Raw genomic sequence first — 225,740 nt, 5'->3', positions numbered from 1 at the left:
TCTCGATCCGGCGGTCGGCCAGCAGCACGTAGACGAGCACGCCGTTGTTGCGCGCCGTGTCCCACACCCGCCACTGCGAGAAGACCTCGATCGCCCGTTCACGCGCCGACTGGCCGCGCAGCAACGGCAGCCCGTCGAGCGCGCCTTCGACCACGAAACGGATCTCGCCGTCATGGGTCGCCTCGCCCGCCTTGACCGCCTGCTCGATCGCCGCCAGCGTCTGGGGCGGGAACGCGCGGCGAACCCGCCCGCGCAGTGTGGTCAGGTGGCGCGCGATGCGTGGCAGGTCGAACGCCATCACCACCGCCCCGAGGCGCCACCGCCACCGAAACCACCGCCGCCACCGCGAAGGCCGCCGGCACCCGAGCGGCCTCCCGAGCGGCCGCCCATCCCGCGCCCCATGCCGAGCAGGCCCCAGCCGCCGAACAGGCTGACCAGCAAGGCGATCACGCCGGCGGCGAGCGCAAGCGACCACGCGCCGGCCAGAAGAAACATGCCGAGGCCCACCACGCCGCCGGTGGCCAGCGCGCCGGGCAATCGGCCCAGCATGGCGCGCAGCACGCCGCCGAGCACGATCGCCGCGGCGAAGACCATCGGAAAGTACGACCCGATGTCGCCGGATTCGCCCGCGGCCCGCTGGGGTGGCGCCGGCAAGGGCTCGCCATCGACGACGCGGATCATCCGGTCGACACCGGCCTCGATGCCGCCGGCAAAGTCCTGCTGCTGAAAGCGCGGCACGATGACCTCGCTGATGATGCGATGGGCGGTCGCGTCGTTGAGCGCGCCTTCGAGGCCGTAGCCCACCTCGATGCGCAGCGCACGATCGTCTTTCGCCACCACGAGGATCGCGCCGTCGTCGACTTGGCGCCGGCCGAGCTTCCACTGCTCGGCCACGCGCAACGCAAACTGCTCGATCGGCTCGGGCGCGGTGCTGCGCACGATCAGCACCGCCAACTGGCTGCCCTTGCGCGCCTCGAAGGCCGCCAGCGTCTGCTCGAGCTGCGCCTTCTGCCCATCGTCGAGCACGCCCGCCTGGTCGGTCACATGGCCGGCCAGCGGCGGCACCGGCAGCTCCGGCGCGGCCTGGAGGGCAGCCGCCTGGGCGCGCGCCTGGACCACCCCGGTCAGCGTCGCCTGCTCGACGGCCCCGTGGGCCCGGGTCTGCTCGTCGGCGGCCTGCAGGGTGTTGTAGCCAGCCCCCATCAGGGCCAGCGCCAGGGTCAGGGCCGGCGCCGAACGGCGGGCGACGAGCAGGCGGCGCACGGCACGCTCAAAGCATTCCCGGCGTGCCGTGCGGCAGGAACACCGGCCGCGGATGCGGCACCGGCACGGCCGGCCGCTCGACGCCTTCGCGCGCCATGCCCACGCGCAACGCAACGGCCAGGCCGTGCAGGTCGTTGGCCAGCGCTTCGAGAATGTCGTCGGCCGAGACGAAGCCCGTCAGTTGGCCCTCGTCGTCGGTCACCAGCAGGCGCCGCACGCCGTGGTCGGCCATCACGGCGATCGCCTCGGTCACGCCGGCGCTGCCGCGCACGGCCAGCAGCTTGCGGCTGGCGATCGACGCGACGCTGACGTCGGCCGGCGCCAGGTCGCGCGCCAGCACCTCGATCGCCAGGTCGCGGTCGGTCACGATGCCCACCGCCACCGGCCGCTCGCCGCCGGTGGCCCGCACCACCAGCGCCCCCACGTGCTGCTCACGCATCAGCGTGGCGGCCTGGCGCAGGGTGGCGGTCGCGTCGATCGAGACGATGGGGCGCTTGCAAATCTGGTCGATGTTCATGGCGGTCTCCTGTGTGGGCGACCCGCGGGCCGCCGATGCCTCGCCACTCTAGTGAGCACCCCACCGCCAGCCTTGACAAAGATCAGCCCGGGCCCATCGCTTGACGAAACGCAATGTGCGGCTCGCGCGGCTTCCTAGACTTTGCTGGTGGACTTGCAGAACGCTTCGGTCCACACGGCACAACCGGCGCGAACGGCGCCAGTGGCGCAACGCGCGCCCACCGACCCCACAGGAGCAAGACCATGAGTGCACTGACCCGACTGGAACGTCTGGACGACATGTTTCCCGAGCTCTTCCGCCGCTTCGGGCGGCCCCTGCAATGGAGCGAAGAGACCCCCGGCGAGATCAAGATCGACGTGACCGAGAACGACAAGGACTACCTGGTCCGCGCCGAGATCCCGGGCGCGAAGAAAGACGACATCCGCGTCACCGTCGACCGCAACTTCGTCTCGATCAGCGCAGAGGTGCGCAAGGAGAAGGAAGACAAGTCCGACGGCGGTCGCGTGCTGCTGCGCGAAACCTACTACGGCAGCGCGTCGCGCGGCTTTTCGCTGGCCAGCGAGATCGACGAGAAGGCGGTGGTCGCCAAGCTCGAAGACGGCGTGCTGAAGCTGACGCTGCCCAAGCGCGCCAGCGCCGCCGCGCGGTCGATCGCGATCGAGTGACACCCAAGCGCCGGCCTTTCGTCGACACCCCCATGGCAACCGCAGGGTTCATCCGATGAGCACCACCCACCCGATGAGCCCGGTGGACACCGCCTGGTACCACATGGACGGGCCGGCCAACCCGGCGATCGTGACCGGCGTGGCGATCACCGCGCAGCCGCTGGACTTCGGCCGCGTGCGGCGCGAATTTCAGCGCCGGCTGCTGCGCTTCGACCGCTTCCGCCAGCGCGTGGTCGTGCAGGGCACGGCGCTGGCAACGCCGGTGTGGCAAGACGTGCCCGACCTCGACCTCGATGCCCACCTGCGCCACATCGCCTTGCCGGCGCCGGGCGACGAGGCGACGCTGCGCACCGTCGTCGAGGGCCTGGCCAGCCTGCCGCTCGACCACCGCCTGCCGCTGTGGCAGGCCTACGTGGTCGACAACGTGGGCAGCGGCAGCGCGCTGGTGCTGCGCTACCACCACTGCATCGGCGACGGCACCGCGATGATGGCCGTCGCCGCGCGGCTGTTCGACATGCCGCACCGCGCATTGCGGCCGCCCGCCAGGGCGAGCGTCCCCTCGGCGCCGACGGTGGTCGACGCGGCGCTGCGGCTGGCCGGCGAGGCCGGCGCTGTGCTGTCGGACCTCGTCAAGTGGCCCGACCCCGCCTCGCCGATCAAGGGCGAGTTCGGCATCCGCAAGAGCGTCGCGTGGTCGGCGCCTGTGCCGATCGACACCGTCAAGGCGATCGGCGCACCGACCGGCGCCAAGGTCAACGACGTGCTGGTGGCCGCCGTCAGCGGTGCGTTGCGCAGCTACCTGCGCCACCGCGGGGTGGACCCCACGGACACCACGCTGCGCGCGATGGTGCCGATGGACCTTCGCCCGCTCGACCGCCTGGGCGAGCTCGGCAACGAGTTCGGCCTGGTCATCCTCGACCTGCCGGTGTCAGCGGCCACGCCCGGCGAGCGCCTGGCGCGAACGAAGGCCGGCATGGACGCGCTGAAGGTGTCGGCCGAGGCGCCGGCAATGCAGTTGCTGCTCGACCTGTTCGGCCGCGGGCCGAAGGCGCTGGAGGACATCGCCTGCAGCATCTTCGGCAGCAAGGCCAGCCTCGTGCTGACCAACGTGATCGGCCCGCGCGAGGGCATCCGGCTTGCCGGCGTGCCGGTCGAGCGGCTGATGTTCTGCGTCCCGCACCCGGGCCAGCAGATCGGCATGGGCGCCAGCATCATGAGCTACCAAGGCATGGCCACGCTGACCGTGATCGCCGATGCCCGGCTGGTGCCCGACCCGCAGGCCATCACCCAGGCGTTCAACCGCGAGGTCGCGGCCATGGCCCACCCCGCGCAGCCGCGCGGCGACGCCGCACGCTGACGCGCGCGCCGCCGGGGCCCGCCCGGTGCTCAGGGCACCAGCAGCACCGGCAGATGGCAGCGTGCCAGCACGCCGCTGGCGACCGAACCCAGCAGCACGTTGCCGAAGGCGGTGTGGCCGTGCGTGCCCATCACGATCAGGTCGGGCTTTTCTTCGGCCGCAACGGCAGCGATGGCCTGCACCGCATGGCCGGTGGTGTGCGACACGCGCACGTTCCAGCCGTTTTGCTCGCAGAACTTCTGCACCGGCCCGAGCACGCTGTGCGCCTGCTCGCGGTAGTAGGCGTCCAGCACCCCGTGGTCGAGAAAACGCGCCGCGTAGGTCGGCACCGGCGTCACGGCGGTGAAGACGATGAACTCGTGACCGCCGCCGACCAGTTCGTCGTGCGCGGCGATGTAGCTCAGCATGCGCTTGGTGTAGTCGCTGCCATCGACGGGCAAGAGAATCTTCATGGGGCCTCCGCAGGTACGTGGAGCCTCGATCGTGCGGCGGGCGGCCCCCAGGCTGGTTGACGGATGTCAACCGGCCGGCGCACCACCTGCCTACGATGGGCCGGCGCCGGTGAGCGCATTGGCCTTTCCATGGCCCGAAGGGATCGACATGCGGGATGCGGCGACGGCGACGAAGAACGCGCCAGCCTGGTGGCGCCAAAGCCAGGCGACAGCGCTGCACGCGCTGCGCTCGGGCCTGCAGGGCCTGACCCAGCGCCAAGCCGCCGCACGCCTGCGGCGCCAGGGCCCGAACACCTTGCAGGCCGCCACCGGCCCTGGCACGCTCAAGGCCTTTCTGTCGCGCCTGGCCAACCCGCTGGTGCTGGTGCTGCTGGCCGCCTCGCTGATCTCGGCGTTCACCGGCGATGCGATCAGCTTCGTGGTCATCGCGGCGATGGTGGTCATGAGCATCGTGCTCGACATGGTGCAAGAGCACCGCGCCGGCCGCGCGGTCGAGGCGCTGCGGCATTCGGTGGCGCTGCGTGCGCGGGCCTGGCGCGACGGCCAGGTGGTGGAGCTGCCGGCGCAGGGCCTGGTGGCGGGCGACGTGGTCGAGCTGTCTGCCGGCGACCTGATCGCCGCCGACGGTCGGGTGCTGGCCGCCAACGACTTCTTCGTCAACCAGGCGGCGCTGACCGGCGAGGCCTATCCGGTCGAGAAGCGGCCGCTCGAGCCGGGCAGCGACGAGCGCGACGCCCTGTCATGCGCCCACGCGGTCTTCTCGGGCAGCAGCGTGATCAGCGGCTCGGCGCGCCTGCTGGTGTGCGCCACCGGCCGCCAGACCGAGATCGGCCGCATCGCCCGCACGCTGGCCTCCGAGCCGCCGCCGACGGCGTTCGAGCGCGGCACGCGCCGTTTCGGCCTGATGCTGACCCGCGCCACGCTGGCGCTGGTGCTGTTCGTGCTGCTGATCAACACGCTGTACCAGCGGCCGCTGCTCGAGTCGTTTCTGTTCGCGGTGGCGCTGGCGGTGGGGCTGACGCCCGAGCTGCTGCCGATGATCGTGTCGGTCACGCTGGCCCGCGGCGCGGTGCGCATGGCGCGTGGCCATGTGATCGTCAAGCGGCTCGCCGCCGTGCAAGACCTGGGTGCGATGGATGTGCTGTGCACCGACAAGACCGGCACCCTGACCGAGGCGCAGCTGCGGGTCGAGCGGGTCTTCGACGCCGAGGGCCAGGACGCGCCGCAGGTGGTCGAGCTGGCGTGGCTGAACAGCCATTTCGAGACCGGCCTGAAGTCGCCGCTGGACGACGCGATCCTGGCCCAGCCGGGCCTCGAGGCATCGACCTGGCGCAAGCTCGACGAGGTGCCGTTCGATTTCGAGCGCCGCCGCGTGTCGGTGCTGCTCGAGCGCGACGACCAGCGGCTGCTGATCGCCAAGGGCGCACCCGAGGACATTCTTCGCCTGAGCACCTGGGTCGACACACCGGGTGGCCCGCAGCCGCTGGACGGCGCCACGCGCGAGCGCATCGCCCGCAGCCTGGTCGAGCATGGCGAGCAGGGGCTGCGGCTGCTGGCCGTGGCCACCCGCCGCATCGACAGCAGCTGCGGCGATGTGTCGGCCGCCGACGAGCATGATTTCGCCTTCGCCGGGCTGGTGGCCTTTGCCGACCCGCCCAAGCTGTCGACATCGGCCGCGCTGCGCTCGCTGGCCGAGCACGGCATTGCGGTGAAGATCGTCACCGGCGACAACGAATCGGTCACCCGGCACCTGTGCGCGGTGCTGCAGATCCCGATCGTCGGCGTGCTCACCGGCACCCAGATCGCCGCGATGGACGACGCCAGCCTGCGCGCCGCCGCCGAGCGGGCCAACCTGTTCTGCCGCGTGACGCCCGAGCAGAAGAACCGCATCGTGCTGGCGCTGCAGGCGCGTGGCCACGTGGTGGGTTACCTGGGCGACGGCATCAACGACGCGCCACCGCTGCATTCGGCCGATGTCGGCATCTCGGTCGACGCCGCCGTCGACGTGGCCAAGCAGGCGGCCGACCTGGTGCTGCTGCAGCACGACCTCGGTGTGCTGCGCGACGGCGTGCGCGAGGGCCGACGCACGCTGATCAACGTCAACAAGTACGTGCTGATGGCCACCAGCTCGAACTTCGGCAACATGGTCAGCATGGCCGCGGCGGCGCTGTTCCTGCCCTTCCTGCCGATGCGGCCGGTGCAGATCCTGCTCAACAACTTTCTCTACGACGTGTCGGAGCTGGCGATCCCGACCGACCGCGTCGACGACGCCGACCTGCTGGCGCCGCGCCGCTGGGACACGCCGTTCGTGCACAACTTCATGCTGTGCTTCGGCCCGCTGAGCTCGGCCTTCGACCTGGCCGCGTTCGCGCTGTTGTACTGGGTGCTGCAGACGCCGGCCGAGGTGTTCCAGACCGCGTGGTTCGTCGAATCGATGGCCACGCAGGTGTTCGTCATCTTCGTGATCCGCACCACCCGCGCCTGCTGGCGCGACCGCCCCTCGCCGTGGCTGGCGGCGGCCAGTGTGGCCGCCGTCGGCGTGGCGCTGGCACTGCCTTTTCTGCCGTGGGGCCGCGTGTTCGGCCTGGTGCCGCTGCCGGCCGAGGTGCTTGGGCTGCTGATGGCGCTGACGCTGGGCTACCTGGCGGTGGCCGAGCTGGCCAAGCACGCCTTCTACCGCTGGATCGCCCAGCCGACCGGCAGCCCCGTGACGAGCTAACGCATCAGCACATAGCGCCCCGGCGCATCGTCCAGCGGCACGATGCCCTGCTCCACCGCGCCCATCGCCGGCGGCGTGCGCGGCCGGCCGGAGTGGCGGGCCAGCCAGCCCTGCCATTCGGGCCACCACGAGCCGGCCTTGCGGTCGGCCTGGACCAGGTAGACGTTCGGATCGACGTACTTGCCGTCGGTCTCGCGCACCCGCACGCGGTAGCTGCGGTTCGGGTGGCCGGGCGGGCCGACGACACCGGCGTTGTGGCCACCGGTGGTCAGCGCGAAGGTGATCTCGGCGTCGGTCAGCAGGTGCAGCTTGTAGACCGAGCGCCACGGCGCCACGTGGTCGGTCTCGGTGCCGAGGCAGAACAGCGGCACGTGGATGTCGCCCAGCGCCACCGGCTTGCCGGCCACGCGAAAACGCGCCGCCGCCAGGTCGTTGCGCAGGAACAGCCCGTGCAGGTACTGCGAATGCATGCGGTAGGGCATGCGCGTCGCGTCGGTGTTCCAGGCCATCAGGTCGGTCATCGGCGCGCGCTCGCCCATCAGGTACTCGTGCACCGCGCGCGACCAGATCAGGTCGTTCGAGCGCAAAAGCTGGAAGGCACCGGCCATCTGGCCTTGCGACAGGTAGCCGCGGTCGAACATGATGTCTTCGAGGAAGGTGACCTCGCTGTCGTCGATGAACAGCGCGATCTCGCCCGGCTCGCTGAAATCGGTCTGCGCGGCCAGCAGCGTCATCGTGGCCAGCCGGTCGTCGTTGTCGCGCGCCATCGCGGCGGCGCCGATCGACAGCAGCGTGCCGCCCAGGCAGTAGCCCACCGCGTGCACCTTGCGGTTCGGCACGACTGCGCCGATGGTGTCGAGCGCTTCGAACAGCCCCATGCGCAGGTAGTCGTCCATGCCGTAGTCGCGCTCGGCCTGGCCCGGGTTCTTCCACGACACGCAGAAGACCGTGTGGCCCTGGTCGACCAGGTACTTGATCAACGAGTTCTGCGGCCGCAGGTCGAGCACGTAGTACTTCATGATCCACGCCGGCAGGATGAAGACCGGCTCGGGGTGGACCTTGGGCGTCGTCGGCGTGTACTGGATCAGCTCGACCAGCGCGTTGCGCATCACCACCTTGCCGGGCGTGATCGCCACCTCCTGGCCGACGCGGAAGGCCTCGACGCCGGCCGGCGGGCGGCCCGCGTGCAGGCGGTCCCAGTCGTCGCGCCAGTTCAGGCTGCCCTTGACCAGGTTCTGGCCCAGCGACTCGGCGGTGCGGCGCAGCAGCTCGGGGTTGGTCGGCACGAAGTTGCTCGGCGAGACGATGTCCAGCAGCTGGCGGGTGATGAAGGTCACCACGTCTTCATGGTGGGCCGACACGCCGCGCACCTCGGTGGTCGCGTTGTGCCACCACTGCTGCGTCAGCAGGAACGACTGCGACATCACGTTGAACGGCCAGGTGCGCCAGGCCGGGTGCGAGAAGCGGCGGTCCTGCGGCAGCGGCTCGATGCAAGGCGGTGCGTCGCCCTGCATCGCGTGCGGCAGGTAGGTCGCCATGCGATAGGCCTTGCGCCAGACCTTGTGCACCAGCTCGGCCTGCTTGGCCGGCGACAGCGCCAGGTGCGCGAGCCAGTCGGTGTAGGCCAGCACCAGCGCGGCCGGCGACACGCCCGCGGTGCTGCGCCCGAGCTGCGCATGCAGCCAGCGGTCGAAGCCCTCGGTCGGCTCGCCGGGCGGGATGTCCGGCACGGCAACGTCGTCGGCCAGGGTGGCCGGCTCGGCGCCGCGGTGCGGCACGCCGGGCGCGGCCTCGGGCAGGCTGGCGGGCGGGCGGGCCGGCGCCGCGGGGGCGGCGAGCTCGACCGCGTCGACCCGGTGCTTGCTCATGCGGCCTCCTTGGTCTGGGCGGCGCGCAGCGCTTCGTCCCGCAGCTGGCGCCGCAGCACCTTGCCGATCGCCGTGCGCGGCAGCTCGTTGCGGAACTCGATGCGGCGCGGTCGCTTGTACGGCGTCAGGTTCTGCTCGCAGTGCTGGCGCACCGCCTGCTCGGTCAGCGCCGGGTCGCGCCGCACGACGAACAGCATCACCGCCTCGCCGCTGCGCTCGTCGGGCACGCCGACGGCCGCCGCGTCCTCGATGCCCGGCAGCTGCCGCACCGCGTCGTCGATCTCCTGCGGAAAGGCCTTCATGCCGGAGACGACGATGATGTCCTTCTTGCGGTCGACGAACAGCACGTAGCCGTCCGGCCCCATGCGGCCGATGTCGCCGGTGCGCAGCCAGCCGTCGGGCGTGATCACCTGGGCGGTTTCTTCGGGCCGGTTCCAGTAGCCGCGCATCACCTGCGGGCCACGCACGCCGATCTCGCCGGTTTCGCCGATCGGCATCGGCTTGCCGCTGTCGTCCAGGATCGCGACCTCGGTCGACGAAACCGGCAGGCCCAGCTTGCCGCTGCAACCGTCGGCGTCGACGCGGTTGGCGCAGACGATGGGCGAGGTCTCGGACAGCCCGTAGCCCTCGATCAGCGGCCGGCCCAGGGCCTGCTGCCAGCGCTGCGACACCGCGGGCTGCAGCGCCATGCCACCGGCCACCGCCAGCTTCACCCGGCCGCGGCTGTGCTCGGCCACGGTGTCGAAGCCGGGGGCGTTCATCAGCGCGTTGAACAAGGTGTTGACGCCGGTGATCACGGTGAACGGCGTGCGCTTGAGCACCGCGATGAAGCGCTTCATGTCGCGCGGGTCGGGGATCAACACGTTGTGCCCACCCAGCCGCAGGAACACCAACAGGTTGGCCGTCAACGCGAACACGTGGTACAGCGGCAGCGCGGTGATCACCACCTCTTCGCCGTCCTTGAGCACGCTGCCGGCCCAGGCGATCACCTGCTCGACGTTGGCCACCAGGTTGCCGTGCGTCAGCGTCGCGCCCTTGGGCCGCCCGGTGGTACCGCCGGTGTACTGGATGAAGGCGACATCGTCGGGCCCGACGTCGACATCGGTCAGCGGGTGCTCTTCGCCCAGCCGCAGCGCGGCATCGAACTCCAGCACGCCATCGATGTGGAACGGCGGCACCGCATGCTTGCCACGCCGCACGACGAAGTTCACCAGCCAGCGCTTGGGCGCCGGGAACAGGTCGCCGATCTGCGTGACGACGACATGCCGCAGCGGCGTGCCCTGCATCGCCTGCTCGACGGTGTGGGCGAAGTTCTCGAGCACGACGATGACCACAATGCCGGCGTCCAGCAGCTGGTGGTGCAACTCTGCCGCGGTGTACAGCGGGTTCACGTTGACGACCGTCATGCCCGCGCGCAGAGCCCCGGTCACGGCGATCGGGTGCTGCAGCGTGTTGGGCAGCATCACCGCGACGCGCTCGCCCTTGGCGAGCCCCAGCTGCTGCAGCCAGGCGCCGAAGTGGCGGCTGTGCTGGTCGAACTCGTCGTAGGTCAGCGACACGCCCAGGCTGGTGAACGCCGTCCGGTCGGCAAACCGGGCGCAGCTTCGCTCGACCAGGTGTTTGAGCGACGGCGTCGCGCGCCAGTCCACATCCGCCGGCACGCCGGGCGGGTAGGAGGCGAGCCAGACTCTTTCCGGTGTCGCCGCATCAACAGGCATGTTCATGATGGTGTGCCTCCTGGTTGTCTCATCGGGTCACTCTAGGCCGCCCGGCCGGCAGCGCGTTGCGCCAGCGCAAGCAGCGAGCCTGGTCTGGCCGCCGTGCTATTCGCCCAGGCCTGCCGGCGGCAGGCCGCTCACCTGGTGGCCGACGCGGATGTAGATCACGTAGTAGACGAGCGCCACCAGCACGCTGCCGCCGGCCAGGTTGCCGGCGATGACCGGCACCAGGTTGCGCGCCATGTCGGCAGCGCCGATCGGCGCACCCAGCAGCATCGCGAGCGGGAAGAAATACATGTTGGCGATCGAGTGTTCGAAGCCGGCCGCAACGAACGCGGTGATCGGGAACACGATCGTCAGCACCTTGTCGGTGACGCTGCGTCCGCTGAGCGCCATCCACACCGCCATGCAGACCAGCACGTTGCACAGCACGCCGCGAAAGAACGCTTCGGCCATCGGCAACTGGGCCTTGGCCATCGCGATGCGCACCGCCGCGCGGCCCACCGCACCCTCGTTGAGGCCGGCGTGCCCCGACAGCCAGACCAGCACGGCCAAGCCGGCGGCACCGATGAAGTTGGCGCTGCAGACGACGACCCAGTTGCGCAGCACCTGCCGCGTGCTGACGCAGCCGTCGGCCCAGCCCATCGCGAGCAGGTTGTTGCCGGTGAACAGCTCGGCGCCGGCCACCGTCACCAGCACCAGCCCAAGCGAGAAGCCCAAGCCGCCAAGCAGCCGCGACGCTGCGAAGCCCAGGCCCGCGTCGCTGGCGACCAGCGTGAACATCAGCGCACCGAGCCCGATGAACGCGCCGGCCAGCATGCCCAGCATCGACAGCGACAGCAATGGGATCTGCGCCTTGACGACGCAGAACTCCTTCACCCGCCCGGCGATCTCGCGCGGCGAGTAAGCGTCGAACGCGTTGTCGCGCGGCAAGGGCGCCCCGCGTTCAGCGCGGGCGAGACCCGGCCCGCTCGAATGCCGACTGGCAGGCCGCGCAACGCAGCGCCGCCGGCTCGACCAGCAGGCGCTGCAAGGCGATCGGCTCGCCGCAGTCCGCACAGTCGCCGTAGGTGCCGGCGTCCAGGCGCTCCATCGCGCTGCGCACCTGCTGCAACTCTTCGAAATCGCGGCGCTCTTCAGCGTCGAGCACCTCGTCTTGCGTGCGGCGGTCGGCCTCGTCCTTCTTGTCGAGCACCTCGTGCTCGGTGCCTGGCCGGCGCGCCAGTTCGTCGGCGTGGACTTCGCTTTCCAGATCGTGCAGCCGGTAGGTCAGCAGGTCGCGCAGCTTGGTCAGGTGGGTCTGGGTGTCGACGTTCATGGTGGGCTGCCCCTGTTGGCCGTGTTGATCGGCCCATTCTTCTGCCGGCAGGCCCGGGGTGGATTGATCCTCGTCAACCGGGGCGGCGCGGCCCCACGCCGCCCAGGCCCAGCCGGCGCAGCAGGCGGTGGAAGTTGCTGCGGTCCATGCCGGCTTCGTGCGCCGCACGGCTGAGGTGCCCGGCGTGGCGCGCCAGCGCGTCGGTGACCCAGCGCCGCTGGAAGTCGTCGGTTGCCTCGCGCAGCGTCTGGCCGTCGCGGCTGGTCGCCGCCGCTGGGGCGGTGGGGATGAACGGCTCGGGCGCGCCATGGGCCGACGCTGGCAACTCGAGCGCCGGCAAGGCGGCTGCCAGACCGAGATGGCGCGGCTCGATCGCCACCCAGCGCACGCTGCGGCCTTGCTCGTTGAAGGCCCGCAGGGCGGCGCGGCTGAGCACATGCTCGAGCTCACGCACATTGCCCGGCCAGCCGTGGGCGACCAGCGCGGCCTTGGCCGCCGGCGTCAGCCGCAGGTTGCGCGCGCCGAGCCGGTGCTGGTTCTCTTCGAGAAAGCCGCCGGCCAGCGTCAACACGTCGCGGCCACGCTCGCGCAACGGCGGCACGACCAGCGGGTACACCGCGAGGCGGTGGTAGAGGTCGGCACGAAAACGCCCTTGTGCAATCGCCGAACGCAGATCGCGGTTGGTGGCCGCGACGATGCGCACGTCGACCCGCCGCACCCGGTCGCTGCCCGGGCGCTGGATCTCGCCGCTTTGCAGCACACGCAGCAACTTGGCCTGGATCGCCAGCGGCAACTCGCCAACCTCGTCGAGGAACAGCGTGCCGCCGTCGGCCAGCTCGAACTTGCCGGCCCGGTCTTGCACCGCGCCGGTGAAGGCGCCCTTCTTGTGGCCGAACAGTTCGCTGTCGGCCAGCGTTTCGGGCAAGGCCGCGCAGTTGACCTGGACCAGCGGCTGCTCGCGGCGCAGCGAGCGCGCATGCAGGCGCTGCGCGACCAGGTCCTTGCCGACGCCGGTCTCGCCCAGCACCAGCACCGTCAGGTCGGACGGGGCCACGGTATCGATCTCGCGCTTCAGCGCCTGCATCGCAGCGCTGGTGCCCAGCAGCTCGCGCGCCGTGGCCTGCGCCGACTGTTGCCACGCCTGGGCCACCGCGTGCTCACGCACCGCGCGCGCTTCCATCGCGCGAATGGTCTCGATCGCCTCGATACCGGACTCGACCAGCCGCACCAGCGCCTCGGTCTGCGCCGGGCGAATGCCGTCGAACGCATGGGGTTGCAGCGCGTCGAGCGTCAGCAAACCCCACAGGCGACCGCCGACCCGCAGCGGCGCGCCCATGCAGTCATGCACCGCGAAGATCGCGGGCTGGCCGGCGATGAGGCCGTCATAGGGGTCGGGCAGGCCGCAATCGGGCGCGAAACGCAGGCCGGCCGGGCTGTCGAGCAGGCGGGCCAGCCGCGGGTGCGCCGACACCGGAAAGCGCCGCCCCAGGGCCTCGTCGCTGAGGCCGTCGACGGCCACCGGCGTCAGCACGCCCGCATCGAGCCGCAACAGCGCGACCGCGTCGCAACGGGTGAGGTCTTTCGCGGCGGCCAACAGCCGCTGGTAGTGCCCGGCCTCGGTCAACGGCGGGAGCGACCGGGACGTGGTGTTGTCGACAACAGGTGTGGTCTCGATGACATCGAACATGGCTGGTCAATTGGACAACAGCGAGGCTTTTCCTCGCAGCGACAAGGACTTGGCGCCTGGCATGGTTCGTGAGTGGTTGCAGGCATTCGCAACCACCCCACCCACCCCATGTTTTCGACCCAGACGATCTCGCTCATCCAAGCCACGGTGCCCGTGCTGCAACTGCAAGGCGAGGCCATCACGCAGCACTTCTACCGCCTGATGTTCGAGCACCACCCCGAGGTCAAGGGCTTCTTCAACGAGGCCCACCAGGCCAGCGGCACGCAGGCCCGCGCGTTGGCCGGTGCGGTGCTGGCCTATGCCGCCCACATCGACCGGCTCGACGAGATCGCCGGCGCGCTGCCGCGCATCATCCAGAAGCACGCGGCCCTGGGCGTGCTGCCCGAGCACTACCCGATCGTCGGCCGCTGCCTGCTGCAGGCGATCAAAGAGGTGCTCGGCGACGCCGCCACCGACGAGATCATCGCGGCCTGGGGCGAGGCCTACCAGGCACTGGCCGACCTGTTGATCGCGGCCGAAGAGCAGGTCTACGCCGACAACGCCGCGCGCGACGGCGGCTGGCGTGGTGAACGCGTGTTCCGCATTGCCCGCCGCGTGGCCGAAAGCGAGCTGATCACGTCGTTCTACCTCGAGCCCGTCGACCAGGGGCCGCTGCTGGCCTTTGCGCCTGGCCAGTACCTGACGCTGCTGCTGAGCATCGACGGCCAGCCGCTGCGCCGCAACTATTCGTTGTCCGACGCACCGGGCAAGCCCTGGTACCGGATCAGCGTCAAGCGCGAGGCCAACGGCCGCGTGTCCAACTGGCTGCACGACCATGCCACGGTTGGCACCGAGCTGCGCGTGCTGCCGCCCTGCGGCGACTTCGTGCTGGCACCGACCGCCGACACGCAGCGCCCGCTGCTGCTGGTGACCGGCGGCGTCGGCATCACGCCGGCGATCAGCATGCTCGAAGCCGCGGCGCCCACCGGCCGGCCGATCCGCTTCATCCATGCGGCGCGCCACGGTGGCCTGCACGCCTTCCGCCACCGCGTCGACGAGCTGGCCGCGGCGCACGCCAACGTCGAGGTGCTCTACATCTACGACCAGCCGCGGCCCGGCGACACGCCGCACGCGACCGGCGTGGTCACCACCGACCTGCTGGCCGACCACCTGCCGGCCGACCGCGACGTCGACCTGTACTTCCTCGGCCCCAAGCCGTTCATGCAGTCGGTCTACGGCAGCGGCCTGGCGCTGGGCGTGGCGCCGGACCGCCTGCGCTACGAGTTCTTCGGGCCGTTGGAGGATCTGAAGGCCGCGGCCTGATCGGCCCCTTCACACCTCGGCCGGGTCACAGGCGCCCCCAGGCCGCGGCACCACTGCCGCGGCCGCGGCGCGTTCATCGCGCGTTCACCGAACTGCTCGTTTGCCGCTGGAAAGCGCTGTCACCGACATGCGAGAAACGTCCGCTTTCAAATACCAGAGACGAACCAATAGAAGACCTCTTGCACACCAATAAAACGGTTTCCACAATCGCGGCGCCAATCAACAGGAAGGAGCTTTCCCATGAACCTGTCCCGCATCGCCTTGCTGGGCCTGGCCGCCGCGCTGCCGTTGTCGGCCGCTGCCCACGGCTACATCAGCGCCCCCGAATCCCGCGGCTACCAGTGCAAGCTGGGCGTCAACACCAACTGCGGCGCCATCCAATGGGAGCCGCAAAGCCTGGAAGCCCCGTCGGGCTGGCCGGCCAGCGGCCCGGCCGACCAGCACATCGCCAGCGCCGGCCACGACTCGTTCGCCGAACTGGACGTGCAGACCAAGGCCCGCTGGGCCAAGCGCAAGATCAAAGCCGGCACCAACACCTTCACCTGGAACTTCACCGCCAACCACGTGACGCGCAACTGGCGCTACTACATCACCAAGGCGGGCTGGAACCCGGCCCAGAAGCTGACCCGCGCGTCGTTCGAGAGCACGCCCTTCTGCACCGTTGACGGTGGCATGAAGCAGCCGCCGATGACGGTGACCCACACCTGTACCGTGCCGGCGCGCAAGGGCTACCAGATCATCCTGGGCGTCTGGGAGATCGGTGACACGGCGAACAGCTTCTACAACGTCGTCGACGTGAAGTTCCCGACGACCACCGAAGCGGCCACCGAGTAACGGCCCAGTGGGTGTGAGCCCGGGGCCGGCACGATGGGCCGGCCCCGGGCCCCAAGCTCAAAAGAGCAGCCGCACCAGCCCCAGGCACAGGCCGGGGAAGAACAGCATCGCCAGCGTGCGGATCACGTCGGTCGCAAGGAACGGGAACACGCCCTTGTAGGTCTCGCTCATCGGCACGTCTTTCGCGACGCTGTTGACGACGTAGACGTTCAGCCCGACCGGCGGCGCCGTCATGCCGATGCCCACCGTCATCAGCACCAGGATGCCGAACCAGATCGCCTTCATCTCCGGGTTCAGGCCCCACAGCTCCAGCCCCATGATGGCCGGGAAGAGCACGGGGATCGTCAGCAGCATCATCGACAGCTCGTCCATCACGCAGCCGAGCAGCACGTAGAACACCATCACCACGCCGACGATGGCCAGCGGCGCGACCTGCAGGTGGGCCACCCAATCGGCCAGCAGGCGCGGCATCGCGGTCAGCGCCAGCGACGCGTTCATCATGTCGGCGCCGAGAAAGATCATGAACACCATCGCCGAGGTTTCGGCGGTGCCCAGGAAGCTGCGCACGATGCCGGCCCGGTCCAGCTCGCGCCGCGCGACGGCGGCGACGAAGGTGCCCAGCGCACCGACCGCCGCCCCTTCGGTGGGCGAGAACAAGCCGCCATAGATGCCGCCGAACACGAGCAGGAAGATCGCGACGATCGGCCACACGCCCGCCAACGCGCGCCAGCGCTGCGGCCAGGGCACCGGCTCGCTCGGGGTGGCCAGCGCAGGCCGCCAACGGCAGACCAGCGCGATCACGACCAGGTAGCCCAGCATCGCAAGGATGCCCGGCACCATCGCCGCGGCGAACAGCTTGGCGATGTTCTGCTCGGTCAGGATCGCGTAGACGACCAGCGGCACCGACGGCGGGATCAGGATGCCCAGCGTGCCGCCCGAAGCCAGCGTGGCCGTGGCCAGCCGGCCGCTGTAGCCGTGGGCTTTCATCTCGGGGTAGGCCACCTGCGTGATCGTGGCCGACGTGGCGACCGACGAGCCGCAGACCGCGCCGAAGGCCGCCGCGCTCAACACCGCGGCCATCGCCAGCCCACCGCGGATGTGGCCGACGAACGCCGCAGCGGCCTGGAACAGCGAGCGCGACAAGCCGCCCTGCGTCGCGAACTGGCCCATCAACAGGAACAACGGGATCACCGACAGGTCGTACACCGTCAGCCGCGCAACCGCCGTGCCCTTGAGCTGGTTCAGCAGCGCCTGGTCATTGGTCATCGCCCAGTAGCCCAAAGCGCCCGGGATGAACATCGCCGCGGCGATGGGCACCCGCAGCGCCATCAGCGCCAACATGCCCGCGAACATCAGCAGGCCAATCCACAGCGGGTCCATTGTCCCTCGTCGGTTGTCTCTAACTCTCGATGAGTGCACCACCGCGCCAGCAGCGCCAGGCCTGCACCAGCGCGATCAGCGCACTCAAGGCCAGACCCGGCGCGAGCGAGGCGTAGACCCACCACATCGGCAGGTCCAGGATCATCGAGGTCTCGCCCGCCTCGCGCACCGCGATCGCACCGACGCTGGTGCGCCACGACAGAAGCGCACACATCGCGGCCAGCAACAGCGCGCCCAGCGCATCGAGCCGGCGGTTGGTGCGCTCGGCCAAGGTCTGGGTGAAGAAGTCGACGATGATGTTCGCGCCGTGCAGCTGCGCCCACGGCAGGCACAGCGAGATCGACAACGCGATGCCCAGCTGCGTCAGCTCGACATCGCCAGCGATCGGGCGTGACAGCAGCGCACGCATCACGATCGAGGTGACCGTCATCGCCGCCACGACGCAGGCCACGCCGCCGCCCGCCACCGCGAAGCCCAGCGACAGCTGACGCAGCGCGCGCACGGTCAACGCAGGCCCGCGCCCGCAGGGCTGCTAGGCACCATCATGGTCACCGCAGGGCCGCTCCCAAGGTGACTGCTCCCCCTTGGGGGGGCCAGGCCGCAGGCCTGTTGGGGGCCGTCACTTCGCCACCTTGTACTTGGCCAGCAGGTCTTTCGCGTCCTGCAGCATTTCCTTGGCCGGCATGCCCTTGCCCTGCACCTCGGCGACCCAGCCGATGTACAGCGGCGCGGCGGCCCGGACCCAGTTGTCCAGCTCGGCGGCGGGGATGGTGTACAGCGTGTTGCCGTGGTCGATCGCCGCCTTGCGGCCGGCGGCCTGGCTGTTGTCCCAGATCTTGCCGATCGACTGCGAGAAGTCGCCGCCCGAGTTGTCGTCGATGACCTTCTTCAGCTCGGGCGACAGGCTGTCGTACTTGGCCTGGTTCATCGCGAAGATGAAGACCGCGCTGTACAGCGCCGGGCGCGCCGGGTCGGTCTCGCTGTCGTACTTGACCAGCTCCTGCAGCTTCAGCGACGGCATCACCTCCCACGGCAGCAGAAAGCCGTCGATCGTGCCCTTGCTCACCGCGTCGGGGATGGCCGGCAGCGGCATGCCGACCGGCGAGGCGCCGAGCGCGGCGAGCAGCTTGTTGGTCTGCCGCGTCGGTGCGCGCATCTTCAGGCCCTTGAAGTCGGCCATCGTCTTGACCTGCTTGTCGCGGGTGTGGATGTAGCCTTCGTCGTGGACCCAGGTCGCGAGGATCTTGGTGCCGGGGAATTCCTTCAGCGCGTATTTCTGCAGGTAGTCCCAGGCCGCGTGCGCGCCGGCCTCGGCCGAGTTGCACATGAACGGCAGCTCGAACACCTCCATCGCCGGAAAGCGGCCGGCGGTGTAGCCGGGCAGCGTGATGATCAGGTCGTCGACACCGTCCTTGACGCGGTCGACCAGCTGCGGCGGGGTGCCGCCGCCGGACATCGCCGGCAGGATCTGGCACTTCATCTTGCCGCCCGATTCCTTGGCGATCTTGTCGCACCAGGGCTGGATCAGGTTCACCGAGGCCATCGCCTGCGGGTTCCAGATGTGGTGGAACTTCAGCGTCACCTCTTGCGCGGCGGCGGGGGCCGCCAGCAACGCGCTGCCAGCCAGGGCGGCCAGCCAGGCCAAGGGGTGTTTCGTCGTCTTCATCGGGGCGCCTCCAGGGGGTCACTGCCGCGGCAGCTTACGTCGCGCTGCGGCGGCACCCTAGCGGGGAACACCCCATTCCATGGGGCAGCAGACGATAGCTGCTATGCCGGGCGGGCATGTGCCGCCCGGCGCCGCGAAAGCGCGGCTTGGCGGGTTACTGCTTTTCGCCCGCGCGCTTCTCGACGTGGATCTCGAGCAGGCGGCTGATGTTGCTCATCGAGGCCATGTGGAAGTGCAGCAGCGCCAGCAGGCCGGTGCGTTGCAGCTCCAGCACTTCGGCGTCGCTGAGGTTCTTCAGGCGGTCTTCGTCGACCGCCATGAAGCCGTCGATCGACAGCGGCGTGCCGTCCGGCAGGGTGGCGTCGAAACGCTTGTCCTGCAGCAGGTTCATCTCCATCATCTTGCGGCCGGCCAGGCGCGTGCGGTCGACCTCGATCTCGATCTTCTCGACGAACTGGCGCACTTCTTCCAGGTAAGGCGTGGGCTCGCCCTTCTCGTCGAACAGGGCCTGGCCTTCGGTCTGCGAGAAGACTGGGCTGGTCTCGTCGAAGCAGACGACGAACTGCTTGTCGGGCGTGGGCGCCATCGCGAACGGGTACGAGCGCAGCAGAGCCGGCACGTAGCGCGCGTTCCAGCGGCCGTGGCGGTAGACCAGGTTCTCGCCCTTGAGCAGGCCGAACACGGTCACCGGGGCGCACAGGTCCTTGCCTTGCTCGTCCTTGCCGGCGCGCAGGAACAGGATCGGGTATTCCTTGCACGCGTCGGCGAATTCGGCCGCGGTGATGAAGAAGGCATTCAAGCCCGCGGTCGCGTCCAGCGCGCTCATCTCGCGGCGGATCTTCAGGTTCCGATGCGCGACGCGGTCCAGCGCGACCGGCTTCTTGTGCAGCTCGGGGTTGATCACTTCAATTCTCCAGATTCGTGTACAGGCCCCGGCTGACGACTTGCCAGCACCTTGTCGACCCGTTTGCCATCGAGGTCCACCACCTCAAACCGCCAGCCCCCCCACTCCACCTGGTCGGTGGTGTGGGGCAGCCGGCCCAGCAACAGCATGATCATGCCTGCCAGGGTGTTGTAGCGCCCGCGGTCTTCCTCGGGCAATTCCTTCAATTCGAGCCGGTCCTTCAACTCGGGCACCGGGATCAGGCCGTCGATCAGCCAGCTGCCGTCGGGCCGCTGCACGGCCCACGAGCCCTCTTCGGCCTGGCTGCCGAACTCGCCGGTGATCGCCTCCAGCACGTCGCGCACGGTGATCACACCCTGCACCGCACCGTACTCGTCGACCACGAAGACAAGTTGCGCGCCCGAGTTGCGGAAATGCTCGAGCAGCTCCATGCCCGACAGCGTCTCCGGCACGAATACCGGCGCCTCCAGGTGGTCACCCAGCAAGGCCACGCGGCCCGCGGCCAGCGGCTTGAGCAGGCGGTGGGCGCTGACCACACCGATGACATCGTCCAGCCCGCCGCGGCAGACCGGGTAGCGCGAATGCTCTTCGTCGGCGATGACGCTCAGCACGTCGTCGATCGACGCGTTGGCATCGAGCCAGCGGATCTCGGCGCGCGGGATCATCATCGAGCCGATCTGCCGGTCGTCGAGCCGAAACACGTTGCGCACCATCTGGTGCTCCTGCGCCTCGATCACGCCGGCGTCCAGGCCCTCTTCGAGGCTGGCGGCGATTTCCTCTTCGGTCACGCTGCGGGCCGGGCCGCCGCGCACCCCCATCAGGCGCAGGATGCCTTCGGTGCAGGCGGCCAGCACGGCCACCAGCGGGCGCGTGGCGAGCGACAGCCACTCCATCGGCGGCGCCACCAGGCGCGCCACCGTCTCGGGGTACATCTGGCCCAGGCGCTTGGGCACCAGCTCGCCGAAGATGATCGACAGCACCGTGATGATCAGCACCACCAGCGCGGTGGCGGTGACGTCGGCCGCGCGCTGCGACAACGGCAGGTACGACAGCAGCCAGGCCGACAACGGGCCCGAGAACGCCGCATCACCGACGATGCCGTTCAGTACGCTGATCGACGTGATGCCGATCTGCACCGTCGACAGGAACTTGGTCGGGTTGTCGTGCAGATCGATCGCCGCCTGCGCGCCGGATTCCCCCGCTTCCACCATGACTTGCAGCCGCGCTTTCCGGCTGGCCGACAAGGCCATCTCGGACATGGCGAACAGGCCGTTGAGGAGGATCAGGAAAACGAGTAGAGCAAGGTCCATGAGGGGCGGGCGAAGCAGGAATCGCGCCGCGGGGAGGGGAAGAAATGGGGCGAGAGCGTAGCAGAATCGGGTGATCATCCCCACCGCGGCGCGTCGCGACGGCGGCCATTTCCGGGACAAGACACCAGATGCACTACCTGATCGGCGACCTGCAAGGCTGCTGCGACGCCTTCGAACGCCTGCTCGCCGAGATCGATTTCTCGCCTTCGCGCGACGGCCTGCACGTGCTGGGCGACCTGGTCAACCGCGGCCCCGGCTCGCTCGCGGTGCTGCAGCGCCTGCAAGGGTTCGGCGCCAGCGCCGGCTACCTGCTGGGCAACCACGACCTGCATCTGCTGGCGGTGGCCGCTGGCGTACGCCCGCCGCACAAGCGCGACACGCTGATCCAGATTCTCGACCACCCGCACCGCGAAGCGCTGCTCGATTGGCTGTGCCAAGGCCGGCTGGCCGACCACGCCGAAGGCTGGCTGCTGGTGCATGCCGGCGTGGTGCCGCAGTGGAACACCGCGCGCACGCTGGCCTTGGCCGGCGAAGTGGAGACGATGCTGCGCGGCCCGGCGCTGCGCGAGTTTCTGCCGCAGATGTATGGCAACCAGCCGGCACGCTGGGACGAGGCGCTGGCCGGCGTCGACCGCCTGCGCTTCATCGTCAATGCGCTGACCCGCATCCGCTTTTGCAGCGCCGACGGCACGCTAGAGTTCGACAGCAAGGAAGGCGCCGACACCGCCCCGCCCGGCTTCAAACCCTGGTTCGAGCACCCCGGGCGCGCCAGCGCCGGCGAGCCGATCGCGTTCGGCCATTGGTCGACGCTGGGGCTGATCAACCGGCCCGACCTGCTGGCGCTGGACACCGGCTGCGTCTGGGGTGGCCAGCTCACCGCCGCGCGGATCGATGGTGGCCGGCGCGAGGTGATCCAGGTGGCCTGTTCGCAGGCGCAGGCACCGTTTTAGCCAGCAAAGGCGCAGGGGGCGCCGGCGGCCGGGGCGGCTGGTGCCGTCAGGGTGAGGGATCGCTGGCGCCCTCCATCCTCCAGCCTGCGGATGCGGACGGATCAGTCCTTTGGGAAAGTTGGGCTCCGACCCGGCCAAGGAGCCCCCATGCATCTGCGGCATTCGCTCGCGTTCCCACTCGCCGCTTTCACCCTCGTGCTGGCCAGCTGCGCCACCACGCGGGTCGAACTCGACAAGATGAAGGGCACCCAGTTTCCGCCTGCCAGCATCGACGTCGACGGCAAGTCGGTCACGATTGCGTCGATCTACGCCGAGGTGGGCATCAACCTGCTCATCGACCCCGACGAGACGGCCATCCCGCCGTTCCAGGTCGAGCGGCTGGACAAGTGCCCACCCATTTGCGACGGCGGCGGGGGCGATCCGGTCCCGACGATCACGGTCGCCGAGCTGGATGCCCTGGAACGGGGCCATCGCCACCTGCCCGTGGATGAAACCTATGTGCCATGCTGGGTGTTGGGCGACAGATCGACCTGCCCTGAATACCACCTCTACGGCGTCGTTTCCGCCTACTACCTCGCCGACCCAAGGGACCCGAAATTCCCCCAGAAGGGCGTCGCCGGGTTGATGTGGACCCAGAACCGCCGCGCGTTTGCGCTGTTCTATCCGGCCATCGAGCGCGTGAACGACCCGGGCACCTACCTCGTGGTGGCAGCCCACGAAATCGGCCATGCGTTCAACTTGCACCACCAGGATTCGCTCAAGGTGGGCCATCGCGCAGACATCATGTACCCGGTGATTGACCAGTATGAGCCGCGCTTTGCTGCGCTTTCTGCAAGAGAGCACCTGCAAAACCACGACACCGCCTGCATCTGGCCCGGCAAGAGCATCTTCGGTGCGATCCATGCCAACCACGACCCCTCGCACATCCCTGGGGCTTCGCAGACTTGCCCGTGAGCCACCCATGAACCTCCGTTACCTCGCCCCGCCGTGGTCCACGCTGGTGGTGGCGCTCGGCACCGCCCACTCGGCCGAGCCCCCCCATTCGCTGCAGTTGACAGCGCAGACCGAACAGGCCGACGCCGAGCTCGGCGAGCCCATCTACCTGACCGTTCGGCTGCACAACCTCGGTGCCGACGCGGCAGAGGTGACTCCACTGCTGGACCCGGAAGACGGCCATGTGTCCGTGCTGGTCGACGGTCCCTCGGGCCGTCGGCTGGGCTACCTGCCGCTTTCGCTGCGAGACACCCTCGGCAGCTCGGCCCCAACCCGGCTCGCGCCGGGACAGAGCGTGTCGGCAACCTTGCCGATCTTCTTCGGCGCCTCGGGCTGGACCTTCACGCAGCCCGGGGCCTACCGGGTGCGCGCGTCTTACCGCACGTCGCCAGACGCCATCGCTGTCGAAAGCGCCACGCTGACGATCGAAGTAAGGCCCGGCGAGGCAGACCTTCGTTCCTTGCTTTCCAATGACGAAGCGAGCAACGAGGCCGGCAAGTTCCTGGTCTGGCGCTCCGGTGACCACCTGACGAAAGGCCGGGCCTTGCTGAAGGCACTCACCGAGCAAGGCCCTGACTCCCGCCTTCGCGACCACTACCGTGTCGCCGAAGCACGCAGCTGGAGCCATGGGTTTCGCAACTACGTGACCGGCCAAGCCCGCGAGGCGGACTTCACCCAGACCTTGCAAGCGCTCGAGGGTGTGCGGGAAGACCGACTGCCGGGAACAGTCCGGGTCGAGAAGCTGTTGGCCGAGGCGGCCGGCCTGTACGCGACCGGGCAGCCCCAGGCGGCAAGCGCCACGCTGGCGCGCGCCAACGCTTTGGTGGACGCGCGCGAAGAACTGGGGGGCTATCTGCCGCCCGTTCGCCGCTTGCGCGAAGAGATGGCGGAACCACCGGCTCGTTGAACGCGGACGAACGGCCGGGGCGGGATCACCCGCACTGACGCGCACTTGATCTGCGTCACCGGGGAAACTCCGTAACCCGGCAAACGATAGTCCTTGCTACATTCTTTCGCAGAGCAGGCGCCACGCCGCCGCAGGCCATGCTCGGCCACCGCGGGCGCTTGCCATCGTGCGAGGACTCACCCATGCGCAACTCCCGTTGGGGCCGCGGTGCCGCTGCCCTGGCCGTGCTGGCCGCGGTCGGCTTCGTCGGCTGCGGCAAGACCCCACCCGATGGTGGGCAGCGCGCGGGTGACCTGGCCGTCGACACCGCGTTCCAGAAGAAGCTGCAAGAGCAGTTGCTGGACGCGAAGCCCGGCTCGGTGGTCGAGGTGCCCGCCGGCAGCTACCACCTGGACCGCGGGCTGTCGCTGCGCGCCAATGGCGTCACCATCCGTGGCGCCGGCATGGACAAGACCATCCTGTCGTTCCGCGGCCAGGTCGCCGGGCCCGAAGGGCTGCTGGTGCAGGCCAGCGATTTCACGATCGAAGGCCTGACGCTCGAAGACAGCCAGGGCGACGCGCTGAAGATCAACGACGGCGAGAACATCACGATCCGCTCGGTGCGCGTGCGCTGGACCGATGGCCCCAAGACCAGCAACGGCGCCTACGGCATCTACCCGGTCAAGACGAAGAACGTGCTGATCGAAGACTCGCAGTCGTTCGGCGCGTCGGACGCCGGCATCTACGTCGGCCAGTCGAAGAACGTGATCGTGCGCCGCTGCCGCGCCGAGCAGAACGTGGCGGGCATCGAGATCGAGAACACGATCGACGCCGACGTCTACGAGAACCTGGCCACCGGCAACACCGGCGGCATCCTCGTGTTCAACATGCCCAACCTGTCGCAGCCGGGGCATTCGACGCGGGTCTACAAGAACCGGGTCGAGCTGAACAACCTGGCCAACTTCGGTGCCAAGGGCACGGCGGTGGCCAGCGTGCCGGCCGGCTCGGGCGTGGTCATCAACTCGAACACCAAGGTCGAGATCTTCGACAACGACGTGGTCGACAACCGCACCGCCAACGTCATCATCTCGAGCTACTTCTCGACCGGCTACTACAGCGACAAAGGCGTCGAAGCGGGCTACGACCCCTACCCGAAATCGATCTACGTGCACGACAACCGCTTTTCCGGCGGCGGCGACTCGCCCGACGGCGTCGACCTGAAGGTGCTGAAGACGGCGATGTTCGGCTTGAACGGACGCTTCCCCGATGTGCTGTGGGACGGCTACGCCGACCCCAAGGCCAGTGGCGTGGCCGAAGCGCGGCTGTGCGTGAACAACGGCAAGGTCGAGGTGCTGAACGCCGACGGCCCGGGCAAGTACAAGAACCCGCGGGTGGTGACCGACGAGATGCGCTGCGAGCTGCCGCCCTTGTCCCCGGTGACCCTGACGCCGAAGACCTGAGCGCGTGTCGAAGTTGCTGTACCCCCTGCCGGTCATCCTCGGCCTGCTGAGCCTGCTCGCCGGTTGCCAGCGAGCGCCGGCGCCGGTGAACTTTGTGGCCGATGGCAAGCCGGCGACGCTGGCCGAATGGCACGTGGTCGAGTCCGACGGCAAGCGCCTGACGCTGAACACCGGCGTGCTGCCCTACGACCTCAACACCCCGCTGTTCAGCGACCACGCGCACAAGCTGCGCACGGTCTGGATGCCCGCCGACCAGGCCGCCCGCTACCACGAGCAGCAGGCGTTCGACTTCCCGGTCGGCACCATCCTCAGCAAGACCTTCTACTACCCCAAGGTCGACGGCGCCGCGGCAGAGTCGGGCCTGGTGCGCCAGACGACCGCGGCGACCACCGCCTCGCCGTCGCTGGGGCTCGACCTGTCGCAGGTGCGGCTGATCGAGACGCGGCTGCTGGTGCGGCGCGCCGAGGGCTGGGTCGCGCTGCCCTATGTCTGGAACGACGCGCAGACCGACGCGGTGCTCGAACGCACCGGCGACCAGAAGGCGCTCGAACTGGTCGACGACGCCGGCCGCCACCAGCGCTTCACCTACGTGGTGCCGAACGAGAACCAGTGCGCCTCGTGCCACGTGGTGAACCTGAAGAACAAGGTCTTCACGCCGATCGGCCCGAAGGCCCGCCACCTGAACCGCACGCTGCCCTACGCCGAGGGCGAAGAGAACCAGCTCGTGCGCTGGCAACGCGCCGGCTTCCTGAGCGGCGTGCCGAACCCGAACGACCCCGGCGCCCTGCCCCGTGCGGCCAACTGGGCCGACACCCGGCTGCCGCTGGACGAGCGGGCCCGCGCCTACCTCGACATCAACTGCGCGCACTGCCACCAGGCCAACGCGACGGCCAGCAACACCGCGCTGCGGCTGGACGCGTTCGCGCCGGTCGATTGGCAGATGGGGTTGTGCAAGCCGCCGGTGGCGGCGGGCAAGGGGACCGGCGATCGCCTCTTCGGCATCGTGCCGGGCCAACCCGACGCGTCGATCATGGCCTGGCGCCTGGCCAGCACCGAAGGCGGCGTGATGATGCCCGAGCTGGGCCGCAACACCGTGCACGAAGAAGGGCTGCGCCTGGTGCGGCAGTGGATCGCCTCGCTGCCCGGCCGCTGCAGCCCGCCCGACCCGAACAAGCTTTGAACCCTGGAGGAGACACCATGGCCCGACGCCCCGCCCCCCACCCCCTGCACCGCACCGCCCTGGCCGCCGCCGCGCTGGGCGCCATCGCCAGCCTGCCCCACCTCGCGTGGGCCCAGGCCGAGCCGGCGAAGAAAGACGCGGCCGACAACCAGGTGACGGTGGTCGAGGTGACCGCGCAGGGCCGCAAGCAAGAGGTGCTGCAGGTGCCGATCTCGATCCAGCTGGTTGGTGCCGAGCAGATCGCCAAGCTCGGCTCGGTCAACATCGCCGAGGTCTCGGCCTTCGTGCCCGGCCTGCAGATCGACGCCACCGAGCCGACCCAGCCCAACTTCACATTGCGCGGGCTGGGCACCGCCGACTTCGGCATCGGCACCGATTCGCCGGTGGGCGTTTACGTGAACGGCGTCTACACCGGCAAGACCGGCGGCGCGATGCTGAACTTCAACGACATCAAGCGCGTCGAGGTGTTGAAGGGCCCGCAGGGCACGCTGTTCGGCCGCAACAGCGCGGGCGGCGCGATCTCGGTCGTCACCAACGACCCGACCGGCACGTTCGCCGCCAGCGGCCTGCTGCGCATGGGCAACCAGGCCACGCTGCACACCGAGGCGATGGTCAACCAGCCGCTGGGCGACGATTGGGCCGTGCGCTTCTCGTCGGTGACGCAGCGCCGCGAAGGCTGGACGACCAACGAAACCACCGGCCTGCGCGCCGGGCAGGACAACGCCTGGGGCGCCCGGCTCGCGCTCGGCTGGCACCCGGCCGGCGCCACCAGCGCGGTGCTGAGCTGGGAGCACGAAGACCTCGACCAGCGGCCGCGGCCGGTCTGGTCGCTGTCGCCGGTGACGCCGGTGTTCCCCTCGGCAGACGCCGACGGCCACATCGACACCTCGGGCTTCGTCGACCCGCGCAAGCAGCCGCTGCGCAACGACGTGGAGAACGGCCGCGAGAACCGCCTGTTCGACGGGCTCACGCTGCGCATCGAACACGACCTCGGCTTCGGCACCTTCAGCAGCCTGACGGCGTGGCGCCATTTCACGACCGAGAACCTGCAAGACAACGACGGCACCGCCAACATCGCGTCGCGCCTGTCGACCGGCAACTTCGAAAAGAACACCAGTTGGCAGCAGGAGTTTCGCCTGGCCGGTAACAACGCAACGGTGGACTGGCTGGTGGGCCTGGGCCTGTCGGGCGAAGACGCCAAGCAGACCAGCCAGATCAACACCACCACCGACTCGCTGGACACCTTGTTCGGCCATGCCCCGATCCTGTCCGACCCGCCGTTCCCGCCCTTCCACACGCTGTCGCAGGTCGCGCTGCTCGGTGGCCAGCCCGGCATCAACCTGCTCGGCCAGCGCTGGCAAGAGGGCATGAACAACACCGGCGACTACAAGGCCTACGCGCTCTTCGGCGACGCGATCTGGCACCTGGGCGCGCAGACCAACCTGACCACCGGCATCCGCTTCACCCGCGACGAGAAGAAGTTCAGCTGGTACAACCCGCTGCGCTCGGCGCCGGGGCTGGATGCGCAGCTGGCCGTGCTGCCCGATCTGTTCGCACAGATGGCCGCCGCCGGCGCGCTGGACCCCGACACCGCGGCCCAGCTGACCGGCCTGGCGCAAGGCCTGCAATTCAGCAACCTCGAGTTCACCAACGCCGAATGGGCGACGGCGCCGGTCTACAAGAAGACGAGCTGGACCAACGTCAGCCCGCGCCTGGTGATCGACCACCACTTCGACAAGGACACGATGGTCTTCGGCTCGGTCACACGGGGCTACCAGGCCGGCGGCTTCAACTCAGTCAGCACCGACGTCAACGGCGGCAACTTCGACCCCGAGACCGTCACCAACTACGAGATCGGCATGAAGGGCCGGTTGGCCGGCACCGGCCTGAGCTACGGCGCCTCGCTGTTCCATTACCTGTTCAAGAACCTGCAGACGATCACGCTGTTCCACCCTGTGGACGGCAGCATCCCCTATTACGGCGTCACGGTCAGCGACGTGCAGGCCACCGGCGCCGACCTCGAAGCACAGTGGCAGCTGTCGAAGGACTTCCGCCTCTTCGGCTCGGCCGAGCTGATCGACCAGACCTACAAGGCCCAGCGTAACCCGCCGCCTGGCGCCAACGACCTGACCGGGCAGCCGTACGGCACGCCGAGCACCTCGCTGACGGCCGGCTTCGACGTGCAATGGGGCCTGGGCGACGGCAACCTGAGCTGGTCGATGCAGGGCTCGTACCTCAGCGCCACCCGCTGCAACGACGATTCCGAGTCGCAGGGCAGCTGCCTGAAGGCGCCGGGCTTTCGCGTCGGCGAGGCACGCCAGCGCGTCGACACCCGCCTGGGCTGGGAGGCCGGCTCCAAGCAATGGGGTGTCGCGCTGGTGGTCAACAACCTGTTCGACAAGCAGTACGTGCAGTTCCTGAGCAACCTGTCGTCACCGGTCGGCTCGCCCTACTACGCCGGGCTGACCGAGCCGCGCCACATCCAGCTCGAGGTCAAGATCAAACTCTAGGCCCCCACGCCCCTTCCAGGGGCTGCCCCCCGAGGGGGCTCGCGCAGCGGACTGGCAGAGCCAGATCCGCGCACGCCACTTGATGGGCGGCGCCGCTGCGCGCGCCTGAATTGGGCGGCGCCGGCTTGACCGCGCTGCCCGCGGCGCCGAGCATTGCGCCATGTCGCTCTGGCGCTCGCGCACGATCCAGGCCCGCATCCAGCAACTGGTCCTGGTCTGCGTGGTGCCGGGTTGGCTGTTGCTGCTGGCGCAGAGCCTGCTCACCTACCAGCGCGAGCGCGACACCGAGCAGGCGCGCGCCTGCAGCACCGCCCGCACGCTGGCCAACGCGCTCGAGGCCGAGCTCGACGGCCATGTCGTCGCGCTGCAGGCACTGGCCACCTCGCCGCTGCTGACCTCGCCCACGTCGCCGGCCGACCTGCTGGCGTTTCGCGAGCAGGCCGAGCGGGCCCTGCCCCACCTGGGCGGCGAGACGCTGGTGCTCACCGACCCCAGCGGCCGGCAGATACTGAACCTGTTGCGCCCCGCCGGCGTGGCGCTACCGCCGCTGCGCGCCGGCGTGTTCCCCGCCGGCGACGACCCGATGAAGCCGATGGTGTCGGACCTGTTCACCGGCACGCTAACCCAGCACCAGCAAGTGGCGGTCAACGTGCCGGTGATGCGCGAGGGCCGCCTGAGCTACCGCCTCACCTTGATCCTCGGCCTGCAGCGCCTGACCGAGTTCCTGCACCGCCAGAACCTGCCCGAGGGCTGGATTTCGAGCGTGCTCGACCGCAAAGGCCTGACGATGGCGCGCACGCTGTCGCCCGAGCGCTTCGTCGGCCTGCCGGTGGTGCCATCGCTGCTCGAACGGGTGCTGAACCAGGAGTCCAGCTGTTTCCTGACCGTCTCGCGCGAGGGCGTGCAGGTCTTCGCCGGCCACGCGCGAGCGAACCGCTACGGCTGGTCGACGACGATCGGCGCCCCCGAGGCCGCACTGACCGCCGACCTGCGCAAGCGCCTGGCCGTGTCCAGCGGGGTGGCGATGCTGATGCTGGCCGGCGGGCTGGTGCTGGCCCGGCTGCTGGGCCGGCACGTGGCCGCGCCCATTCGCGCGCTGGTGGGGCCGGCGCTGGCCATCGGCAGCGGGCAGCAGGTGGAGATCCCCGAGCCGCCGATGGACGAGGCGCGCCATCTCGCCGACGCGCTGCGCCAGGCGCAGATACTGCTGCAACAGCGCCAACGCGCGCGCTCGCAAGCCGAAGCCGCGCTGCAGCAAAGCGAATCGATGCTGCGCCACGCGCTGGAGGCCGGCCGCATGGGCGTGTGGAAGCTGGACCTGCGCACCGACGAGCTGGTCCACTCGCGCGAGCACGACCGCTGCTACGGCCATCCGCAGGGCCTGGCTCACTTCACGCTCGAAGACTTTCGCCAGGCGGTGCACCCCGAGGACGTCGACTGGGTGGTGGCATCGCACCAGCAGGCGCGCCAGGAGGGCCGGCCGCTGCACATCGAATTCCGCGTCATCTGGCCCGACGGCAGCGTGCACTGGCTGTCCAGCCACAGCCAGCCGATGCACGACGACGCTGGCCAGCCCACGCGGGTCGTCGGCCTGGTGGTCGACATCACCGAGCGCAAGCGCGCCGAAGAGCTGCGCCTGCACAGCGTTGCGCTGGAGGCCGAGAACCGGCAGGTGCAAGAGGCGAACCGGCAAAAGCGCGAGTTTCTCGCCAACATGTCGCACGAGCTGCGCACGCCGCTGAACGCGATCATCGGGTTCGCCGACCTGCTGCGCCTGTCGCCACCGCCGCCCGGCAGCCCCAAGCAGGGCGAGTACCTCGCGCACATCGCCGGCGGGGCGCAGCACCTGCTGCAACTGGTCAACGACGTGCTGGACCTGTCCAAGGTCGAGGCTGGCCGCTTCGAGTTCTTCCCCGCCGCGATCGACCTGCCGCTGCTGGTCGACGAAGCGCTGGCGATGGTGCGCGCCGAAGCCGATCGCAAGCACATCACGCTGCACACCGAGCTGCAGAGCCTGCCCGACCTGTGGCTGGACCCGGCGCGGCTGAAGCAGGTGCTGCTGAACTTCCTGTCCAACGCGGTGAAGTTCACGCCCGAAGGCGGCCGCATCGCGGTGCGCGCCCACGGCCGCGGGCCCGGTCGCTGGCGACTCGAAGTTGAAGACAACGGCGTCGGCATCTCGGCCGAAGACCAGCCCAAGCTGTTCTCGCAGTTCGCCCAGCTGCGCCAACGCATCCGGCCCACCTACGGCGGCACCGGCCTGGGCCTGGCGCTGACCCGACAGCTGGTCGAGCTGCAAGGCGGCCAGGTCGGCGTGCAAAGCCAGCCCGGCGTGGGCAGCACCTTCTTTGCCGAATTGCCCAGGGTGGCGGGCACTGCTGCGCTACAGTAGCGGCCTTCGCCGGGCGGGTTCGATAGTCCGCCCCAAGGCAAGGAAGCGTGGCCGAGCGGTTTAAGGCACCGGTCTTGAAAACCGGCGAGGGTTTATCCCCTCCGTGAGTTCGAATCTCACCGCTTCCGCCACGGACCCAGCTTTCATGCGAGTTCTGGCGGGTCGCCCGACCTCTTCCCACCATCCAACCCATTAATGGCGCTGTCGACGATGAGACTCGTCGGATCACCTGCGACTGGGGCGCAACAAGTGCGCAAAGTGACTCGGGCGAGGCGCATGGTCGGGATTACCATCTAAGATGTAAAGAGTCAGGCGCGAGCCCAGAGATGACCGTTCATTTCGAGAATGCACCGCTTGTTGAGCTGATCGCAGAACTGCGATGGCAGCCAACGGGCGGACGTAGCTTTGTCGCGGCGGGTATGGACGCGCCGCTTGGGTTCTCGATGGTCGACGGGCTACGGCTCGAAGACTTCTATCTGCGCTTCGCCGCAGAGATGTTCGGAATGGGCTACCAGCAGTCTGAGCGACTGGCCCCGGCGGGCTTTGCCCTTGATCCATCCAGAGCGGCCATTCGTTTTCGGAAGCAAGACGGGTCAGACCTATTCCAGATCGGCCCCGGCGTCTTCACGGCCAACGCTGTTCCACCGTACACGTCCTGGAATGAGTTCTCTCCGACAGTGAAACGCGGAGTGGAGGCCTTGCTCAAAGCCCGCTCCGATGAAGACAAGGCGTCGCCGTTCACGTTGTCACTGATTCGCTACATCGACGCTTTTGGTGGCGCACTCCTTGCCGGGCGCAGCCATCATGACTTCATGCGTGAGGTCTTGGGATTTGACGTGTCCTTGCCGCCGGCTGTTGCGGGCTGGCTCGACTCCGAGCCGAAGCTCGTGGCCAACGCCGCCTACACCGGTGTACTTCGAGACAACAGGCAGTTCTCCCTGACCGTTGGGGACGGCTCGAATCGGGATCAGGAGTGCGTCGTCTTGGACCTGACGCTGACAAGCCACGGGCCGATCGACCCTAGCGTCGACGGCATCATGGATGCGTTCGCCAAGAGTCGAGATGTTGCCCATGACATTTTTGTGAAGCTCACGACAAAAATAAGCAGCGTCATGAAGCCAGTCGAGAGGAGTTCCAAGTGAGCCAGACCATCGCTTCGCTTTCGCTTCGTCCTCTTGGGGAACGTCCACTTTCTCTGCGGGAACAGCCTTCAAGCGCTTTGCAATTCCAAGCCCCCACGCGCAGGCTTGGTACTCTGAGCACAGGCGCCATCGAGGAATTGACTCGGCTGGAGAAGCTTGAAACGGACTGGGACGGTTGCGGTGCCCGGAAGATTCAGCGCCGAGTGATCGAAAACAGCACGATGCTTCTCCGTGTATTGGAGGCCGTTCCGTCGCTCCCTGTAGCCGACGTGACACCCAACCCTGCCGGAACGATTACGCTCGAGTGGGAATCGGAGCAAGGCTATGCAGCGCTCGAAGTGGGACTTACGCGCATTGGCTTCTATGCCAAGCCGAACGGCGGGTTGGCTACGAGATTTGATGGCGAAGTGGGCTGCCTGGTTGCAGCGACTGTTGAGGAACTCGGATACGCCGTCGCGAGCGCCATCGGCCTCAGAGCAACCGCTCAACAGTTTTCTTCCGTCAAGTTCGCAGTCACTGGAATCCAGTCCACCTTGCCGGCCTAACGACGATCTTCCTGTCATCGTTGACGACGACGAACACATTGTCCGAGTGATTCGGACGCCGTCGCACGTCAAAGCCGTCAAGGGTGGCGGACACCAGCTCAAGACCGCAGCGCTCAAGTCAAAACCAGGAACAGACGATGTGTCGGTGATGCGTCATCGACACCTTGGATTCGATGGCTGCCGCGACAAGGCTCGACCTATGAGCGGGTATTTTGGTTTGGCGGTTCTCACGCCCGCAGCCGTTAGGGGCCAGAAATCAAACGTCATCGACACCAGGGAAGAGTACCTGGGCCACGCCAGCATCGTCCACGGGGTGGTACTTCCTATCGATGAACCTCCGGACTCCAAGAACCTTGAAGAACTGAACGAGCGCATCCGGCAGATTCTGAAATCGGTTCGCTTCGAGCCAGATCCGGACATCAACAGTGCCCATTGGACTGGCCCAACGCTGATTGATTGAACAGCGGCATGCACCACCTGTCAGCCTGATCCACGTCGAATGGGCAGCACGCGATTTGCCAAGATTCCAAGCTCGGAGTGGATCCTGGCCGACTCAATGCCAATCGTCCGTCGGCAGGCGCTTCTCGATCCCCCATCGTTCGAGACGATCCTTGAGGGCCTCTGCGCCCGTGCGCAAGTTCACTCATGTAGACACAAGCCGTCGAATCGATCAGGGGCCACTTGGCCAAAGCGAGGTTGTTGTTCTGCATTTCCCGGACGGCGAGCAATGGGTAGACATGTTTCACAACTCGGCTGCAGGCGTTCGCGCACAGTGCTTGTCCGACCCCATGCTAGGCGCGGAGGCATTTGACTATGCTCGAGACCGGCTACGAGAGCGCTCGCTTGAGCTGCTCGCGGACCGGCGCATGACATCCACGCTTCGTTCATTCACGGAAATGTCGCTTCGTCATGATTCCCCCAAGGTGTGGATACACCAGGGTCTGTGGGTGCGTCGCGCCCGGCCTGAGGTTCAGGAAGTGCTGGTAGCCAAGTGGCAACGCGCCGCTCCGAGTTGTGCTGACGAAGCCAACCTCCTGAGGTATGGCAGCAAAGCGCCAACGTTTCCGCCTTGGATTGACATTCTGGGCGGGCTATTCGATGAACAATCGCGAGTGCAGGAGGGCAAGCCACGAGAAGCTCGCCCTCGGCAGGTGAACCGTTTCGGGTGCACCTAGCCGCATGTCCACGCGCGGACAAGGCGAAAGAACGAAGAATGCTTGCAAGCGTCAGTGTCGGCCGCGAGAGGTTGCAGTTTGTTGACCGCGCGCATGGCAGATTCCCAGGGGCGAACAACTTCACGATCATCGTGGGGAAGAACGGCACCGGCAAGAGCCGCCTGCTTCGAGCCATCGCTATGGCGTTCCTGGCTGAACAGTCCTCAATCCCAACCATAGTTGACAAGGAACTGCGGAGCAATTTCGAGGCGACCTCTTCTGCGCAATGGACAGAGCCTCCTTCGCGACTGATCGGGCTATCAACCAGCCCGTTCGACAAGTTTCCACTACTGCGTTCTGCACCACCCGGCTACCCATATAGCTACCTGGGCCTGCGGGGACTGCCCAGCGTCAACTTGGGATTGGCCTATCTCGGTCGTATCCTTGGCAAGCTCCTTGAGTCGGTGACCCTTCGACCAGAGACCGCGTCGTCGATCGCCAACGTTCTTCGCTATCTTCGATACGAGCCATCGATCGAGGTCTCCTTCCAAATTCCGCCGCCAGGCGCTATCGATCGCCTGTTCTCGAGTGAACGAACGGCCCTCACTTTGGAATGGGGACAAGCGGCCCGCTTTATTGCTACTCTGAACGAAAAGGAGCGTGAAGCGCTGATTCGAGCTCTCTCGGAGACGCACCCGAAGACACGCGGTCGACGCATGTTGAGCATGGCGATAACACCTGTCGGCGTCGCGGGGACCACGTTTAGATGGCCAGACGATGACGTGCTCCTCCTCCTACGTGCGGGACTATTGAAGTTGGCGAGCGTTTCCCTCCGAAAGTCGGACCAAGATGAACCGTTCAATGTCAGCAGTGCAAGTTCCGGCGAGCAAGCCGTTGTGATGAGCCTCCTTGGGATTGGTAGCCAGATTCAGGACGGGACCGTCGTTCTGATCGACGAGCCTGAGGTCTGCCTGCATCCGGAATGGCAGGAGCGCTACATTCACCTGCTCTTTGAAGCTTTTTCCCAGTACCGGGGCTGCCACTTCATCATCGCGACTCACTCGCCTCAGGTCGTCGCTCAACTCCCTGAAGGCAACTGCTTCGTGCTCTCGATGGAAGATGCACGTCTGAGATCGGCGCGATCCTTCTCAAAGCGCTCCGTCGACTTCCAGCTTGCATCACTGTTTAATGCGCCTGGCTTCAAGAATGAATATCTCCTGCGCTCCGCACTTGGAGCGTTCGCAGATCTAAGCAAAGGTCGCGAGCTGGATGCCGAAGCGAAGAAGGCCGTCCAAGTCTTCAGAAACGTCGTAGGACACTTGCAGGACGACGATCCTGTAAAGGAACTAATCTCCGCCGTTCTCGAATTGGGCGCGCGCAATGCCTGACATTGCCAATCCCGTAGAACTGCCACCACACCTTCACCAACTCGTCGAAGCGAAGCTGGCGGACCCTGCGTTCACACATCGAAATTGGGCTGACGAGGATCTCGTCGAGATCCGATCCTTCATACGCAAGCACTACCGCCTGGAACAGCGCGGCAAGTGTGCATACTGCAAGAGAGTACTGGGAAAGGCCGCGTCGAGTAACTGCCACGTCGAACACCTGTTGCCGAAATCGCTCTACCTGACCTTCCTGTTTGAGCCCAAGAACCTGTGTGCCGTCTGCGCAGAATGCAACACGGTTAAGCGTGCGCAGGAAGCCGCGCACGAGGACGTGGACACGCTCAAGAATGGCGCGGCGAAACGCTATCCGCGCAGCTCCGGTGCGTTCAAGATCGTTCATCCTCACTTCGATGTCTACAAGGAGCACATCGACGTCCTGAGGAACAAGTTCTACGTGCCGAAGACACCCAAGGGCTACTTCACAGTCGCAGCCTGCGACCTGAATGCGCATCTTCGAGAGTTCGGCTGGCAACGGGAGTTCGTCGATGAGGACGCCGCTCGCAAGGCAGCGCAACGATTGATTCAGTCAAAATCAGCAAGCGAGACGGCAGAGGCTATTCGTGATCTCCAGGAATCATTGCTCGAGTTCTGAGCCTGGCCCGAACTTGAGCTGAGTCCGAATCCCAGAGCCATCTTCTTCGCTACTATCTAGACGCGGAGTTGCCCCAGATTGCCGCTCCGCGATCAGCTTGACTACGCATTGCAGTTCATCATGTACGCCTTGCCAATAGAGGGGGACTCGATCCTGCGTCCATTCCTCCAACACCTGTTGGAATGCTGCGACGGCCTCTTCGAGCTGGGCAGTGCCGCCCTCACGCTCACCAAGACTCTTCAACGAACATCCCAGGTTGTTCTGCGTCTCCGCCCAATGGAAGGGCGTACGCACCCGTGTTCTCTCCTCCAACGCCTTTCGATGCGAAGCTACTGCCTCGCGAAGCAGAGATGTTCCAGATTCACGTTCTCCGAGGCTAAGAAGCGCATTTCCAAGGTTGCTCTGCGCCATTGCCCACCTCAATGGCACACGATCTCGCCGCCATCCTTGCAACGCTTCGCGAAACGCGATCACCGACTCCTGAATATCAGCAGTGCCCTGCCCGTTCTCGCCCAGCCTCAGCAACGCAATTCCCAGATTGTTCTGCGTTGCCGCCCAATCGATTGCCGCGCGTTCACGTGTCTGTGACAGCAATGCGCTTCGGAAGGCTGCAATAGCCTCTTCCAGCTTGTCAATCGACGACTCGCGCTCCCCAATTCTTAGCAGGGAAATGCCGAGGTTCTGCTGCGTTATTGACCGTTCCTCCGGAATTCGTTCAGCCTCCCACATCAGGAGTGCCTCACGCAATATCACCGCCGACTCTTCGAGCTTGTCAGTGGTCGATTCACGCTCACCCAGCGTCCTGAGCGCAAGTCCGAGGCTATTTTTGATGGCTGCCCGCTTAGTCTGATTCAAGTGGCCCGCACCGATGCGTAGCGAACTTCGAAGCGTCTGGACGGCCTCCTCTAGGCGAGCGATATCGGATTCGCGCGAGCCGAGCTTCATTAACGCATTGCCCAGGTCAAACAGAGCTCCGGCCCTTGCTCTCGGATGCTGACTTCGGCCGAGTCGATATCGAGCCAAGACAATTGCAATCTGAAGCGCAATGTCTGAGCCTTGGAGATCACCATCCTCCTCAAAGTCCCAAGTCCGTTTCTCGAGAATTTCGTCAACGGCTTCGCTACTGCCGCCATCTAGCAGAGCGAGTTTCAAGATCGCGTCAACGGCACCGTCGGCTCGACGTCTCAGAATCTCGATGGTGACGCGTGCCTCAAGAATTCGACGCCTCCCTGCACGCTGCGCCTCCTCCCTACGCTGTAGTTCTTCGACGTACCGGTTTGCCAGATCGGCTGCCGCGTCGAGATCGCCCTCGCCCGCAAGGTTGGCGAGGCGCTTCAAGGCCTCGTCTGCAGCCCGGTCGCTGCCGCCACTCCTATCCCTTCCCTTGTCGACGAGCCCTGCAGCTCGATCGACGGTGTACGTCATCTCCTGCGTTGCAAGATCGAAGTCGTCAGGCAGGTCTTCGTTTATGAGCCTAGCCAACTGAATCGCCAGTCTGGGTCCCACCTGGCCGACTCCTGCCCCTATCCGGCCGTGCCGTCTCGCGACGGCAAGCAATTCCTGCAACATCTCTTCGTTGCGCGCCGACTGCGCCAGTTGCTTGGCGCTAGCAGCCTCAAGCTGCGTCCCAAGATGCTTGATGCTGTCGTGTGCAGCTTTAACCTCGACTTCGATTCGGTCTAACGATCGAGCGATCGCTGCCACCTTCTCATCGAGCCATTGCTCGATGCTGCCAACATCTTCCAGTCTTGCTTTCAAAGGCTCCGGAACGAGCTCAGCCAGGTGAGTGACAACGTAGTCCGAGAGAGCGTGTGGATTCTGGCTTAGCTGATAGCGAAAGTGACGACGCCAAGCGTCGTACAACGTCACTCGGATTGGGTCGCCTTGCTCCAGACACCACCCCTCGCTCAAGAGTGTGTCAAGAACAGGCGGTTGACCGGCCTTGCCAGACATGTGACAAGCAATCCATTCCCGCACCCTCTCTGCCAGGGCGTCCTGCGCCGCAGATCCCTCTGTTTGTCGCAAGAGCTTTGCCGCCTCGACCGATCCAAGTTCCTGACCTTCCAACTCTTCCAGCGCTTCGTCGCTCAGCACCACGCGGTGCAACTCTCGGATCCATTCAGAGCGAAGGTTGCGCTCCCAAGAAGTACCAGGATCCTCGAACCGAGTTCCTGATCGCAGAAACCTGCGCATCGAGCGAAAAAGGCCTTCGGAAGGTTCGACGCTTGCCGCGAGCCCTTGGGTGAAGCTCACCAGCGCGTTGCGCATGGCCAGCTTCGAGGTCTGGGCCAGCGGATGGTCTTGCGGCAGCTGAACTCGAGTGAACCGCGCATGAAGCCCGGGCCAGACATGGCTCGTTAGCAGGCGGTGAATCTCGTTGCCAAGAACGCCGGCCGGCAGCGACTTCGACTGCTCGACAATGAAGTCCCATGTGGTGCCTGCCAGTGCTGGCGCCACGCACTGAGCAACCCCGGCCACGGCACTTGCAGATAGCGGATCCATCAGCCTCTCCTGGGGCGCCTCGCTGGCGGCGCGCTACCCCACTTCGCATGTTAGTAGCTTGGTCGTCGCCGGCAAACGGTCGCGGCAGCTCTTCGTTGGACGTTTCGACTGCGAGGCCGCTCCTTCGCGCACCACGCCGTCCGTCCAACTTGAATCCATGTCCGGATCACCGATCCCCGGACTTCAGCGGATGCCGCGCTCGCTCAGCACGACCGACACGCTCGCTGCGACAACCGCTTGACCATCCCGAGTCCTGAGGTGTTCAGCTCGGCCAACCGACGCCACGCTACCCGAACCGTTGACGGAACGCTCCAAGCAAGCCCCGTCGTCCTTCGAACTGCATCGGAAGGCCATGCGCCCGCTTCAGGACGTCTTCACGCGGATTCAAGAGCGAAGAAACAGTCAATCGGTCACCAAGACCATTCAAGCCCTGGAGGGCATCATCGGATAGGCCATCGGCATCGTCACGGCGGACGGATCCGCGCCACCTCGCGCGCGTCTTCCGGCGCACCAGGAACCGTCTGGGCAGGCGCCGCGTGCGGACTTTTGCGCTACGGGCTGCCCCCGCCGCGCGCCGTGCCGAACACATAACCCAATATCGACGTCAGCACCGGCAGCAGCAGGTTCATCAGCAGGAACTGGCTGTAGCCGGTCCAGAACTCACGCATCGCGCGGTGGGCCTCGGCCAGGCGCAGCATCAGATCGTTCACCTGCTTCAGCGTTTCGGGCTCGCCGGTGTCAGCGTAGTGCTGCGCGGCGCTGTCGATCAGCGCCAGCGTCGCCGCCACCTCGGGCGGGTGGACGACGTATTCACTGATCGCGATCAGCACCAGCAGCGCCGCGGCCAGCAGGCCGATCATGCCCAGCACCCACGAGGCGAGCTTCAGGCCGCTGCGCTGCAGCCCGGTCATGTCGGCATAGGTGGCGCCCGGGATGGCCGCCGGCGTGGCCACGCGGCCTTCAACGTCCAGTCTCGACGGAACGGCTTCCGGAGTCGTGTCCATGGGGCGCCTCCTTGACGGGAACTCGCGGCGGGACTGCATCCCGGCAGTCGCGGGTGTCCAGAGACGACGGCGTGTCATCGTCCCTGCGGCCGTGAACGGGCCGCGGAATGATCACCCTGGGTTCATTGGAGTCGTCCATCCGGACCTCCCAGCTTCTTGAGCGCTGGAAGCAATTTCAGGGCCGCACACGCGCCAAGGCCGCGGCCGCGCGCACGGCCCTATCTGAAGACGGTTGAGGGCATCAAACGGTTGACCTAACTCCGTTCATCAACGAACGCATGGCCAGACGCGTCACGTCTTTGCCGTCCGGCCTTGCAGAAAAGATCTGCCTGCCATTCTTCTTTTCTTCTGCGGCCCAATTGAGCATCGTCAGAGCCTCCTCGACGATGTCTGTGTTGGTACGGAGCCCGAGCGTGGACTTCAACTCCGCCATGATTTCGTCTGGGACCTGCACGCGAACTTCGGCCATTAGGAACTCCTTCTGGTGGGCGGTTACTTCCCTGTTTTACGGAGAATATGGCCTAAATTTAAGCAGAATTCCGCCGACAGTTGTGGCAATTTTATCCACATTCGGCCATTTCCCCCTAGGAAGTCGGGCCTTCGTCCTAAGCCGTGCGCCTGAATCCAGCCGCGGCCGGGCACGAGGTTTGCCAAAGTGGCAGATCCGGGCACACGAGGGGCGGGCAGCGGTGCCGAATACCAGGGTTCTGACCTTCCGGGGTCCGCAAGCGGCCAGCCGTGCGGCGGGCGCCATCGGCGCGTCCGTCGTCGTCGCGATGCTGGCGCTGGCGATGTACCTGAGCTGGCAGTTGCGCGTGCAGGCCATCGCTGCCGCCACGCGCGTGGCCGAAGACCATACGTTCTCGCTCGCCGCCCATGCGGCGCAGGTGCTGTCGGCGGCCGACTTCCTGGCCGACGGCGTGGCCCGGCGGATCGACGAGAAGCGGCTGGCCACCCCGGCTGCGCTGGCCGGCGAATTCGGCTCGCTGGCCGACCAGCAGATGCTGGCGACGCGGCAGATGAGCTTCGAGGCGATCGATGCGGTCTCGGTGTTCGACGCCGACGGTCGCCTCGTGAGCACCTCACGCGGCTACCCGGCGCCTGCCGTGACGGTGAGTGACCGCGAGGGCTTCATCGCCGCGCGAGACGACCTGAGCGCCGTCACGCATGTCAGCGCGCCGGTTCCGAACCGGGTCAACGGCGAGTGGACGTTCTACGTCTCCCGGCGCCTGAACACGCGCGACGGCCAGTTCATGGGCGTCGTGATGGTCGGCCTGTCGTCGCGCTACTTCTCGGGTTTCTACGCGGCGCTGCGGCTGGACCGCACCGCGCCGAAATCCAACGTGACCTCGATGTCGCTGCTGCGGCGCGACCTCACCGTGCTGGCGCGGGCACCGTACGACGAACGCGGCCTCGGCCACCGCATCGCCCGGCAAGGCGCCTATGGCCCGCTCGCGCCGCCTGGCGTCGGCAACGACCAGCAGGCCGACTTCGAGCCATGGGACGCCACCGCCGCCAACGCCGATCACGTGATGCTGGTCACCCGGGCGATCGAGGGCTTTCCGCTGATCGTCGCGGTGGCGATGCGCGACGACCTCTACCTGGCCAACTGGCGGCGGCAGGCGCAGGGTGTGGGCTGGTTTGCCGGTGCCGCGGCGCTGTTCCTGCTGGCCGCCTTCACGACGCTGGTGCGTGTGCTGCGCCGGCGCGAGCGCTACCTGGAGGAGGTCGAGCGCCTGCGCGCCGCCGCCGAGCAGGCCAGCCGCGCGAAGACCGATTTCCTGGCCACCGTCAGCCACGAGGTGCGCACGCCGCTGAACGGCATCCTCGGCACCGCCGACCTGCTGGTGCGCGCGCCGTTGGCGCCGCGCGAGCACGAGCTGGCGAGCACGCTGCTGACCTCGGGCCGCAACCTGCTGTCGATCATCAACGACATCCTCGACCTGTCGAAGATCGAGGCGGGCGAGCTGGAGATCCATGTCGGGCCGTTCGAGCCGCGCAAGCTGGTGCACGAGCTGCTGGCGCTGTTCGTGCACTATGCCGACAGCAAGGGCCTGGTGCTGTCGGGCCACACCGAGGCCGACGTGCCGCAGGCGGTGATCGGCGACGCGGGCCGGGTGCGCCAGGTGCTGGGCAACCTGGTCAGCAACGCGATCAAGTTTTCGGACCGCGGCACGGTGCAGGTGCGGCTGTCGTACGAGGCTGCAGCGGCCGGGCCGCCGCTGCTGCGCTTCGAGGTGGTGGACACCGGCGTGGGCATCCCGGCCGAGGCGCACGAGCGCATCTTTCTGCCCTTTGCCCAGGCCGACGGCTCGATCTCGCGCCGCTTCGGCGGCACCGGCCTGGGGCTGACGATCTCCAAGCGCCTGGTCACGCTGATGCAGGGCACGATCGCCTTCACCAGCGCCGAAGGCCGGGGCACCTGCTTCTGGTTCGAGCTGCCGCTGCCGGCGACCGACATCACCGTGATGGACCCGCCGCCGGCGCACGCCCATTCCGACTGGACCTTCGCCCACAGCGGCGCGATGCCGTTGATGCCGGTGCACGACGCGCCGGGCACCGGGCACCCGCGCACGCGCCACGTGCTGGTGGTGGAAGACAACGCGGTCAACGCGATGGTGGTCGAGGCCCAGCTCGAGCGGCTGGACTGCCACTGCGACATCGCCTGCGACGGCGAAGAGGCGCTGCACCGCCTCGCCGCCGGGCCCTACGACCTGGTGTTGATGGACTGCATGCTGCCCGGCATCTCGGGCTACGAGGTGGTGCGCCGCTGGCGCCAGATCGAGCAAGAGCGCGGCCTGCGCCGGCTGCCGATCGTGGCGCTGACGGCCAGCGCACTGGCCAGCAACGCCGAAGAAGCGCGGCTGGCCGGCATGGACGACTTCCTGACCAAGCCCTGCACGCTCGACAAGCTCAGCGCGGTCACCCGCCAGTGGTTCGACCAGCAGATGCCCGCCACGCCCCGCTTTGGCGAGCGCTGAAGCCGGGCCGCGAACTGCGGTGAACAGAATGCAGAAACGGGCGCCTCACCTGCAAGGCTCGCGTGGGTTCGGGGTCAGAGTCCGACCAGCACGTATTCGTGCTGCGCGTCGCGCACGGTCAGCGTGCGCTGGTCGCCTTGCCGGCCCAACACGAACTCCACGCCATCGCCGCCTGGCACCACGGTCAGCAGCGAATCGGTGCCATCCAGGTTGTGCCGCGAGCCCATGTCGCTGGCGTACTCGCCGAACACGAAGCGCAGCCTACCGTCCTTGCGCTCGACCAGGATCTCACCGAGCGCCGGATGGTGGTAACGCCCGGCCAGACCTGCCGCCAACCCGGCGTCGGCCGGGAGCGTGAGCTGCTTGCGATCCGCCGCCAGTTCTTCGTAGTAGGCCTTGGCCTGTGCCGTGATCTGCGCCTCGGCTTCGCTGTTCCCATCGAACAGCACTTCGAGCAGCTTGCGGCGGAACGCCGCGGTGAGCAGCCAACCGGGATCGCCATTGACCAGGATGACAGCGCCGACCTGGTGCCCGGGCAACCACATCATGTCGCTGTGAAAGGTCAGATCGCCGCCGTGGTGCACGAGCGGTGTGCCGGTGGACGTGTCCACCAGCAGGCCCATGCCGTAGGTGATGCCGGTGCTGACGTTCGCCTGCGGCACGCGACGGGCCAGCAACGCCTCGCGGGACAGCAGGCGCTTGCCGTCCGGCAGTTGGCCTTCGCCGAGTTCCATTTGCACGTAGTGCAGCAGGTCGTTGACCGTGCTCCACAACCCGCCAGCGGGCCGGATCGGAATGACCGCGAGCGCAGCGCGCTCTTCGGCCAGGGTCATGCGGCCATTGGCGTCGGGCGAGTGCGCTGCGGCAAAGTTGCCCTGCCTGGCATGGGCGAAGTCGTGCGTCGTGCTGGTCATCTTCAGCGGGTCGAAGACGCGGTCCTGCATGGCCTGGTCGTACGCCGCCCCGAGCTCCATCTCCGGGTACGCCACATGGCCACCGATGTAGCCCGCGGCCGCGGCCATCGGGTTGGAGTACTGGAACACCTCGCCGAAGCCCGTCGTCGGCTGCATCGTGCCGAGCATCTTCACGACGCCAGCCGCCGTCAGGTGCTTCGACCCCAGCACCCATTCCAGGTCCTGCCGAGGCATGCCGGTGCAGGCGCAAACCAGGTGCCTGACCTGCACTTGCCGGGTGGTCTCGGCGTTGCCGAGCTCGAAGCCAGGCAGGAGACTGGCCACCGGTGAATCCCAAGCGATCTTGTGCTGATCGACCAGCGTGGCGAGCATCAGTGTCGTCAGCGGCTTGGTGTCCGAGGCGATCATGAATCGCGTGTCGCCATCGGGGCGGCCAGGCTGCCCGAGTGCTTTCACGCCAAAGCCGCCCGAGTAGACGACACGGCCGTCCTGCACCAGGCCAAGAGCCACGCCCGGCACGCCGGTGGCGGCCATCGCCCGCTCGACGAAACCGCCGAGCTCGGCGATCCGCGCCGCGTCGAGCTTGTTCGCGGACTTGCCGGCGAATGATTCGCGCCGGTGGCCCTTGGGCAACAAGCTGCCGAAGATCTGGTTGATTTGCGACGTGTGCCGTTCGGTCACATCATCGGCCATGTCGCGGATGACCACCGTCCATATCGTGCCGGCACGTCGCACCTGCGCCGAGACCTCGCGCTTCTCGCTGGGCGAGGTCTGGTACGAGAAGGCCTGGCGATCGGTCCAGCCATTCTTGGGCGCCAACGGGGTGACCATCTTCTGCGGCCAGTTCGCGCCAGGCTGGAAGACCGCCCAGCCGGCGGCGAGCGCGGCCGCAGCGTCAGGCGCCTCGATGTCGATCAACGCCAGCCAGGACCCGCCCTCGGGCGCTTCGAGGATCGTGGTGGGGCCCCGCACGGCGAGGCGCCAGCCGGCCGGCGCCATGAAAGTGTGGCCGGCCACCGTGGTACTTGGCGTGTCCTTCGCCAGTGCGGGCACCGCCGCTTCCGCGGCCGCCAGCGGCGCAGGGGCCGCCGAGCCAGCTGCGTTGGCCGCGTCGGCCGCAACGGCCCACGGCAGGGTCAAGGACAGGATCACGCACGCCAGGACTCGCATCTAACCCGCGCCCCATTTTTGATGTGGGGCCGGATGATGGGGCCAGGCGGTGGTAGGTGGACGGGTGCGCCGCCGGACGGCAGTTGCCGGCTGACAGAAGGCAGAAAGGGGCGCCCACTTGCGCGGGGCGCCCCTTCGATCAGACAGCCGCCGTCGTCAGCGCTTGATCTGCGAATTCGTGATCACCGGCTGGCCCGCCTTGGCCAGGATGAAGATGCCCGGCAGGCCGTTGGTCTCGAACTTGTCGTTCGGGTTGTCGATCAGCGTCGAGTTGGTGATCGACATCGTGCCGGTGCGGTTGTTGCTGACGAAGAACGAGGCGCCACCGCCTTCGTTGGCGTGGTTGTGCTGGATCTTGTTGCCGCACATCGTCAGGTTGATCGTGTTGCCGTCCTGGTAGATGCCGCCGCCGCTGCCGCCGCCGGGGGTGCCCGGGGCCGGCGGGTTGGCGCCGTTGCCGATCGCGGTGTTGTAGCTGATCAGGCTGTTGTAGATGCTGAAGTTGGTGCCCAGGCCGCTGATCGCGCCGCCGTTGGAGCAGCTGTTGCCGTAGTACGAGCCACCGCCGAAGGTGCTGTGGGTGATGTAGACCGGCGTGGTCGGCGAGGCGCCGAACGCGCGGATCGCCGCCCCACCCAGGTCAGGCCCGGTGGCTTCGCAGCTGTTCTTGAAGAAGCGCGTGTTGACGACCTTCAGCCGGCCGCCGCGGGCGTAGATCGCGCCGCCGCCGTAGACCTCGGACAGGCCATAGGTTTGGCCCTTGGAGTTGCCCTTGGTCAGCGTGATGTTCTGCACCGTCAGGTGCGGCGTGTCCTGGGTGTCGCAGTGGTCGGTCGTCCAGACCTGCTTCGGGTCGCAGGTGTTCATGTAGAGGATGCGGCGCACGTTTGCACCGCTGAGCGTGACCTTGCCACCGCCGTCGATCACGACGTTGGGCTTGTCGTTGAAGACCTTGGCGGTCGCCTTCAGCCCGATCGTGACCGGGTCGGGGCCGCAGTTGAAGGTGATGACGCCGCCCTTGGCAACGGCCGCAACGAACGCTTCAGAGGTGCAGCTGGACGGCGTACCGGTGCCGACCACGCGCGCATTGGCGATGCTGTCGGCTTGCGCGGCGCTGGGCACGGCGCAGTTGCCATCGGGGTTGCCGGTGCCCGGCGTTGCGGCATAGGCGGATCCAGCAGCAGCCAGGGCCAACAGCGCGAGGCGCGACGCGCCAGTGCGTCGGGCTTGAAAGATCGAGGTCAATTTCATGGCTGCCACAGTTCCCGTAGTCTTCACACCCTTCAAGATAGGGGATGTGGCGCCGAAGACTGTGAGCGCATGTGACGAGGTGTGGCCGCCGCCCCGGGGTGGCGGTCTACATCCAGACGCACCTCAGGCGCTTTGCCCCGCAGTTCGGGCGATTCGTTCACGCAGTGCCATGGCCGCGTGAGGGGCCTTTTCTTTCGCGCCGCTGATGAAGAACATGAACACGTCGCGCGGCGCGGCCGACGCCGGCGCAGGCTCCACACGCGGCACGCCGGCGGGTTCGGCCCCGTCGCGCCAGGCCTGGCCGCAAGCGGCCAACTGGTCCAGCGCCTCGGGCGTCACGCCCAGCGGCAGGCTCGAATCGGTGCGCATCATGCGGGTGTAGACGAAGTCGCTGGTGACGTCGGCGAACGAGGGGTATTCGTCTGAATCGGTGAACACCGTCGCGCAGCCGTGGCGGCGGGCCAGCGCGAGGTAGTCGGGGCTCTTGAAGGTCTCGTTCCGCACGTCCAGCACGTGGCGCAGCGGCCGCTCGCCGAGCTTCGAAGGCAGCAGCTTCAAGAAGGCCTCGAAATCGACCGGGTCGAAGCGCTTGGTCGGCGCGAACTGCCAGACGATCGGGCCGAGCTTGTGGGCCAGCTCGGCGATGCCGCTGTTCACGAAGCGCTCGACCGACTCGCCCGCTTCCGCCAGCACGCGCCGGTTGGTGGCGAAGCGCGAGGCCTTGAGCGAGAAGACGAAATCATCGGGCGTCTCGTCGCGCCACTTGGCAAAGGTCTCGGGCTTCTGCGAGCTGTAGTAGGTGCCGTTGACCTCGATCGCGGTGAGCTTGCGGCTGGCGAATTCGAGCTCGCGGCTGTGCGGCAGGTCGGCCGGGTAGAAGTTGTTGCGCCAGGGCTCGAAAGTCCAGCCGCCGATGCCGACACGGATGGCGGGAGATTGCGGTTGCGCAGCGTCGCTCATGCCTGGTTCCCTGGGGCGTTCGAGATGGCTGGCGAGCATACCCGCCGGCAAGGGCACCCTGCCCGGCTGGGGTCAACGCAGGGCGAGCAGGTCGCCGCCCGGCGGCATGGGGGTCAGCACCCGGTGGCGCTCCAGCTCCTGCCGCGGCGGGAACCACATCGTGCGGCTGGGGGTGGCGCGCACCTTCTCGACGAACGCGCGGGCGATGCCGGCGTTGCGGTAGTAGCGCATCAAGACATCGGCATCGACCGTGCGGTCGTCGTCGACACCGGCAAAGCTGGGGCGGTGAAAACCGATGCGGGCGCCAGGCGCGGCGCCGCGCTGGCGGCCGGCCAGCAGCACCATCGTGCAGGCGCTGGCGCACAGGCCGTCGACATAGGTGTCCAGCCCACGCTGGCGGATCTCGGCAGCCACGCCCTCGGCCTCGAACAAGCGGCCCCCGGGCGATTGCAGCCGCACCAGGCGCACGCCCGGCGCGCGCGCCAGCAGCTCGTGCACACGGTCTGCCGAGCCCGCGCCCAGCGTGCCGTGCAGCAGCAGGCTGCGGCCATCGGCGCTGAGCCGGGCATCGATCGGCGCCACCGGGTCCTGCCCGAGCGCGATCTGGCCCATCTCGAAGGTCTGCGCGCCACCATGGCGCGCCGCAAAGGCCAGGCCAAACGCCAGGCCGCCGGCGAGCACCAGCGCGCGCAAGGCCCAGGTGGTCAGCGAGGCACCGGAGCGCTGCGCGCGCCGCCCGGCGGCACGCCACACGCCGATCTTGCAGCAGGCCACCGACAGCAGCATCAGCACCGAGCCGGCGAGTTGCAGCAAGGCCGACAGTTGCAGGCTTTGCGCATCGTCGGCCGCGCGGCCGGCGAGCAGCGCCAGCAGCAGCAAGGGCAGCGCCTGGGCCAGCCAGCCGCCTTCGGTCAACACGCGGCCAGCCCGGCGGACCATCGGCATGGCGTTCGGCGGCTTGGCGTGATTCGGCTGCATCGGGCGGGCTGTTTGAACCACGATGCTAGGAAGACGGTGCCCAGGTGAGCGCCGAAGAAACGGCCAGTGCACAGCCCTTTTCCAAGCCTCGGTGTTTTCCCGCGAAGCGCCCGGAATCGGTAAGCAAGTGTTGACCGGAGCGGCCGGCTGACTAAGACTCGGGTTCGAATCCTTGAACCCAGTTCAGCCCATCGAACTCATGGTCGCGGTTTCCAGCCCTGCACGTGCGCCCCATGCCGCCCTCGGCCTGGTGCCGGCGGTGGCCCGTGCGGTGGCGGTGATGGACTTGCTGGCCCGCCAGCGCGAGCCGCTGAGCATGGCCCAGGTGGGCGCTGCGCTGGCCCTGCCCAAGAGCAGCGTGCACGGGCTGTGCAACACCTTGCTGAACTTCGGCTACCTGCGCCGGGCCGACAACGGCGCGCTGCAGATCGGCCCCGGCGTGATGAGCCTGGCCGAGGCCTTTGTCGCCAGCACCAGCGTGGCCGGCGAGTTCGAGGCACTGTGGCGCGGCGTGCCGGCCCCCGATGAGACGCTGATCCTGTCGGTGCTCAACGGCACCGAGGTGGTCTACGTGGCGGTGCGCAACGGCTCGCGGCCCTTGGGCCTGGGCTTCACGATCGGCATGCGGCTGCCGGCGCACCTGGCCGCCACCGGCAAGGCGATGCTGGCCCACCTGCCGGCGCTGCGGCTGAACGCGCTGTTCCCGCCCGGCCCGCTCGAGCGCCTGACCGGCCGCGGCCCGGCCAACCAGGCCGAGCTGCTGGATGAGCTGGCCACCTGCCGCGAGCAGGGCTACAGCGTCGACGACGAAGGCATCCGTGAAGGCGTCGTCGCGCTGGCGGCGCCGATCTTCGACGCCTCGGGCCAGCCGGTGGCCGGCCTGGGCGTGTGCCTGAACAAGGCGGTGCTGAATGCCGAGCAGTTGAAGCGCCAGCGCGAGGTGGTGGTGCAGGCGGCGCGCACACTGTCGCAGCGGCTGGGCGCCCGGCCCGGGGAGCGCGGATGAGCAGCGGCGACTACATCCTCGAAACCCACGACCTGACGAAGGAGTTCAAGGGCTTTGTCGCGGTCAGCAAGGTCAACCTGCGCGTCAGGCGCGGCCACATCCATGCGCTGATCGGCCCCAACGGCGCCGGCAAGACGACCTGCTTCAACCTGCTGACCAAGTTCTTGACGCCGAGCGCTGGGCGCATCGTCTATGACGGCCACGACATCACCGGCGAGACACCGGCCCACATCGCCCGCCGCGGCGTGATCCGCTCGTTCCAGATTTCGGCGGTGTTCCCGCACCTGACGGTGCTGGAGAACGTGCGCGTCGCGCTGCAACGCAGGCTCGGTGGCTCGTTCCATTTCTGGCGCAGCGAGCGGTGCCTCGACTCACTGAACGATCGCGCGTTGGAATTGCTGGGCGCCGTCGACCTGGCCGGCTATGCCGACGCGAAAGCGGTGGAGCTCGCCTACGGCCGCAAGCGGGCGCTGGAGATCGCCACCACGCTGGCGATGGACCCGCAGCTGATGTTGCTGGACGAGCCGACGCAAGGCATGGGCCTCGAAGACGTGGACCGCATCCGCCAGCTGATCAAGAAGGTCTCGGCCGACCGCACCATCTTGATGGTCGAGCACAACATGAGTGTGGTGGCCAGCATCGCCGACACGATCACCGTGCTGCAGCGTGGGGCGACGCTGGCTGAAGGGCCCTACGAACAGGTGTCGAAGAACCCGGCGGTGATCGAGGCCTACATGGGCAGCGCCAACGTCGAGTTGAAAGGGGCGCATTAGATGAAGGGGGCGCTCGGACGGTTTGCTCTCGGCCCGTTGTTGTCGCGGAGCGTCGACCTGGCCTGCAATGCTCGTGGCGGCAGGGTGGGGGCGGTGCCCCCGGTCGCCGTCCGCTCGCGGGCCACTGTTGGCGAACGGCCTGCCGCATCTCCATCAACACGGTGGTGCCCTGCCGTCGTTGGGGCGACCGCGAATGAGGTCCGGCGCCCGGGAACACCACCCCCACCCTGCAGGCATCGTCGGTGGCGTGGCACGCCGTTGCCTGCCACCCGAGGTGTCCAGGCTGGTGGCTTGGGGTGCGTTCGCAGGCCTTCATTCGCGGTCGCCCCAACCGCCGCGCGAGAGCACGGTGTCGACCGAGAGACGTTGGCATGCGCACCCCGGATCCCCGCGAGCCAGGCCGGAGAACGTGCCCCAAGCCGCCGGCCTCGCGCGACCGCTGCAAGCGCGCCCAGCACACGCCAACCCGCCCGCGAAGCGCACCGGAGCAACTGATGGCCACCCAGCGCTTTCTCGAAGTCAAAGGCCTGCACGCCTGGTACGGCGAATCGCATGTGCTGCACGGCGTGGACTTTCACATCGACGAGGGCGAGGTCGTCACGCTGTTGGGCCGCAACGGCGCCGGCCGCACCAGCACGCTGCGCGCAATCATGGGCCTGACCGGCTCGCGCAAGGGCTCGGTCAAGGTGCATGGCACCGAAGCCATTGCGATGGCCACGCACCGCATCGCCCGGCTGGGCATCGGCTACTGCCCCGAAGAGCGCGGCATCTTCTCGAGCCTGTCGGCCGAAGAGAACCTGATGCTGCCGCCGGTGCTGGCGCCCGGTGGCATGCCGATCGAGCAGGTCTACGCGATGTTCCCGAACCTGAAGGAACGCGCGAACAGCCAGGGCACGCGCCTCTCGGGCGGCGAGCAGCAGATGCTGGCAGTCGCGCGCATCCTGCGCACCGGCGCGAAGCTACTGCTGCTCGACGAAATCTCCGAAGGCCTGGCACCGGTGATCGTGCAGAAGCTGGCCGAGATGGTGGTGGCGCTGCGCCGGCAGGGCTACACGATCGTCATGGTCGAGCAGAACTTTCGTTTCGCCGCGCCGCTGGCCGACCGCTTCCTGGTCATGGAGCATGGCCACGTCATCCAGCAATTCACCCAGGCCGAGCTGCCGTCGCGCATCGAACGCCTGCACGAGTACCTCGGCGTCTGAACGCCCTCATTCACCCCACGGAGACACCGCATGAAGCTCTCGAAAATCGCCGCCGCCTGCACCTTCACCGTGGCTGCAGCAACCGGCGCCCAAGCCCAGATCTCGGGCGACGTGGTGAAGATCGGCATCATCACCGACATGTCCAGCGTCTACGCCGACATCGACGGCGCCGGCGGCGTCGAGGCGATCAAGATGGCGATCGCCGATGCGGGCGGCTCGGTGGCCGGCAAGAAGATCGAAGTCGTGTTCGCCGACCACCAGAACAAGGCCGACGTGGCCGCAGCCAAGGCCCGCGAGTGGTTCGACACGCAGGGGCTGGACATGCTGATCGGCGGCACCAACTCGGGCACCAGCCTGGCGATGGCCAAGGTGGCGGCCGAGAAGAAGAAGCCCTTCATCGTCGTCGGTGCGGCCACCTCGGCGCTGACCAACGACCAGTGCACGCCCTACACCGTGCACTGGGCCTACGACACCGTGGCGCTGGCCAAGGGCACCGGTGGTGCGGTGGTGAAGGCCGGCGGCAAGACCTGGTACTTCCTGACCGCCGACTACGCCTTTGGCGCGGCACTGCAAAACGACACCAGCAACGTCGTCAAGGCGGCCGGCGGCACGATCGTCGGCTCGGTCAAGCACCCGCTGGCAGCGAGCGATTTCTCGTCGTTCCTGCTGCAGGCGCAGGCGAGCAAGGCGCAGATCCTGGGCATGGCCAACGCCGGTGGCGACACGATCAACACGATCAAGGCGGCCAACGAGTTCGGCATCACCAAGACGATGAAGCTGGCCGGCCTGCTGGTCTTCATCAACGACATCCACTCGCTGGGCCTGAAGACCACGCAGGGCATGTACCTGACCGACAGCTGGTACTGGAACAAGGACCCCGAAGCCCGCGCCTGGAGCCGCCGCTTCTTCGAGAAGATGAAGCGCATGCCGTCTTCGCTGCAGGCGGCCGACTACTCGGTGGTGACCAACTACCTGGCCGCCGTCAAGGCCACCGGCAGCGACGACGCCGACAAGGTGCTGGCGCAGCTGCGCAAGACCAAGGTCAACGACGTCTTCGCCAAGGGCGGCTGGATCCGCGCCGACGGCCGCATGGTGCACGACATGTACCTGATGCAGGTGAAGACGCCCGAGACCTCGACCGAGCCGTGGGACTACTACAACGTGGTCGAGACGATCAAGGGCGAGGCCGCTTGGACAACCAAGGCCGATTCCAAGTGCTCGCTGTGGAAGTGACCGCCGGGCTCGCGCCGCCACGGGCCGGGTGCTGACGCCAACATGGAGATCTTCGGCATTCCCCTGCAGGCCTTTCTCGGCCAGCTGATGCTGGGACTGGTGAACGGGTCGTTCTACGCCATGCTCAGCCTCGGGCTGGCGGTGATCTTCGGCCTGCTGGGGATCGTCAACTTCGCCCACGGCGCGCTCTACATGATCGGCGCCTACGTGGCCTGGTATGGCTTCGAGCACTTCGGCCTGAACTACTGGCTGGCGCTGATCGTCGCGCCGCTGGTGGTCGGCGCGCTGGGTGTGGTGATCGAGCGCACGCTGCTGCGGCGCCTGTACAAGATCGACCCGATCTACGGGCTGCTGCTGACCTTCGGCCTGGCGCTGATCGCCGAAGGCGTGTTCCGCGACCAGTTCGGCGTCTCGGGCCAGTCGTACTCGGTGCCCGAGGCGCTGCAAGGTGCCACCAACCTCGGCTTCATGATCCTGCCGAACTACCGCGCCTGGGTGGTCGTTGCGTCGTTGCTGGTGTGCTTCGGCACCTGGTTTGTCATCGAACGCACGCGGCTCGGCTCTTACCTGCGCGCCGGCACCGAGAACCCGGCCCTCGTGCAGGCCTTCGGCATCAACGTGCCGGTGATGGTGATGCTGACCTACGCTGCCGGCGCCGGCCTGGCGGCGATCGCCGGCGTGCTGGCGGCACCGGTGATCCAGATCACGCCGCTGATGGGCAGCAACCTGATCATCGTCGTCTTCGCCGTCGTCGTGATCGGCGGCATGGGATCGATCCTCGGCTCGATCCTGACCGGGCTGATGCTGGGCATCGTCGAGGGCCTCACCAAGGTCTTCTACCCCGAGGCCTCGAACATCGTCGTGTTCGTCATCATGGCCATCGTGCTGATGATCCGGCCGGCCGGCCTGTTCGGGAAGGAGAAGTGATGGACGCTGGCGCCGCCTCGCTCGCCCGCGCTTCGCGCATCGCCTGGGGCGTTGGCCTGCTGCTGTTGATCGTGGCGCCGTTCGCCGGCGTCTACCCGATCTTCATGATGAACGCGCTGTGCTTCGCGATCTTCGCCTGCGCGTTCAACCTGCTGCTGGGCTTCACCGGCCTGCTGTCGTTCGGCCATGCGGCCTACTTCGCCGCCTCCGCCTACGCGACCGGCTACCTGGTGCGCAGCGCGGGCTGGTCACCCGAGCTGGGCGTGTTGGCCGGCACAGCAGTTGCCGCCGCCACCGGGCTGGTGGTCGGGCTGATCGCGATCCGCCGCCAGGGCATCTACTTCGCGATGATCACGCTGGCGATGGCGCAGATGGTCTATTTCGTCTTCCTGCAGGCGCCGTTCACCGGCGGCGAAGACGGGCTGCAGGGCGTGCCACGCGGCATGCTGTTCGGCCTGCTGCCGCTGGCCAACGACCTGGTGATGTACTTCGTCGTGCTTGCGGTGTTCGTCGCAGTGTTCCTGTTCGTGATCCGCATCGTGCATTCGCCCTATGGGCAGGTGCTGAAGGCGATCCGCGAGAACGAGCCGCGCGCGGTTTCGCTGGGCTACAACGTCGACCGCTACAAGCTGCTGGCGTTCGTGCTGTCCACCGCGCTGGCCGGCTTGGCCGGCTCGCTGAAGACGCTGGTGCTGGGCTTCGCCACGCTGTCGGACGCGCACTGGTCGCTGTCGGGCGAGGTGGTCTTGATGACCTTGCTGGGCGGCATGGGCACCTTCGCCGGGCCGGTGCTCGGCGCCTTCACGATCATCGGGCTGCAGAACTTTCTCGCCGACCGCGTGGGCTCATGGGTCACGGTGATCATCGGCGCGATCTTCGTCGTCTGCGTGGTGGCGTTCCGCCGCGGCTTCGTCGGCGAGGTGCTGGCCTGGCGGCAGCGGCGCAAGGGCTCTGACGCTCCGCGCTGACGTTCGGCGCCGACCGTCAGCGCCGGCGAGTGCGGTGGGTCATGGCGCCCACCAGTTGCCCGACACGGTGAGCAACACATGCAGGCGGACTGCGTCGCCGTAGTACTCGACCGTGCTGCCGTAGTCGCCGCCGGTGATCGACGTCCACAGGCTGTTCATCCAGGCCTGGCCTTGCGTACCGCCGAACATCGCGTTGACGGCCATCGGCGCGGTGAAGACCAGGTCGCGGTGCTTGTCCATGGCCTCGCCGTTGGGCCCATTCTTCACGAAGTAGCCGTCGTGGATCTTGCGCGGCACGCCGCCGGTCTTGCCGCGGATCCACGACGCCATTTGCTGCTGGGCCGCCTTCATGTCGGTGCGGCCGTCGTTGAGCCATGACAGGGCCAGCCGCCACGGGGTGCGACACGCGTTCCAGAAGAAGTCGCCATCGTTGCGGGTCTCGAGCCACTTGCCAGTGACCGGCACCCACAGGCCACCTGAGCGCACCATGAAGTCGGGCATCAGGCCGGTCTTCTCGCTGCCGTGTGTGAACTGGTCGTTGACCGCGGCCGAGATCGCCCCGTAGACCTTGTTCCACTTGACGGCGTTGGCCGTGTCGTACCGGGCGAAGGCCAGGATGTGGCCGGTCATGAAGTCGGACGGCCGGGTGTAGTTGACGTCGTCGCCGCGGGTCCAGTCGCCCACCGTCAGGTTCCAGTAGGTCGGGTTGACGTCGTACTGCAGGATGTCGTGCATCACCTCGAGCGCGCGGGCCCGGTAGTCGATGGCGCCCGACGAGCCCCATTGCACATGGGCCAGCAGCAGCGCATAGGCCACGTCCAGGTCGCCATCGGTGGCCGACACCCGGCCCGCCACATCGGTCATCACGCCGTTCGTCAGCGTCTGCTTCCAGGCCATCAGGTGGGCGCCGTGCTTGCTGGGGTGGTGGGTGAAGTACTCGTACATCGAATCGACGGTCGGCTTGTCGGCCATGTAGGCGGCCAGCACCATGCCGTAGCCATGTGCCTCGGACACCGTGGAGTTGGTCTTGTCGTACTTGATCCACGCGCCCTGCCCGCCCTCGGTGCGCAGGTAGTTGGCCTTCCAGGCGTCGTACTGGCTGCTGACCTTGGCGTCCATCACCGCCTGGGAGACGTGGCTGGGTTTGATCGCGCCCGCGGTGTAGACCACGTGCTGCGGAAAGGGCCGTGCCGCAGCATGCACTTCGGTGACTGCCGCGCTGGCGCGCTCCGGTCGCTGCTCGGCCTGCTGCTCGAGGCCATCGTCGGCATTGCCGCCGCATGCGACGAGCATGGTGGTGACCAGCCCAGCCAGCGCGGCGCAAGCCAGGCTCAGTTGGCGTTGAAGCGTCGTCATCGTCAGTTCCTTTCGAGTTCAGCGAGCCATCAAGAAAAAAGGGCCCCACCTTGCGAGCGGAGCCCTCTGTCCCAACGAGAGGAAACTTACCAGCCGATGCTGACCGTGGCGGTCGTCGGCGCGGGCGTGTGCAGCGACGAGCTGTAGTTCCACACGTCGTCGTACGGGAAGCCGTACGACTGCTTGGCGACGTTGTGGTCGTGCCAGAACTTGGCGAACCAGTTCGCGGCCTGGCCACCCGGGTAGAAGTAGTTCGAGTTGCTCCAGTGGTCCGGGTCGTCGACAACGTGGCGGTTCAGCGCCGCGCACATCTGGGCCTGGATCTGCAGCTGCTTGTCGTAGGCCGGCGTGCCCGGCGTGGTGCCGGTGGCGTCGTTCAACACGCCGTTGCCGAGGAAGGCTTCCGCCGTCGTCGGGGCACGGTAGATGTTGTAGGTGCCCTGCCCGTCGGTGAACTCGAAGCGCCCCCCCACCACGTGGCCGGTGAAGGTGCCTTGGGCGTTGGTGAAGGTCAGCGTCTGCGTCGTGTACTTGTTCCACACACTCTGGATGTAAGAGTCCATGTAGTGCGCGTTCGGACCATCGGGCTTGAAGGTGCCATGGCCCGGGGCCACGATGCGCCACGGTGAATACGGCGCCTGCGACAGGCTCTTGAACTCGGTCGGCACGTTGGCCTGGAAGGCCGAGAACAACGCGTCGCGGGTCTCGGTTTCGCCCACCGTGCGGTCATAGCCGCCCAGGCCCTGCAGCCGCAGCTTGACCGGGAAGCCGAAGTGATCGACGCGGGTCGTGTTGCCGAAGAAGCCCGATTCCGGAACGATCGCCATCTCGATGAAATCGAAGTAGACGTCGATGTTCGGGTCGTTCGGGTTCTCGATGTTGGCGCCGGCGTAGCCGATGTTGCCGTTGCCGTCGACCAGCACCTTGATGTACATCGGGCTGCCGATGCTCAGCATCATGCGGGCCGAGTTGATCGGCGGAATGGTGACCGACTTCGACTGCGACAACGGGATGAAGTAGTTGGTGTAGGCCTCGCCGTTCTTCCACAGCGCGCCGTTGTCGGACACCTGCATCGGGATCAGGTTGCCGTTCACGTCGACATGCACGAACTGGCCGGTGGCCCAGTCCTTGCCGATGATCGACCAGTAGACCTGCGAGTCAGGGTAGACGCCGCGGGTGTTGTTGACCATGTTGAAAGTGGTGCGCTTGTTCCAGGTGCCCACGCCGATCCAGTAGTCGGCCGTCACGACACCCGACTCGCCCATGCCCGACTTGGTGGCGATCGCGCGCAGCGTCTGCGAGCTGGAGACAGTCACCGGGCCGCTGTAGGTGGGCGACGAGGCGGTGGGCGACGAGCCGTCGAGCGTGTACTTGATCGTCGCGCCCGCGGTGGCGCTGGTCATCGTCACCGAGGTGGGCGAGCTGAACGATCCACCCCACGGGCTGAGCACGGGCGCCGCGGCATTGCCGTCGCCACCGCCGCTGTCGAACTTGTAGACGGCCTTCGCGACGGCCGACTTGGTCAGGCCGCTCTTGAAGCCGACGGCCTTGATCGTCGTGGCCTTCTTGACGGTGATCGGTGCGGTGTAGGTCGGCGAGGTCTTGCTGGGGGTCGTGCCGTCCAGCGTGTAGTGGATGGTCGCACCCGCGGTGCTGGTGGCCAGCGTCACGTTGACCGCCGAGGCGTAGGTGCCCCCCGGCGGGTTGAAGGTCGGCGTGACCACCTTGTCGCCACCGCCGCCGGAGCCGATGGTGTAGGCGAACCACGGCGTGTCGTAGGCCGGTGTGCCCTTGTTGTAGGTGAAGCTGTAGTCGATGACGTTGCCGTTGGCGACCGGCTGCACGATCTGCTCGTAGCGCGCGTTGCCGGCCACCCAGCTCATGCGGATGTTCTGCTGCGGCCCGCTGTTGAGCTTGTAGTGCGCATCCACCCAGGTGGTCGTGCCCGAGGTCGGCTTGAACCAGATGGTGGCGACGCTGCCGCTGACAGCCACGCCCTGCGTGTAGTCGTCCGAGGTCTGGGCTTGCGCCGGCAAGGCCCACAAGAAGAGGCTGGCCCACGTCAGGGCGAGCCAGGCAGCAAGTCGTCGCATCGGGTGCTCCATTGATGACCGAGTGAATCAAGTGCCGCGACAGCAAGCCCGGCATTTCTCAGCGGGCCGATGGTAGGCCGGCGGGCGCACTGTTGAAAGCGCTTTCCCAACACTATCGGGAAAGCACCGAGCCGGCCGTTGCGGCCGGTTTCAAATCACGCACTCTGCAATGGATGCACTTCGGGGGCCGGTCGCTCGCTTCGCGACTGCCGGCCCTGCACGCCGCGGACTGTGGCAGGCAGCCCGCGGCGCGCGGCAGGCTTACCAGCCGACCGTCACGGTGACGGTGGTGGGCGCCGGCGTGTGCAGCGACGAGCTGTAGTTCCAGACGTCGTCATACGGGAAGCCATACGACTGGCCGGCAATGCTGTGGTCGTGCCAGAACTTGGCGAACCAGTTCGCCGGCTGGCCGCCGGTGTAGAAGTACCGGGCGTTGCTCCAGTGCTCGGGGTCTTCGGCGATGTGGCGGTTCAGCGCCGCGCACATCTGGGCCTGGATCTGCAGCTGCTTGTCGTACGCGGGGGTCCCCGGTGCGGTGCCGGTGGGGTCGTTGAGCACGCCATTGCCGAGGAAGGCCTCTTCGGTCGTCGGCGCACGAGCGATGCTGTAGGTGCCCAGCCCGTCGGTGAACTCGAAGCGCCCGCCATTGACCCGCCCGTTGAAGGTGCCCTGGGCGTTGGTGAAGGTCAGCGTCTGCGTCGTGTAGCGCGCCCACACATCGGCGATGTAGGTGTCCAGGTAATGGGCATGCGGGCCGTCGTGGCGGAAGGTGCCGTGGGCCGGCGCCATGATGCGGTACGGCGCGTAGGGCTGCTGCGCCAGGCTCTTGAACTCGGTCGGTGTCTCCGACTGGAAGGCGGCGAAGATCGCGTCGCGGCTTTCGGTTTCGCCGACCGTGCGGTCGTAGCCGCCCAGGCCCTGCACGCGCATCTTCACCGGGAAGCCGAACTGGTCGACCCGCGTGGTGTTGCCGAAGAAGCCCAGCGTCGGGACGATGGCCATCTCGACGAAGTCGAAGGTGACGTCGATGTTGGGATCGTCGGGGTTCTCGATGTTGGCGCCGGCATAGGCGATCTTGCCGTTCACGTCGACGTTGATCCAGATGTACATCGGGCCACCGACGCTGAGCATCAGGCGCGCCGAATTGATCGGCGGGATCGTCACCGACTTGGCCTGGGCCAGCGTGTAGAAGTAGTTGCTGTACGGCTTGCCGTTCTTCATCAACGCGCCGTTGTCGGACAGCTGCATCGGGATCAGGTTGCCGGACGCATCGACATGCACGAACTGGTCGGTGTTCCAGTCGCGCCCGATGATGGCCCAGTAGACCTGGTCGTCGCGCCAGGCGCCGTTGGTGCCATTGGCGATGTTGAAGGTGGTGAGCTTGTTCCAGCTGCCGACGCCGACGAAGTAGTCGGCCGTCTCGACACCCGAGTCGCCGAAGCCCGACTTCTGCGCCACGGCGCGCAAGGTCTTCGACGACGCCACGGTGATCGGGCCGGTGTAGGTGGGCGAGCCCGCGGTGGGCGCCGAGCCGTCGGTCGTGTACTTGATCACCGCGCCGGACGTGGGCGAGCTGATCGTGACGGTCTGGGCGGTGGCGTAGCTGCCGCCGGCGGGGCTGAAGGTGGGCGTGGCGACGTTGCCCTTGGTGATCGTGTAGGTGCCCTTGCCGACTGGCGACTTCTTCAACCCGTCCTTGAAGGCGCGGGCCTTGATGGTGGCGGACTTGCTCACCGGGATCGGGCCGGTGTAGACCGGCGACGACGGCGTCGGCTTGCTGCCGTCCAGCGTGTAGTGGATGGTGGCGCCGGGGGTTGCCGTTGCCAGCACCACGCTCTGGGCCGACGAGTAGCTGCCGGGCGACGGGCTGAAGGTGGGCTTGGCCACCGTGTCCGAGCCGCTGGTGCCGACCGTGAAGGTGAACACCGGCGTGTCATAGGCCGGCGTGCCCTTGTTGTAGGTGAAGCTGTAGGTGATCACGTCACCGCCGGTGACGAGCTCGCGCAGCAGTTTTTCGAAGCGCGAGCTGCCGGCCACCCACGGCATGCTCAGGTTCTGCTGCGGCCCTTCGTTGAGCCGGTAGTGAAGGTCCACCCAGGTGGTGGTGCCGGATGTCGGTGCGAACCAGATGGTCGCGGTGTTGCCGGCCACCACCACGGCCTGCGTGTAGTCGTCGGGGGTCTGCGCTCGGGCCGGCGAGAGCAAGACCATCAAGCCCGTCAGCATGACGACGAGCCACTCGGTCAGTCTTCTCATTTCTGTCTCCTCGAATGGTTGTGAGCTCCGTTCGCCCGATGGGCGACGGGCGAAGTCCACGCGAGGTGCCGGCGCACAAGGCGGCCGCCAACCCGCGCGGCGCGATCCTAGGACGATGACAGAATTTTTGAAAGCGCTTTCAGCAATGACAACGTGCGCGTCGGGAAAACACCGAGCGATGCGTCAAGCGGGGGTTGGCGGGGCGAGGTGGGCCCGGGCCGTCAGGCGATGCACGTGCGGTTCTTGCCGGTGCGCTTGGCCTCGTACAGGGCTTCGTCGGCGCGCTCCAGCGCCTCTTCCACCTTCTCGCCCAGGCGGTAGGTGGTGACACCGGCCGAGAAGGTGACGAAGACCTCCTTGCCATCGTGCATGAACAGGCTCGCGCTCAACAGGCGCTGCAGGCGCGTCAACACCTTCTGCGCTTCGTCGACCGGCGTGCCGGGCAGCAGCACGACGAACTCTTCGCCGCCGAAGCGGGCCACCACATCCACCGGCCGCAGCGACTGGCGCACATGCTGGGCCAGCGCCACCAGCGCCTGGTCGCCCACCGAGTGGCCCAGCGTGTCGTTCAGGCGCTTGAAGTTGTCGATGTCGAGCAGGCCCACCGCCAGCGGCCCGCCGTCGCGCTCGAGCCGGCCTTTCTCGGCTTCGAACGCCTGCATCAGCCCGCGCCGGTTGGCGACCTGGGTCAGCGCGTCGGTGCCCACCTCTTCGGACAGGCGACGCAGCTCGGTTTCGAGCGAGCGCACCTGCGCTTCGAGCTCGGTCGCGCGCTGGTGCTCGCCGGCCAGGCGCTCGCGCGTGCTGCTGACCAGGCCATGCACGCTGCGGCTTTCGTCGACCATCTCGCGCACCACGCCGGCCAGCGACTCCAGCGTGTCGGCACGCTCGATGGTCTCGGCGTAGCGCAGCATGCCGTCGCTGAAGCGGCCGGTGTGTTCACCCAGCTCGCCCAACTCGGACAACATGCGCTGGATCAGCTCTTTCAGCGCGTCGCGGGCCTTGTCGCGGTCACCGCGCAGTTCGCGCTGGCGGACGCGGGCCTGCGCCAGCAACTGGCTGGCCGATTGCACCGCCCGCGCGCTCGGCGGCCCCGACAGGCGCTCGCGCAGGCTGGCCACCTGGCCCTGGACCCAGCTGTCGTCCTCGGCCAGCTCGGTCAGGCCCTCGGTCAGCTCGCGGCTGAACTTGTGGACCTGGTCCAGCAGGTGGTGCCGATGGGCCAGCATGCGCCGGGCCCGTTGGCACAACGCATCGGTCTGGGCGACGAGCTCGGGCGTCGCGCCCTCGGCGGCCAGGCGGTCGCCCAGCTCTTTCAGCTCGTCGGCCAGCTCGGTGGCACTCGACGAATCAGTCGGCAACGCGGCCTGCACCGTGGCCTGCAGCGGGCCGACCACCTTGGGCCAGTCGCCGGAGCCCTGGCCGCCTTCGTCCAGCAGCGCCATCAGCCCGGTGTTGGATCCGGACGCGCTACCCGCGCCGGCCGATGCAACGGCGTCCGTGTCGGGCGTATCGACCCCGGCGGGCGCTTCGTCGCCATCCCACGAGGCCACCAGTTGCTTCAAGCGGTGCAGCATGCGCTGCATGTCGCCACGGCTGGAGTCGAGCACGCGGCGCAGGCTGTCTTTCTTGCGCGCCATCGTCCACTGCTTGCCGCCGCGCTCGAGCCCACGCGTCAGCCGCTCGATCAGCTGGGCCCAGGACTGCGATTGCGAGGCCGCCGACTCGCCGCTGCGCTCGAGCCAGCGCTGGGCCTCGTCCCACTGGCCTTGCAGCATCTGCTGCACGAACTCGACGCGCAGCGCGGCGTCGTCGGACAGGCGCTGCGCCAGCCGCTCGGCCAGCGGCTTGGCGCGCGGCGGCAGGCCACCGCTGCGCGGCTCGCCGATTTCTTCAGCCCAGGCCTGGGCGTAGTTTTCTGGTGTGGGCTCCAGCTTGGCCACCGCCAGGCGACGCAGAGCCGCTTTGGCGATCTGGGCCGGGGTCAGGCTGCTGGCAACGTCTTTCAAGGTTCACGCGCGCCGAGCGCACCACCTCATGTGCCGTGCTCGCGCCGCACCCGCACCGGCGTGGGGCCGCGCTGCCAGTCGCCCTGGCCGGCGACGATCTGCTGCTGGTTCCACGGGCCGATCTGCTCGCCCGGCACCGGCCGTGAATACAAAAAGCCCTGCATCAGGTCGCAGCCTTCGTTGACCAACGCCTGCTGCTGCGCCAGCGTCTCGACGCCTTCGGCGATCACGCGCAGCTCGAGCACCTGGGCCAGCGCGATGATGGTCCGCGCCACCGCGGTGCCCTTGTGCGTGACCGCCATGTTCTTGACGAACGAGCGGTCGATCTTCACCTCCGAGATCGGCAGGTCGGTCAGCCGCGACAGCGACGAATAGCCGGTGCCGAAATCGTCGACCGAGATCTGCACGCCCATCTCGTTCAGGCGCTGCAGCGTCGGCTGGATGCTTTGCAGATCCTTGACCAGGCTCTCTTCGGTGATCTCAAGCTGAATCATCCGGTGCGGCAGGCCATAGGGGCTGACCGCGCCGTGCACCAGCTCGACCATGTCCTTCTGCAGGAACATGCGGTAGGGCATGTTGACGGCCACGGTGCCGTCGAAGCCGAATTCCTTCTGCCAGGCGTGCGCCTGCTTGGCCGCCTCGCGCAGCACCCACTCGCTCATCGGCACGATCAGGCCGGTCACCTCGGCCAGCGGGATGAAATCGTTCGGTGCCACCAGTTGGTCGCCGCGGCGCCAGCGCATCAGCGCTTCGACGCCCACCATGCGGCCGGTCGAGATCTCGACCTGCGGCTGGTAGTGCAGCACCAGCTCGTCGCGCTCGATCGCCTTGTGCAGCGCGGTTTCGAGCTCGAGCTTTTCGCGCCCGCGGGTCGCGCCCTGGGGGCTGTAGACCGACAGGCGGTTGCGGCCATCGTCCTTCGCGCGGTACATCGCCACGTCGGCGTTGCGCATCAGGTCGTGCACATTGGTGCCGTCGCGCGGGTACAGCGCGATGCCGACGCTGGCGGTGGCGAAACACTCCTGGCCACCCGCATAGACCGGCTCGCGCAGCACGTCGAGGATGCGCTGCGCCACCCGCTCGGCGTCGTGCTCGTCGCCCACCTCGGGCAGCAGCGCGATGAACTCGTCGCCCCCCAGCCGGCCCACGGCTTCGAGCGAGCGGTGGGTGCGGGTGCCGGCCGATTCGACGACCCCTTCGACGATCTGGTCGGAGTGCCGCACACAGCTGCGCAGGCGCGCCGCCACCTCGATCAGCAGCTCGTCGCCGGCCGTGTGGCCGAGCGTGTCGTTGATGTTCTTGAACCGATCGAGGTCGATCATCAGCAGCGCGACCTGGTGGCCCAGGCGGCGTGCGTATTCGAGCGCCCGCTCGGTGCGCCACACGAGCTGGCGGCGGTTCGGCAGGCTGGTCAGCGCGTCGTTGTTGGCCAGCCGGCGCACGGTGTCTTCGGCCTGGCGGCGGTCGGTCACGTCTTGCACGATGCCGGTGTAGCCGACGCAGTGACCATGCTCGGCGAACTCGGGTTCGGCCTCGACGTGCAGGATGCGGAAGCGCCCGTCGGGCAGGTTCATCGGCACGTCGGTCGCGAACACCGACACCTGCTGCAGCACCTCGCGCGCCGAGCGCAGCAGCGCCCGCCGGTCCGACGGCGGGATCGAGCGCATCAGGTAGTTCAGGCCGGGTTGGTCGTCCGGCCCGAAGCCGAACACCCGCAAGGCTTCTTCCGACAGGTCGAGCCCGTGGCTCAGCGGCAGGCTCGGGTCGTACCACCAGTCGAAGCTGCCCATGCGCGCCAGGTCTTGCGCGCGGGCCAGCTTGGACTTGCTGCGCGCCAGCTCGAGGTTGGTGCGCGAGGCCCGCAGCATGTAGCGCAGGCGACCGGCCAGCAGGCTCCACTGGTTGGACTTGACGAAGAAGTCAGTGGCGCCGGCCTGGTAGGCCCTATTGATCGAGCCCTCGTCGTCCAGGCCGGTCAGCATCAGCACCGGGATGTTCTCGAAGCCGTACATGCGGCGCAACTCGCGGCAGGTCTCGAAGCCGTCGAGGCCGGGCATGCGGGCATCGAGCACCACCAAGTCGGGTGTCCAGTCGCGCAGCAGGCGCAACGCCGATTCGCCGTCGGTGGCCTCGGTGATGTCGAAGCCGTGCTGCGTCAGCGCGGCCGACACCAGCATCAGGTTCACCTCGTCGTCATCGACCAGCAGCACCCGCGGGCGCTCGGCGTGGCTGAAGCCGAGAGAAGATCCTGCCGCCGTCATGAAGCTGCCGGCCCGTCAACGGACGAAGGGCCACTCCCGCCTGCAGCCGCCGGGGCTCCGAGCTGCGCCTGCACGGCACCATGCACCAGGGCGGCCTCTTGGAAGAACCGGTCGAGCAGCGGCTCGAGCTGGTCGGTCTCTTGGCGGCGGATGCGCCCTTCGATGTCGGCGCAAATCTGCGAGAAGGTCAGGGCCCCCACGCTGGCCGAGGCCGATTTCAAGGTGTGAGCGGTGCGGGCGAAGGCGTCCCACTGGCCAGCCTGGCGCGCTTGCAGCGCCTCGGCCTGGTGGCGTTCGAGCGAGCGGACATAGGTGCCGAGCACACGGGCAAGAAAGCCGCTGCCGCCGGTCGGGTCCAGTTGGCGCAGCTGGTCAAGGCTGGCCATATCGAGCACCGAGCGGTGAGGGTCGTCGAGAGCGGGCGTGGGCCGGGCTTCTAGCATGGTTTTTGAGCAGTCTGCCTCCCATGGACCCTCGAGCGCCTGACGCTGGCGCGGGGCGCAACCCGCCTGCGGCATTGGAGCCAGGGAGCAGCGAGGCCAATATACATCCTGTAAGCATCGGTCGTGCCTCGATGTGGCGTCAAGCCCGAATTGCAGTTCGAAATCTGCCCCGAGCAGGCCTTTTGGCACAGCTTTCGGTACGGGTTTCGCACCACTGGCCGAAGCGGTTTGCCGAGCGATGCGCTCCGTACAATGCATCGCATGGCCCGCCCACAACGCCCGCCCCGCCACCCGGTCCGGGGTCGTGGTTTGGCGATGGCCCTGGTGGTGTCGGCGCTGATCTCGGGCGTCGTGGTGCTGATGTGGCAGGTGGCTGCGCCGTCGGCCACCGCCCCCGCCACCAGCCATGCCTGGCTCGCGATGCTGGCCTTCGGTGCCGCGTGTGCCGGCGCCGGCCTGGCCTGGGGCCACCAGCGCAGCGCCGCGCGCCTGCGCGAAGTGCGGTTGCGCCAGCAACTGGCCACCCAGCTCATCGACGCTTGGCTGTGGGAAACCGACACCCAGCACCGCCTGCGCCAATGGCGCCCGCCACCGCGCGCCACCAGCGCGGCCTGGGGCGATGCACGGCCGCTGAACACCATGCTGTGGGACCAGTTCAACCTGGGCGACCCCGGCGGCGCCGCGCTGAAGGCACGGCTCGATGCGCAAGCCCCGCTCGAGGCGGTGCGGGTGCAGCGCCTGGGCGAATCGCAGCCCTGGCTGCTGAGGGCGTATCCGCAGTTCGACGGCGAAGGTGGCTTCATCGGTTACCTCGGCAGTGCGCAGCCGTTGGGCGACGACGAGCAAGGCCGCTTCGCCCAGACCTTGCTCGCCAGGCTGTGGCCGGAGCTCGATGTGCCGGCGCTGGCGCTGCGCCCCACCAGCTCGGCCGGTCAGCCCGACAAGAGCGACGACGGCGCCTGCGGCGCCCGGGGTGAATGGGAAGTGGCCGCCCTGTCGCCCGACGCCGCCCGCCTGCTCAAGCTCGGCCCGCAAGACGGGCTGCCCAGCTGGGCCGACGCACGCAACCGCCTGCCGCCCGCGCTGGCCGAGGCCGCGGCCCGCCTGCAGCCCGGCCAGACGCTGGAAGAAGGCAGCTGGACGCTGAGCCTGCAACCGCTGGGCGACGACGGCGCACCGACCAGCGGCCGCCTGCTGCTGCTGCGGCCCAAGGTGGTCGACGAGCCGGTCGATGCCAATGCCGCCGAAGACCAGGCCTCGTTCGCCTATTCGGTGTCGCACGACCTGCGGGCGCCGATCCGTGTGGTCGAGGGTTTTGCCCGCATCCTCAAAGAAGACTACGGCCGCTTCCTCGACCGCATCGGCAACGACCACCTCGACCGCGTGCTGGCCGCGGCCGCGCGCATGAACAGCATGATCGACGCGCTGCTCGCGCTGTCACGCCTGCAGCAGCAGCCGCTGTCGCGCAAGCCGGTCGACCTGTCGCAGCTGGCCACCTACATCATCGAAGACCTGAAGCGCGAGCACCCCGAGCGCATGGCCGAGGTGCTGATCGAGCCCGGCATGCTGGTGCAGGGCGACCCGACGCTGCTGCGCATCGCACTCGAGAACCTGCTCGGCAACGCCTGGAAGTACAGCAGCCAGACGCCGCTGACGAAGATCGAGTTCCGCCACGACACCCACCAGGGCCAGCGTGTGATGGTGGTGGCCGACAACGGCGCCGGCTTCGACATGCGCTTCGCCGACCGCTTGTTCGGCGTCTTCCAGCGCCTGCACAGCGCCAACGATTTCCAAGGCACCGGCGTCGGCCTGGCCTCGGTGCGCCGCATCATCCGCCGCCACGGCGGCGACATCTGGGCCGAGGCCGAGGTCGGCAAGGGGGCGCGGTTCTACTTCACATTGGGTTAGCCCCCACGCCCCCTTCCGGGGGCTGCCCCCCGAGGGGGCTCGCGCAGCGGACCGGCCAAGCCGGATCCGCGCACGCCACTTGAGGAAGGCGGCTCCTTGTCGGAGCGCCTAACCTGCAGCCGGCCGAGACAAGAGTTCGACCGCGTCGAGCAAGGCCGTTGCCTGAGCGTGCAAGGAGCGGCCGTCGGTCTCGGCCAGGCGCTGCAGGCGGACCAGCGCTTCGGCGCGGGGCAGCGAGTAGCGGTGCATCAGCACGCCCACGGCCACCGGCACGGGGTCGGCGAGGGGGTCGTGGCCGGCCGCGGGGGCGGCTGGCGCCAGGCCCGGGCGGGGGCTGGCGGGCATCGGGGCGCGGCGGGCGCGCACGCTCGACAGCGCAGCTTCCACCGTCGGCACGATCTGGGCGATGTCCAGCGGCTTGACCAAGTAGGCCACCGCGCCGAGCGCCTTGACCTGAGCCACCGTGTCGTCGTCGGCAAAGGCCGACAGGAACATGAACGGGGTGCCGAGCGAGCTGCGCAGGTAGGCCGCCACGTCGAAGCCGGACTTGCCTTCCATCCGGATGTCCAGCAGCGCCAGGTCGGGCTTGTGCTCGCGGGCCAGCAGGATGGCGTCGTCGCCGTTGTCGGCGTCGATCACCTCGTAGCCGGCGCGCGCCAGGCCGTGGGTGACGGTCGCCAGCACCAGCCGGTCGTCGTCGACGACCAGGATTTTTCCTTTGGGGCTGGCGGCGGCGGTCACGGCGTTCATGGGGCGGCTTTCGGCACCGATTTTGGCTCAGGCCCGTCGGCTCGATCGTCAGAAATCACAACGGTTCCAGTACCGCCACTGCCGGCGGCTCCAGCCGCAGCGTCGCCACGACCTCGTCACCGCGCTGTTCCAGCGTCATCGCCGAGCCCTTTCGCGGCAGCAGCGCGCGCACCAGGCCCAGGCCCGAGATGCCCGGCGGCACCTGCGACAAGGTGAACCCCGGCGGCAGCCGGCTGGCGCTGGCCACCGAAATGCGCACCGCCGCGGCCTCGCAGTCGAGGCGGCAACGCACCTCGCCGTTCGGGCTGTGCTTGATCGCGTTGGTCAGCAGCTCGTTGACGGTCAGCGCGATCGGGATCGAATCGGCCTCGGTCAGCGCAAAGCGGTGCGGCGCCGGACCGTCGACGTCATAGCGGATCGCGCGGCCGAACATGCGCTGCACCGACAGCGTGATCGCCTCGATCACGCCGCGCACGCGCAAGGGGCCGGTCATGCCCACCTGCAGGCCGTGCACCTGGGCGATGGCATGCACCTGGCCCACCGCCTCGTTCAGCGCCGCGGCGGCCTCAGGGTGGCGCTGGGCGTTCTGCTGCAGCAGGCCGGCCACGCCCTGCAGGTTGTTCTTGATGCGGTGGTGCACTTCCTTGACCAGCATCTCGCGCTGCGCAATCGCCGCCTCGAAGCGCGCCTGCTCGGCCGCGCGCTGCTCGGTCACGTCGCTGGCCACGAGCAGCAGGTGCTCTTCTGCACCGCCGTCGCCGGTGTCGCGCAGCGCCACGATGCGCACATCCCACTCGCGCGCCGGCTCGCCCGTGACCGGGTCGGCGTCGCGGTGCAGTTCGCGCCGCACCATCTCGCGGCTGGCCACAGCCTGGTGCAGGTCGGCCGACAGGGCCGCGGCTTCGGGCCCGGGCAGCCACAACGACGGCGGCCGGCCGATGATCTGCACCGCCGGCCGACGCGCGAACGCCGACAGCATCTGGTTCAGCCGCAACACCTGCAGGCCGCGGCCATCGAACAAGGCGATCGCCAGCGGCGCGGTCTCGATGATGCGCTGCAGGCTGGCCTGGGCCTGCGCGATCTGGTTCTCGGCCTGGCGGCGGCGCTCGATGTCCAGCAGCGCGAAGGTCAGCTGCGCCGCGCCCGCCTCGCGCCCGGTGACGACGGCGTTGCCGACGACCCAGAACTCGCGGCCGTCACGCGCCACCAGGCGGCATTCGAAGGTTTCGGCCTGGCCTTCGTCGAGCACGTTGAGCCAGTCAGTGCGGCGCAGCGGGTGGTTGGGCTCGGCCGACGCGACCACCGCGATCGGCAGGCCCTGGAAGTCGGCCAGCTCGCCGCCGAACATGCGACGGGCCGAGCGGTTCATCCACTCGATGCCACGCGGCCCGACGGTGACGATGCCGACCAGCACCGAGTCGAGCACCGCACGGGTGCTGTCGGTCTGCTGCACCAGCGATTCGCGCGCCCTCGCCTGCTCTTGCAGCAGCTGCTCGTTGTGGCGGCGGGCGTTTTCTTCGTCGGTGATGTCGAGCGTGACCACACTCATCGCCGGCCGCCCGGTGCCCAGTTCGGCCGGCTCGACGCGGGTCAGCAGCCAGCGGCGGCCGGTGTCGGGGTGGCGCACCGCATAGCGCACCTCGGCCGGCTCGCGCTGGCGCAACGCCTGCTGCAGCCGCGCATAGTCGGCCAGCGATTCGGTCTCAACCACGTCGCGGCCGATCGACAGCTGCGAGTTGGCGCCGTTGGCGGCCGCCGAAGCCGTCAGCGCGCCGGGCGGTGTCAGCGAGGCGGCCGAGGTCCAGCCCTGCTCGGCATCCCAGGTCGCCACGCCCACGCCGGCCGTGCCCATCAGCGCGTTGATCTGCACGGCCGCGCGCGCGGCGTCGTCCTGCACGGCCATGTCTTCGACCTGCAGCAGCCAGCGCGCCGACGCCCCCAGCGTCGGTGCCGCCAGGCGCCGTACACGTGCCCGCACATGGATGCGGCGCCCGCCACGGCCATCGACCCAGGCATCGACCGCGTCGGCCTCGGCCGCCACCGGCATCGCCGACCACTGGCCCTGCCAGCCCAGCAGTTGCTGCCAGTTCTCGGGCAGCGCGGGCAGGCCGCGGGCATCGGCGCCCGCCGGGCTCAGCGCCTGCCACGCGGCATTGCTGCGCAGCAGGCGGCCACTCGCGTCGGCCAGCGCCAGCGCGGCCGGGCTCATCTCGAACAAGGCTTTCAGCTCGGCCGACACGTCGGCGCTGTCGTCCAGCGCAGGGCGGAGCGGCGATCGGCGGGAAGAGAAGATCGGCGGCATGTGGGCGGGCTGAGCTTCACCCGCGAGGGGTGCTGACGATGAAAGAGGCGCGGCCGAGTGTACGGCGCGCCCGGGTCGCCCCCGGCCACCCCGATGCGCACAAGTTGGCAGACGGTCGCCTGCGCGGCCTCGTCAGTCGCTGCGCAGCTGGCGCGCGGTGCCCATGGCCTTCAACGCCGCGCGGTTCACCTCGCCGGCGGCCAGCATCATCGCGTCGGTGGCTTCGCGGATGTCGATCGGTGATTCCATCTCGACCGCGATCGACAGGTCGAGGTAGGGCTGGTACGGCCCTTCGCCGTGCACCAGCGCCTGCGCAACACGCTCGGGCACCGGCAACGAGCCGAACAGCTGGCCGAAGGTCTGGCCCAGCATGCGGTCGAGCAGCGAGAACACGCCGCACAGGAAGATTTCGTTGCGCGTGGTCTCGTCGCCGTGGGCGCGGGCGAGTTCTTCCATGAACAGGCCGCGGCGCACCGCCAGGAACATCAGCGGCTTCAGGTCCGGATCGTCGATCGCGCTGGTCATCAGCAGCGCCAGCCAGCGCTTGAGCCGGCCGTAGCCCAGCATCATCAGCGCGTGCGAGAACGAATTGATCTCGACCGACAGGCCGAAGCCGGGCGAGTTGATGTAGCGCATCAGGCGAAAACCGAGCGACGGGTCGCCGCGCAGCACCGCTTCGAGCTTGGCGGCCGGCTCCTCGCGTTCGACGCGCTGGATCAGGTCCATCACCACCTGCACGCTGCCGGGTACGCCCTTCTTGGGCTTGCTGCCATCGGGCACATCGCCTAGCGGCCAGCCCAGCACGGCCTGGGCGCCACGCTTGAAGCTGTCGCCCGCCTCGGCCGGCGTGGCGTTGCCCGATTGCACGAAAGGCACCGTGCGCACCGCCCCACCGGGTGGTGGCGCATTGGCCAGGCGCCGGTCGTCGGCACGATCGACGATCGCGCACTTGAAGCAGGCCATCAGATCGGCGGGCAGCGGGCTCAGCGGCCGGCCCTTGAGCACCATCAGCAGGCCGTCGGCGGCCCGTTGGCGGATGCGCTGTTCCCACGCTGCATCGCCGGCCAGGAAGGCCGGCACCTCGACCATCAGGTGCGCCGGCATCTTGATATCCATCAACGCCGACAGCCAGGCCTCGCTGGTCAGGTTCAACGACATCGGGCCCGACTCGGCCGGCCAGGCATCGGCGAGCGCGGCCAGCAAGGCGTTGGGGTCGACCGGTGCCGATTCGCTGGCGGGGTGGACCGTCAGCCGGGTCGACATCGGGGTCCGGCGGGCGTCGAACAGCGCGCCACAACCGAGGATCACATGGTCAAGTATCGCGTGCGTCCCGGGGGTTGTGATCATGTGCGTGGCTAGGTCTTGATGTAGTCGAACAGAGACATGCGCTGCATGCTCGAATAGGTCTGCAGCGCGGCCTGGTAGCCGGTCTGCTGGTTCTGGAAGTCGGAAATCGCCTGGACCATGTCGAGGTCTTCCGCATCGGAGCGCGTGGTCTCACCGAACAGTTTCAGATCATCCAGCCGGCCCGACACGCCGTCAATGCGATTCAGCACTTCGCCGGTCATGCTACGGGTCGATTGCAGATGGTCGCTCAGGCTGTCGAGGTCGCGCAAGCCATTTTGCACAGTCTGGGTGATTTGGGCGGTCGTGCGCAGCGGGGTCTTCAACTCGTTCACCACACGGTCGATCGCATCGAACACGCTCAGCGTCGGCTCGGCCGGTGCCAGCTCGAAGCTGTCGCTGTCGGCCGGGTTGCCGCTGATCGTGACCGCCATGCCGTCGATCTCGATCGCCTGCCCCGACACGAACGGGGCGTTGACCACGCTGGTGGCCGCGCCGTCCTGCAGGATCGAGTAGGTCGTCGTGCCGCCGCTGACGGTGAAGTTGATCGAATAGGTCGAGCCGGTGATCTGGTCCGGCGCGGTCACGCGGCCCGCGTCGATCCAGGCACCGCTGCCGGCCACGGTGCGGGTTTCGAACACGCCGTTGCCGGTCGGTGCCGACAGCCACACCTGGCCGCCGTCCAGCGTCAGCGGCAGCGGCTCGTCGGACGCGACCCGCACGGCACCACCGGTGCCGACATAGTCCACGCCGCCCGGCCGGTCCAGGAAAGGCGGGCGGCCTGCGCCCTGGCCCGAAAAGACATAACCGCCCGAGCCGTCGCCGCGGTTGGCCACGCCCATCAATTGCTTGCGGATCTCGGCCAGCTGGTTGGCCACGTCGGCGCGCTCGGCGTCGCTGTAGCTGGCGTTGCCGGCGGCGGTGACCAGTTCGCGCGCCTGCTGCAGCAGCTCGCCCGCGTCGGACAGGGCCGATTCGGTCAGCGTCATCGAGTTACGGCTGGCGTCGACCGCGCGCTGCGTCGAGTCGGCGCGCTGCATCAGCGCGCGTGCGCGCTCGGCGCGGGCAGCGGCGGTCGGGTCGTCGCTCGCGTGCATCACGCGCAGGCCGCTGGTCAGGCGCGCTTGTGCGTCGCTCATCTCGCTCTGGCGGCGCTGAAGGTTGGCCAGCGAGGTGGCATAACTCGTCAAGGTAGAGGTGCGCAACATGATGGTTCAGTCCCTTCAGCTTCCGATCTGCAGCATGGTGTCGAACACCGACTGCGCGACCTGCAATACCTTGGCCGCCGCCTGGTAGCCCTGCTGGTACTGGATCAGGCGGGCCGCCTCTTCGTCGAGGTTGACGCCGGCCTTCGAGGCCAGCTGCTCGCTGGCCTGGGTCGACGAGGCGGTGGAGATTTCAGACGACACGCGCGCGCTCTGCACCCGCACGCCGACATCGGCCATCGTGTCGGCATAGGCGTCGGTCACGGTGGCGCCGTCGAGGTAGTTGCCGTTCGAATCGAGCGTGCGACCGACGAACTGCTCGTCGGCCAGGTGTGATTGCGCCAGCGCGTTGCCGTTGTTGGTGGCCGGGAACAGCGTCTTGTCCACCGTCACCGTGTCACCGGTCGTCGGCACGCCGTTCAGCTCCAGCGCAAAGCCGTTGAGCTCGATCGGCTCGCCCGCCGTCCAGGTGCCGGTGCCGCTGCTGGCCAGCGCGCCAGAGGTGCGGTCGCGCAGCTCCCAGGTGTAGGCACCGGTGTCGTCGCTGAAGGTGATGGTGGCGGTCAGGTTCGGGTCGACCGTGCCATCGGTCATGCGCAGCTGGTCGACGGTCGCGGTGCCGGCGTTGTCGACCCCCATCGTGGCCTGCACCGGCTGGGCCGCGGCAATGCCGCTCGGGTCGTCGAGCACACGGTGCATGCCGCTGGCGGCGCGCGCCACCGGCTGCAACAGGAAGCGGTCGGTCGACGCCGGCGCCGGGGTGCCGATGTTGATGCGAAAACCATCGACCTCGTCGCCGTCGGCCACGCTGCGAGCCAGGCCGTCGGACAGGCGCACCAGCTGATACTGGCCGGCGTTGCTGGGGTCGGCGCGCAACGAGTAGTCGCTGGCCTGCAGCAGGCTGGCGTCGGTGATGTCCATCGTCACGGTCGACAGCAGCTGGCCGTTGACGTCACGCGCATTGGTGGCTGCCGGCAGGGCCTGCGACGGGCCGACCTCGAAGATGTCGGAGCCCGGCTTGCCGTTCAGGTCGATGCCCAGCGACTGGGCATGGTTGACTTCGGAGGCGAAGGCCAGCGCCATCTGGCCCAACCGGTTGCGGGCGTCGACCAGGTCGTCGTTCTGAAAGCGCAGCAGGCCGGCCATCGAGCCCGAGGTCAGCAGGTCATCGCTGAGCGCGAGCGACTGGCCATTGGAGTTGATCGACAAGCCGACGCGCGAGGCGTCGAGGTCGTCCGAGCGCACCGTCAGCTCGGCCGACTCGCCGCCCAGCACCAGCCGGTGGCCGCCGGCAAGGAACACCCCCACCGTGCCGTCGGACGCCGGGATGGTCGTCACATTGACGTACTGGCTGATCTGCTCGATCAGGTGGTCACGCTGGTCGAGCAGGTCGTTGGGCTGCTGGGTCTGGCCGCGGTTGGCGGAGATCTGTTCGTTGATGTCGGCCACGCGGGCGGCCAGCGCCGTCACGGTCTGGGCCGAGTTCTTCATGTCGCTGCGCACGCCGGCCTGCAGGATGTCGAGCCGGTTCGAGGCGTTGGAGAAACGGTCGCTGACATCGGCGGCGCGGGCCAGCACGGCCTGGCGGGCCGAGTTGTCGCCCGGCGCATTGGCCAGGTCGACCATCGACGCGAAGAAGTCACCCATCGCGTAGCCCAGGCCCTGGTCACCCGGCGGGAAGACGTTTTCCATCTGCGTCAGCTGGCCGTAGCGGGTCTGGTCGGCTGCGGCCATCGACTTGGCGGCCGCGGCCTGCATCGTCAGGAACTGGTCGTGCGCACGCTTGACGTTGACGACGTTGACGCCCTTGCCGAAGAAGCCGGCACCGGTGAACTGGCCGTTGGCGGTGGCCAGCTCCACTTCCTGGCGCGAATAGCCTTCGGTGTTCGCGTTGGCGATGTTGTGGCCGGTGACGTTGAGCGACGCCGTGTTGGCAAACATCGCCCGCATGCCGATCGACATCAAGGTAGAGCTGGACATGCGTGGGTCTCCGGGCTGCGCGGCGCGCTGGGGCGCGGCTTAGGCCGTGGCGCTGCGTTGCAGGCGCAGCGTGGTGTTGATGACTTTCGACAGCTTTTCCGCGTAGGCGGGGTCGGTCGCGTAACCGGCGCGTTGCAGGCCTTGGGCAAAGCCGTGCGCGTTGCCGCGCGAGGCCAGCACCTGCTCGTAGCGCGGGTTGGTCTTCATCAGGTTGGCGTAGTCGGCAAAGCTCTCGGCGTAGCTCGAATACGCGCGGAACTTCTGCACCACCTTGCGGGCCACGCCGTTGGTGTATTCGGTGGTCATCACGTCGGCGGTCGGGCCGGTCCAGTTGGCACCGGCCTTGATGCCGAACAGGTTGTGCGCCGAGCTGCCGTCGGCATGGCGGATCTCTTTGCGGCCCCAGCCGGTCTCGTGCGCGGCCTGGGCGATCATGAACGACGCGGGGATGCCGCTGGCCGCCTCGGCGCTGGCCGCGGCGGTCTGGTGCTGTTGCACGAAGCCCAGCGCCGCCTGCTGCGGCACCTTGACCTCGGCATTGGGCTTGAGCGGGTTCACCGGCGTGCGGTTGGCGCTCTCGGCCTTCGGGATCGGGCCGGGGTTCATGCCCATCTGGCGTTCGAGCTGGCGCGCGATCACGTCCGACAAGCCACCCGGCAGACCCGACAACTTGCCGGCCCACTGCGTGTCGAGCATTTCCGAGCCCATCTTGGTGGCCTCGTTCTCGAGCATGCCGGTGGACTGCGCCGACTCGCGCATGTTTTTCAGCAACTGCTGCATGAACAGCGACTCGAACTGCTTGGCGGCCTCACGCACGGCGGCCTTCGGGTCCTTGCTGGCCGCGACCTTCAGCGATTCGATGCCGCGCGCGTCGCCGTAGCCGGTGCGGGCCAGGGCGGCAGGGTTGTTGATGCTCATGGCATGGTGCCCCGTCAGATCACTTCGAGCTCGGCCTGCAGCGCGCCGGCCGACTTCATCGCCTGCAGGATGGCCAGCAGGTCTTGCGGCGTCGCGCCGAGCGAGTTCAGGGCCTTCACCACGTCGGCCAGCTGGGCGCCGGCGGGCAGCGCGATGATCGAGCCGCCTTGCTGGGTGATCGAGATGTCGGACTTCTCCTTCACCACTGTCTCACCGGGCGACAAGGCGCCGGGCTGGCTGATGACGGGCGAGGAGCTGATGGTGACCGACAGGCTGCCGTGCGCCACCGCGCAAGGCGCCAGCGTGACCGACTGGTTCAGCACGATCGATCCGGTGCGCGGGTTCAGCACGATCTTGGCGGCCGGCTTGGCCAGCTCGAGCGGCAGATTCTCGATGTCGGCCAAGAAGCCGATGCGCGAGTCGCTGTCCATCGGCGCACGCACGCGCACCACGCGGCCGTCGACCGCCTGCGCGGTGCCGGCGCCCTTGGCGGCGTTGATGGCCTGGGCCACCGCGCGGGCGGTGGCGAAGTCGGCCGAGTCGAGGTCGAGCTGGATCGAGTCGCCCTGGTTCAGCGGCGTGGGCACCGAGCGTTCGACGGTGGCGCCCTGCGGCACGCGACCGCCGGACAGGTGGTTGATCTGCACCTTCGAGCCGTTGGCCGAGGCGCCGGCTCCGCCGACGATCAGGTTGCCTTGGGCGACAGCATAGACCTGGCCATCGGCGCCTTTCAGCGGCGTGGCCACCAGCGTGCCGCCGCGCAGGCTCTTGGCGTTGCCGATCGAGGCGACGCTGATGTCGATCTGTTGGCCGGGTTGGGCGAAAGCGGGCAGTTGCGCGGTGACCAGCACCGCGGCGATGTTCTTCAGCTGCATCGAGGTGCCGGGCGGCACGGTGATGCCCATCTGCTGCAGCATCGAGGTGATGCCTTGCTGCGTGAACGGGGTCTGCTGGGTCTGGTCGCCGGTGCCGTCCAGGCCCACGACCAGGCCGTAGCCGATCAGCTGGTTGGAGCGCACGCCCTGGACGGAGGCGACTTCCTTGATCCGCTGCGCGGCCTCGGCGGGCCAGGGCCACCACAGCGCCGCGCTCGCGACCAGGGCGGTCAGCGCCATCGCGGCGCGCATGAGTCGGTCAGAAGAGGTGGTCATGGTTGGCAAGACTGGGAGTGCTTGCCACCATTTTGAAAAACTTTAGACCGGCCAAAGGCTTAAAAAGAATCGTGCCAACCAGCCAGTTCCTTGGGCATCGGCCATTGCGCCACGGCCCCGGTGCTCGACGCGCACGTTGGCCACCTGGGCACTGGGGATCGTGTTGCCGGGCTGGATCGAACGCGGGTCGACCTGGCCGGTGAAGCGCAGCACGTCGACATGCTGGTTGACGCCGATCTGCTTCTCGCCGGCGACGATCAGGTGGCCGTTGGGCAGCACGCCCACCACGCTGGCGGTGATGGTGCCGGTGAAGTCGTTGTTGCTGGTCGTCGCGCCCTTGCCGGCAAAGGTGTTGGCGCTGGTGGCCGCGGCGTTGGCGCCGGCCAGGTGCAGGGCCTTCACGCCCGGCAGGGCCGAGATGCCGACGTTCAGGTCGCCGCTCTTGTCGACCGTCGAGTTGGCGCTCTGGCTGGCCGCGATCTTCTCGACGATCTGGATCGTCAAGGTGTCGCCGACCAGTCGCGCGCGGTGGTCTTCGAACATCGGCCGGTAGCTGGCCGACTGGTAGATCGAGCCGGTCACCGGCGCCTGCTGCGCGGCGGCGTAGCTGGTGACGGGCATCTGCATCGGGATCGGCGTGGGGCCGCCTTCGGGCAACGCCGGCGCAGTGGCGGTCGGGAAGTCGACCTTGGCCTCGGTGGGCAGCATCGACTGGCAGGCCGCCAGCGAGAACAGCGGCACAGCGGCCGCCAGCGTACGAAGCAGGGTCGACATGGTGGGTCTCACGGCAGTGTTCACAGTTGCGACAGGCGTTGCAGCATCTGGTCGGAAGTGGAGATGGCCTTCGAATTCAGCTCGTAGGCGCGCTGGGTCTGGATCATCGAGACCAGCTCTTCGACGACGTTGACGTTGCTGGTTTCGAGAAAGCCGTGCTGCAGGCTGCCCAGGCCCGAGCTGCCGGGCGCGCCGCTGTTGGGTGAGCCCGACGACGCGGTCTCGCCGAACAGGTTGCTGCCGCGCGGCTCGAGGCCGCCCGGGTTGATGAAGCTGGCAATCTGCAACTGGCCCACGGTCTGCAACTGGGCCTGGCCGGGCAACGCGACGCTGACGGTGCCGTCGGCGGCGATCGTCACGCTTTGCGCATTGGCCGGGATGGTGATGCCGGGCTGTACCAGGTAGCCGCTGTTGGTGACCATCTGGCCCTGCGCATCGAGCTGGAACGAGCCGTCGCGGGTGTAGGCGGTGCCACCGTCGGGCGTGGAGATCTGGAAGAAGCCGTTGCCCTTGATCGCCACATCCAGGTTGCCGCCGCTTTGCTGCAGGTTGCCCTGGCTAAAGTTGCGCGCGCTGGCCACGGCCCGGGTGCCCAGGCCGATCTGCAGGCCGGTCGGCAGCTGCGTCTGCTCGGAGCTGGCCGCGCCCGATTGGCGCAGGTTCTGGTAGATCAGGTCTTCGAACTGTGCGTGGGCTCTCTTGTAGCCGCTGGTGGCGACGTTGGCGAGGTTGTTCGAGATATGGTCCAGCTGGGTCTGCTGGGCTTCCATCCCGGTTTTCGAAATCCAGAGCGAACGAATCATGACGTGCTCCAAGCACTGAGGGGGTCTTGCCCAGATGATCCGCGGGACTTGAGGGGCGTGAGGCTCCGAAAAGCGGGGCTTTCGACGGGTTGATGGTGGCTGGGGGTGAGCGGATCAGGAAGGCGGGGCGCTGTGCTCCGTTCATGTCCCCCGCCGCCAGCCTGACGGCTGCCGGCTCCTCCTTTACTTCACTGCGCACAACACCCCGCCTCCCTGATCGGCACCGTCGTCGTTCGTATGAAACGAAGGTCAAACCACGGTGCCGGCCGAGGGGGTTGGGTGACCGGCGCAGTGAAGTATTAGGAGGAGGCAGCGGCCAAAGGCCGATGCCGGGGGACATGAACGTAGCCGGTCACCCAACCCCCTCGGCCCACGCCACCACGTGCCGCTCCAAAACAAGAACGGCCCGCCGAAGCGAGCCGCCTTTCATGCAATCGAGAAAGCGTCAGGCTTCAGCGACACCACTGGAAGCGGCACGCCACGGGTTGCCTTGGGCGCCGTAAACCGGTGCCTGCGCGGTGCCGGCTTCGGGCAGCAGGATCTCGATCGATTTGTCGAGCGAGACCGAGGCGCGGGCGATCGCCTCGCGCAGCGCGGCAACCTGGCCACCGGCCATCGCCAGGCGGCGGCGCAGCGCCGGGGGCATGCCGCCGTTGCGGGCGGCGCGGGTCGAATGGTCGACCGCCAGCGTCAACGCGCGGTGCAGCGCGGTCGAGGCCATCTCGGTGCTGTCGGCGTCGCGGTTCTTCAGCGCTTCGGCCAGCTCGGCCAGGCGCGCTTCCACGGCGGTCAAGGCCGACTCCAGGTCGGATGTCTGGCGCAGCGCGTGTTGTTCAGCGGGAGAGCTCAGCATGGTGCGGTGGGGTGCTGTGGCGCGCGGCCAGGGTGATATGAAGCGTGCCGCTCGCAGCAGCGGGCAGCAGGCGGTGAAGCAGTCGGCAGGCGGCGCGGGCGGCCCGCGCCGGTGTCAGGTCAGGACGACGAATACTTGCGCAGCAGCTCTTGCGTGTTGGCAATGAGCTTGTCGGCGATCGCGTCGGCGTTGACCTCGAACTTGCCGTCGCGAATGGCCTGGGCCATGCGGGCGACCTTGTCGGCGTCGAAGGTGCCGTCGGTGTCGGCGCTGCTGATCATGCTGGCGGTGGTCGAGATGCTGACCGTCGCGCTCGGCTGCGCAGAACCGGTGCTGCCACCAGTCTTGTCTGCACTGCCCGACTTGCGATCGTTCTGCATCGGCGCCACGGTGGCTTTGGTATCGAGTGAACCGATTTTCATGGAACTCTCCTGAAATCCGAAGCGGACCCGGCGGGAACTTTCGGCATTGATCGGGTTTCGACAGTGCCCGACAGAACTTTAGGACTATTTCGCACGGCCTTCAAAGTGACCGCCTTCAACGCGCCCCAAGGAACGAAGGGCAGCGCCCTTTGCGCTTTGGTCGTCACAGCGCCACCTCCACCTGCCGGTCGCCCACCGGGCGGCCCTGCAGCAGCCGGCCAGACTCGGTGCGGATGCGCACAGTCTGCCCTTCCAGCCCCGGGTTCATCGCTTCGCCTTCGGTCACGACCTGCCAGCCCGGGCCCACGGCCACGACCCGCACCGTCTCACCGGCCGCAAACCATTGCCGTGCCTTCAAGTCTGTCTGCCGCAGTGCGGTGCCCGCGGGCACCGGCCGGCTCAGGGTACGCCCAATCGCCAGCCCAGGCTGGCTGATCGGCAACCCGGGGGCCGCTGCCAGGTCGACCTCGGCTTCGGTGAAATGTTCCGCCGCGAGCTGGGTGCCACCGGCCAATGCCGTCTGCGTGACCAGCGAGCGAGACCAGACATGCACCGTGATCGGCAGCGTGACGTTCCAGAGCTTGCTGCCCTGGGTGCACTTCAGGCCGATGCGGGTGCGCCCCCAGACCGGCAGGCCGGGCGGCAGATAGGGTTCGATGCGCTGGCATGGCGCCAATTTGAGGCGCGGATCCAGGCTGCCCACCTCGACCTCGACGCGGGCCTGCCCCAGGCCGGCACGGCCAGCGCTGTCGCGGGCCATCTGCTGCACCTGGGCGCTGACGGCCGCCATCTCGGGGTTGTCCTGGGCCACCGGCGCAGCCGCCTGGCCCCAGGCCAGCCCGGCACTGCACAGCGCCGCGGCGCCGGCCAGGCGCACCAGATCACGCGAACGGGCGCGCAAGGCAGACGGAGAACGGGTGAGGCTCATGGCCAGTGACTGTAGGCATGCTGGCCCGCAGCCAAGGCGCGAAATGGCGGGGTCATGGGCCGCTATTCGGGCCTTTGCCCAAGGGGCCGACTTTCACAATCGGCGAACGCGGCGTTGTGTCTGTTATCGGCCCACCGCCCTTGAACCTGAAGGATTTCTGCACCATGAACGTCAACCGCCTGACCTCGCAGCTGGACTTCCAAGCCCAGGCCTTGACGCTTCGCGCCGAACGCCAGCGGGTGATCGCCAGCAACATCGCCAACGCCGACACGCCGGGCTACCAGGCCCGCGACCTGGATTTTTCGACTGCGCTGAAGGCGGCCACCGGCCAACTGCCCGCCGCCGGCCAGATGGCAACCACCCGGGCCGGCCACATGGCGCTGCCCGGCGGCGCCACCGCCGAGCAGGCGGCGCTGCGCTACGCCACGCCGAGCCAGACCAACCTCGACAGCAACAGCGTCGACATGGACCGCGAACGCGCGAGCTTCGCCGAGAACTCGGTGAAGTACGAGGCGACGCTGCGCTTCATCAACGGCCACGTCCGCGAGATGCTGGACGCGATGAAGAGCCCCAGCCAAGGCTGAGCGACGCTGACATGACACCGACCACGATCAACGCAAGCGGGCCGAGCGACGGGCCGCTCCCTAGCCGGCCCGCCATCCCCTCGGGGGATCGGCCGACGTACTCGACGGACGAGGGGCTGACATGAGCATGTTCAAGGTCTTTGATATCTCCGGCAGCGCGGTCAGCGCGCAAAGCCAGCGGCTGAACGTGGTGGCCTCGAACCTGGCCAACGCCGACAGCGTGGCCGGCCCCGATGGCCAGGCCTACAAGGCGCGCCAGGTCGTGTTCCAGACCGTGCTGATGGGGGCTTCGGGCAGCGCCGCCGGCGCCGACCCGGGCAACCCGGTCGACGGCAGCGCCGGTGTGCGCGTGTCGACGATCAGCGAAGACCAGACGCCTGGCCGCAAGGTGCACCAGCCCGGCCACCCCGCCGCCGATGCCGAGGGCTACGTGACCTTCAGCAACGTGAACCCGGTCGAGGAGATGGTCAACATGATCTCGGCCTCGCGGTCGTACCAGAACAACATCGAGGTGATGAACACCGCGAAGACCTTGCTGCAGAAGACCCTGCAGCTGGGCCAGGGCTGACGCGCCCTCACCCTAACCCGGACCGCCACGCGCCATGACCATCGCCGCCCTGAACAACAACGCCAAGACCGCTGCCAACAGCGTGAACGACAGCTCGACCAGCGCGGCCGAGCAGTCCGACCGCTTCATGAAGCTGCTGGTCGCGCAAATGCAGAACCAGGACCCGTTGAACCCGATGGACAACGCGCAGGTCACGACGCAGATGGCGCAGATCAGCACCGTCTCGGGCCTGGAGAAACTCAACGGCACCGTGTCGGGCCTGAACGGCCAGTTCGTGCAGCTGCAGGCGATGCAGAGCGCCGCGCTGATCGGCCACGATGTGGCGGTCGAAGGCAACACGCTGCGGGTGCAAGACGGCACCGGCGACGGCGGCTTCGAGCTGAGCAGCGCCGCCACCGATGCCAAGGTCGAGATCCAGAACAGCGCCGGCGCCACGATCGGCACCGTCGAGCTGAAAGACCTGGACGCCGGCCGCCACGATTTCAGCTACGCCGTGCCCGACGCCTACAAGAACAGCACGCTGAGCTTCAAGGTCACCGCCACCAGCGGCAAGACCCCGGTCGAGGCGATGACGCTGGCCCACCAGCGCATCAAGGCCGTCAGCACCTTCGGCGACACGCTCGCGCTCGAGCTGTCCAACGGCGACCGCGTGGCCTACGACGCGGTCTGGGCCTTCCTCTGACCCGCCACCCGCTCGCTTTCACCTCCTTCTCTTTTCCCGCCCCCAGGAGCAACCCATGAGCTTCCAGCAAGGTCTTTCCGGCTTGAACACCACGTCCAAGAGCCTGGAGGTGATCGGCAACAACATCGCCAACGCCAACACGTTCGGCGCCAAGGGCTCGCGTGCCGAGTTCTCGGACATGTACGCCGCCGCGCTGAACGGCGCCGGCACCAACAACATCGGCATCGGCGTCAGCCTGGCCGCGGTGTCACAGCAGTTCACCCAGGGCAGCATCACCGCGACCGAGAACCCGATGGACTTGGCGCTCAACGGCGGCGGCTTCTTCCAACTGTCCGACACCAGCGGCAGCACCGTCTACAGCCGCAACGGCCAGTTCAAGGTCGACCAGAACGGCTACATCGTCAACAACGGCAGCATGAAGCTGATGGGCTACATGGCCGACAACAACGGCGTGATCCAGCCCGGCGCCGCGGTGCCGCTGCAGCTGCCCACCGCCGGCATCAACCCGCAGGTGACGACCAAGATCTCGCTCGAGTTCAACCTCGACAAGAGCGAGGGCATCACCCCGGCCACCTCGCCGCTGATCGACTTCGACGACCCGACGACCTACGCCGAGGCGACCGAAGCCACGGTGTACGACGCAGCCGGCCAGCCGGTGACCGTGAGCTACTACTTCCAGAAGACCGCCGACGACACCTGGAACGTCTTCGCCCGCGCCAACGGCACCACCTGCGCCGGCACCGACGCCGACCCGCAGCCGGTGACCACGCTCACCTTCTCGGCCGACGGCTCGACCTTCAACTCCAGCAGCAACACGCTGGACGTGCCGACCACGGTCGACGCCAACGGTGTCTCCACGCTCGCCATCCCCGGCGTCGAAATGGACTTCAGCGGCTCGACCCAGTACGGCTCGGCCTTCGGCGTGACCAACCTCGACCAGGACGGCTACAGCGCCGGTTCGTTGAGCGGCATCACCTTCGACAACTCGGGCATCGTGATGGCCCGCTACACCAACGGCCAGACCAAGCCCGCCGGCCAGCTGCAGCTGGCGAACTTCCGCAACCCGCAGGGCCTGCAGCCGCTGGGTGGCAACGGCTGGCGCACCACCTACGCCTCGGGCGACCCGTTGGTCGGCACGCCCGGCAGCGGTGCCTTCGGTGTGCTGCAGGCCGGTGCGCTGGAAGAGTCCAACGTCGACCTGACCGGCGAGCTGGTCAACATGATCACCGCGCAGCGCAACTACCAGGCCAACGCGCAGACGATCAAGACGATGGACCAGGTGATGCAGACCTTGGTCAACCTGAGGTAATGGCCCCCAAGACGCCTGCGGCCCCCCGAGGGGGAGCGTTCGGCTAGGGGCGGCCCGTCGCCGAACATCCATTCACCAGCGAACCGTCCCAGGAGATTCCGATGGACCGCATGATCTACCTGTCGATGTCCGGCGCGAAAGCCGCGATGTCGCGCCAGGACGTGCTCGCGCACAACCTGGCCAACGCGTCGACCACCGGTTTTCGCGAAGAGCTGGCCGCGTTCCGCGCGGTGCCGGTGCGCGGCGACGGCGCCTCGACCCGCGTCTACTCGCTGGAGACCACCGTCGGCTACAAGTCGGAGTCGGGCGCGGTGCAACCCACCGGCCGCAACCTCGACGTGGCGATGAAGGGCAACTCGTGGCTGTCGGTCCAGGGGCTGGACGGCACCGAGGCCTACACCCGCGCCGGGTCGCTCGAGGTCAACGCCGAAGGCCTGCTGGTCACCCACAACGGCCTGCAGGTGCTGGGCGATGGCGGCCCGATCACCGCACCGGCCAACGCCGAGCTGCAGATCGCGCCGGACGGCACCGTCAGCGCCACCGTGCCCGGCGCCAAGCCGCAGTCGGTGGGCAAGCTCAAGCTCGTCACCCCCGAAGCCGACAACCAGCTCAGCCGCGGCGCCGATGGCCTGTTCCGCGCCGCCAACGGCGATCTGGCCGCCGACCCGAACGCCCGCCTGCAAGACGGCGCGCTCGAAGGCTCCAACGTCAGCCCGGTCGAGACCATGGTCGCGATGATCTCGGCCGCGCGCCAGTTCGAGCACCAGATGAAGCTGATCCAGACCTCCGAGCGGCAGGAGCAGACCGCCGCCAAGCTGCTGTCGGCCAACGGCTGATCGCCCGCGGGCCGATGGGCCGCACGCTGCACCCAGCCCGCTTCGGCGGGCTGTTTCGTTTGGCGGACCGGGGCGGCGCAGCGATCTGCCTTGCGGGCCGATCGCTGCGCCGCCCTGCCCGCAGCGCCTTGTCGACAGTCTCTTGCTGTCGGAGCCTTCAGTGCGCCACCACGGCCGGCACCGAGAACTCTCTTCCCACCACAGCCCGCGCGTAAAAATAGTTCGCCCTGGCCCGATCGCTCAGCTCGTCGAGGTGGACATCACCCGACGGATCGCAGGGAAAGCTCAAACCCCGGCCCTCGTTGAACAGCGACATGAAGCGCAGCTCGTAGCCGCACGCATCGTGGCCGTCTGCGGCCATGGGCCGAGCTTGGTTGGCATTCGGGATCGGGTTCATGGCGTGCTCCTCGTGTCCGCAGTCGTCTTGACGCCAGATACGCAGCGCGAGGCTGTTTGGAGGCAGTCCCTCGTTGCGTTCAACGCTCTCACCCACTAATACGTAAAGCGGGGGCGGTTTCGGACATCGGGAGGCGCCAATACTTCACAGCCGCGGCGCGAAAACTTCACTGGAAGTGGGCCAGCATGCGTTCGAGCGTCGCAACGAACGGGTTTTCCATCAGCGGCAGGATGAACAGCAGGCTGGCCAGCCCGATGCCCATCGTGATCGGGAAGCCGATCGAGAAGATGTGGGTCTGCGGCGCGACCCGCGAGATCACCCCCAGCACCACGTTGACGAACATCATGATCGCGATCAGCGGCAGCGCGATCCACAGGCCCATCTTGAACACCTCGGCCCCCCACTGGTGGGGCATCGTCGCCGTCAGGAAGGCAAAGGGCTCCGGGCCGACCGGAAAGGCCGTCAGGCTCTGCACCACCACGGCGATCACCGTCAGGTGGCCGTTGACGACGATGAACAGAAAGGCGACCAGCGTGCCGAAGAAGCGGCTGACGGCGGTGGTCTGCGTGGCGGTCATCGGATCGAAGAAGCCCGCGAAGTTCATGCCCATCTGCAGCCCGGCGATCTCGCCGGCGAATTCGACCGTGGCGAAGACGATGCGCACCGCGAAACCGAGCGACAGCCCGATCAGCAGCTGCTGAACCACCAGCAGCACGGCCTGGGCCGAATCCAGCGGCACCGGGGCGATCGGCGGCGCGACACCACCGGCACAGACGGCAACCAGAAACGCCAGCGCCACCCGCACGCGCATCGGCACCAGGCGCTGGCCCATGATGGGCATTGCCTGGAAAAGCGCCAGCACACGCAAGAAAGGCCACAGCACGGGCGTGATCCACGCCAGCAGCTGGGCCTCTGTGAGGGTGATCATCCTCGAGTCGTGGTCACGCAGGGGGTTGACGCCGAGACCCCGGCCGCCACATCAACCGGCTGCCGAAGGGATGGCCAACAGCATGTTGCGCAGGTAGTCGACCAACGTGGACATCATCCACGGGCCGGCGACCGCGATCACCGCGACGGCGGCGATCAGCTTGGGCACGAAGCTCAGCGTGGCCTCGTTGATCTGCGTGGCGGCCTGGAAGATGCTGACCAGCACGCCGACGACCAGGATCACCAGCAGCATCGGCGCCGACACGGTGAGCAGCATCATCAGGCCTTGCTGGCCGTAGGTGAAAACTTGGGCGGAATCCATGGATTTACGTGGCAAAGCTGGCCGCAAGAGAGCCGAGCAGCAGGTTCCAGCCATCGGCCAGCACGAACAGCATCAGCTTGAAGGGCAGTGCCACGAGCACCGGCGACAACATCATCATCCCCAGGCTCATCAGCACGCTGGCCACGATCATGTCGATGATCAGGAAAGGCACAAAGATCAAAAAGCCGATCTGGAAGGCGCTTTTCAACTCACTGGTCACGAAGGCCGGCACCAGCACCTTGAACGGCACGTCCTCGCCCTTGATCGCAGGGTCGAGCTTGGCCAGCTTGGCGAACAGCTGCACGTCGGACTGGCGGGTCTGCTTCAGCATGAACTCGCGCATCGGCACTTCGCCGCGCTTCAAGGCTTCGTCGAACGCGATCTGGTTGGCCGAATACGGCACCCAGGCGTTGGCGTAGACCTTGTCGATCGTCGGCGACATCACGAAGAAGGTCAGGAACAGGCTCAGGCCCACGATCACCTGGTTCGGCGGCGCGGCCTGGGTGCCCAGCGCCTGGCGCAGCAACCCGAGCACGATGACGATGCGGGTGAAGCCGGTCATCAGCAGCAGCACCGCCGGCAGGAACGACAGCGCGGTGAAGAACAGCAGTGTCTGGATCGGCACCGAGTAGCTGGTGCCGCCGGCCCCCTGGCCGATGACCAGCGGCAGCGACGGCGCCGCCGGCGCGGCCTGTGCTTGCGCCTCGGCCGGCAACAGCACGGCACCGAGCAGCATCAGGCCACCGATGTAGAGCACGCGCCGCAGCGTGGTGGGCTCAGTCATGCGACGGCCCCCCCGCCGGGCCCGGGCCCGAGCGCCACTTGGCAATCAGTTGGCTCACCGTCGCCGCCTGCGGCGTGCGCAGCGCCGGCGGCACTTCGGCCGGTGCGTCCAGCTGAGTCAGGTGGGTGATGTTGTCGGGCGTCACGCCCAGCACCAGCCAACGTGCCGTGGCGCCCTGCCCCAGCTCGACCACCACCACCCGTTGCGAGGGCGACAGCGACAGGCTCGACACGGTGCGCATCAACCCGTCCTGCCCAGCGCCGGCGTAGCCGGAGCGACGCAGCAGCCACAGCGCGACGGGGATCAGCGCCACCACGGCCATGAAGGCCAGCAAAGGCATCAACGATGAACTGGGCATTTGTTCCTACCAAGTCGCTTGCGCGGATCCGGCTCTGCCGGTCCGCTGCAAGAGCCCCCGCGGGGGGCAGCGACCGGAAGGGAGCGTGGGGGCTTCATGTTCTGCTGAGTCGACGCATCCGTTCGCTGGGGGTCACGATGTCTGTCAGGCGGATACCGAACTTGTCATTCACCACCACCACTTCGCCCTGGGCGATCAGGAAGCCGTTGACCAGCACGTCCATCGGTTCACCGGCCAAGGTCTCGAGTTCGACCACCGAGCCCTGGGCCAGCTGAAGGATATTCTTGATCGGAATCCGTGTGCGGCCCAGTTCCACGGTCAGCTGGACGGGAATGTCCAGGATCATGTTCAGGTCATTGCCCGCGCCGGCCACGCCGGTCGGCGAGAAATTGGCGAAAGACGCGGGCGAAACCTGCTCGGCCGGCGCCGCCAGCTCGCTGGCCACGTCGCCGCCGCCCTTGGACTCGGCAAGCGCCGCAGCCCAGGCATCAGCCATGTCGTCTTGGTCATTGGCCATTGCAGGCTCCTTCAGCTGGCGTTGTTCTCACCCAGCCAACCGAGGTTGCTGCTGGTGAGCAAGTGATCGATCTTGATCGCATAGTGGCCGTCCGACGTGCCGTAGTGGCAATCGAACACCGGCACCCCGTCGACCTTGGCCTGGATCATCGGCAACAGGTCGAGTTCGACGAAATCACCCGGCTTGAAGGCCAGCAGCTGCTCGACCGTGGCCTGGGCCGTGCCCAGCTCGGCCACCAGGTCGACCTCGGCCGACTTGATCTGCTCTTTCAGCAGGTTGACCCAGCGGCGGTCCGGCTCGGACGAGTCGCCCTGGATCGACGAGTACAGCACGTCGCGGATCGGCTCCAGCGTCGAATACGGGATGCAGAAGTGGATCGTGCCCGAGGTCTCGCCGATCTCCAGCGTGAACGACGACGAGACGACGATCTCGCTGGGCGTGGCGATGTTGGCGAACTGCGGCTGCATCTCCGAGCGCTGGTAGTCCAGCTCGAGCGGGTAGATGCCGTGCCAGGCGCGGCGGTACTCGGCCACGATGCAGTCGACCAGGCGCTCGATCACGCGCTGCTCGGTGGCCGAGAAGTCACGGCCCTCGATGCGGGTGTGGAACTTGCCCACACCGCCGAAGAGGGCATCGATCACCGAAAACACGATGCTCGGGTCGCACACGATCAGGCCCGAGCCGCGCAGCGGCCGCACCGAGACGATGTTGAAGTTGGTGGGCACGACGATCTCGCGCAGGAAGGCCGAGTACTTCTGGACCTTGATGCCGTTGATCGAGACCTCGGGGCTCTTGCGGATGAAATTGAACAGCCCGATGCGGATGTTGCGGGCAAAGCGCTCGCCGATGATTTCCATCGTCGGCATGCGGCCACGGACGATGCGCTCCTGGCTCGCGATGTCGTAGTTGCGAATGCCACTGGTGGGCATTTCCTCCTGCTCGAGCTTCTGGCTCTCGCCGGTGATGCCCTGCAGCAGCGCGTCGACTTCGTCTTGCGAGAGGATTTGCTGGTTCATGGTGACTCAATAACCGTAAGCGAAGGCACGGTCCGCGCGCAGCCGCCGGGCCGCCCCAAGGCGGAGCGCGGTTCCCCTCGGGGGAAAGCCGTCGAAGACGGAAGGGGTCGACATGTCACTGGATGATGAACGACGAGAACTGCACCGACTTGATCGGCAGGTCTTGGGCTTCTTCGTCCGCGGCTTTGGCCTTCTTCTTCTTTTTCTTCTTGTTGGCCGCCACCTCGTCTTCGTCGGGCAGGTCGATCCCCATCGGGCGCAGGGCTTCGCGGCGCACTTCCTTGGCCAGCGTTTCCTTGCCCTCGGGCTCCATCAGCTCTTCGGAGGTCTTGTGGGCCAGCAGCAGCAGCACGTTGTTGCGGATCGCCGGCATGTAGGCCTTGATCTCGTCGCCGGTGTGCGCATCGGCCACTTCGAGCGTGATGCCGACCTGGGCGAACCGGTCGGCCTCGCGGTCGGCGAGGTTGACGACGAAAGGCTCGAGCGGCACGAACACCGGCGGCACGTGCTTCTCGTCTTTCTTGCTTTCCTTGGCGGCGGCCTTGCGGCCGGTGTCGGCGCCTTCGCTGTCGTCCTCTTCTTCGGCGGCAGCGGCTTCGGCGGCAGCCTTCTTCTTGATGTAGACGACGGCCCCACCCCCGCCGATCCCCAGCAACGCCACCAGCGCGGCGATCAGGATGATCAGCTTCTTCTTGCCCTTCTTGGGCGCGACTTCAGCGGCATCGGCAGCAGCTGCGGCAGCGGACATGGTGGAGGCTCCTTGCTCGGTTCGGTTCGCTTGCCGTTCGGCCGCCCAAGGCAGCGCGCAAACGGGTTGCGTTCCCGACGATTATTGAGAGCAAGGGCCGCGCGAGAAGGCGCGAATAGCGGGTGATTTATGGCCATCCTGCAAACAATTGGCGCCCCTCGCCCGACGAGTACGTCGAACGATGCCCCAAGGGGCGAGTGCAGACGCGATTCGTCCAGTGGATGACAGCTCGCGGCCTGCCATGGCGCGGACATCACGCCCGCCGCAGGCTGCGGGCAGGCGACGGCCCTGGGCCTCTAGGCCACGAGGTCGATCAACCCGCGTTGGGCGGGGCGAGCCTTCGGGGCGGCTTCGGCCTCGCTGCCGGCGCGCGCGGGCGCCATCCAGCCGGGCAGCGCAAAGGCGCGCTGGCCTTGCTCGTCGCCCTGGCGAGCGTGCTGGCCGGTCTGGTCGGACACGCTGCCACCGGACAGCGACAGGCCGACGTCGCCCAGTGCGTCGGCCAGCTCGGGCAGCGCTTCGGTCAGCGCGGCGCGGGTGGCGGCCACGTCGGCGCCCAGCTGCACTTCGGCGCGGCCGTCACGCATGGCGATGCGCACGTCGATCGGGCCCATGTCCTGCGGGTTCAGCTCCAGCGTCGCGTACTGCACGCCGTCTTTCAGCCAGGTGTTCAGTTGTGCGCCCAAGGCCGCCGGGAAGGCGGCGCTGCCGGGCGGCGGGGCCAGCGTGGCTTGCGCCGGCGGGGCCTCGGGCGTGGCGGCCGGGGCGGCCGGCGCGTCGCCGGCGGCACCCAGGCTGGGCAGCGCGAAGTCGCCCGCCGCGTCGGCGGCGACCGCTTCGGTGCTGGCGGTGGCCAGGTTCACCGGGGTGTTGTCGAGCGTCGGCTTGAGGCCGCTGATGTCCAGACCCTGGCCGGCGTCCTTGGCCGCCTGGGCGCCGAACGCGGTGGTCTGGCGGGTGTCGACCAAAGCCTTGTCGTCCAGCCCGGGCAGGCCCTTGTCGGCCGCGGCCAGGGCGTGGCGGCCACGGCCACCGGCCTCGACCCCCAGCTTGGCGCGGGCGGCCGCCAACAGGCTGGCGCCGCGCAACGACGCGGCCAGCTCTGCCGGCGTGGTGGGGGTGTCGGCCGGTGCGGGGGCGGCGGGCGGCGTGGCGTCGTCGGCCGGGTCACGCGGCTTGTGGGCGTCGGCGCGCTGGTCGTGCTCGGCCGGGCGCTCGGCGCTCGCGTCGGTGCTGCCCTGGTCGTCGTCGGGCGCCGGCTTGGCGGTGGCGGCGTCGGTGGTCTCGGGCTCGTCGTTGACGGAGCCTTGCAGCAGCTGGGCGAACGATGCGCCGGTGTTGTGCGGGCTGCCGTGGCTGGCGGCCACGCTGTGCGGGGCGCGCACCCGGGCCACATGGTTGACGGGGGCGACCGGGGCGGGAGCGGCAGGGGCGTTGAGGCTCATGCGATGTGACCGTGGGTTCGGTGTGTCGTTCTGTTCGGCGGGTTCAGGCGGCGGCGACGGCAAAGACCGAGGTGCGCGACCAGGCCAGCCGCTGCGCCGCCTCGTCGACGGTCTTCTGCTCGCGCCGGTGTTCGCGCAGTGCGTTGGCCTGCAGGCGGCGCTCGATCAGGCGCTGCACGGTGGCGACCTTGGTCTCGCGGTGGCGCAGGCGCTGGCGGGCCGCCTGCACGCGGCTGGCGGCCTGCTCGGCCACGCCCTGCTGGGCACCGATGGCCTGTTCGAGCCGGTCGACGAAGCCCTGGTAGCAGTGCAGGATCTCGATCGGCGCACGCTGCGCGAACTGCGCCGCCCAGCGCTTGCGGTACTCGCTGCGGTAGGTGACCAGCGAATCGGCCTGTTCGCGCGCCGCGCGCTCTTGCGCCTCGGCGTTGCGCCAGTCGGCCAGCGCGGCGTCGCGCTTTTCCTTTTCGCGTTCGAGCAGGGTGTGCAGCAGGCTCAGGCGGTCCATGGGGGTGCTCGGTCAGAGGGGTCGGGTCAGGCGCCGGGGTTCAGCGCCAACAGTTGTTTGCGGCTGGCATCCAGCGACGCGCTTTCGTGCATGCCTTGTTGCAACAAGGCGGTCAATTTCGGGTTCACCTTCACGGCGGCGTCGAGCTCGGCATCAGCGCCCGGCGTGTAGGCGCCGAGCTGGATCAGGTCACGCGCCTTGTTGAAGCGGGCCAGCCACTGGCGGGCGCGGCGCGCGCCGTCCAGGTGCTCGCGCGGCGCCACCGCGGTCATCACGCGCGAAATCGACTTTTCGACGTCGATCGCCGGGAAATGGCCACTTTCGGCCAGCTCGCGCGACAGCACGATGTGGCCGTCCAGGATGCCGCGCGCCGCGTCGGCGATCGGGTCTTGCGGGTCGTCGCCCTCGGTCAGCACGGTGTAGAAAGCGGTGATCGAGCCGACGCCGTTCAGGCCGTTGCCCGAGCGCTCGACCAGCTGCGGCAGCTTGGCAAAGCAGCTCGGCGGGTAGCCCTTGGTGGCCGGCGGCTCGCCGATCGCCAGCGCGATCTCGCGCTGCGCCATCGCGTAGCGGGTGAGCGAATCCATCAGCAGCAGCACGTGCTGGCCGCGATCGCGAAAGTGCTCGGCGATCGCAGTGGCGTAGCTCGCGCCCTGCATGCGCACCAGCGGCGGCGCATCGGCCGGCGCGGCCACCACCACGGCGCGGGCCAGGCCCTCTTCGCCGAGGATGTCTTCGATGAATTCCTTGACTTCGCGGCCCCGCTCGCCGATCAGCCCGACCACGATCACGTCGGCCTTGGTGTAGCGGGCCATCATGCCCAGCAGCACCGATTTGCCGACGCCGGTGCCGGCGAACAGGCCGATGCGCTGGCCACGCCCGACCGTCAGCAGCGCGTTGATCGCCCGCACGCCGGTGTCCAGCGGCTGGCGCACCGGGTCGCGGTCCATCGCGTTGATCGGGCGGCGCACCATCGGCTCGTTGTGCACGCCGCCGACCGGGCCGGCGCGGTCCATCGGCTTGCCGTGCGCGTCGACCACGCGGCCGAGCAGGCCATCGCCCATCGGCAGGTGCAGGCCGCGGTCTTCGCTGCGGCGAAACGGGTGGTTCTCGATGCCGAAGCGCGGCGGGATCTGCGGCACCGGCAGCGGCACCACGCGCGCGCCGCTGGCCAGGCCATGCAGCTCGCCGGTGGGCATCAGGTAGGCGCGGTCGCCGTTGAAGCCGACCACCTCGGCCGTCACCGGCTGCTCACCGGGCGTGCCGACGGCGCACACCGCACCGACCGGCGCGCGCACGCCAGCGGCTTCGAGCACCAGGCCGGTCACGCGCACGAGTGAGCCCTGCATCTCCAGCGGCTGCGGCAGGCTGGCGTAGTTCTTCATGTCGCCGAGGAAGCGGCTCCATTTCTGGTCGCGGGCGGCGGCTGTCATAGAGCCCCCTTGGCCCTGCGGGCAGTGGCCTCGAGCGGGAACGAGCTCGGCCATGCGGCGCTCATAGAGCCCCCTCAGCCCTGCGGGCAGTCCCCCCGAGGGGGAGCGAGCGCCTTCGGAACGGCCGTGCGGCGCTCACAGGTCGACCTCCGCGTCGTCGATGGCGTCGTCCAGCGGCTGGCTGCTGCCGAACACCGCGGCGGCCTGGGCCCAGCGCACTTCGATGCGGGCATCGACCTGGCCCAGGTCCGATTCGACGATGCAGCTGCCCGGCTGCAAGGTGACATCGCCTTGCAGCAGCACGCCGCGGGCCTGCAACAGGTCGGCCGCGCCGGCTTCGACCAGCGGCACATCGGCCGGGTTGAGCCGCAGGCGCAGGTGGCGGGCCGAGAGGATGACGGCGCCGATCGCGTCCTGCGCGACCTGCACGATCACGTCGGGCCGCTGGGCGATCTCGCTGCGCACGACCTGGCGCGCCAGCATCACCGCCGTCTGCACCAGCGTGTCGGCCAGCTGCGCGTCGAGCGCTTCGGTCTGCGCGTCGAACGCCGCCAGCAGCTGGCCCATCTGGGCGCTGATCTGCTGCGCGAACTGGCGCTTGGCGGCTTCGAGGGCTTCGAGGCCGTCGCGGTAGCCTTGTTGGTAGCCTTGCGTGCGGGCCTCTTCGATGCGGGCCATCCACTCGGCAGCGGTCGGCTCGGGCGGCGCAGCGGGCGGCTGAGCCGGCTCGGGCCGGGCCGGCCTGGCCTGCGGCTTGGACGAGCCAGTCGCCGGGTTCATGCCCCCCAGGTCGCCGAAGGCACCGGGCGTCCAGGCGGCGTAGTCGTCCAGCTCCTCGCGCGGGATGAAGCGCGAGTAGGCGGTGGCCGGCTTGTCCTTGCCGCCGGTCGGCGGCGGCACCTGCCGGAACGGCTTAGAGGAAGTCATCCGCGCCTCCGGAGGCCAGCACGATCTGGCCCTCGTCCACCAGGCGGCGGACGATCTTCAGCAGTTCCTTCTGTTCGGCTTCGACTTCGGACACGCGCACCGGGCCGCGCGACTCGAGGTCTTCGCGCAGCGACTCGGCCGCGCGGGTCGACATGTTCTTGAACACCTTCTCGCGCAGCTCGGGCGTGGCGCCCTTGAGCGCGATGACCAGCGATTCGCTCTGCACTTCCTTCAGCACCGACTGGAAGCCCTTGTCGTCGAGCTTGTTCATGTCCTCGAAGGTGAACATGTTGTCCATGATGCGTTGGGCCAGGTCGCCGTCGGCTTCGCGGATGTAATCCAGCGCCGAGGTCTCGACCGAGCTGCCCATCATGTTGATGATCTCGGCCGCCGCCTTCACGCCGCCCAGCGACGCCTTCTTCAAGCGGTCGCCGCCGGCCAGCACCTTGCTCAGCACCTCGTTCAGGTCTTTCAGCGCGGCGGGCTGGATGCCGTCGAGCGTGGCGATGCGGATCAGCACCTCGTTGCGCTGGCGTTCGGTGAACGACTTCAGCACGTCCGAGCTCTGGTCATGGTCCAGGTGGACCAGGATCGCAGCCACGATCTGCGGGTGCTCGTTGCGCAGCAGTTCGGCCACCGAGCCCGGGTCCATCCACTTCAGGCTCTCGATGCCGGAGACGTCCGAGCCCTGCAGGATGCGGTCGATCAGCAGGTTGGCCTTGTCTTCGCCCAGCGCCTTCTTCAGCACCGCCTTGACGTATTCGTCGGTGTCGGGCACCAGGATGTGCTGTTCGGCGGCGGTGCTGGTGAAACGGTCGAGCACGGCCTCGACCCGCTCGCGCGGGATGACCTTCAGCTTGGCGATCGTCTCGCCGAGCTTTTGCACCTCTTTCGGCCCCAGATGCTTGAAGACCTGGGCGGCCTCTTCTTCACCGAGCGACATCAGCAGGATCGCTGCGTTCTCGATGCCTTGGTCGTCCATGTTGGAGGTCATCTCGGGTCCTCGTCAGGCGGCGGCTTCGCCGTTGACCCACTCGCGCATGATGTTGGCCACCGCCGCCGGGTTGTCCTTGGCGAGCTGGCGGGCGCTTTCGAGCTTGCGGTTCTCGCGCGGCGCCTCGAGTGCCGGCAGCATCGGCTCGCCCGGCATGCCGTTGTCGTCCACCACCGCGTCGAGCTGCAGGCCACGCTTGTCGTCGCCCTTGGCGTCGATGACCACCGGCGGCCGCAGCGCGGGCCGGATGACGCCGAAGATCAGGCCCAGGCCGACCAGGGCCAGCGCCCCCGGCACAGCGCCGGCACGCACCAGATCGAGCACCCAGGGTTGCTTCCAGAGCGGCAGCTCGTCCACCTTCTCGACCACCTCGGTCTGGAACGGGGCGTTGATGACACGCACCGAGTCGCCACGCTCCTTGTTGAAGCCCACGGCCTCTTGCACCAGCGCGGTCAGTTTGTCGAGTTCCTCGGCGCTCAGCGGGATGGTCGAGGTCTTGCCCTTGGCGTCGGTCTTGCTGCGGTGGTTGACGACGACCGCGGCGTTCAGGCGCTTGACGACGCCGACCGCGTTGCGCTTCATCTGCACCGTCTTGTCGACTTCGTAGTTGGTGGTCGCGTCGCGGCGGCCCGAGCCACCGGTCTGCGTGCTGCCGTTGGCGGCCTGCAGCGGGGCTGCGCTGCCGTTGATCGGCGCGGTGGCCGGCGTCGGCGGCTGGTTGCTGGTGGCCCCCGGCACACCCGACGGCGTGGCCGAGCCGGGCGTGCTGGCTTCGCTGGTCGACTGGCTGCGCACGGCGGCCGGCTCGGTGCCCTGGTTCGGGCGGAACTGCTCGCTGGTCGATTCGACCTGGGTGAAGTCGACGTCGGCGGTCACGGTGGCGCGCAGGTTGTCGCGGCCGACCACCGGCTCCAGCAGCTCGGTCACGCGGGCCAGGTAGCTCTTCTCGACCTGCGCCACATACTGCAGCTGCTGTTCGTTGAGCGACTTGCCGCTGTCTTCTTCAGCGCCCGACAGCAGCGCGCCGCGCTGGTCGAGCACGCTGACGGCCTTGGGCGACAGCTCGGGCACGCTGGACGACACCAGGTGCACGATGCCGGCGGCCTGGGCGCGGTCGAGCTTGAAGCCGGGGTGCAGCGTCAGCATCACGCTGGCGCTGGCTTTTTGCTGTTCGCGAAAGAAGCCGTTCTGGTTCGGCAGGGCCAAATGCACCCGGGCGTCTTCCACGCCTTCGAGCTTACTGATCGTGCGCACCAGTTCGCCTTCGAGCGCACGCTGCATGTTGGCGCGCTCCTGGCGGTCGGTCTGGCCGAAGCGGTTGACGTCGAGCAGTTCGTTGCCGACGACCGAGGCCTTGGGCATGCCCTTGGCGGCCAGCTTCATCTTGGCGTCGTACAGGCGATCGGCCGGCACCTTGATCGCGCCGCCGCCGTCCGTATATTTGTAAGGCACGTTCATCGCGCCGAGTTCGGCGACGATCGCGCCGGCTTCCTTGTCCGGCAGACCGGCGTACAGCACGCGCCAGTCGCCCTGGCTGGCCCACATGGCCATCGCCACCACGGTGGCGGCCAACGCGGCCAGCGCGATGCCCAGCTTCATCTTGGTGGCGGCCGGCATCGCCGTCAGGCGCCCGATCAGGCCATGGGGGGCCTCGGCGGGAACCAGGGGAACGGGCACTGCAGCGGTAGCGTCCATGGGGGCTTCTTTCGGGGAACGTGAGCGGGCCACGGGAGGCCCTGTTCAACTGTCGTACCCGGCCATTGTTTGGCAAGCCCCCCCGCCCGATAGCGGCGAGAAGCCCGAAATTCCCCCTTCAGTTCCGACCATCGCTGCCGAGGCGAGTCTCTACGATTCGGTCCCAGCAAGCTGAAGCTCATTGCGTCTGCTGAGCCATCGCCAAAGGGGCACCCGCCATGGACATGAAACTCAAGCCGTTCGACTTCTCACAAGCCGTTGCTCGCGCCGGCCTGTCGCGCGACGGCATGCCGCTGGCCAAGACCCGCGGCACCGAGGACGTGGACAAGGCCAGCTTCTCCAGCGCGATGACCGACGCCTTGAAGGCCGTCAGCGGCCAGCAATTGAAAGCCGAGCACCTGCAACAGGAATTCCAGCTCGGCAACCCGTCGGTCAGCCTCGAAGACACGATGATCGCGATGCAGAAGTCGCAGATCGGGTTTCAGGCGGCCTTGACGGTTCGCAACCGCTTCGTCCAGGCCTACACCGATGTCATGAACATGCAGGTATAGGGTTGACTTGGCTCGGCCTGAGCAAGATCAGGCCGGCGCGCGCCCTGCTCCGCTCATGTCCCCCACCGCCAGTCTTCGACTGCCGGCTCCTCCTCTACTTCGCTTCGCAGGACACCCACCGTCCTGATCGGGCACCGTCACGGCTGTTCGCGGCGCGCACGGCCTCCAGCAGTGGCGGCTGAGGGCGTCGGGTGACCGGCGCAGCGAAGTAAAGGAGGAGGCGCGGGCGCAGCCCGGGCCGGGGGACATGAGCGGAGCCGGTCACCCGACGCCCTCGGCTCACGCCGACCGAGAAATCAGTCCAGCGACAGCATCCGCCGGCGCTTTTGCGTCTGGTCGATGTAGCGCTGCAGCATGCGGGTGGCCTCGGGATCGAGGTGCAGCAGTTCGCAGCCCAGGCGCACGCCGCGGGCATGCGGTTGGATCGAGGTGACGTGGTGCACCACCAGGGTGCCGCGCAGCAGGGTGCCGGCGTCCAGCTCGATCGCGCAGTCGTTGATGTTCACGCCGGGCTCGAACATCGGCATGTCCGACGGCATCAGCAGCGCGCAGCCGCCGACGCTGACGTCCAGCACGCGCAGCTCGAGCACCATGTCGGGGATCGCCGGGTGGCGAAAGCGCGCGGTCGGCGCGCTGCGTTCCAGCGTGCGCACGCGGTAGGCGTTGCGGCGCTGGAAGCGAAACAATTCACGCGGCATCGCCGCTTGCAGCACGCAGTGCTGGCGGCCATGCACCAGCATGCGGTCGGCCACGTCGAACTGCAGCTTGATCTGGTCCAGGTACCCGACCGCCACCGCTTCTTCGGCCTCGACCAGGTGCTGCACCGCCGGCGCCATCAGGTCGGCCGTGAAAGCGATCTTGCCCTGGGCGGGGTCGATGGTCCACAGCGTGGTCGAGTAGACCGACCCGTCGGAGCCGTTCAGGTTGATCGTCACGTTGCGGTCCATCAGCGACTTCAGCAACGACTTCACCTCCACCGGATCGCCGACGCGAAACGAGTCGATCGTCCCGGGTTGCCCCAGGGCGTCGAGCGTGGCGGGTTGGGTGTCGATCGTCATGTCAATTACTCATCTCGCTGCGCAGCAAACCCAACCAAGGGGTTTGCGCGGATCCGGCTCTGCCGGTCCGCTGCAAAAGCCCCCATGGGGGGCAGCGACCGGAGGGAGCGTGGGGGCTCAATGAAGGGTTTTCGTCTTGCCGTGCATCAGCTTGTCCAGGTCCTCGAGCCAGGGCTCGGCCAGGTGGCGGATCTCGGCGTCGTTCAGCAGGATTTTCTGCATGATGCGCGACTTCAGCTTCGATTCTTCAGCCTGCAGGCTCTTTTCCTTCGCCGCGTGCTTCAGCTGTGAAATCAGCACGGCGCAGGCGCCTTCCAACTTGACGACCTCGTCCCAGTTGCCGGTGCGCGCGGCCTCCAGCATGTCGGCGCTGGCGCGTTCGATGGCTTCGTAGTAGTTCAGCAAAGTGTGGCTCATGGCGGCGACTCTCGGCGATGACAGCGTGGTTGGAATTCAGTTGGACGGGGAACTGACCTGGCCGCCGATCTCGCGCCAGGCTTGGCGCAACGGCTCCATCAGGCCGACACATTCGTCCAGCATCGCCTCGTCGTTGCGCAGGTTGGCCAGCGTCAGGCGTTGGGTCAGGTAGTCGTACAGCGCCTTCAGGTCGCGGGCGAGCGGGCCGCCGTCGTCCACGTTCAGGCTGGCCTTCAGGCCTTCTTCGACGATCCGGGCGGCACGGCCGATGGCCTTGCCCTTCTTTTCGATCTCGCCGTTGCGCATGGCGCCGCGGGCCTGGGCGATCGACTCCATGTAGCCGTCGAACAGCAGGCTGATCAGCTTGTGCGGCGAAGCATCTTCGACGCTGGTCTCGGCACCGACCTGGCGGTAGGCATTGCTCATGCCGCCGGAGCGGCCAAAGGGCGAGGCGAGTTGCGGGCTGTACATGGTGTGTGCGGTGGTGAATCTGTGTCCGTCCCTTTGCTTATCGGCCCCAATTTCACCCAGCTTGAGGCCGACCAAGCCATTGAACTGGGCGGGGTTTTCCGCCACTCATCGGCTCAAGAAATGCGGGCTTCCTTGCTTGACAAACACCATGAAAAAAGCGCCCCGCGGGGCGCTTGCTTCCGGCCTGGGCCCGGCGCGGGTCACCCCAGCGCGGCCAGTTGCTGCGTGACATAGGACGACAACGCGTTCAGCTTGGCCATCGAGGTGTCCAGCGCTTCGTACTGGGCGCGAAAGCGCGCCTCGGTGCGGGTCAGCCGGTCTTCCATCTGGTCCTGCCGGTCGTCGTTGCGCTTGATGTGCGCTTCGAGGCTGGTCTGCAGCGTCTCCAGGCTGCCGTCTTCGCCGAGCACCGCGTTGCCGAGGTCCTTGAACCGGTCCATGAAGCCCGAGTTGCCGGTGCCGGAGCCGTCGGTGGCCAGCAGCTTGCGCAGCTCCTCGGGGTTGGCCAGCGCGTCGTCCAGCTTCGAGGTGGTCGTGGTCAGCGACCCGTCCTGTTTCATCGTGATGCCGATCTCGGACAGGCGGCTCCAGGTGCTGGACGCCGTGCTGCCTTGGTTGATCACGCCGCGCAGCTGCGACTGCAGGCCGATGGTCGTGCGGTCGCCTTGCAGCGGGCCGCCAGTCTTGGTCGACGCGTTGTACTTCGTCTGGTCTTTGATGTAGGCGGCCAGCTCGTTGAAGGCCGAGACGAATTCGCCGATCGCCGTCTTCACCGCCTCGTTGTCGCTCGCCACCACCACCTCGACCGGGGTCGCGGTGACCTTGGTCAGCGTCAGCGTCAGGTTGTCGGACACGCCGCTGAGCGTGTTGGTCTTGGACTCGATGTCGACGCCGTTGACCTTGGCCTTGGCGTTGCCGGCCGACTGGTTGAGCGACATCGGGGTGCCCACCACCCCCGCGTCGTAACCCAGCACCGACAGGCCCGTCGTGTCATCGTTGTCGTCGACGTTTTCGGTGGCGGTGATCTTGAAGCCGTTTTCGGCGCCGGTGGCATCAGAGCGGATCGACAGGCGTGCGCCGTTCGCGTCGTTGATGATCGTCGCGGTCACGCCGGCGTCGGCGTTGTTGATCTTGTCGCGGATGGACGCCAGGCTGGTGTCGTCGGAGCCGATCGTGACCGTCACCGGCGAGCCGTTGCCGGCAAAGCTGCCGCCTGTCCAGGTGCCGAGTTCGATCTGCAGCGTGCCGTCGCCGAGCTGGCTGGACGAGCTGGGCAGCGCGGCGGCGGTCGTGATCGTCTGGCTCGACGCCAGTTGCGACACGGTGACCGAGTAGCGGCCGGGCGCGGCGCCGGTGGTCGTGCTGCCGCTGACGATCGTGCCGTCGCTCGAAGTGACCGCCGTCTGCCCCCACAGGCTGATCGAGCCGATCGCGCCGGCCTTGTCGCGCATCGCGGCGACCAGGCTCTGCATCTTGCCGACCGACGACAGCTGGGTCTTGATGCTGGTGGTCTCGGCCGTCAACAGCTCGACCGGCTTGCGCTCGACGCTCATCAGCGCCGAGATGATGCTTTCCGACTGCAGGCCGCTGCCGACCCCGAGAGAGCTGATGGTGGGCATGGTGGTTCCCTTGGATTCCTGTCGTGGTCATCGGCCGCTGGCGCGGGAACTTAAGACCTTGTTCGGGGCCCGGAAATGAAAACGCGCCGCCCAGGGGTCCCGGCGGCGCGCGTCAGAAGCCGAAGCCGGCCCGGTATCAGCCCTGCAGCAGGCGCATCACCTGTTGCGGCAGCTGGTTGGCCTGCGCCACCATCGCGGTGCCGGCCTGCTGCAATATCTGCGCTCGACTCATCGCCGCGGTTTCAGCCGCGAAGTCCGCGTCCATGATCCGGCTTCGGGCAGCGGCCTGGTTCTCGACCGACTGCTGCAGGTTCGAGATGATCGCGTCGAAGCGGCTCTGGGTCGCGCCGAAGGTGGCCCGGGTGTTGTTGACGTTGTCGATTGCCAGGTCGATGTTGTCGATCACCGTGGCGATCGCACCGATGGTGGCGGTGGCGTCGATCACCGTCGTCGTCGCGGTGATCGCGGCGATGTCGGTGGCGGTGGTCAGGTTCTCGGTCGTGATGTTGATCACGTCGTCGGTCGAGGTGTTGGCGCCGATCTGGAAGGTCAGCGTCGTCGCGTCCACACCGAGGATGTGCTGGCCGTTGAAGGTCGTGCCCCCGAGGACGCGGCCGATTTCCGACTGCAGCTCGCCGAACTCCTTGTTCAGCGAGTCCTTGTCCGAGCTCGAGTTGGTGGCGTTGCGGGCCTGGATCGCCAGTTCACGCATGCGTTGCAGCGCGTCGCCGACCTTGCTCAAGGCGCCTTCAGCGGTCTGCGCGAGCGAAATGCCGTCGTTGGCATTGCGGATCGCGACGTTCATGCCGCGCACTTGCGCGTTCATGCGTTCGGCGATCGCCAGGCCGGCGGCGTCGTCCTTGGCCGAGTTGACACGCATGCCCGAAGACAAGCGTTGCATCGCAGTCGACAGCGCGGTCTGCGAAGCATTCAGGTTGCGTTGCGCGTTGAGCGACGCAATGTTGGTGTTGATGGTCTGTGGCATGTGAGCACCTCGTTACGAATCGACCGCGCCCGGCGAAAAAGCCGGCTATCCAGAAGAAGCGGCGAACAACCGCCCCTTCCACAAAGCCCGGACCCTTCACCGTCGAACAAGAGCCGCTGGTTGGCGACTCCGGTCTCGGCAGTGCTTGTCGGACCACGCCCCGATTTGCATTGGGACGATGGAACGAATTCTGAAGAGGCTTGTGTGGCAGCAATGCCGGGAAATGAAGCCGGGAAAGCGGCCATTTCGAAGCCACCAAAAGGCGATGCCCCCGTCGGCGGGTGGCCGGCGGGGGCATCGGGTGGGGGACTGTCAGGCGGCGGCTGCCGCCACGACTTTTGCCGCGATCAGCGCAGCAGGCTCAGGACCTGCTGGGGCAGCTGGTTGGCCTGCGCGACCATCGCGCTGCCGGCCTGCTGCAAGATCTGCGCTCGGCTCATGTTCGCGGTTTCAGAGGCGAAGTCCGCGTCCATGATCCGGCTTCGGGCGGCGCTTTGCGCCTCCACCGCCTGCTGCAGGTTCGAGATGATCGCGTCGAAGCGGCCTTGCGTGGCACCGAAGGTGGCGCGCTGGTCGTTGATCGTGTCGATCGCGGTGTCGATGTTGTCGATCACCGTGGCGATGTCACCCGAGGTGGCGGTGGCGTCGATCACGGCGGCCGTGCCCGTCACCGCGGTGATGTCGGTGTTGGCCGTCATGTCCTCGGTCGTCAGCTGCACGGTGTCGTCGGCGGTCGTGTTGGCGCCGATCTGGAACGTCATCGTCGTGGCGTCCGAGCCCAGCACCTTCTTGCCGTTGAAGCTGGTGCCGCCCAGCACGCGGGTGATTTCCGACTGCAGCTCGTGGAATTCCTTGTTCAGCGAATCCTTGTCCGAGCTCGAGTTGGTGGCGTTGCGCGATTGCACCGCCAGTTCACGCATGCGCTGCAGCGCGTCGCCGACCTTGCTCAAGGCGCCTTCAGCGGTCTGCGCCAGCGAGATGCCGTCGTTGGCGTTGCGGATCGCCACGTTCATACCACGCACCTGGGCGTTCATGCGTTCGGCGATCGCCAGGCCGGCGGCGTCGTCCTTGGCCGAGTTGATGCGCAGGCCCGACGACAGACGCTGCATCGAGGTCGACAGCGAAGACTGCGACATCGACAGGTTGCGCTGGGCGTTGAGCGAAGCGACGTTGGTGTTGATGGTTTGAGCCATGTTGAAACTCCTACAAGGGTTGCCAAAAATTTCCGGTTAAGCACCGGCGTCTCTGCACGCAAATGCCGGGGCTCCTCCGGTCGGGCAACCCCACTTGCTGGGTGCTGCCTGGCCCTTGGTCATCTCACCGGACCCAGGGTCTGCTTGATTGCTCGCCCTGTGATTTGGGTATCGGAAACGTCTTGGGAAACCTTGAGAGTTTTTTGGGCCCTTGCGCCGAAGCCCCCCGTTTTCAGGAGGGCTTCGGTCGCGGCGCCGGGGTCTCCGGCGCGGCAGGCTCAGGGCCTGGGGCCTTAGCGCAGCAGGCTCAGGACCTGCTGGGGCTGCTGGTTGGCCTGGGCCACCATCGCGCTGCCCGCCTGCTGCAGGATCTGCGCTCGACTCATGTTCGCCGTTTCCTGCGCGAAGTCCGCGTCCATGATCCGGCTTCGAGCGGCGCTCTGCGATTCCACCGACTGCTGCAGGTTCGAGATGATCGCGTCGAAGCGGCCCTGGGCGGCACCGAAGGTGGCGCGCTGGTCGTTGATCGTGTCGATCGCGGTGTCGATGTTGTCGATCACGGTGGCGATGTCACCCGAGGTGGCAGACGAATCGATCACCGCCGTCGAGCCCGTCACCGCGGTGATGTCGCTGTTGGCGGTCATGTCCTCGGACGTGATGTCCACGATGTCGTCGGCGGTCGTGTTGGCGCCGATCTGGAACGTCATCGTCGTCGCGTCCGAGCCCAGCATCTTCTTGCCGTTGAAGCTGGTGCCACCCAGCACGCGGGTGATTTCCGACTGCAGCTGGCCGAATTCCTTGTTCAGCGAATCCTTGTCCGAGCTCGAGTTGGTGGCGTTGCGCGATTGCACCGCCAGTTCACGCATGCGCTGCAGCGCGTCGCCGACCTTGCTCAAGGCGCCTTCAGCGGTCTGCGCCAGCGAGATGCCGTCGTTGGCGTTGCGGATCGCCACGTTCATACCACGCACCTGGGCGTTCATGCGTTCGGCGATCGCCAGGCCGGCGGCGTCGTCCTTGGCCGAGTTGATGCGCAGGCCCGACGACAGACGTTGCATCGACTGGGACAGCGAAGCTTGCGAAGCCGACAGGTTGCGTTGAGCCGTCAACGAGCCGACGTTTGTGTTGATGACAGAAGACATGTGAGTTACTCCTTCACGGGGGTTCCGAAAACTGACCCTCTCGGGTCTCTGGTTGCGCCCCCGTTTGAAAGTGGTTGGGGCCGTGAATTGCTTTTCGGAGGGTTGATCGAAAGACTTGAGAGTTTTTTTGAGCGCTTTTCGATCGATCGACTGGGCCGGGGGGTGCGCAAGAACTGCGGGGCGCCGGCGGCAGCCCATGGCGGCTGCCCAGTCCTTTCTTATCGGCAGGTGCGCGGCGTGGCACAGGCTTAAAGTCGGCCCGATGAGCACTCCGTCGCCTTCACCCATGGCCACCGCGCCGCCACACGCCTGGCGCGTGGCGGTGGTGATGATCGTGCGCAACGAGGCGGCGCGCATCGCGCGTGCGCTGTCCAGCGTGCTGCCGCATGTCGACGAAGCGCTGGTGCTGGACACCGGCTCGACCGACGACACCGCGGCGCGCGCGCAGGCGGCCGGTGCACGGGTGGCGCACTTTCAATGGGTCGACGATTTCTCCGCGGCGCGCAACGCCGCGCTCGATGCCGCGGGCGCCGACTGGCACGTGGTGCTCGACGCGGACGAATGGCTGGCCGAGGGGGCCGCGGCGTTGGCGGCGCTGCGCCACACTGCGCCGGCCTTCGTCGGCGCGGTGCGCGTCGACAGCCTGGACGACAGCGGCGCCGCCTCGCAGCAGGCCAGCAGCTGGATCAGCCGCATTCTGCCCGGCCCGGTGCGCTACGCCGGCCGGGTGCACGAGCAGCCCCAGCACCAGTGGCCGGTGCGGCGGCTCGATATCGCGCTGGGCCACGACGGCTATCTGAAAGACGCGTTGGCGGCCAAGGCCGGCCGCAACCGCCAGCTGCTGGAGCGCGAGGTGGCCGAGCACCCGGCCGACCCGTATGCCTGGTACCAGCTCGGCAAGGACCACGACGTGTACGCGCGCTACCCCCAGGCGCTGGACTGCTTCGAGCGCGCCGAAGCCCTGCTGCCCAGCGGCGGCCCGGCGCCGGGCTGGCTGCACGACCTGACGGTGCGCCGCCTGCATGCCCTGAAATGCACCGGCCGGCATGCCGACGCGCTGGTGCGGGCCGAGGCCGGGCTGGCGCAGTGGAGCGAGTCGCCCGATTTCTTCTTCGCGCTGGGCGACGTGCTGCTGGACTGGGCGGCCGACGAGCCGGCCCGGGCCGAGGCGTTGCTGCCGATGATCGAAAGCGCCTGGCAGCGCTGCCTGGCGATCGGCGAGCGGCCCGACCTGGAGGGCGCGGTGGCCGGCCGCGGCAGCCACCTGGCGGCCCACAACCTGGCGCTGCTCTACGACAGCCTGGGCCGCGCGGAGGACGCCGCCGAATGCCGGCGCCTGGCCGGCAAGCCCGAATAAGGCCGCCGCACCCCGTCTTTTCGTTGCCTGCCGCCGCGCCCGCCTCTCTAAAGTGGGCAGGATGAAGAATTCACGCCAGCGCGCCGAAGCGCACCGCCAGGCCGGTCTGAAGGCCATGCAGGCCAAGCGCTGGCCGGCGGCGATCGCCGAGTTCGAGCGCGGCGCCGCGCTGTCGCCCCGCGACGCGTTGCTGCGCCTGAACCTGGCCCGCGCGCACATGCAATGCGGCGCGCTCGACAGCGCGATCGCCGAGGGCCGCGAAACGCTGCAGCTCGACCCGGCCAGCCCGGTAGCCTGCCGCCTGGTCGGTGAATGCCTGCTGCAGCAGAACCGCGCGCAGGAAGCTGCCGCGGTGTTCGACCAGTTCCCTGCCGACGCCCCGCGCGACCACGACTGGTTCAACGCCTACGGCAACGCGCTGTTCCAGGCCCAACGGCTGCAAGACGCGGTCGGCATCTTCTTCCAGGCGCTGGCCCTCAAGATCGACGCCCCGCTGGTGCACTACCGGCTGGGCCTGTGCTTCAAGGACCTGGGCATGACGCGCGAGTCGACCGAGTGCTTCCGCACCGCCGTGTCGCTCGATGCGGGCGCCGTGCGCGCGCTGGCGCTGTCGCTGCTGGTGCACGAAAGCCGGCAGACCTGCGACTGGAGCCAGGTCGAAGAAGACACCGCCCAACTGTTGAAGGCGCTCGACCAGGGCGACGACCAGACCGGCCAGAAACTCTCGCCCTTCGCCCTGCTGGCGGTGGACGCCACACCCGAGCAGCAGCGCCGCATCGGCGCGCTGCGCCTGCGTGGCCTGACCCCCGGCCTGAAGCCGATGCCACCGGCCGGCCCGCGCCGGCCCGGCCGCATCCGCGTGGGCTACCTGTCGTGCGACTTTCACCAGCACGCCACCTCGGTGCTGATGGCCGAGCTGCTGGAGCGGCGCAACACCGAGCGTTTCGAGGTCACGCTGTATTCGCACAGCCCCGACGATGGCAGCGAGATCGGCAAGCGCGTGCGCGCCGCCTGCGACCATTTCGTCGACGTCACCCACTGCTCGAATGCCGAGGTCGCACGCCGCATGCGCGCCGACGACATCGACATCGCGATCGACCTGAAGGGCCACACCCGCGGCAGCCGCTTCGAGCTGCTGGCCTACAAGCCGGCGCGCGTGCAGGCGGCCTTTCTCGGCTACCCGGCCACCACCGGCGCCGACTTCATCGACTACATGATCGGCGACCCGGTCGTGCTGCCGCTGGCCCAGGCCGGCCAGTACAGCGAGCGCCTGGCGCAGTTGCCGAACAGCTACCAGCCGAACGACCGCCACCGCGCGCTGCCGCCGGCGCCCACGCGCGCCCAGGCCGGCCTGCCCGACGACGCGGTGGTCTATTGCTGCTTCAACCAGACCTACAAGATCTCGCCCCACATGCTGGACCTGTGGGCCCGCATCCTGCACGGCGCGTCGAACGCGGTGCTGTGGATGCTGGCCTGGAACCCGCATGCCCAGGCCAACCTCGAGCGTGAGCTGGCGGCGCGCGGCATCGGCAAGGAGCGTGTGTTCTGGGCGCCCAAGCTCTCGTTGGCCAAGCACATCGCCCGCCTGCGCGTGGCCGACATGTTTCTCGACACCTGGCCCTGCAATGCCCACACCACCGCCAGCGAGGCCTTGTGGGCCGGCGTGCCGGTGCTGACGGTGCCGGGCGCGACATTCGCGTCTCGCGTTGCGGCCAGCCTGGTCACCGCCTGCGGCCTGCCCGACCTGGCGGCCGCCGACGAAGACAGCTACGTGCACCTGGCGGTCGCGCTGGCCCAGGAGCCGGCCACGCTGCAGGGCCTGAAGCAACACCTGGACAGCCAGCGCATGAGCCTGCCGCTGTTTGACAGCGACCAGTACGCGCGCGACTATGAAGCACTGCTGCAGCGCATGTTCGACCGTGAACAGGCCGGCCTGCCGCCGGACCACCTGCTGGCCGGAGGCGGCTGACACACCGAAGACGAACCACAGGAGGACGCCGTTTGAACGCACCGGCCCAGAACGAACAACAAGACGCCCCCCGCCCACTGCAGGGTAGGCTGGACGACCTGCAGATGGCGAACGAATTCGCCCAGCTTTCGCTGAAGCTGAAGAAGCGGCCGCTGGTGCTGTTCTTCGGCCGGACCAGCTTTGCCGACAACAGCAAGTACCTGTTCCTGCGGGCGATATCACAGGCCCGCGGCTATGACGTCGTCTGGTGCACCGTCAACGCGGATCTGGCGGCCTCGCTGCATGCGCAGAACCTGCCCTGCCTGCTGCTGGGCCAGGACATCGATCTGACGCTGGACATCCTGCTGCATGCCGCCGTGGCGGTGTTCACACTGAACCCCTGGGAAAGCCTGGGTATGTCGCAGCCGATGGTGAACTGCCTGGCCGGCGCCAAGCAGTTGCAGCTGTGGCACGGCATCTCGGTCAAGAAGCTGACACTGCAGTTGCTGGCCTACCTTGGCGCCAGGGCCGCCGATGTGCGGCCTTACTGGCTGTCGAGCATCCGGGCCGACTATGTGCTGTCCACCGCCTCCCATTTCGACGGCTATTGGCGCGAAGTGTTCGGCTGCCGCCAGCTGGTGCGTGCCGGCATGCCGCGCAACGAGGTGCTGCTGCGGCCAGCGACCGAGCTGGAAATGGTCGGTGCAGAGCTGTCGGAGCGTGGCCGCAAGGCGTTGGACTCCGGCCGCCCCGCGATCCTGGTGGTGCCGACCTGGCAGCGTGGCAAGTGGACCGAGCTGACCGGCTCCAACTTCCTGGCACATGCGGTCAAATTCGCCCGCGAACACAAGGCCAACGTCTTCTTCAAGGCCCACCCGACCTACTTCGGCCACTGGAACCAGAAGGACCAGGACGTCGAGGGCCTGCACCTTGTCGACCCGGGCACCGACATCTACCCCTGGATGAACCGCTTCTCGGCGCTGGTGACCGACTATTCGTCGATCATGTTCGACTTCCTGCTGACCGGCAAACCTGTGCTGACGCTGGACCTGGCCCCGGGCGACCACCAGAGCTACGAGCCCGACTACGGCCTGGTGCCCGAAGGCGATTTCCGCATCAACTACACGACGGAAACGCTGGGCGCCAAACTCAAGCGTGCGCTGTTCGACGACAAGAAGCGCGAGCTGCGTGAGGCCTACGCGAAACAACTCTTCGAATCGGACCCGCTGAGCGCATGCGACGACCTGCTGCAACTGATCGACGCGCTGGTAGAGCAATCCCAGCAGCCGGATTTCAAGGTCTGGGCGCCCGGCGCCGCGTTGTGATCCGCCCACCGAAGCCCGGCCCGACACCGCATACCATCGCTGGTTTCGCCAGAACGAGGGAAGGCTACACGTGAAGATTCTGCTGCTGGGCAAAGACGGCCAGGTCGGCTGGGAACTGCAACGCGCGCTGGCGCTGCTGGGCGAGGTGATCGCGCTCGACCATGACAGCCAAGAGCTGCATGGCGACTTCTCGCGCCCCGAGGCCCTGGCCGCCACCGTGCAGGCCGTGCGCCCCGCGATCATCGTCAATGCCGCCGCGCACACGGCGGTCGACAAGGCCGAAAGCGAACCCGACTTCGCCCGCGCGCTGAACGCCACCGCGCCCGGTGTGCTCGCGCGCGAGGCGGCGGCGCTGGGCGCCACGATGGTCCACTACAGCACCGACTACGTGTTCGACGGCTCGGGCCACGCGCCGCGGGCCGAAGACTCACCCACCGCCCCGCTGTCGGTCTACGGCCGCACCAAGCTCGAAGGCGAACAGCTCGTTCAGGCCAGCGGCTGCCGCCACCTGATCCTGCGTACCAGCTGGGTCTACGCGGCCCGCGGCGGCAACTTCGCCAAGACGATGCTGCGGCTGGCCGGCGAGCGCGAGCAGCTGAAGGTGATCGACGACCAGATCGGCGCGCCCACCGGTGCCGAGCTGCTGGCCGACGCCACCGCCCATGGCCTGCGCGCGATGGCCATCAACCCGGCGCTGGGGGGGCTCTATCACCTGGTTACCGGTGGCGAGACCAGTTGGCACGGCTACGCCCGTTACGTCATCGAGTGGGCCCGCGCCCGCGGCCACGCGATCAAGGTGCCGGCCGACCAGGTGCTGCCGATCCCGACCAGCGCCTACCCGACGCCGGCGGCGCGGCCGCTGAACTCGCGGCTGGACACGGCCAAGTTCCAGCGCGACTTCGGTTTGACGCTGCCCGACTGGCAAGCCGGCGTGCAGCGCATGCTGCGCGAGGTGCTGGAGCGCTGAGGGCCGCGCCGGCTAAGGCCTGATCGGCAGGCGCTGGTAGAAGCGCTTCTTCGCCTCGACGTTGGCCTTCACGCTGGCCGGTTGCGCATGCACCTTGGCCCGGTTGTCGGCTTCTTCGAACCGGGCCAGCGCGTCTTTGGCGAACCGGTCGAGTTCGGCTTGGTCGAACTCGCACTGATAGCCCAGGTGCTGCATCTCGTTCGCGCAGATGCATTCGATCGCGCGGATCTCGTCCGGGGTCAGCTCGCTGCGGTACTTCTGGCTGTTGTCGGTCATCACCGCCTTGTCCAGGTTGGACCAGGCGTGCTGCTGGCCGGCGTTGGCGCGCGTCAGGTCCGACTCGTGGTACGCCAGCATGGCCGGCTCGTAGGCCAGGCCCATCATGCCGAGCACCTCGGTCAGCACCTTCTCGGGCGCCGAGATCAGCTGCTCGTAGTAGACCAGCCGCGCCCGGCCCAGCCGGTGCAGATCGCTGTAGAGCTTGAGGCAGTTCTGCTGGTCGGCCTGCCATTGCCGCGCGGCGCGGCACACGCCACCCGGGTGGCCGGGATTGTTCTTCCATGACAAGGCCATGTCGCGCGGGTCGCGCACCTGGTAGACGTAGGTCGCCTGCGGAAAGTGCAGCAGCAAGAAGGCGATGAACTCGTAGACCTGGTTTTCCTTGACGAACACCACCGACTTGCCATGGGCCTCGGCCTCGGTGGCGAAGATGCGACGGATCAGCGTCGGCAGATCCCCCGGGGCGGCCAGGCCGGCCAGGTCGGCCAGCGAAAAGCTCGTGCGCCAGTGCGAAAACTCGGCGTTCAGCAGCGCGTGAATGTCTTCGAGCAAGGCCTGCCAGTGGGCGGGCCGCTCCAAAGGCTCGTAGCGAAAGGCGTTGCGCGCCACCGGGTTGATCAGGTGCTTGGTCGCCGGGCCGCAGATGGCCGAGTGGGCGTCCAGCATCCGGGTGATCAGGTTGCTGCCGCTGCGCTCCGAGCACATCAGGAAACTGAAGTTCACGTTCACCTCCCGGGCAGGTCCGCGCCCTGGCGCCTGTTCATCGTGGCCCAGCACTGGATGAATGTCCATGCCCCGGCCCGGCTTCCAAAGCCGCCCCCGGAAGATAAGCCAGGGCGGTGGCGAGCGGGGCCGAATCTGGCCCGAAACAGCCTGCCTTATCCGGCGAACGCAGATGGTGGGGGTGCCTAAAGTTCTTCCACATGCATGCCTGCGCCCTTCCCGCCATCGATGCCGACCTGCCGGGTCTGCTCAAGCACCTTCAACGGCACTTTGCCGCGGGTGACGATGCGGGCTTGGCGGCGACATTGGCAGACACCGACCCCGAGCGGATCACGCGGGCCACCACGCTGGTCGGCGCGCTTTGCATCGGCGGCGCCGCCTTCGCCTTGAAGCTTGTTTCCAGCCAATACCCCGCGTTGGGCGACGACGAATGCACCGGCGCCGTGCTGGAGGCCTTCAGCCAAGTGGTCGACCCACCGCAAGACGCCGCGCCAGACCACGAGCAGCAGATCGCCCAATGGCTGGTCGACAGCTTTGAACTTCAGGCGCCCGCCTCGTCGCTGCTGGACATCGTGCGCGCCGATTTCCTGATCGACCGTGCACCACTGCAAGAGCTGCCGCAGGCCGTCAATGTTGCGATGCAACATGAACAGTGGGAGCTGGCCCTGCGCGGGCTCACCCGTGTGAAGACGGGCCTGCAAGCCGGCACGCCGCGCCGGATCTACGGCCTGGCATCGTTGTGCCTGCATCGGCTGGGCCGATATGAACAAGCCAACCAGTGGGTTCGCGACGGGCTGAGCGACGAACAGAAGCAGTTGCTCCACATCCCCGCCGTGCAGACCGAAGACGCCCTGCTGCGCCGTTGGGGCGCTGACGCGAAACCCGTCGTCAGCATCGTCTGCACCACCTACAACCACGAGCGCTACATCGACAGCACGATCCGGGGCTTCCTGAGCCAGGACTGCCCGTTTCCGTTCGAGATCCTGATCCACGACGACGCGTCGACCGACCGGACCCAGGACGTCATCCGCCAGTGGCAGCAGCGCTACCCGAAGCTGATCAAGCCGGTGCTGCAGACCGTGAACCAGAAGTCACAAGGCGTTCGCCCCTTCGAGCTCCTGCTGGCCAAGGCCTGCGGCGACTTCGTGGCCACCTGCGAAGGCGACGATTTCTGGGTCGACCCGGCCAAGCTTCGGCGCCAGGTCGGCTACCTGATCGAGCACCCCGACGTCTCGTGCTCGGCCCACAACTACTACCACTTCGTCGAAAGCACGCTGGTGGTCAAACCGTGGCGCCGTGCCGGGCCCGACTTCTTCATCTCTCCACGCCAGTTGATGGGCCTGCAGTTCCTGCTGTGGTTGCCGACGCTGGTGTTCCGCAAGACCTTCTCGGCGTTGCCGCCCGAGCGGGCGCTGGCCGCGTTCGGCGACCAGTTCCTGACCTCGTACCTCGGCACGATGGGTCGCTGCATCTACTTCAACACGATGCTCGGCGCAGTGCGCCGCGAGAACGAATTCAGCACCTGGAGCCCGCTGCCCGAGCGCGAGAAAGAGCGGCGGCGAGTGAAGACCTGGGTCGCGATGCTGCGCATGCACGAGCGGCTGGGCCAGCAACAGGCGGTCGACGACCTGATGGCCAAGATCAAGGCCTCGTCGCTCGACGCCCGGCTCAAGACATCGCTTCTCGACGACTCGACTCCCTCTCAATCCTCAACCCTGGTGGCGGCCTGATATGAACCCGATTTTCGTTACCCAACCGTATCTGCCTCCGCTGGAGGAATTCATCCCCTACCTCGAGCAGATCTGGGAAAGCAAGACGCTGACCAACCGCGGGCCGATGCACCAGCGGCTGGAAAAAGAGCTGTGTGATCACCTCGGCGTCGAGCACATCTCGCTGTTTGCCAACGGCACGCTGGCGCTGGTGACCGCGCTGCAGGCCCTGCGCATCACCGGTGAGGTCATCACGACACCGTACTCGTTCGTCGCCACCGCGCACTCGCTGTTGTGGAACGGCCTGACGCCGGTCTTTGCCGACATCGACCCGGTGACGCTGAACCTCGATCCGAAGAAGATCGAGGCCGCGATCACGCCGAAGACGACCGCGATCGTGCCGGTGCACTGCTACGGCACGCCGTGCGACATCGACGCGATCCAGACGATCGCCGACAACTACAACCTGAAGGTGATCTACGACGCGGCCCACGCCTTTGGCGTGAAGCGCAACGGCCAGAGCATCCTGAAGGCGGGCGACCTGTCGATCCTGAGCTTCCACGCGACCAAGGTTTTCAACACCTTCGAAGGCGGCGCGATCATCTCGCCCGACGCGAAGACCAAGCAACGCATCGACCAGCTGAAGAACTTCGGCTTCGTTGACGAAGTGACCGTGGTCGCGCCCGGCATCAACGGCAAGATGAGCGAAGTCAACGCCGCGTTCGGCCTGCTGCAGCTGCAGCACATCGAGCGCGCGATGGCGCGCCGCGCCGAGATCGACGCGATGTACCGCACGCGCCTGGCCGGTGTGCCTGGCCTGCGCCTGCTCGAGCAGCCGATGCCCGGCAACACCAGCAACCACTCGTACTTCCCGGTGCTGGTGGGCCCAGACTTCTCGGTCACCCGCGACGAGCTTTACCACCTGATGAAAGAGCAAGGCATCCACGGCCGGCGCTACTTCTACCCGCTGATCAGCGAGTTCCCGATGTACCGCCACCTGCCGTCGGCGCAACCCGGCCTGATGCCGGTGGCCCAGGGCATCTCGCGCGAGGTGCTGTGCCTGCCGATCTACCCGGCGCTGACCGACGAAGAAGTCCACCGCATCGCCGACACGGTCTGCTTCGCGGCGACGGTGCAGCACAAGGCGGCTGCGTGATACTGGTTGGATGAGGCGCCCCGCCTGGCCGTTCTGTCAGGCCTCTTTCCTGCCCGGCGGGAGCGGGGCCGCAGGTGCTGCACTAGAGTGATCGAATGAACCAGGTCGCGATCTTTGGTTGCCCTCGCAGCGGCACCAGCTGGCTGGGCCAGCTGTTCAATGCCAGCGAGGCAGTGGCCTATCGCTACCAGCCGCTGTTCTCGTACGAATTCAAGAACTGGTTCGGCGTTCACGGCGTGAGCGCCGAATCCCTGGATGCCTTCGGCAATGCGTTGCTCGGCGCCACGTCCGACTTCGTGCTGCAACCGCTGCGTCCGCCCAAGGCGCAGCGGTTGACGCACCTGGTGTGGAAAGAGGTGCGCTACCACCACCTGATGCCGGCGCTCGCCGCCCTGCCCGGCCTGCACAAGCTGATCTACATCCACCGCCCGGCGCTGGACGTGATCAACAGCTGGTACCAGGCGCCAAAAGAGTTTCGCGCCGGCCAGGACATCCACGCCGAATACCTGCACGCGCCGTCGAAGAACACCGATCCCTGCGAGTACAACGGCTACGCGAAGTGGAAAGAATCGCTCGCGCTGGCGCTGGCGGTGAAGGCGGCCCACCCGGACAAGGTGCTCTTCGTCTCGTACGACAAGTTGCGCGCTGACCCTGCTGCTCAGCTGTCGTCACTGTTTGCTGCGGTGGGCTTGCCGATGTCGCAGCAGGTGCTCGACTTCATCGCCGCCAGCACCTCGCAGCACGACGATGACGCCTACAGCGTGTTCCGCACCCGGACCGCCGGACTGGCGCTGCCAGCGGACATCGTGCGCCACCTCAGCGAGGACGCCGAAGGGCGAGACCTGATCACCCGGATGGAGTTGCTTTCGATCTGACCGATCAGGTCAGGGTTCGAGATCGCAGGCGTCGAGCAACTCGACGACCTTCTCTGGCGTGCAGTGCATCAGCACATCCAGCATCGACAGGTACGGCACGAAGGCCGGCGACGGCTGCGGGTACTGCACCGGGCGCATCGCGCAAAAGCGCAGCGCCATGCCATCGCGCTCGAAGTCGGCCGCGTCGTAGAGCGCGCGGCCACCGGTCGGGTTGATGTAGGTCGATGCGCCTTCGGCGCGGCACACCGCGCGCACACGCGCCGACGCGCGCAGCTCGGGCAGCAGCGCATGCGCCGACGAGAAGCCGTGGTCGAACGGCAAGCCGAGGTAGTCGAACACCGCGGCCATGCTGCGGGCGTTCTTGCGCGCCACGTTTTCGTCCGGCTCGAGCAGCACGCGCTGCACGAACTCGAAGACAGGCTCGAAATGCGGCGCCTTCGCGTAGGCCCGCTGCAGCAGCGCGAGCAGCGGCTGCCATTCGCCGACATAGTCGTGCTCGGCGATCGTGCGGTTCTGGCTGGCGTTCTTGACCGGCGCGGTGAAGGCGTGTGATTCGCCGTTCAGCAGCACGGCATTGCGGTGGATGTAGCCCTTCTTGATGAAGGCCACATCGTCGAAGCAGATGAAACGGTCGACCTGGCGGGCCAGCTGAAACGTGCCCAGGTACGGAAACAGATAGGGCTGCAGCACCGCGACGCGGCGCTGCGGTGGCGTCGTCGATTCGGCAGCAGAGGCGCCAGCGGTCGACACAGTCGACTCGGCGGCGCGCTCGAACAAGCTCATGGCGTCACGCCCTTTCACGCACCGCAGCGACGACGTCGGCCTTCAGCTCGGTGCTCGAGACGCCCTCGGTGCGCGGCAGGTAGACCACGTCGCACAGCATCTTCAGCTCGTCGAAGCGGCCGGTCCAGTCGCTGCCCATGACGACCACGTCCACGCCGTGGACCATCACGTCGACTTCCTTCTGGGCCCAGTCGTTCTCGGGGATCACTTCGTCGACATAGCGGCAGGCGCGCACCATCGCGACGCGGTCGGCATACGGCACGACCGCCTTCTTGCCCTTGATCGCGTTGAACTCGTCGGTCGACACCGCAACGATCAGCCGGTCGTAGCGCTGCTTGATGCGCTCGAACAGCCGCACGTGGCCGATGTGGAACAGGTCGTAGGTGCCGTAGGTCAGCGCGATGGTCGTGCCACGGTCTGCCGGTGCGAGCTCGGGCAGGCCGGTGGCCGCCGCAGCGGCGCCGTGGGCGTAGGGATTGGCGATCAGGCTCATCGTGGCGCTCCCGTGTCAGGTCGGCGCCGACAGGGTGGGCGCCATGGTGTTCACTCTACGCAGCGCACGCCAGCGCGATGGCTGGAGAAACGGCCTCATCACCCCGCTCCACCGGCTCAAGTTCAGGCCGCCTGCGGCTCGCCGACCACGGCCCGCTCGGCCTCGCGCTTGTCGCGACGCAGGGCTTCGACCTGGCCGAACTTCCTGGCATAGGCGCGGCAGAAGGTGCCCAGCGCATCGGCCATCGGGTCGGTGGCCGAGGTGTCGGGCGCCGCCGGTGGGCGCACCGGGTGGGTGGCCCGCTCGGTCGGGATCGCCAGCAAGATCGCCTCCCAGCCGTCTTTCAGCTGCACCCACTTGAAGGTGAAGCTGTAGTCGACGCCGGTGGCGTGGATGGCCTGCGGGATCGTGAACGCGTCGTTCCACTTGTGGTACAGGCAGATCGCGAGCTTGGGCTTGAAATGCTGGATGGTCTGGCGCGCGCCGGCCAGGGCCTGCAGCTCGGCGCCTTCGATGTCCATCTTGATGAAGTCGACCTTCTCCAGGCCGAGCCCCATCACGTAGTCGTCGAGCGTGATCGTCTGCACCTTGGTGCCCTGGCCCGCCTTGCCGAAGATCGAGGTCGAGCCCTGGGTAGCACCGTCGGCGATCACGATCTCGTCGCCGGTGCGGTCGGCCAGCGCCAGCTTGTTGATGACGACCTGGCCGTCGCGCACGCCGTTGCGCTCGAAGTTATGCACCAGCAGCGCCAGGTTCTCGTCCAGCAGCTCGAAGCTGTGGACCTGGCAGCGGCCGCCGAGCTTGTGATGAAAGTACACGCCGGTGTCGCCGATGAAGGCGCCGGCATCGATGATCACGTCGCCAGGCGCGAGCTGGATATCGCCCTGCTCGTACTGGCCGTAGCGGATGTCGTGCGCGCCCAGCCACCAGTCGTAGCCCAGCATCTTGAAGTCGTAGCCCTGCGATGTCATGTCGCGCAGGCGGTAGGGCACGCCATTGAGCTCTTCCACCGGCCGCGGCTCGGTGCGCAGGCGCTCGATCGTCGTGTCGTACAGGTGGCGCTCGATCGGGTTGACCAGGTCGATCTTGGCCCAGCGCTTCAAGAACCACAGCACGAAGCGCGACTGGTCGGCCGCGCTCAGCCGGTCGTACACGCCGCTGGCGATGTCGGCCAGGTGCGGTGCGTACTTCTCGTAGAAGACGCAGAACTTGTAGAGGTCGTCGTCGCGCAGCCGGGGCAGCAGTGCGGCCAGGTCGTTGCGAAGCTTCATCGGTCGGTCTCCTGATGTCCGGCGGGGTGGCTCACTCGGCGTCGAGCGCCAGGCCCAGCTCTTCCAGCAGCAGCGCCGACAGGCGCTCGCCGGACTGGCCGTCGTGGTGGTCGTGCAGGCGGTCGCGCAGCGCCTGGCGGTGCCGGGCGTGGGCGCCCGACTCGGCGGCCCGGTTGCGCAGCGCCAGCAGCAGCTCGTTGACGCTGGCCACCAGCGGGCCGGGCTTGACGTCGAGCTTGTCGTCGTACAGCGTGCGCGAACGCGCGATGTACTCGGCGTGGTCGGGGCGGAACAGGATGATCGGCCGGTCCAGCAGCAGGTAGTCGAACATCACCGACGAATAGTCGGTGACCAGCTCGGTGGTGTGCGGCAGCAGCGGGTAGATGTCGGTGCGCGGGGCGACGAAGCGTGCCGTCGGCACCGCCTCTTTCAGCTGCGGGATCATCGGCTGCTCGACCGGGTGCAAGTTGACGATCAGCAGGTCGCCGCGCTCGTCGAGCTGCTTGGCCAGGCGCTCCAGCCCGGCGTCGACGACCCAGGTGCCGCGCTTCACGTCGCGAAAGGTCGGCGCATACAGCACCACCCGCTTGCCGGCGGCGCGCGCGGTGCGGGCCGCGTCCAGCATCTCGGTGTCCACGTTCAGCAGGTCGGCCTCGGTCGGCTCGCGCAGCAGCACGTCGTTGCGCGGGTAGCCGATCGGCGCATAACGCTCGAAGCTGAACCAGCGCCGCCATTCGTTCTCGGCCGACGCGGCGGTGCCGACCAGCCGGGTGTACGGGCCGGTGGTGGCCAGCACCTTGGCGAAGCGCGGTGTCATGTTGCGCATCGGCGTCAGGTTGCGCAGGCCGATCTCCTTGATCGAGATGCCGTGCCACAGCTGCACATGGCGCGCGCCGGCCAGCAGGGCCGGGGCGTAGGGGTTCGGGTTCAGGAAGTGATCACAGGTGACGACCACCGCGGCCGACAAGGCAGCGCGCAGGTGCTCGGCCGACCAGTCGGCATGGCGGGTCGGGAAACACGGCTCGCCCAGGCTCTTGGCCATGCGCTCCTGCTCGGCGTTTTGCGGCAGCAGCCAGGCGGTGATGCCCTCGGCCTTGGCCCGCTCGCGGAAAGCCAGCCAGGCGTACTTGACGTTGCAGCCCAGGTAGGTGGTGGCCACGAAGACGACCGAGCGCTCTTTCGGGTGCATGCGCGAGACGCGCTCGAGGTCGCGGCAGCTGCGCTCCAGCGCGAACTGCTGCTCCAGGTCGACCAGGCGGCTGTTCAGCGCGCCGATCGCGGCCAGCGCGGCTTCGGCACCACCGGCCAGCTGGGGCACCGGCGCGGCCTGTTGCTGGGCCTGCTCCTGCAGGCCGACGACAGCCTCGACCAGTTGCTCGAAAGCCTGGCTCAGCTGGCCGCCCAGGGCTTCGACCGCGCCAAGGCGCTCGTCCCAGTCAGGGCCCACGTCGGCGCCCAGGCCGGCGGGCGGCAGGCTGGCGGGGTCGTAGGTCGAGGTGTGCGGGGAGACGTCGATCATGGGTGGGCTTCTTGGGCCGATCCAGCGGCCATTGCGCCAACACTGTAGGCAGCGACACCCGGCGGTGAAGCCCGGATATGCGGCGCCAAGCCCGTTCTGTTCGGCCCGGCGGGCAGCGCAAACAGCCTGGGGCCGCAGCGCGGGCCTGCCCTAGGCGTTCACCCTGACCAGAGCGTGAATTTCGACCACACCCGAACCGAACGGGCGCACACTGTGTACGAAAGCGCCGTCGGGAAGACGGCAGCGGGCCCGGCGGCCGGCTGGTCGCGCGGGCTCCGCTGCCGACAGGACGGCGAATGGGCGGCGAAAAACGGGCGGCGAACGCGAGGGGCCAGCTTTGGGCGGGACAACAGCAGACGCAGTGTCGGCAGCTTCGTGCCACTGTAGGCAAGGCCCGGGCGTGGCCTTTGCCAGAAAAGCAGCCCGGCACCCCGCCAATCTCCTTTTGAACGACCTGACGCGGTCGGTTTGTAGGAATTTGCCTGACAGGGCTGACGGAAAAACGCGGACTTCAGCGGCGGAAGTGAGCTGATGTTTCCGTTCTGTTTCGGTCCTTACAGTTCATCCCAAGCCGAGACACAAAGTCTCTTCTTCAAAACGGTAGACGAGCAAAGGAACGAATGATGGACACCAACCAGATCCTCGCCGAGATCCGCGAAGCCAACCTGTCGTACCTGATGCTGGCCCAGAGCCTGATCCGCGCCGACCGCGAACAAGCGCTGTTCCGCCTGGGCGTCTCGGAAGAGACCGCCAACCTGATCGCCACGCTGACGCCGGCGCAGATGATGAAGATCGCCACCGGCAACACGCTGCTGTGCCGCTTCCGCATGGACGACGACCTGGTCTGGGGCCTGCTCACCAGCCACGGCAAGGCCGCCGCGAACGACAGCGTCAGCCGCCTGCACGCCTCGATCCTGATGGCCGGACGCCATCAAGAAGCAGCCTGAAGAAATGTCGGCCCCGGTCTGGCGAGTACGCCAGCCCACCCCCGAGGGGTTGCCGAGCCGCCTTGGGAGCGGCCCGGCGCCGGCTCGGCAAATCTGTCATAGATCACTCGTTGAGTCTTGGAGGACACCATGGCCCGCAACAAAAGCATCCTGACCGAAGCCCGCCAGATCGAGCGTGCCGTCACGCTGATCAACCTGGGCGCCCGCCTGCAGGTGCTGGAGTCGGAGACCGACCTGTCCTACGAGCGCCTGCTGCGCCTGTACAAGGAAGTCTCGGGCAAGTCGCCTTCGAAGGGCCAGCTGCCGTTCTCGACCGACTGGTTCATGACCTGGCAGCCGAACATCCACGCCAGCCTGTTCCTGAACATCCACGAGTACCTGAACAAGACGTCGGAGCTCGAGGAGATCGACACCGTCATCAAGGCCTACCAGCTCTACCTCGAGCAGACGGCCGCCCAGGGGCTGGAGCCGATGCTGTCGGTGACCCGCGCCTGGCGCCTGGTCAAGTTCGTCGACAACGGCATGCTGACGATGACCAAGTGCAACAAGTGCGGCGGCCACTATGTGAGCCACCCGCACGAGATCGCCAAGCACTTCGTCTGCGGCCTGTGCAACCCGCCCGCCCGTGCCGGCAAGGGCCGCCAGGCCGGCGCGCTGCAATTGCCCAGCGCCACCAGCAACCGCCAGCTGGCCACCACCGCGGACGACGACGCCTGACGCGGCGTGCAGTCCACCGGGATCTGCCAACTACTGCCGAACCCCATGTAACCAATTGCGTCACCCCTTGAATTCGGCGGTCGGCGGCCGATTTCACAAGGCGTCAGTTTTGTTTTTGTTCATGCTTGTCTCCTCCTAGCACAACCCCTGTGCTTTCAGGCGGGCTCTTCGTGAGTCCGCCTTTTTTCTTTCTGCATTGCAGCAAAGGCCGGGGCAATAAGCCGCCAATTCGAGGCTTTCGCCCGCTCAAGCTGCGCCGAGGGGTTACCGATATCACCGCCAAGGGCCGCGCTCGTTCGCTGCTCGAAGCGCACAAACGAGAACCCGGAACCCCCTCACCATGTTTGTCATCGTCGGCTGGCTGGTCGCCATCGGTTGCATCTTCGGCGTGTTCATTGCGCACGGGGGCAACATCGGCGTCGTGCTCCACGCCCTGCCGTTCGAGCTGATCACGATCTTCGGTGGCGCGTTCGGCGCGTTCGTCGCCAACAACCAGCCCAAGGTGCTCAAGGCCACGGCCCGGGGCCTGGCGTCCTGCTTCAAGGGCTCGAAGTACTCGAAGGCCCGCGCGATGGAGCTGCTGGCGCTGCTGTACGAGATCTTGCAGAAGGCGCGCAAGGAAGGCCTGATGTCCATCGAGAAGGACGTCGAGGACCCGCAGAACTCGCCGCTGTTCCAGAAATTCCCGACCGTCGGCCACGACCACCACGTGACCGAGTTCATCACCGACTACCTGCGCATGATGGTCTCGGGCAACCTGAACGCCCACGAGATCGAGTCGCTGATGGACAGCGAGGTCGAGACCCACCATGCCGAGGCGCACGCCGCCGCCGCCGCGCTGCAGCGGGTGGCCGGCGCCCTGCCCGCCTTCGGCATCGTTGCCGCGGTGCTGGGCGTGGTCAACACGATGGGCTCGGTCGGCCAACCCCCGGCGGTGCTGGGCGCGATGATCGGCTCGGCCCTGGTCGGCACCTTCCTCGGCATCTTGCTGGCCTACGCCTTCGCCGAGCCGCTGGCCGGCCTGCTGGAGCAGAAGATCGACGAGGACGGCAAGGAGTTGCAGTGCATCAAGACCACCTTGCTGGCGTCGATGCAGGGCTACGCACCGCAGGTCGCGATCGAGTTCGGCCGCAAGGTGCTCTATTCGACCGAGCGCCCGACCTTCCTCGAGCTCGAGAGCCACGTCAAGGGGAAGAAGTGAAAACCACTCCTAGCCCGACCCTGTTCGCCGCAGGGCCGCCCCAAGGCGAACGCGCCCCCTCGGGGGGCGACGCCGTACCAAGCGTCTTGGGGGGTCAGTGATGGCGGGTGACGCAAAGAAACTCCAACCGATCATCGTCAAGAAGGTCCGCAAGGGTGGCCATGCCACCCACGGCGGGGCCTGGAAGATCGCCTACGCCGACTTCGTGACGGCGATGATGGCGTTCTTCCTGCTGATGTGGCTGCTGGGCTCGACCACCGAGGGCGACAAGAAGGGCATTGCCGACTACTTCTCGTCGCCGATGAAGGTGGCGCTGTCGGGCGGCGCCGGCTCGGGCGACGCCTCGCACGTGATCAAGGGCGGCGGCGAAGACCTGACGCGATCCGGCGGCCAGATCAAGCGCGGCGACGTCGACGCACCGAAGAAGACGATCAACCTGGCCGCGCTGAAGGCCGAGCAGAAACGCGCCGAGCTCGCGAAGCTGCAGGAGGTCAAGCACACGATCGAGGAAAAGATCCAGGCCAGCGAGCGGCTCAAAGCCTTGTCGTCGCAGCTGCGGCTGGACATGACCCGCGACGGCCTGCGCATCCAGATCGTCGACGAGCAGAACCGGCCGATGTTCGCCTCGGGCAGCGCCGCCGTACAACCCTACATGCGAGAGCTGCTGCAGGCGATCGGCGCCATCCTCACCGAGGTGCCGAACCTGCTGACACTCGAGGGTCACACCGATGCGACACCGTTCTCGAGCGGCGAGCGCGGCTACAGCAACTGGGAGCTGTCGGCCGACCGAGCTAACGCCTCGCGGCGCGAGCTGATGGCCGGCGGGCTGGCCGAGAACCGGGTGCTGCGGGTGCAGGGCCTGGCCTTCAGCCAGCCGTTCGACCGCAACGACCCCACGAGCCCGAGCAACCGCCGCATCAGCATCATCGTGATGAACCGCGATGCGGAAGACCGTGTTTTCCGCACGTCCACCGAATCCCCGAGCGCCGAAGAAGAAACGGCCTCAAGTGTCCCCGCCCGCTGACCGATAACGCTTCAAACCTTGCTGACCCGCTGAAGGACCGCCATGAACCAGAGTGACCTGAAATTCCTTGTCGTTGACGATTTCTCCACCATGCGCCGCATCGTGCGCGGCCTGCTCAAGGAGATGGGCTGCAACAACTGCGAAGAAGCCGAAGACGGCCAGGTGGCGCTCGGCATGCTCAAGGCCTCGAAGTTCGACTTCGTGGTCAGCGACATCAACATGCCCAACATGAACGGCTTCGACCTGCTGAAGGCGATCAAGGCCGACGACTCGCTCAAGCACCTGCCGGTGCTGATGGTGACGGCCGAAGCACGCAAGGAAGACATCGTGCTGGCGGCGCAAAGCGGTGCGGCGGGCTACATCGTCAAGCCCTTCACCAAAGCCACGCTGGAAGAAAAAGTCCAGAAGATCATGCAAAAACTGGCCGCCACGGCCTGAGCCCGAGGGATACCACCATGAAGATGGAAGACATTTCCAAGCTGTCGGCGGCCGACCCCTTGATGGTCTCGCCCGAGGTGTTTCAGCAACTGGGCAGCATCACGCGCCTGCTGCACGACACGATGCAACAGCTGGGCGTGATGCCCAAGCTGCAAGTCGCGACCGACGGCCTGCCCGACGCCCGCAGCCGGCTCTCGTACATCGCGACGAAGACGGCCGCCGCCGCCGAGAAGGTGCTGAATTCGGTCGACCAGGCCAAGGCCGAGCACGCCGAGATCAGCGAAGCGACCCATGCGCTGGCCAAGGCCATCGTCGCCGACCCGGTGCGTACCGTCGCCAGCGGCGCGGTGATGAACTTCGTGCACGACGTCGAAGCGCGAACCGCCCGCATCGACAGCCACCTGACCGACATCATGATGGCGCAGGACTTCCATGACCTGACCGGCCAGGTGGTGGCCAAGGTCGTGACGCTGGCCAACGACCTCGAAGACAGCCTGGTCAAGCTGCTGGTGCAGGTGGTGCCGCCGGACCAGCGCGAGAAGGTCGACCCGAGCGTGCTGCAAGGCCCGGTCGTCAACCCCGAAGGCCGCACCGACGTGGTGGCCGACCAGGGCGAAGTCGACGACCTGCTCGCCAGCCTCGGGTTCTGAAGCCCCCCAGGTCAACGGGAACATCCAGCACAACGCGCCCCTCGGGGCGCGTTGTTCATGGGTGGCCCGCGAACGTCAAGGCCAGATGCGCGCCAGCCGGTGCGCCCGGCCGCTGAGCAGGCGTGCGCCGGGGCCTTCGCCGAACAGCGTGGCGGTGGTGAAGTCTTCGGTCGGGAAGAACTGGTCGGTCATCTGCAGCGCGCCGTCGTCGGCGAACAGCTCGGCCGACGAGGCGTCGAAGTACAGGCGCAGGCGCACCGGGCCGCGAGGCACCGGGCGTGACGCCGTGTGGACCGCGACGGCGAAGCTCTTCGAGAAGCGGCTGTCCCCGGCCTGGGTGCGGTCGCTGAAGTACAGCTGCTGGGTCGCGTCGTAGCCGATGCGGTAGCGCTCACCATGTGCGTTCGAGAGCTCGACCCCGCAGCGCCCCACCGTGCCGGGATCGATGACGAGTTCGAGCTCCAACGCGCGCGGGTCGATGGTGGTCACCTGGCTGAGGTCGAACGGTGCCCCGCGCAGCGCCATCGGCGGCAGGTTCGCCGTCTGGGCCCGCAGCGATCCGAGCGCCGGCAACGGCCGGGTCGCGAGCCGCCAGACCCAGCCCTGCCGCCGCAGCGCCAGAGTCACCGGCAAGGTCATCGCGCCGCGCCAGCTCGACGCAGGCACCTGCGACGCGTAGTCCCAGTTGTTCATCCACGAGATCAGGATGCGCTGGCCGTCCGGCGCGTTCGACCAGGTGGCGCCGGCGTAGTGGTCGCGCCCCTGGTCCAGCCAGACGGCACGGCCGAGCGGCACCTCGGGCTCGAAGGCGGGGTCGAGGGTGAAGTGCTCGCCATCGAAGTCGCCGACGAAGTACTGCGTGCCCGAGCCGCCGTTCGGCGCGCCCGACCCGACGCTGCACAGCAGCACCCAGCGCTGCTCGCCGGCCGCACCGTTCTCGACCGGCAGCGGGAAGAAGTCGGGGCACTCCCAGGCCCCGCCATGGCCGCCGACATGGCGCCCGAAATCGCTCAGCCAGGCCCAGCGTTTCAGGTCGGGCGAGCCCCAGAACTCGACGTGGTCGCCCGCCGCGATCACCGCGACCCAGCGCTTGGTCGACCCGTGCCAGAACAGCTTCGGGTCACGAAAATCTTTCGCCGAACCCGGGTTGGCGATCACCGGGTCGTCGTCGAACGCGGCCCAGCTGCGCCCACCGTCCTGGCTGTAGGCCAGGTGCTGTGATTCGTAGTCGCGCCGGCCGTCCGCCTCGGCGGCGGCGTCATGGCGCGTGTACAGCGCCACCAGCGCACCGGCACCGAAGCCGGCCGTGTTCGCCGCATCGACCACCACCGAGCCCGAGTACGCGTACCGCTGCGCATCGGGTTCGAGCGCGATCGGCTGTTGCTCCCAATGCACCAGGTCGCGGCTCGTGGCGTGGCCCCAATGCATCGGGCCCCAGTCTTTGGAATCCGGGTGGTACAGGTAGAAGAGGTGGTACAGCCCGTTGTGAAAGACCACCCCGGTCGGGTTGCCCATCCATCCCGCCGACGGCGTGAAGTGGAACTGCGGCCGGTGCGGCTCGCGGTAGCTGCTCGGTGGCGGCAGCTCCGGCTCGCGCACGGTGCGGCAGGCACCGAGCCAAGGCAGCGTGGCCGATGCGGCCAGCAGCAGGCGGCGGCGCATCATGCTTGCTCACCCAGGCGAGCACACACCACCGGCCCGGGCTCGACCGGTTGGGACTGCTGCGCCGCCTCCACCCGCACCCATTGCGCCAGGCGAGCCAAGGCGGCCTCGGCCGCGTCGTCGCTCGCGGCATGGACCCACAGCAGGGGTTGGCCGCGGTGCACGGTCTGGCCGGGCGGCACCACATCGGCCAGGCCGACACGCAGGTCGATCGGGTCTTCGGCGCGGCGGCGGCCACCGCCGAGCTGCACCACCTCCAAGCCGAGAGCGCGGGTGTCGACCGCGGCCACATGGCCGTCGATCGGCGCCGGCAGCGGGCACCGCACCGGCGCCTGGGGCAACTGGGCGTCGGCCAGCACGTCGCGCGGGCCGCCGAGCGCGGCGACCATGCGGGCAAAGGTCTCGGCGGCGCGGCCGCTGGCGAGCGCGTCACGGGCCTGGGCCTCGCCGGCCTGCGGCGATTCGGCCAGGCGGCCCAGGTGCAGCATCTCGCCGGCCAGCGCCAGCGTCACCTCGAGCAGGCGCGGCTCGCGGGAGCGCGCGGTCAGGAAATCGATCGCCTCGCGCACCTCGAGCGCATTGCCGGCGTGGTGACCCAGCACCTGGTTCATGTCGGTCAGCAGCGCGCGCGTCGGCAGGCCGGCGGCGCGGGCCACCCGCACCAGCGCCAGCGCCAGCGGCTGCGCTGCGCCCAAGTCGGGGCAGAAGGCGCCGTTGCCGACCTTCACGTCCATCACCAGCGCCTGCAGGCCGGCGGCCAGCTTCTTCGACAAGATGCTGGCGACGATCAGCGGCAGCGACTCGACCGTGGCCGTCACATCGCGGATCGCGTAGAGCCGCTTGTCGGCCGGGGCCAGCGCGGCACTGGCGCCGACGATCGCACAGCCAGCCTCGCGCAACACGCGGCGCAGCGCCGCCGGCTCGGGCATCAGCTGGTAGCCCGGCAAGGCGGCCAGCTTGTCCAGCGTGCCGCCGGTGTGGCCCAGGCCCCGGCCCGAGATCATCGGCACGAAGCCGCCACAGGCCGCGACGATCGGCGCCAGCATCAGGCTGACCTTGTCGCCGACCCCGCCGGTCGAGTGTTTGTCGAGCACCGGGCCCGGCAGGTCGAGCTCGGCCCAGCGCAGGCGCTCGCCGCTGTCGGCCATGGCCCGGGTCAGCGCGGCCGTCTCGGCATCGTCCATGCCGCGCAGCAGCACGGCCATCGCCATCGCGGCGGCCTGGGCCTCGGTCCAGCGGCGCGGGTCGGCCTCGGGCGCGGCGAGGCCATCGACAAACGCCTGCACCTCGGCGGCAGACAGCGCACGGCCATCACGCTTGGTGCGGATGACCTCCTGCGGCAGCAAAACAGTCATGGTGGGATCGGCTTCAGTAACCGCCGCCGGCGGGGGCAGACACGTGGCCGGCCAGCACCGCCTCGATGTCGTCGAGCAGGCCGCTGGCGCCGATGCGAAAACGCGCCGGCATGCCCGCGTCCTGGCCCAGGTGCTCGGTCACCAAGCCGAGGTACAGCGCCGCGTCGGCCACGCTGCGCACGCCGCCCGAGGCCTTGAAGCCGACGGTGGTGCGGCGCGCATCGGCGGCGATCGCCTGCAGCATCGCGCGCGCGGCTTCGGGCGTGGCGCCGACCGGCACCTTGCCGGTGCTGGTCTTCAGGAAATCAGCGCCCTCGCCCAGCGCGATGCGGCTGGCCTCGGTGATGCGCGCCGGCGTTTCGAGCCTGCCGGTTTCGAGGATCACCTTCAACCGCAGGCCATCGCTGGCGCGGCGGGTGGCCGCCAGCACGCGCGCCACGGCGCCGGTGTCGCCATTGAGCAGTGCCTGCCACGGCAGCACCACGTCGACCTCTTGCGCGCCCGCCTGCACGATCTCGCCCACGTCGCGCTGCGCCCGCTCGGGCTTCGCCTCGCCTTGCGGGAAATTGGCCACCGCCGCCACGGCGATCGACGCCGGCAACCGGCGCCGTGCCAGCCCCGCCAGGCGGGGCCAGACGCAGACCGCGGCCACCGGGCCGAAGCGGCCTTGCGCACGCTCGCACAGGCGCTCGATGTCGGCCTCGGTGTCGTCGTCGTTCAGGCGCGTCAGGTCCAGGCAGGCCAGCGCCTGCCGGGCCACCCGCTGCAGTTCGGTGTCCGTCATCTTCATGCGGCAGCAACCTCGTTGTTCAGGGCGTCGAGAATGGCACACAGCAGCGTCACCGCCTGCCCGCCGGCCTGCTCGGCCACGCTGAGTGTCTGGTGATGGCTCAGTGTCACATCGGCCAGGCCGCAGCCCAGGTTGGTGATCAACGACAGCGCCAGCACCTTCAGCCCGGCATGGCGGGCCAGGATGGTTTCGGGCACCGTGCTCATGCCCACCGCATCGGCGCCCAGGCGCTGCAGCATGCGGATCTCGGCCGGCGTCTCGAACTGCGGGCCCAGCATCCAGGCGTAGACGCCTTCGCGCAACGGGCGGCCAAGTGCCTTGGCCGCCACCTGCGCACGCGCCCGCAACGCGGCGGAGTAAGCCTCGGCCAGGTCGACGAAGCGCTCGTTGCCCACCTCGCCGACCAGCGGCGAGCGCTGCACCAGGTTCAGGTGGTCGGCGATCAGCATCACCTCGCCCGGCGGCAGCGCCGGGTCCAGGCTGCCGGCGGCGTTGGTCTGCACCAGCGTGCGCACACCGGCCGCCGCCAGCGTGCGGATCACGCCCTTCATCGCCGCCGCATCGCCCGTCTCGTAGGCATGCTTGCGGCCGCACAGCACCATCACCGGCGCGGCACCGATGCGGCCGATCAGCAGGCGGCCGGCGTGGCCGCCGACGCCGATCGGCGGGAACGCCGGCAGGTCGCCATACGGCACCTCGACCGCGTCTTGCACCTGGGTCGCCAGGCCGCCCCAGCCAGAGCCGAGCACGACGGCGGTGGTCGGCAACGCCGCCGCGCCCGCGCGCTCACGCAGCAGCGCGGCCGAACGCTGCACGGCGGTTTCGAATTCAAGGGGCATCACGGCCGTCTTTCTTCATCATCAAATGGGTGGGCCCGAAGCTCGCGGGCAACAACGCGGCCAGCGTGTGTTCGGCGCGCCAGCCCTGGCTGTCGGCGATGCGGATCGGCAGCGTGGCACCGGCGAACTCGCGCAACTTCTGGCGGCAGCCGCCGCAGGGCGTGACGGGCTCGGTGCCCTCGCCGACCACCACCGCCGCCACGATCTGCTGGCCGCCGGCCAGCACCAGGCCCGACAAGGCACCGGCCTCGGCGCACACGCCCTCAGGGTAGGCCGCGTTCTCGACATTGCAGCCCGCGTGCACGCGGCCCGCTTCGTCCAGCAAAGCCGCCCCCACGTGGAAGTGCGAGTACGGTGCGTAGGCTTTCTCGCGCGCGGCGCGGGCTGCATCGAGCAAGGCTTGCCATTGGGCTTCGGTCGGGTTCATCACCGTTCCTTCACATAGGGCTGGCCCAGCGCACGCGGCGCCCGCGCGCGGCCGATGAAACCGGCCAGCAGCACCACCGTCATCGCATACGGCAAGGCCTGGATCGCCTGCACCGGCACGGCGCCGATGCCCGGCAACGGCGTACCTTGCAGGCGGATCGCCAGCGCGTCAAGAAAGCCGAACAGCAGGCAGGCGCCGAGCGCGCCGAGCGGGCGCCAGTGGCCGAAGATCATCGCGGCCATCGCCATGTAGCCCCGCCCGGCGGTCATGTTCGGCACGAACTGCGGGCTTTGCGCCAGCACCAGGTAGGCGCCGGCCAGCGCGCACAACACGCCGTTCAATGCCAGCGCGTGGTAGCGCAGGCCGACCACCGACACGCCGGCCGCATCGACCATCGCCGGGTTCTCGCCGGTGGCCTGCAGGCGCAGGCCGAAGCGGGTGTGGTCGAGCAGCCAGACGACCGCCGGCACCAGCGCCAGCGCCAGGTAGACCAGGCCGTTGTGGCCCAGCAGGCCCAGCATCGGCGTGGCCCCGCCCGGGCCGCCGAACCAGCGCGACAGGCGCAGTTCGTCCGGCAGCGCGGGTGTCTGCCCACCCAGGTGGAACCAGGCGATGCCCAGCACCACGGTCAGGCCGGCGCAGGTCATCGTGATCGCCATGCCGGCCACCACTTGGTCGCCGCGGTGGCTGACGCAGGCGTAGCCATGCAACATCGACAACGCGATGCCGACGACGATGGCGATGAGGAAAGCCAGCGGCAACGAGCCGGTGAGCGCCGCGGCGCTGCCGGCGGCGAACGCGGTCGCCAGCATCTTGCCTTCGAGGCCCAGGTCGATCACCCCGGCGCGCTCGGACAGCGTGGCGGCCAGCGCGCACAGGATCAAGGGCGTCGCCACGCGCAGCGTCGACGCGATCAGCGTGCCCAGCGCAATGTCATCCACGCTCGGCCTCCTTCGTGTCTTTCGCGTGCGACCAGCGGGCCCAGGCCCGCGCCAGCGTCGGCGCGGCGGCCTGGCCCAGCGCGCCGCAGAACAGCACGATCAGGCCTTGCAGCGTGAACACCATGTCGCGGCTGACGCCGGGCATCTCGAACGACAGCTCGGCACCGCCCTGGTACAGCGCACCGAACAGCAACGCCGCCAGCACCACCCCCACCGGGTGGTTGCGGCCGATCAACGACACCGCGATGCCGGCGAAACCGGCGCCCACCACATAGTCGAGCAGCAGGCGGCCCTGCACGCCGGCCAGCTCGTTGATGCCCAGCAGGCCGGCCAGCGCACCCGAGGCGCACATCGCCACGATCACCTGCCGCGCCGGGCGAATGCCGGCGTACTGCGCGGCCCCCGGCGCAAAACCGACCGTGCGCACCGCATAACCCGAGGTGCTGCGCCAGAGCCAGAAGTACACCCCCACCGCCGCCGCGATCGCCAGCAGCACCGACAGATTCAGCGGCGAGCGTGGCCACTCGATGCCGACCATGGCCAGCACCTCATGCACGCCCGGCATCAGCGCGGCCGGCCCGAACGGGCGGCTCTCCACCGTCATGTTGCCGGGCTCCTTCAGCACCTCGACCAGCAGGTACGACAGCAGCGTCGACGCGAGGAAGTTGAACATGATGGTCGTGATGACCACGTGGCTGCCGCGCCAGGCCTGCAGCACCGCCGGCACCGCGGCCCAGGCCATGCCGAACAGCATCGCGGCGAAGATCATCGCCGGCAGCACCACCCAGGCCGGGTAGTGGTCGCCCAGCCACAACGCGACCAGCGCGGTGCCGATGCCGCCCAGCATCGCCTGGCCTTCGCCACCGATGTTGAACAGGCCCGCGTGGTAGGCCACCGCCACGGCCAGGCCGGTGAAGACGAAGGTCGTCGCGTAGTACAGCGTGTAGCTGACGCCGATGGCGCTGCCGAAGGCACCGCGCAGCAGCAGCGACAAGGCCTGCGCCGGGTCCTGCCCGGTGAACGCGACGACGAGCGCGCTGACGGCCAGCGCCATGCCCAGGTTGAGCACCGGCAGCAAGCCGAGGTCCATCCAGCGCGGCAGCTCATAAGCCTGACTGCTGCTCATGTGGACTGCACCCCCGCCATCAAGCACCCCAGCGCCGATTCGCTGCAGGCCTCGATCGGCAACTCGCCGGCGATGCGGCCGGCGTTCATCACGATCACCCGGTCCGACAGCGCGAGGATCTCGTCCAGCTCCGACGACACCACCAGCACCGCACCGCCGGCGTCGCGCATCGCGCGCAGCCGGCCGTGGATGAACTCGATCGCGCCGATGTCGACGCCGCGCGTGGGCTGGCCCACCAGCAACACCTGCGGCTGGTGCAGCGCCTCGCGCGCCAGCACCAGCTTCTGCTGGTTGCCGCCCGAGAACTTGGCGCTGCGCAAGCCCGGCGCGCGCGGCCGCACGTCGTAGTCGGCCATCATCTGGGCGGTGTCGTCGCGCATCGCGCCGCGGCGCGCAAAACCGCGCCGGGCATAACGCGCCAGGCGGTGGTAGCCGAGCACCGCACTTTCCCAGGCGCCGAATGGCAGCACCAGGCCGCGGCGATGGCGGTCTTCGGGCACATGGGCCAGGCGCAGGCGGCGGGCGCGTGCAGGGGTCAGCCAGCGCTGGGGCTCGAAACGCTGATCGCCCAGTTGCAGGCTGCCCGACGCCGGCGTGGCCAGGCCGGCCAGCACATCGAGCAGCTCGCTCTGGCCGTTGCCCGAAACACCAGCGATGCCGACGATCTCGCCCGGCCGCAGCGCCAGCGACACCTCGTTCAGGCGCAGCACGCCTTGCTCGTCACGCCAGCTCAGGTTCTGCGCACTCAGCAGCGGCGCCGCCCCGGCCCGCGCCGCGGCGCCCTCGCGCCGGCCCAGCTGCACGCGGCGGCCGACCATCGCCTCGGCCAGGCCATCGATCGTGGTGTCCGCGGTGCGCGTATCGAGCACCACGCGGCCGGCGCGCATCACCGTCACGCGGTCACACAGCGCGACGATCTCCTTGAGTTTGTGCGTGATCAGCAGCACCGTGCTGCCGCGCTCGCGCAGCTGGCGCAGCGTGGCGAACAGCGTCTCGGTCTCGGCCGGGGTCAACACGGCCGTCGGCTCGTCCAGGATCAGGATGCGCGCGCCGCGGTACAGCGCCTTCAATATCTCCAGCCGCCGGCGCTCGCCGACCGGCAGCGTCTCGACGATCGCGTCGAGCTTGAGCTGCAGCCCGGTGTCGCGCATCAGCGCTTCGAGCTCGCGCCGCACGCGCTGGCGCGTCGGCCCCAGGCGCCAGCTGGGCTCGGCGCCGAGCAGCACGTTGTCGAGCGCGCTGAAGGTCTCGACCAGCATGAAGTGCTGGTGGACCATGCCGATGCCCAGCGCGATCGCATCGTGCGCGTTGCGGATGCGGGCGGGCTGGCCCTCGACCTCGATCTCGCCGCTGTCGGCCTGGTAGAAGCCATACAGGATCGACATCAAGGTGCTCTTGCCGGCGCCGTTTTCGCCCACGATGCCGTGGATGCTGCCGCGCGCGACGTGCAGGCTCACCTCGTCGTTCGCGCGCAGCGCGCCGAAACGTTTGCAGATGCGGTTCATCGCCACCGCGCTGGCCGGCGCGGTGGGCTGCACGACAGTCGAGCTCAAGGCGTGCAGCTGTTGGCGGCCATGTAGTCGATGACCTTGATCTTGCCGGCGATGATGTCGGCCCGCGCCGCATCGACCTTGGCCTTCATCGCCGCGGTGACGAGCTTGGCGTTGTCTTCGTCGATCGCGACGTCGACGCCGCCCTCTTTCAGGCCCAGCACGGTCATGCCGGGGGTCGACTTGTTGGCCGCGTTGTAGACCGCAACATCGACGCGCTTGACCATCGAGGTCAGCATCGTGCCGGGGTGCAGGTGGTTCTGGTTGCTGTCGACACCGATGGCCAGCTTGCCGCCGTCCTTGGCGGCCTGGAACACGCCGACGCTGGAGCCGCCGGCCGCGGCGAAGATCACGTCGACCCCCTTGGCGAACTGGGCCTTGGCCAGCTCACCGGCGCGCGACGGGTCGCTCCACGCCGCGGGCGTGGTGCCGGTCATGGCGCCGGTCAGCTCGATCTTCGGGTTGGCATAACGCGCACCCTGCTCGTACCCGCACTGGAACTTGCGGATCAGCGGGATGTCCATGCCGCCGACGAAGCCGAGCTTGCCGGTCTTGCTGGCCATCGCGGCCATGATGCCGGCCAGGAAGCTGCCCTCGTGCTCTTTGAAGACGATCGACTCGACGTTCGGCTGCTTGACCACCGAGTCGATGATGACGAACTGTTGCTTCGGGAACTGCTTGGCCACCTTCTCGATGCTCGAGCCCTGCGAGAAGCCGATGCCGATCACCGGGCTGGCGCCGCGCTCGGCCATGCGCCGCATCGCCTGCTCGCGCTGGGCTTCGTTGGCGATCTCGAAATCGAGGTAGGGCTTGCCGGTGTCTTTCTTCCAGCGCTCCGCGCCCCGGTAGGCGGCTTCGTTGAACGACTTGTCGAACTTGCCGCCCATGTCGTAGACGAGGGCGGGTTGGGCCCAGGCAGAGGCCGACAGGCCGGCCGACAGCGCGGCGGCAATGATCAATCTGCGGAACATGAAGGTCCTTGGGTAACGAAGCCGGGTTCGAAGTGGCGGGGAGGATAGCAACTTTGAAGCCCAGTTCCTGAGATTGAGCGGCGTGGCGCGCCGGATCAAGCCCCTGGCGAAGAAACAGTTTCTGACGAGCACCTGCATCCGATCGGCGGGGTGGCCCGTAAAGGAGCCCACGGACGCTGCGGCAGACCTGACTTTGGTCAACCGCCGCGGCGCCGCCAGCCATTTCGTCTAGAGGAGCCCTGTTATGCACCCCATCCGTCCCCTGGCGCGGCGCGCCACGCCCATCGTCGCGGCCGCCCTGCTGGCCATCGCCGGCGGCGCCCAAGCCTCCAGCCACCGTGAAGCCCCGTTCATCACGACCTCGCCCAAGGTCGACGCGGCCGACTTCTACATGTTCAACAGCTACGAGTCGGGCCGCAGCAATTTCGTGACGCTGATTGCCAACTACCTGCCGTTGCAAGACAGCTACGGCGGCCCGAACTACTTCGACCTCGACGGCAACGCGCTGTACGAGATCCACGTCGACAACAACGGCGACGGCGCCGAGGACCTGACCTTCCAGTTCCGCTTCAAGAACGACCTGTCCAACGGCGGCGCCGGCATCACCGTGCCGGTGGGCGACCAGTCACCGCAGATCGCCCCGCTGCAAAAGGGCACCGTCAGCGAGCTGCGCGACCCCCACCTGCAGGTCAACCAGACCTACACCGTCACCCTCGTGCGCGGCGACCGCCGCACCGGCACCGCCGCGGCGGTGACCAACGCCAGCGGCGGCTCGGCCACCTTCGACAAGCCGGCCGACAACATCGGCTCGAAGACGATCCCCGACTACGCCGCCTACGCCGGCAAGCACGTCTACAACGTCAACATCCCCGGCTGCGCCACGCCGGGCAGGCTGTTCGTCGGCCAGCGGCAAGATCCGTTCGCGGTCAACCTGGGCGTGGTCTTCGACCAGGTCGCCGCGCCCGTGTCGGCCCTGACCGACCCGAACGCCATCGGCGCCTCGACCAGCACGCTGGCCTACAAGAACGTGACCGCGATCGCGCTCGAAGTGGCCAAGAGCTGCCTGACGCAGGGCAGCGAAACGGTGATCGGCGGCTGGACCACCGCCAGCCTGCGCCAGACCCGCTTGCTCGACCCGAGCCCGAAGGCCGGCCTGCAGACGGCCGAGCGCGCCGGCGGCGCCTGGACCCAGGTCTCGCGCCTGGGCATGCCGCTGGTCAACGAGCTGGTGATCGGCCTGAAGGACAAGAACCGCTTCAACGCCGCCAAGCCGAAAGACGACGGCCAGTTCGCCGGTTATGTGACCAACCCGTCGTACCCGAAGCTGCTCGAGTCGTACCTCGAGCTGCCCGGCGCAGCGCCGACCAACCTGCCGCGCAACGACCTGGTCACCACCTTCCTGACCGGCATCACCGGCGTCAACAAGCCGGCCAACGTGGTGCCGTCTGAAATGCTGCGGCTGAACACCGCGATCGCCGCGGTGCCGTACGCACAGCAAAACCGCCTGGGCATCGTCGGCAACATCCTGGCCGCCGGCAGCGACTCGGCCGGCTACCCCAACGGCCGCCGGCCGAAGGACGACATCGTCGACATCTCGCTGGTGGCGGTGATGGGCGGCCTGTGCGTGGCCAACGGCGACACCGATGCGCTGGGCTTCGGCGCGGCGTGCAAGCCCTCGGCCGTGCCGCTGGGCTCGGCGGTGTTCAACCTGAACGACAACGTCGACCAGGCGCAGCAGACCTTCCTGCCGGGCTTCCCGTACCTGAACACGCCGCTGTCGGGCGCCGGTGCGATGGCCGCGCAGGCCCAGGCCCTGGCGAAGCCCGCCAAGACCCCCAAGAGCCGCTGAAGGCAGAAAGAGGCAGGACCCCATGAACGCTTCTTCTTCGCTGCAACGCCTGTCGTGGCTGTTCGCCTGCACGGCCCTGGTGGCCGGCTGCGGTGGCGGTGGTGGCGACAACTCGCCGCCGCCCCCGCCCCCCCCACCCCCGCCGCCGGCGGCTGACCAGGTGCCGATGTCGGCCTTCGTGTCGCCCGAGTCGTTGTTCAGCTTCGCCCTCGAGCAGACCTCGGATACGAACACCGTCGAGACCAGCGAGCCGCTGAAGTTCGACCTGATCACCGCCGAGCCCCCGACCAGCGACGACAGCGAGCCCTCGCCCTTGACCTGAGCGCGAGCCGCCGGTGCCGCGCCGCGCGCGGCCGCTTCCTTGGGGGTACCTTCGGTGTTGCCCTTGGTCATACCCGCCCCCGCCGGCTGGTCGTGCATCGCCTACGATGGCGCATGCACGACCAGCCGATTTCCTTTGACACCCTGCGCCGCCTGCCCAAGGTCCTGCTGCACGAGCACCTGGACGGCGGCCTGTCGCACCGCAGCCTGCTGCGCCTGCTGCGCTCGCGCGGCATCGAAGCCCCGGCCGCCGACGAGGCCGGCCTGGCCGACTGGTTCACCGCCCGCGCCCATGCCGGCAGCCTGGTCGAATACCTGAAGGGCTTCGGCCTGACCGTCGCCGCGATGGCCGAGCCGGCCGCGATGCAGGCCGTGGCCTACGAGGCGGCCAAGGCCGCGCAGGAAAACGGCTGCGTGCTGGCCGAGTTCCGCATGGCGCCGCTGCTGCTGGAAAGCGACCAGGTCAGCGCCGAAGCGGCGGTCGAGGCGCTGCTGGCCGGGCTGATCCGCAGCCCGATGCCCTGCGGCCTGATCCTGTGCGCGATGCGCCACGAGCCGTCCGAGCGCAGCGAGCGCGTGGCGCGGCTGGCGCTGCGCTACCGCGACGACGGCGTGGTCGGCTTCGACCTCGCCGGCCCCGAGGCCGGCTTCCCGCCGAGCCTGCACGCCAAGGCGCTGGCGATCGCGCGCGACCAGGGCCTGCCCATCACGCTGCACGCCGGCGAGGCCGACGTGGCCGAGCGGGTGCTCGAAGCCGCCGCGCTCGGCGCCACCCGCATCGGCCACGGCGTGCGGCTGGCCGATTGGCTGGGCACCCCCGATGGCGAAGCCAAGCTCGCCCAGGTGCGCGAGAAGCACCTGCACCTGGAGCTGTGCCCGAGCAGCAACGTGCACACCGGCGCCGTGCCGTCGCTGCGCGAGCACCCGATCGGCCGCTTGTGGCGCGCCGGCGTGAGCCTGTCGTACCACACCGACAACCCGCTGATGTCGTGCACCACGATGACGGCGGAAGCAGCGCTGCTGCTCGAGCACCAGGGCTTGCAACTGGCCGACCTGCAGGCGATGGCGGTGCAGGCGGCCGAGCATTCGTTCCTGCCCGAAGCAGACCGTGCGCCGGTGCTGGCGGGCCTGCGTTCAGCTCAGGCGTGACGCCAAGCCCGGCGATGATGGCCGACACCGCGCTCGGTGGCCGCATCCTGAAGGTCAACCACGCCGGCGAGAACGGTGCGATCCACATCTATGCCGGCCAGGTCATCACCGCGCGGTGGACCGTCCCGGCGCTGGTCGACGAGTTGCGCGAATTCCAGTCGCACGAAGAGAGCCATCGCGCGATCTTCGCGTCCGAGTTGCAGCGCCGCGGTTTGCGGCAGTGCCGCAGCTACTGGCTGTGCGGTGCCGGCGGGTTTCTGCTCGGTCTGATCACCGGCCTGCTCGGCCGTTCGGCGATCGCGGCCACCACCGTCGCCGTCGAAAAGGTGGTGCTTGGCCACCTGCAGCATCAACTGCGCACACTGACCGGTCATGACCCCGCTGCCGTCACGGCGATCCACCAGATCGTCGACGAAGAGCAGACGCACCACGACCAATCCGCAGCCCACCTGGGCACGGCGGGCCGCTTCTGGCCCCAGTTGCTGACCCCGATCGTCGCCGCATCGACCGAGTCAGTGATCTGGCTCGGTATGCGGCTATAAACGATCCGTCAACCGGCCGGAGTCCTTTGATGTCGACTTTGCTTCGCGCACTGATCCTCGCCACCGCAACCGTCAACGCCCCCGCCTGGTCGACCGAAGCCACTCCTTCTTGCGAAGACAAGGCAACCACGCAAGGCGATCTGAATGCCTGCGCCGGTGGTGACATGAGGCGCGCCGACGAGCGGCTGAACGCGGTTTACCAGGCGGTACTGAAGAAGCATCAGGCCGACACCAGCTTCGTACGCAAACTGCAGGCCGCACAGCGGGCTTGGTTGGCGTGGCGGGATGCGGAGATGGAAGCGCTGTACCCCGGCCGTGCGGATCCTGCTGCCTATGGCAGCGTCTTGCCAATGTGCTGGAGCACCAAGATCGCTACGCTGACCAAGGCGCGCGCAGCACAGTTGCAGCAGTGGCTCGATGGCGTGCCCGAGGGCGAGGTCTGCGCCGGGTCGTTGTCGGTCGACCCCAAATGAAAAGGGCGCCTCGCGGCGCCCTCGCAACCAGGTCAGTCGATCTCAGAAGTTCATCCGGAAGCTCGCGCCGAAGGTGCGCGGGTCGTTGATGAAGCCGGTCAGGTTGTTGAAGTCGATGCCGCCGACCGCGACCACCTGGTTGGTGATGTTGCGGCCGTAGATCGCGGCTTCGTACTTGCCGTTGTCCCAGCTGTAGCCCAGGCGCAGGCCACCTTCGAGCAGCGGCTTGCCGGTGTATTCCTTCGCCTCGTAGAGGAAGAAGTTGATCTGGCTGCGGTAGGCCCAGTCGGTGAAGACGAACCATTCGCCGCCGCTGGCCGTCGGCAGGCCGTAGCGGGCGGTGAAGTTGAGCACCGTCTTCGGCGCCTGCGGCAGCGGGTTGCCGTCGATCAGCACCGTGCCGGCCGTCGGGCCTGCCGGGTCGGTGACGGTGCAACCGTTGCCGCAGGGCGCGATCGCCAGGTTCGGGTCGTCGATCTTGGTGTCGTTGTAGCTGGCGCCCAGCGTGACCATCAGGTTGTCGGTCACCATCGCACGCAGGTCGAGCTCGACGCCCTGGCCGATGGTGCGCTCGACGTTGACCAACCGGTTGAAGTTGGCGGTGCCGCCGACGGCGGTGACCTGTTGGTCCTTCACGGTGTAGCGGAACACGCTGGCCGACAGGCGCGCCCGGCGGTCGAACAGCTCGGCCTTCACACCGGCCTCGTACGACAGCACTTTCTCGGGTTGGGCCACCGTCACGTAGTCGGTCGCCGGGTTGCCGGCTGCGGGCGGGAACAGCAGGCGGCCCTGGATCGACGGGGCGCGGAAGCCGGTCGCCACGCGAGCGTAGACCTTGGTGTCCTTGTCGATCGAGTAGCTGCCGCTCAGGTCCCAGCTGGTGTTCGATGCGCGGGTCTCGGCCGGGATCTGGCCGACGAACGGTGCGCTGAAAGGCGGCGGCGTGATCCGGTCGGCCAGGAAGTCTTTCGTGTCACGCGTGTAGCGCAGACCACCGCGCACCTCGAACGCATCGCTGAAGCGATAGTTCAACGAGCCGAAGGCCGCCCAGGCGGTGTTGTCCTGCTTCTGCGTCGCGTAGCCGTTCTGCACGCCGCCGCCGAGCGAGTCGTAGTTGAAGCTCTCGATGAAGAGATGCTCCTTGAAGTAGTACAGCCCGCCCAGCCACTTCAGGCCGTTGCCGGCATCGCCTTCGAGGCGGAACTCTTGCGACAGCTGGCGGTGCTCGGGCATGCCGTCGGCCGACTCGGCGGCGAACGGGATTTCGCCGGGGCCATAGTTGCCGGCGCCGAGGAACGAGGCGCCATAACCGCCGTCGATGTCACCGCGGCTGTACGCATCGAGCGTTTCGTAGCCGGTGATCGAGTGCAGCGTCATGCCGCTGCCCAGGCCCCAGCGCAGGCGCAGGTTGGCGCCCTGGCTCGACAGGCGCTGTTCGTTCTTGCCGTCGGTCGAGATCTTCTCGGGGTCGAAGCCGTCGACCAGGTCGTTGGTGCCGGGCTTGATGATGTTGGCGCGGAACAGGCGCGCGCTGCCCTTCATCTCGCGGCCATGGATGTTGGCCAGCGCCGAGAAGTCGGCGTGCGGCGCGTACAGCACCTGGATGCGTGCGGCGCTGTCGTCGTAGCCTTCGAGCTTTTGCGTCGGGCCGGCGTCGTAGGTGTTTTCGACCCAGTCGTCGCGGTGCTGGATCTGGGCCGAGAAGCGGGCCGCCCAGTCGCCGCCCAGCGGCAGGTTGAAGGCACCGGCCAGGCTCGAGGTGCCGTAGGTGCCGTAGCTGGCGCTGACAAAGCCGTCTTGCTTCTGGCTCGGCTTGACCGATTCGAACTTGACCACGCCAGCCGGCGAGTTGCGGCCGAACAGGGTGCCCTGCGGGCCGCGCAGCACCTCGACCTGGGCCAGGTCGAACAGCGGGAAGCCCTTCAGCACCGGGTTCTCCTGCACCACGTCGTCGAACACCAGCGACACGGGCTGCGAGGCGTTCAGGTCGAAGTCGGTGTTGCCCAGGCCGCGGATGTAGAAGCGCGGGAACGCGCGGCCATAGGACGACTCGATGTTCAGGCTGGGCGTGCGGGCGGCCAGTTGGCGCACGTCCAGGCCGCCGCTGTTCAGCACTTCGAGCTCTTCACCCCGGATCGCGCTGACCGACTGCGGCACGTTGAGGATGTTCTCGGTGCGCCGCTCGGCCGTCACGGTGATGGTCTGCAGCTTGCCGGCTTCGTTGGCATCGGCAGCGGGTTGCTGCTGGGCCCAGGCGGCGGGCGCGAGGGTGACCAGGGCCAGCGCGGCGGCGGCGGCCAGGGGGTGCGGCCGGAGGGTCAGCGGCGCGGCGTGGAGGGCGGGGTGCATGTAGAACTTCTCCTCGGTGGTCTGATGGGACCGGGGCAGCCAAGCAAGGCTCATGCTCGGCCGGTGCAGCCGGCGATGCTATCCACCCGGGGGCTGCGCATCCACCTCGCCGCACCGCACTGTTGCGCGGATCACTCAAGCCGCACCCCTAGAACCCACACCCCGGCCGCCTGGCCCGACTACGATCGCTGCCGATGAAACTCCCGTGGCCGCTGCCCGCCCTGCTGACCTGGGCCGCCGCGTGGGCGCTGTTCACCGGCCTGCCGGCGCTGGGGCTGCCGGCGCTGGCGGCCTTCGGCGTGGCGCTGGCCGGCGTGACCGCCGTCGCCTGGTGGTGGCCCGCACCACGCTGGCGCAAGCTGATCGTCGTGGCGGGCTTTCCGCTGTCGATCGTCGCCACCGGCAGCGCGGTGGGTGCGCTGCCGGCTTGGGCCTGGCTGTTGCCGCTGGCGCTGCTGCTGGCCGTCTACCCGATGCAGGCTTGGCGCGACGCGCCGGTGTTCCCCACGCCGGCCCGGGCGCTGGCCGGGCTGGCGGCGCAAGCCCCGCTGCCGCCGCCGGCGCGCGTGCTGGACGCCGGCTGCGGCCTGGGCGCCGGGCTGCGGGCGCTGCACGCCGAATACCCCGCCGTGCAGATCGAGGGGCTCGAATGGAGCTGGCCGCTGGCCCTGTGGTGCCGGCTGCGCTGCCGCTTTGCGCGGGTTCGCCGCGGTGACATCTGGGCCGCCGATTGGTCGGGCTACGACCTGGTCTACCTGTTCCAGCGCCCCGAGAGCATGGCCCGCGCGCTGGACAAGGCCGGCCGCGAGCTGCGGCCCGGTGCCTGGCTGGTGAGCCTGGAGTTCGCCGCCGCCGGCTGGGTGCCGCAAGCGCGGCTGCAGAGCGTCGAGGGCAAGCCGGTGTGGCTGTACCGCGCGCCGTTCAAGCGGCGCTAGCGCTGGCGGGCGTCGACAGGTCGTCGGACGCGTGGATGCGCAGCTTGACCGCCCCCCCTCAGGGCGACGAGGCGGCGGAGGCCGGCAGGCCCAGCTTCTGGGCCGTCCGGTCGACGGCACGGCCGGTGGCCGAGGCCGCCTTTTCGAGCGCCTCGGCCGTCTTGCGCGCGCCGTGTTCGACCGCGCTGGCGGCCTTGGCCGCCCCATGCTGCACGGCCTGGCCGACCTTGGTGGCCACGGCCGAGGCCTGGCTGGCGGCGGCACTGGCCGCCTCGGCCGGCCCGGCCATCGCGGCCGAGGCCGCCCACAGCAAGGCCACGGCCACACCGGCGCGGCGGATGTTCATCAGACAAGCAGCCATCATCGCCTCCTGCAGACCAAGACTCGCGCAACGGGATGGAGTTCAACTCCGAACGCCTACAGCGCCGCGCCGGCCAGCGCCTGGATCTGCGCGTCGCTGATCTTCAGGTTCTTGTTGACGAAGCTGGGCGTCACGCAGACGGCGTTGCTGGCGCTCTTGGCGCAGACCGCGCGAAACATCTTGACCTGGAAGGCCTCGATGCCAACGCCCGACACGGGCGTCGACTCGGTGCCCATGGCCTGCTTCCACAGGCCGTACTGGTCGACCGTGCCCAGGCGCAGCACGATCAGGTCGCCGCCCCGCCCGTCCTTGTAGATCACGTCGGAGTAGGCCATGCCGCGCTGGCTCTTGGCCTTGATGGTGTGGGTCACGCCACTGACGCCCAGCGCCTGCGCCACCGCCGCGTCGGTCAATTCGCCGGCGCCGGCCAGCGGGCTGAACAGGGCCAGGGCGGCGCACGCCGCCGCAGCCATCGTCGTCGTCTTCATCGATTCAACCAGGCAGTTGCCAAAACCCGCACCATAGCGCAGCCGGCGCGCGGCGTCTGTGACCATCGATGACGGCCCGGCGCCGTGCCCTCAGCGCCCCTGAAACAGCGCGGGCCGTTTGTCGACGAAGGCCTGCATGCCCTCTTTCTGGTCTTCGGTCGCGAACAGCGCGTGGAAGGTGCGGCGCTCGAACAGCAGCCCCTCGCGCAACCCCAGCTCCAGCGCCCGCTCGACCGCCTCGCGCGCCACCATCGCCGCGGCCTTGCCGTGGCCGGCGATCTGCCGCGCGGCACCCAGCGTTTCGTCCATCAGCCGGCCCACCGGCACCACGCGCGAGACCAGCCCGACACGCTGCGCCTCGTCGGCGCCAATCGTGCGGCCGGTCAACACCATGTCCATCGCCACCGATTTGCCGACCAGCTTGGTCAGGCGCTGCGAGCCGCCCATGCCGGGGATCACGCCGAGCTTGATCTCGGGTTGGCCGAACTGCGCGTTGTCGGCGGCGAAGATCAGGTCGCACATCATCGCCAGCTCGCAGCCACCGCCCAGCGCATGGCCGGCCACCGCAGCGATCTTGGGCGTGCGCAGCGCGGTGAAGGCGTCCCAGCCGGCGAAGAAATCGGCGTAGAACATGTCCATGTAGCTTTGGCCTCGCATCTCCTTGATGTCGGCGCCGGCGGCGAAGACCTGGTCCGAGCCGGTGATGACAAAGCAGCCGACCGTGCGGTCGCGGTCGAAGGGCCGCAGGCCGTCGACCAGCTCGTGCATCAGGTCGGTGTTCAGCGCATTCAGCGCCTGCGGCCGGTTCAGGCGGGCGACGACGACACCGCCGTCGCGTTCGATCAAGACATCGCTCATGGCGAATCTCCAAGTAGGGTGGGTGGGGGCGCGCGGTACGGGTCCGGCTCAGGAATCCCAGATCGCGCCATAGGCCGGGATGCCGCGGCTTTCCATCGCGTGCACCACCTCGCGCGTCAGCTTCTGGTTGGCGATGCAGATCACCGCCTCGGCGTGGCCGGCGCGGTGCGCGGCGAGCGCCAGGTGCACCAGGTCGGGCTTGCCGCTGGCGTCGGTGTCCCAGATCAGCGCGTCGGGCTGCGCGGCCAGGATCTCGTCGACCAGCGCATCGCCATAGGTCTTGCGTGGGCTGCGGGTCGACCAGATCAGCTGCATCGGCACCCGCTGCGCCAGCAAGTGCGGCAGCACCGGGCCGATGCCGCTGCCGGTGGCCACGTAGACCACCTTCTTGAACAGCGTCTCGATGTTGGCCACGCCGGCGGTGGTGATGCCCTTGACCCACACATGCGACGGCAGGTCGTTGATGAAATCGCCGGTCCAGTCGCCCGCGCGCGAGATGATCAGCCGAAAGCCCTCTTCGCCCGGGGCCGGGATATTGGCGAACGAATGCCACTCGACCAGCGGGTTGCGGCTGACGGCGGTCGACGAGCCGGGGAACGGTGTCTCGCCATGGTTGAAGCGCACCACCGCGGCGTGGGTCGATGGCCGCACGATCTCGACCCGCACCTTGCGCAGCCGCAGCCAGGGCAGCGCGATGCTGGTGCTCAACACGATCAGCGTCCACCAGGCGGGCGATGCCCACAGCGCCTCGGCCAAGGGCCGCTCACCGCGCCGCGCATCGACGAACAGCAAGGCGTGGGCCCAGAACAGCGCCAGCGCCGCCCAGCCGCCGAAGCGGTGCACCAGCTCGAACCGGTTGTGCCAGCGCGTGCGGATCTGCGGCAAGGCCATCACGACGATGCCGGCCAGCAAGGCCACCAGCGCCCCGCTGACCGCCATCAGCGCGGTCGACACGCCCGATGCCTGCTGCCACCAGGCCCAGGTCGACGCGCCGGTCAGCACGCCAAACCACAGCGTCGCCACCACCGCGCAGCCGCTGTGCAAGCCGCCGAAGTGGTAGACCTTGCCCAGGTGCCAGCGAATCGCCAGCGGCCAGCTCGTCGGCGCGCGTGTGGCCAGCCAGAACAACAGGTTGACCACATACTGCTGGCGCACCAGCACCGCGACGGCAAAGTTCGCCAGCACCAGCTTCGACAGGCTGTCGAGCCGGCTCGGGGCGTCCCACCACCAGCCGCCTTCGGCCAGGCCCTGGCCCAACAGCGCGAGGTTCAACACCGACACCAGCACCACCAGCAGGTGGTAGTGCATCAGCCACGGGTGGGTGACCAGCCGCCGGACCGGGTGCACCGGCACCCGCGGCGCGAGTGGAAACTGGTTCTCGATCACGCCGGCACCTCTTGGCAGTCTGCGGTGTCCTGCCAATCGAACAGGCCCGACAGCTGCGCCAGCGACAGCAGCCGCCGCTTGTCGATCTTGCCGCGGTCGGTCATCGGCAGGCTGTCGAGCGCGATCACCGCCATCGGCACGCAGTAGTACGGCAGCGTGGCCGCCACCCGCTCGCGCGCGGCCTCGGTGTCGACCGTGCGCGGCGCAACGAACGAGACCAGCCCGCGGTCGTCGTATTTCAGCGTCGCGGCGCGCTCGCAGTGCGGCGCCTGCTCGAGCACGCTGGACACCGAATCGAGCTCGACCCGGAAGCCACGCACCTTGACCTGGTCGTCGACGCGGCCGAAGTGCTCCAGCTCGCCGTCCTCGGTCCAGCGGCCGAGGTCGCGGGTGCGAAACATCCGGTGGCCGGCGCCGAGGAAGGGGTCGTCGGCGTAACGCTCCGCGTTCAGCTTGTCGTTGTGCAGGTAGCCTGCCGACACGCAGGCGCCGCCCGCCCACATCTCGCCCAGGTCGCCGATCGCGCATGGCCGGCGCTGTTCATCGAGCACGTACACCGTGTTGTTCGGCGTCGGCTTGCCGATCGTCAGCCGGCGCCCGTCGGGCCGGTAGTGCTGCGCGGTGTTGACGATCGTGGTCTCGGTCGGGCCGCAGGCGTTGTAGAAGGTGCAGAAGCTGGCCCACTTGTCGGCCAGCGGTTTCGGGCACGGCTCACCCGCCACCGCCACCACGCGCACGTTGCGGCAGGCCTCGGCGTCGAGCTCGCTCAGGATGGTCGGCGTGGCGATCACCACGTCGGCCTGGCTCACTGCGTCGGCAATGCTGGCACCGCGGATCACCAGCGTCGCCCCATGCGCCAGGCAGCCGAGGATCTCCCAGGCCGCCATGTCGAACGCGATCGCCAGGATGTGCGAGACCTTCAAGCCCGGCCGCATGCCCAGCCGGCCCGGCTCGGTCAGCAAGATGTTGCAGACGTTGTGGTGCGTGACCTGCACGCCGTTGGGCATGCCGGTGGTGCCAGAGGTGAACAGCGTGAAACAGCCATCGGCGCCAGACACCGGCACGCGCGGAACGAAGCGCGCCACCGGCAGCTCGCCGAACGGCTCGGCCATGCACTCGTCGATCGCCAGGCACACACCGCCGGGCGGCACCGGCACCTGCGCCCGCAGGTGCGACAGCGTCAGGATCACCCGGGCCGACGAGACCTCGACCACATGCCGCAGCTGCGGCTCTTTCGCGACCCCCACGTGCTGCGGCACATACGACGCGCCGGCCTTCAGCACCGCGAGGATGCCGACCACCATCTCGATCGAGCGGTGCACGAACAGCGCAACCCGGTCGCCGGTGGCCACGCCGTGCTGGGCCAGCCGCTGCGCGAGCCGGTTGGCCTGCCGGTCCAGATCGGCGTAGCTGATGCGCCGGTCCAGGTGCTGGGCCGCGACGGCGTCGGGCTGCGCCAGCGCGTGTGCCTCGAACGCGTGGTGGATGCAGCGGTGCGGCAGATCCTGCGAGGCCCCCTGGCCGAACCGCTCGAACAGCCGCCGGTCGACGGCCGACAGCGACGCCATCGCCGCGCGTGAGAAGCGCAGCGCCGGTGTCACAAAACGTTCGAGTTCTACTGACTCATGCGGGTCAGAAAGGCTTGGCCGGGCGGTCATCGGCGCCCATGCAGCACCGGGCAGTCCGGCGCGTTCCTCGCGTGCAGTTCTCATGTCGCTCCCCTTGCGCGCCTTCAGGCGCGTTGCGGCGTTTCGCACCAAGGCCGACGCTGCGCTCGGGCAGCCGGCCCACGATGACCAGGCTGCGGTTCACGGCGTGGTCTTGCGGTGAGTGCCGGCCCATGCACTGCGTGGTTGTCACGAGTTAGGGGGAGGAGCGCGCAACGCTTTGCAACCAGACGGGCGTGCAGACGCAAGCCTCGCTGCGGCCAGTGCGCGTCATTGGCCGGTTAGAAAAAAAGGTTGTCTGCCGAGTGAAAAGCATCGACATCTGGGGCAGCGCGCGGCGCGACCGCCCCCGGCCAGAGGACGCTTGGGGCGGGCTTGTCGGCGGGCCACGCAGCGACCCCCTAACTTACATGGTCCGCGCTCTTCGGCGGCGCCGTCCGGCGTCAGTGCTTCAGCAAGCCCAGGTCCACCGCCGCCGCCATCGCGCGGTAACCGGCGTCGTTGGGGTGGGTGTGGTCGCCGCTGTCGAAGTCGGGCCGCAAGCGGTCCGGCTGGGCGGGGTCGCGCACGGCCAGGTCGAAGTCGACCACCGCGTCGAACGCTTTCGAACCGCGGATCCAGCGGTTGACGGCCTGCCGCTTGGCCTCGGCGGTGGGTGTCTGCGCCCACCGGCCTTCGGCGCCGGTGCGTGGCATCAGCGTGCCGCCCCAGACCTGCGCGCCGCCGGCGTGGGCGCGTGCGATCACGGCCCTCATGCCGTCGATGATCTGCTCAGCCGAGGCCTGCTCTTGCGGCGCCGGCAGCATGTCGGAGGCGGTGATGTCGTTGACGCCCTGCAGCAGCAGCACCCAGCCGAGGCCGGGCTGGCTCAGCACGTCGCGCTCCAGGCGCGCCAGCGTGCTCGGGCCGATGAACGGGTCGGTGCCGTCGCGCAGGATGCGGTTGCCGGCGATGCCCTTGTTGGCCACGCCGATCGAAGCCAGCGCCGGGTCGGCCTGCAGCCGCTCGGCCAGCGCGTCGCTCCAGCGAGCCGGGTGGTCGGGCGTGGAGCCGATACCGTCGGTCAACGAGTCACCCAGCACCACCAGCGTGCGCGCCGAGGCACCGGCGGCGACCTCGACATCGGTCACGAAGTAGCGGCTGTCGTCGGTGGTGCCGGCCGGCAGCGTCGGCGCCGCCGTGGTGTCGCCGCCCTCGACCAGGTAGACGGTCTGCAAGCCGTTGCTGTGCACGGTGGATGCCCCGCTGCCCTGCGGCAGGTACAGGCTCAGCGCCAGGTCTTGCAGCGGCGCCACGGTCATCGGCACCGCATCGCTGCGCACGCTGGCGCCGGGGGCGATCGTCACGGTCGGCTGGCCGCCGAAGCTCAGGCGGCGGTCGGTGCCGGGCTGGACGGCCGCCCCCGCCGCATGCAGCGCCAGGTGCACCGGGCCGATCGTCAAGGGCGTGGTGCCGAACAGGTTGGACAGGCGCACACGCACGGCCGAGCCCCCGGCGCTGGTGCGCAGCACCTGCCGGATCGTCTGCGGTTTCAGCTCGGGGCCCGCCAGGTCCGGCGCTGCGGCCCAGGTGGTGGCCCACGCTGGTTCGGCCGCGGACACCGGTTGCACGGCCAGGCCGGCCCACAGCCACCAGGCGAGCGCCGCGCGGCGCGAGAGCGAACACATCAACATCGGCAGCATCCGTTCAATGGAAAAGTTAGCTTCGACACCACCCGATGCCGCAGGTTCCCAGGCCCATGCAACACCTGGTCACTGATCATCGCTGATCCTTGCGCGCAGGCTTGCTCGGCAAGATGCGTCGGCGCATTCGGCCCTGGCCGGCCCTTCCCCCGGCCGCCACGGCCTCGCGTGGCCTTGCGGCGCGCCCCCTCGCCGCGGGGCCGGTTCAACCCCGACCCTTCAGTGGAGACACCCCATGACCTCGACCCTGATGATGTTGAACGTTTCGCGCCGGCGGCGGCTGCAGCTGGCTGCCGTGGCGGCCCTGTGTGCCGGCATGGCCGCACCGGCGCTGGCCCAGTCGGGCAACCCGCAGCGTGACCGCGTGCATGCGATCGAAGCCGAGATGGCCGCCTATTGGGGCATGGACCTCAACGCGCAACCCGAAGTCGTCGGCGGCAAGACCGCCAAAGACGGCAAGTGGCCGTTCATGATCGCGCTGCTGGACGCCGGCACCTCGAGCAACTACGACGCGCAGTTCTGCGGCGCCTCGCTGATCAGCAAGCGCGACGTGCTGACCGCCGCGCACTGCGTGAAGGGCACCCAGCCGAACCAGATCCAGGTGCTGGTCGGCACGCAAGACCTGAAGAACGGCGGCCGGCGGGTGAACGTGGCCCGCATCACCGTCCACCCGAAGTACAGCACCCGCACCAGCGACTCGGATGTGGCGGTGCTGCGGCTGGCGTCCGATGTCACCGACATCACGCCGGTCGAATACGCCAGCACCTTGAAGGAAGAGAACAAGTTCGCCGCCGCCGGCAAGCCGGTCTGGGGCATGGGCTGGGGCGAGACCGAGACCACGCCGCACTTCCCGCCCGAGCTGCAGAACGTCAAGGTGCCGGTGACCGACCGCACCGTGTGCAACGCGGCCGACGCCTACAACGGCAAGATCACCGACACGATGCTCTGCGCAGGCCTGCAAGAAGGCGGCAAGGACACGTGCCAGGGTGACTCGGGCGGGCCGCTGGTGTCCAAGGGCCCCGACGGCACGTTCCATCTGCAGGTCGGCGTCGTCAGCTGGGGTTATGGCTGCGCCGACCCCAACCACTACGGCATCTACTCGCGCATGGCCATGCTCGGCGGCTGGGTGAAAGAACAGGTCGCCGCGCCCTGACACCGGCTGGAGGGATCGATTGGAGGGAAAGCCAGCCCCTTCAGCGATGGGCTGGCCCGGCGCCGCGGCGGGTGGCCGCGGTGCCGGCGCCCCGGCGGGTCTGGGGGTCTACCCGGCCCGCCGGGGTGGTCGCATGGCCAGAAACGGCGGCACCTTGCGTTCGAGCAGCTCGATCAGCGCGTCGTCCATGTATTCGTACTCGTCGGGGATGCCGAGCACGACGATGCGTTTGCCGTTCAGGTGGCGCTTGAACTTCTTCGTGATCTTGTCGCGGTGCGCCCGCTCCATCACGAAGATGATGTCGGCCCACTCGATCAGTTCGACACCGATCGGCACGTTGGCCGAGTCGTGAACGCCGGCCGACTCGCATTCGACGCCCTCGTACTGCGAGAACACATGCTCCGCCGTGGGGCTGCGCAGCCGGTTCTGCGAGCAGACGAACAGCGCGCGGATCATGCCCCCGGCGTCACTCGCCGACCAGCCCGTTGCGGATCGCGTAGACCGTCAGCTCGGAGTTGTTGGTCAGGCCGAGCTTTTCGAGCACCCGGGCCCGGTAGACGCTCACCGTCTTGGGCGACAGCGTCAGCTCGTTGGCAATGTCGGCCAGGCGCTTGCCCGAGGCGATCATCACCAGCGTCTGCAGCTCGCGGTCGGACAGTTTTTCGTGCGCGTTGGCCACCTCGGGCGTGGTCAGGCTCTCGACCAGCATCTGCGCGATCTCGGGCGTCACGTACTTGCGGCCCTGCGCCACGGTGCGCACCGCCTGCACCAGCAGGTGCGGGTCGCCGCCCTTGTTGACATAGCCGAAGGCGCCGGCCCGCAGCGCGCGGATCGCGTACTGGTCCTCCGGGTACATGCTGACGACCAGCACCTTGACCGTCGAGCCCTCGTCTTTCAGCACGTGCAGCACGTCCAGCCCGCTGCGCCCGGGCATGTTGATGTCCAGCACCAGCACGTCGCAGCTGCCCTTGCGCATCAGCGTGCGCAGCTCGCCATAGTCGCCGGCTTCGCCGATGACCTCGATGTCGGGTGCGTCGGACAGGGTGTCGCGAATGCCGCGGCGGATCAGCGCATGGTCGTCGCACACGATCACTCTAGTCATAACTCTCCCCAAGCAGACGGATCGTGTTCGGAATCGCCGGGGTGGGTGCCCTCGGCGGGGCCGGTGGTGTAGTGCCCCAGCGGGATCGAGAGTATCAGCGTCGTGCCGGCCGCGCTGCTGGAAAGGTCGACCCAGCCGCCGACGGTGGACGCGCGCTCATGCAGCCCGCGGATGCCGAAGCTGCGTGCCTTGGTCAGGTCGGCCTCGGACAGGCCGCGGCCGTTGTCGCTGACCTCCAGTGACAGCACCCCCTGCACCAGCGACAGGTCGATGCTGACCCGGGTCGCCTGGGCGTGCTTGCTGATGTTGGTGAGCGCTTCCTGCGCGGTGCGGTAGGCCACCAGCGGCACGCCGGGCGGCAGCTGGGGGTTGTCGTGGCTGGTGCGAAAGGTGCAGACCACGCCGGTGCGGCGCTCGAAGCGGTTGGCCATCCACTGCAGCGCGGCCACCAGGCCTTGCTCGAGGATGGCCGGGCGCAGGTTGTGCATGATGCGCTGGCTGGCCTCCAGCGCGTGGGTGACCGTCTCCATCGCGCTGTCGAGCCGAGCCTTCAGCTCGGGCGTGGCGGCGTGGCGGGCCATCCAGGCCAGGTCGAACTTCAGCGCCGACAACGAGCCGCCCACGTCGTCGTGGATCTCGCGGGCGATCGCCGCGCGCTCCATCTCGACGCTGGTCTGCAGATGCTGGGCCAGCTCGGACAGCCGCTGGCGCGACGCCGCCAGCTCCCGGTCGGCCCGCTGGCGGGCCCGCAGCGTCTCGAACGCGTCGATCGCATGCTCGGTCGCCGGGGCCAGCCGCGCCAGGTTGGCCTTCAACAGATAGTCGGCGGCGCCGTTGCGCATGGCCTGCACCGCCACGTCTTCACCGATTTCGCCCGACACCAGGATGAACGGCACCTGAACGCCGCTTTCACGCAGGATGTCCAGCGCGTGCAGGCCAGAGAAGCCGGGGATGTTGAAGTCCGACAGGATCACGTCCCAGCGCTCGCGCAGCGCCGCCCGGAAAGCCAGCTCGCTGTCGACCCGCAGCGCCTGCACTTGTGCCCCGCCGCGGCGCAGGTGAGCCATCGCTAACTCGTGATCGAGTTCCGAATCTTCGATGTGCAGCACGCGCAGGCTACGGCTTGGCGTGTTTGCGCCGATATCGCCCTTCATGGGTCGAGTATCGCGCAGCCTCTGGGATGCAGGTGCGAGGCCCTTTGGCGGAATTAGGCCCTGTTTTGACCCGGTGATCGGGTCAATAAGCAGGCCGCTGCTGCCGAAAAATCCCTGACAACTTCCGAGCAGGCCGACGACGGCTGCGCCCGGACCCACGAAGAGCACCGCGGAGCCACGATGCTGAATTCTGAAAGCCCCGGACAGGACACCAGCCCCGGCCTGCCATTGTTGGCGGCGGCGGACTTGCAGGACCATCTGATGGTGGCCAGCAACGACCTGGAGCGGCTTCAGCGCCTGCTGGACGACGCCAGCGAGACGCTGTCCGGTCATTTCTACGGGGCCTCGAGCCAGATCCACGACCTGATCCGGGTCGCCGCGGCGGTGCCGGGTGCCAACCAGGAGGCGATGCAGGACGCGATGCAGAACCTGGCTGGCGCGATCACCGCACTGCAGTTTCACGACATGGCGATCCAGCTGATCGCTCACACGCAAAAGCGACTGCGCTCTTGCGTCGACCGAATCGCCCGGGATGCGATGGGCGAAGACGATGAAGATGGTTCCACCATCGTCGAGGACGGCCCTGGCCGACCGAACCCGGTCACCCAGGACGAGATGGACGCCGGATCCATCGAGCTGTTCTGACCCCTTCCCCTTTCCAAGCCCCCGCCCCCAATCCCTTCCAGATTTTTCGGAGAAAAGCGATGCACTCGATTCTTGCCGTGGACGATTCGCCCTCGATGCGCCAGATGGTGGCGTTCACCCTCAAAAACGCCGGCTTCAACGTCGTCGAGGCGGTGGACGGCCAGGACGCCTGGGAGAAGGCCGGCACCCGCGACTTCAACCTGGTGCTGACCGACCAGAACATGCCCCGCATGGACGGCATCAGCCTGACCAAGAAGCTGCGCGAGAACCCGAAATTCAAGGCCACGCCGATCCTGATCCTGACCACCGAGTCCAGCGACCAGATGAAGCAGGCCGGCCGCGCCGCCGGTGCCACCGGCTGGCTCGTCAAGCCTTTCGACCCCGCCAAGCTGATCGAAGTGATCGGCAAGGTCATCCGCTGATCCAGCGGATGAGCCTGGAAGGGCACAAGGGCAACACGACGACGAAGTGAGGAGCCAGACATGGCCGAAATGACGAGCGACAACAGCAGCCTGGGCGATGGCATCGACCTGAGCCAGTTCTATCAGGTGTTCTTCGAGGAAGCCGGCGAGAACCTCGAGAACATGGAGCAGAAGCTGCTCGAGCTGGACGTGGACGCCGCGGACGACGAAGAGTTGAACGCGATCTTCCGCTGTGCCCACTCGGTCAAGGGCGGGGCAGCGACGTTCGGGTTCTCCGATGTCGCCGAGCTGACGCACCACATGGAAACGCTGCTGGACAAGCTGCGCCGCCATGAGCTGCAACCGAATTCGCAGATGGTCGACGTGCTGCTCGCCTCGGGCGACGCACTGAAGGCCTTGCTGGCGCGCCACCAGGGCGTGGGCGGCGACGCCGTCGACACGCGCGAGCTGGTCGCCCACATCCGCGCGCTGGCCGAAGGCGGCAGCGCGCCCGCACCGGCGCCCGCCCCCGTGGCCGCCGCCCCCGCGCCCGCGCCGCTGGCCATGCCGAAGAACGGCGTGATCGCCCGGGCCATTGCGCTGACCGTCGGCCCGCTGGAAGACCCGGGCGTCGCGGACGGCCTGTTCGACCTGTTCAAGGAAATCACCAACCTCGGCACGATCGAGGCCCTGTCCAACGGCCAGAGCGCCGAAGGCATGCGCCGCTTCAAGATCGTGACGACCTCCAGCGACAACGACCTGCTGGACCTGTTCACCTTCCACATCGCCCGCGAGCTGATGCGGATCGACCCGATGGACGCCGGCTACGGCTTCTTCCACGAGAACGCCGGCGCCCCGAAAGAAGAGTCGCCGCCCGACCTGGGCTACGGCTTCTTCGACGACGCCCCCGGCTCGCCGGTGCAGGCCAGCGAAGTCAACACCGCCGCCACGCCGGAATCGACCCCCGAGGCCGCTGCCGCCGCGCCTGTCGCGCCGACCGCCCCGGTGGCCAAGCCCGCCGGCCGGGCCGAAGCGCGCGCTGCCGCCGGTTCTGAATCGGCCACGCTGCGCGTGTCGGTCGAGAAGGTCGACCAGCTGATCAACCTGGTCGGCGAGCTCGTCATCACCCAGGCGATGCTGGCGCAGAACAGCAAGAACGTCGATGCCGCGCTGAACCAGCAATTGCTGAGCGGCCTGACCGACCTGGAGCGCAACACCCGCGACCTGCAGGAAGCGGTGATGTCGATCCGGATGATTCCGATGTCGATCGTCTTCAACCGCTTCCCGCGCATGATGCGCGACCTCGCCGCCAAGCTGGGCAAGAAGGTCGAGCTGGTCACGCAGGGTGAAGCCACCGAGCTGGACAAGGGCCTGGTCGAGAAGATCACCGACCCGCTGACCCACCTGGTGCGCAACTCTTGCGACCACGGCATCGAGCTGCCGGCCGACCGCCTCGCCAAGGGCAAGCCCGAGCACGGCACCGTCACGCTGGTCGCTTCGCACCAGGGCGGCTCGATCGTGATCGAAGTGCGCGACGACGGCCGCGGCCTGAACCGCGCCAAGCTGCTGGCCAAGGCCCGCGAGCGTGGCATCGACGCGCCCGATTCGATGACCGACCAGGAGGTCTACGGCCTGATCTTCGCGCCGGGCTTCTCGACCGCCGACCAGGTGACCGACGTCTCCGGCCGCGGTGTCGGCATGGACGTGGTGAAGAAGAACATCACCTCGCTGGGCGGCACGGTCGAGATCGACTCGGCCGAAGGCTACGGCATGAGCGTGAAGGTTCGCCTGCCGCTGACGCTGGCCATCATGGACGGCATGTCGATCGGTGTCGGCGACGAGTGCTACATCCTGCCGCTGTCCTCGGTGGTCGAGTCGTTCCAGGTCGAGGCCTCGATGATCAAGACCATCGGCGGCACCGGCCGCGTGGTCGAGGTGCGTGACGAGTTCATGCCGGTGATCGACCTCGAGAAGGTCTTCGATGTGCCGCGCTTCGACTTCGAGAACGTCTCGAACATCATGGTCGTGGTCGAGGCCGAAGGTGGCCGCGTGGCCCTGCTGGTCGACGAGCTGCTGGGCCAACAGCAGGTCGTGGTGAAGAACCTCGAGGCCAACTACCGCAAGGTGCAGGACGTGTCCGGCGCCACCATCATGGGCGACGGCCGCGTCGCCCTGATCCTGGACGTGGGGGCCCTGGTGCGCCACAGCCGCCACTGACCCGCCGACTCAGCGAACGCGCACTGCCACGCGTTCGCCCCCAACGCCCCGCAGCCTCATCTTTCAGACGGAATCTCCATGCTCACCTTCCTCTCTTCCAAGCAACGCGCGATGCTGACCCTGGCGCTGCTCGCCGCCGGCCAGGCCTGCGTGATCGTCGGCCTGAACGCAGGCTGGTCCGCCGGCGCCGTGATCGGCAGCAGCGTCACGCTGACCGTGCTGGGCGCACTGGTCTTCGTCACCGGCCTGTCGGTGCTGCGCAACTTCCTGGTCGTGTTCTCGGCCCATGCGCGCCGCCTGGCCGAGGGTGACCTGTCGGTCGACATCAACATCGAAGGTGGCAACTCGGATTCGGCCGCCGTGCTGCGCTCGCTGCAGACGCTGCAGGCTGAACTGCGCCGCTCGATCAGCGCGATCCGCACCGGCGCCGACGGCGTGACCGTGGCCGCGACCGAGATCGCCAGCGGCAACCAGGACCTGTCGGCCCGCACCGAGCAGACCGCCAGCAACCTGCAGCAGGCCGCCAGCTCGATGAGCCAGCTGAACGGCACCGTGCGCCAGAGCGCCGACGCCGCTTCCCAGGCCAACCAGCTCGCCAGCTCGGCCACGCAAGTGGCCCGCCGCGGCGGCGAAGTCGTGTCGCAGGTCGTCACGACGATGGACGAGATCAATGCCAGCTCGAAGAAGATCGCCGACATCATCGGCGTGATCGACGGCATCGCCTTCCAGACCAACATCCTGGCGCTGAACGCGGCGGTCGAAGCCGCCCGCGCCGGTGAACAAGGCCGCGGCTTCGCGGTGGTGGCCGGTGAAGTGCGTTCGCTGGCCGGCCGCTCGGCCGAGGCCGCGCGTGAAATCAAGACCCTCATCGGCGCCAGCGTCGACCGCGTCGAATCGGGCACCCGCCTGGTGCAAGACGCCGGCGCCACGATGAGCGAGATCGTCTCCAGCGTGCAGCGCGTGTCGGACATCATCGGCGAGATCAGCGCCGCTGCCAGCGAGCAAAGCACTGGCATCGGCCAGGTCAATGGCGCGGTCGTGCAGCTGGACCAGATGACGCAGCAGAACGCCGCGCTGGTCGAGCAATCTGCCGCCGCCGCCGAGAGCCTGAAGGACCAGGCCAACCGCCTGGCCGGCGTCGTGGCCAGCTTCCGCCTGGGTGGCCAGGCCGATGCGCGCCACGCCGCGCCGCGCGCCGCCGCACCGGTGCCCGCCCGCCCGGCCGCTGCGCCGGCCAAGGCCGCGGCCCCGGCAAAGCCGAAGGCCGCCGCACCCGTGGTGGCGCACAAGCCCGTGGCCGCAGCGCCTGCACATACGCCGGCACATGCGCCTGCCCCGGCACCGGCCACCGCCGAAAGCGGTGACTGGGAAACCTTCTGATCCGCAGCAGCGCCACCTGGACCGACCCAGCGACCAACAAGCACCGACGAGGAGTAGCGCATGAACCTGATGAGAGCCTTTTCGATCCGCCTGCGCATGCGCGGCGCCATCGGCATCGTGCTGGCGCTGTTCGCCCTGGTCGGCCTGACGGCGCTGCTCAGTGGCCGCCACCTGGCTGCGCTGAACGACGAGGTCATGACCGGTGCGGTCAAGCGGGTCTACACGCTGGGCGACATCCGCAGCGGCATCGGCGATGTGCGCCAGCACGAAAAGAACATGGTGATCGACTATGAGGACGGCGTCGCCGTGCTCAAGCACCGTGAGCTGTGGACCAAGGCGATCGACAAGACCAAGGCCTCGCTCGGCCTGCTGCTCGAAGGCAAGGACGATGCCGACAACGCGCTGGCCAAGAAGGCGATCGAAGGCATGGACGCCTACGCGAAAGCCACCCAGCAGGTGCTTGAGCAGATCCAGAACGGCGCCTACGACAACGCCCGCACCGCCGACAAGATGCTGGCCAAGGCCAAGGAGCACATGGCGCAGGTCGAGCAGAGCATCACCGACATCCAGGCGATCATCGACAGCGAGACCGCGACCACGCAAGAGGCCTTCCGCGCCGCGATGCGCACCGCGCTGATGACCTTCGTCGGCGTGCTGGCCCTGGTGCTGCTGGTGGTGGTGCCGGCCACGCTGCTGAACTCGATCTCGATCACCCGCCCGGTGGAGCATGCCCGCGAGGTGGCGATGGCCATCGCCGAGGGCGACCTGACGCACCAGATCGACACCGAAGGCAAGGACGAGACCGCAGACCTGCTGCGCGCCCTGGCGCACATGCAGCAAGCGCTGTCCGGCCTGGTCGGCCAGGTGCGGCAGGCCTCCGAAAGCATCCACACCGCGTCCAACGAAGTGGCCTCGGGCAACAGCGACCTGTCGCACCGCACCGAGCAGGCCGCCGGCAACCTGCAGCAGACCGCCAGCTCGATGGAGCAACTGACCGGCACCGTGCGCCAGAGCGCCGATGCCGCCACCCAGGCCAGCCAGATGGCGAACTCGGCCTCGGCCGTGGCGCAGCGCGGCGGCGAAGCGGTGAACCAGGTCGTGGCGACGATGGACGAGATCAACGTCGCATCGCGCAAGATCGGCGACATCATCGGCGTGATCGATGGCATCGCCTTCCAGACGAACATCCTGGCGCTGAACGCGGCGGTCGAAGCCGCCCGCGCCGGTGAACAAGGCCGCGGCTTCGCGGTCGTGGCCGGCGAGGTGCGCAGCCTCGCGGGCCGGTCGGCCGAGGCCGCACGCGAGATCAAGAGCCTGATCAGCGCGTCGGTCGAGAAGGTCGACTCCGGCAGTCGGCAAGTGCAAGACGCCGGCGCCACCATGAACGAAATCGTCGCCTCGGTGCGGCGGGTCAACGACATCATCAGGGAAATCAACACCGCCTCGACGGAACAGAGCCAGGGCATAGGCCAGATCAACACGGCCGTGAACCAACTGGACCAAATGACGCAGCAGAACGCTGCGCTCGTCGAGCAATCGGCCGCCGCTGCAGAGAGCCTCAAGGGCCAGGCGAGCGTGCTGAACAGCCTGGTCGCCAGATTCCATCTGAGCGAATCCAACGCGCACTGACTTCCCACTGGCCGTCACCCGAGCACCATCATGGAAACCTTTCTCCGCAGCATTTCGATCCGTCACCGCTTGCTGGGTGGCATGCTGGTCGTCAGCGTGCTCATCATGGCGCTCGGTATCTGGGCCACCGTCAGCTACAAGGGCCTGCAATCGCAGACCGACGAGCTGCTGGACGCCCAGGCCTCGGTCAGCCGTGACACCGGCGCGATCCTGGCCGCCTTCGACCGCATCCAGCGCTACGAACAGTCGGTGCTGCTGAACAGCAACAACGCCGTTGAAGCCGCCGAGCACAAGACCCACTGGGACAAGGAAGTCGCCGCGACCACCGCGCTGCTGACCGCCAAGACCGAAGACGCCGAACGCGCCAAGCACCTGGCCGAAGGCGCCGCCGGCCTGGCCGCCTACGCGAAAGAGCTGGCGCCGGTGCTGCAACAGGTGGTCGAAGCCAAGCTCGACAACACCGCCGGCTACGCCTACGCGCAGCGCTCGCTGCCCGAGCTGGAGAAGGCCCGCACGACCTTCGCCGCGATGGTCAAGGAGACCGAAGAGCGCATCATCAGCGAACGCGCCGAGGCCAAGCGCATCGGCATGATCCAGAGCAACTTCCGCCTCGGTGGCGCGCTGCTGGTGCTGGGCATCTTCTTCGCACTGATGTGGACCGTGGCGCGCTCGATCGCCCAGCCGCTGGTGGCCGCCACGGCCTGCGCCCAGCGCATCGCCCGCGGCGACCTGTCGGAAAACATCGTCGACAACGGCAAGGACGAGATCTCGGCCTTCGTGCGTGTGCTGGGCGACATGCAGCTGTCGCTGCGCGACATCGTCGGCCAGGTGCGCGCCAGTGCCGACAGCATCTCGACCGCCAGCGCCGAAGTCGCCAGCGGCAACCTCGACCTGAGCCAACGCACCGAACACGCGGCCAGCAACCTGCAAGAGACCGCCGCGTCGCTGCACGAGCTGACCGGCAACGTGCGCCACAGCGCCGACTCGGCCGCCCAGGCCACGCAGCTGGCCTCGTCGGCCAGCCAGGTGGCCGAGCGCGGCGGCAAGGTCGTCGCCCAGGTCGTCAAGACGATGGACGAGATCAACGCCAGCTCACGCAAGATCGCCGACATCACCGGCGTGATCGACGGCATCGCGTTCCAGACCAACATCCTGGCGCTGAACGCCGCGGTCGAAGCGGCGCGCGCCGGCGAACAGGGCCGCGGCTTCGCGGTCGTGGCGGCCGAGGTGCGCTCGCTGGCCCAGCGCAGCGCCGAAGCGGCCAAGGAGATCAAGGCCCTGATCGGCTCGTCGGTCGACCGGGTCGAAAACGGCGCCCGCCAGGCGCAAGACGCCGGCGAGGCCATGACCGAGATCGTCGGCTCGGTGCGCCGCGTCAACGACATCATCGGCGAGATCACCGCCGCGGCCAGCGAACAAAGTCATGGCATCGGCCAGGTCAACACCGCCGTCACGCAGCTCGACCAGATGACGCAGCAGAACGCCGCGCTGGTGGAAGAGTCTGCCGCCGCCGCCGAAAGCCTGAAGGACCAGGCCCAGCGCCTGATGCAGGTGGTGGCCACCTTCCGCCTCGATGGCAACGGCTCGTTGGCCACCGCCGCACCCGCCCCTTCGGCCCCGGCCCGCAGCGCCGCCCCGGCCCGCGCCGCCGCCCCGGCACCGCGCCCGGCAGCTGCCCCCGCGGCCGCGCCGGTGGCTGCCGCCGCACCGTCCCCGGCCCCGGCCGCCGCATCGACGGCGGCCGAAGACGAGTGGACCTCGTTCTGATCCGGCCCGTCGAACAGACCCCGAGTTCTCTTCCCGCAACGGCCCCATACGGGGCCGTTGGCGTCACAGCACCGCCGAATGGAGACAACCATGCGTCGTTCCTGGTCCCTCAGCGCCCGCCTCTACTGGCTGGCCGCCTTGGTCACTGTGGCCGTGTTGGCGGTGGCGGCCCACACCGGCCGCGCCTTTCACAACGCTTCGCTCGACCAGCGGCTGTCCACCACCCGCATGGTGGTGCAGCAGGCGATGGCCATCGCCCAGCGTTACCACGACCAGGAGAAGGCCGGCCAGCTGACCACCGCCGAAGCCCAGGCCAAGGCCAGCGGTGAGATCAAGGCGATCCGCTACGAGGGCAAGGAATACGTCTGGATCAACGACATGGACCTGAAGATGGTGGCCCACCCCATCAAGCCCGAGCTGGACGGCAAGGACCTGTCGCAGATGAAAGACCCGGACGGCAAGTTCCTGTTCAGGGAATTCGTCGAGATGGTCAAGGCCCAGGGCGCCGGCCATGTCGACTACCTGTGGCCGCAACCGGGCAAGCAAGAGCCAGAGCCCAAGCGCTCGTATGTCGCCGGCTTCGCCCCCTGGGGCTGGGTGCTGGGCTCGGGCGTCTACACCACCGAGGTGCGCGCCGCGGCGATGAACTTCGCCACCACCAGCTTCGCGGTCGCCGTGGTGTTGTCGATCGCCGTGTTCGGCTGGGTCCATTGGCTGGCGCGCTCGCTGCGCCGACGCCTGCAAGTGGCCGACACCGCGCTGCGCGCGATCGCCGACGGCAACCTCAGCCAACCGGTCGACGCCGGCGCCGACGACGAGGTCGGCCGCCTGCTGCGCTCGGTCGAAACCACGCGGACCGGCCTGACGCGCATCGTCGGGCTGGTGCGCACCTCGACCGACGGCATCACCAACGCGTCGGGCGAGATCGCCAGCGGCAACGCCGACCTGTCGCAACGCACCGAAGAAGCGGCCAGCAACCTGCAGCAGACCGCCAGCTCGATGCAGCAGCTGACCGGCACCGTGCGCCAGAGCGCCGACGCCGCGGCCCAGGCCAACCAGCTGGCGGCCTCGGCGGCGCAGGCGGCCGAGCGAGGCGGCCAGGTGGTTGCCGAGGTGGTGTCGAACATGAACGACATCTCGGCCTCCAGCCGCAAGATCGTCGACATCATCGGCGTGATCGATGGCATCGCGTTCCAGACCAACATCCTGGCGCTGAACGCCGCGGTCGAGGCGGCCCGCGCCGGTGAACAAGGCCGCGGCTTCGCGGTCGTGGCCGGCGAGGTGCGCAGCCTGGCACAGCGCAGCGCCGAGGCCGCGCGCGAGATCAAGAGCCTGATCGGCGCCTCGGTCGAGAAGGTCGACAGCGGCGCACGCCTGGTGAACGACGCCGGCACCACGATGGGCGACATCGTCGGCTCGGTGCGCCGGGTGTCCGACATCATCGGCGAGATCACCGCCGGCGCAGCCGAGCAGCGCGACGGCATCGACCAGGTCAACCGGGCCGTTGTCCAGCTCGACCAGATGACGCAGCAGAACGCCGCGCTGGTCGAAGAATCGGCCGCCGCCGCCGACAGCATGAAGCGTCAGGCCGAGCGCCTGATGGAGGTGGTGGCCACCTTCCGCCTGGACGACCGGGTTTCGCTGACGGCCGCACCGGGTCTCGCACCCACACCCGCACCGGCCACCCGCCCTGCCGCCCCCACCGCCTTGGCCCCCCGTGCAGCGGCTGTCGCGGTGGCCCCGGCGAGCACGCCGGCGGCCGCTGCGCGGGCTGCCGCGCCGGCGCCCGCCAAGGCGTCGGCCGACGACGGCGACTGGACCAGCTTCTGATCCACCGGCCCAGCGGCCGGCACGCATTCGAAACGCCGGCCCCCGCCGGCGTTGTCGCGCCACCCACCGCGCGCATCAACTTGACCTCACCATGTTCCACAGCATCAAGAACCGCCTGATTGCGCTCACCTTCGCGATCGTCGTCGTCACCTTGGCCTTGGCCACCTCCGCCAACTACCTGACGGTGCGTGGTCATGCCCGGGACGAGGTCACGCGATCGCTGGACACGCTGGCGCGGGCCCACGCCGACACCATCGCCGCCTGGGTCCGCACGCAGAAAGACATCGTCGGCGCGCTGGTGCCCGCTGCGGGCCAGGCCGAGCCCGTGCCAGCGCTGCAGCAGGCCGTCAAGTCGGGTCGCATCGACACGGCCTACGTCGGCTTTGCCGACAAGCACATCGTCTTCTCGTCGCCGCAGCAATTGCCGGACGGCTACGACCCGACCGCGCGGCCCTGGTATCAGCAGGCCGCCACGTCCGAAGGCGCCATCATCACGGCGCCCTATGCCGACGCGGCCACCAAACGCCTGGTGGTGACTTTTGCGCTGGCGGTCAAGGAGGGCACCAACACCCAGGCGGTCGTCGCGTCCGACGTGTTTCTCGACGGCGTGGTCAAGACGGTCGAGTCGATCAAGCCCACGCCCAACGGCTTCGCCTTCCTCGTCGGCCAGGATCAGAGCATCGTCGCCCACCCCGACCCGGCGCATGCGCTGAAGCCGGCGTCGGGCTTGTCGCCGACGTTGAACGCCGAGGCCATCCAGGCGGCCGGCGCCGCCGGCGGCGCCTGGGTCGAGGCCGACATCGGCGGGCAGGACTACCTGCTGCGTGCGGCACCGGTGGCCGGCACCCCGTGGACGCTGGTCACCGCCGCACAGCGCAGCGAAGCGTTGGCCTCGCTCGGCTCGGTGCTGCGCACGGCCGGCATCACGCTGGTGCTGGTGCTCGCCGGTGCCGGCATCGTGGTGGCCTGGCTGGTGGGCTCGATGCTGCGCGGCCTGGCCCGCGTGCGCGATGCAATGGACGAGATCGGTGCCGGCAGCGGCGACCTGACGCAGCGCCTGCCGGTCAACGGCCACGACGAGATCGCCCAGATCGCCGCGTCGTTCAACCAGTTCACCGAGAAGATCGCGACGATCCTGAAGCAGGTCCGCGCCGCCACCGAAAACATCACCACGGCGAGCACCCAGATTGCCGCCGGCAACCAAGATCTCAGCGCCCGCACCGAAGAGACGGCCAGCAGCCTGCAGGAATCCGCCTCGTCGATGGAGCAACTGACTGGCACCGTCAAGCAGACCGCCGACTCCGCCCGAACGGCCAATCAGCTGGCCACCTCGGCCTGCGCCTCTGCCGCCAAGGGTGGCGAGGTGGTCGCCCAGGTCGTCTCGACGATGGATGAGATCAACGTCGCGTCGCGCAAGATCGCCGACATCACCGGCGTGATCGACGGCATCGCGTTCCAGACCAACATCCTGGCGCTGAACGCCGCGGTCGAAGCGGCGCGCGCCGGCGAACAGGGCCGCGGCTTCGCGGTCGTGGCGGCCGAGGTGCGCTCGCTGGCCCAGCGCAGCGCCGAAGCGGCCAAGGAGATCAAGGCCCTGATCGGCTCGTCGGTCGACCGGGTCGAAAACGGCGCCCGCCAGGCGCAAGACGCCGGCGAGGCCATGACCGAGATCGTCGGCTCGGTGCGCCGCGTCAACGACATCATCGGCGAGATCACCGCCGCGGCCAGCGAACAAAGTCATGGCATCGGCCAGGTCAACACCGCCGTCACGCAGCTCGACCAGATGACGCAGCAGAACGCCGCGCTGGTGGAAGAGTCTGCCGCCGCGGCCGAAAGCCTGAAGCAGCAGGCCCATCACCTGGCCCAGGTGGTGTCGACCTTCCGCCTCGAAGCCGGCGATGCGTTGGCCACCCACCCACGCCAGCCGGCCGCGACGGCGCACGAGCGGGCCGCCCACGAGGTCATCCGCACCGTGCAGAGCACCAGCCGCGCCCACCCGACCGCCCCTGCCATGTCCATTCGTGACAACGGCAACACTCGGCGCGACGGCAGCGACTGGGAAAGTTTCTGATCCCCTTCATCATTCGGCAGCGACGCCGATAACCCCTGTAGCGGCGTCTCTACCGCCCGACCTTCCACGCAAAGGACCCAGACACCATGGACATGATCACCGAAGCCAAGCAGGTGGCGCGGCATGAGGCCGCACGGGCGGTGAAGAGCGCCAAGGGCGCCGCGGCCGCGGCCACCCACGGCGAATACCTGACCTTCCGCCTCGGCGGTGAGGAGTACGGCATCGACATCCTGCGCGTGCAGGAGATCCGCTCGTACGAGCAGCCGACCCGCATCGCCAATTCGCCCGCCTTCCTGAAGGGCGTGGTCAACCTGCGTGGCGTGATCGTGCCGATCATCGACCTGCGGGTGAAATTGAACTGCAACAGCGCCGACTTCAACGCCTTCACGGTCGTGATCGTGCTGAACATCATGGGCCGCGTCGTCGGCGCCGTGGTCGACTCGGTCTCCGACGTGCTGGAGCTGTCGACCGACCAGGTCAAGCCGGCCCCGGGCATGAACGCCCAGGTCGACATGAGCTTCATCACCGGCATCGCCAACGTCGGCGAGCGCATGCTGATCCTGATGGACATCACCGCGCTGATGAGCGCAGCCGACATGGGGTTGATCGAGCAGAGCCAAGGCGAAACCGCCTGAGCACCCGCCGCCCATGACAAATCCCCGCCTCGGCGGGGATTTGTCGTTTTGGGGCCTGTCCACACGACGCCAGCCCGCGCCAACAGGTGCGATTCATCGCACCGTGGCGCAATCCGTCCGGCGCGCACCGTCGCTGGTCGCATCACGATACCGGCCGCCGCGGCGCTCGCCACACTGGGCAGGCCTCTCCAAAGGAACGAAGGGCCGCCCCGAGTTCCGCCATCCCCCGCTGTGGGCGGGCAAGGCGCAGCCTTGCCGTGCGGGGGCCAACACCCTAACGGGAGTTTGACATGCATCGATTCATGACTCTGTTCGTGACCATCGGCGCGGTGGGCGCTTTCTGCACATCCGTCTTCGCCGCCGACACTGCGGCATCCACCGGCAGCGAGCCCGACGCGCAGCAGGTCCAGATCAAAGGCCAGCACAGCGGCAAGTTGCCGGAACAGGAGTTCGCGGCCATGCGCGGCGCCTACCGCCTGAGCGATGGCCGGCTGCTGTTCGTGGGGGGCGCGCGGCAGCGCCCCACGGCCGAGCTCGGGGCCACGACGGCGGTCGCCTTGCAGGCAGCGGGGCCGAATCGGCTGGTCAGCGCCGACGGCTCCATGGTGCTGCGCTTCAAGGCCCGCGCCAACGGCGACATTGACGAGGTGATCGTCTCCTTGCCGGCCGCCGGCATTCAGGTCAGCAGCAGCCGCTTCTAGTTCTTTCCGCGCTGCGCCAGCGCTGAAAGCCCAGCGATGCGGGGCTTTTTCGTTGGCAGCGGCGCACCGGCACAATCCGTGGTCCATCACCTCCGAGGCCATGGCCGGTGAGAACCGACAGCCGACTGTCCCGCATGCTCCATGTGCTGCTGCACATGTCGAGAAACGACCACCCGATGACGTCGGAGCAGATCGCCACGATGCTCGGCACCAACGCCGCCGTCGTCCGGCGAACGATGGCCGGGTTGCGCCAGGCCGGCTTCGTGGTCTCTGAAAAAGGCCACAACGGCGGCTGGCGCCTCGGCGCCGACCTGCACCGCATCACGCTGCTCGACGTGCACATGGCGGTCGGTGGGCCGAAGCTCTTCGCGATCGGCAACGACCGAGACAACCCCGATTGCGCCGTCGAGCGGGTCGTCAATGCGGCCCTGGCCGATGCGATGCAGAAGGCCGAGGCGCTGCTGCTCAAGCGCCTGGGCTCCGTCACGCTGCGCGACCTGGCCGGCGAATTCGACGCGCTGTGCCAGCAGCACCCGGCGTGGCGCTCAGACAGCACGCGCGGACACCACTCCAAGGCTTGACTTCCGGCCGCCTCCGCAAGGTCTTGTCGAATCACGTACCATCAAAAGATACATGACTATCTGCGGGAGCAGTGTGCGATGGACTACGACGTGATCATCATCGGCGGCAGCTACGCCGGATTGTCGGCCGGGCTGCCCCTGGCGCGCGCCCGGCGCTCGGTGCTGGTGATCGATGCGGGCGTGCGCCGAAACCGGTTCGCGCTCGCGTCGCATGGGTTCCTGACGCAAGACGGCGCGTCGCCCGACGAGATCGCGGCCGAGGGGCGATCGCAGCTGATGGAGTACGCCACCGTGGAGTGGCTGCACGCCGAGGTGGATGTGGCACATCAGACTGCCGACGGCTTCGCGGTGCAACTGAGGCACGGCGATACCAGGCGGGCGCAGCGGCTGATCCTCGCCACCGGCGTGCGCGACGAACTGCCGCCACTGCCCGGCCTGGCCGAGCGCTGGGGGCGGCAGGTGTTCCACTGCCCTTACTGCCACGGTTATGAATTGCAGCGGGGTCCGATCGGCGTGCTGGCGACGTCGGACATGTCGATCCACCAGGCGGCGATGCTGCCGGACTGGGGGCCGACGACCTTCTTCCTCGACGGCCGGCCGCAGCCCGAGGGCGAGCCATGGCAGCAGCTGGCGGCCCGCGGCGTGGTGGTCGAGCCCGGGCCGGTCGCGCGGCTGCAGGGCGACGAAGGGGAGCCACTCGAGCTGGTGATGCACGACGGCCGGTCCTTCCGCCTGGCCGGGCTGTTCACCGCGACGACGGTATGCCCCAGCCCGCTGGCGGCGCAGATCGGCTGCGCGATGGACGAAGGCCCGATGGGCCGCTTCGTGAAGACCGATGCGATGAAGTCGACCAGCGTGGCCGGCGTGTTCGCCTGCGGTGATCTGGCCCGCCCGGCCGGCTCCGTCGCCTTGGCGGTGGGCGATGGCGCGATGGCCGGCGTCGCGGCTCATCGCTCGTTGATGTTTGGAATCTGAGGTTCGGGCTCTGACCTTCAGAGGGCCTGCTGGTAGCGCCACTCCTGGGTGCGGCCGCCGAAGCCGTAGGCCGCGGCGCGCGCGTCGATCACGTAGGTGTACGAGTGCTCGGCCGCGCCGTGCAGCAGCTCGTCCATCGCCTGGTGCACGGCCGCCAGGTAAGCCGCCTTCTCGGCCTTGGTGTTGGTCTCGTCGGTGATGCTGACCGTCCAGTGGTAGGAGCGGCGCGGGCCGTCGGCCAGGCGCTGGCCGGCGACGAACCATTGCGTGGCGGGCACGAAGTCGATCACCACCGCGGTCAACGCCGGGTCCTTGTGCAACACGCGGGCGGTCAGCTCGGAGGCGGTGCCGGCCACCTGCTCGGCCAATCGGTTGTCGGCGGCGCCGGAGATCTGGATGTGGATGTAGGGCATGGCGGGTCCTTGGGAAACGGGTTTGACGGTTTGAACGAAGTCGACAGGGTCATGCTAGGCTTGAGCCACTCATGCGTGAAGCGAATCTTTCTCGCCTGATTCACGAGCAATTCTGATGAATCACCTTGACCCATCCTGGCTGCAGAGCTTCGTCGCCATCGCCGACAGCGGTGCCCTGGCCCGCGCGGCCGGTCGCGTCCACCGCAGCCCGTCGGCGCTGAGCCTGCAGCTGAAGCAGCTCGAATCGACGCTGGGCGCGCGGCTGATCGAGCGCACCACCCGCAAGCTGCAGCTGACCCGCGAGGGCGAGCGTTTCCTGCCCTATGCGCGCGAGCTGCTCGATCTGCAGCAGGCGGCACTGCAGGCGCTGCAACCGAGCACCGAGCAAGGGCTGTGGCGCATCGGGCTGAGCGAATACTTCGTGCCGGCGCGGTTGAAGGCGCTGCTGGGCTTGCTGGAGCAGCAGGCCGATGGCGCACGGCTCGAGGTCACCTGGGCCCGCTCGAGCGAGCTGCAACGCCAGTGGGCCGATGGCGCGCTCGACCTGGCCGTGGTGACGGCGCACGAGCCGCCGGCCGACGCGCTGCTGCTGCGGCGCGAACCCCTGGCCTGGGTGGCCGCGCCGGGCTTTCACGCCTCGCCGAACCGGCCGCTGCCGCTGGTGCTGCTGGCCGAGCCCTGCCCGGTGCGAGAGCTGGCGCTGGCCGCCCTGGCCCGGCGCGGCCAACCCCACAGCCTGCGCATGGCCTGCAGCGGCAGCCAGGCGGTGGTGACCGCGCTGCGTGCCGGCTGGGGCGTGGGCTGCCTCAACAGCTCGGCCGTGCCGGCCGACCTGGTCGTCTTGTCAGAAATCGACCCGCGGCGCTGGCCGTCACCCGGCCGGCTGGCCTTTTACGCGCTGGCACAGCCTTGGTTGGCGCCGTTGGTGAAACAACTGAAGGCTTGGGCCACGCACTGAGCCTTTACCACAGCTCGGCGTGCCATCAGCCGCCCACCAGCGCTATTTGTGGCCCGTGACCTTGGTCACTTGTCCCCCTTGGACGTGGACAACGCTGTGGACAACACCAGCACGGCGCTTGTAAGCCGTTGATGACAGAGGCTTTGGGCTGGATTGCTCAACGAAAGAGCACTGCCGGACCAGGGCTGAGCAAGCCGCCTAAGATTTCGCGCACCAACGGGAGTTGCCATGCCCATCGAACTCGACCATGCCATCGTCTCGTCGCACCACAAGACCGAATCGGCACGCCAGCTCGGCGAGCTGCTGGGCGTGCCCTGGGGCGAGGCCGGCGTGGGGCCTTTCACCGCCGTCTATGTGAATTCGGGCTTGACACTCGACTTCATCGACACCGACGAGGCCTACCCCATCCAGCACTTCTGCTTCCGCGTCAGCGACGCCGAATTCGACGCGATCCTCGCGCGCATCCAGGCTGCCGGCATCGCCTACCGCGCCAACGTGCGCGGCCCGGTGGACATGAAGATCAGCACCGACTGGGGCGGCCGCGGCGTCTACTGGAACCAGCCCGACGGCCACCAGTGGGAGATGCTGACCGCCAGCTACGCGCGGCAGCCGCGCTGACGGCGTCGGATGGACAGGTCCGAAAACGGCACGACGTGCGGCGGCAGGCACCCTAGCCTCAAGCCCTTGTTCACATTCACTCAAGAGGGCACCCGATGGCTTCGATTCACAAGGAGATGGGCATTGACGCAACCCCGGCCCAGGTGTGGGACGCGCTGCGCGACGTAGGCGCGCTGCACACCCGCCTGGCCCAGGGCTTCGTGGTCGACTGCCGGCTGGACGGCGATGCGCGCATCGTGCAGTTCGCCAACGGCCTGCAGGTGCGCGAGCTGATCGTCGATGTCAGCGATGCCCGGCGCCGCATCGCCTGGTCGGCCTCGGGTGGCCGGCTGACGCACCACAACGCGTCGGCCCAGGTGCAAGACGATGGCACGGGCCGCAGCCGCGTGACCTGGGTCGCCGACCTGCTGCCGAACGAGATGGCACCGGCCATCGCCGGCATGATCGAGCAAGGCCTTCAGGCGATGCGGCGCACGCTCGAAGCCGAGCACGCCGCCAGCCCCCTGGGCGGCGACTGGCGCGGCGGCTGAAGAAGACTCAGACGTCGCCGGCGCGGCGCAGCGTGTCCATCACCGGCCGGTGCAGCAGGCCACGCAAGCTCCACCACCCTGCCGCCAGCGCCAGCCAGGCGCCGGCCAAGGCGCCTACGAGCGGCACCCACGGCGCCGCGGTCCACGGGAACTCGAAGGCATAACGCGCCAACGCACCACCCACGGCCGCCGCCGCCAGCGTGGCCAGCAACCCGGCCAGCGCACCGACGCCCAGCAGCTCGGCCCGCTGCACCTGGCCCAGCAGCCGCGCGCCGGCACCGCATGCGCGCATCACCGCATACTCGCGCGCCCGCGCCTCGCGCGTGGCGCTGACGGCCGCGAACAGCACCGCCAGCCCGGTGGCCAGCGTGAACGCGAACAGGAACTCGACCGCGCGGATCACCTGGTCCAGCACCTGCTGCAACTGGCGCACCGAGGCCGACACATCGATCGCGGTGATGTTCGGGAAACGCTTGGTCAGCGCGTTGTCGAAACCGGGTGCGACACTCGCCTCCGGCGCACGAAAGGCGGCCATGAAGGTCACCGGCACATCGGTCATCTCGGCCACCGGGTAGATGACGAAGAAGTTGGCCCGCATCGAGCCCCAGTCGACCTTGCGGATGCTAGTGACGCGCGCCTCGTGCAGCTGGCCGCCGATGTCGAAGCGCAGCTTGTCGCCCAGCTTGGCGCCGATCGTCTCGGCCACGCCTTGCTCGATGCTCAGGCCATCGGCCTCGTTAGCCGTCCACCGGCCTTGCAGCACCTGGTTGTGCGGCGGCATCTGCGCGCTGTGGCTGAGGTTGAACTCGCGCTCCACCGTGCGGCGTGCGCGCTCGTCTTCGGCAAAGCGGGTGCCGATCGGCTCGCCGTTGATCGCCACCAGGCGGCCGCGGATCATCGGGTACCAGTCGTAGCCCGCGGGCACCTTGGCGTCGGCCAGCGCCTGGCGGAAATCGTCGACCTGGTCCGGCTGCACGTTGATGACGAAACGGTTCGGCGCATCTTTGGGCGTGCTGGCGCGCCAGCTGTCGATCAGGTCGGTGCGCAGCAGCACCAGCAGCGCCAGCGCCATCAGCCCGACCGACAGCGACGAGACCTGCAGCACCGTGAACGCCGGCCGCGCGGCGATCTGCCGCGTCGCCAGCACCAGCCAGCGTGGCGCACGCGCCTCGGGCACCGCGCGGCGCAGCAGCCACACGGCCACCCACGCGAGCAGCGCGAAGAAGGCCAGCGCCGCGGCAAAGCCGCCGACGGCAATGGCACCCAGCATCGGGTCGCGCGCCACGGTCAGCAACAGGCCGGCGAAACTGGCCGCGCCGGCCAGCAGCACACCCAGCGAGGCGGGCCGCAGCTGGCCCACGTCGCGCCGGATCACCCGCAGCGGCGGCACCTTGGCCAGTTGCAGCACCGGCGGCAGGCCAAAGCCCAGCAGCAAGGTCAGCCCAACGCCCAGGCCGAACAGCGCGGGCCACACGCCGGGGGGCGGCAGCGAGGCCGGCACCAGCGCCCCCAGCAGCTTGACGAACAGCAGGTGCATGACCAGGCCGGCCAGCACGCCGGCTAGGCTGGCAGCAAGCCCCAGGCCGACGAACTCGATCGCGAACGCGCCGGCGATGCGGCGCTGCGGCAAGCCCAGCACACGCAGCATCGCGCAGTCGTCCAGATGGCGCTGCGCGAAATCACGCGCGGCGATCGCCACCGCCACCGCGGCCAGCAACGCCGCCAGCAATGCGACCAGGTTCAGGAATTTCTCGGCCCGGTCCAGCGTCTGGCGCATCTCGGGCCGGCCCGCTTCGAGCGACTCAACGCGCATGCCGCGCAGCCCCTCGCCCTTGATCTTGGCACCGGCCCACTGGGTGTAGTCGCGCACCTTCGTCTCGGCGCCTGCCGGCGCGGCGATCGCCAGGCGGTAGGTCACGCGGCTGGCCGGCTGCACCAGGCCGGTCGCGGCCAGGTCGGCCTCGTTCAGCATCACCCGCGGCGCGAACGCGAGGAAGCCGGCGCCACGGTCGGGCTCGATCACGATCGTCTTGGCCAGCGTCAGGCGCGCATCGCCCAGCAGCAGGCCGTCGCCGATCTTCAGGCCCAGCGCATCGAGCACCGCGGCATCGGCCCACGCCTCGCCCGGCAACGGGCCGGCCTGCACGGTGGCCTCGCCCTGGCCGGCATTCACCGTCAGGCTGCCGCGCAGCGGGTAGCCGGCGCTGACCGATTTCACCGCCACCAGCCGGCTGCCGCCGCCTTTGTCGTCCGGCGCCCGCGCCATGCTCGGAAAAGCCGCCGTGCGCGCGATCGTCAGCCCGACCTGCTTTGCGTGCTCTTCGAACACCGGCGGCAACGGGTGGTCGCTGCTGATCACCGTGTCGCCGCCCAGCAGTTGCGCGGCGTCGCGCGTCAACCCGGCCTGCAGGCGGTCGGCAAAAAAGCCCACCGCGGTCAGCGCCGCCACCGCCAGCAGCACCGCCACCAGCACCAGCCGCAACTCGCCGGCGCGAAAGTCGCGCAGCGCCTGCTGCGCGGCCAGGCGCCAGACCGAAGGTTCGCGGTATGTCGAAGCAGTTGGTACGGCAGTCATGGGCGGCACGGTACACCGAAAGCCCCACCGGCCCGGCGACGCGGCCACAAGCCCGACCGCGTTGAATGCAGCATGCAGTGGGCTCGAAGCGTCGGCGGGCCGCACGGTGCTTCAATCGACTGCATGGACACCTCGACCACCCTGCCGCTGCCGCCGCTGTACATCTCCCACGGCTCGCCGATGACCGCGCTGGATGCGGGCGACGCCGGCGCCTTCTGGCGCCGCCTCGGCCCGGCCATCCGCACCGCCTTCGGCACGCCCAAGGCGATCCTCGCGATCTCGGCCCACTCGCTGACGCGCGAGCCGGTGCTGCTGGCCGCGGCGCGGCACGAGGCGGTCTACGACTTCTCGGGCTTCCCCGATGCGCTGTACCGGCTGCGCTACGACACGCCCGGCGCGCCGGCGCTGGCCGAGCGTGTCGCCACGCTGCTGCGTGCAGCAGGCCTGCCGGTCCACGTCGACAACGACGGTGGCCTGGACCACGGCATCTGGACGCCCCTGCGCTCGATGTTCCCCGACGCGGACATCCCGGTGCTGCCGCTGGCCTGGCCGCCGAACTGGAAGCCCGAGGCGCTGTTCAAGCTCGGTCAGGCACTGGCCCCGCTGGCCAGCGAAGGCGTGCTGGTGATGGGCAGCGGCGCGATCACCCACAACCTGCGGCTGTGGGCGGGCGGGCGCGCGCCGATCGACAGCCCCGAGATCCGGGAAAGCGCCGCCTTCCGCGGCTGGGTGCGCGAGCGCGCCGCGGCGGGCGACTGGCCCGCGCTGTTCGACTACCGCGCCCAAGCCCCGCACGCCGCCCACATGCACCCGACCGACGAACACTGGCTGCCGTTCTACGTGGCGGCCGGCGCCGCGGGCGATGCGCCCACCGGGCAGCGCCTGCACGACAGCGTGACCTACGGACACCTCGGCATGGACGCGTATGCGTTCGGGCCGCAGGCCGCGCGGTTGGTCGAAGCGCTGGGCCCGGGTTGAGCGCCTTCAGAGCCAGCACGCCAAGGCCTGCTCCACCTGCCGCCGTGCGTCGATCTCGACCACGGCGTTGTGGGCGACCACCACCCGCTCGAAAGGCCAGTCGAGGATGCGCCGCGCGCAGCGGCGGGCAGCCTCGCGGTCACGCACCAGCAGGCGCACGGTCCTGGGCACGGCCAGGCTTTGCCGCACGCCGGTCAGGCGCGCATACAGCCGCGCCGACAACGCCATGTCGCCCTGCCACCACTGCAGCAGGTCGGTGACGATCAGCGTGCGCGATCGGTGGTGAAACCACAGCGTCTCGTTGGCGAACGGGATGCCCTCGAAGAGCAGGCCCGCCAGTTCATCGGGCCAGGGGCCACCGGCATCCATCGACAGCTCGCGCAGCCCCGCCACGTCGGGCCGCTTCTGCGCCAGCCCTGGCGCGCCGAACAGCGCCGCCTCGGGAAACGCGCGGGCGCAGTCGGTGAGAAACAGGTGATGCGTCTTGCTCGGCGCGACGATGTGGCGCACCGGGCCCAGGGCCTGCACGGCCGCGCGCAGCCCTGGCCCCAACGGCACGGGCGAGTGCAGCCACAACCCGCCGCACGGCAGCCGCACCAAGGTCATGCGGGTGGTCAGCGGCAGGCCGTTGACCTTGAAAGCGTGCGGAACATGCCAGAGGCCGTCCGCCAGGCAATGGATCATCGTTCGGTCAGAAAGTGGCAACGGCGCGCAGCATCGCGCATCGCCAGCGGCTGGTCTTGGACGATGTCGACATCGCGGCCGCATAGACTCTCGGCCGCGATGACTTGCCCGCTTCATCCTGCCACCCGGTCTGCGCTCTGGCTGCCACCACTGGCGCTGGCCGGCTGCGTGCGCGGCGCGATGCTGCGCGACACGACCGGCGCCCAGCTCGCGCCGGCGCAACGCTTCAACCACTACCCGGCCACGCCCTTGTGCACGCTGACCTGGTGGTTCGAGGGCACGGGCGAAACGCTCGAGCCGGGGGCTGCCGCCACCCTGTCCAGCCCGCGCTCGGCGCCCACCGCGAGGGTGCTGTTCACCGGGCCGCAAACCCGGCCCACCGTGACGTGGAACCCGGGCCCGGCGCGCGGGATGATGCTGCTGCTGATGCCCGACGCACTGCACCGGCTGGTCGGCCTGGATGTCTCGCAGTGGACCGACCAGACCGCGCCCGCTGATGAGGCGCTGCCGCCCGATTGGCAGGCGATGAGCCTGCAGGTGTTGTCGGCAGACCGCGGCACCCACGGCCTGCCGCTGATCGAGGCCTTCTTGACGGCGCGATGGGCCCCGCTGCGCGACGCGACGCCGTCACGCCGCTACCGCGACTGGGCCGAAGCGCTGGCCTTGCGCGCGGCGACCACCCCCACCGGCCGCAGCCTGCGCCAGATCGAGCGCCGGGTGCGCACCTGGGCCGGCCAGCCCCTGCGCGAGCTGCGCGGCTTCGGCCGCGCCGAACACGCCTTCTTCGACGGCCTCGCCGCGGCCGATGCCGGCACGCTGCGATGGTCCGAGGTCGCCATCGACGCCGGCTACTTCGACCAATCGCACATGAACCGCGCCTCGCGCCGCATCACCGGCTTTGCGCCGGAAGAGTTGCGTCGCCGCATCGCCGAGGACGAAGGCTTCTGGGCCTACCGGGTGTGGCAGTAGGCCCCGTCGCCTCGCGCCCGCCGGCTTGCGAACCACCCGCGTTCTGCACTGACCACCGCCCTGCCGCGGTTCCCCTGAACGCACCAGGGCCTGTCATCAACCCGTCACCCGGCCTTCAACGCGGCGTCACGGGCGCCGCCTAGTCTTGCTCCAGCTCTGTCGCCCTGCGCGGGCGGTGAGCCTCATCATCATTAGGAGCGAGATTCATGAAGTTGAAGACCCTGGCGCTGGCCGCCGCGATGACCCTGGTCTTGTCGGCGCACGCCGCCACCGGCCCCAGCAGCAGCCAGGCGCCTTACCTGGTGCCCAGCGCCAGCGGCGTCTCGGTGACCTCGATCATCACGGTCGGCGATGCGGCCGGCAACGGCTACAAGATGGTCGGCCTGCCTGATGGCCTGGGCGCCTACGACAACGGCGACGGCACCTTCACCGTCACGATGAACCATGAGCTGGGCAACACCTCGGGCGTCGTGCGCGCGCACGGCAGCCTGGGTGCCTTCGTGTCGAAGTGGGTGGTGCGCAAGAGCGACCTGAAAGTGCTGTCAGGCCAGGACATGGTGCAGTCGGCCGCCGACGTGCACACCTGGGACGCCGCGACCAACAGCTGGGTGGCCGGCACCGCGGCCTTCGCCCGCACCTGCTCGGCCGACATGGCCGACCCGGGCGCCTACTGGAACCCCAAGACCAAGAAGGGCGCGAAGACCGCGCGCATTCACCTGAACGGCGAAGAGAACGGCGTCGAAGGCCGCGCGCTGGCCTGGGTGATGGGCGAGGCCGGTGGCCCGAACACGGTGTGGGAGCTGCCCGCGCTGGGCCGCTTCTCGTTCGAAAACGCCGTCGCCAACCGCGTCAAGCAGGACAAGACCATCGTCGTCGGCACCGACGATTCGAGCGTCGAAGGCCAGGTCTATGTCTACGTCGGCCAGAAGCAGAGCACCGGCAACGAGATCCAGAAGGCCGGCCTGCACGGCGGCAAGCTGTATGCGATCAAGGTCACCGGCAACCAGAACGAAGACCTGAGCGACCAGCCCTTCGGCGCCGCCGCCGACGGCAGCTTCACGCTGGTCGACGTGACGCCCACCGCCTACGGCACCGGCAGCGGCCTGGCGCTGAACACGCAGACCGTGGCCGCCGGCGGCAGCAACTTCCTGCGGCCCGAAGACGCCGGCTGGGACACCAAGCGCCCGACCGTGCTGCACGTGGCCACAACCTCCAGCACGACCGGCCGCTCGCGCATCTGGGAATTCAACTTCACCGACATCGCCAACCCCGAGTTGGGCGGCACCGTTCGCGTGGCGGGTGACGGCGGCGCCAACGGCTCGGTGTTCCAGATGGCCGACAACCTGACGACCGACAAGAAGAGCGGCCACGTGATCTTCTCGGAAGACGTGGGCAGCAGCGCCCGCCTGGGCAAGGTCTGGGGCCTGAACCCCGCCACGGGCGCGTTGATCGAGCTGGCCGCGCACGACGCCGACCGCTTCATCACCGGTGCCGCCAACTTCCTGACGCAAGACGAAGAATCGTCCGGCGTGATCGACGTCAGCGACCTGTTCAAGGGCGTCGCCGGCTACGACGTGAAGACCACCCGCTACTACCTGCTCGACACGCAAGCGCACTACCCGATCGCCGGCGAAGCGGTCGAAGGCGGCCAATTGCAGTTGCTGGCGGTGCCGGTGAAGCTGGTCAAGTAGGACCACTCGAACCGTCCGGTTTGGGCCGGCCACCCATCGGGGTGGCCGGCCCTTTTTCATTCGCCGACCGCAAGTGCTTGCATTGCGCAACCGTTCAAACCCGCGGACGCAAATTCGTAATTGCCTACATCGCGACTACAGCCCATTCTGCGCGCCGACGCCGTGGGATCCTGCGACGCGTCGCCTCAAGCAACGACGGGCCGTACACGACCCTGGGGGCCCCGACCTCGTCGCCCGCTGCGTTCTCAAACCACAAGGAGATCACCCAGTGAAGATGCAAGGAAATGGTTCCACCCGAACCTGGTTGTCGTTGGCGGCGCTGGCCGGTGTCGGCCTGTCGCTGTGCACCAGCACCCACGCGGTGCCGGCAGGCAATGGCGTGATGCAGGGGCAAGGCTTCGACGCCTGCACGGCCCCGTCCACCAGCTCGATGCAGAAGTGGTGGAGCGGCACGCCGTGGTCATGGATCGGCGTCTACATCGGCGGCAACTCGCGCGCCTGCAGCCAGCCCAACCTGACCTCGTCGTGGTTCAACACCACCTACGCCCAAGGCTGGCGATACGAGCTGTTGTGGGTCGGCCCGCAAGCGCCATGCACCAGCTTTGCGCACCGCTTCAGCTCGGACACCGCCACCGCCTACCAGCAGGGAAAGACCGAGGCGATCGCCGCCTACAACGCGCTCAAGGCGCTGGGCTTCGGCACCGCGCAGGACACGCCGGTCACCTACGACATGGAGGCCTTCCCGAACAGCAGCTCGTGCCGCGCCGCGGTCAAGTCGTTCATGCAGGGTTGGGTCGACCAACTGGCAGTGGCGCCGGCGCAGGTCTCGGGCGTCTACGGCTCGGCCTGCGGCACCTACCTGAGCGACTACGCGTCGCTGGCGCGGCCGCCGCGCTTCATCAACGCCGCCGATTGGGACCTGGACCATTCGACCTGGCACCTGTCGTGCATCAGCTCGGGCTACTGGGTCAACAACCAGCGCTTCAAGCAGTTCCGCGGCGGCCACAACGAGACCTGGGGCGGCGTGACGATCAACATCGACAGCAACTGCGCGAACGGGCCCACCGCCTCTGGCGGCCACCTGTTCCCGAACAGCTCTTGCATCGTCAAGTGAAGCTGCAGCACAACACCACCCATCAAGGAGTCGTCGAGATGATCTCTGCGCTGAATTCAAACGCCCAACGCCTGGCCGCCGCCTGCGCGCTGCTGGCCCCGTTGGCCGCCGCCGCAGCCCCCGTCGCCTGGCTCGACCAGCCGGCCACGATGCCAACGCCCGACACCGCTGCCGCCGCGGCACCCGCCGCGCCCTGCGCGCAGGCCGACCTGGCGCTCACGCTCGGCGGGCAAGGCGCGTGGCACGGCCAGGCCACGCAAGAAGTGCTGCTGCGCAACCGGTCCGGCGTGCGCTGCGCACTGTCGGCGCTGCCGGCGGTCGAGCTGCAATCGACATGGGGCTGGCAAGCCGCGCTGGCGCAACCGGCCGACGACGGCGCGGCAGCGGTCGAGCTGGCGCCGAACGAGGTGCTCGCGGTGCTGCTGGGCACGCCCGGCGCCTGCGAGGCCACGCTGGGGCCCGACCGCACGGTCGTGCAGCGCCTGAGGGTCTTGCCGCCGGGCGGCGGCATGCTCGCCGTCGAAGGGGCCCATGTCGACACCACCTGCGGCCCGGCCGCGGTGCTGCGCGCCGACCACCACGCGGCGCGCAACGCGCGGCCCGCGGCGGGCTCGACCCAGGCGCTGACAGCGCAGGTCAGCACCCCGGCCGCGGTGGCCGGCGGTGCCCCGTTCAGCTATGTGGTGACGCTGCGCAACCCGACCGACCAGGCGGTGGCGCTGTCGCCCTGCCCTGGCTACGAGCAGGTGCTGAACACGCACTCGGGCCAGCAGGCCGCGCAGATGCGGCTGAACTGCGCTGGCGCCGGCGGCAGCGTGCCTGCGCACGGCGAAGTGCAGTTCGAGATGCGGGCCCGTGCGCCCGACAGCTCGGCCCAGGAGGCCGGTGTGAAGCTCAGCTGGCGTCTGGCCGACGGGCCCTCGGCGGGCACGGTGATCCCGCTGCGCTGATTCAGCCCGGCAGCAGCACGCTGCAGCCGGTGGTGGCGCGGGCCTCGAGGTCGCGATGGGCCTGCGCCACCTCGGCCAGCGGGTAGCGCTGGTCGATGCGGATCTTGACCGCGCCCGAGGCCACCACCGCGAACAGGTCGTCGGCCATCGCCTGCGTGCGCTCGCGGGTGGCAATGTGCGTGAACAGCGTCGGGCGGGTCACGTACAACGAGTTCTTGGCCAGCACACTGGTGTCGAACGGCGCCGGCTTGCCCGACGAGCTGCCGAAGTTGGCCAGCAAGCCGAACGGCGCCAGGCAATCGAGCGACTTCATGAAGGTGTCTGCACCGACCGAGTCGTAGACCACCTTGACGCCGGCGCCGCCGGTGATCTCTTTGACCTGGGCCACGAAATCGTCGCGCCGGTAGTTGATGGCGTGCGCGGCGCCATGCTCGATTGCCAGCGCGCACTTGTCGTCGCTGCCGGCGGTGCCGATCAGCCGCAGGCCCAGCGCGCGCGCCCATTGGCAGGCGATCAGCCCGACGCCACCGGCCGCGGCATGAAAGAGCACGAAGTCGCCCGCCTTCAGCCCGCCTTGCGGCAGTGTCTGGCGCAGCAGGTATTGCGCCGTCAGGCCCTTGAGCATCATCGCCGCGCCGGTCTCGAAGCCGATCGCCTCGGGCAGCTTCACGACACACTTGGCTGGCATCACGCGGCGCTCGCAGTAGCTGCCGGGCGGGTTGCTGGCGTAGGCTGCGCGGTCGCCCACTGCCAGGTGGGTGACGCCCTCGCCCACGGCCTCGACGATGCCCGCGCCCTCCATGCCCAGCTGCAGTGGCAACGGGTTCTGGTACAGCCCCGTGCGCTGGTAGACATCGATGTAGTTCAGCCCGACCGCCTCGTGGCGGATGCGGATCTCGCCCGGCCCGGGCTCACCGACCTGGGTGTCGACCAGCTTCATCTGCTCGGGGCCACCGAAGGCGTTGATCTGAATGGCGCGGCTGGGCAAGGTCATCGCAAGAGTCCTTCGTCTGAAATGAAACGGCTCGGGTATCGTGCCAGCCTTCTAGCGTTGGCGCACGCCGCGGCCCGATGAAACCCCACGCCCTCACCCCCCGACTGGCCCTGCTGTTGACGCTGCCGCCTCTGCTGTGGGCCGGCAACGCGGTGGTCGGCCGGATGGCGGTCGGCGCGGTGCCCCCGGTGGCGCTGAACTTCACGCGCTGGCTGCTGGCCTTCGTGCTGCTGTGGCCGCTGGGCCGGCAGGCGTTGGCGCAGCGCGCGGTGATCGCGCAGCGCTGGCGCCATTTCGCGCTGCTGGGCCTGCTGGGCATGGGCAGCTACAACGCGCTGCAGTACCTGGCGCTGCACAGCTCCACGCCGTTGAACGTGACGCTGATCGCCGCCAGCATGCCGGCCTGGATGCTGGGCTTCGGCGCGCTGCTGCACAACGTGCATCCGTCGCGGCGGGAGCTGATGGGCGCCGTGCTGTCGCTCGCCGGCGTGGCCCTGGTCATCGCGCGCGGCGACCCGGCCCGCCTGGCCGACCTGCAGTTCGTGGCCGGTGACCTGCTGATGCTGCTGGCGATCGTCAGCTGGGCGCTGTACAGCTGGCTGCTGGCGCGCCCACCCGCGCACATGCAAGGCGACGCACGGCCCGACTGGGACTGGGCCGGTTTCCTGCTGGTGCAGATCAGCTTCGGCCTGGTGTGGAGCGGTGGCGCCGCCGGGCTGGAGGCGCTGCTGGCCGACGATGCCCGCTGGCACTGGTCGCCCTGGGTGCCGGCGCTGCTGCTGTACGTGGCGATCGGCCCGTCGCTGGTGGCCTACCGCTGCTGGGGGCTGGGCGTGTCGACCGTCGGGCCGGCGATGGCCTCGTTCTTCGGCAACCTGACCCCGGTCTTCGCCGCCATCCTGTCGACCGCGCTGCTGGGCGAGGCGCCGCGCTGGTACCACGGCGTTGCGTTCGCGCTGATCGTCGGCGGCATCTGGCTGTCGGCGCGCCGGCAGGGCTGATCTGCCCTACCCTTGAGCCCTTGCCATCTTTCACCCCAGAGAGACAACGATGCTGATGAAACGCCGCTTGCTGCTGTTGGCCGCCACACTGGCCACCACCCTGGCCACCGCCGCCACCGGGCCGTACGACGAGAGCGCCGATGCGCAAAAAGACGTGCAACGCGCCTTCGAGACCGCCGCCAAGTCGCAGCGGCCGGTGCTGGTGATCTTCGGCGCCAACTGGTGCGGCGACTGCCGCGCGCTGGACACCGCGCTGAAGGCGCCGGCCAATGCCGAGCTGATGGCCAAGGAGTTCGTCGTCGTCAAGGTCGACGTCGGCAACTTCGATCGCCACCTGGACATCGCCGAGCGCTACGGCAACGCGATCAAGAAGGGCATCCCGGCGGCGGCCGTGGTGTCGCCGAAGCAGGAGCTGCTGTACACCACCCGCGGCGGTGAGCTGGCCAATGCCCGCAAGATGAGCGACACCGGCGTCTACGACTTCTTCCGCGACGTGGTCGCCACGGCGGCCAAGGCCGGCAAATGAGCACCGCGCCGCCGACCGGCCGCAGCGCCGAAACAGTGGCCAGCGTGCTGGCCTTCTGGTTCGGCGAGCAGCCCGAGCGCGCGGCCACCAGCCCGGCCTGCGCGCGGCTGTGGTGGTCCAAGCAGGCGGCGGTCGACGCCGAGATGCGTGCACGCTTCGGCCCGCTGATCGCGCAGGCCGGCGGCGGCGGGCTCGACGGCTGGGACGCAAGCGCCGAAGGCCGGCTGGCGCTGATCCTGCTGTGCGACCAGTTCACCCGTAACACCGCGCGCGGCACCCCGGCCGCCTTTGCGCTGGATCCATTGGCCCGCGCCTGGTGCCTCGAAGGCCTGCAGAAAAACGCCTTCGCCGGCCTGCTGCCGATCCAGCGCCTGTTCGCCTACATGCCGCTGGAGCACTCGGAGTCGCTCGAACACCAGGACCGCTGCGTGACGCTGATGCAAGGCCTGCGCGACGAGGCCGGCCCGGCCGAGCGCGCGACCTTCGAAGGCTTCGTCGACTACGCCGACAAGCACCGCGAGATCATTCGCCGCTTCGGCCGGTTCCCGCACCGCAACGCCATCCTCGGCCGCCCGAGCACGCCAGAGGAACTGGCCTTTCTGCAGACCCCGGGCTCGTCGTTCTGAAGCGAACACACCCCCAAAAAACGCTGGCGCCATCGAAATACCTGCCATGGCCTGTCAGACATTGCCGTGCACCATGGCCCCACGCGCCCGCACTGTGCGGGCGAGCCAACCCCTGAGGCTTTGCCGATGCACGACGCCACGAAACGCCTGATCGAGATCCGCGCCTACAAACTCAAGCCCGGCGAAGCGGCCGCCTTCCACGACGCGGTGCTGAACACCGTGATGCCGATGCTGCGCGGCGTGATGGACGTGGTCGCCCACGGCCCCTCGGCCCACGAGATCGACACCTACTACCTCGTCCGCGCCTACGCCGACCTGGCCGACCTCGAAGCGCAGCAGGCGGCCTTCTATGGCGCCGACGCCTGGCGCCTGGGCCCCCGCGAATCGATCGTGTCGCGCATCGACAGCTACCTGAACACCGTGCTGTGGCTGTCGCCCGACGCCGTCGAGGACATGCGGCGATTGAACGCGCCTTGACCCGCTGATGCGCCCCGGCTGGAACCCGACCCGCAGAAACCGCCACGCCGGCACCAAGGCGCACGGGCATGGGCAGGACAACCGGCTGACGATCCCGCAGTCGTGGCGTGACGTGCGCTGCTACTTCGAGCGCCTCGATGCGTGCGTCGCCTTCTCGCGCATGGTGTCGGGGCACACGATCCGATTCCTCGTCGAGCCGACACGTGAAGGCTGGTTCTATCCGTGCACGGTCGACGATGTGTGCACGCTGCTGGGCGGCGTGGCGGTCGAGGCGCTGAACGCCATCGAGCTCATCGTCCTTCGCCAGCCGACCCGCAAGCAGGCCGTGCTCAGTCCGGTCTGGGGACGGGCCATCTGGTGGTTCGATGCCCCTGGGTTCAGTGGCCCGGCGATCGTGCTGGAGGCCCAGTCCGGCAAGCCCTATCGCTGGTGGTCGCGAAGCCCATCGCCTGAAGGCATGCGCGAAATCAAGCGGCTGCGCGACGACGGCCACGAAGTCGAGAAGTCATCGCGAGGCGTCACGGTTCGTCCGACGCCCGAATCGCTGCGCCACACGGTGCTGTACCGCACCTTGCTGCACGAGCTTGGCCACCACCTCGATCACCGGCGATTCAGCGACAGCGAGTGGGAAGCCCGGACTACGTCGACCAGGGAAGACTTCGCGCATCGCTATGCTACGGAAGCGTTCCGCAGGCTGCGGGCTGCCGGTGTGGTGCCCTTCCCGGCTGCGCTCGATCCAGACAGCATGGCTCGCGACCGGCTGGACGTGGCATGGTTTCGTCCTGCGAGCGATGAGGGTGGGCCATCGGCGAACGACTTCGACGAACAGCCGTCGGCGGGCTGAAAAAGTCGCAGCCGCCTTCGTGAGCCGATCTAACGCCGCCGCTGCTTCAACAACCATTCGAACAACTCTCCCCGCTCATACGCCGGCGTCCACGCCTCATGCGAAACACCCGGCAACTCGGTGTACTGCACCTCGGCGCGGGCCGCCTTGAGCGCCGCGAACATGCGGCGAGACTCTTGCACCGGCACCACCGGGTCGGCGTCACCGTGGAAGATCCAGACGGGCAGTGACGCGACCTGCCGCGCCACGTCGGCATGCACGTCGTCGGCCGTCGACAGCGCCGGATAGTGCACCGCACTCGACCGGCCGGTGAAATCCGAGACGAAGCCGCAGACCACCACGACCGCGGCGAAGCGCTCTGGATGACGTGAAGCCAGGAACCACGCGCCGTTGCCGCCAGCCGAGTAGCCCGTCAGGTAGACGCGCGACGCGTCGCCAGAGAACTCGGCGATCGCCGCATCAACCGCCTTCAGCGCCATCCGCCCCGCATCGAGCTGCCACCCGGGCCTTCGATCAGCCCGAGCCTGCGGAAAGACGACCACCGCCGGCACGCGCTCGGGGTGCTGCCGGATCGCCGCGGCCAGTCCGTGCACCGTCTGCCGGATGCCGTCACTGCCGTATTCGCCGCCACCATGCAACGCGAGGATCACCGGCCACTTCGTCGCCGCACTGAAGCCCCGCGGCAGGTAGACCTGGTAGCGGTACTCGGTGCCTTCTTGCGTCAGCGAGCGGTCGAGGAAACCGGTCTCGGTGCGCTGTGCACCCACCGGCGCCGCTGCCAGCGCCAGCCACGTCGCCAGGGCCCCGGCGATCCATTGCCTGCGGTTCATGGCCGCCGATGCTACGACCCCGGCCGGCACCCCGCGAAACGTGGGGGAAGCGGTGTCTTCACGGTCGCGGGGCATCGGGGGAGGTGGTAGCGTGGCGGCCTTCCGTATCGGGCGCCCCCGGAACGAAGCCATCTCATGTCCCCGTTCTCCTACCACTACGAAACGATCACCCCCGGCCGCCTCGCGCGCTACGTCATGCAGGAGGGGTCGCAGCCGCTGAGCTACCGACGGGCTCTCGACCTGCTCGCGGGCGACAGCGCCTTCAGGGACTACCTCAGCCGCTTGCTGGCCGACGGCCCCTTCTCGTCCTACCGCTGGGAAACGCCGCCGATCACGCATGCCACCATCGACCGGCCGTTCGAGTTCGTGCTGGTGAACGACCCCTTCATCGACATGCCGCCCGAGCCCGAGGTGTTCGGCGAGCACTTCTACGGCGCGAACCGCCAGCAGTCCGTGGTCGCCGTGCCCAACCTGGGCCGCACCGCCACGTTGGTCGTGCCGCGCCAGCTCGACGACCAATGCGCCTATCCGCACCTGGCCGCCTTCGTGCGCACCGCACCCGACGCGCAGATGCACGCGCTGTGGCAATGCGCGGCCAACGAGGCGCAGGCCCGCCTGTCCGATGACCGGATGTGGATCAGCACCGCCGGCGGCGGCGTCGCGTGGCTGCACGTGCGGCTCGAGGGCACGCCAAAGTACTACGCCTACGGGCCGTACGCGAACGCAGCTTGAGCAAGGCGGCGCGCTCGCCAGAAGAAGAATCGAGACCGGGCCGTCGCCCGAAGGGAGGAAGACCATGAAGAGGAACGAACTCGCTTGCGCCATCGCCATGGCGGTCGGCATGTCGTCGGCGCTGGCCGGGCCCACCGCCGCGACGACGTATCAATGCATCGCGCTCAAATCGGTCGCGGGCCTCAACACCATGGCTCAGGGGATCAGTCCCGACGGCCACGTCGCGGGATCGCTGTTCGGGACCGATGGCCGCGGCGACGGCGCGCTGTGGTTCCGCGATCAGCTCACGATCACCGGCGAAATGCGCGACGGCTACGCGGTCAACGATCGCGGTGACATGGTGGGCGCACGCACCGGTGGCGGCGATCCCGCGCTGTTGAGCGCTGGCATCGTGTCCCCGCTGCCGAAACTGTCGTCGGGATCCGCCCTCGTCTCTGGCATCGACGACAGGCAACGGATGGTGGGCGGCAGCAGCAATGACCAGAGCAACTGGCGCGCTGTGTGGTGGGTCGACGGCGTGCTGGCCGAACTCGGGTCGCTCGGCCCCCGGTCACACAGCCACGCCGGCGCCATCAACCGCTACGGCGACATCGTCGGCATGAGCCTGGACGAGGACAAGTTCTGGATCAAGGAAGCAGTGCTGTGGAAGCGCCGTTCACACCAGATCATCAAGCTGCCCAAGCCGACGGCCGATGGAGGCGCCGAAGCCACGGCGCTCAATGACGACGGGCTGATCGTGGGCTACGGCAACTACCCGGGCGGGCAGGCTGACCGGTACCACGCGCTGGCATGGAAGAACCACGGCAGCGTGATCGACCTCGGCGCGTTGCCGTCGGGAACGACCTCCGGTGCGCATGCCGTGCGAAACGATGGCGTGATCGTCGGGCACAGCAGCATCGACGCTGCCGCCACCGAGTTCAGGGCCACGGTCTGGTATGCGCCCGGACGAAAGCCCATCGACCTCAACACCCGCCTGGTCGGTCAGGGCTGCTTCAACGAGCAGACTGGCGATCACTTTGTGCTGACCAATGCGCAAGGCATCGCCGAGGACGGCACCATCGTCGCCAACGGCCAGAACGAAGGCGCCACGCCCAGCCGACTGGCATTCCGCCTGGTGCCTCAGTAGCGAAGCCGGCCCGCGGCCGGTGTGGATGCGCGTGGGCGATCGACAATCGGGGCGTCACCCCCTGAGGAGACCGCCATGCGCGCCTACGTCATCACGACCGCCTCGGTCTTCGCGCTGCTACCTGTGAGACCCCACTGAGCGTCGGTGGCGGCGGTCCTTGCCGAGCAACTGCCCTACTACATCAACGCCGGCGCCAACATCGAGCACCTACCAGGTCAACGCCGGCCAGGACGGCCAGATCGTGATCAAGTTGAAGGGCCTGGTGGCCGGCGCGCCCGCGCTGGTGGCCGGCTTCGTGCAATGCCTACAACGTTGACGCCTTCGGCCGCCAGCGCCTTCGCGCAGCCCTTGCCCAGGCCTTTGCTCGCCGCACTGACCAGCGCCCACTCGCCCTTCAACTCGGCTTAGCAGATGCCCCGTCCGCCGTCACCCTGATGCAAACCGCACCCCTAGATCGAGGGGGATGGCTGGCGAAATGGGGGCGGTGGAATACTGGCGCCGCCGGATAGATGGCAAACGAGAAACTCCCCGTAGAAAGCTCGAACGAGCCTTCTATGAATTTGTCGAAGAACCCCCTTAGGAGCCAAGATGAAACTCGCAAAATCGCTGCCCATTCTCCTGTCGGCCATGGTTTGCACCACGGCTTTTGCGGCCGCCGACAATTTCAACCGCACGGCCTTGGGATCGAATTGGGTGTCGCTGATCGGCACCTCGGCCAAGATTGCCGACAACAAATACACGTCGGACGGCGCGGCCTATACCAAGTTCACGCCGGCCGCGGGCGACAACCAGGCCACCGTGACCATCGCGCTGACGCGCCAGGACCTGGGCCACTACGGTGGCGTGTTCGTCGGCAAGGCCTCGCTGAAGCTGCGCCCCTCGATGAGCGGCAAGTACTTCGACGCGATCTGCTTCGAGCCCACCGTGCTGAGCGGCCTGAACACCCCGGGCAAGTGCTACACCGTGTCGAACCATGACATCACGAACTTCGCCAAGGCACGCGTGACGCTGCGCACCGCCGGCTCGACCGCCTTTGCCGACATCGACACCAATGCCGACGGCGTGCCGGAATGGTCGTTCTCGTATGAGTTTGGTGCCGCCCTGGGCACGGGCGCCGGCCTGCTGGGCAATACCAACGCCGTCACGCAGGACAACCTGAAGACCAGCCTGTCGAACTGACCGGCTTCGGGCGCCACGCCCGCTGGCCAGCCCGTTGGGGCCATTTCGGCCCACCCTCGTCTCCCCTGATGGCCGTTTGATTGGCGGCGCGCCGACCTGTGCTCGATCGAAACAGGTTGGCGCTCGCCTTTCAGTATCGGCCCAACCCTCGGCCCACGATTTTTCTGAATATATGGCTCATACCTCGAAATACCACCGCCTGGCATCGGCATGCGTCGCTGTTCTGGCCCTCACGGCCGGGCAGGCTTTCGCGCAAGGCGTGGATTGCTCGCTCGACACCGACCCCGACGTCAAGATCGACCTGAAGATCTTCGACACGCTGGACGACTTTCGCGACGGCGTGCTGACCGGGCCGCTGGTGCGCACCTGCCCCGACTCGTCGCCGACGCCGACTGCCGCCTACACCTTGAGCGCCAGCGCCGGCAGCCTGAAGGCGGTGCGCACCTACAAGGGCACCCACATGCACGCCATCACGACGACGGCGAGCGACGGCGTGCTGCGCATGGACGGCTTCCCGCCGAACATCAACAGCTTCGGCGTCACGGCCTACGGCTCGGACGTGGACGGCAAGTACGTGCCTCGCACCCACCTGGTCATCACGCTGTACGCACCCGACGGCTCGGTCATCGACTCGCGCACCTTCCCCGGCACCACCCGCCACTACTCGCTGGGCGGCACCTGGAACCTGCCGCTGGGCGCGGTCGAAATCAAGATGCTCGAAAAGCAGCCGACCGTCGACAAGACGGTCTTCCCGACCATCGAGGCCTTCACGGTCGCGCACGACTACGGCGTGATGCCTTGACCCACGCGCCGGCGCCGGCGCCGCAAGCGGCTGCCGCCGGGCGCCAGGGTTTTCAAGAAAAGACGGACGTCGTTGAGATCGGGCCCGTGGGCCCGCGCGAAGCCGGTGGGCGCCTGCCAAGAAGCGGCGCCCACCGCCTCGCGATGTAACGAATGCAAGCGGGCTTTGGCGCCGCGAGGCGGCCAAGCGCGGTGCGCCGCGCGCAGCCGGCCGGCGGGCTTGACCGGGGTTGGAGGGTGGGCGCCCGCGTGTGGCCTCTCACGAGGCGGCGCTGCGGGCGCCTTGTCGGCGTGACGCACGCTGCCGCATTCGAGCGCCCCGCACCCGCCACGGCGCGGGCGGCGGCCGGTTACGCGTCTTTGCATAGCGCCGGAGCGTGGGCCATGGCTTGGACAGGAGGTACCTTATTCTTTGGCCTCCAGCCATTGCCGCCGCCGGGCCGCTGCCCCATGCCCACCCTGCCCGAGTCCACGTGCGAGTCGCCGCTCGAGGTCGACACGGCCGAGGCCGAGTCGAACGACGCGCTGCCGTCGAGCGACGATCGCTTTGCGCGCATGGTGGCGGCGATGCAGCCACCGGCGCCGCCCACCCAGCGCAAGAAAGAGCTGCCGCTGCAGGCTGCGGCCAACGAATCCCCCGCCGACGCGCTGGAGCGGGCCCAGGCCCTGGTGCGGGGCGGCGAGGTCGACGCGGGGCTGACGCTGTGCCACCAGATCTGGCCGGCCATCTCGCGCACCAACGACCTGACGCGGATGGGGGTCTGCCAGTACGTGATGGTGCTGGGCTACCACTACAACGGCATGTACACCGCCGCACTGACGGCCGGCAACCGCGGCATGGACCTGCTGACCCGCGCCGGCGACAGCGGGCGGTTGCTGCACCTGATGTCGATGCACGCCGTGACCTTGACCAACCTGGGGCAGCTGCCCGAGGCGTTCGAGCTGTTCTACCGCGGCACCCAGCTGCTGCCCTCGGTCAGTCACGACCCGCTGATGCAGTGCCGCTTCTGGAACAACGCCGCGACCCTGTACTCGTTCATCGACCGCGACGACCAGGCGCTGGAATGCACCGAGCGCGGCGCCGCGCTGACGCCCTACATGGACGACCCGGTGATGAAGGCCGTGGTCATCGGCAACCTGCTGACCGCGCGCGTGGCCGTGCTGCACGAGCGGCAGGTCTCGTGGCCAGAGCTGCAGCCGGCGTATGACGAACTGCGGCGCCACCTGGACAGCGTGGTCGAGCAGGGCTGGGTGCACCTGGTGGTGCCCATCGTCGTGGTCGGCTCGGCGGCGTTGATGCGCCGCGGCCAATGGGACGAAGCGCGCTCGCTGCTGCGGGTGGGCCACAAGGCCACCACCGCGCCTGGCATGGGCACGCGGCGCGCCCGCGTCGAGCTGTGCCTGGCCCAGCTCGAGCGGCAGACCGGCCAGCACCGCCTGGCCGGCGCCCATGTCAACGAGGCCCTGGCCCTGCTGCGCCAGCAGGAAGACCCGGTGCTGCTGGCCGAGGTGCACCTGGAGAACTGCCTGCTGCAAGAGGCCCTGGGCCACTGGCGGCTGGCGCTGGCGTCGCACCGCGAGCATTCACGCCTGCGCGAGGCCAGCCTCAAGGCCCAGGCCCAGGCGCGGTCGGAAGCCTTGGCCCAGCGCGCCACGCAAGAGGGCCATCGCATCCATGTCGAGTTGGCGCGCCTGCGTGGGCCCGCACCTGCGGGCGGCACCCCCGCCGAAAGTGCGCTCGACGAGGCGTTCGACGCCACCCCCACCGGCCTGCCCGGGCGGCGCCCGTTCGAGCAGCGCATGGCGCAATGGCAGGCCGCGCTCGAGCCCGGCACCCCGCTGGTGCTGATGATCGGCAGCGTCGACCAGTTCAAGGCGCTCAGCGCCAAGTTCAGCCCCGCCAAAGGGCGTGAGGTGCTGCGCGCCATCGGGCAACTGCTGCGCAAGCACCTGCGCCCGAACGACGCGGTGGGCAACTGGGCGGGCGAGGAGTTCGTCGTCGGCTTCGGCGGCGGTGCGCCGCTGGAAGAATCGATCCAGGCCGCCAACCGCCTGCGCGACATCATCGAGCAGCACGACTGGCCGGCCCTGGCGCCCGAGCTCGCGGTGACCGCGAGCTTCGGCCTGACCGCCTTCGGCGAGGGCGAAGACCTCAGCGACGCGCTGCTGCGTGCCGGCTGGGCACTGCACGACGCCAGGCGGCATGGCCGCAGCCAGGTGCGCGCGATCTGATCGCGGTGCCGGTCAAGCGGCCTGCGAACCTTGCCCGTCAGGCCCGCCCGGACCGCCGGCTGCGCGGCTGCAGCTTGTCGAGCTCGGCCAGTTGTTGCTTCAGCAGGATCAGCAGCGAGCGGGCGTGCTCGACCGGCAGGCGCACACAGCTGGAGCCGGCCTGATCGTCGCGCAGCGGGCGCGGCAGCACGGCTGCATCGACATACAGCTCGACCAGCCCCTTGTCGTGCCGGATCGATTTCAGCCGCTGGACTTCAATGTCGTAGGTCTTCATGCGTTGGTCTCCTGCGTTCGGGCGATGCCGGATTGTCCCGGCTCGCGCCACCACGCCACGGGCCCGCCGCCAAGCCGCTGACCTGCGTCAATAGGTGCCGGGGTACAGCCCGCCATCGAGCAGCCAGTTCTGCCCGGTGATGAAGCCGGCGTGCGCGCTGCACAAGAACGCGCAGGCGGCGCCGAATTCGTCGGCGGTGCCGTAGCGCTGCGCCGGCACGCCCAGGCGCCGCTGGTCCCACACCGATTCGGCCGGGCGGCCTTGGCGCTCCGCGGCGGCTTGCACCGTCTTGCGCAGGCGGTCGGTGTCGAACGGGCCGGGCAGCAGGTTGTTGATCGTCACGTTGCGGCCGGCCAGGCGCGGCTGGCGGGCCAGGCCGGCGACGAAGCCGGTCAACCCGCTGCGCGCGCCGTTGGACAAACCCAGCGTGTCGATCGGGGCCTTCACCGCGGCCGAGGTGATGTTGACGACGCGGCCGAAGCCGCGCTGCGCCATCGCGTCGACCGTGGCCTTGATCAGCGCGATCGGCGTCAGCATGTTGGCGTCGAGCGCGGCGATCCACTGCTCACGCTCCCAGTCGCGAAAATCGCCCGGCGGCGGCCCGCCGGCGTTGTTGACCAGGATGTCGACCTGCGGCGCCGCGGCCAGCGCCGAGGCCCGGCCCTCTTCGGTCGTGATGTCGCCGGCCACCGGCCGCACGACGACGTTCGGATTCAGCTTGCGCAGCTCGGCCGCGGTTTCGTGCAGCGCCTCGAGGCCGCGCGCGGTGATCACCACGTTGACGCCTTCGCTGACCAGCGCCTTCGCGCAGCCCTTGCCCAGCCCCTTGCTGGCCGCGCAGACCAGCGCCCACTTGCCCTTCAGACCGAGGTCCATCACCGCTCCTGGTTGTCGTTGCCGGCTGGTGTTGCCGCTTCGCGCGGTTGCAGCAGGTCCCACTGGTTGCCGTACACGTCTTCGAACACCGCGACGGTGCCGTAAGGCTGCTCGACCGGGGGCCGCACGAAGACCACCCCCTTGGCGGTGTAGGCCGCATGGTCGCGCCAGAAATCGTCGGTGTAGAGAAACAGGAACACGCGGCCGCCGGTCTGGTTGCCGATGCGCGTGGCCTGCTCGCTATTGCTGGCCTGGGCCAGCAGCAGCCGCGTCTCGCGCGCGCCGGGCGGCGCGACGACGACCCAGCGCTTGTTCTGCTCGGGTACGAACGAATCTTCGACCAGCTCGAAACCGAGCACGCCGACATAGAAGGCCAGGGCCTCGTCGTAGTCGCGCACGACCAATGAGACCAGGCCAAGCGATTGGCGGCGAGCGCTCATCGGCGCGCCTCGCGCAGCGAGGCGAACAACAGGCTCACGCCCAGGGCCCCCAGCGCCGCGCCGGCCAGCCGCCCGACGATGCCGCGCTGCGCCGCGTAGCCGGCCCGCACCCGCGGGCGCGAGAACACATACGCCAGCCCCAGATGCCACGCCAGCGCGTTGCCGACAACCAAGGCCACCGAGGCGGCTAGCACGGCGGCGCTCGGGTGGGCCGGCAACGCCGCCGAGAACACGCTGCCGAAGAACAGCGCCGACTTCGGGTTGGACAGGTTGGTCAGCAGCCCGAGGCGGAACGCGCGCCAGGCCGGCACAACGCGCGGCTCGCTCGCCGACGGCGCCTGCGCGCGCCACAGCCGAGACGCGATGTACAGCAGGTACAAGGCGCCACCCACCTGCAGCACCAGCCGCACGGTGGGGAAAGCGACGAACAGCGCATTGACCCCCAGCACCGCGGCGGTGGACCAGATGACCGCGCCCGCCGCCACACCCAGCGCTGCGCGCATCGCCGCCCGCGGCTGCCCGCTGGCCGACAGTTGCGACACCAGCAGCATGTTGGCGCCCGGGGTGATCAGTGCGGCCACGTGCAGCAGCCAGATGGTGACAAAGACACTCAGCATCGTTTCAAGCCCTGGAGAATTCGACATCGGCAATCCAGCCACGGCGGCGCCGCGCCAGCCGCGCGGCCTCGTCTTCGCCGTCGAAGCTGGCGGGTGAGCATTTGAGCAGCTCGGCCGGCACGCCTTCGAAGGTGTTGACGTTGACGACCGCGTACAGGCGGTCGTCGAGCCGGCAGCTGACCACCGGCACCACGCCGCAGCGGGCGCAGGTGTGGAAGTCGGCGGTCCGGGTGCCGAAGACGTAGGCCGAGACCTGCGATGCGTCTTTCACCTGCACCCTCAGCGACCCGGTCGGGCAAGAGGTCCACACGCCGCCGTGCTTGACGCAGAAGGTGCAGCCGCAAGCCCGCGCCGGGATCTCGGCGGGCTCGGGCGACCAGTTCAGCTTGAACGTGATGTTGCCGCAATGGCAACCACCGGAAATCAACATCCCCACTCCCATTCGAGGCCGGTGTTCATCGGGCCCGCGCCAGCAGCCACACCCCGGTCAGCACCAGCGCGGTGCCGGCCACCAGCAAGGGCGTGAACGGTTCGTTCAGGAAGACCACGCCCATCGTGATCGTGCTCATCGGGCCCACCATGCCGGCCTGCGAGGCCAGGCTGGGGCCGATGCGCTCGATCGCCATCATCACCATCCACACCGGCGCCACGGTGCAGGCGGTGGCATTGAGCAGCGACAGCCACAGCACCGGCTCGGCCACCCGCGCGGCCGCCAGCGGGTCACCCGCCGGGTTGAACAGCAGGAAGTGCGCGATGCAGAACAGGCTGGCGATGCTGCCGGCCCAGCCGGCCAGGCGCATCGAGCCCAGGCGCTTGACCCATTCGCCGCTGAGCACCATGTAGGCCGCGTAGCTGATCGCGCTGCCGAAGACCAGCGCCGCGCCGGCCATCACGCCCTCGCCTTCGAGCTTCAGCTCCTGGCCGAAGACCAGCACGACGCCGGCATAGCTGACGGCCAGCGCCAGCAACTGACCCCGGCCCACACGCTTGCCAAGAAACAGCGCCGACAGGCCGAGCACGATCGTCGGGTTGAGGTACAGGATCAGCCGTTCCAGGCTCGCACTGATCAGCGCCAGGCCCATGAAGTCGAGCAGGCTGGCCAGGTAGTAGCCCGAGAAGCCCAGGCCGACCAGCGCCAGCAGCTCGCGCCGGGTCAGCCGGGGCTTGCCGCGGCCGGCCCACCACGCGATGGCGGCGAACAAGGGCAGCGCGAACAGCATGCGGTACATGATCAGCGTGACCGGGTCGACGCCGTGCCGGTAGGCCAGCTTGACGATCACCGCCTTGCCCGAGAACGCGATCGAGCCGGCGAGCGCCAGCGCCAGCCCGGGCCAGCGGCGCGGGGCGGGCGGGGGCGCAGCGACGGCAGCGGTGGCAGCCGCGGTCATGCGTCGGCGGCGTCCAGGCCCAGCCGCTGCGAGCGCCGCGCGGCGGCGTCTTCGGGCGGGTTGCGCTGCAGGCCCCATTCGCGGTCGAAGCGCTCGAAGCCGAGCGACTCGTAGATGCCGATCGCCACGTCGGCGGGGTCGGCGCACATCAGCAACTCGGTCAGGCCCCAGCGCTCGAAGCCCCAGCGGCACACGCTGTGCACCAGCGCCTGGCACAGCCCGCGGCGGCGCCAGGCGGGGTGCACCAGCACGTTCTGGAATCGGCCCAGCGCCCCGTCGCGCAACAGGCCGCAATCGGCCACCAACGTGTCGCCGACCCACAGCCCGAACCAGTCGCCCAGGCCGAGCGCGTACAGCTGGGCAAAGCGCCGCATCTGCGCATCGCGAAAGCGCCGGTAGCCCGGCGGCTCGTGGCCCTGGGCATCTTCGCACTGCAGGTCGACGAAGGCCGGGATGTCCTTGCTGAAGTCGATCGGGCGCAACCGCCACGGCGTCTTGACACGGGGCTCGACGAGCGTGCGCAACTGGCCCGGAAACAGGCGCAGCGTCGCCATCTCGATGAGTTCGAACCCGGCGTCGCGCCAGGCCGGCAACGCGCCTTCTGGCGGCACCGCGCTGTTGACGCCGATCGCCACATGGCGCACGCCGGGCCGGCCGGCGGCCACCTCTTCGTCGAAGCGCTGCAGCCAATGCGCCAGGTCGGCATCGGCCGGCGTGTCGGCGATCATCAGGCAGTTGCCCCAGTAGAAACCTTCGTTGCCGGGCGTGAGCACGACGATGCAGTCATCGCGCTCGATGATCTCGCCATCCACGCGGTGCAGCAGGAAGTCGGTGCGCCAGCCGGGTCTCAATTCAGCGATCTTCACTGTCGACACCTTGACGTTTTCAAACAAGTGTCTTGCGCGGATCCGGCTTGGGCCTGTTCACACTACGCAAGCCCGTGCGAACGGGCCGTGCAGGGATGCAGGGCAAGGCGCCCGCCGCCGCCCAGGCTGGTGCCTGGGCAAGGTGGGCAACGACGCCATGCGCCCTGCACGGCCCGTTCCCGAAGGGTTGCCACCAGAACAGCCGACCGCGGCGTTGCAAAGCCTCGCCGTGGCAGCACCACGGCTTCGTTTCGCGCCTTGCGCTCGACTTGTTCTGATGGCAACGCATCGGGCTTTCGTAGTGTGAACAGGCCCTAGACCGGGCCGCTGCAAGGGCCCCCTCGGGGGGCAGCCCCGGAAGGGGGCGTGGGGGCCTACATTCCGACGGCCGCGCCGTCGCGCCGCGCGTCACTGGCCGCGACATAACCTTCCACCGCCGGGTCGCCCTGGCGCCAGATGAACTGGCCGGCACCGAAGTCCATGTAGCTGTCGTCCAGCCCTTCGAACTGGTGGCCCAGCGCCTGCAGCCCGGCCAGCGTGTCGGGCCGCATCGAACGCTCGGCATTGAGCGCCAGGCCCTGGTTGAAGCGCCAGCGTGGCGCATCGCATGCGGCCTGCGGGCTCTGGTGGTAGTCGAGCATACGCACCAGCGTCTGCAGGTGGCCTTGCGGCTGCATGTTGCCGCCCATCACGCCAAAGCTCATCTGCGGCTCGCCGTCGCGCATCAGGAAGGCGGGGATGATGGTGTGGAACGGGCGCTTGCGCGGACCAACCACGTTAGGGTGCCGCTCGTCGAGCGTGAAGCCATGGCCGCGGTTCTGCAGGCTGATGCCGTACTGGGGCACCACCACGCCGGAGCCGAAGCCCATGTAGTTGCTTTGAATGAAGCTGACCATCATGCCGCGCTCGTCGGCCGCCGTCAGGTAGATGGTGCCGCCCTTGACCGGGTTGCCGGCCTGGAAGTCTTGCGCCCGCTTCGGGTCGACCAGGCGGGCGCGCTCGGCCAGGTAGGTGTCGTCCAGCAGGTCCGTCGGCTTCAGGCCCATGCTGGCGGGGTCGCTGACGTAGCGGTAGGTGTCGGCAAAGGCGAGCTTCATCGCCTCGATCTGCAGGTGCTGGCTCTCGACACCGTCGGGGTCGAGACCGCCGATGTCGAAGTGGCGCAGGATGCCCAGCGCGATCAACGCGGCAATGCCCTGCCCATTGGGCGGGATCTCGTGCAACCGGTAGCCGTGGCGATAGTCGACCTCGATCGTGTCGACCCACGCGGGGCGGTACGCGGCCAGATCGGCCTCGGTCATGGCGCCGCCTTGCTCTTTGGCCTGGCGGGCGATCGCGGCGGCGATCTCGCCACGGTAGAAGGCCTCGGCCTTCGATTCGGCGATCAGCCGCAGCGCCTTGGCCGCGGCCGGCAGGCGAAACAGCTCACCCACCTCGGGCGCGCGGCCGCGTGGCAAGAAGGTCTCGGCAAAACCGGGCTGGCTGACCAGCTCGTGCACACGCGAAGCGAGCGTCCATTTCTGCTGCACGATCACCGGCACCGCGTAGCCGCGCTCGGCGATCTCGATCGCCGGCGCCATCAGGTCGGCGAACGGCAGTCGGCCGAAACGCTCGGACAAGGCTGCCCAGGCCGAAACCGCACCGGGCACGGTCACCGCATCCCAACCACGTGCCGGCGGCGTCTTCTGGTCGGCCGTGCCTTTCTGGCGGAAGTACTCGGGCGTCCACGCCGCCGGCGCGTGACCGGACGCGTTCAAGCCCTGCAGGCGCTGGCCGTCCCACACGATCGCGAACGCGTCGGAGCCCAGGCCATTGCTGCAGGGCTCGACCAGCGTCATCACCGCGGCGGTGGCCACCGCTGCGTCGACCGCGTTGCCGCCGGCCGCCAGCATGCGCAGGCCGGCTTGCGCCGCCAGCGGGTGCGAGGTGGCCACGATGTTGCGCGCAAAGACCGGCGAGCGGGTGGACGCATAGCCGGTCGACCAGTGGAAGTCGTGTCTCATGGCGGCAGGCCCCGTGGTGCAGCGTGGCCGGTGGAGGGCAAGCCCAGGAGTCTGCCACCAGTCACCATGCCGACCCTTTTCGTTGGGTGATGGCAGGCTTGCCGCAGGGGCAATCGAGCACGGGCTCAGCTCACCAGCCGCTCGGCCACATAACGCTTGACCTTCGGCGGTGCCTCGCCCAGGTGAAAGGCCAGGCGCTGCTCGCGCAGGCCGATGTCGGACGCGGTGAAGCGCTCCAACCGGCGCTGGTGCTCGATCCAGTTCTCGTCGACGAAGTACTCGATATAACGGCCCGGCACCGAGGTGTCGCGCAGCAGCGCCCAGGTCAGCGCGCCCTGGCGCAAGCGCGCGCGGCGCGTCACCTGCATCACGCGGGCAAAGTCTTCGGCCCGCGCGGGGTCGATCTGGTACTCGACCGACACCATCACCGGCCCGTCGTCCGGCGCGACGTTGACGGCGACCTCGGGCACGCTGGCCGGCGGGGCGGGGGTGAGGTCTTCGTCGCCGCCGCCTTCGACCGACACGCGGCGCGTGGCCAGCAGCGCCAGCGGGCCGAACACCGCCGCGGCGATCACCGCGGTGCGCACGTCGGACCAACCCGCCACCTGGCCCCACAGCAGCGAGCCGGCGGCCGAGCCGCCCATCAGCGCCATCTGGTAGATCGACATGCCGCGTGCACGCACCCAGTTCGGCAGCGCCAGCTGGGCCGAGATGGTCAGCGAGTTGGCGGTGGAGATCCAGGCCATGCCGGCCACCACCATCGCCGGCAGCGCCAGCCAGACCTGCGGCGCGAATACCACGCACAGCGACATCACCGCATGCACCAGCGTGCCGTAGCGCACGAACTGGTCGCGGTCGAACCGCCGGCGCCAGCGAGGGAACAGCAACGCCGCGGTGATGGCGCCTGCCCCCAGGCAGGCCAGCATCACGGTGAAGCTGCCCGGGCCGCCGCCGTGCAGGCCCTTGGCGATCAACGGCAGCAGCGCCATCAGCGCGGTCGATTGCAGGAAGAACAGGAAGATGCGCAGCAGCACCGCCCGCATGCGCGGCGACTGCATCACATGCTGCCAGCCGACGCGCATGGCGCCGACGAAGCGCTCGCCGGGCAGCACGCTCTCTTTGTGCTGCGATTTCCAGCGCAGGATCAGCACGAACGCGCCGAAGGCCAGCAGCGCGTTCAACACGAAGACCCAGGCGCTCGACGTGGCCGCGAGGATGGCGCCGGCCACCACCGGCCCCACGATGCGCGACAGGTTCATCGCCACGCCGTTGAGCGCCAGCGCCTGCGGCATGTGGTGGCGCGGCACGATCTCGGGCACGATGGCCGCGAACACCGGCCAGCGCATCGCCAGGCCGATGCCGTTGGTGAAGGTCAGCGCGATCAGCAGCGGCGCGGTCAGCGAATCGGTCAGCGACATGATCGCCAGCACCACCGCGTTCAGCGACACCCACAGCTGCGTGGCGGCGAAGTAGCGCCGCCGGTCCAGGATGTCGGCCAGTGCACCGCTGGGCAGGCCCAGCAGGAACACCGGCAGCGTCGACGCCGTCTGCACCAGCGCCACCAGCACCGGGCTGGTCGTCAACGTGGTCATCAGCCAGGCGGCCGCCACGTCGTTCATCCACATCGTGATGTTGGCGGCCAGCCAGGCCAGCCACAGCATGCGGAACAGCGGCGTCGCGAACGGGGCCAGCGCCGACGTCGAATGCGCGGGGTCGGCTGCGGCTTCGGCTGCCGCAGAGACGTCAGGGGCGGGGTCGTTCGTCACGCGGTGCAGGATGGCAGGATCAAAAAGCCCCGCTCGAGGCGGGGCATTCGATCAACAAAACCTTGCGGCGATCAGTCTGCATCCTGGAATGCTTCTTCGCGCTTGTTCTTGATCGACGGCAGCATCACCACCACGATCAGCGCGAAGGCTGCCAGCAGCAGGCCGGCCGACAACGGGCGGGTGACGAAGGCCGACCAGTCGCCGCGCGACAGCAGCAGCGCACGGCGCAGGTTCTCTTCCATCATCGGCCCGAGGATGAAGCCCAGCAGCAGCGGCGCCGGCTCGCAACCGAGCTTGTAGAACAGGTAGCCGATCAGGCCGAAGCCAGCCGCCATGTAGACGTCGAAATTGTTGTTGTTGAGCGTGTACAGGCCGATGCAGCAGAACACCAGGATCGCCGGGAACAGGTGGCGATAGGGCACGGTCAGCAGCTTGATCCAGATGCCGATCAGCGGCAGGTTCAGGATCACGAGCATCAGGTTGCCGATCCACATCGATGCGATCAGGCCCCAGAACAGCTCGGGGTTGCTGGTCATCACCTGCGGGCCGGGCTGGATGCCCTTGATCGTCATCGCACCGACCATCAGCGCCATCACCGCGTTGGGCGGGATGCCCAGCGTCAGCATCGGGATGAAGCTGGTCTGCGCGCCGGCGTTGTTGGCCGACTCGGGCCCCGCCACGCCGCGGATGTTGCCCTTGCCGAAAGCCTCTTCGCCCGGGCGACCCTTGACCTTCTTTTCGACCGTGTAGGCAGCGAACGAGGCCAGCAGCGCGCCACCGCCGGGCAGCACACCCAGCAGCGAGCCGAGCGTGGTGCCACGCAGCACCGCGGGGAACGCGTCCTTGAAGTCCTGCTTGGTCGGCCACAGGCCCTTGACGTCTTTCGTGAAGACTTCGCGGTGCTCGGCCGGCTGGCCGAGGTTGGCGATGATTTCACCGAAGCCGAACACGCCCATCGCGATCGTGACGAAGCCGATGCCGTCGGTCAGCTCGGCGATGTCGAAGCTGTAGCGTGGCACGCCCGAGATCACGTCGGTGTTGATCTGGCCCAGCAGCAGGCCGAGCAGGATCATCGCGATGGCCTTGACCAGCGAGCCCGAGGCCAGCACCACTGCGCCGATCAGGCCCAGCGTCATCAGCGAGAAGTACTCGGCCGGACCGAACTTGAAGGCAAGTTCTGTGAGCGGCGGCGCGAAGGCCGCGATGATCACCGTGCCGACGCAGCCGGCGAAGAACGAGCCCAGGCCCGCCGCGGCCAGCGCCGAGCCGGCGCGGCCCTTGCGAGCCATCTGGTAGCCGTCGATCGCGGTCACCACCGAGCTCGATTCGCCCGGCACGTTGATCAGGATCGCGGTCGTCGAGCCGCCGTACTGCGCACCGTAGTAGATGCCGGCCAGCATGATCAGCGCCGGCGTGGCGTCGAGCGCGTAGATCGACGGCAGCAGCATCGCGATCGTCGCGACCGGCCCGAGGCCGGGCAGCACGCCGATCAGCGTGCCGAGCACGGCGCCGCCGAAGGCGTAGAAGAGGTTGGTGAGCGTGAACGCGGTCTGGAAACCGAGTCCGAGGTTGTGAATCAGGTCCATGGTGGTGGGTCCTCGTTCTCAGCCGCCGAGAAAGCTCGGCCACATCGGGATCGTCAGCTTGAGCCCCAGCACGAACACGGCCCACGACATCGCGGTGAGGATCACCGCGTTGATGATCGAGCCGAGCCAGGTGTGTTCGTCGCTGGCGTAGGCCGACATCAGCACCAGGATCGGCAGCGAGATCACCATGCCCAGTCGCGGCAGCGCGAAGCCGAAGACGGCCACCGACACGATGATCACCACCAACGGCTTCCAGGCGAATGCACCGATCGGCTCGCCATCGTCGGTCTCGATCGTCAGCGCCTCGAACAGGATCATGCCGCCCAGGATGGCCAGCAACACGCCCAGTCCGAACGGGAAGTAGGCGGGCCCGGGTCGGGCAGAACTGCCGAAGTTGTAGTTCAGCGCGCCGATGGCAAACGCAGCACCGACGACGATGAACATCAGCCCGGACCAGAAGTCCTTTTGGCTTTTTACTTTCACGGGCTGTCCTTGGTTGGCCCCCAACGGGCCCTTCCGGGCCCTGCCCCCGAGGCGGCTCGCGCAGCGGGCCGGCAGAGCGGATCCGCGCACGCCACTTGGCGGGAGTGGTGGCAAGCTGTTGACGTTCCCTATCAGGGGTGTGCGGCGAATTCTAGGGAGCACCCCTGTACGCGTGGCTGTGGATTACACGTAAGGAATGATCACAGCATCGGCGGCTTCGGCCACGCCGGCGCGGCCGCGTGAGGCGGCTGTCGAAACAACTCGAGAACACCCCTCAGGAGGGGGCCTCGGACTCCCACCGCGGCGTGCAGCGCAGCACTTCTTCGAGCGAGGTCAACCCCTGCGCCACCTTGGCCAGCCCGGCCACGCGCAAGGGCTGCATGCCTTCGCTGACGGCGTGGCGGCGCAGGCGCGCGACATCAAGATGGGGATGGATGGCCGCGCGCGCCGGCTCGGTCATCATCATCAACTCGTACAACGCCGCGCGGCCGCGGTAGCCGGTGCCGCGGCAGGCCGGGCAACCCACGGCCTTGTGCGGCCGGATGGTGCCGGCCAGGCGCCACGGCGCGGCCAGCGACTGCAGCGTCTCGACCGAGATCGCCGGGTCGGGCTGCTTGCAGCTGGGGCACAGCGTGCGTGTTAGCCGCTGCGCCAGCACGCCGATCACCGTGGCGGTGATCAGGTAGGCCGGCACGCCCAGGTCGACCAGGCGCGTGATCGACGCCGGAGCGTCGTTGGTGTGCACGGTCGAGAAGACGAGGTGGCCGGTGAGCGAGGCCTGGATCGCCATCTCGGCGGTTTCCAGGTCGCGGATCTCGCCGACCATGATGATGTCCGGGTCCTGCCGCATCAGCGCGCGCAGGCCGTCGGCGAACCCCAGGTCGAGCGCGGGCTGCACCTGCGTCTGGTTGAAGGCCGGCTCGACCATTTCGATCGGGTCTTCGACCGTGCAGACGTTGACCTCTTCGGTCGCCAGCTTCTTCAGCGTCGAGTACAGCGTGGTCGTCTTGCCCGAGCCGGTCGGGCCGGTGACCAGGATGATGCCGTGCGGGTGCTCGATCAGCTCGTTCCAGCGCCGCGCCTCGTCGGGCGAGAAGCCGAGCGACTCGAACGGCTTGTCGACCGTGCCGGGGTCGAAGATCCGCATCACGACCTTCTCGCCGAATGCGGTGGGCAAGGTCGACAAGCGCATTTCGACTTCGGCACCACCACCGGGCGCGTTGTCGGGCCGGCGCGTCTTGATGCGGCCGTCTTGCGGGCGGCGGCGTTCGACCACGTCCATGCGGCCGAGCAGCTTGATGCGCGCGGTCATCGCCGCCATCACCGGCGCCGGCACCTGGTGCACCAGGTGCAGCACACCGTCGATGCGAAAGCGGATCACGCCGGTGTCGCGGCGCGGCTCGAGGTGGATGTCGCTCGCGCGCTGCTCGAAGGCGTATTGCCAGAGCCAGTCGACGATCTGCACCACGCCCTGGTCGTTGGCGTCGAGCGCGTGGTCCTTGATCTTGCCCAGGTCGACCAGCTGCTCGAAGCTGACCGCCGAGGCCGCCAGGTCGCCGGTCTTCTTGGCCACGCGCACGTTGGCAGCCAGGGCGTAGAACTCGGTCGTGAAGCGCGACACATCGTCGGGCGTGGCCAGCACCAGCTTGATCGGGCGGCGGGTGTGGGCCTCGATGTCGGGCAGCCAGGCCACGTCGAACGGCTCGCAGGTCGCGACGGTGATCTCTTGCGGGCCAACGTTCAGCGGCAGCGCGCGCCGCGTTTCGGCGTAGGCCAGCGACATCACGTCGGCCACCTTGCTGGCGTCGACGCGCAGCGGGTCGATGCGCTGGAACGGCAGGCCGAAGCGGGTGGCCAGCCAGCGCGTCAAGACCTCGGTGTCGAGCGCGCTGCCATCGCGCACATCCTTCAGCCCGGCACCGCCCAGCCGCAACAGCGGGTGCAGGCTGGAGCCGGCCTGGCCAAAGCGCTTGGCCAGCACATCGGCCTCGTGCGGCGCCAGCACGCCGTCGTCACGCAGCCACTTCAGCAGCTGCCGCATGTCCAACCGCCCCTTCGGCGGCACCGCGGGGCGGGGCGTGGTGCCGGCAGACGATGGGGTCGATGCGGTCATGACAGGGCTCGGTGTCTCAAGGGAAACAAAAGGCACTCAGACGGGCGCAACGGGCAGGGGCCGGACCATCCGCAGCCACTTGCGCGCCGGCAGGCCATAGCGCTGTTCGATGTTAGCGGCCCGCGCGGTCAGGGTCTCGCGGTCGGGCACCTTTACATCGCGCGCGGCCACGATCACCGTGTTGCCTTCGCGCGTGGGCCGCAGGCTCCAGACCTGGTCGCGGCCGAAGACCGCGGCGATGCGGTTGGCGCTGCGCTCGAAGCTGGTATCGCGACCGAACAGGTTGACGGTCATCAAGCCACCGTCCGCATCCAACACGTTGCGGCAGTCGGTGTAGAAGTCTTCGTCGTCGAGCACCGGCGCAGCGGCCTCGTGGTCGTACAGGTCGACATTGAGCACCTGTGCGACGCCGATGTGCGCCGCGTCGGCCACCCAGCGTGCCGCGTCGTCTTCGACCACCGTCAAGCGTGCGTCGTCGTGCGGCAGCCGAAACCACAGCCGGTTGGCGCCGATCACCGTGGGGTTGATCTCGACCACCGTGGTCTTCATGCGCAAGACCTTGTGGCAAAAGCGCGTGATCGAGCCGGCGCCCAGGCCCAGCTGCACGGCATGGCCCTTGTTGACCTGGTCTTGCGGCCGCCACAGCATCCACGCCATCATGCGCTGGATGTATTCGAGCTCCAGCGATTGCGGCTGCGACAGGCGCATGGCCCCCTGCACCCAGGGCGAATCGAGGTGCAGGTAGCGCACGCCGTCGTGTTCGGACATCGTTGCGCCGGCAAGGTCTTGGGTTCGAGCAGCCATTGGGCGGCACTGTAGCAAGCGGCGAGCGCCCGCCCGCCCCCCACGCCCCAATGGAAAACGCCACCCGGCGAGGGTGGCGTTGCAGTGCGTGGCCGTGAAGCCGCAGCGATCAGAAGTCGTAGCGCACGCCCACCGACAGCGAACGCACGCTGGCGTCGTCGTCCTGGTATTCGGCGCGGCTGAAGTCGGCGTCGCCGACGATCTTCCAGTTCTTGTTGAACGCGTAGCCGACGCCCAGGCCGAAATAGGCCTTGACGTTGGTGTCCGAGTCCGAGCTGCTCACGCCGCCGGCCGATGCGCTGATCTTGGCGTCCATGTTGACGGCGCCCAGGCGCACGTTGCCGAACCAGTTCTCGCCGAACGGCACCTGGTAGGCCAGGCCCAGCATCAGGCCGCTCGCACGCGCGGTGGTCTTCACGCTCTGCCCCAGCACGTTGACCGTGGCCCGGGCCTTGCCGAAGTCGATGTAGCCCAGTTCGGCATACAGGTTGTTGGTCAGCTCATAGCCGCCGACCAGCTTGTACGAGGTCGTCGAGTTCTTGCACGACTCGGTGCCCGAGCAGTCGGCCTCGATGTGGCCAGCGCCGACGTTGCCGCCGACATAACCCGCCGCATGACCGGCGGTGGACAACAGGCAGCCCGCCACTGCAGCCAGCGCCAAAGCAATCTTTTTCATCAGAACCATTTCCTGAGAGAGTCTTCGTTGAACAACCGCCATCTGCGATTGCGGGCCGGATTGTGGCGACTCGGCGATAGAGGCAGCACACCAAAACCGCCTCAAAAAGAAACGCCGTCGCGTTGCCGCGACGGCGTTTCACGAAGCAGAAACAGTCGTATCAGACTGATGTGGCGGCCTGCGCGGCCGGCTGCCGGGCCGGCTGGCGCCAACGCGCCATCAGCTCGGTCCACTTGGCGCGCGCCGCCTTCAGGTGGCGCTCCTTCACGTGGCCGTAGCCGCGGATGTCTTCGGGCAGCTTGGCGATCTCGACCGCCAGCGGCAGCCTGTCGGCCGACAGGCCGGCCAGCAGCTCGTCGATCGCGGCGCGGTATTCGCCGATCAGCGCACGCTCGGTGCGGCGCTCTTCGGTGTAGCCGAAGATGTCGAACGAGGTGCCGCGCAGGCCCTTCATCTTGGCCAGCAGGCCAAATGCCGAACGCATCCACGGGCCGAACGGCTTCTTGATCAGCTCGCCCTGGTCGTTCTTCTTCGCGAACAGCGGCGGCGCCAGGTGGTGCACCAGCTTGAAGTCGCCTTCGAACTGCGCGTTGAGCTTGGCCAGGAAGCTCGCGTCGGTGTGCAGGCGGGCGACCTCGTACTCGTCCTTGTAGGCCATCAGCTTGAACAGGTAGCGGGCCACGGCCTCGCTCAGGCGCGTGCTCGTGCCGAGCTTGGCTTCAGCGGCGCGCACCTTGTCGACGAAGGCCTTGTACTCGGCCGCGTAGGCGCCATGCTGGTAGCCGGTCAGGAACTCGACGCGCTTGGTGATCATCTCGTCGAGCGACGGGCGCTTGACGAACTGGATCACCGCGGCGGCCTTGAACAGCGCCTTGACCGACGCCAGGTCGTGTGCGCAGCGACGGCCCCATTCGAAGGCGTCCTTGTTCTTCTCGATCTGCACGCCGTTGAGCTCCATCGCGCGCATCAGCGATGCGTGGCTGAGCGGGATGCGGCCGTGCTGCCAGGCGAAGCCCAGCATCAGCGGGTTGGTGTAGATCGAATCGCCCAGCAGTTGCGTGGCGGCTTCTTCGGCGTCGAAGGTGGCGAAGTGGTTCGCGCCCACTGCGGCCGAGATCGCCTGCTCGCACTGGCCGGCGGGGAAGGTCCACTCGGTGTCGGTGACGAAGCTGGCCGTCGGCGTCGAGTGGTTGTTGAGCGCCACGAAGGTGCGCTCGGGGTGCATTGCGCTCAGCGTGGTCTTGCTCGCCGCCACGATCGCATCGCAGCCGATGATCAGGTCGGCCTTTGCGGTGTCGACCTTGGTGGTGTGGATCGCGTCCTGGTTCTCGGCGATCTGCACGTGGCTCCAGGTGGCACCACCCTTTTGCGCCAGGCCCGCCGCGTCTTGCGTGACGATGCCCTTGCCTTCCAGGTGCGCGGCCATGCCCAGCAATTGGCCGATCGTGATGACCCCCGTGCCGCCGACGCCGGCGACGACGATGCCCCAGGCCGATTCACAGGCCGGCAGCGTGGGCTCGGGGATGCCGGGCAGGCTGGCCAGGTTCGGGCCGCTGCCCTTCTTCGGCTTCTTCAGCGCGCCGCCTTCGACGGTGACGAAGCTCGGGCAGAAGCCCTTCACGCACGAGAAGTCCTTGTTGCAGGAGTTCTGGTTGATCTGGCGCTTGCGGCCGAACTCGGTCTCCAGCGGTTCGACCGAAACGCAGTTGCTTTGCACCGAGCAATCGCCGCAGCCTTCGCAGACCAGCTCGTTGATGACCACGCGCTTCTCGACATCGGCCATCGTGCCGCGCTTGCGGCGGCGGCGCTTCTCGGTCGCGCAGGTCTGGTCGTAGATGATCGCGGTGGTGCCCTTGAGCTCGCGGAACTCGCGCTGGATATGGTCCAGCTCGTCGCGGTGGTGCACGGTCACGCCGGGGGCCAGCGCCACGCCGTCGTACTTGCCCGGCTCGTCGGTCACGATCACCAGCTTGGCCACGCCTTCGCTGACCACGCTGTTCATGATCTGGATCACCGAGTGGCCTTCGGGGCGCTCGCCCACGCGCTGGCCGCCGGTCATCGCGACCGCGTCGTTGTAGAGGATCTTGTAGGTGATGTTGACACCCGAGGCGATCGACTGGCGGATCGCCAGGATGCCGCTGTGGAAGTAGGTGCCGTCGCCCAGGTTCGAGAAGATGTGCTGCTCGTTGGTGAACGGCGCCTGGCCGACCCAGGGCACGCCCTCGCCGCCCATCTGCGTGAAGGTCTCGGTGCGGCGGCCCGGCATCCAGTTGACCATGTAGTGGCAGCCGATGCCGGCCACCGCGCGCGAGCCCTCGGGCACGCGGGTGCTGGTGTTGTGCGGGCAGCCCGAGCAGAACCACGGCGTGCGGTCGCCGGTCTTCACTTCGAGCGCAGCGAGTGCCTGTTCCTTGGCAGTGATGACGGCGATGCGCTCGTCCATGCGAGCGGCCACATCGGCCGGCACGCCCAGCTTCTTCAGCCGCTTGGCGATCGCCTTGGCGATGATCGCCGGCGTCAGGTCGGCCTTGGCGCGCAGCAGCCAGTTCTCGCTCGGGTTCGGCATCGACCATTCGCCGCCGGAGAGATCACCCTCTTGCTCCTGGAACTTGCCGATCACGTTCGGCCGCACGTCCGAGCGCCAGCCGTAGAGCTGCTCCTTGATCTGGTACTCGATGACCTGGCGCTTTTCTTCGACGACGAGGATCTCTTGCAGGCCGGTCGCGAAGTCGCGCGTGATGGTCGCTTCCAGCGGCCACACCACGTTGACCTTGTGCACGCGGATGCCGAGCGCGCGGCAGGTGTCGTCGTCCAGCCCCAGGTCGCTCAGCGCCTGGCGCATGTCGTTGAAGGCCTTGCCGCTGGCGATGATGCCGAAGCGGTCGTGCGCCGATTCGACGACGTTGTAGTTCAGCTTGTTGGCACGCACATAGGCCAGCGCGGCGTACCACTTGTAGTCCATCATCCGCGCCTCTTGCTCGAGCGGCGGATCGGGCCAGCGGATGTGCAGGCCACCCGCCGGCATCTGGAAGTCCTCGGGCATGATGATCTTCACGCGGTCGGGGTCGACGCTGACGCTGGAGCCCGATTCGACGACCTCCTGGATCGTCTTCATGCCGCTCCACAGGCCCGAGAAACGGCTCATTGCATAGGCGTGCAGGCCCATGTCGAGGATGTCCTGCACGTTGCTCGGGAAGAAGGTCGGGAAGCCGCAGGCCTTGAACACGTGGTCGCTCTGGTGCGGCGCGGTCGAGCTCTTCGATACGTGGTCGTCGCCGGCTATCGCAATCACACCGCCATGCTTGCTGGTGCCGGCCATGTTAGCGTGCTTGAACACGTCGATGCAGCGGTCCACACCCGGGCCCTTGCCGTACCAGATGCCGAAGACGCCGTCGTACTTGGCCTTCTCCTTGAACAGGTCGAGCTGCTGGGTACCCCAGACGGCCGTGGCGCCGAGCTCTTCGTTGACGCCCGGCTGAAACACGACATGGTTGGCCGCCAGGTGCTTCTTGGCCCCCCACAGCGCCTGGTCATAGGTGCCCAGCGGCGAGCCGCGGTAGCCGCTGATGAAGCCGGCGGTGTTCAGGCCGTTGCGGGCATCGCGCGTGCGCTGCAGCATCGGCAGGCGCACCAGCGCCTGCACACCACTCATGAAGGCACGACCGGTCGGTAGTGCGTACTTGTCGTCGAGCGTGACCGATTCCAGGGCCTTGCGAATCGAGTCGGACAGCGGGGCGTTCATGGCGAGCGAGGCTCCTAAAGGGGCAGCGGTGGCGGGCAGGAGAGGTGCGCGCGAAGGCGCATCAGGCTCGTGGCCTGCGCGCCTTGGCGAAGAGGGGGAATGCGCAAAGTGTAGAAGCAAGGGCGCGACAGGTGCTTTCTTTTGATTGCCTCGGGAGCATGGTTCGAGAAACAATCTTGCTCAAATTTCTTTCGAAGAGAACCAAGTTTGCCGAAGCCCGCAAAATCAGGGAAAACCAGTAGCACCGACACATCGGGCGCCGGTGTTCCCGTCTCGACCGCCGCCGGCGTCACGCTGGACCGCTACGACGTCGCGATCCTCGACGCGCTGCAGCGCGACGCGCGCCAGTCGAACGCCGACTTGGCCGCCACCATCGGCTTGTCGGCCGCCCCCACCTGGCGCCGCGTGCGCCGGCTCGAAGAGCTGGGCGTGATCACCGGCTACCGCGCCGAGATCGACCGCCGCAAGATCGGCCTGGGCGTGCTCGCCTTCGTGCGCGTGGACACCGACCGCGACAACGCCGCCGCCACGCAGGCGCTGGAAGCCGCGATCCGCAAGCTGCCTGAAGTCATCGCCTGCCACTACATCTCGGGCGCCGGCACCTTCGAGCTACAGGTGCTGGTGACCGACCTCGACGCCTACTCACGCTGGACGATGGACACCCTGTTCAAGCTGCCCAATGTGAAAGACCTGCACACCAGCTTTTCGCTGGGCGAGGTGAAGGCGGGGGCGGCGTTGCCGTTGGGGCATTTGCAACCCCGTTAGGCCGGGGACCAACCCATGCCCTGCTTGCATTACGCTTCGCCCCCATGGACCTGACCCCCGCCCGCCGCGAGATCACGACCGAGCGCTTGCTGCTGCAAGCCGGCGATGAAACCCTGGCCGAATCGGTGGCTGATTTCCACCGCCGCAACCGGCGCCACTTCGCGCCGTGGGACCCGCCGACCGCCGACAGCTTCTACACCACGGCCACGCAGGCCGAGCGCATTCGCCTGGGGTTGAAGGCCTTTGCGGAGGGAGTGGGTTTTCGGTACTGGCTGTCGCTGTCGGGCGAGCCGGCGCGGGTCATCGGCTCGGTGCATTTCAGCCAGGTCTCCCGCGGCGCGTTCCACAGCTGCGTGCTGGGCTATTCGCTCGACGAGCTCTGCCAGGGCCGCGGGTTGATGCACGAGGCGCTGTCCGCGGCGATCGACGAGATGTTCTCGCCGCAGGTCAACCTGCACCGCATCCAGGCCGCCTACCGGCCCGAGAACAAGCGCAGTGCGGCGGTGCTGGCCCGCTTGGGGTTCCGCCCCGAGGGGCTGGCCAAGGATTACCTGTTCATCGCCGGCGCCTGGCGCGACCACCAGCTGACGGCCTTGACCAATCCGATGTTCAACGAGCCGGCCGACTGGTAGGCCGGGCAGCGCCAGGTTCAGTGCGCCGCGTGGCCTGGGCCGGCGTGCGTACTGTGGTCGCGCCATACCCGTTGCGGCAGCGCCTTGTGGGCCAGCGCTTGCAGCGTGGTTGCCGCGCGCTGGCGCCGCGCCACGGTGCTGCTGGCCGCCAGGTTCGCGGCGTCGTAGACCAGGCCCCCGTTGAACACCGTGTGGGTCACCGCGACCTGCATCAGCTGGTCCGCCGGCGTGGTGTACGGATCATGGTCGAGCACCACGAAGTCGGCCAGTTTGCCGACCTCGATCGTGCCGACCTTGCTGTCCAGCCGCAGCGCCTGGGCCGCGTTGACGGTGTAGGCCGCGATCATGTCGGCCACCGGCACCACCTCTTCGGCGTGCAGGGTCTGGCCGACATACGGTGAATCGGCAAACGGGCCGGTGCGGGTGACGGCGATCTGCGTGGCCGACATCGGCGTGTTCGGCATCGGGTCGCCCGGCAGTGCGTCCACCGGCCAATCGCTGCCGCCCACCAGCGTGGCGCCCGCGGCCTTCAGGCTGCCGGCGGGGTACATGTAGCGGTGCGTCTCGGGCAGGATGTAGGGCTGCACCGCGTCGATCGAATACTCGTCGGGCTGGGCCCAGAACAACTGCATGTTGGCGTAGACGCCCAGCGCCTTGAAGCGCGCGAAATCGGCCGGATCGACGATCTGCAGGTGCGCGATCTGGTGCCGGTTGTCGGTGGCACCGTTGGCCTGCTTTGCGACTTCCAGCGCATCCAGCACCGCGTGCGTGGTGTAGTCGCCGATCGAGTGGGTGTGGATCGTGAAACCTTCCTTGTCGAGCCGCGCCACATAGCGGTTCAGCACCGCCTGGTCGAAGTAGCGGCCGCCGTGGTTGGTGGTCGGCTGGCCGTGCTCGTCGAGGTAGGGCTTGATCATCGCGGCGGTCTGCGTCGGGTACTCGATCACGCCGTCAGAAAAGATCTTCACCGCGTCGGCCTGGATCAGCGGATGCGTCGCGTACTTGGCGCGCAGGCCGATCAGGCGCTGGTACTCGGCCTCGTCGTCGACGATGTCGGACATCAGCGCCGCGCGCACCCGCATCTTCAGCGTGCCGGCGGCTTCGAGCGTCTCGTAGACCTGCAGCGCCGACTCGCTGGCCCACGCGTCCTGCACCGAGGTGATGCCCTTGGAGCGGATGATGTCCAGCGCCTGCTGCGCCAGCGCCACCCGCTCGTCCAGCGTCAGCGGCGGGATGATCGAATCGACCAGGCCTTGTGCCGCGTCCTTCAGGAAGCCGGTGGGGTTGCCGTGCGCGTCGCGCTCGATCTGGCCGCCCGGTGGGTCGACTGTGACGGCGGTGATGCCGGCCAGTTGCAGCGCCTTGCTGTTGACCCACTCGGTGTGGCCGTCGATGCCGTGCAGCGCGACTGGGCGGGTGGCGCTGATGCGGTCCAGGTCGGCCGCCGTTGCGACGAAGTTGGTCGGGTTGACGTTGGCGATCTCGATCCACTTGCCGGCCGGCACCGGTTGGGGCTCGGTGGGCAGACAGTCGCTCAGCGCGTAAGCCACGATCTCGTCGACGCCGAGCGCAACGCCATCGACGCTGCACTGGGCCAGCCGCTCGGCACCCATCGCCGGGTGGATGTGGCTGTCGATGAAGCCCGGCAGCAGTGTGCGGCCCTTGAGCTCGATGACTTGCGTGTCGTGGCCGATGTAGCCGGAGACTTCGGCGTCGCTACCCACCGCCACGATGCGTTCGCCGCGCACGGCCACCGCCGTCGCGGTGCGGCCCTGTGCATCCATGGTGCGCACGGTGCCGCCGCGCAGCACCATCGTCGCGGGCTCGGGGCGGTCGTCGCCCCAGCCCAGGCAGCCCGCAAGGCCGCCGAGGGCCAGGACGGCGACGCTGGCGGCGAATTTGAAGGGGATCCGGCGGAACGGGGTTCGCTGTTGGCTCGGCACGATGCTCGTCTCCTTGCGCTCGGTGGCGCTGGCTTCACTGTGGTCTGCACTCTGGCCGGCGGGCATCGCGCAGCCAACCCTGCAGATGCACGGGTCGCTCCGCGCTAAGCTGCCGGGCGATGGATCTCGCCCGCTTCTCCGCGCTCGTGCTGGCCTGGCAGCGGCTGGCGGTCGAGACGCCGCCGGAAGGTTTTCGCTGCGCCGCGCTGACGCTGCTGGAGCCCGCCGTTCCGTTCGCCTCGGCCTGGTGGGGCATCGCCAACCCGCAGGCGGGCCAGGTGTCGGTGATGCAGGGTTACCTGCACCGGCTGCCGCCCGCGTTCATCGAGGACTGGTGGGGCATTGCCGATGTCGACGCACTGGCCCGCCGCTGCGCCGAGCAACCCGGCATCACCGTGCTGGACGATGGCGAGGGGCCGATCACCCCCGCCGAAGCCGCCTTCGATACCCGCTACGGCCTGCACTGCGCCTTGTCGACCCTGGTGCCGGACGAGAGCACCGGCCTGTACAACTTCGTCTCGCTGTTTCGCGGCCAGGCGCAGCCAGTGTTCAGCGAAGACGAGCGCGGCGTCGTCGAACTGCTGGTACCGCACCTGGTGCAGACCGAGCAGACCCACTGGCGGCTGGGGCTGCGCCGCCAGTTCGCTGCGGCCGGCGAGCACCAGGCCCAAACCGACGCGGCCGGCTACCTGCGCCACGCATCGCCCGACTTCTGCCACCTGCTGGTGCGCGAGTTCCCCGCCTGGCCGGGCGGCCCGTTGCCGCTGCCGCTGCAGCCCTTGCTGCTGGCCGGGCAGGGCCAGTGGCAAGGCCAATCGATCGAGGTCGGCGTCGAGCCGCTGGGCAGCAACGCCCCGGGCCGCCGCATCACCGTGCGCTCGCGCATCGGCCACGGCCTGACGCGGCGCGAAGAGACCATCGCCCGCGCCTACGCCGCCGGCGATTCGTACAAGGAGATCGCGCGCCAGCTCGGCCTGTCGCCCGCCACCGTGCGCGGCTATCTGCGCGAGTGTTATCTCAAGCTGGGCGTGTCGAACAAGGCCGCGCTGGGGGGTGTATTGCAGCGCGGTGGCGGCAAACCCTAGCGAATCGACTGCGTCAGCGCCGCGTCACCAGACGGCCAGGCCGCAGCCCTCTTCTGCCCCGTTGGACACGTTGATGACCGGCGTCTCGCCGCCTTGCATGGTCTGTCGCACGGCCAGCCCGGCGTACAGGCCGCCGAACACCATCGGCCCCAGGCAGGCGATGTAGCGGCGCCGATGGTCGGGCATCGCCACCTCGTGGCGCCAGCTGCCCTTGACCACTTCTTGGCACACGTGCAGCTTGCCGCACGCGACGGCCTCGCGCACCATGTGCGCCCACTGCTCGGGCGCAGTATCAGCGCCGAACGTCACGCCCCGGCCGCCGTATTCGTCGCCGGGCTTCATCACCAGGCTTTGCCTCATCTCGATCGCCCGGTCGACCCACGCGTCAGTGACGCGGAAGGTCAGCGGCACCACGCGCTTGAGCAGCGCCCATTCGGCGGCGGTGTAGTGACCCTCGTAGGCCGGCGAGCTGAGCAGCTCGAGATTGGCCTTGTGGTCGAACAGCGCGCTGACCGGCGCGCCGACGAAGTCGACCAGACCGTCGTCCTCGGCGGCCACCAGCGCGCGCACCAGCGGGTACGGCACGAAGCGTTTCAGCTCGTTCCACGTGAACATCGTGTAGACGGTGTGCACCCGCTGGCCGTGGATGAAGACACCGCTGGCCGAGATCGTCAGGTCGGTGATCAGGCCGCTGACCACGGTGAAGCCGGCCCGCGCGGCCAGGTTGACGAAGGCCTGGCGGCTCGCGTCGCTGTCGGCCGGGTTCGCCAGCGCCTCGAACATGATCGGCGCTTCGGTGGCCCGCGCCAGCGGGCACTGCGCCATCAACGCCTGCAGCCAGAGCTCCGAGGTCGCGGGCGTGTCGAAGCAGGCGCCCTGCCGGGCCAGATGGCGCGCAAAGCCGGTGTTGGCAAACTCGTCGACATACGGCTCGCAAGTGGCCATGCCGCCGATCGGCGTCGAGATGTTGATTTCGGTCACGCGCGGCCCCGAGTCGGACAGAAGGAAATCGGGCCGCGCGAACTGCGTCGCGCGCGCCAGCAGGCGGGGCCGACACAGCGGCGCGAGGAACTCCGCGTCGGCCTGCGGCATGGCCAAGAAGCGCATCCACGCGCGGTGGTCACCACCGAAGATGCGCTCGGGGATCGAGCCGACGATCTTCACCAGGTCGACCGCGGCCTCGGCCAGCTCATCGACCGCGCGCTTGTCGAACAGCGGCGGCGGGAAGAGGATCGTCCGCTTGAGCCGGTACAAGCGCCGCTGGAAAACGCCGCACTCGGACAGCACGTCGCCACCGTGCTCGCGCAGGTAGTCTTCCCAGGAATGAAGGTAGTTCGGATGAAGCATCATGGCAACGATGAACCAGACTGGTTGAGGTAAATGGGGGCGGTGAAAACCTTCTTCTTGAGCAACAGCTGGCCGGCCAGGGCCACCACCGCCATCACCGCGCCGCAGCAGGTGATCACCCCGGCCGGCGGCATCAGCGACAGCAGCCACGGTGCGCTGCCCATCATCAACAGCATTCCGGCGTACTCGGCAACGAGCTTGACCCGGTAGAGCTTGGTGACGGCGTGCCAGTCGTGCCCCGCCTGCAGGATCTTCAGAAAGGCCAGATCCGCCGGTGGCGTGCCGAGCGCAATCACCGCGGCAAACAAGCAGATGGCCGGCAACGCGCCGCCCGCCGTGGCCAGCAGCAAGTAGCCGATCGCCGCCACCGCGCGGCCCAGCACCACCAGGTGCATCGGGCGGCTGATCGACACGCGCGACGTCACGATGTTGCCGGCGATGTTGCCCAGCCCGTAGCACAACGTCGCCACGGCAAACCCACCCAGGCCACCCAGGCTCGGCCCGGTGGCCGGCGCCGACGACAGCACGAGGGCGGCCGAGAAGACGAAGCCCAGGTACCACGCCCCGGCGTTGAACATCTGCGAGATGAAGCAATAAACCAGCGCCGGCGACCGGCCGGCCAGCCGAAAGCCAGAGAACAGACCGCTCCAGTACGACACCTGCCCGGTGGCGGCCGGCCGGCTCACCGGCCCGGTCTGCCGATCCAGGTGCCACTGCAGCAGCGCCGCACCGGCGAAGCAGCCCAAGGTCAGCATCAACGCCAGCGTTTCTCCACCGGTCCACGCCATCAGCGCCGCCACGCCGGGGCCGGCAATGCGCGACAGGCGCGCGGTGTTGTCCACCAACGCGTTGGCGCGCTGCATCGCCGCGTCGTCCAGGCCGAGGGTGCTCAGGCCGCCGATCAATGCCGCGTCCAGATGCGGCCGCGACGCCGACATGCACAGGCTGGCCAGCAGCAGCAGCGGCAACATCCAGTGGCCGGCGATGCAGGCCAGTGCCAGGCCGGCAGCCACCCAGCGGACCACGTTCAAGCCTGCCGTGCAGCGAAATGGCCGCACCCGCTCGAACAGCCCGGCACCGAACACGCCAGACACCACCGCGCACACCAGCATGATGACCAGGTAGTAGGCGCTGTTCGCCCCGAGCAGCTTCACCAGGTGCCAGACCACCGTCAGGTTGAAGAACTCGACGCCAAGGGCACCGGCCAGCTCGCTGGCCAGCAGCAGCGCCAGGCGCCCGCCGATCGGCGGGCGGCCCGGCTGCTCGCCGGTGTCGGCCAGGGTCACGGCGTTGCTTCCAGCGCGCACGGTTGCTCGTCGTCTGCGGCTGGGCCGGCCGCGCGTTCAGCGCGGCGCGGCCGCAGGCGCCCCTTGGCCTGCAGCGCGGCGAACAGCAGCTCGATCGCCTCGGACGACTGGTCGCGGCCGGTAGCGCGGAACGAATAGTTGAGCCCGCCGGGGTTGGCCAGGTTCAGCTCGAGCACATACGGATACGCCAGGTCGATGCCGGCGAAGTAGACACCCTGGTCCATCAGACTCTGGCCCAGCGCGCGGCAGAAGTGGTCTTCCTCGGGCGTCAGCTGCAGGCCCTCGAAGGCATTGCCCAGCGTCACGTTGCCCCGGTGGTCCAGTTCGTGGTGGAAGCGGCGGAAACCGCAGAACGGCACGCCGCCCGAGAGCATCACCCGTTTCTCGTTGTCAACGACGTTGGGCACATAGCGCTGCATCGTCACGTACTTGCGCGACAGGCCGATCGTCGGCCGGCCGTACATCTCGTAGCGGCAGATCTCGTTGCCGGTGGTCGACTGCAGCAGCGCACGTGCGTTCTTGGTCTTCAGGCTGACGATGTACACGTCCGAGCCGCAGCCCTCGTTGCTGGGCTTGAGCACCCACGACTCGTTCTCGTCCGAGGACACCACCTCGTTCAAGGCGTCAAAGCTGTTCGACACGTACGAGGTCGGCAGGTGCTCGCGGTCCACCGCCGCCGGCAGGGTGATCTTGCTGTTCAGGAACAGCAGCGCGCTCGCATCGTTGACGAAGGGCACGCGCTGATTCAGCACCCACAGCAGCTGGAACGCGTCGAGCAACAAGGTCGGGTGCGGGTTGGTCAGCACCCAGACGATGTCGAAGTCTTCCGCGCTGGCCGTCTGCAGCTTCAGGTCGGGGAACGGCACGCCGTCGCGGTATTCGCGATCCAGCGCGAACAGGTCGCAGATCACCGTGCTGTCGCGGATGCCCAGGGTCTCGATGTCGCCGACCGAGACGTGGTGGCCCGCGCGCAGCAGCGCGTTCGGGACGATGGAGTGGTTGTCCAGTCGGTACTCGTTGAGTCGCGAAATCAGAACCAGGACACGGTAGGGCATTCAAGCCTCCTCTGTTTGAAGTGTCGAGTTGAAAAGCTCGTCCAGCGCATCGAGCGAGGGCTGGATCGCTTGGCCCGGCGCGGTGCCGAGCAGCACGTAGCCGAGCCGGTCGTAGTTGGACCGGGCCGGCGCATTGCGCGGGTCTGCGGCCACCTTCAGCTTGTGCTGCACGACGCCTGGCAGCCCCGGCAGCAGGCCGTCGATCCGGTGCGCCTGCGCGATCGACTGCAGCTGCGACGACAGCACGAAGCGGATCGCCGCCGATCCGTGGCGCGGAGGTTGGTCCGGCGCCGGCCGGCCTTCGCGCAGGTGGTAGGCCAGGTAGTGCTCCACCATGTCGATGCCGGTGGTCCACAGCACCAGCTTGGTGATGAAACCGCCGGCCAGGCGCGGGTTGACCTCGATCAGGCAGGGCTCGCCATCGCGCACACGCAACTCGATATGCGCAGCGGCGCAGCGAAGGCCCAGCGCCTGCAGCCACATCAGCACCCGCGCCTCGATCTTCTCGGCCAGGTCGCTCGGCAGCTCGGCCGGGAACACATGCCCCGCTTCGACGAAGTACGGCGGCGGCGCCAAGATCTTGCGCGTGATGCCGACGACGCTCCATTCCTCGCGCTGGCGGTCCCACAGCAGCTCGCAGCTGTACTCGTCGCCGTCGACATACTCCTCGACCAGCATCGCCCGGACGGGCCGGTAGCGGCGCAGGTTCACCTGGTGCTGGCCGAACTGCGACAGCGCCTGCTCCACATCCGCCGGCCCGCGGCACAGGCGCACCGCCACACTGCCGCTCTCGTCGATCGGCTTGACCACCAGCGGGTACGCCAGCGCCTGCAGGTCGGCCGACTGCAGCTCGGCCTCGGTCATCACCTGCGACCGCACGGCACCGGGCAAGCCAGCCAGCCGCTGGCGCATCAGGTCTTTGTAGCGGGCGGCCATCAGCGAGTTCACATCGGCATGCGGCAGCCCTAAGGCCATCGCGCACAACGCAGCCACCGGGAGGTGGTAGTCGTCGAACGACACGATCGCGTCGACCGCGATGCCGCCGAGCGCGCGCAGTACCGCCACCGGGTCGTAGGTGTCGCAATCGACCACCTCGTGCGCCAGCTCCAGCGGGTTGTCGACCAGCGCGGCGTAGAACGGCCGATCCATCGTGACGAACACCAGGTGGCAGCCCCAGGCTCGGGCCTTCTGCATCGCCTCGAAGGTGGTGCCGGTCGCGTTGGCTTCGAGAAAAACAACGGTTGAGCTCATGGCCTCAGGCCTCCATCACATCGCGCACGGGTTCGCCCGCGCGGCGGGTTGGTCTTGGATCGTGGTCGGCCCGGTCGGCCAGGTGTGGAGCGGCTTCGATCACGGTGCACCGGCCGGTCAGCGCGCTGCCCGAGATCGGCGCGGGCCGGGCGCCCGAGGCGATGACCGAGCTGCAGCCCTGGCCGGCCGCTAGGCGCGCCGCCTCGATCTTGCTGCGCATGCCGCCGGTGCCCTTGCCGCCAGCCTCGGCCCCGCCCGGGTGGACGGTGTGCAGCGCCGCCACGCCCAGGTGGCGCAGCAACTGCGCATCGGGGTTGGCCGGGTCGCGGTCGAAAACGCCATCGACGTCCGTCAAGAACACCAGCAGCTGCGCCGCCCAGACCTGGGCCACCCACGCCGCGAGTTGATCGTTGTCGGCAAAACAGGCGCCCTCGATCCGGTGGCAGTCATCCTCGTTGAGGATCGGCACCACGCCGTCGGCGCACAGGTCGTCCAGCAAGGCGGCCAGGCGCGGCGCCGCAGCCGGGTCGACCCGATCGTCATGCCGCACGAGGACCTGCGCGGCGCACAAGCCCGCGGCCTCGAAGCGCTGCTGCAACCGGGTGGTCAGGCGCATCTGGCCGACGCTGGCGCACGCGCGCCGCTCCTTCGGCGACCGGTGCCCCATCGAGGGCCGCGCCGCACGGCCCAGCGCCACCGCGCCGGAGGCGACGATCACCACCTGCTTTCCACGCTCGTGCAACCAGGCCATGTCGGCGGCGATCGGGCCCCAGCGGTCGGTGTCGTCGGATGAAACCGAAGAACCCACTTTCACCACGATGCGCCGCGCCTGGTGGACCAGCCGACCAGGCGTTCCCACGCCATCGGGCAGGCCGTTGACTGTCATCGGTTCATGCATGTTGCTTCTCTCGTTCAAGGCGTCGACGCACCGGCCCAGCTCGTCGCAGCGCCTTCGGCGGCAGCCGCGCCGGCAACGCCGCCGCGCGCCGCGATCCGTTCGATCAGGCTGGCGATGCGCGTCGTCGCGTTCAGGGTCTGCTTGCGCGTCGTGTTCAGGCAGAACACCGCACGAATCACCTGCCCGCGCCAGGCCAGCAACTTGACCCCCAGCCAGTCGGCCATCGACACGAAGCGCCCGGGCTCGATGCCCAGGCGGCTGATGTCGAACAGCGCGATGTTGGTTTCCGGCACCACCACGTCGACACAACCGGTGTCCATCAGCCCGAGCGCGAAGTGGCGCGCGTTCTCGTGGTCGTCCGCCAGCAGCGGCAGGTGGTGGCGCAGCGCGTACAGTGCCGCGGCCGCCACCACGCCCGACTGGTGCAGCCCGCCGCCGTACCATTTGCGCCAGCGGCGCGCCTGGGTGATCACGTCGCGCGAGCCGACCAGTGCCGATCCCATTGGCGCACCCAGCCCCTTGGCGAAGCAGACCGACAGGGCCGTCGCCGTCTGGCCGTATTGCGCCAGGCCCACGCCGGTGGCGACCGAAGCGTTCCACACCCGGGCACCGTCGATGTAAGTGGCCAGCCCCTGCTGCGACGTCCAGTCGCGCACCTGCTGCAACGTGGCCAGCGGCACGACTCGCCCGCCGCGGCCGTTCACGGTGTTCTCGTGCCACACCAGCCTCGGTACGGCATAACTGTGGCTCCAGCGCGCGCGTGTCTCGATGGCGGACTGGATCGTCGCGACATCAAGCATGCCGTCGTGCGTCTGCACCGGGTTGAGCGAGACGCCGCTGAAATCGGCGGTTTGCGCCGCCTCGAAGAAGTTGATGTGGTGGCTGGCGTCGCAGATGACTTCGTTGCCGCGATCGACCAGCACGCGCAGCGCCACCTGGTTGCTCATCGTGCCCGTGGGCATCAGCAGCGCAGCCTCCTTGCCGAACAGGCCCGCGACGTGCTCTTCCAATGCATGGACCGTCTTGTCTTCGCCAAAACAATCGTCCCCCGTCTCGGCCTGCGCCATCGCCTGCAGCATGGCGGGGGTGGGTCGACTGAGCGTGTCGCTGCGCAGGTCGACGATGTCGTCCTTCATCATGGCTCCCTGATTGATGTTCCGCCGCGAATGCGGCGCCGGCCGCGAGGGGCCGGCGCGGTCGCTGGTGCGGCTGCGCTACTGCTCGATGATGTGTTCGGTGATCCGCAGGCCGGTGTGCCGCCCCGGCAGCGCCACGTGCGCCAGCAGCTCGTCACCCGGCTGCACCAGCGTCGCGTGCCGCACTTTGCCGTCTGCGCCCATCAGGCGAACGTGCCAGTCGTTCTGCAAGAAGGCGTTGATGTAGACCCGGTTCGGGTCTTCGAGCGCCACCGTTTCCTGGCTCGGCGTCACCGCGCGCTTGGCGGCGCTTGCCGACAGCACCGCGTCGCGCAGCTCCGGCGTCACGCTGTCGAGCGAGACGCTGCAGCGGATCTTCAGCATCGGCCGCCGCTCGATCTTGGCCCGGCCCACCGTCACGACACGCGAGTTGCCGTGCAAATCGACGCACAACACCTCGGCGCCGGCCTGCATCTCGTTGAGGTACTTGACGTTGTCGTCCGGGCCCCAGATGTACGAGTGCACCGCCCCGGCATTGACGCGGAACTCGCGCAGGTTCATGTGCGGCAGGTAGTGCGTCTCGGAGCAGACGAACAAACCGCCCCAGCCGGTCGAGCCGACGATCATCCCCTCTTCGACCGACATCATCGACGTGCAGTCGACGCAGACGCGGTGGCCCAGCCCCGTGTGCTGCACCTCTTCGACGCGCGCCTTGACCAGTTGGATGCGCGTGTCGCGGCGCTGCTCGATGCGCTGCGACAGGTTCTCGATCACCTCGGCATGCTCGGTGCGCAGCACCACACCGATGCCATGCTCCATCGTCGCGAAGGCGTTCAGCGACTGGTTGATGTCATCGACCACGCCCTGCAGGCCCTTGATCGGCACGTTGCGGAAGATCTTGGTCGGCTTGCCTTCGGTCTTGGCCAGCAGCAGCTCGTACGGGATGTAGGTGGCATGCTCGATGTCGATCACGACGAAGTCGTCGCCGCGCTCGCAGACCTCGATGCAGTACGGAAACTCGCGCTCCAGGTCCATCACGTCGATGAACAGGCCTGCCTGGTGGCCCAGCGCGGCAGCCTGGCGGCGCAGCGGTTCTTCACGCGTCATCACCCAGGCCCCGGGCTCGAGGTCTTTCAACTGCGCCGACGCATCGACGACGACCACCTTTTGCTTGGCGGTGGTGAACGCGCGGTGCTGGGCGTGGTCGATCACGACGTGGGTGCAGTTGCTTTGCTCGACCACCGGCAGGATGCGCTTGCTCGGCAGCTTGCGCGCATCGAACCACCACTGCACGCTGCCGGCCGTGCGCGGCGCGGGGGTCGGGTCAGGCAGCGCAGCAGCGGCCGGCGGGGTCGCCTTCGGCGTCGCCGCAGCGGGGGGGGCCGCGTCCACATCGGCCACGGCGGTGTCTTGGAGCGCGGTGGCGCTCGCTGTCAGTTTCGACATGATGGGTCTCGGTTGGCGATCAAAAGGGGAAGGCGGCGCTCAGGCCTCTTCGCGCAGGGCGACGCCCAGGTTCTGCAGGTGCGGTGCGTTCTCGCAGGCGAGGTAGGTGGCCTTGTGCTGCGGGCTGAGGTTGATGTGCTGGTGCCAGGCCCAGACCGGGACATAGAACGCATCACCGCGCTTCCACGCCACCTCACGCTCGCCGATGATCGACTTGCCCTCGCCTTCGAGCACATAGATCAGCGTCTCGTAGTTGTGCCGGTGCTTGCGCGTGCTCTGCCCCGGCTCCAGGCCGCCGACGGTCATGCTGATGACCTTCGAGGGCAGGTCCACCACATTCACCTGGTGCCGGCGCTCGTGCGAGAAGTCGCGGTCACCAACGGGGGTGTTGCCGGTGACGTCGGCGTGCAGCAGCCGGTCCGGCAGCGTCGCGTCGAGTGCGGCGGGGACCTTGGCGAAATCGCCTGACGAATGGGTGGTGCTCAGTGACATGCTTGCTGCGCTCCGTCCAGCACACCGTTGAAGAACTCCAGGCGCGCGTCGATCATGGCCTGCGCGCCTTCCAGGATCAGCGCCGCGTCCTGCGGCCGCTCGGACTGCATGCGCAGCAGGATCTGCCGCATCGTCTCGGCATGGTCGTCATCGCACTCGACGTGAATCTCGAAGAACTTCAGCTGCTCGCGCTTGACGCCGTTGGCGAGGAAGCCTTCGATGATGTCGCTGTACAGCGGCGCGACGATGGCCTCGGCACCCAGGCACAGGGCACCCAGCCCGTAGGCGGGGTTGCGCTGCTTGCAGTAGTGCAGCGCGGTGTCGATCAGGTGCTCGGTCTCGGGGAAGGTCGGCACCTCGTGCTGGTGCACGCCCAGCTCGGACAACATGCGCGCGAACAGCTTCGCGTGCGGCTCGCCCGCGTCCTCGCCGAAGCCAAGCTCCTCGGCCAGGTTCTCGGCCAGGCGCATCACGTCTTCGTTGTCGCGCAGGTTGGAGATCAGCGCGCACAGGTAGCGGGTGAAGTAGCCGCTGTACTTGGCTTGCTGGGCAAGGAAGATGTTCAGCTCGTGCCGCGTGATGGTGCCTTCGCGGCAGCGCTGGATGAACGGATGCTCGCGCAGGCGTTCGACATGGGATTGGGTGATGGTTTCGAACATTTGAGGTGGACTCCCGTTCAGTGAAGGGTGAGGTTGGCCTTGGCCAGCGTGGTCAGCACGGTCCCGGGGCCGACTTCCTGGAACAGCATCGGCCCTTGCTGGCGCAGGTAGGCCAGGGTCTGGCGCCACTGCACCGGCCGGGTCAGGTGCTCGGCCAGGCGATCGGGCCAGTCGCGCCCGTCATGCGGCTGGGCGCTCAGGTTCGAGACCACCGGCAGTCGGCCGGGCTTGAAGCTGAAGCGGGCGCAGAACTGGCGGAACTCAGCCGCCGCGTCGGCCATGAAACGGGTGTGGAACGCGCCGCTGACCTTCAGCGGAACGACCTTGCCGACGTTGCCGGCGGTGATGCGCCGAGAGGCCTCGTCGACCGCCGCCACCGAGCCGGCGCACACCAGCTGCTTGGGCGAGTTGTCGTTGGCAATGCAGAAGTCGGGCGACAGCGCGTCGGCGATCGCCTGCAGGCCCGCCAGGTCGGGGTCGAGCACCGCAATCATCGTGCCCTTGCCGTTCTGGCGCGCCATCAGCTCGCCGCGCATCTTCACCAGTTGCAGGCCGGTCTCGAAATCGATCACGCCCGCGCTCAGCAGCGCGTTGTATTCGCCCAGGCTGTGGCCGATCGCGTAGTCCGGCTCGACGCCGGTGCGGCGCACCGACATCTCGGCCAGCGCGTTGACGGTGAACAGCGCTGGCTGGGTGAAGGCGGTGTCGTTCAGCTTCGGCCCGCTTTGCTGGCACAAGGCCGGCAGGTCGTAGCCGAGGATCGCGTTGGCCTGCTCGACCAGCCGCGGGAACTGCTCGAACAAGGCCGCCCCCATGCCGCGGTGCTGGGCGCCCTGGCCCGGAAACATGAAGGTCAGCATGAAGTCCTCCTGGCGGTGTCTAGTACTCTCATCAAGTTCTCCATCACGGGCGCGTGCGCGCTCCTCACGAAAAAGTGGCCACCGGGAAACAGGTGCCCGACGAAGGCATCGCCGGCGAATTCGTCCCAGCGGAAGATGCGCTCGATCGACACCTCGGGGTCGTCGGCGCCGCCCCACACGTGCATCGGGCAGCGCAGCGGCTCGGGCGTCGCGCATTGGTGGGCATCGGCGATCGCGAAATCGGCCTGGAAGGTGCGCATGAAGATGTCCAGGAACGGCCCGTCCTGCAGCAGCACCGGGTCGGTACCGCCCAGCCGCGTCAGCTCACGAACGATCTTGTCGCGCGAAAACGCCGCGCGGCTGACGGCCGGGCGTGCGGCACGGGGCGCGCCCCGCCCGGCCAGCACCAGGGCCGCCGGCATGCGGTGCCCTTGCCGCTGGCGGCGCAGCGCCAGCTCGAATGCCAGGATCGCGCCCATGCTGAAGCCGAACAGCACGTAGGGCCGGTCGGTCAGCTCGCGCAGCCCTTCGTCCATCGCGTCGAGCAGCGGCGGCAGCTCGGTGAACGGTGCCTCGGCCAGCCGCCGGCCGCGGCCCGGCAGCTGCACCGCGGTGAACTCGAGCCAGTCGAGCGACTGGAACTCCTTCAGCCACGGCTGAAAGAAGCCGGCGTTGCCCCCCGCGTGGTGAAAGGCGATCAGGCGCAGGCGCGCGTCGGGCGCGCCAGCCTGAAGCCCGACCCACGGCGACCGCGCGGGCCGCGTCACCAACGGGGCTGCCGGCGCGGGTGGCGCGGGCCGTGTCAATGCGTCCAGGTACGACATCTCAGATCCTCCATCCTTGCCATGACCATTGCCGAACGGCGGGCGCCGGCCGCGTGCCACCGGCGCCGGGCTGCGCCCAGGCCAGCGCCGCCGACCAGCCGGCGCCGGGCACGTCGAGCGACCACAGTTGCAGCCCCTGCATCGTCGAAGGCCCGTCCAGCAGCCGCGGCCGGAACTGCGGGCGGAACTCGACGCTGAAGGCGTCCAGCGGAAACCGCAGGCCCACCCCCGTGGCCTTCAGGCAGGCCTCTTTCAACGTCCACCAGCGGTGAAACCCACGCACGCGCTGCTCGTCGGGCAGGGTCCAGAAGGCGTCCTTCTCCAGCGCACTGAAGTAGCGGCTGACCATCGCCATCAGGTGCGCCGGCTCGGACCAGCGCTCCAGGTCGATGCCGACCTCATGCCGCCAAGACACCGCCACCAGCGCCATGCCGGCCGAGTGCGACAGGTTGAAGCGCAGCGGGCGCGGCGCATCGGCCAGGCGGGGCTTGCCATTGGCATCGGTGCGCAGCGCGATCGCATCCGGCGCGCGGCCCAGCGACAGGCCGAGGATCCCGCGCAGCGCCGCATGCGCGGCCAGGTAGCGCCGGCGCAGCGGCGCAAAGGCAAACCGGTCCGCCCGCGCGCGCTCGCCGGCGTCCAGCACCTGCGCGCACTCGTCGGCGCGGGCGTGCGGGTCGTCCAGGTCAACCTGCCACACGTGCAGGCCATGGTGGGGGGCTGAACAGGCCATGCAGCGGCCTGCCGCCCCACCGTGGTGGGCGGATTCGATCATGCGGTTGGGTCTCGGCTAGGGGTGCGCGGCCCGCGTTCGGCTCAGCTGTCCTCGGCTTCCCGTGGGGCGATGCTGCTGGCGTAGTCGCGTGGGCCGCACGACTGGCGCAGCTCGTTCCAGGCGGCGGCGGCGTCCTTCAGGGTCTTGCCGTGGTTGCGCTCTTTGTCGCGCATGTAGTCCCTGACGAAGCGGTTGTATTCCCAGGTGTGCATCAGCGTGGACTTGTAGTTCTTGTCCTTGCGTCGCTCGTGCTCGGCGATCCACTCGGCCGCCAGGTCGCCGTAGGTCAGCTGGCGCTGCGGGTTGGCGCGCCGCCAGCGCTGCAGGTGCGCAGTGAAGTGGAAGTGCGGGCCGATGACCGACTCGAAGAAGGCGCGGGTGTCGGCGTCGCACTTGTAGTCGGGGCCGACCGGCGTCTCGAGCGTGATCGTGCGCGTGCCCGCCGGTGCCCGCGCCGCCTTGGCCGGGCCCGCCACGCGAGGCGCCGCGATGGCGCCGCCGCGCAGGTGCTGGCGCACACGCTCGATCACCTCGTGCTTGTGGCCCTGGGTCGGCAGGCCACGCTCGCGGCAATAGGCCACCAGCTCTTGCATGTACCAGTAGTACATGTCCAGCGCCTGGGGCGCCATGCCTGGCTCAAGCGGCGGACGATCGGGGTGGACCTTCAGCATGGTGCTTCCTCGGCTCGAAGACTGACGCGACACGGCCAGGCGCTCCGTCACTTCAGCGACACGTACACGTCAGCTCCCTGCGCACCGATCAGCTCGAAATCGCAGGCGTAGCGGCGGTCCAGGTCGGTGCGGCCCCAGATGTGGTGCCAAACGTGGCGGATGGCGTTCGGGTCGTCGATGTGGAACTTGGCGTAGCGTCCGGCGCCGAAGTGGCGCACGGTGAAGCCGTCGCTCATCGGCGGGGTCGACGGCGACAGCCGCGCGCCCAGCAGCAGCGTGTAGGCGCCGGTGGCGTCGCTCTCGTAGTCGAAATAGGCCTCGCAGATCTCGGTGCCCGGCTCGACACCGAGCTGCTGGTGCACGCCCTGCTGGAAGAAGGTGCCCCAGTGCTGCTGGATCTTCGCGAAGCCGGCTTCGCTGTTGTCGGTGCGCAGCGTGATGCCGGCGATCGTGATGGGATCGAGTTCGATCAGGTCGTAGTCCATGAAATGCCTCTTGCCAGATGTCGGGCGGCCGCGCAGCGGGCCGCCCCGGGGGTCATGATGCGGTGACCAGCGCCTTGCCCTGCCAGGTGCCCGAGCGCCAACGCAGGAAGTTGATCGTGCCGCGCAGTGTTTCGTCAACCACCAGCCCGACCCACAGGCCGGCCATGCCCAGGCCGCTGTACAGGCACAGGTAGACGGCCAGCGGCACGGCAACCAGCCAGGTCACCCCCAGCCCGACGGCGGCCGGGTAGTTGGCGTCACCCGCCGCCTTCAGCGCGAAGCTGGACAGCGTGCCGAACGAGCGCGCCGGCTCGAGCAGGATCGCCAGCACGAGCAGGTCCATGCTGATCGCGATGATCTTCGGGTCCTGGGTGAAGACGCCCACCAGCGTGCCGCCCGCGGCCCACAGTGCGACCGCGATCAGCAGGCTGCCCACCACCGCGATGCGCAGGTTCGACATGAGCACTGCGTGGGCTGCCTGCGGCTGACCGGCCCCGACCAGGATCGCCACCAGCACCTGGTTGCCGATCGAGACCGCCGCGGCCCAGCAGATCGCCACCGTGGCCAGGTTCATCACATAGACCCGCGCCGCCATCGCCTCGGTGCCCAGGTGAACTGCCGCAGCGGCGATCACCAGCATCGCCAGCTCGGCCGACACCGGCTGCACGACCGAGGGCACGCCGATGCGAAGCACCGAGCGGATCGGCTGCGCCGGCGCCGCCACGAAGGCCCGCCACTCGTGCGGCGACTTCACCTTGGTCAGCATCACCACCACGTAGAAGGCGATCACCGCCGCCTGCGCCAGGATGGTGGCCAGCGCGACACCTTCGATGCCCATGCCGGCCCGCTGGAAGACGATGTTCAGCGCGATGTTGGCGACGATAGCGACCAGGCCGCCGAACATCGTCCACACCGTCTGGCCGCGCGACACGAAGACCGCGCCGAGCGCGTACTTCAGGCCGATGAAGACCAGCGCCGGTGCGATGGCCGACATGAACGCGACCGCATGGCGTTGCTCGTCACCCACCAGCCCCAGGCCTGCGGCGATCGCCGCTGCGCCCAGGCCCATCACCAGCGCGGCCAGCAAGCCCAGGCCGGCGTTGACCACCAGCGCGGCGCAGTAGATGCGGCCGGCCTCCTTGGGTTGGCCGGCGCCATTGAACTGGCCCGCGGCGTTGCTGGCGCCCTGCGCCATCATCATCGCGACCAGCACGCAGACCATGAAGATCGGGATCGTGGTGCCGACGCTCGCGGCCACGCTGTCGGAGATCCGGCTGAGGAAGAACGAATCCGAGAAGAACACCGAGAAGGTCAGCACCAGCTCGATGAACACCGGGATCACGATGGCCCACACCGGCGGCAGTTGTTGCGGGCCCGAGGGGGAAGCTTGTGGTTGGCTCATGGCAGGGTCTTTCTTGTCGTCATTGGAGAGAGGGTTCGGGCAGCGCACGGGCGGCCGGCGCGGCGACGGGCGCCTTGTTGGAGCGCTCGGGCACCGGGCGGTCCTGCAGGCCGAACACCGGCGAGGCGATGGCCTCCTGGATGCGCTTGGTGATCGCGGAGCGGTCGAGCTGGTTGAACAGCGCGATGCGGTTGCGCGCCAGGTCACCACGGTTCCACTTCTCGTACAGCTCCTGCCGCATGCCGTAGCTGTCGCAGGTCAGGTCCCAGGCCATGCGGAACAGCCGCGCCTTGCGGTCGACGTCGATGTCCTTGCCGCACATGTAGCGCTCCAGCAGCGGGCGCAGCTCGGGCGTGGCCAAGTCGGCCTCGCTGGGCTGCATCAACAGGCCCGAGGCACCGAGCTCGCGCAGGATCTCGCTCGCCCGCGTGCCGATCTGCGCGGCGAAAGCGTCGGGCCCGAGCGTCGAACCCGGGGCCAGCAGCCCGCCCGGTGTGCGGCTGGTCTGCTTGTCCATGCCCAGCAGAGCGAGCTTGGTCATCTCGACGTAGGTGGCCAGCTCACCGAGCTTGCCCTGGATCTCGCGGAAGCCACTGACGCCAATCGAGTCGCTGACCATCGCCGCGACCGCCAGGTGGGTCATCATGCGGTGGTAGAAGCGGATCTGCCCGACGTAGAGCGACCAGGCGTTCAGGCGCCGGAAGCCGTCGAACGCGGTCTTGGCATCGCGCAACAGGAAGATGCGGTTGCGCGGCACGAACACGTCTTCGAAGAACAGCATCGCGTCCTGCTCGTCGTAGCGGCCGGCGAACGGGTGGGCAAAGCTGCCCTCGGTGCGCGGCAGCGCCTCGCGGCACATCACGCGCAGGCCGGGTGTCTGCATCGGCAGAGCGCACCAGATCACGAACTCGGGCTTGTCGCGCATCGCGAAAGTCGGCGACATGTAGATCAGCACTTCGTGCGCGAACGGCGACAGCGTGGCCACCTGCTTGGCGCCGCGGATCACCACGCCGTCGGGCGTCTCGCGCACCACGCGCAGGGCCAGGTCGGGGTTGTCGCTCGGGCCGGCCGAGCGGTCGATCTGCGGGTCGCCGATGGCGTGCGTGATGCTCAGGTCGTGCCGGCTGCAATAGGCGTGGTAATGCGCCGCGTTGTCGCCGAACTGCGGGTCAACCTGGGCCAGCGCCTCGCGGTAGTCGTACAGGCCGACGACCACGTTGGCCATGAAGTCGGGCACCCGCGGCAGTTGGCCCCAGCTGTGCTCCATCCACAGGTGCGAGTTGGCCCACTTGGCCTGCAGCTGCTCTTCGGTGTGCGGCAGCGCATACGAGCGGCTGACGCGGTAGGGCGCGCCGTCGACCGGCTCCGACATCGCCTCGCGCAGGTCGGCGCGGTGCTGCAGGTCGTACAGGCGCGCCATCTCGTTGCGCAACCCGGCGAACGCCGGGTGCTCGGTGACGCTGACGCGGCGGCCGTCGAGCCACAGGTCGCGTGAATCGCGCAGGCTCTGGATGTAGCCCGCACCGGTCAGGCAGCCCGTGGCTTGGTCGAGCCGCATCTCGAG

General features: G+C 68.4%; 205 protein-coding genes, 1 tRNA gene and 2 pseudogenes (2 of these 208 running past the window's edge). 86 read left to right on the top strand and 122 right to left on the bottom strand.

Going from position 1 to position 225,740, the window contains the following annotated elements; all coding sequences use genetic code 11:
* The 3 genes in view from ACE3SG_RS01915 to ACE3SG_RS01905 are tightly spaced (at most 7 nt apart) and all read right to left on the bottom strand, a layout consistent with a single transcriptional unit that may run on beyond the window.
* On the bottom strand, positions 1-298 hold the 5' portion of the coding sequence (locus ACE3SG_RS01915; protein ID WP_374562242.1) for a TPM domain-containing protein. The gene continues 203 nt to the left of window position 1, outside the view; the window shows 298 of its 501 coding nt (coding positions 1-298); the start codon lies at positions 296-298; its stop codon lies beyond the left edge, outside the window.
* Positions 298-1,263 carry a YgcG family protein gene (locus tag ACE3SG_RS01910; protein ID WP_374562241.1) on the bottom strand — a complete coding sequence of 322 codons (966 nt, stop codon included), beginning with the start codon at positions 1,261-1,263 and terminating at the stop codon, positions 298-300. The genes ACE3SG_RS01915 and ACE3SG_RS01910 overlap by 1 nt, the downstream gene beginning before the upstream one ends.
* A gap of 7 nt (positions 1,264-1,270) precedes the next feature.
* A complete protein-coding gene (locus ACE3SG_RS01905; RefSeq protein ID WP_374562240.1) occupies positions 1,271-1,780 on the bottom strand; it encodes a CBS domain-containing protein in 510 nt (169 codons plus the stop codon).
* Between the two features lie 242 nt (positions 1,781-2,022).
* Between ACE3SG_RS01905 and ACE3SG_RS01900 the strand changes: the two genes are divergently transcribed.
* Positions 2,023-2,445 (top strand): Hsp20/alpha crystallin family protein, encoded by a 423-nt coding sequence (locus ACE3SG_RS01900; RefSeq protein WP_374562239.1) that lies wholly within the window; start codon positions 2,023-2,025, stop codon positions 2,443-2,445.
* Between the two features lie 55 nt (positions 2,446-2,500).
* The gene (locus tag ACE3SG_RS01895) at positions 2,501-3,802 is read left to right on the top strand and encodes a wax ester/triacylglycerol synthase family O-acyltransferase (protein WP_374562238.1); all 1,302 of its coding nucleotides are present in this window, start codon (positions 2,501-2,503) and stop codon (positions 3,800-3,802) included.
* Positions 3,803-3,831: 29 nt separating this feature from the next.
* On the opposite strand, the gene ACE3SG_RS01890 is transcribed toward ACE3SG_RS01895, so the two are convergent.
* Positions 3,832-4,254: a universal stress protein gene (locus tag ACE3SG_RS01890; RefSeq protein ID WP_374562237.1), complete on the bottom strand. Its 423-nt coding sequence runs from the start codon at positions 4,252-4,254 to the stop codon at positions 3,832-3,834.
* A gap of 148 nt (positions 4,255-4,402) precedes the next feature.
* Here ACE3SG_RS01890 and mgtA point away from each other — a divergent pair, with 148 nt between their 5' ends.
* On the top strand, positions 4,403-6,973 hold the full coding sequence (gene mgtA, locus ACE3SG_RS01885) for a magnesium-translocating P-type ATPase (RefSeq protein WP_374562236.1): 2,571 nt from the start codon (positions 4,403-4,405) through the stop codon (positions 6,971-6,973).
* Here the strand turns inward: mgtA and ACE3SG_RS01880 are convergent.
* From ACE3SG_RS01880 to norR, 5 genes are all read right to left on the bottom strand, one after another.
* The gene (locus tag ACE3SG_RS01880) at positions 6,970-8,841 is read right to left on the bottom strand and encodes a PHA/PHB synthase family protein (RefSeq protein WP_374562235.1); all 1,872 of its coding nucleotides are present in this window, start codon (positions 8,839-8,841) and stop codon (positions 6,970-6,972) included. The genes mgtA and ACE3SG_RS01880 overlap by 4 nt on opposite strands.
* Positions 8,838-10,565: an AMP-binding protein gene (locus ACE3SG_RS01875; protein ID WP_374562234.1), complete on the bottom strand. Its 1,728-nt coding sequence runs from the start codon at positions 10,563-10,565 to the stop codon at positions 8,838-8,840. The genes ACE3SG_RS01880 and ACE3SG_RS01875 overlap by 4 nt, the downstream gene beginning before the upstream one ends.
* A 99-nt stretch (positions 10,566-10,664) precedes the next feature.
* Positions 10,665-11,492, bottom strand: a complete 828-nt coding sequence (locus ACE3SG_RS01870) for a formate/nitrite transporter family protein (RefSeq protein WP_374562233.1) — start codon at positions 11,490-11,492, stop codon at positions 10,665-10,667.
* Positions 11,493-11,505: 13 nt separating this feature from the next.
* The gene (locus ACE3SG_RS01865; protein ID WP_374562232.1) at positions 11,506-11,877 is read right to left on the bottom strand and encodes a TraR/DksA family transcriptional regulator; all 372 of its coding nucleotides are present in this window, start codon (positions 11,875-11,877) and stop codon (positions 11,506-11,508) included.
* 73 nt (positions 11,878-11,950) lie between these two features.
* The gene (gene norR / locus ACE3SG_RS01860) at positions 11,951-13,564 is read right to left on the bottom strand and encodes a nitric oxide reductase transcriptional regulator NorR (protein ID WP_374562231.1); all 1,614 of its coding nucleotides are present in this window, start codon (positions 13,562-13,564) and stop codon (positions 11,951-11,953) included.
* Between the two features lie 108 nt (positions 13,565-13,672).
* Here norR and hmpA point away from each other — a divergent pair, with 108 nt between their 5' ends.
* Together hmpA and ACE3SG_RS01850 are read left to right on the top strand one after the other, a co-directional pair.
* Entirely contained in the window at positions 13,673-14,866 is a 1,194-nt protein-coding gene (gene hmpA / locus ACE3SG_RS01855; RefSeq protein ID WP_374562229.1) for an NO-inducible flavohemoprotein, read from the top strand.
* Between the two features lie 240 nt (positions 14,867-15,106).
* The gene (locus ACE3SG_RS01850) at positions 15,107-15,700 is read left to right on the top strand and encodes a lytic polysaccharide monooxygenase (RefSeq protein WP_374562227.1); all 594 of its coding nucleotides are present in this window, start codon (positions 15,107-15,109) and stop codon (positions 15,698-15,700) included.
* Between the two features lie 57 nt (positions 15,701-15,757).
* Here ACE3SG_RS01850 and ACE3SG_RS01845 read toward each other — a convergent pair whose 3' ends face one another.
* The 5 genes from ACE3SG_RS01845 to ACE3SG_RS01825 all read right to left on the bottom strand — a co-directional run bounded on the left by ACE3SG_RS01845 (position 15,758) and on the right by ACE3SG_RS01825 (position 20,960).
* Positions 15,758-17,080, bottom strand: coding sequence for a TRAP transporter large permease (locus tag ACE3SG_RS01845; RefSeq protein ID WP_374562226.1), 1,323 nt, complete (start codon positions 17,078-17,080; stop codon positions 15,758-15,760).
* A 19-nt stretch (positions 17,081-17,099) separates the two neighbouring features.
* On the bottom strand, positions 17,100-17,582 hold the full coding sequence (locus ACE3SG_RS01840) for a TRAP transporter small permease (protein ID WP_374562225.1): 483 nt from the start codon (positions 17,580-17,582) through the stop codon (positions 17,100-17,102).
* 117 nt (positions 17,583-17,699) lie between these two features.
* A complete protein-coding gene (locus ACE3SG_RS01835) occupies positions 17,700-18,746 on the bottom strand; it encodes a TRAP transporter substrate-binding protein (RefSeq protein ID WP_374562223.1) in 1,047 nt (348 codons plus the stop codon).
* Between the two features lie 154 nt (positions 18,747-18,900).
* Positions 18,901-19,650 carry a SapC family protein gene (locus ACE3SG_RS01830; RefSeq protein WP_374562221.1) on the bottom strand — a complete coding sequence of 250 codons (750 nt, stop codon included), beginning with the start codon at positions 19,648-19,650 and terminating at the stop codon, positions 18,901-18,903.
* Positions 19,647-20,960 (bottom strand): hemolysin family protein, encoded by a 1,314-nt coding sequence (locus ACE3SG_RS01825; protein ID WP_374562220.1) that lies wholly within the window; start codon positions 20,958-20,960, stop codon positions 19,647-19,649. Before ACE3SG_RS01825 ends, ACE3SG_RS01830 begins: the two co-directional genes overlap by 4 nt.
* Positions 20,961-21,088: 128 nt before the next feature.
* Between ACE3SG_RS01825 and ACE3SG_RS01820 the strand changes: the two genes are divergently transcribed.
* From ACE3SG_RS01820 to ACE3SG_RS01760, 13 genes are all read left to right on the top strand, one after another.
* The gene (locus tag ACE3SG_RS01820; protein WP_374562219.1) at positions 21,089-21,910 is read left to right on the top strand and encodes a symmetrical bis(5'-nucleosyl)-tetraphosphatase; all 822 of its coding nucleotides are present in this window, start codon (positions 21,089-21,091) and stop codon (positions 21,908-21,910) included.
* A 147-nt stretch (positions 21,911-22,057) separates the two neighbouring features.
* Positions 22,058-22,864, top strand: a complete 807-nt coding sequence (locus tag ACE3SG_RS01815; RefSeq protein ID WP_374562218.1) for a hypothetical protein — start codon at positions 22,058-22,060, stop codon at positions 22,862-22,864.
* Positions 22,865-22,871: 7 nt separating this feature from the next.
* Positions 22,872-23,810 (top strand): hypothetical protein, encoded by a 939-nt coding sequence (locus tag ACE3SG_RS01810; protein ID WP_374562217.1) that lies wholly within the window; start codon positions 22,872-22,874, stop codon positions 23,808-23,810.
* Positions 23,811-23,992: 182 nt separating this feature from the next.
* The gene (locus tag ACE3SG_RS01805; RefSeq protein WP_374562216.1) at positions 23,993-25,249 is read left to right on the top strand and encodes a parallel beta-helix domain-containing protein; all 1,257 of its coding nucleotides are present in this window, start codon (positions 23,993-23,995) and stop codon (positions 25,247-25,249) included.
* A 4-nt stretch (positions 25,250-25,253) separates the two neighbouring features.
* Positions 25,254-26,429, top strand: a complete 1,176-nt coding sequence (locus ACE3SG_RS01800) for an SO2930 family diheme c-type cytochrome (protein WP_374562215.1) — start codon at positions 25,254-25,256, stop codon at positions 26,427-26,429.
* A 17-nt stretch (positions 26,430-26,446) separates the two neighbouring features.
* Positions 26,447-28,939 carry a TonB-dependent receptor gene (locus tag ACE3SG_RS01795; protein ID WP_374562214.1) on the top strand — a complete coding sequence of 831 codons (2,493 nt, stop codon included), beginning with the start codon at positions 26,447-26,449 and terminating at the stop codon, positions 28,937-28,939.
* Positions 28,940-29,099: 160 nt separating this feature from the next.
* Complete coding sequence (locus tag ACE3SG_RS01790) at positions 29,100-31,331, top strand: ATP-binding protein (protein WP_374562213.1); 2,232 nt, start codon at positions 29,100-29,102, stop codon at positions 31,329-31,331.
* 41 nt (positions 31,332-31,372) lie between these two features.
* Positions 31,373-31,462: transfer RNA gene (locus tag ACE3SG_RS01785), tRNA-Ser, on the top strand.
* 195 nt (positions 31,463-31,657) lie between these two features.
* Positions 31,658-32,473 carry a TIGR04255 family protein gene (locus tag ACE3SG_RS01780; protein WP_374562212.1) on the top strand — a complete coding sequence of 272 codons (816 nt, stop codon included), beginning with the start codon at positions 31,658-31,660 and terminating at the stop codon, positions 32,471-32,473.
* A complete protein-coding gene (locus ACE3SG_RS01775; protein WP_374562211.1) occupies positions 32,470-33,018 on the top strand; it encodes a hypothetical protein in 549 nt (182 codons plus the stop codon). Before ACE3SG_RS01780 ends, ACE3SG_RS01775 begins: the two co-directional genes overlap by 4 nt.
* A 46-nt stretch (positions 33,019-33,064) precedes the next feature.
* Positions 33,065-33,478: a hypothetical protein gene (locus ACE3SG_RS01770; RefSeq protein WP_374562210.1), complete on the top strand. Its 414-nt coding sequence runs from the start codon at positions 33,065-33,067 to the stop codon at positions 33,476-33,478.
* Positions 33,479-34,231: 753 nt separating this feature from the next.
* Entirely contained in the window at positions 34,232-35,560 is a 1,329-nt protein-coding gene (locus tag ACE3SG_RS01765) for an AAA family ATPase (protein ID WP_374562209.1), read from the top strand.
* On the top strand, positions 35,553-36,209 hold the full coding sequence (locus tag ACE3SG_RS01760; RefSeq protein ID WP_374562208.1) for an HNH endonuclease: 657 nt from the start codon (positions 35,553-35,555) through the stop codon (positions 36,207-36,209). The genes ACE3SG_RS01765 and ACE3SG_RS01760 overlap by 8 nt, the downstream gene beginning before the upstream one ends.
* On the opposite strand, the gene ACE3SG_RS01755 is transcribed toward ACE3SG_RS01760, so the two are convergent.
* From ACE3SG_RS01755 to ACE3SG_RS01745, 3 genes are all read right to left on the bottom strand, one after another.
* Entirely contained in the window at positions 36,192-38,711 is a 2,520-nt protein-coding gene (locus ACE3SG_RS01755) for a tetratricopeptide repeat protein (RefSeq protein WP_374562206.1), read from the bottom strand. The genes ACE3SG_RS01760 and ACE3SG_RS01755 overlap by 18 nt on opposite strands.
* A gap of 551 nt (positions 38,712-39,262) precedes the next feature.
* Positions 39,263-39,715 carry a hypothetical protein gene (locus ACE3SG_RS01750; RefSeq protein WP_374562205.1) on the bottom strand — a complete coding sequence of 151 codons (453 nt, stop codon included), beginning with the start codon at positions 39,713-39,715 and terminating at the stop codon, positions 39,263-39,265.
* Between the two features lie 241 nt (positions 39,716-39,956).
* Entirely contained in the window at positions 39,957-40,184 is a 228-nt protein-coding gene (locus ACE3SG_RS01745; RefSeq protein WP_329720164.1) for a hypothetical protein, read from the bottom strand.
* Between the two features lie 220 nt (positions 40,185-40,404).
* Between ACE3SG_RS01745 and ACE3SG_RS01740 the strand changes: the two genes are divergently transcribed.
* Positions 40,405-42,696 carry an ATP-binding protein gene (locus ACE3SG_RS01740; RefSeq protein WP_374562204.1) on the top strand — a complete coding sequence of 764 codons (2,292 nt, stop codon included), beginning with the start codon at positions 40,405-40,407 and terminating at the stop codon, positions 42,694-42,696.
* A 74-nt stretch (positions 42,697-42,770) separates the two neighbouring features.
* Here ACE3SG_RS01740 and ACE3SG_RS01735 read toward each other — a convergent pair whose 3' ends face one another.
* The 4 genes from ACE3SG_RS01735 to ACE3SG_RS01720 all read right to left on the bottom strand — a co-directional run bounded on the left by ACE3SG_RS01735 (position 42,771) and on the right by ACE3SG_RS01720 (position 47,969).
* A complete protein-coding gene (locus tag ACE3SG_RS01735) occupies positions 42,771-44,750 on the bottom strand; it encodes a serine hydrolase domain-containing protein (protein WP_374562203.1) in 1,980 nt (659 codons plus the stop codon).
* A gap of 186 nt (positions 44,751-44,936) precedes the next feature.
* Positions 44,937-46,031 carry a hypothetical protein gene (locus ACE3SG_RS01730; protein WP_374562202.1) on the bottom strand — a complete coding sequence of 365 codons (1,095 nt, stop codon included), beginning with the start codon at positions 46,029-46,031 and terminating at the stop codon, positions 44,937-44,939.
* A 123-nt stretch (positions 46,032-46,154) separates the two neighbouring features.
* Positions 46,155-46,991 (bottom strand): DUF72 domain-containing protein, encoded by an 837-nt coding sequence (locus tag ACE3SG_RS01725; protein ID WP_374562201.1) that lies wholly within the window; start codon positions 46,989-46,991, stop codon positions 46,155-46,157.
* A gap of 72 nt (positions 46,992-47,063) precedes the next feature.
* Positions 47,064-47,969, bottom strand: a complete 906-nt coding sequence (locus ACE3SG_RS01720) for a hypothetical protein (protein WP_374562200.1) — start codon at positions 47,967-47,969, stop codon at positions 47,064-47,066.
* 199 nt (positions 47,970-48,168) lie between these two features.
* Between ACE3SG_RS01720 and ACE3SG_RS01715 the strand changes: the two genes are divergently transcribed.
* The 6 genes from ACE3SG_RS01715 (at position 48,169) to ACE3SG_RS01690 (ending at position 54,078) form a co-directional block, all read left to right on the top strand.
* On the top strand, positions 48,169-48,975 hold the full coding sequence (locus ACE3SG_RS01715) for an IclR family transcriptional regulator (protein ID WP_374562199.1): 807 nt from the start codon (positions 48,169-48,171) through the stop codon (positions 48,973-48,975).
* Entirely contained in the window at positions 48,972-49,748 is a 777-nt protein-coding gene (locus tag ACE3SG_RS01710; protein WP_374562198.1) for an ABC transporter ATP-binding protein, read from the top strand. The genes ACE3SG_RS01715 and ACE3SG_RS01710 overlap by 4 nt, the downstream gene beginning before the upstream one ends.
* 494 nt (positions 49,749-50,242) lie before the next feature.
* Positions 50,243-50,950: an ABC transporter ATP-binding protein gene (locus ACE3SG_RS01705; RefSeq protein ID WP_374562197.1), complete on the top strand. Its 708-nt coding sequence runs from the start codon at positions 50,243-50,245 to the stop codon at positions 50,948-50,950.
* Between the two features lie 30 nt (positions 50,951-50,980).
* Positions 50,981-52,183 carry an ABC transporter substrate-binding protein gene (locus ACE3SG_RS01700; protein WP_374562196.1) on the top strand — a complete coding sequence of 401 codons (1,203 nt, stop codon included), beginning with the start codon at positions 50,981-50,983 and terminating at the stop codon, positions 52,181-52,183.
* A gap of 42 nt (positions 52,184-52,225) precedes the next feature.
* On the top strand, positions 52,226-53,110 hold the full coding sequence (locus tag ACE3SG_RS01695) for a branched-chain amino acid ABC transporter permease (protein ID WP_374562195.1): 885 nt from the start codon (positions 52,226-52,228) through the stop codon (positions 53,108-53,110).
* Complete coding sequence (locus ACE3SG_RS01690) at positions 53,110-54,078, top strand: branched-chain amino acid ABC transporter permease (RefSeq protein WP_374562194.1); 969 nt, start codon at positions 53,110-53,112, stop codon at positions 54,076-54,078. Before ACE3SG_RS01695 ends, ACE3SG_RS01690 begins: the two co-directional genes overlap by 1 nt.
* A 39-nt stretch (positions 54,079-54,117) precedes the next feature.
* Here the strand turns inward: ACE3SG_RS01690 and ACE3SG_RS01685 are convergent, their stop codons facing one another.
* The 6 genes from ACE3SG_RS01685 to ACE3SG_RS01660 all read right to left on the bottom strand — a co-directional run bounded on the left by ACE3SG_RS01685 (position 54,118) and on the right by ACE3SG_RS01660 (position 64,439).
* On the bottom strand, positions 54,118-55,434 hold the full coding sequence (locus ACE3SG_RS01685; protein ID WP_374562193.1) for a glycosyl hydrolase family 8: 1,317 nt from the start codon (positions 55,432-55,434) through the stop codon (positions 54,118-54,120).
* 86 nt (positions 55,435-55,520) lie between these two features.
* Positions 55,521-57,527: a beta-1,3-glucanase family protein gene (locus ACE3SG_RS01680; protein WP_374562192.1), complete on the bottom strand. Its 2,007-nt coding sequence runs from the start codon at positions 57,525-57,527 to the stop codon at positions 55,521-55,523.
* 261 nt (positions 57,528-57,788) lie between these two features.
* Positions 57,789-59,783 (bottom strand): beta-1,3-glucanase family protein, encoded by a 1,995-nt coding sequence (locus tag ACE3SG_RS01675; protein WP_374562191.1) that lies wholly within the window; start codon positions 59,781-59,783, stop codon positions 57,789-57,791.
* A gap of 221 nt (positions 59,784-60,004) precedes the next feature.
* Positions 60,005-61,792, bottom strand: coding sequence for a diguanylate cyclase domain-containing protein (locus tag ACE3SG_RS01670; protein ID WP_374562190.1), 1,788 nt, complete (start codon positions 61,790-61,792; stop codon positions 60,005-60,007).
* Between the two features lie 26 nt (positions 61,793-61,818).
* On the bottom strand, positions 61,819-64,053 hold the full coding sequence (locus ACE3SG_RS01665; RefSeq protein ID WP_374562189.1) for a putative bifunctional diguanylate cyclase/phosphodiesterase: 2,235 nt from the start codon (positions 64,051-64,053) through the stop codon (positions 61,819-61,821).
* Positions 64,050-64,439, bottom strand: coding sequence for an Hpt domain-containing protein (locus ACE3SG_RS01660; protein WP_374562188.1), 390 nt, complete (start codon positions 64,437-64,439; stop codon positions 64,050-64,052). Before ACE3SG_RS01660 ends, ACE3SG_RS01665 begins: the two co-directional genes overlap by 4 nt.
* Positions 64,440-64,811: 372 nt before the next feature.
* On the opposite strand from ACE3SG_RS01660, the gene ACE3SG_RS01655 reads away from it, so the two are divergent.
* Entirely contained in the window at positions 64,812-66,404 is a 1,593-nt protein-coding gene (locus tag ACE3SG_RS01655) for an ATP-binding protein (RefSeq protein ID WP_374562187.1), read from the top strand.
* A 108-nt stretch (positions 66,405-66,512) separates the two neighbouring features.
* Here the strand turns inward: ACE3SG_RS01655 and ACE3SG_RS01650 are convergent, their stop codons facing one another.
* The 12 genes from ACE3SG_RS01650 to flgA all read right to left on the bottom strand — a co-directional run bounded on the left by ACE3SG_RS01650 (position 66,513) and on the right by flgA (position 79,834).
* The gene (locus ACE3SG_RS01650; protein WP_374562186.1) at positions 66,513-67,154 is read right to left on the bottom strand and encodes a response regulator; all 642 of its coding nucleotides are present in this window, start codon (positions 67,152-67,154) and stop codon (positions 66,513-66,515) included.
* Positions 67,155-67,209: 55 nt separating this feature from the next.
* Positions 67,210-69,456, bottom strand: coding sequence for a PAS domain-containing protein (locus ACE3SG_RS01645; RefSeq protein ID WP_374562185.1), 2,247 nt, complete (start codon positions 69,454-69,456; stop codon positions 67,210-67,212).
* A 132-nt stretch (positions 69,457-69,588) separates the two neighbouring features.
* A complete protein-coding gene (locus tag ACE3SG_RS01640; protein ID WP_374562183.1) occupies positions 69,589-70,719 on the bottom strand; it encodes an EAL and HDOD domain-containing protein in 1,131 nt (376 codons plus the stop codon).
* 92 nt (positions 70,720-70,811) lie between these two features.
* Complete coding sequence (flgL, locus tag ACE3SG_RS01635) at positions 70,812-72,008, bottom strand: flagellar hook-associated protein FlgL (RefSeq protein ID WP_374562182.1); 1,197 nt, start codon at positions 72,006-72,008, stop codon at positions 70,812-70,814.
* Positions 72,009-72,023: 15 nt separating this feature from the next.
* Entirely contained in the window at positions 72,024-73,985 is a 1,962-nt protein-coding gene (gene flgK / locus ACE3SG_RS01630; protein ID WP_374562181.1) for a flagellar hook-associated protein FlgK, read from the bottom strand.
* A 39-nt stretch (positions 73,986-74,024) separates the two neighbouring features.
* Positions 74,025-74,903, bottom strand: coding sequence for a flagellar assembly peptidoglycan hydrolase FlgJ (gene flgJ, locus ACE3SG_RS01625; RefSeq protein WP_374562180.1), 879 nt, complete (start codon positions 74,901-74,903; stop codon positions 74,025-74,027).
* A 14-nt stretch (positions 74,904-74,917) separates the two neighbouring features.
* On the bottom strand, positions 74,918-76,054 hold the full coding sequence (locus ACE3SG_RS01620; protein WP_374562179.1) for a flagellar basal body P-ring protein FlgI: 1,137 nt from the start codon (positions 76,052-76,054) through the stop codon (positions 74,918-74,920).
* A 42-nt stretch (positions 76,055-76,096) separates the two neighbouring features.
* Positions 76,097-76,828 carry a flagellar basal body L-ring protein FlgH gene (locus ACE3SG_RS01615; RefSeq protein ID WP_374562178.1) on the bottom strand — a complete coding sequence of 244 codons (732 nt, stop codon included), beginning with the start codon at positions 76,826-76,828 and terminating at the stop codon, positions 76,097-76,099.
* A 20-nt stretch (positions 76,829-76,848) separates the two neighbouring features.
* Positions 76,849-77,631, bottom strand: coding sequence for a flagellar basal-body rod protein FlgG (flgG, locus tag ACE3SG_RS01610; protein ID WP_374562177.1), 783 nt, complete (start codon positions 77,629-77,631; stop codon positions 76,849-76,851).
* A gap of 445 nt (positions 77,632-78,076) precedes the next feature.
* Positions 78,077-78,484, bottom strand: a complete 408-nt coding sequence (locus ACE3SG_RS01605) for a hypothetical protein (protein WP_374562176.1) — start codon at positions 78,482-78,484, stop codon at positions 78,077-78,079.
* Between the two features lie 119 nt (positions 78,485-78,603).
* Positions 78,604-78,906, bottom strand: a complete 303-nt coding sequence (gene flgM, locus ACE3SG_RS01600) for a flagellar biosynthesis anti-sigma factor FlgM (RefSeq protein ID WP_374562175.1) — start codon at positions 78,904-78,906, stop codon at positions 78,604-78,606.
* Between the two features lie 163 nt (positions 78,907-79,069).
* On the bottom strand, positions 79,070-79,834 hold the full coding sequence (gene flgA, locus ACE3SG_RS01595) for a flagellar basal body P-ring formation chaperone FlgA (RefSeq protein ID WP_374562174.1): 765 nt from the start codon (positions 79,832-79,834) through the stop codon (positions 79,070-79,072).
* A 164-nt stretch (positions 79,835-79,998) separates the two neighbouring features.
* Here flgA and flgB point away from each other — a divergent pair, with 164 nt between their 5' ends.
* From flgB to flgF, 5 genes are all read left to right on the top strand, one after another.
* Positions 79,999-80,418 carry a flagellar basal body rod protein FlgB gene (gene flgB / locus ACE3SG_RS01590; RefSeq protein ID WP_374562173.1) on the top strand — a complete coding sequence of 140 codons (420 nt, stop codon included), beginning with the start codon at positions 79,999-80,001 and terminating at the stop codon, positions 80,416-80,418.
* 121 nt (positions 80,419-80,539) lie between these two features.
* Positions 80,540-80,986, top strand: coding sequence for a flagellar basal body rod protein FlgC (gene flgC, locus ACE3SG_RS01585; RefSeq protein ID WP_374562172.1), 447 nt, complete (start codon positions 80,540-80,542; stop codon positions 80,984-80,986).
* Between the two features lie 34 nt (positions 80,987-81,020).
* Positions 81,021-81,668, top strand: coding sequence for a flagellar hook assembly protein FlgD (locus ACE3SG_RS01580; protein WP_374562171.1), 648 nt, complete (start codon positions 81,021-81,023; stop codon positions 81,666-81,668).
* 55 nt (positions 81,669-81,723) lie between these two features.
* Positions 81,724-82,977, top strand: coding sequence for a flagellar hook protein FlgE (gene flgE, locus ACE3SG_RS01575; RefSeq protein WP_374562170.1), 1,254 nt, complete (start codon positions 81,724-81,726; stop codon positions 82,975-82,977).
* A gap of 101 nt (positions 82,978-83,078) precedes the next feature.
* Entirely contained in the window at positions 83,079-83,813 is a 735-nt protein-coding gene (gene flgF / locus ACE3SG_RS01570) for a flagellar basal-body rod protein FlgF (protein ID WP_374562169.1), read from the top strand.
* 157 nt (positions 83,814-83,970) lie between these two features.
* On the opposite strand, the gene ACE3SG_RS01565 is transcribed toward flgF, so the two are convergent.
* The 14 genes from ACE3SG_RS01565 to fliF all read right to left on the bottom strand — a co-directional run bounded on the left by ACE3SG_RS01565 (position 83,971) and on the right by fliF (position 95,884).
* On the bottom strand, positions 83,971-84,174 hold the full coding sequence (locus ACE3SG_RS01565; RefSeq protein ID WP_374562445.1) for a hypothetical protein: 204 nt from the start codon (positions 84,172-84,174) through the stop codon (positions 83,971-83,973).
* Between the two features lie 202 nt (positions 84,175-84,376).
* The gene (fliR, locus tag ACE3SG_RS01560) at positions 84,377-85,138 is read right to left on the bottom strand and encodes a flagellar biosynthetic protein FliR (RefSeq protein WP_374562167.1); all 762 of its coding nucleotides are present in this window, start codon (positions 85,136-85,138) and stop codon (positions 84,377-84,379) included.
* 51 nt (positions 85,139-85,189) lie between these two features.
* Entirely contained in the window at positions 85,190-85,459 is a 270-nt protein-coding gene (fliQ, locus tag ACE3SG_RS01555; RefSeq protein WP_374562165.1) for a flagellar biosynthesis protein FliQ, read from the bottom strand.
* A gap of 4 nt (positions 85,460-85,463) precedes the next feature.
* A complete protein-coding gene (gene fliP / locus ACE3SG_RS01550; protein WP_374562444.1) occupies positions 85,464-86,195 on the bottom strand; it encodes a flagellar type III secretion system pore protein FliP in 732 nt (243 codons plus the stop codon).
* A 40-nt stretch (positions 86,196-86,235) separates the two neighbouring features.
* Entirely contained in the window at positions 86,236-86,601 is a 366-nt protein-coding gene (fliO, locus tag ACE3SG_RS01545) for a flagellar biosynthetic protein FliO (protein WP_374562164.1), read from the bottom strand.
* A gap of 94 nt (positions 86,602-86,695) precedes the next feature.
* A complete protein-coding gene (gene fliN, locus ACE3SG_RS01540; protein WP_374562163.1) occupies positions 86,696-87,118 on the bottom strand; it encodes a flagellar motor switch protein FliN in 423 nt (140 codons plus the stop codon).
* An 11-nt stretch (positions 87,119-87,129) separates the two neighbouring features.
* Complete coding sequence (gene fliM, locus ACE3SG_RS01535; RefSeq protein ID WP_374562161.1) at positions 87,130-88,134, bottom strand: flagellar motor switch protein FliM; 1,005 nt, start codon at positions 88,132-88,134, stop codon at positions 87,130-87,132.
* A gap of 115 nt (positions 88,135-88,249) precedes the next feature.
* Entirely contained in the window at positions 88,250-88,882 is a 633-nt protein-coding gene (gene fliL / locus ACE3SG_RS01530; protein ID WP_374562160.1) for a flagellar basal body-associated protein FliL, read from the bottom strand.
* A gap of 296 nt (positions 88,883-89,178) precedes the next feature.
* Positions 89,179-90,327, bottom strand: a complete 1,149-nt coding sequence (locus tag ACE3SG_RS01525) for a flagellar hook-length control protein FliK (RefSeq protein ID WP_374562159.1) — start codon at positions 90,325-90,327, stop codon at positions 89,179-89,181.
* Positions 90,328-90,370: 43 nt separating this feature from the next.
* Positions 90,371-90,835, bottom strand: a complete 465-nt coding sequence (gene fliJ / locus ACE3SG_RS01520; protein WP_374562158.1) for a flagellar export protein FliJ — start codon at positions 90,833-90,835, stop codon at positions 90,371-90,373.
* A 26-nt stretch (positions 90,836-90,861) separates the two neighbouring features.
* A complete protein-coding gene (fliI, locus tag ACE3SG_RS01515; RefSeq protein WP_374562157.1) occupies positions 90,862-92,268 on the bottom strand; it encodes a flagellar protein export ATPase FliI in 1,407 nt (468 codons plus the stop codon).
* Between the two features lie 135 nt (positions 92,269-92,403).
* Positions 92,404-93,195 carry a FliH/SctL family protein gene (locus ACE3SG_RS01510; protein WP_374562156.1) on the bottom strand — a complete coding sequence of 264 codons (792 nt, stop codon included), beginning with the start codon at positions 93,193-93,195 and terminating at the stop codon, positions 92,404-92,406.
* Positions 93,182-94,177: a flagellar motor switch protein FliG gene (fliG, locus tag ACE3SG_RS01505; RefSeq protein ID WP_374562443.1), complete on the bottom strand. Its 996-nt coding sequence runs from the start codon at positions 94,175-94,177 to the stop codon at positions 93,182-93,184. Before fliG ends, ACE3SG_RS01510 begins: the two co-directional genes overlap by 14 nt.
* Before the next feature lie 24 nt (positions 94,178-94,201).
* Positions 94,202-95,884: a flagellar basal-body MS-ring/collar protein FliF gene (gene fliF, locus ACE3SG_RS01500; RefSeq protein WP_374562155.1), complete on the bottom strand. Its 1,683-nt coding sequence runs from the start codon at positions 95,882-95,884 to the stop codon at positions 94,202-94,204.
* Positions 95,885-96,102: 218 nt separating this feature from the next.
* Between fliF and fliE the strand changes: the two genes are divergently transcribed.
* Positions 96,103-96,435, top strand: a complete 333-nt coding sequence (fliE, locus tag ACE3SG_RS01495) for a flagellar hook-basal body complex protein FliE (protein ID WP_374562154.1) — start codon at positions 96,103-96,105, stop codon at positions 96,433-96,435.
* Between the two features lie 296 nt (positions 96,436-96,731).
* On the opposite strand, the gene ACE3SG_RS01490 is transcribed toward fliE, so the two are convergent.
* From ACE3SG_RS01490 to ACE3SG_RS01460, 7 genes are all read right to left on the bottom strand, one after another.
* A complete protein-coding gene (locus ACE3SG_RS01490) occupies positions 96,732-97,493 on the bottom strand; it encodes a flagellar brake protein (protein ID WP_374562153.1) in 762 nt (253 codons plus the stop codon).
* Between the two features lie 117 nt (positions 97,494-97,610).
* Entirely contained in the window at positions 97,611-97,910 is a 300-nt protein-coding gene (locus ACE3SG_RS01485) for a flagellar protein FliT (protein WP_374562152.1), read from the bottom strand.
* A gap of 36 nt (positions 97,911-97,946) precedes the next feature.
* Complete coding sequence (fliS, locus tag ACE3SG_RS01480) at positions 97,947-98,381, bottom strand: flagellar export chaperone FliS (protein ID WP_374562151.1); 435 nt, start codon at positions 98,379-98,381, stop codon at positions 97,947-97,949.
* A gap of 200 nt (positions 98,382-98,581) precedes the next feature.
* Positions 98,582-100,000, bottom strand: coding sequence for a flagellar filament capping protein FliD (fliD, locus tag ACE3SG_RS01475; RefSeq protein WP_374562150.1), 1,419 nt, complete (start codon positions 99,998-100,000; stop codon positions 98,582-98,584).
* Positions 100,001-100,136: 136 nt separating this feature from the next.
* Entirely contained in the window at positions 100,137-100,985 is an 849-nt protein-coding gene (locus tag ACE3SG_RS01470; protein ID WP_374562149.1) for a flagellin domain-containing protein, read from the bottom strand.
* Positions 100,986-101,332: 347 nt separating this feature from the next.
* A complete protein-coding gene (locus tag ACE3SG_RS01465) occupies positions 101,333-102,178 on the bottom strand; it encodes a flagellin domain-containing protein (RefSeq protein ID WP_374562148.1) in 846 nt (281 codons plus the stop codon).
* Positions 102,179-102,471: 293 nt separating this feature from the next.
* Positions 102,472-103,317: a flagellin gene (locus ACE3SG_RS01460; protein WP_374562146.1), complete on the bottom strand. Its 846-nt coding sequence runs from the start codon at positions 103,315-103,317 to the stop codon at positions 102,472-102,474.
* A gap of 286 nt (positions 103,318-103,603) precedes the next feature.
* On the opposite strand from ACE3SG_RS01460, the gene ACE3SG_RS01455 reads away from it, so the two are divergent.
* From ACE3SG_RS01455 to rfbD, 4 genes are all read left to right on the top strand, one after another.
* The gene (locus ACE3SG_RS01455; protein WP_374562145.1) at positions 103,604-104,674 is read left to right on the top strand and encodes a glycosyltransferase; all 1,071 of its coding nucleotides are present in this window, start codon (positions 103,604-103,606) and stop codon (positions 104,672-104,674) included.
* 61 nt (positions 104,675-104,735) lie between these two features.
* On the top strand, positions 104,736-106,643 hold the full coding sequence (locus tag ACE3SG_RS01450; protein WP_374562144.1) for a tetratricopeptide repeat protein: 1,908 nt from the start codon (positions 104,736-104,738) through the stop codon (positions 106,641-106,643).
* A gap of 32 nt (positions 106,644-106,675) precedes the next feature.
* Positions 106,676-107,947, top strand: a complete 1,272-nt coding sequence (locus ACE3SG_RS01445; RefSeq protein WP_374562143.1) for a CDP-glycerol glycerophosphotransferase family protein — start codon at positions 106,676-106,678, stop codon at positions 107,945-107,947.
* Between the two features lie 70 nt (positions 107,948-108,017).
* Entirely contained in the window at positions 108,018-108,914 is an 897-nt protein-coding gene (gene rfbD, locus ACE3SG_RS01440) for a dTDP-4-dehydrorhamnose reductase (protein ID WP_374562142.1), read from the top strand.
* Positions 108,915-108,926: 12 nt separating this feature from the next.
* On the opposite strand, the gene ACE3SG_RS01435 is transcribed toward rfbD, so the two are convergent.
* On the bottom strand, positions 108,927-109,916 hold the full coding sequence (locus tag ACE3SG_RS01435) for a sulfotransferase (protein WP_374562141.1): 990 nt from the start codon (positions 109,914-109,916) through the stop codon (positions 108,927-108,929).
* Positions 109,917-110,116: 200 nt separating this feature from the next.
* On the opposite strand from ACE3SG_RS01435, the gene ACE3SG_RS01430 reads away from it, so the two are divergent.
* The 3 genes from ACE3SG_RS01430 to ACE3SG_RS01420 all read left to right on the top strand — a co-directional run bounded on the left by ACE3SG_RS01430 (position 110,117) and on the right by ACE3SG_RS01420 (position 113,656).
* Complete coding sequence (locus tag ACE3SG_RS01430; protein WP_374562140.1) at positions 110,117-111,646, top strand: glycosyltransferase family 2 protein; 1,530 nt, start codon at positions 110,117-110,119, stop codon at positions 111,644-111,646.
* Position 111,647: 1 nt separating this feature from the next.
* The gene (gene vioA, locus ACE3SG_RS01425) at positions 111,648-112,781 is read left to right on the top strand and encodes a dTDP-4-amino-4,6-dideoxy-D-glucose aminotransferase VioA (protein WP_374562139.1); all 1,134 of its coding nucleotides are present in this window, start codon (positions 111,648-111,650) and stop codon (positions 112,779-112,781) included.
* A 95-nt stretch (positions 112,782-112,876) separates the two neighbouring features.
* Positions 112,877-113,656 (top strand): sulfotransferase domain-containing protein, encoded by a 780-nt coding sequence (locus ACE3SG_RS01420; protein WP_374562138.1) that lies wholly within the window; start codon positions 112,877-112,879, stop codon positions 113,654-113,656.
* Positions 113,657-113,665: 9 nt separating this feature from the next.
* On the opposite strand, the gene ACE3SG_RS01415 is transcribed toward ACE3SG_RS01420, so the two are convergent.
* From ACE3SG_RS01415 to ACE3SG_RS01400, 4 genes are all read right to left on the bottom strand, one after another.
* Positions 113,666-114,439 (bottom strand): WbqC family protein, encoded by a 774-nt coding sequence (locus ACE3SG_RS01415; protein ID WP_374562135.1) that lies wholly within the window; start codon positions 114,437-114,439, stop codon positions 113,666-113,668.
* 4 nt (positions 114,440-114,443) lie between these two features.
* On the bottom strand, positions 114,444-114,932 hold the full coding sequence (locus ACE3SG_RS01410) for an adenylyltransferase/cytidyltransferase family protein (protein ID WP_374562133.1): 489 nt from the start codon (positions 114,930-114,932) through the stop codon (positions 114,444-114,446).
* A gap of 122 nt (positions 114,933-115,054) precedes the next feature.
* On the bottom strand, positions 115,055-116,203 hold the full coding sequence (locus tag ACE3SG_RS01405; protein WP_374562132.1) for an FkbM family methyltransferase: 1,149 nt from the start codon (positions 116,201-116,203) through the stop codon (positions 115,055-115,057).
* Between the two features lie 31 nt (positions 116,204-116,234).
* Positions 116,235-117,722 carry a CDP-glycerol glycerophosphotransferase family protein gene (locus ACE3SG_RS01400; RefSeq protein ID WP_374562131.1) on the bottom strand — a complete coding sequence of 496 codons (1,488 nt, stop codon included), beginning with the start codon at positions 117,720-117,722 and terminating at the stop codon, positions 116,235-116,237.
* A gap of 623 nt (positions 117,723-118,345) precedes the next feature.
* On the opposite strand from ACE3SG_RS01400, the gene flhD reads away from it, so the two are divergent.
* From flhD to ACE3SG_RS01370, 6 genes are all read left to right on the top strand, one after another.
* Entirely contained in the window at positions 118,346-118,669 is a 324-nt protein-coding gene (gene flhD / locus ACE3SG_RS01395; RefSeq protein WP_329722013.1) for a flagellar transcriptional regulator FlhD, read from the top strand.
* A 129-nt stretch (positions 118,670-118,798) separates the two neighbouring features.
* Entirely contained in the window at positions 118,799-119,386 is a 588-nt protein-coding gene (gene flhC, locus ACE3SG_RS01390) for a flagellar transcriptional regulator FlhC (protein ID WP_374562129.1), read from the top strand.
* Positions 119,387-119,726: 340 nt separating this feature from the next.
* A complete protein-coding gene (gene motA, locus ACE3SG_RS01385) occupies positions 119,727-120,587 on the top strand; it encodes a flagellar motor stator protein MotA (protein ID WP_374562128.1) in 861 nt (286 codons plus the stop codon).
* Positions 120,588-120,687: 100 nt separating this feature from the next.
* Positions 120,688-121,611 carry a flagellar motor protein MotB gene (gene motB, locus ACE3SG_RS01380; protein WP_374562126.1) on the top strand — a complete coding sequence of 308 codons (924 nt, stop codon included), beginning with the start codon at positions 120,688-120,690 and terminating at the stop codon, positions 121,609-121,611.
* A 42-nt stretch (positions 121,612-121,653) separates the two neighbouring features.
* Positions 121,654-122,049, top strand: a complete 396-nt coding sequence (gene cheY / locus ACE3SG_RS01375) for a chemotaxis response regulator CheY (protein ID WP_374562124.1) — start codon at positions 121,654-121,656, stop codon at positions 122,047-122,049.
* A 17-nt stretch (positions 122,050-122,066) separates the two neighbouring features.
* Positions 122,067-122,699, top strand: a complete 633-nt coding sequence (locus tag ACE3SG_RS01370; protein WP_374562122.1) for a protein phosphatase CheZ — start codon at positions 122,067-122,069, stop codon at positions 122,697-122,699.
* A 75-nt stretch (positions 122,700-122,774) separates the two neighbouring features.
* Here ACE3SG_RS01370 and ACE3SG_RS01365 read toward each other — a convergent pair whose 3' ends face one another.
* Genes ACE3SG_RS01365 through ACE3SG_RS01325 form a run of 9 tightly spaced genes read right to left on the bottom strand, consistent with a single transcriptional unit; the run spans position 122,775 to position 132,360 of the window.
* Positions 122,775-124,364: a glycoside hydrolase family 32 protein gene (locus ACE3SG_RS01365; RefSeq protein WP_374562121.1), complete on the bottom strand. Its 1,590-nt coding sequence runs from the start codon at positions 124,362-124,364 to the stop codon at positions 122,775-122,777.
* Entirely contained in the window at positions 124,361-125,716 is a 1,356-nt protein-coding gene (gene deoA, locus ACE3SG_RS01360; protein WP_374562120.1) for a thymidine phosphorylase, read from the bottom strand. The genes ACE3SG_RS01365 and deoA overlap by 4 nt, the downstream gene beginning before the upstream one ends.
* A gap of 13 nt (positions 125,717-125,729) precedes the next feature.
* Positions 125,730-126,506: a deoxyribose-phosphate aldolase gene (deoC, locus tag ACE3SG_RS01355; protein WP_374562119.1), complete on the bottom strand. Its 777-nt coding sequence runs from the start codon at positions 126,504-126,506 to the stop codon at positions 125,730-125,732.
* Positions 126,503-127,345, bottom strand: coding sequence for a purine-nucleoside phosphorylase (locus ACE3SG_RS01350; protein ID WP_374562118.1), 843 nt, complete (start codon positions 127,343-127,345; stop codon positions 126,503-126,505). Before ACE3SG_RS01350 ends, deoC begins: the two co-directional genes overlap by 4 nt.
* Complete coding sequence (locus ACE3SG_RS01345; RefSeq protein ID WP_374562117.1) at positions 127,335-127,772, bottom strand: cytidine deaminase; 438 nt, start codon at positions 127,770-127,772, stop codon at positions 127,335-127,337. Before ACE3SG_RS01345 ends, ACE3SG_RS01350 begins: the two co-directional genes overlap by 11 nt.
* On the bottom strand, positions 127,772-128,713 hold the full coding sequence (locus ACE3SG_RS01340) for an ABC transporter permease (RefSeq protein ID WP_374562116.1): 942 nt from the start codon (positions 128,711-128,713) through the stop codon (positions 127,772-127,774). The genes ACE3SG_RS01345 and ACE3SG_RS01340 overlap by 1 nt, the downstream gene beginning before the upstream one ends.
* A complete protein-coding gene (locus ACE3SG_RS01335) occupies positions 128,706-129,839 on the bottom strand; it encodes an ABC transporter permease (protein ID WP_374562115.1) in 1,134 nt (377 codons plus the stop codon). Before ACE3SG_RS01335 ends, ACE3SG_RS01340 begins: the two co-directional genes overlap by 8 nt.
* Positions 129,836-131,392, bottom strand: coding sequence for an ABC transporter ATP-binding protein (locus ACE3SG_RS01330; protein ID WP_374562114.1), 1,557 nt, complete (start codon positions 131,390-131,392; stop codon positions 129,836-129,838). The genes ACE3SG_RS01335 and ACE3SG_RS01330 overlap by 4 nt, the downstream gene beginning before the upstream one ends.
* Positions 131,389-132,360, bottom strand: a complete 972-nt coding sequence (locus ACE3SG_RS01325) for a BMP family protein (protein WP_374562113.1) — start codon at positions 132,358-132,360, stop codon at positions 131,389-131,391. Before ACE3SG_RS01325 ends, ACE3SG_RS01330 begins: the two co-directional genes overlap by 4 nt.
* 244 nt (positions 132,361-132,604) lie before the next feature.
* Here ACE3SG_RS01325 and ACE3SG_RS01320 point away from each other — a divergent pair, with 244 nt between their 5' ends.
* The 5 genes from ACE3SG_RS01320 to ACE3SG_RS01300 all read left to right on the top strand — a co-directional run bounded on the left by ACE3SG_RS01320 (position 132,605) and on the right by ACE3SG_RS01300 (position 136,694).
* Positions 132,605-134,209, top strand: a complete 1,605-nt coding sequence (locus ACE3SG_RS01320) for a DUF4331 domain-containing protein (protein WP_374562112.1) — start codon at positions 132,605-132,607, stop codon at positions 134,207-134,209.
* A gap of 22 nt (positions 134,210-134,231) precedes the next feature.
* A complete protein-coding gene (locus ACE3SG_RS01315; protein ID WP_374562111.1) occupies positions 134,232-134,531 on the top strand; it encodes a hypothetical protein in 300 nt (99 codons plus the stop codon).
* A 113-nt stretch (positions 134,532-134,644) separates the two neighbouring features.
* Positions 134,645-135,679, top strand: a complete 1,035-nt coding sequence (gene add / locus ACE3SG_RS01310) for an adenosine deaminase (RefSeq protein WP_374562109.1) — start codon at positions 134,645-134,647, stop codon at positions 135,677-135,679.
* Positions 135,680-135,696: 17 nt separating this feature from the next.
* Complete coding sequence (locus ACE3SG_RS01305) at positions 135,697-136,221, top strand: demethoxyubiquinone hydroxylase family protein (RefSeq protein WP_374562108.1); 525 nt, start codon at positions 135,697-135,699, stop codon at positions 136,219-136,221.
* Between the two features lie 29 nt (positions 136,222-136,250).
* Positions 136,251-136,694 (top strand): lysozyme inhibitor LprI family protein, encoded by a 444-nt coding sequence (locus ACE3SG_RS01300; protein WP_374562107.1) that lies wholly within the window; start codon positions 136,251-136,253, stop codon positions 136,692-136,694.
* Between the two features lie 42 nt (positions 136,695-136,736).
* On the opposite strand, the gene ACE3SG_RS01295 is transcribed toward ACE3SG_RS01300, so the two are convergent.
* A complete protein-coding gene (locus ACE3SG_RS01295) occupies positions 136,737-139,043 on the bottom strand; it encodes a TonB-dependent receptor (protein WP_374562106.1) in 2,307 nt (768 codons plus the stop codon).
* A 194-nt stretch (positions 139,044-139,237) separates the two neighbouring features.
* On the opposite strand from ACE3SG_RS01295, the gene ACE3SG_RS01290 reads away from it, so the two are divergent.
* Positions 139,238-139,978: a trans-aconitate 2-methyltransferase gene (locus tag ACE3SG_RS01290; RefSeq protein ID WP_374562104.1), complete on the top strand. Its 741-nt coding sequence runs from the start codon at positions 139,238-139,240 to the stop codon at positions 139,976-139,978.
* Positions 139,979-140,036: 58 nt separating this feature from the next.
* On the opposite strand, the gene ACE3SG_RS01285 is transcribed toward ACE3SG_RS01290, so the two are convergent.
* The 6 genes from ACE3SG_RS01285 to ACE3SG_RS01260 form a co-directional block, all read right to left on the bottom strand.
* Complete coding sequence (locus tag ACE3SG_RS01285; RefSeq protein WP_374562102.1) at positions 140,037-140,339, bottom strand: hypothetical protein; 303 nt, start codon at positions 140,337-140,339, stop codon at positions 140,037-140,039.
* A gap of 56 nt (positions 140,340-140,395) precedes the next feature.
* Positions 140,396-140,827 carry a hypothetical protein gene (locus ACE3SG_RS01280; protein WP_374562101.1) on the bottom strand — a complete coding sequence of 144 codons (432 nt, stop codon included), beginning with the start codon at positions 140,825-140,827 and terminating at the stop codon, positions 140,396-140,398.
* Between the two features lie 90 nt (positions 140,828-140,917).
* Complete coding sequence (locus ACE3SG_RS01275) at positions 140,918-141,685, bottom strand: enoyl-CoA hydratase-related protein (RefSeq protein WP_374562100.1); 768 nt, start codon at positions 141,683-141,685, stop codon at positions 140,918-140,920.
* Between the two features lie 48 nt (positions 141,686-141,733).
* Positions 141,734-143,071 (bottom strand): hypothetical protein, encoded by a 1,338-nt coding sequence (locus ACE3SG_RS01270; protein WP_374562099.1) that lies wholly within the window; start codon positions 143,069-143,071, stop codon positions 141,734-141,736.
* Positions 143,068-144,672: an amino acid adenylation domain-containing protein gene (locus ACE3SG_RS01265; RefSeq protein ID WP_374562098.1), complete on the bottom strand. Its 1,605-nt coding sequence runs from the start codon at positions 144,670-144,672 to the stop codon at positions 143,068-143,070. The genes ACE3SG_RS01270 and ACE3SG_RS01265 overlap by 4 nt, the downstream gene beginning before the upstream one ends.
* 509 nt (positions 144,673-145,181) lie before the next feature.
* A complete protein-coding gene (locus ACE3SG_RS01260) occupies positions 145,182-146,411 on the bottom strand; it encodes an SGNH/GDSL hydrolase family protein (protein ID WP_374562097.1) in 1,230 nt (409 codons plus the stop codon).
* A gap of 244 nt (positions 146,412-146,655) precedes the next feature.
* On the opposite strand from ACE3SG_RS01260, the gene ACE3SG_RS01255 reads away from it, so the two are divergent.
* Positions 146,656-147,573, top strand: a complete 918-nt coding sequence (locus ACE3SG_RS01255) for a serine protease (RefSeq protein ID WP_374562096.1) — start codon at positions 146,656-146,658, stop codon at positions 147,571-147,573.
* A gap of 108 nt (positions 147,574-147,681) precedes the next feature.
* Here ACE3SG_RS01255 and ACE3SG_RS01250 read toward each other — a convergent pair whose 3' ends face one another.
* From ACE3SG_RS01250 to ACE3SG_RS01240, 3 genes are read right to left on the bottom strand one after another with little or no spacing between them, the layout of a single operon-like run.
* The gene (locus ACE3SG_RS01250) at positions 147,682-148,029 is read right to left on the bottom strand and encodes a low molecular weight protein tyrosine phosphatase family protein (RefSeq protein ID WP_374562095.1); all 348 of its coding nucleotides are present in this window, start codon (positions 148,027-148,029) and stop codon (positions 147,682-147,684) included.
* Between the two features lie 10 nt (positions 148,030-148,039).
* Positions 148,040-148,675, bottom strand: a complete 636-nt coding sequence (locus ACE3SG_RS01245; RefSeq protein WP_374562093.1) for a response regulator — start codon at positions 148,673-148,675, stop codon at positions 148,040-148,042.
* A complete protein-coding gene (locus ACE3SG_RS01240; RefSeq protein ID WP_374562092.1) occupies positions 148,672-149,829 on the bottom strand; it encodes a response regulator in 1,158 nt (385 codons plus the stop codon). Before ACE3SG_RS01240 ends, ACE3SG_RS01245 begins: the two co-directional genes overlap by 4 nt.
* Positions 149,830-150,009: 180 nt before the next feature.
* Between ACE3SG_RS01240 and ACE3SG_RS01235 the strand changes: the two genes are divergently transcribed.
* From ACE3SG_RS01235 to ACE3SG_RS01180, 12 genes and pseudogenes are all read left to right on the top strand, one after another.
* Entirely contained in the window at positions 150,010-150,474 is a 465-nt protein-coding gene (locus ACE3SG_RS01235; protein WP_374562091.1) for a hypothetical protein, read from the top strand.
* 59 nt (positions 150,475-150,533) lie between these two features.
* Positions 150,534-150,896 carry a response regulator gene (locus tag ACE3SG_RS01230; protein WP_374562089.1) on the top strand — a complete coding sequence of 121 codons (363 nt, stop codon included), beginning with the start codon at positions 150,534-150,536 and terminating at the stop codon, positions 150,894-150,896.
* 60 nt (positions 150,897-150,956) lie between these two features.
* The gene (locus ACE3SG_RS01225) at positions 150,957-153,092 is read left to right on the top strand and encodes a chemotaxis protein CheA (RefSeq protein ID WP_374562088.1); all 2,136 of its coding nucleotides are present in this window, start codon (positions 150,957-150,959) and stop codon (positions 153,090-153,092) included.
* 444 nt (positions 153,093-153,536) lie between these two features.
* A pseudogene (locus ACE3SG_RS01220) lies at positions 153,537-154,472 on the top strand (methyl-accepting chemotaxis protein); the annotation flags it as partial.
* A gap of 60 nt (positions 154,473-154,532) precedes the next feature.
* Positions 154,533-156,101 (top strand): methyl-accepting chemotaxis protein, encoded by a 1,569-nt coding sequence (locus ACE3SG_RS01215; protein WP_374562087.1) that lies wholly within the window; start codon positions 154,533-154,535, stop codon positions 156,099-156,101.
* A 30-nt stretch (positions 156,102-156,131) separates the two neighbouring features.
* On the top strand, positions 156,132-157,868 hold the full coding sequence (locus ACE3SG_RS01210; protein ID WP_374562086.1) for a methyl-accepting chemotaxis protein: 1,737 nt from the start codon (positions 156,132-156,134) through the stop codon (positions 157,866-157,868).
* A gap of 90 nt (positions 157,869-157,958) precedes the next feature.
* Positions 157,959-159,698 (top strand): methyl-accepting chemotaxis protein, encoded by a 1,740-nt coding sequence (locus ACE3SG_RS01205; protein ID WP_374562085.1) that lies wholly within the window; start codon positions 157,959-157,961, stop codon positions 159,696-159,698.
* Positions 159,699-159,789: 91 nt separating this feature from the next.
* Entirely contained in the window at positions 159,790-161,769 is a 1,980-nt protein-coding gene (locus ACE3SG_RS01200) for a methyl-accepting chemotaxis protein (RefSeq protein WP_374562084.1), read from the top strand.
* Between the two features lie 86 nt (positions 161,770-161,855).
* Complete coding sequence (locus ACE3SG_RS01195; RefSeq protein ID WP_374562082.1) at positions 161,856-162,404, top strand: chemotaxis protein CheW; 549 nt, start codon at positions 161,856-161,858, stop codon at positions 162,402-162,404.
* Positions 162,405-162,718: 314 nt separating this feature from the next.
* Positions 162,719-163,105, top strand: a complete 387-nt coding sequence (locus tag ACE3SG_RS01190) for a hypothetical protein (protein WP_374562080.1) — start codon at positions 162,719-162,721, stop codon at positions 163,103-163,105.
* A 107-nt stretch (positions 163,106-163,212) separates the two neighbouring features.
* A complete protein-coding gene (locus ACE3SG_RS01185; RefSeq protein ID WP_374562079.1) occupies positions 163,213-163,686 on the top strand; it encodes an Rrf2 family transcriptional regulator in 474 nt (157 codons plus the stop codon).
* Positions 163,687-163,764: 78 nt separating this feature from the next.
* A complete protein-coding gene (locus ACE3SG_RS01180) occupies positions 163,765-164,661 on the top strand; it encodes an NAD(P)/FAD-dependent oxidoreductase (protein WP_374562078.1) in 897 nt (298 codons plus the stop codon).
* 17 nt (positions 164,662-164,678) lie between these two features.
* On the opposite strand, the gene ACE3SG_RS01175 is transcribed toward ACE3SG_RS01180, so the two are convergent.
* Positions 164,679-165,074 (bottom strand): 4-oxalocrotonate tautomerase family protein, encoded by a 396-nt coding sequence (locus ACE3SG_RS01175; RefSeq protein ID WP_374562077.1) that lies wholly within the window; start codon positions 165,072-165,074, stop codon positions 164,679-164,681.
* A 115-nt stretch (positions 165,075-165,189) separates the two neighbouring features.
* On the opposite strand from ACE3SG_RS01175, the gene ACE3SG_RS01170 reads away from it, so the two are divergent.
* From ACE3SG_RS01170 to ACE3SG_RS01160, 3 genes are all read left to right on the top strand, one after another.
* Entirely contained in the window at positions 165,190-166,032 is an 843-nt protein-coding gene (locus ACE3SG_RS01170; RefSeq protein ID WP_374562076.1) for a LysR family transcriptional regulator, read from the top strand.
* A 228-nt stretch (positions 166,033-166,260) separates the two neighbouring features.
* Positions 166,261-166,650, top strand: coding sequence for a VOC family protein (locus ACE3SG_RS01165; RefSeq protein WP_374562075.1), 390 nt, complete (start codon positions 166,261-166,263; stop codon positions 166,648-166,650).
* A 95-nt stretch (positions 166,651-166,745) separates the two neighbouring features.
* Positions 166,746-167,180 (top strand): SRPBCC family protein, encoded by a 435-nt coding sequence (locus ACE3SG_RS01160; RefSeq protein ID WP_374562074.1) that lies wholly within the window; start codon positions 166,746-166,748, stop codon positions 167,178-167,180.
* Between the two features lie 7 nt (positions 167,181-167,187).
* Here ACE3SG_RS01160 and ACE3SG_RS01155 read toward each other — a convergent pair whose 3' ends face one another.
* Positions 167,188-169,755, bottom strand: a complete 2,568-nt coding sequence (locus ACE3SG_RS01155) for an ABC transporter permease (RefSeq protein WP_374562073.1) — start codon at positions 169,753-169,755, stop codon at positions 167,188-167,190.
* A gap of 123 nt (positions 169,756-169,878) precedes the next feature.
* On the opposite strand from ACE3SG_RS01155, the gene ACE3SG_RS01150 reads away from it, so the two are divergent.
* Positions 169,879-170,733, top strand: coding sequence for a dioxygenase (locus tag ACE3SG_RS01150; RefSeq protein ID WP_374562072.1), 855 nt, complete (start codon positions 169,879-169,881; stop codon positions 170,731-170,733).
* 6 nt (positions 170,734-170,739) lie between these two features.
* Here the strand turns inward: ACE3SG_RS01150 and ACE3SG_RS01145 are convergent, their stop codons facing one another.
* Positions 170,740-171,417, bottom strand: a complete 678-nt coding sequence (locus ACE3SG_RS01145) for a DUF4336 domain-containing protein (RefSeq protein ID WP_374562071.1) — start codon at positions 171,415-171,417, stop codon at positions 170,740-170,742.
* A 99-nt stretch (positions 171,418-171,516) separates the two neighbouring features.
* Between ACE3SG_RS01145 and ACE3SG_RS01140 the strand changes: the two genes are divergently transcribed.
* The 4 genes from ACE3SG_RS01140 to ACE3SG_RS01125 all read left to right on the top strand — a co-directional run bounded on the left by ACE3SG_RS01140 (position 171,517) and on the right by ACE3SG_RS01125 (position 176,141).
* Positions 171,517-172,386, top strand: a complete 870-nt coding sequence (locus ACE3SG_RS01140; protein WP_374562070.1) for a helix-turn-helix domain-containing protein — start codon at positions 171,517-171,519, stop codon at positions 172,384-172,386.
* A gap of 206 nt (positions 172,387-172,592) precedes the next feature.
* On the top strand, positions 172,593-174,077 hold the full coding sequence (locus ACE3SG_RS01135) for an alkaline phosphatase PhoX (protein WP_374562069.1): 1,485 nt from the start codon (positions 172,593-172,595) through the stop codon (positions 174,075-174,077).
* A 274-nt stretch (positions 174,078-174,351) separates the two neighbouring features.
* The gene (locus ACE3SG_RS01130; RefSeq protein WP_374562441.1) at positions 174,352-175,191 is read left to right on the top strand and encodes a DUF1906 domain-containing protein; all 840 of its coding nucleotides are present in this window, start codon (positions 174,352-174,354) and stop codon (positions 175,189-175,191) included.
* Positions 175,192-175,229: 38 nt separating this feature from the next.
* Complete coding sequence (locus ACE3SG_RS01125; protein ID WP_374562068.1) at positions 175,230-176,141, top strand: DUF4232 domain-containing protein; 912 nt, start codon at positions 175,230-175,232, stop codon at positions 176,139-176,141.
* Position 176,142: 1 nt separating this feature from the next.
* Here the strand turns inward: ACE3SG_RS01125 and ACE3SG_RS01120 are convergent, their stop codons facing one another.
* On the bottom strand, positions 176,143-177,135 hold the full coding sequence (locus ACE3SG_RS01120) for a quinone oxidoreductase (RefSeq protein WP_374562067.1): 993 nt from the start codon (positions 177,133-177,135) through the stop codon (positions 176,143-176,145).
* Positions 177,136-177,212: 77 nt separating this feature from the next.
* Here ACE3SG_RS01120 and ACE3SG_RS01115 point away from each other — a divergent pair, with 77 nt between their 5' ends.
* From ACE3SG_RS01115 to ACE3SG_RS01095, 5 genes are all read left to right on the top strand, one after another.
* Positions 177,213-178,136 (top strand): DMT family transporter, encoded by a 924-nt coding sequence (locus tag ACE3SG_RS01115; RefSeq protein WP_374562066.1) that lies wholly within the window; start codon positions 177,213-177,215, stop codon positions 178,134-178,136.
* 49 nt (positions 178,137-178,185) lie between these two features.
* Positions 178,186-178,662 carry a thioredoxin family protein gene (locus ACE3SG_RS01110; protein ID WP_374562065.1) on the top strand — a complete coding sequence of 159 codons (477 nt, stop codon included), beginning with the start codon at positions 178,186-178,188 and terminating at the stop codon, positions 178,660-178,662.
* Positions 178,659-179,288, top strand: coding sequence for a DUF924 family protein (locus tag ACE3SG_RS01105; RefSeq protein ID WP_374562064.1), 630 nt, complete (start codon positions 178,659-178,661; stop codon positions 179,286-179,288). The genes ACE3SG_RS01110 and ACE3SG_RS01105 overlap by 4 nt, the downstream gene beginning before the upstream one ends.
* Positions 179,289-179,414: 126 nt before the next feature.
* Positions 179,415-179,765: an NIPSNAP family protein gene (locus tag ACE3SG_RS01100; protein WP_374562063.1), complete on the top strand. Its 351-nt coding sequence runs from the start codon at positions 179,415-179,417 to the stop codon at positions 179,763-179,765.
* A 7-nt stretch (positions 179,766-179,772) separates the two neighbouring features.
* Positions 179,773-180,609 carry an ImmA/IrrE family metallo-endopeptidase gene (locus ACE3SG_RS01095; protein WP_374562062.1) on the top strand — a complete coding sequence of 279 codons (837 nt, stop codon included), beginning with the start codon at positions 179,773-179,775 and terminating at the stop codon, positions 180,607-180,609.
* A gap of 29 nt (positions 180,610-180,638) precedes the next feature.
* Here ACE3SG_RS01095 and ACE3SG_RS01090 read toward each other — a convergent pair whose 3' ends face one another.
* Positions 180,639-181,439: a prolyl oligopeptidase family serine peptidase gene (locus ACE3SG_RS01090; protein ID WP_374562061.1), complete on the bottom strand. Its 801-nt coding sequence runs from the start codon at positions 181,437-181,439 to the stop codon at positions 180,639-180,641.
* A 135-nt stretch (positions 181,440-181,574) separates the two neighbouring features.
* On the opposite strand from ACE3SG_RS01090, the gene ACE3SG_RS01085 reads away from it, so the two are divergent.
* The 3 genes from ACE3SG_RS01085 to ACE3SG_RS01075 all read left to right on the top strand — a co-directional run bounded on the left by ACE3SG_RS01085 (position 181,575) and on the right by ACE3SG_RS01075 (position 183,613).
* Positions 181,575-182,171, top strand: coding sequence for a hypothetical protein (locus tag ACE3SG_RS01085; RefSeq protein WP_374562060.1), 597 nt, complete (start codon positions 181,575-181,577; stop codon positions 182,169-182,171).
* A gap of 64 nt (positions 182,172-182,235) precedes the next feature.
* Positions 182,236-183,297: a hypothetical protein gene (locus ACE3SG_RS01080; protein ID WP_374562059.1), complete on the top strand. Its 1,062-nt coding sequence runs from the start codon at positions 182,236-182,238 to the stop codon at positions 183,295-183,297.
* 157 nt (positions 183,298-183,454) lie between these two features.
* Positions 183,455-183,613 (top strand): hypothetical protein, encoded by a 159-nt coding sequence (locus tag ACE3SG_RS01075; RefSeq protein ID WP_374562452.1) that lies wholly within the window; start codon positions 183,455-183,457, stop codon positions 183,611-183,613.
* Here the strand turns inward: ACE3SG_RS01075 and ACE3SG_RS01070 are convergent.
* Positions 183,585-183,695, bottom strand: a pseudogene (locus ACE3SG_RS01070) (3-oxoacyl-ACP reductase); the annotation flags it as partial. The gene ACE3SG_RS01075 and the pseudogene ACE3SG_RS01070 overlap by 29 nt on opposite strands.
* A gap of 190 nt (positions 183,696-183,885) precedes the next feature.
* Here ACE3SG_RS01070 and ACE3SG_RS01065 point away from each other — a divergent pair.
* The 3 genes from ACE3SG_RS01065 to ACE3SG_RS01055 all read left to right on the top strand — a co-directional run bounded on the left by ACE3SG_RS01065 (position 183,886) and on the right by ACE3SG_RS01055 (position 187,509).
* Positions 183,886-184,476, top strand: a complete 591-nt coding sequence (locus ACE3SG_RS01065; RefSeq protein WP_374562058.1) for a hypothetical protein — start codon at positions 183,886-183,888, stop codon at positions 184,474-184,476.
* Positions 184,477-184,648: 172 nt separating this feature from the next.
* Positions 184,649-185,278 (top strand): hypothetical protein, encoded by a 630-nt coding sequence (locus tag ACE3SG_RS01060; RefSeq protein WP_374562056.1) that lies wholly within the window; start codon positions 184,649-184,651, stop codon positions 185,276-185,278.
* 449 nt (positions 185,279-185,727) lie between these two features.
* On the top strand, positions 185,728-187,509 hold the full coding sequence (locus tag ACE3SG_RS01055) for a diguanylate cyclase (RefSeq protein WP_374562054.1): 1,782 nt from the start codon (positions 185,728-185,730) through the stop codon (positions 187,507-187,509).
* A gap of 37 nt (positions 187,510-187,546) precedes the next feature.
* On the opposite strand, the gene ACE3SG_RS01050 is transcribed toward ACE3SG_RS01055, so the two are convergent.
* From ACE3SG_RS01050 to ACE3SG_RS00980, 15 genes are all read right to left on the bottom strand, one after another.
* Positions 187,547-187,783, bottom strand: coding sequence for a hypothetical protein (locus ACE3SG_RS01050; protein ID WP_374562053.1), 237 nt, complete (start codon positions 187,781-187,783; stop codon positions 187,547-187,549).
* Between the two features lie 87 nt (positions 187,784-187,870).
* Complete coding sequence (locus ACE3SG_RS01045) at positions 187,871-188,659, bottom strand: SDR family oxidoreductase (RefSeq protein WP_374562052.1); 789 nt, start codon at positions 188,657-188,659, stop codon at positions 187,871-187,873.
* Positions 188,659-189,099, bottom strand: coding sequence for a VOC family protein (locus ACE3SG_RS01040; protein ID WP_374562051.1), 441 nt, complete (start codon positions 189,097-189,099; stop codon positions 188,659-188,661). Before ACE3SG_RS01040 ends, ACE3SG_RS01045 begins: the two co-directional genes overlap by 1 nt.
* Positions 189,096-189,716 (bottom strand): LysE family translocator, encoded by a 621-nt coding sequence (locus ACE3SG_RS01035; RefSeq protein ID WP_374562050.1) that lies wholly within the window; start codon positions 189,714-189,716, stop codon positions 189,096-189,098. The genes ACE3SG_RS01040 and ACE3SG_RS01035 overlap by 4 nt, the downstream gene beginning before the upstream one ends.
* 4 nt (positions 189,717-189,720) lie before the next feature.
* Complete coding sequence (locus tag ACE3SG_RS01030; protein WP_374562049.1) at positions 189,721-190,146, bottom strand: GFA family protein; 426 nt, start codon at positions 190,144-190,146, stop codon at positions 189,721-189,723.
* Between the two features lie 25 nt (positions 190,147-190,171).
* Positions 190,172-191,104, bottom strand: a complete 933-nt coding sequence (locus tag ACE3SG_RS01025) for a DMT family transporter (RefSeq protein WP_374562047.1) — start codon at positions 191,102-191,104, stop codon at positions 190,172-190,174.
* Positions 191,101-191,970 carry a GNAT family N-acetyltransferase gene (locus tag ACE3SG_RS01020; protein WP_374562046.1) on the bottom strand — a complete coding sequence of 290 codons (870 nt, stop codon included), beginning with the start codon at positions 191,968-191,970 and terminating at the stop codon, positions 191,101-191,103. Before ACE3SG_RS01020 ends, ACE3SG_RS01025 begins: the two co-directional genes overlap by 4 nt.
* Positions 191,971-192,344: 374 nt before the next feature.
* Positions 192,345-193,973, bottom strand: coding sequence for a gamma-glutamyltransferase family protein (locus ACE3SG_RS01015; RefSeq protein WP_374562045.1), 1,629 nt, complete (start codon positions 193,971-193,973; stop codon positions 192,345-192,347).
* 125 nt (positions 193,974-194,098) lie between these two features.
* Positions 194,099-195,739: an MFS transporter gene (locus tag ACE3SG_RS01010; protein WP_374562044.1), complete on the bottom strand. Its 1,641-nt coding sequence runs from the start codon at positions 195,737-195,739 to the stop codon at positions 194,099-194,101.
* A 71-nt stretch (positions 195,740-195,810) separates the two neighbouring features.
* A complete protein-coding gene (locus ACE3SG_RS01005) occupies positions 195,811-197,325 on the bottom strand; it encodes a tripartite tricarboxylate transporter permease (protein ID WP_374562042.1) in 1,515 nt (504 codons plus the stop codon).
* Positions 197,326-197,343: 18 nt separating this feature from the next.
* On the bottom strand, positions 197,344-197,808 hold the full coding sequence (locus ACE3SG_RS01000) for a tripartite tricarboxylate transporter TctB family protein (protein ID WP_374562041.1): 465 nt from the start codon (positions 197,806-197,808) through the stop codon (positions 197,344-197,346).
* A 274-nt stretch (positions 197,809-198,082) separates the two neighbouring features.
* Complete coding sequence (locus ACE3SG_RS00995; RefSeq protein ID WP_374562040.1) at positions 198,083-199,921, bottom strand: GspE/PulE family protein; 1,839 nt, start codon at positions 199,919-199,921, stop codon at positions 198,083-198,085.
* 36 nt (positions 199,922-199,957) lie between these two features.
* Positions 199,958-200,689, bottom strand: a complete 732-nt coding sequence (locus ACE3SG_RS00990) for a spermidine synthase (RefSeq protein WP_374562039.1) — start codon at positions 200,687-200,689, stop codon at positions 199,958-199,960.
* A gap of 145 nt (positions 200,690-200,834) precedes the next feature.
* Complete coding sequence (locus ACE3SG_RS00985) at positions 200,835-201,401, bottom strand: outer membrane beta-barrel protein (protein ID WP_374562038.1); 567 nt, start codon at positions 201,399-201,401, stop codon at positions 200,835-200,837.
* A 160-nt stretch (positions 201,402-201,561) separates the two neighbouring features.
* Positions 201,562-205,143 (bottom strand): indolepyruvate ferredoxin oxidoreductase family protein, encoded by a 3,582-nt coding sequence (locus ACE3SG_RS00980; protein ID WP_374562037.1) that lies wholly within the window; start codon positions 205,141-205,143, stop codon positions 201,562-201,564.
* 207 nt (positions 205,144-205,350) lie between these two features.
* On the opposite strand from ACE3SG_RS00980, the gene ACE3SG_RS00975 reads away from it, so the two are divergent.
* Together ACE3SG_RS00975 and ACE3SG_RS00970 are read left to right on the top strand one after the other, a co-directional pair.
* Positions 205,351-205,908, top strand: a complete 558-nt coding sequence (locus ACE3SG_RS00975; protein WP_374562036.1) for an Lrp/AsnC family transcriptional regulator — start codon at positions 205,351-205,353, stop codon at positions 205,906-205,908.
* A 44-nt stretch (positions 205,909-205,952) separates the two neighbouring features.
* Positions 205,953-206,540: a GNAT family N-acetyltransferase gene (locus tag ACE3SG_RS00970; RefSeq protein WP_374562035.1), complete on the top strand. Its 588-nt coding sequence runs from the start codon at positions 205,953-205,955 to the stop codon at positions 206,538-206,540.
* 17 nt (positions 206,541-206,557) lie between these two features.
* On the opposite strand, the gene ACE3SG_RS00965 is transcribed toward ACE3SG_RS00970, so the two are convergent.
* On the bottom strand, positions 206,558-208,549 hold the full coding sequence (locus tag ACE3SG_RS00965; protein WP_374562034.1) for an amidohydrolase: 1,992 nt from the start codon (positions 208,547-208,549) through the stop codon (positions 206,558-206,560).
* Between the two features lie 53 nt (positions 208,550-208,602).
* Here ACE3SG_RS00965 and ACE3SG_RS00960 point away from each other — a divergent pair, with 53 nt between their 5' ends.
* The gene (locus ACE3SG_RS00960; RefSeq protein ID WP_374562033.1) at positions 208,603-209,568 is read left to right on the top strand and encodes a response regulator transcription factor; all 966 of its coding nucleotides are present in this window, start codon (positions 208,603-208,605) and stop codon (positions 209,566-209,568) included.
* A gap of 24 nt (positions 209,569-209,592) precedes the next feature.
* On the opposite strand, the gene ACE3SG_RS00955 is transcribed toward ACE3SG_RS00960, so the two are convergent.
* The 16 genes from ACE3SG_RS00955 to ACE3SG_RS00880 all read right to left on the bottom strand — a co-directional run.
* Positions 209,593-210,915 carry a hypothetical protein gene (locus tag ACE3SG_RS00955; RefSeq protein WP_374562032.1) on the bottom strand — a complete coding sequence of 441 codons (1,323 nt, stop codon included), beginning with the start codon at positions 210,913-210,915 and terminating at the stop codon, positions 209,593-209,595.
* Positions 210,915-212,201 carry a hypothetical protein gene (locus tag ACE3SG_RS00950; RefSeq protein WP_374562031.1) on the bottom strand — a complete coding sequence of 429 codons (1,287 nt, stop codon included), beginning with the start codon at positions 212,199-212,201 and terminating at the stop codon, positions 210,915-210,917. Before ACE3SG_RS00950 ends, ACE3SG_RS00955 begins: the two co-directional genes overlap by 1 nt.
* Entirely contained in the window at positions 212,198-213,277 is a 1,080-nt protein-coding gene (locus ACE3SG_RS00945; RefSeq protein WP_374562030.1) for a hypothetical protein, read from the bottom strand. Before ACE3SG_RS00945 ends, ACE3SG_RS00950 begins: the two co-directional genes overlap by 4 nt.
* Entirely contained in the window at positions 213,278-214,528 is a 1,251-nt protein-coding gene (locus ACE3SG_RS00940) for an ATP-grasp domain-containing protein (protein ID WP_374562029.1), read from the bottom strand. It abuts the gene before it with no gap.
* A gap of 4 nt (positions 214,529-214,532) precedes the next feature.
* Positions 214,533-215,426 (bottom strand): hypothetical protein, encoded by an 894-nt coding sequence (locus ACE3SG_RS00935; RefSeq protein ID WP_374562027.1) that lies wholly within the window; start codon positions 215,424-215,426, stop codon positions 214,533-214,535.
* Between the two features lie 14 nt (positions 215,427-215,440).
* Positions 215,441-216,562, bottom strand: coding sequence for a low specificity L-threonine aldolase (locus ACE3SG_RS00930; RefSeq protein ID WP_374562025.1), 1,122 nt, complete (start codon positions 216,560-216,562; stop codon positions 215,441-215,443).
* Between the two features lie 78 nt (positions 216,563-216,640).
* Entirely contained in the window at positions 216,641-218,008 is a 1,368-nt protein-coding gene (locus ACE3SG_RS00925) for a 3-dehydroquinate synthase II (RefSeq protein ID WP_374562023.1), read from the bottom strand.
* A gap of 39 nt (positions 218,009-218,047) precedes the next feature.
* A complete protein-coding gene (locus ACE3SG_RS00920) occupies positions 218,048-218,500 on the bottom strand; it encodes a cupin domain-containing protein (RefSeq protein WP_374562020.1) in 453 nt (150 codons plus the stop codon).
* The gene (locus tag ACE3SG_RS00915; protein ID WP_374562018.1) at positions 218,491-219,159 is read right to left on the bottom strand and encodes a TenA family transcriptional regulator; all 669 of its coding nucleotides are present in this window, start codon (positions 219,157-219,159) and stop codon (positions 218,491-218,493) included. Before ACE3SG_RS00915 ends, ACE3SG_RS00920 begins: the two co-directional genes overlap by 10 nt.
* Positions 219,160-219,176: 17 nt before the next feature.
* Positions 219,177-220,019, bottom strand: coding sequence for an ACP S-malonyltransferase (gene fabD / locus ACE3SG_RS00910; protein ID WP_374562017.1), 843 nt, complete (start codon positions 220,017-220,019; stop codon positions 219,177-219,179).
* Positions 220,013-220,843 (bottom strand): thioesterase II family protein, encoded by an 831-nt coding sequence (locus ACE3SG_RS00905; RefSeq protein WP_374562015.1) that lies wholly within the window; start codon positions 220,841-220,843, stop codon positions 220,013-220,015. Before ACE3SG_RS00905 ends, fabD begins: the two co-directional genes overlap by 7 nt.
* Before the next feature lies 1 nt (position 220,844).
* Entirely contained in the window at positions 220,845-221,576 is a 732-nt protein-coding gene (locus ACE3SG_RS00900) for a 4'-phosphopantetheinyl transferase superfamily protein (RefSeq protein WP_374562013.1), read from the bottom strand.
* Between the two features lie 83 nt (positions 221,577-221,659).
* Positions 221,660-222,289, bottom strand: a complete 630-nt coding sequence (locus ACE3SG_RS00895) for a DUF6434 domain-containing protein (protein WP_374562010.1) — start codon at positions 222,287-222,289, stop codon at positions 221,660-221,662.
* A gap of 47 nt (positions 222,290-222,336) precedes the next feature.
* The gene (locus ACE3SG_RS00890) at positions 222,337-222,774 is read right to left on the bottom strand and encodes a GyrI-like domain-containing protein (protein ID WP_374562009.1); all 438 of its coding nucleotides are present in this window, start codon (positions 222,772-222,774) and stop codon (positions 222,337-222,339) included.
* Positions 222,775-222,826: 52 nt separating this feature from the next.
* Entirely contained in the window at positions 222,827-224,176 is a 1,350-nt protein-coding gene (locus tag ACE3SG_RS00885; RefSeq protein ID WP_374562006.1) for an MATE family efflux transporter, read from the bottom strand.
* 19 nt (positions 224,177-224,195) lie between these two features.
* On the bottom strand, positions 224,196-225,740 hold the 3' portion of the coding sequence (locus ACE3SG_RS00880) for a 4-hydroxyphenylacetate 3-hydroxylase family protein (protein ID WP_374562004.1). Its footprint extends 24 nt past the window's final position; the window shows 1,545 of its 1,569 coding nt (coding positions 25-1,569); its start codon lies off the right edge, out of view — the gene reads right to left on this strand; its stop codon occupies positions 224,196-224,198.

Source organism: Ideonella sp., from assembly GCF_041914305.1.
Lineage (GTDB): Bacteria > Pseudomonadota > Gammaproteobacteria > Burkholderiales > Burkholderiaceae_C > Ideonella.
The sequence above is the reverse complement of the archived record's forward strand: the minus strand, read 5'-3'. Positions and strand labels throughout refer to the sequence as shown.

Coding starts and splice junctions, on each gene's coding strand:
- ACE3SG_RS01210 (WP_374562086.1), top strand. CDS start 156,132: ATGGAAACCTTTCTCCGCAGCATTTCGATCCGTCACCGCTTGCTGGGT.
- ACE3SG_RS01525 (WP_374562159.1), bottom strand. CDS start 90,327: ATGAGCCTCAACGCCCCTGCCGCTCCCGCCCCGGTCGCCCCCGTCAAC.
- ACE3SG_RS01230 (WP_374562089.1), top strand. CDS start 150,534: ATGCACTCGATTCTTGCCGTGGACGATTCGCCCTCGATGCGCCAGATG.
- ACE3SG_RS00945 (WP_374562030.1), bottom strand. CDS start 213,277: ATGCCCTACCGTGTCCTGGTTCTGATTTCGCGACTCAACGAGTACCGA.
- ACE3SG_RS00965 (WP_374562034.1), bottom strand. CDS start 208,549: ATGCCCGCCGGCCAGAGTGCAGACCACAGTGAAGCCAGCGCCACCGAG.
- ACE3SG_RS01345 (WP_374562117.1), bottom strand. CDS start 127,772: ATGAACCCGACCGAAGCCCAATGGCAAGCCTTGCTCGATGCAGCCCGC.
- ACE3SG_RS01685 (WP_374562193.1), bottom strand. CDS start 55,434: ATGACGACGCTTCAACGCCAACTGAGCCTGGCTTGCGCCGCGCTGGCT.
- fliG (WP_374562443.1), bottom strand. CDS start 94,177: ATGGACGACCAAGGCATCGAGAACGCAGCGATCCTGCTGATGTCGCTC.
- ACE3SG_RS01215 (WP_374562087.1), top strand. CDS start 154,533: ATGAACCTGATGAGAGCCTTTTCGATCCGCCTGCGCATGCGCGGCGCC.
- ACE3SG_RS00935 (WP_374562027.1), bottom strand. CDS start 215,426: ATGCATGAACCGATGACAGTCAACGGCCTGCCCGATGGCGTGGGAACG.
- ACE3SG_RS01805 (WP_374562216.1), top strand. CDS start 23,993: ATGCGCAACTCCCGTTGGGGCCGCGGTGCCGCTGCCCTGGCCGTGCTG.
- ACE3SG_RS01225 (WP_374562088.1), top strand. CDS start 150,957: ATGGCCGAAATGACGAGCGACAACAGCAGCCTGGGCGATGGCATCGAC.
- ACE3SG_RS01335 (WP_374562115.1), bottom strand. CDS start 129,839: ATGAGCAGCAGTCAGGCTTATGAGCTGCCGCGCTGGATGGACCTCGGC.
- ACE3SG_RS01835 (WP_374562223.1), bottom strand. CDS start 18,746: ATGAAGACGACGAAACACCCCTTGGCCTGGCTGGCCGCCCTGGCTGGC.
- ACE3SG_RS01060 (WP_374562056.1), top strand. CDS start 184,649: ATGGCTCATACCTCGAAATACCACCGCCTGGCATCGGCATGCGTCGCT.
- deoA (WP_374562120.1), bottom strand. CDS start 125,716: ATGACTGTTTTGCTGCCGCAGGAGGTCATCCGCACCAAGCGTGATGGC.
- ACE3SG_RS01430 (WP_374562140.1), top strand. CDS start 110,117: ATGCATGCCTGCGCCCTTCCCGCCATCGATGCCGACCTGCCGGGTCTG.
- ACE3SG_RS01085 (WP_374562060.1), top strand. CDS start 181,575: ATGTCCCCGTTCTCCTACCACTACGAAACGATCACCCCCGGCCGCCTC.
- ACE3SG_RS01760 (WP_374562208.1), top strand. CDS start 35,553: ATGCCTGACATTGCCAATCCCGTAGAACTGCCACCACACCTTCACCAA.
- ACE3SG_RS01170 (WP_374562076.1), top strand. CDS start 165,190: ATGAATCACCTTGACCCATCCTGGCTGCAGAGCTTCGTCGCCATCGCC.
- ACE3SG_RS01305 (WP_374562108.1), top strand. CDS start 135,697: ATGGCCGACACCGCGCTCGGTGGCCGCATCCTGAAGGTCAACCACGCC.
- ACE3SG_RS01750 (WP_374562205.1), bottom strand. CDS start 39,715: ATGGACACGACTCCGGAAGCCGTTCCGTCGAGACTGGACGTTGAAGGC.
- ACE3SG_RS01745 (WP_329720164.1), bottom strand. CDS start 40,184: ATGGCCGAAGTTCGCGTGCAGGTCCCAGACGAAATCATGGCGGAGTTG.
- ACE3SG_RS00930 (WP_374562025.1), bottom strand. CDS start 216,562: ATGAAGGACGACATCGTCGACCTGCGCAGCGACACGCTCAGTCGACCC.
- ACE3SG_RS01350 (WP_374562118.1), bottom strand. CDS start 127,345: ATGCCCCTTGAATTCGAAACCGCCGTGCAGCGTTCGGCCGCGCTGCTG.
- ACE3SG_RS01205 (WP_374562085.1), top strand. CDS start 157,959: ATGCGTCGTTCCTGGTCCCTCAGCGCCCGCCTCTACTGGCTGGCCGCC.
- ACE3SG_RS00925 (WP_374562023.1), bottom strand. CDS start 218,008: ATGTCGAAACTGACAGCGAGCGCCACCGCGCTCCAAGACACCGCCGTG.
- flgJ (WP_374562180.1), bottom strand. CDS start 74,903: ATGAGCATCAACAACCCTGCCGCCCTGGCCCGCACCGGCTACGGCGAC.
- mgtA (WP_374562236.1), top strand. CDS start 4,403: ATGCGGGATGCGGCGACGGCGACGAAGAACGCGCCAGCCTGGTGGCGC.
- ACE3SG_RS01485 (WP_374562152.1), bottom strand. CDS start 97,910: ATGAGCCACACTTTGCTGAACTACTACGAAGCCATCGAACGCGCCAGC.
- ACE3SG_RS01845 (WP_374562226.1), bottom strand. CDS start 17,080: ATGGACCCGCTGTGGATTGGCCTGCTGATGTTCGCGGGCATGTTGGCG.
- ACE3SG_RS01795 (WP_374562214.1), top strand. CDS start 26,447: ATGGCCCGACGCCCCGCCCCCCACCCCCTGCACCGCACCGCCCTGGCC.
- ACE3SG_RS01755 (WP_374562206.1), bottom strand. CDS start 38,711: ATGGATCCGCTATCTGCAAGTGCCGTGGCCGGGGTTGCTCAGTGCGTG.
- ACE3SG_RS01460 (WP_374562146.1), bottom strand. CDS start 103,317: ATGTCTTCTGTCATCAACACAAACGTCGGCTCGTTGACGGCTCAACGC.
- ACE3SG_RS01090 (WP_374562061.1), bottom strand. CDS start 181,439: ATGAACCGCAGGCAATGGATCGCCGGGGCCCTGGCGACGTGGCTGGCG.
- ACE3SG_RS01680 (WP_374562192.1), bottom strand. CDS start 57,527: ATGCGACGACTTGCTGCCTGGCTCGCCCTGACGTGGGCCAGCCTCTTC.
- ACE3SG_RS01675 (WP_374562191.1), bottom strand. CDS start 59,783: ATGAGAAGACTGACCGAGTGGCTCGTCGTCATGCTGACGGGCTTGATG.
- ACE3SG_RS00915 (WP_374562018.1), bottom strand. CDS start 219,159: ATGTTCGAAACCATCACCCAATCCCATGTCGAACGCCTGCGCGAGCAT.
- ACE3SG_RS01410 (WP_374562133.1), bottom strand. CDS start 114,932: ATGAGCCTGATCGCCAATCCCTACGCCCACGGCGCCGCTGCGGCGGCC.
- flgA (WP_374562174.1), bottom strand. CDS start 79,834: ATGAGCCTCACCCGTTCTCCGTCTGCCTTGCGCGCCCGTTCGCGTGAT.
- ACE3SG_RS01565 (WP_374562445.1), bottom strand. CDS start 84,174: ATGGCCGCAGACGGCCACGATGCGTGCGGCTACGAGCTGCGCTTCATG.
- ACE3SG_RS00890 (WP_374562009.1), bottom strand. CDS start 222,774: ATGGACTACGACCTGATCGAACTCGATCCCATCACGATCGCCGGCATC.
- ACE3SG_RS01150 (WP_374562072.1), top strand. CDS start 169,879: ATGGACACCTCGACCACCCTGCCGCTGCCGCCGCTGTACATCTCCCAC.
- add (WP_374562109.1), top strand. CDS start 134,645: ATGCACGACCAGCCGATTTCCTTTGACACCCTGCGCCGCCTGCCCAAG.
- flgK (WP_374562181.1), bottom strand. CDS start 73,985: ATGTCCAGCTCTACCTTGATGTCGATCGGCATGCGGGCGATGTTTGCC.
- ACE3SG_RS01040 (WP_374562051.1), bottom strand. CDS start 189,099: ATGAGCGCTCGCCGCCAATCGCTTGGCCTGGTCTCATTGGTCGTGCGC.
- ACE3SG_RS00940 (WP_374562029.1), bottom strand. CDS start 214,528: ATGAGCTCAACCGTTGTTTTTCTCGAAGCCAACGCGACCGGCACCACC.
- ACE3SG_RS01905 (WP_374562240.1), bottom strand. CDS start 1,780: ATGAACATCGACCAGATTTGCAAGCGCCCCATCGTCTCGATCGACGCG.
- ACE3SG_RS01025 (WP_374562047.1), bottom strand. CDS start 191,104: ATGACCGCGGCTGCCACCGCTGCCGTCGCTGCGCCCCCGCCCGCCCCG.
- ACE3SG_RS01490 (WP_374562153.1), bottom strand. CDS start 97,493: ATGACGATCGACACCCAACCCGCCACGCTCGACGCCCTGGGGCAACCC.
- ACE3SG_RS01055 (WP_374562054.1), top strand. CDS start 185,728: ATGCCCACCCTGCCCGAGTCCACGTGCGAGTCGCCGCTCGAGGTCGAC.
- ACE3SG_RS01420 (WP_374562138.1), top strand. CDS start 112,877: ATGAACCAGGTCGCGATCTTTGGTTGCCCTCGCAGCGGCACCAGCTGG.
- ACE3SG_RS01130 (WP_374562441.1), top strand. CDS start 174,352: ATGCAAGGAAATGGTTCCACCCGAACCTGGTTGTCGTTGGCGGCGCTG.
- fliI (WP_374562157.1), bottom strand. CDS start 92,268: ATGACAGCCGCCGCCCGCGACCAGAAATGGAGCCGCTTCCTCGGCGAC.
- ACE3SG_RS01035 (WP_374562050.1), bottom strand. CDS start 189,716: ATGCTGAGTGTCTTTGTCACCATCTGGCTGCTGCACGTGGCCGCACTG.
- ACE3SG_RS01315 (WP_374562111.1), top strand. CDS start 134,232: ATGAACGCTTCTTCTTCGCTGCAACGCCTGTCGTGGCTGTTCGCCTGC.
- ACE3SG_RS01295 (WP_374562106.1), bottom strand. CDS start 139,043: ATGCACCCCGCCCTCCACGCCGCGCCGCTGACCCTCCGGCCGCACCCC.
- ACE3SG_RS01895 (WP_374562238.1), top strand. CDS start 2,501: ATGAGCACCACCCACCCGATGAGCCCGGTGGACACCGCCTGGTACCAC.
- ACE3SG_RS01095 (WP_374562062.1), top strand. CDS start 179,773: ATGCGCCCCGGCTGGAACCCGACCCGCAGAAACCGCCACGCCGGCACC.
- ACE3SG_RS01370 (WP_374562122.1), top strand. CDS start 122,067: ATGAAGATGGAAGACATTTCCAAGCTGTCGGCGGCCGACCCCTTGATG.
- cheY (WP_374562124.1), top strand. CDS start 121,654: ATGAACCAGAGTGACCTGAAATTCCTTGTCGTTGACGATTTCTCCACC.
- ACE3SG_RS01695 (WP_374562195.1), top strand. CDS start 52,226: ATGGAGATCTTCGGCATTCCCCTGCAGGCCTTTCTCGGCCAGCTGATG.
- fliJ (WP_374562158.1), bottom strand. CDS start 90,835: ATGGACCGCCTGAGCCTGCTGCACACCCTGCTCGAACGCGAAAAGGAA.
- ACE3SG_RS01660 (WP_374562188.1), bottom strand. CDS start 64,439: ATGGCCAGCCTTGACCAGCTGCGCCAACTGGACCCGACCGGCGGCAGC.
- ACE3SG_RS01015 (WP_374562045.1), bottom strand. CDS start 193,973: ATGAGACACGACTTCCACTGGTCGACCGGCTATGCGTCCACCCGCTCG.
- ACE3SG_RS01415 (WP_374562135.1), bottom strand. CDS start 114,439: ATGAGCTTGTTCGAGCGCGCCGCCGAGTCGACTGTGTCGACCGCTGGC.
- ACE3SG_RS00885 (WP_374562006.1), bottom strand. CDS start 224,176: ATGAGCCAACCACAAGCTTCCCCCTCGGGCCCGCAACAACTGCCGCCG.
- ACE3SG_RS01240 (WP_374562092.1), bottom strand. CDS start 149,829: ATGAAGGGCGATATCGGCGCAAACACGCCAAGCCGTAGCCTGCGCGTG.
- hmpA (WP_374562229.1), top strand. CDS start 13,673: ATGTTTTCGACCCAGACGATCTCGCTCATCCAAGCCACGGTGCCCGTG.
- ACE3SG_RS01365 (WP_374562121.1), bottom strand. CDS start 124,364: ATGATGCGCCGCCGCCTGCTGCTGGCCGCATCGGCCACGCTGCCTTGG.
- ACE3SG_RS01175 (WP_374562077.1), bottom strand. CDS start 165,074: ATGCCCTACATCCACATCCAGATCTCCGGCGCCGCCGACAACCGATTG.
- flgG (WP_374562177.1), bottom strand. CDS start 77,631: ATGATTCGTTCGCTCTGGATTTCGAAAACCGGGATGGAAGCCCAGCAG.
- ACE3SG_RS01235 (WP_374562091.1), top strand. CDS start 150,010: ATGCTGAATTCTGAAAGCCCCGGACAGGACACCAGCCCCGGCCTGCCA.
- ACE3SG_RS01605 (WP_374562176.1), bottom strand. CDS start 78,484: ATGCTGAGCTCTCCCGCTGAACAACACGCGCTGCGCCAGACATCCGAC.
- ACE3SG_RS00905 (WP_374562015.1), bottom strand. CDS start 220,843: ATGTCGTACCTGGACGCATTGACACGGCCCGCGCCACCCGCGCCGGCA.
- ACE3SG_RS01715 (WP_374562199.1), top strand. CDS start 48,169: ATGGTCGCGGTTTCCAGCCCTGCACGTGCGCCCCATGCCGCCCTCGGC.
- ACE3SG_RS01780 (WP_374562212.1), top strand. CDS start 31,658: ATGACCGTTCATTTCGAGAATGCACCGCTTGTTGAGCTGATCGCAGAA.
- ACE3SG_RS01180 (WP_374562078.1), top strand. CDS start 163,765: ATGGACTACGACGTGATCATCATCGGCGGCAGCTACGCCGGATTGTCG.
- ACE3SG_RS01790 (WP_374562213.1), top strand. CDS start 29,100: ATGTCGCTCTGGCGCTCGCGCACGATCCAGGCCCGCATCCAGCAACTG.
- deoC (WP_374562119.1), bottom strand. CDS start 126,506: ATGAAGATGACGGACACCGAACTGCAGCGGGTGGCCCGGCAGGCGCTG.
- ACE3SG_RS00990 (WP_374562039.1), bottom strand. CDS start 200,689: ATGTCCGAACACGACGGCGTGCGCTACCTGCACCTCGATTCGCCCTGG.
- ACE3SG_RS01195 (WP_374562082.1), top strand. CDS start 161,856: ATGGACATGATCACCGAAGCCAAGCAGGTGGCGCGGCATGAGGCCGCA.
- ACE3SG_RS01285 (WP_374562102.1), bottom strand. CDS start 140,339: ATGGCTGCTTGTCTGATGAACATCCGCCGCGCCGGTGTGGCCGTGGCC.
- ACE3SG_RS01045 (WP_374562052.1), bottom strand. CDS start 188,659: ATGGACCTCGGTCTGAAGGGCAAGTGGGCGCTGGTCTGCGCGGCCAGC.
- ACE3SG_RS01260 (WP_374562097.1), bottom strand. CDS start 146,411: ATGTTGATGTGTTCGCTCTCGCGCCGCGCGGCGCTCGCCTGGTGGCTG.
- ACE3SG_RS01450 (WP_374562144.1), top strand. CDS start 104,736: ATGAAGAATTCACGCCAGCGCGCCGAAGCGCACCGCCAGGCCGGTCTG.
- ACE3SG_RS01400 (WP_374562131.1), bottom strand. CDS start 117,722: ATGATCGACGTCTCCCCGCACACCTCGACCTACGACCCCGCCAGCCTG.
- flgE (WP_374562170.1), top strand. CDS start 81,724: ATGAGCTTCCAGCAAGGTCTTTCCGGCTTGAACACCACGTCCAAGAGC.
- fliE (WP_374562154.1), top strand. CDS start 96,103: ATGGACATGAAACTCAAGCCGTTCGACTTCTCACAAGCCGTTGCTCGC.
- ACE3SG_RS01325 (WP_374562113.1), bottom strand. CDS start 132,360: ATGTTCCGCAGATTGATCATTGCCGCCGCGCTGTCGGCCGGCCTGTCG.
- flgB (WP_374562173.1), top strand. CDS start 79,999: ATGAACGTCAACCGCCTGACCTCGCAGCTGGACTTCCAAGCCCAGGCC.
- flgF (WP_374562169.1), top strand. CDS start 83,079: ATGGACCGCATGATCTACCTGTCGATGTCCGGCGCGAAAGCCGCGATG.
- ACE3SG_RS01100 (WP_374562063.1), top strand. CDS start 179,415: ATGCACGACGCCACGAAACGCCTGATCGAGATCCGCGCCTACAAACTC.
- ACE3SG_RS01510 (WP_374562156.1), bottom strand. CDS start 93,195: ATGACTTCCTCTAAGCCGTTCCGGCAGGTGCCGCCGCCGACCGGCGGC.
- ACE3SG_RS01880 (WP_374562235.1), bottom strand. CDS start 8,841: ATGAGCAAGCACCGGGTCGACGCGGTCGAGCTCGCCGCCCCCGCGGCG.
- ACE3SG_RS01465 (WP_374562148.1), bottom strand. CDS start 102,178: ATGGCTCAAACCATCAACACCAACGTCGCTTCGCTCAACGCCCAGCGC.
- ACE3SG_RS01640 (WP_374562183.1), bottom strand. CDS start 70,719: ATGTCGACCCGGCTGACGGTCCACCCCGCCAGCGAATCGGCACCGGTC.
- ACE3SG_RS01615 (WP_374562178.1), bottom strand. CDS start 76,828: ATGTCGACCCTGCTTCGTACGCTGGCGGCCGCTGTGCCGCTGTTCTCG.
- ACE3SG_RS01765 (WP_374562209.1), top strand. CDS start 34,232: ATGCTTGCAAGCGTCAGTGTCGGCCGCGAGAGGTTGCAGTTTGTTGAC.
- ACE3SG_RS01665 (WP_374562189.1), bottom strand. CDS start 64,053: ATGACGGCGGCAGGATCTTCTCTCGGCTTCAGCCACGCCGAGCGCCCG.
- fliO (WP_374562164.1), bottom strand. CDS start 86,601: ATGCCCAGTTCATCGTTGATGCCTTTGCTGGCCTTCATGGCCGTGGTG.
- ACE3SG_RS01160 (WP_374562074.1), top strand. CDS start 166,746: ATGGCTTCGATTCACAAGGAGATGGGCATTGACGCAACCCCGGCCCAG.
- norR (WP_374562231.1), bottom strand. CDS start 13,564: ATGTTCGATGTCATCGAGACCACACCTGTTGTCGACAACACCACGTCC.
- fliS (WP_374562151.1), bottom strand. CDS start 98,381: ATGTACAGCCCGCAACTCGCCTCGCCCTTTGGCCGCTCCGGCGGCATG.
- flhD (WP_329722013.1), top strand. CDS start 118,346: ATGGACACCAACCAGATCCTCGCCGAGATCCGCGAAGCCAACCTGTCG.
- ACE3SG_RS01705 (WP_374562197.1), top strand. CDS start 50,243: ATGGCCACCCAGCGCTTTCTCGAAGTCAAAGGCCTGCACGCCTGGTAC.
- ACE3SG_RS01455 (WP_374562145.1), top strand. CDS start 103,604: ATGGCCACCGCGCCGCCACACGCCTGGCGCGTGGCGGTGGTGATGATC.
- ACE3SG_RS00895 (WP_374562010.1), bottom strand. CDS start 222,289: ATGCTGAAGGTCCACCCCGATCGTCCGCCGCTTGAGCCAGGCATGGCG.
- ACE3SG_RS01890 (WP_374562237.1), bottom strand. CDS start 4,254: ATGAAGATTCTCTTGCCCGTCGATGGCAGCGACTACACCAAGCGCATG.
- ACE3SG_RS01065 (WP_374562058.1), top strand. CDS start 183,886: ATGAAACTCGCAAAATCGCTGCCCATTCTCCTGTCGGCCATGGTTTGC.
- ACE3SG_RS00955 (WP_374562032.1), bottom strand. CDS start 210,915: ATGCTTCATCCGAACTACCTTCATTCCTGGGAAGACTACCTGCGCGAG.
- ACE3SG_RS01110 (WP_374562065.1), top strand. CDS start 178,186: ATGCTGATGAAACGCCGCTTGCTGCTGTTGGCCGCCACACTGGCCACC.
- ACE3SG_RS01815 (WP_374562218.1), top strand. CDS start 22,058: ATGCATCTGCGGCATTCGCTCGCGTTCCCACTCGCCGCTTTCACCCTC.
- ACE3SG_RS01900 (WP_374562239.1), top strand. CDS start 2,023: ATGAGTGCACTGACCCGACTGGAACGTCTGGACGACATGTTTCCCGAG.
- ACE3SG_RS01120 (WP_374562067.1), bottom strand. CDS start 177,135: ATGACCTTGCCCAGCCGCGCCATTCAGATCAACGCCTTCGGTGGCCCC.
- ACE3SG_RS01145 (WP_374562071.1), bottom strand. CDS start 171,417: ATGATCCATTGCCTGGCGGACGGCCTCTGGCATGTTCCGCACGCTTTC.
- ACE3SG_RS01080 (WP_374562059.1), top strand. CDS start 182,236: ATGAAGAGGAACGAACTCGCTTGCGCCATCGCCATGGCGGTCGGCATG.
- ACE3SG_RS01865 (WP_374562232.1), bottom strand. CDS start 11,877: ATGAACGTCGACACCCAGACCCACCTGACCAAGCTGCGCGACCTGCTG.
- ACE3SG_RS01470 (WP_374562149.1), bottom strand. CDS start 100,985: ATGCCACAGACCATCAACACCAACATTGCGTCGCTCAACGCGCAACGC.
- ACE3SG_RS01810 (WP_374562217.1), top strand. CDS start 22,872: ATGAACCTCCGTTACCTCGCCCCGCCGTGGTCCACGCTGGTGGTGGCG.
- ACE3SG_RS01730 (WP_374562202.1), bottom strand. CDS start 46,031: ATGAAATTGACCTCGATCTTTCAAGCCCGACGCACTGGCGCGTCGCGC.
- ACE3SG_RS01725 (WP_374562201.1), bottom strand. CDS start 46,991: ATGAGCGACGCTGCGCAACCGCAATCTCCCGCCATCCGTGTCGGCATC.
- vioA (WP_374562139.1), top strand. CDS start 111,648: ATGAACCCGATTTTCGTTACCCAACCGTATCTGCCTCCGCTGGAGGAA.
- ACE3SG_RS01300 (WP_374562107.1), top strand. CDS start 136,251: ATGTCGACTTTGCTTCGCGCACTGATCCTCGCCACCGCAACCGTCAAC.
- ACE3SG_RS01720 (WP_374562200.1), bottom strand. CDS start 47,969: ATGCAGCCGAATCACGCCAAGCCGCCGAACGCCATGCCGATGGTCCGC.
- ACE3SG_RS01655 (WP_374562187.1), top strand. CDS start 64,812: ATGGCCCTGGTGGTGTCGGCGCTGATCTCGGGCGTCGTGGTGCTGATG.
- motA (WP_374562128.1), top strand. CDS start 119,727: ATGTTTGTCATCGTCGGCTGGCTGGTCGCCATCGGTTGCATCTTCGGC.
- ACE3SG_RS01125 (WP_374562068.1), top strand. CDS start 175,230: ATGATCTCTGCGCTGAATTCAAACGCCCAACGCCTGGCCGCCGCCTGC.
- fliM (WP_374562161.1), bottom strand. CDS start 88,134: ATGAACCAGCAAATCCTCTCGCAAGACGAAGTCGACGCGCTGCTGCAG.
- flgC (WP_374562172.1), top strand. CDS start 80,540: ATGAGCATGTTCAAGGTCTTTGATATCTCCGGCAGCGCGGTCAGCGCG.
- flhC (WP_374562129.1), top strand. CDS start 118,799: ATGGCCCGCAACAAAAGCATCCTGACCGAAGCCCGCCAGATCGAGCGT.
- ACE3SG_RS01320 (WP_374562112.1), top strand. CDS start 132,605: ATGCACCCCATCCGTCCCCTGGCGCGGCGCGCCACGCCCATCGTCGCG.
- ACE3SG_RS01710 (WP_374562198.1), top strand. CDS start 48,972: ATGAGCAGCGGCGACTACATCCTCGAAACCCACGACCTGACGAAGGAG.
- ACE3SG_RS01850 (WP_374562227.1), top strand. CDS start 15,107: ATGAACCTGTCCCGCATCGCCTTGCTGGGCCTGGCCGCCGCGCTGCCG.
- fliF (WP_374562155.1), bottom strand. CDS start 95,884: ATGGACGCTACCGCTGCAGTGCCCGTTCCCCTGGTTCCCGCCGAGGCC.
- fliR (WP_374562167.1), bottom strand. CDS start 85,138: ATGATCACCCTCACAGAGGCCCAGCTGCTGGCGTGGATCACGCCCGTG.
- ACE3SG_RS01245 (WP_374562093.1), bottom strand. CDS start 148,675: ATGACTAGAGTGATCGTGTGCGACGACCATGCGCTGATCCGCCGCGGC.
- ACE3SG_RS01135 (WP_374562069.1), top strand. CDS start 172,593: ATGAAGTTGAAGACCCTGGCGCTGGCCGCCGCGATGACCCTGGTCTTG.
- ACE3SG_RS01645 (WP_374562185.1), bottom strand. CDS start 69,456: ATGCCGCCGATCTTCTCTTCCCGCCGATCGCCGCTCCGCCCTGCGCTG.
- ACE3SG_RS01700 (WP_374562196.1), top strand. CDS start 50,981: ATGAAGCTCTCGAAAATCGCCGCCGCCTGCACCTTCACCGTGGCTGCA.
- fliN (WP_374562163.1), bottom strand. CDS start 87,118: ATGGCCAATGACCAAGACGACATGGCTGATGCCTGGGCTGCGGCGCTT.
- ACE3SG_RS01050 (WP_374562053.1), bottom strand. CDS start 187,783: ATGAAGACCTACGACATTGAAGTCCAGCGGCTGAAATCGATCCGGCAC.
- ACE3SG_RS01820 (WP_374562219.1), top strand. CDS start 21,089: ATGCACTACCTGATCGGCGACCTGCAAGGCTGCTGCGACGCCTTCGAA.
- fabD (WP_374562017.1), bottom strand. CDS start 220,019: ATGCTGACCTTCATGTTTCCGGGCCAGGGCGCCCAGCACCGCGGCATG.
- ACE3SG_RS01140 (WP_374562070.1), top strand. CDS start 171,517: ATGACTTGCCCGCTTCATCCTGCCACCCGGTCTGCGCTCTGGCTGCCA.
- ACE3SG_RS01690 (WP_374562194.1), top strand. CDS start 53,110: ATGGACGCTGGCGCCGCCTCGCTCGCCCGCGCTTCGCGCATCGCCTGG.
- ACE3SG_RS00960 (WP_374562033.1), top strand. CDS start 208,603: ATGGATCTCGCCCGCTTCTCCGCGCTCGTGCTGGCCTGGCAGCGGCTG.
- ACE3SG_RS01165 (WP_374562075.1), top strand. CDS start 166,261: ATGCCCATCGAACTCGACCATGCCATCGTCTCGTCGCACCACAAGACC.
- ACE3SG_RS01405 (WP_374562132.1), bottom strand. CDS start 116,203: ATGAAGCTTCGCAACGACCTGGCCGCACTGCTGCCCCGGCTGCGCGAC.
- ACE3SG_RS01250 (WP_374562095.1), bottom strand. CDS start 148,029: ATGATCCGCGCGCTGTTCGTCTGCTCGCAGAACCGGCTGCGCAGCCCC.
- motB (WP_374562126.1), top strand. CDS start 120,688: ATGGCGGGTGACGCAAAGAAACTCCAACCGATCATCGTCAAGAAGGTC.
- ACE3SG_RS01005 (WP_374562042.1), bottom strand. CDS start 197,325: ATGGACCTGATTCACAACCTCGGACTCGGTTTCCAGACCGCGTTCACG.
- ACE3SG_RS01155 (WP_374562073.1), bottom strand. CDS start 169,755: ATGACTGCCGTACCAACTGCTTCGACATACCGCGAACCTTCGGTCTGG.
- ACE3SG_RS01275 (WP_374562100.1), bottom strand. CDS start 141,685: ATGAGCGATGTCTTGATCGAACGCGACGGCGGTGTCGTCGTCGCCCGC.
- ACE3SG_RS01580 (WP_374562171.1), top strand. CDS start 81,021: ATGACCATCGCCGCCCTGAACAACAACGCCAAGACCGCTGCCAACAGC.
- ACE3SG_RS01105 (WP_374562064.1), top strand. CDS start 178,659: ATGAGCACCGCGCCGCCGACCGGCCGCAGCGCCGAAACAGTGGCCAGC.
- ACE3SG_RS00995 (WP_374562040.1), bottom strand. CDS start 199,921: ATGACCGCATCGACCCCATCGTCTGCCGGCACCACGCCCCGCCCCGCG.
- ACE3SG_RS01620 (WP_374562179.1), bottom strand. CDS start 76,054: ATGACCACCTCTTCTGACCGACTCATGCGCGCCGCGATGGCGCTGACC.
- fliL (WP_374562160.1), bottom strand. CDS start 88,882: ATGTCCGCTGCCGCAGCTGCTGCCGATGCCGCTGAAGTCGCGCCCAAG.
- ACE3SG_RS00980 (WP_374562037.1), bottom strand. CDS start 205,143: ATGAACGCCCCGCTGTCCGACTCGATTCGCAAGGCCCTGGAATCGGTC.
- ACE3SG_RS01030 (WP_374562049.1), bottom strand. CDS start 190,146: ATGTTGATTTCCGGTGGTTGCCATTGCGGCAACATCACGTTCAAGCTG.
- ACE3SG_RS01875 (WP_374562234.1), bottom strand. CDS start 10,565: ATGAACATGCCTGTTGATGCGGCGACACCGGAAAGAGTCTGGCTCGCC.
- fliD (WP_374562150.1), bottom strand. CDS start 100,000: ATGCCCACCATCAGCTCTCTCGGGGTCGGCAGCGGCCTGCAGTCGGAA.
- ACE3SG_RS00900 (WP_374562013.1), bottom strand. CDS start 221,576: ATGGCCTGTTCAGCCCCCCACCATGGCCTGCACGTGTGGCAGGTTGAC.
- ACE3SG_RS01115 (WP_374562066.1), top strand. CDS start 177,213: ATGAAACCCCACGCCCTCACCCCCCGACTGGCCCTGCTGTTGACGCTG.
- ACE3SG_RS01200 (WP_374562084.1), top strand. CDS start 159,790: ATGTTCCACAGCATCAAGAACCGCCTGATTGCGCTCACCTTCGCGATC.
- flgM (WP_374562175.1), bottom strand. CDS start 78,906: ATGAAAATCGGTTCACTCGATACCAAAGCCACCGTGGCGCCGATGCAG.
- ACE3SG_RS01255 (WP_374562096.1), top strand. CDS start 146,656: ATGACCTCGACCCTGATGATGTTGAACGTTTCGCGCCGGCGGCGGCTG.
- ACE3SG_RS01650 (WP_374562186.1), bottom strand. CDS start 67,154: ATGAACGCCGTGACCGCCGCCGCCAGCCCCAAAGGAAAAATCCTGGTC.
- flgL (WP_374562182.1), bottom strand. CDS start 72,008: ATGTTGCGCACCTCTACCTTGACGAGTTATGCCACCTCGCTGGCCAAC.
- ACE3SG_RS00920 (WP_374562020.1), bottom strand. CDS start 218,500: ATGTCACTGAGCACCACCCATTCGTCAGGCGATTTCGCCAAGGTCCCC.
- ACE3SG_RS01290 (WP_374562104.1), top strand. CDS start 139,238: ATGAAACTCCCGTGGCCGCTGCCCGCCCTGCTGACCTGGGCCGCCGCG.
- ACE3SG_RS01280 (WP_374562101.1), bottom strand. CDS start 140,827: ATGAAGACGACGACGATGGCTGCGGCGGCGTGCGCCGCCCTGGCCCTG.
- fliP (WP_374562444.1), bottom strand. CDS start 86,195: ATGCTGCTCGGTGCCGTGCTGTTGCCGGCCGAGGCGCAAGCACAGGCC.
- ACE3SG_RS00970 (WP_374562035.1), top strand. CDS start 205,953: ATGGACCTGACCCCCGCCCGCCGCGAGATCACGACCGAGCGCTTGCTG.
- fliQ (WP_374562165.1), bottom strand. CDS start 85,459: ATGGATTCCGCCCAAGTTTTCACCTACGGCCAGCAAGGCCTGATGATG.
- ACE3SG_RS01825 (WP_374562220.1), bottom strand. CDS start 20,960: ATGGACCTTGCTCTACTCGTTTTCCTGATCCTCCTCAACGGCCTGTTC.
- ACE3SG_RS00985 (WP_374562038.1), bottom strand. CDS start 201,401: ATGAAAAAGATTGCTTTGGCGCTGGCTGCAGTGGCGGGCTGCCTGTTG.